The sequence below is a fragment of the Halorubrum shenae genome (assembly GCF_051194165.1).
In the GTDB taxonomy this organism is placed as follows: Archaea; Halobacteriota; Halobacteria; order Halobacteriales; family Haloferacaceae; genus Halorubrum.
In genome coordinates, this window is record NZ_JBLZNI010000003.1 from 112087 (window position 1) to 325261 (window position 213175).

The window sequence follows — 213175 nt, forward strand, 5'->3', positions numbered from 1 at the left end:
CGCGGGCGACCCGTCGCAGCCCCTCGTCGAGGCTCCCGGCGAGCCGCGCGGCGTTGAGCGCCTTCCGCAGCGAGGCCGCGGTCCCGCCGTACGCGTCGTTCGCGGCGGCCTTCTCGACCATCTCGCGGGGACCGTCGCTCCCGGCCGCGAGCAGTTCGAGGTAGCGGACCGCAGGGGGGAGAGTCCGCTCGATGTCGGTCCGGCGCGTCGCCGTGAGCCACCGGAGATGGAGCCCGCCGAGTCCCACCGTGCCACGCTTCGCGAGGAATCCGCTGAGGCCCGCGGCGACGACGGCGACGCGTTCGGGCGACAGCGATCCGACCGGAACCGGGACGCGCGCGCCGATCCGGGCGTCGACCGCCGCGAGCACGCCCGGAACGGTCGACGCGGCGACGATAAGCGCCGGGACGATGACGGCGACGCAGACGACCCACGAGAGCCCGTACACCCGAGACAGGTACGTCTCGAACCCCGTGTCGAGCGCGGTGCCGCGGTACCGCTTCCGGTCGGCGTCGTGCCGGCGGTCGCCCGCGTGGCGCGCGAACAGCGCGTACAGCACGCGGTCGACCACCGAGGAGCCGCTTTCCCGCGTGAATCCGTCGGCCTCGGCGGCGTCGAGGGCGCGGCGGCCTCCCGTGGCGTCGGTTCCCGTCTGCGGGTTCCCGCTCACGGTCGCCCCTCCCCGCCGGCCGTGCGCGCGGCGCGCTCGACGGTCGCCGCCTCGTCGGTCCGGAGGTCCGCGAGGAACTCGAACAGCGCGTCGAAGTCGTCGACCCCGTCGCGGACGAGGTACTCGACGTACCGGCGCTTAGACGCGAACTCGGACTCGACGGCGTCGACGTCGCGGTCGGTGTGGTCAGCGATACGAGCGAGCGCGTGGAGGCGACGGCCCCCGCGAGACGCGGTCGGCGCGTCGCTCTCGGGAGCGCCCGGGAACCGGAACTCGCCGTCGGCGTCGCGCCACGCGACCGTGTTGTAGTACACCGGCTCTGCCCCCTTGTCGATGACACCCGCGCCGCCGTGTTTGGGGTTCCCCGTCGAACTCCGCTTGGCCTCCGGGTCGAGCGCCTCGTACTCCGCCTCGGAGAGCAGTTCGACCGCCCGCGACACGTAGCGCTCGCCATCGACCTGCCGGGGGAAAACGGCCAGGTCGACCTCGCGGAGGAGATACGCGGGGAGCCCGCGCTCGATCACGCGGTTGACGAGCGCCTCCACGTCCTCGGCGTGAGTGGTGCCGATCACGCCGTGGCCCGTGTTCAGCGTCTCAGCGAACGTCTCGAAGCTCGCCGGCGTGTTGATCTCGGCGATCACCTCCACGTCGGGGTTCAGGTAGTTCGCTTCGGCCATCAGCTCCGACATGCTCACGGCCTTGTACGCGTCCTCGTGGTCACGCGTCGTGAGCGACACCCCGGTCTCGTGTGGGACCCGGACCTCACGAGACCCCTCGTCGATCGACACCGGCCGGTCGTCGAACGGGATGAAGGGCGTGTGCGCGTTCAGCAAGGTCGTCTTTCCAACGCCGGTCGGCCCGGCGAAGAGGACGACGCCGCGGTGTTCGTACAACAGCCACAGCAGGGTGACCAGATCGACGGAGAGCGTCCCCCGGTCGACCAGATCGACGGGGGTCAGTGCGTCCGCGCTCTGTTTGCGGATCGAGACGTGCGGGCCGCCCTCCGAGATGACCGGGAGCGCCACCGCACACCGGATCGTCTCGTCGACCCCCTCGACGTCGAGGTTCACCTTCGCCGACGGCGTCGACGCGTTGAGTTCGGTGCCGTCGCGGGCCGCCAGCCCGGTGACGACGTTGACGAACGCGGTCTCGTCGTCGAACGCGAGGTTCGTCGGGACGCGTCGGCCGGCGTCCGTGGACGTTTCATCCCCGGCCCCCTCCAAGATCGAGGATCGGGGAACCACCTTCACGCGCTCGCCGACGCGGTTCGCTTCCACGTCCTCCAGGTTCGGATCGCGGATCGGGACCGTCAAGATCCCCTCGCCGACGAAGTCGCGCAGCACGTAGTACGCTAGGTCGTCGAGCCGGTCGTGGGCGTACCGCGAGTCGACCGGCGGGACGGCGAGCCCGCGGTCGGCCAGCGCGGACCGGACCCGGTGGGCCGCCGCGCCGAGCCACGCGCGGGTGTTGCGCGCGGTGAGCCGCCGGGAGAGGAACCGGCGGGCGTGCTCGGCGACGAACGCTTCGCGGTCGTCGACGACGCCGTTGACGGTCGTCTCCCAGATGCGTTCTTTGCACTCCTCGATCAGCGCCTCGTCGCCGGGGAGGAGGTCGGGCTCCCGGACGGCGTACTTCGTCTCGAACGCGTCGGAGCCGAGCAGTCGCTCGCGGGCGACGACCACCTCGACGGAGAGCCCGGCGAAGCCGACCGCGTACCGGGCGAGCCGCTCGGCGGCGACGCGTTCGACGTACTCCGCGTCGGCGTCGAGACCGGTCTCTAAGGGCGCGAACGTCTCGGTGTGGACGACGAGTTCGCGCTCGTCGCCCACGTCCGCCACCTCGATCCGGTCGTCCAAGGCGAGCGGCGTCACGTCACCGAGGAGCCGGAGGTCGCGCAGCGCGTGGTAGTCGATCCGGCGGCGCGCGGCGGCGCTCGCGTCGAGCAGCCGGTCGAGCGCCCGCTCGTACTTCGGCTCGAAGCCCGCCTCCGCACGCTCGACGACCCCGACGCGCGTGAGCGGGCGCCGGTGTCGCACTCCGGAGAAGTGATCGCGGACGCGACCGAGCGCGCGCTCGTCGGCCGCCGACAGGGGCGGTTCGCGCACGTCGTAGCCGAATCGGCCGCCGTCGCGCTCGCGGACGGTCGCGACGACCCCCGGCTCCGGTTCGTACTGCGCGCGCACGTCCGGCGCGTACCACGCCTCGGGGTCGTCCGGCGGCAGCGGCGCGGGGACCGCGCCGCCGGGATCGTCGTCCTGCTCGTCGACGATCCGGAGGGTCGGCCCGTCGCTCACGGCTCGACTCCTCGCGTCGGTCGGTTCGTCGCGGCGTCGGCGTCCCGTCTCCGCGTCATCGTACGATTTTCTGGTGACCGACGGGGCGATTTAAGAGTTATTTTCTATCATCAAATCGTTATTTCAGAGTGTAGAAATATTCACAGGAACGGCCGGATTCAGAGCCGTCCGACACGTATTCCGCACCGATCCCCTATCTGGCCCACACGCCGTCGCCGAAGTCGATGGCGTCGTTCCACTTGCCGACCACGGTCGCGACCGCCAAGTCGCCGGTGACGTTGTTCATCGTCGCGATGCGGCCTAAGATTGGGTCGACGCCGGCGACGAAGCCGACGACCGCCAGCGGGAGCCCCACCTGACTCAACACGACGGTCAGCATGACGAGCCCGGCGCCCGGGACGCCCGCGGTCCCGATGCTGATCAGCACGGCGACGACCAACACCAGGAACTGCTCGGTGAGCGCGAGCGGCTGTCCCACGGCGTTGGCCGCGAACATCACGGTGATCGCCTGCCGGATCGCGGCGCCGTCCATGTTGGCGGTGGCGCCGACGGGGAGCGCGAACGAGTACACCCGCTCTTCGATCCGGAGGTCCTCTTCGGCATTCGTCATCGTCACGGGGAGCGTCCCGCTGGACGAGCGGGTCGCGAAGGCGGTAACCATCGCGTCTTTCGCCCCCCTGAGGAACGCGATCGGGGAGACGCCGGCGACGACGCTCATGAGCACGAACAGGTACGTGAACCCGATGTGGACGGCGACCGCGACGGCGACCGCCAACACGAGCGCGCCGAGCGAGGAGAACACGCCGACGCCCTCGGTACCGATGCCGACCGCCATGAGAGCGAACACGCCGATGACCCCGTACTCCAACACGCCGCGGACGACCACGAACATCGCCTCGGCCCCGATCTTGAACGCCCCGAACACGCCGTCGACGCTGTCCGCGAGTTCCGGTTTCTGCGCCCGGACGTAGGTGAGCGCGATGCCGAACACGATCACGAAAAAGACCGTGGCGAGCAGGTTCCCCTCGGCCATCGCGGCCACCGGGTTGTTCGGGACGATGCCGAGGACGACTTCAGTCAGCGACGGCGGGGCCTGCGACTGCGCCTCACCGCCGGTGAACTCCACGCCGCGACCCGGCCGCAGCAGGTTCGCGACCGCGAGGCCGATCAGGCCGGCGAGCGTCGTCGTCACGGCGTAGAGCCCGACCGTCGCGCCGCCGATCCGCCCGAGTTTCGCCGGTGAGAGCTGTCTGATCCCGGTGAGCAGCGTGAAGACGATGATCGGGACGACGAGCATGTTGAGCAGGCGCAAGAAGAGGTCACCGAACGGCTCGACGACGGTCATCCGCTCACCGAAGACCGCGCCGGCGAGCGAGCCGAGGAGGAACGCGACCGCGATGCGATAGATGAGCGGTACCGATCGATACCGACGCCACGACGATCCGATGAAACTGGCCATATCGACAGGTGTGAATCCCCGGGGGAAACGCCTCCGTTACGGACGACAGTTGAAGCGACCTGTGACGCCGTAGTCGGCGAACGTATTCCCCATCTGTCGGCGTATGTCGGGTTGCCAGACAGCGGGAGTTCAACAGAAGTGCGGGAGACCACGACAGCGCCGATCGAAGAAGTTGTTCGTTGCAGTTCGAGGACATTTCGGTGAAGAGACGACGAGTCACAGCTACCGGCAAATAGGACATCGATCGCGTCCGACCTTCACAGGACACGGTCGAACCTCGATGCGCGACACGGACGGGCTCGGCCTCTGGTTCGTACGGCGGGTCGTCGGCTGGTCCGACGCCGCGCTTATCTGCGTTCGAGCCGCATCGACGGTATGCGCGCTGCCATTTTCAACGGTCCCGGCGACATCGGTGTCGAGGAACGACCGCAACCCGAGATCGAGGCCCCGACCGACGCGGTCGTCCGCGTGACCCACACCGCGGTCTGCGGCTCCGACCTCTGGTTCTACCGCGGCGACAGCGATCGCGACGCGGGCTCGCCGGTCGGCCACGAGCCGATGGGCATCGTCGAGGAAGTCGGCGACGAGGTCACGTCGGTCGCGCCCGGCGATCGCGTGCTCGCCCCCTTCGCCATCTCGTGTGGCGAGTGCGAGTTCTGTCGGAAGGGACTCCACTCCTCCTGTGAGAACGGCGACTCGTGGGGCGGCGACAACGGCGGCGCCCAGGGCGAGTACGTCCGGTCGACGCACGCCGACGGCACGCTCGTTCGGGTGCCCGACCGGTTCGCCGACGACGAGGACACCCTCCGGTCGCTGCTCCCGCTGACCGACGTGATGGGGACTGGCCACCACGCGGCCGTCAGCGCGGGCGTCGAGGCCGGATCGACGGTAGTCGTCATCGGTGACGGCGCGGTCGGGCTCTGCGGCGTCCTCGCGGCCCGCCGGCTCGGCGCCGAGCGAATCATCGCGGTGGGGCACCACGAGGACCGACTCGAACTCGCCGCGGAGTTCGGCGCCACGGAGACCGTCTCGGAGCGCGGCGAGGCCGCCGTCGAGCGAGTCCGGGAGCTCACCCACGGCGGTCCGAACCACGTGATGGAGTGCGTCGGCGCCGCGAGCGCGATGAACACCGCCATCGACGTCGTGCGCCCCGGCGGCACGATCGGGTACGTCGGGGTTCCGTACGGCGTCGAGGAGGAGGGCCTCGACGTGTTCGGGATGTTCGGCGACAACGTCACCCTCGCAGGCGGCGTCGCCCCCGTCCGCGCGTACGCCGACGAGCTGATGGATGACATCCTGCAGGGCACGCTCGACCCAGCGCCGATCTTCACCGAGACGGTCGGCCTCGACGAGGTCGCCGAGGGGTACCGCATGATGGACGACCGGGAGGCGATCAAGGTGATCGTCAAGCCGTAGCAACGCTCGTCTCGGCCGTCTTCTCCGCGATATCGGCGCAATATGTATCCGCGATCATTTCGTGCTGCCTGTTGTCGTGTGCTATCGCAATATCGAGGCGCGCTCGATTGCGGAACCCCGAGAGCGTCACCGGTCTGTAGAGCCGGGCGACGCGCTCGACGAGGCCCCCGATGTCGGGGCCGTCGACGACTCAGCGGACGATCCCGAGGAGCACGAACCCCCGGCCGAACCGCGCGCTCCGGCCGACGACTGACGCGGTCGGGACCGGCTCCGCCCCGAACCCCGACGGTTTTTCGCGGTCGACGTCTCGGTGAGCGACGTCGATTCGATCGAGAGCACCGCTCTCCGCGGACGGCTCGCTCGTGATATTCACTCGGTCGTGACTCAGAGAAAATAGCCCCGGGTAAGGTAGCTTTATTTTCATGGACAAGCGTGATAGATACGCTATACATGACGGACGTTACTCTACGCCGGACACAGCTTGCAACGCCCGCGAGCGACGAGAAAATGATGCACTCGGCGGCCGACAGCGACGCCGACGAGGTCTTCCTCGATCTCGAGGACTCAGTTGCGCCGAACGCGAAGCCGGACGCGCGCGAACCGCTCATCGAGGCCGCTCGTGAGGAGGACTGGAGCGACAAGGTCCTCAGCTTCCGGATGAACGGCATCGACACCAAGTGGTGGTACGACGACGTGATCACCGTCGTCGGCGAGGCGGGCGAGTCCATCGACGACATCATCGTTCCGAAGGTGAAGTCCGCCAGCGACATTCACACCGTCGAGAACCTGCTCGCGCAGGTCGAGGAGAACAACGGGCTGGAGGTCGGCGGCATCGGCCTCGAACCCCAGATCGAGGACGGCGAGGGGATGCACAACGTCCACGAGATCGCGCACGCCTCCGACCGGCTCTCGTCTATCATCTTCGGCCCGGGCGACTACTCCGCGGCGATGGGGACGCCCGGACTCGACATCGGTCAGTTCCCGGAGTATCCCGGCCACTACTGGCACCACGCGCTCTCCGAGTGTAACGCCGCGGCGAAGTCCGCCGGAGTGCCGTGTCTCGACGGGCCGTACGCCGACATCGAGGACGCCGACGGGTTCCGCGAGTCCGCCGAGAACGCCAACATGATCGGCTGTGACGGCAAGTGGGCGATCCACCCGTCGCAGATCGAGATCGGCAACGAAGTGTTCGCGCCGGACCAGGAGACCGCCGAGCGCGCCAAGCGCATCGTCGACGCCTACGCCGAGGCGATGGAGGAGGGCAAAGGCGCCGTGAGCGTCGACGGCCAGATGGTCGACGAGGCCACCAACAAGATGGCTCAGGACATCGTCGAGACCGCCGAGGCCGCCGGAATCCTCTGAGGCCGCGCCCGACTTCGACTCGCGTTCCGCCGACACACCGATTTTTTGGCGTCGAGCGCGTCTCGAAGCGGCAGTAGTCGACAACGGGAGTAGGTGTTGCAGTTTGTCAGCAGTGACGCGGTATTTAAGTGACTGTGAGCGGCTGCGACGGTCACTTATAAACCCGCTCCCCGATCGCCGGCTCTGTTTATAAGGGCTCGATCAGCTCCACCGCGTGCCCGTCGGGGTCCTTCACGAACGCGGTGCGCGCGCCGGCCGCCGGCTGGTCGCCCGGCTCCTTCACGACGCCGTGGTGGTCGATCGACTCGAACGTCGCGTCGACGTCGTCGACGCCGACGGCGACGTGGTCGTAGCGGTCGCCGTCCGAACTCGGCTCCGCGCCGTCCGTGTCGGACAGCTGGAACTCGACGCCGGCGTCGTCGGCGACGTAGACGTTGCGCGTGTCGCCGTCCGGAGTCGTGAACTCCCAGGAGCGCTCGAAGCCGAGCTGTTCGACGTACCAGTCGGCGGTGCGGTCGGCGTCGGTCACGTTGAGACACGTGTGGAGAATCTCCATGGGTCGCGGTGTCGCGGCGAGCTAATAAATCCCGGCGAGGAGACGGTTCGTGCGCTCCCGTGTGACTGTCATGAACAAAGGTTTTATTCGGTGTTCTCCCTCGGGTATTAGCATGGCAAGCGAGCCCACGCGGGGAGGGAACACGCCCGACTTGGACACGTCGGCGGCCGCGCTCGGTCACGATCGACCGGACGTACCGGCCTACCGAGCGCTCGCGGCGGATCTCCGCGAGCGCGTCGCCGGCGAGGTTCAGTTCGACGAGTACGCGCAGGTGCTGTACGCCACCGACGGCAGCATCTATCAGGCGCGCCCGGCCGGCGTCGTAACGCCGCGCTCGGTGGAGGACGTGCAGGCGACGATGCGGGTCGCCGCCGACCACGAGGTCCCCGTCATTCCGCGAGGCGCCGGCTCCTCGCTCGGCGGGCAGAGCGTCGGCCCGGGGTGTATCGTGCTCGACTTCTCGACGCACATGGACGAGATTCTCGAGGTCCGCTCCGACGACCGCCGGGCGGTGGTCCAGCCCGGTGTCGTGCAGGACCAACTCGACGAGCGGCTGGTCGAGGACGGGCTGAAGTTCGCGCCCGACCCGGCCTCCTCGGCGCGCGCGACGGTCGTCGGCGGCATCGGAAACAACTCCACCGGCGCGCACTCGGTGCGCTACGGGATCACCGACGCGTACACGGAGGAGCTGACGGTCGTGCTCGCGGACGGCTCGCTGGTCGAGACGCGCGAGGTCGTCCTCGACTCGCCGGAGTACGAGACTCTGGTCGAAAACGACGACCGCGAGGCCGCGCTGTACGAGACCACCCGGAAACTCGTCGAGGAGAACGAGGCCGAGATCGACGAGAAGTACCCGAGCCTCAAGCGCTCCGTCTCCGGGTACAACCTGCAGAAAGTGATCTACGAGAACGACGAGGGTGAGGAGGTGATCAACCTCTCGAAGCTGTTCGTCGGCGCCGAGGGAACGCTCGGCACGATCGTGGAGGCCGAGGTGTCGCTCGTCACCCGCCCCGAGGAGACGGCGCTCGCGCTGTACACCTTCGACTCGCTGGTCGACGCGATGAAGGCGGTGCCCGAGGCGCTGGAGTTCCCGGTGAGCGCGGTCGAGCTGATGGACGACGAGGTGTTCGCGCTCGCCGCGGGCTCCCAGGAGTTCGCGCAGTACGCCGAGCCGATCCCCGACCGCGCCACCGCGGCGCTCATGCTGGAGTGGGACTCCGAGCTCGTCGACGACTTCGAGGGCGCGATCGCCGACACGAACGCGCACTTCGTCGACGAAGGGGACGCCTTCGACGTGCTGGAGGCGTACACCGACGAGGACCAAGAGGACCTCTGGAAGCTCCGGAAGGCGGCCATCCCCCTCTTGATGAGCATGCAGGGCGACCCGAAGCCGTACCCGTTCATCGAGGACGCGACGGTGCCGCCCGAGGAGCTCGCGGAGTACGTCGGACAGTTCGAGGACGTGCTCACCGACCACGACACCTCGGCCGCCTACTTCGCACACGCCGGGAGCGGCACCCTCCACATCCGCCCCATCCTCTCGCTGAAGGAGGAGGAAGGCGTTGAGAAGATGCACTCGATCTCCGAGGACGTCACCGACCTCGTCTTGGAACACCACGGCGCGTTCTCGGGCGAACACGGCGACGGGCTCGCGCGCACCGAGTTCAACCCGAAGATGTACGGCGAGGCGCTCTGGAGCGCGTTCCAGGAGCTCAAATCGACGTTCGACCCCGAGTGGCGGATGAACCCCGGGAAGGTCGTCTACGTCGACGGCGACACCGCCGCCGAGCGCGGCTACCCCGACACCGCCGCCGACACGGACATGCGGGAGAACCTCCGGTACGGACCCGCCTACCAGTCGATCGAGCCGCAGACGACGCTCGACTTCTCCGACGAGGGCGGGTTCTCGCACCTCGTCGAGCTGTGTAACGGCTGTGGCACCTGTCGAGAGGTCGACTCCGGCGTGATGTGCCCGACCTACCGCGCGTCCGAGGAGGAGATCCAGGCGACCCGCGGGCGGGCGAACATGCTCCGGGCCGCCATCAGCGGCGAGCTCGACGAGGACGAGATCCACTCCGACCGCTTCCAAGAGGAGGTCCTCGGGCTCTGTGTCGGCTGTAAGGGCTGTAAGAGCGACTGCCCGACCGGCGTCGACCTCGCGAAGCTCAAAGCCGAGGTGAAACACGAACACCACGAGGAGGAGGGCTCCGGGCTCCGCGAGCGGATCTTCCGGGACATCGACCGCTTCTCCGCGATCGGGAGCACGCTCGCGCCGGTGTCGAACGCGGCGACGAAGATCCCCGGCGCCCGCGCCGTGATGGAGGCGGTCATGGGGATCGCCCCGGACCGCGAGCTGCCGACGTTCCGTTCCGAGAGCTTCGAGGAGTGGTTCGCGTCCCGCGGCGGGTCGACGGTCGACCCCGACGAGGCGGTCGACACGGTCGCGCTGTTCCCCGACACGTACACCAACTACAGCTACCCGGCCGCCGGGAAGGCGGCGGTGACGGTGCTGGAAGCGGCCGGCGTTCGCGTGGAGGTTCCGGACGACCTCGCTGCGTCGGGTCGTGCGGCGTTCTCGACCGGGTTCCTCGACGAGGCCCGCGAGCGCGCCGCGACCAACGTCGCGGCGCTCGCGCCCCGCGTCCGCGACGGGCAGTCGGTCGTCTTCGTCGAGCCCTCGGACGCCGTGATGTTCCAGGACGAGTACCTCGACCTCCTCGACGGCGACAACGTCGAGACGGTGTCGGCCGCCGCGTACGGCGTCCTGGAGTATCTCGACGCCGGTCGCGTCGACAAGCGGTTGGCGTTCGACGCGCCCGCGGAGTCGCTCACGTACCACGGCCACTGCAACCAGAAGGCGACGAACAAAGACCATCACGCGGTCGGCGTGCTCCGCCGGGCGGGCTACGACGTGGACCCGCTCGACTCCTCCTGTTGCGGGATGGCGGGCTCGTTCGGCTACGAGTCGGAGCATTACGACATCTCACAGGCCATCGGCCGGATCCTCTTCGATCAGGTCGAAGAGAGCGGCGGCGAGACGGTGACCGCGCCAGGGGCCTCCTGTCGGTCGCAGCTGGGCGACCGCGACGGCGCGGAAAACCCGCCGCACCCGATCGAGAAGGTCGCCGAGGCGGTGACCGGTCCCGCGCCGGACGCCGTCGCCGACGCGGGCGCCGGCGAGACGGAGACGCCGTCGGCCGCAGACGACTGAATCAACACCGCGGCCGACGGGGCTCTGCCGCGCTGCCCCGGCTACGAATTTTTGCTGCCGACCGCGAGGCATGGTAGCAGCTACCGATAGCCCGTACTCCGGACCTCTCGACCGGTCAGTACAGACGGACGACGAGCGACACCGGGAACGGGAAATCAGTGTGGCGTCCCCGCTGTGATACGTGAGAAACCGAGCGACGGCGCCGATCACTTATAAAATCGACGTGGTCGGCGCGTGCCGCCGAGCGCACCGAGTCCTCGCGACTGGGGCTTTGGCGGTGTTCATCGTCGATCTGGCATTGACCATTTATAAGCGAGCGGCTGGGACCTCGGAGACGCTCTCCCCGGATCGCGATCAGTCATAAAAAAAGCCGCGCCGCAGCGCCGTCCCGGCGTTCAGAACACGCCGGGGAACAGCACGTAGCTGAACAGCATACACAGGATGCCGACGCCCGTCGCGTAGTACAGCAGCGGGATCATGTTCAGCCGCATCACCCGCCCCTCCTGTCCGAGGAGGCCGACCGTCGCCAGCGCCGCGACGAGGTTGTGGATCGCGACGAGGTTCCCGATGGCACCGCCGACGGCCTGCGCGCCGACGATGATGGTGCGCGGGAGCCCGAGCTGCGTCGCAGCCTCGAACTGGAACGCGCCGAAGGTGATGTTCGAGACGGTGTTCGACCCGGCCATCGCCGCGCCCAGCGCGCCGATGAGCGACGCGAAGGCGGGGTAGGCGGGACCGAGGGTATCGGCGGTCGTCTGTGCGAGCAAGACGATCATGCTGCCGACCTCGGGCGCGCCGGGATGCGCACCGGACTGGAGCATCACCTGCACCATGGCGATGACGAACACCAGCGCGATGAACGGTGAGACGATCTTCCGGGCGGCCTCCTTCCACGCGTCGCTAACCTCTTCGCCCGACATGCCGAAGATCGGGATCGCGATCACGGCGCTCACGATCAGCCAGAACCCGGGCACGCTCATCCACGCGAAGCTTCCGCCGAGCGTGGTTCCGAAAATGTCGCTGAAGCCGATGACGAAGGGATCGCTCCCGATGAAGTTCGAGATCGGATCGACCGCGCGAGTGATGACCAGCAGGATCACCAGCGCGATGTACGGCGACCACGCCTTCAGCAGCGAGATGTCCTCGCCGCCGCTCAGGTCGGCCGCCTTGGCCTCGGGCGAGACGTCGCCGCGGCCCTCGGCGCCGCCGTTAGACTGACCGGGCTCGATCGAGCCGACCCAGTGGTCTTCCCACCGGTCGCGGTCCGGGAACTCCCACTCCTCGTCCGGCAGGAAGTAACCCGCCCGCAGGGCGCTCAGAACGATCGCGCCGCCGACCATCGACCCGATGAGCGACGGGAATTCGGCCGTGAGGAACCACGCCGAGATCCAGTACGGGATCGCGAAGGAGATCCCGGCGAACAGACACAGCGGCGCGACCTCCCAGGCCGGCGCCAGCGAGCGGTCGTCCGGATCGCCGAAGAAGTAGACGACCATGCCGACCGCGAACAGCGGCATCACGAAGCCCACCAAGGCGTGGTACGTCGCCGCCCACGCCGCCACCTCGATCGAGAACTCTTGAACGGTCATTCCGCCCTCCTCGATCGCGGTGCGGGTGAATTCGACGTTCTCCATCGGGTTCTGGATGCCGACGATAATCGGCGTCCCCACCGCGCCGTACGTGACGGCGATGATGTGCCCGATGATCCCGGCGATGACCGCCGCGAGCGCCGGGAAGCCGAGCCCCAAGAGCAGCGGCGCGACGACCGCGGCCGGCGTCCCGAAGCCGGCGGCGCCCTCGATGAACGTCGCCATGAAGAAGGCGATCAGGACGATCTGCACGCGCCGGTCGTCGCTGACCGTCGCGAATCCCCGATTTATCCGATCGAACGCACCCGCCTCCATCAGCGTATACAGGAGGACGAGCGCGCCGAAGACGATCCAAAGGATCGTGATCGCGGTTATGACGCCCACGGCGGACGCCGCCGCCAGCCAGTTTACCGGCATATTCCACGCGAAGTAGCCGATCGCCAGCGCCGCGACCCACGCGAGCGGCATCGCACGCGTCGCGGGCCAGAGGAACCCGACCAGTAGGACCCCCGCGAGAAGCAGCGGGATCGCGGCCACCACGACATCAATTCCAGTCGTCATGGGTCTCCCCCTCGGTTACTATCGTTTACTCGATTCCGTCGACGACTCATGTGACAGGTTATCATCGACATACAACGCGAGCAACATCATAGTCATTAGTTATAAATGTAAGTTTTTGAACCGGCGCCTCCCCGCGATTTTCTCCGTTCGGTGTCGCAAAAGATGTCACAATCAATATTATATATGTTTGTTTTGCTATCGATGGTCACTCGGCTGCCACCGCCTTCCGCGACCGTCGGTCCGCCCGAGAAGTCATATCGCTCGCGTCCCAATTCCGTCCATGGACCGCAACGACGTGCGGCGCGCGTGGGACGACGTGGCGGCGACGTACGCCGCCCGCCGCGACCCGGACGGCTCCGACGCGGCGCTGATCGACGACCTGCTCGCCGGGCTCCCGCCCGACCCGGCCGTCCTCGACGTCGGCTGCGGCGACGGCGCCCGGACGCTCGCGAACCTCCCGGCCGGCAGCGTCGGGCTCGACATTTCGCGGCGCGGGCTCGACCTCGCTCGCGAGGCCGTTCCCGGGGCACAGCTCGTCCACGGCGAGATGTCCGCGCTGCCGTTCGGCGCCGACCGATTCGACGGGATCACGGCGTACCACGCGGTGTTTCACGTCGACCGCGACCGACATCCGACGGTGTACGAGGCGTTCGCACGCGTCCTCCGTCCGGGCGGTCGGCTCCTCATGACCCTGCCGGGCGGCCGGTTCGAGACGGTGCGCCGCGGCTGGATGGGCGGTCGCATGTTCTTCTCGGCGCCGGGGCGCGACCGCACCCTCGCGCAGCTCCGCGAGGCGGGGTTCGACGAGATCGAGACGACGACCGCGACCGACCCGCTCGGGAGCAGCACCGAGTTCGTCTTCGCGACGCTCGGCGGGGAGTGATGGCCCCTGCTCACTCCTCGCGAGCCGCCCGCGTCGAGAGCGCCGAGAGCGTGGTCGCCGCCCGCAGGTCCTTGACGGTGCAGTACCACGCGCCTCGCACCCCGTTCGCGTCGTTCTCGACCGGTGAGTCGAGCGGGACCAGCTCGTCGAACTCGAAGACGACCACGACCCGCTCCTCCGAGAAGGGGTCGATCAGCGCCGCCCAGTCGTCTCCGTCCATCGGGCCGGGCTCGCCGCGGGCCTGTTCGGTGTGGTCGACGACGCGGGCGTAGTGGGTGATCGCCGAGACCGGTGCAGTCCGGTAAAAGGCCATGTAGTCGAACGCCGCGCGCGTCCGGTCGTACGACCGCGGCGCCGGGTAGAACCCCTCGCGACAGCGCTCGAAGGTGTCCGGCCGCGTCGCGACGACGCAGACCCGCGCCTCGCCGGGTGCGTCGTCGGCAGGCGCGTCCGCGACGAATCTATCGAGGTTCATCGTGTACCCCGCGATAGCCGCCGAGCGCGGATATATCCGCGCTCAGCCCGTACTGTAGTCTGATGGCAGAGAGCGCGGCGAGCGAACGCGGCGATCCCCGCGAGCGCGACGAGCTCCGGTCCGACAGTGTCCGGTCGACCGATGCTTCGGCGGGGATCTCCCCGCCGGCGCTCGCGATTGAGGGCGTCTCGAAGCGATTCAGCGGCGGCGACGAGTCCGTGCTCGCGGTCGACGACGTGAGCCTGACCGTCGAGCGCGGTTCGATCGTCGGGCTGCTCGGCCCCAACGGCGCCGGCAAGACGACCCTTATCAAGTGCGCGCTTGGAATCGTTCTCCCCGACGCGGGGTCGGTCCGGGTGTTCGGGACCGACGTAGGCGACGGGCGGCGGGCCGCGTACGCCGACGTCGACGCGATGTTGGAGGGCGCCCGCAACGACTACTGGCGGCTCACCGTCCGCGAGAACCTCCGGTACTTCGCGACGATCAGCGGCGTCGACCCGAACTCGGTCGCGGGCCGCCACGATCGGCTGCTCGACCGGCTCGATCTGACGGAGAAGGCCGACACCCCGGTTCGAGAGCTCTCGCGCGGGATGAAACAGAAGGTGTCGCTGGCGAGCGTGCTCGCGGGCGGCGCGGAGCTGGTCTTCCTCGACGAGCCGACGCTCGGGCTCGACGTAGAGAGCTCGCGGACGCTGCGCCGGGAACTCCGGCGACTCGTCCGCGAGGAGGGGATCACGATCGTCGTCAGCAGCCACGACATGGCCGTCATCGAGGACGTCTGCGACCGCGTGGTGATGATGGCGGACGGGCGGATCGTCGCCGACGACACCGTCGCGGCGCTCCTCTCCGGCACCGAACGCGACGTCCTCCGCGTCGGCAGCGCCGACATCGACGACGCGGTCGTCGCGACCCTCCGAGAGCGGTTCGACGTGCGGGCGGTCGAGACCGGGGTCGACGCGGGTGACCCCACCGCCGTCGAGGTCGCCGCCGCGGGCGACGCCCTGTACGACCTCATGGACGCGCTCCGCGAGGCGGGCGTCACTGTGGAGGAGATCGGGACCGTACACCCCGAGCTGGAGGACGTGTTCGTCGATCTCACCGGGATGGAGCCGGGCGGGAGCGGGACAGCCCGGGGCGAGCAGGCGGGTGCAGACTCGCGGGGACGGTCGCCGTGAGCCGGGACGCGGAGCCGACGTCGACCGGCGGCGAGTCCGCTGACCCCACCGGCCCCACCGACGAGCCGCGTCCGGCCACGTACTACCACCTCGCACGGGCCGTGCTCTACCGCGAGTACCTGATCTTCGTCCGATATCCCGCGAACGCGATCGGCGGGATCGTCGTCTCGCTGTTCTTCTTCTCCGTGCTCTTCTTCGGGGGGCGAATGCTGGCCGGGCGGGCGCTCACCGACTCGCTCGCAGGGATCATCGCCGGCTACTTCCTGTGGACGTTGTCCGTCGGCGCCTACTCGTCGGTGTCGAACGACATCGGCAGCGAGGTGCAGTGGGGGACCCTAGAGCGGCATATCACCACCCCGTTCGGCTTCGCGCCGGTCGCCCTCTTAAAAGGCGTCGCGAAAGTGGTGCGGACGTTCCTCACCTCGGCGGTCGTACTCGCGGTCATGCTGCTGCTCACGGGCACCCGGCTCAGCCTCGACCCGCTCACCGTCGTCCCCGTCGCGGGGCTCGCGATCACGTCGGTGCTCGGGCTCGGCTTCGCCGCCGGCGGCGTGACGGTGCTGTACAAGCGGATCGGTAACTGGCTGAACCTGCTGCAGTTCGGGTTCATCGTGCTGATCTCCGCACCCGTCCTCGACGCGCCGTGGACCCGATTTCTCCCGCTGGCCCACGGGAGCGCGATGCTCCAGCGCGCGATGGTCGACGGCGCCAGGCTGTGGGAGTTCGGCCTCGCCGACCTGGCGCTGCTCGTCGCCGTCGCCGTCGGCTACCTCCTCGGTGGCTACGTCGTCTTCCACTACGCGACGCGGCGGGCGCGGCGGCTCGGGGTCTTAGGGGACTACTGACCTCAGCGCTCCTCGTCCGGCTCGGCCGCCAGCGCGGCGTCGCGGAGCTCCCGGCAGCGGTCGCCGGCGACCTCCAGTTCGGGGACCGGAGTCGGCTTCCCGTCGGCGTCGACCGCGACGAACACGAAGTACGACTCCGTCGTCAACTCTCGCTCGCCGGTGCGGGGGGACTCGCGGTACGCGCGGATCCGCGTGCGGAGGCTCGTTCGCCCGACCGCGTACACGTACGACTCGACGATGCAGGTGTCGCCCTGCGGCACCGGTCGCTTGAAGTCGAGCCCGTTGATCTTGGCCGTGACGCACGTCTCGCCGGCGGCGCGCATCGCCGACATCGCGCCGATCTCGTCCATCCACTTGACGACGTTACCCCCGTGGGCAGACTCGTAGTTGTTCGTGTGGGTCGGCTGGACCCGCTGACGGTTTTCGATGTAGGTCTCGCTGACGTTCGGCATGCCGACTGGTGGGGCGGACAGGGTAAAAACGGCGGTATTCGGGGGCGTCTACGCGCTCTCCGCCGTAGTGCTTCTCGCGCTCGCGGCGCGCAAGCCCGCGAAACTGCGTCGGTACTACTATCCGTTCGTCGCGGTGTCGGGCCTCGGCGTGGGGATGTGGGCGGCCGGCATCGGGACGATAGCCGTCGGCAGCGGCACGCTGGACGGCGGACAGCTGGTGACCGACTACGCGGCGTACCCGTTCTTATTCGGCTTCGCGGCCCTTGTCGCCGGGGCGAGTCGGTGCTACATCGCAGGCGTGGTCGGGCTCACCGGAGAAACGACCGAAGGAGGACGAGGAAACCGCAAGCCAGCGCGACGGACTCCGCGAGGTGGACCTGAGTGAGCGTCAGGCCGGTGAGCTGGTAGAGGAACCCCTCGATGAGAACGCCGAAGGTGATGAACGCGAACCCGATCGTCGCGTCGCGGAGATAGCGCGTCCCCCCGCGGAGATAGGCGCGGAGACTGACCGCGGTCGTCGCGACTCCCAACAGGAGGAGGACAGCACGGGTGAGCGTCAAGACGACCGCCCAGTCGCCGGTCACGATGTATCACCCCCGCTCGACGGTTCGGAGAACTGGCCGTGTAACGAGTACAGGATTACGAGCATCCCCACGGCGACGAGACCGGTCTGGATCGTCCCCGCGACAAAGATCGACAGCCCGACCACGTCGAAGAGGACTCCTTCGAGTACCGAGCCGACGGTGATGAAGAGGAATCCGATGGCCACGTACAGCATCGGTTCGCTCCGGTAGGACCGGTAGCCTTTGTACGCCTGTTTCGTTATTAACAGCCCTAATCCGACCGTGACGAGCTTCGCGATGACGAGTTCGATGTGCATTGTTATAGCTCCCTGATGTCGCTCCAGATGCGCGAAAAACGCTGTGCAGCGTCCTCACGGACGTGGACAGAGACGTCGATCTCACCGTCGTCGATGTCGACGTCGAGGTGGTCGATGTTCGCCACGAAAACGCTGTGGTGACTCCCGTCCGGCTCGATCTGTGTCCGTTCGACCAAGAGGTCGTGGGCGACCATCTCCTCCGCTCGCCGATAGATGGTCGAGAGTGCGACATTGCACTCGTCGCTGAGCTCTTTGGCGGACAGCGGCCCGCGACTCGTCGCCGCCAGAACCTGTCGGACGCGCTCCTGGCCGAGGAGTTCGAGGAGCTCGTCGTTGCTACCGTCTGTTGACACAGAGATTCCCCCGGATACCGCTAGTGCCCGCCGAGGCGTAATATAAGAGCCGTTTTGCGTCGCGTGCAAAACAGGGAGCCCGTCTATGGTACTCCCCCCTGTACTCTCAGGTGGAGAGGTATCCGACAATGACAGACCGGTCACACTACACGCGTCGGCGGATTGTACAGCTGTCGAGTGCCGCTGCGGCCGTCGGTCTCGCGGGGTGTTCGAGCGCATCGACCAGCGGCGGTGAGTCGGACTCGGAATCCACTGGGTCGTCTGATGGAGAAGATCATAGCGGAGAGGACGACGGCCACGACGAGGGCGGGGACGAGCAGAGCGACGACGGCGGACACGACGACGGCGGACACGACGACGGCGACGGGCACGGAGGGGTCGGTGAACCGACCCCGACCGCCGCGGTCGACATGATAACGACCGACGACGGCGGGACCCACTTCGCACCGCACGTCGCGAGGGTCGAGACCGGCGGGACCGTCACGTGGACACTCGAAAGCGGGAGTCACAACGCGGCGGCGTACCACCCGGACAACGACCAGCCGCAGCTCGTTCCGGACGGCGCCGAAGCGTGGGACAGCGGAATGCTCTCGGAACACGGAGCGACGTTCGAACACACGTTCGAGACGGAGGGCGTGTACCACTACTACTGTACGCCACACGAGGGCGTCGGAATGATCGGGAGTGTAATCGTCGGCGAACCGGACGCCCACGGGCAGCCCGCGCTCGAGGAACCGCCGGCTGACAAGCCGCAGGCCGTCCGCGAGAAGATCGTGGAGCTCAACGAGATGTGTAACGAGGCCCTCGGACACGGGCACGACTGAGCGACACCGCCGACCGTGCGGTGAGTTTCCCGATCGATCGGCCGGGCGATACCGAGGCGATGGAAAGCGTGAGAAGATATATATACTCCCGTGACATGGGTTAACATGCATGTCTAGTAGTGCATCCAGCGCGGACGACGACGTGTTCGACGAGTTCCTGTCCGACCGCGGCCACGAGACGGAGATCGTACGCTGGGAGCGATCCTATAATAAGCTTCAGTGTCCGGAGTGCGGTGCACTACATCCCGAGGGAACCGCGCAGTGTGGCGTCTGCGACTGGCGCCCGACCTGACTCCAACGACGTCGCACGGCCGGTTAGCGGTTTTCTTTCGGCAGGACTCGGCGGCAGTATTATGTAGTGTCAATCGATAGTGGCGAGTATGCCGACCTGCCAGAACTGCGGTTCGTTCGTCACGACCGACTACGTTCGGGTATTCACTCCGAACGAGGTCGATCGTCCCCGTGTCTGCCCCGCCTGCGAGGACCTCGTTCGCGACGGCGCCGACGTGCGAGAGGCGCGGGCGACGAGAAGTAACTGAGCGCGGCGCAATTCGACAGCGACCGTGTCGACGACCCGACAGCGGGGGGCGTTGACACCCCGACACAGCGTTTCCTCCGGAACGCCCCGAGCCACGCCGTTTAAGGAGAACCGGGATCACAAATAGATAATGACCGATCCCACGGTGACGCGACTGTTCGGCGGTCCGGGCAGCGGGAAGACCACGGCGCTCCTGGATCGCGTCGAGGGGATCCTCGACGACGGGGACGCCGACGTTCGTGATGTACTCGTCGTCTCGTACACACGCGCGGCCGCCGCCGAGATACGCGAGCGGCTCGCCGAGCGGCTCGACATCTCCCCGCGTAGCCTCCAAGGGAACGTCTGTACCATGCACGCGAAGGCGTACGAGCTGCTCGATCTGTCTCGCGGCGACGTGGTCGGCGAGGACGACAAAGAAGAGTTCTGCGAGGAGTACGGCATCGAGTTCGAAGACCAGCACGGCGGCGCCGGGCGGCGGACCGCGCGGTCGACGACGATCGGCAACAAGATTATCGCCACCTCGCAGTGGCTTCAGCGCACCGAGCGCGACGTGTCCGACTGGTACGACGTGCCCTTCCAGTGGAACGTCGAGGAGGTTCGGCTCCCGCCCGAGGAAGACCCCAACGCCCAAGAAGGGAACAAGTACACCCCGACGTGGCCCTCCGACGACGAGCGGATCGACATCCCCGAGACGATCCGCGCGTGGCGCGGCTACAAAGGCGACCACGGGCTGGTCGGCTTCGCAGACATGCTCGAACGCGTCGCGCAGCGCTCGCTCGTCCCGAACGTCGACTACCTGATCATCGACGAGTTCCAGGACATCACGACGCTGCAGTACAACGTCTTCGAGGAGTGGAAACCCCACATGCGGAAGGTGCTCATCGCCGGCGACGACGACCAGGTCGTCTACGCGTGGCAGGGCGCCGACCCCGACCTCCTCTTAGACACCCCGGTCGACGAGGACGTCGTCCTCCCGAACTCCTATCGGCTCCCCTCCGAGATCCTCAACGTCGTCAACGCCGAGATCCGGCACATCGACAAGCGACAGGAGAAGGACCTCCACCCGCGTAAGGAGGGCGGCACCGTCGAGGCGATTGAGTCGCCGTCGATGATCGAACTCGTCCGGAACGTCCGGTACACCGTCGACGACGACGAGGGCGACATCATGTGTCTGTTCCGGGCGCGCTACCAGATGTTCGACTTCATCGACGAGTTCATCGACCACGGAATCCCGTTCACGATGCTGACCGACGGCCGGATGTGGACCGACCGCGTGCAGGACTACGTCAGCGCCATCGAGAAGATCGACGCCGGCGATCCCGTCAACGGGCTCGAGGCCCGGCGGCTCGCCGACATGCTGCAGGACTCGGCGTTCGGCACCCACGAGCGCGACGAGTTCTACGACTTCCTCGACGACCGCGAGGAGGCGGCCGACGCCGACGACATCACGCGGATCGAGGTGACGACCGACGAGCTCGACGGGTTTATCCCGTTCATGCCGGACACCGCGAGCGCCGACGACATGGTCCGGAAGGTGACGAGCTTCCAGCGGAAGTCGATGGGCGCGTACTTCGACGGCGAGTACGAGGGCGCGGACCCGACCCGCGTCCGCGTCGGCACCATCCACTCCGCGAAGGGGCGCGAGGCCGACCACGTGTTCGTCGCGACCGACCTCACCGAGAAGGTCGTCGAGCAGATGGCGGCCTCCATCGACGACCCGACCGACGTGGACGGCGTCGAGGAGTTCACCAAGACCACGAGCCCGGTCCCAGTGCTCACCGACAACGAGCGCCGCGTGTTCTACGTCGGGATGTCCCGCGCCCGCGAGCGACTCGTGATCATGGAGAGCCTCATCAGCGGGGCGCCGACCCTCCCGATCAGCGTCCTCCTGTTCAACGAACTTCGCGACGAGCCCGCACAGGAACTCATCGAGGAGGTGCAGGCGGAGCTGGCCGTCCCCGAACCCGACCCGTGAGCGACAGGGGTGACGGCGCAGGCACCGACACCGCCGAACACGGGCAGTTCCGCCAGCTCCCCCCGCTCCGCACCGATCTCACCCCGATCGTCGAGGCGATCGATGCCGCCGACGCCGACGCCTTCGTCGCGGTCGGCGACCGGTTCGACGACGACCTCCGGTATCTCACGCGCTTTTGCGGTCCGGACCGGCCCTACGCGCTGGTGATCGTTCCGGACGACGGCACCGCGGGTCGCGCCATCTGCTGTGCCCCGTCGCTGTTCCGCGAACAGGCTGAACGGGAGTTCGTGGCTGGCACACGCGACAGGAGTGAAGGCGACGACGACGGCGAGTTCCACGACGGCGAGTTCCACGACGGCGTCGCCCGCGAGGTACGGACCGATCGCGTCGGCGATCACGCGGGCGAGCGCGCGGCGGCGGTCGTGCGTGGCCTGCTCGGGAGCGAGACCGACGACAGCAGCGAAACCGACGACAACACGCTCCTCGTTCCCCCCTCGATCCCGCACGACGCGGCGGTGTACCTCGAACGCGACGGCAACGCGCTCGCGTCGACCGACGCGGTCGCGACGGCGCGCGCTCGGAAGACCGCCGCCGAGCTCGATCGGCTCCGCCGGGTTCAGCGCGCGGCCGTCGCGGGAATGGCGCGCGCGGAGGCCGTGTTGGCAGAGAGTGAGGTTGGCACGGACGAGACGGAGAGCCCGGCTCTCCGCTGGGAGGGCGCTCCGCTGACCGCCGAGCGTCTGCGACGGGCGGTGAACGCGACGCTCGCCGCCCGCGGCGTCCGCGACGCCGGAAACACCGCGATCGGCGCCGGACCGTCCGCCACGGACCGCCACTGCGTCGGCGATAACCCAGTCCGACCGGGCGAGACGGTGCTGATCGACGTCTCGCCCCGCGGCCCGGACGGCTACTACGGCGACCTGACCCGAACGTTCGTCGTCGACGGCGACGGCGGCTGGGAGCGGCGGGCGTACCTCGCGGTCGAGTCGGCCCGGGACGTAGCCCTCGACGAGATCGAGCCGGGAGTTCCCGCCAAAGCCGTCCACGGCGAGGCGGCCGCCGAGTTGGCCGCGTACGGGTTCGATCCGAACGCGGGAGAGGGCGAGGCCGGCTTCACTCACGACACCGGCCACGGCGTGGGCGTGAGCCGTCACGAGTCGCCGTCGCTGTCGAGCGGGACGGAACTGCGGCCGGGACACGTCGTCGCAATCGGGCCGGGGGTGTACGACCCAGACGTCGGCGGCGTCAGGCTGGAGGACCTCGTCGTCGTCAGTGAGGACGGGTACGAGATATTGGCCGAGTACCCGTTCGGGATCGTTCCGTCCGAACGGGAGTGATATCTGATGGAGCCCTACTTCTCGACCGTGGTCGCGTCCTCGGGCGTCGCCTCAGCCGGCTCCCCGTCGGTCGCGTCCGAATCGTCCGACTCCGCCTCAGCGGCATCAAGCGCGACGAGTCCGCGGAGCTGTCGGGGGAGCAGTCCGGAGAGCAGTCCCCGGAGGATCCGCCCCGGATCGAGGAAGTACTGGGGGAGGACGACCATGGCGGCGGCGACGACGAGCAGACCGACGCCGAGCGCGACCTCGCCGGCGAACAGCCGGATGACCGCGTAGTTCGCGAGCGGGAGGGCGAAGATCAGCGACGCCGCCAGCCCGACCATGTCGGTCAGTCCGAGCCTCATTGGAACCGAGTTGACTCCAGGGGGTCAAAAGGGGCGCGACAGCGGCGGGAGCCGATCGCAGACGACGCCCGACCGAACACCGAACCGATATGTGTCGCGCGCACCTACTTTCGGTATGTTCACCGGCATCGTCGAGGACACCGGGACCGTCCGCGAGCGGACCGAGACCGATGACGGGCTTCGACTCCGGATCGGCGTCGACGGGTTCGACGACCTCCACCACGGCCAGTCGATCAGCGTCAGTGGAGTCTGTCTCACGGTCGAAGAGTACGACAGCGACGCAGACGCCACCGGCGACGACGACGCCGACGACTGGTTCGAGGTGTTCCTCGCGAGCGAGACGGTCGCGAAGACGTACCTCGGCGCGGTCGACGAGGGCGACCCGGTCAACGTCGAGCGCGCGATGCCCGCCGACGGGCGGTTCGACGGCCACGTCGTGCAGGGGCACGTCGACACCGTCGCCGAGGTGACGGCGGTCGAGCGCATCGGCGAAGACTGGCGGTTCACCTTCTCGATCCCGGAAGCCCACGGGGACTACCTCGTCGACAAGGGGTCGGTAACGCTCGACGGCATCTCCCTGACGGTCGCGGAGAAGCGAGGCGACGAGTTCGACGTCGCGATCATCCCGACGACCTACGACCTCACGACGCTCTCGGAGAAGTCGGTCGGCGACCCGGTCCACCTCGAAGTCGACGTGATCGCGAAGTACGTCGAGAACATGATCGGCGGATACGTCTGAGGGCTGCTGCGGCGAAAGGGTGTGTCAAACTCTCGGACTGCTCGGTTGTGTGTCTCAGAGGACGAGACTACGACGGTCATTTTTAAACTCACAGCCGCTCAATTATAAGTGGTCGACTCCGAGGTGAACACCTACAAAGCCCCAGCCGCGACGACTCGCGCGCTTTGCTGCGCTCCTCGCTCGGTCGCTATCGCTCCCTCGCTGCGGTGCTTGCTGCAGCGTGCTTCGTCCTCGCGGCTGCCCCTTTGAGTCCCACCCGACCGCAACCTCACCTCACACCCCCCCAGCCTCGCGGTTCGCGCTCTCCGAGCGCTCACCGCATCCCTCGCGCGTGTTCCTCGCGGCCGCTTAAAGGCGGCCGCTCACAGGCACGCGCCGACCGCAGTACCGATCCACGCAGTCCAGCGAATCGACCGCCTCCTGTATGGAGGCATCCGCGAGCGGAGTCGTTCGAAAGGCGCTCGCGCCTTTCGTGATGTCGTCAGAACGCAAGCGTTCTGACTGCTAGCCAGAAATCAGAGATTTCTGGCGATGACGAAACGACTTGCCGTTTCGAACCACGAGCGGTTCACCGACAGCGAGGCGACGCCGAGCCGTCGGCTTTTTCCCACCAAGTTTTTCGAGGAGCGGTTCCCAAATCGAACGAAGTGAGCGAGGGAACCCGACGAGAAAACGGTGGTTAGGCGTCCTTGGCGCCCTTCACCGTCTCGCGGACCGCGTCGACGCCCTCGTCGTGGAGCAGGTCGCCGACGACGATCACGTCGCTGTGAGCGGCCATCTCGTTGGCCGGCTCGTAGCCGTGGATCCCGCCGCCGTAGAAGAGGGTGGCCTCGTCGAGCGCGTCGTGGGCGGCGGCGACCTTCTCTGTGTCACCAAACATGCCCGAGTACTCGACGTAGACGATCTCCTGGCCGAACATGCGCTCTGCCACCTTCGCGTAGGCCGCCACGTCGTCGGCGCTGAGGTCGCAGTCGGCCTCGGTCAGCTGGGCGACCGACGCCTCGGGGTTCAAGACGATGTACGCCTCGGTGTGGGTTCGGTCCCAGTCGAGGTCGTCGATGCGGACCCACTCCTTGTGCGCGCCGGTGATCCAGAACGGGCCACCGGCGTTGAACACGGTCGGGATCAGGTAGCCGTCGAGGGCGGGCGAGTCGATGACGACGCCCGGGTTCGACGGCTCCTGATACAGCGGCACGTCGTACTCGGCGGCGGCGTCGACGACGCGGGTCATCTTCTCCGCGGTGACGTCGAGGGTCCCGCCGATCTCGATCGCGTCGGTCCCGGTCCGGCAGACGTCCTCGAAGGTGTCGTCCCCGTACAGCTCCTTGTCCGGGTCGACCTTCAGCACGTGGTCCCAGTCGTCCCACGGGTTGTTCATCGGAAACGACTCCACCGGGCGGAAGTAAAAAGCTGCGGAACCTGTCCCGCCGGAACCCGGGCCCGGAGGTGGCGACTACAGCAGGTCATCGATCTCGTCGTTCTGGAACGCGTCGGCGGGGTCCGGCTGTTCCTCCGGCTCGTCTCGAACCGCCTGTCGCGCACGTTCGAGGAACTCCTCGACGCGGCGCGAGCGCTCGACGCCCCCGAGGAGGACCAGGGCGGCCACCCGGTCGGAGTCGAGCGGGAAGTCCCCGCCGCGCACCTGCATCGACCCGGTCTCCTCTTGGAGCCACTTGCGCGCCTTCTCCGCACCCTTCCGGGAGATTCGGTCGGGGTCGCCCGCGATGGCGACGAGGGCAGTATCCGCGTCGGTCGCGTTCGGGAGTGACATCCCCGTCATCACCGCGCTTCGAACCGCGCTCATCACGGTCGTGACGTTCTCCTCGGCGTCCTCGGCGGCGGGCGCGGACGAGAAGCCGACCGCGGCCATGCCGCCGGCGCGCAGCGTGTTGATCACCTCGCTCGTGTCGACGACCGACTCCGCGACGCCCTCGACCGACTCGCCGGCCGCGAGCAGGAGCCCGACGCGCTTGGCCATCGAGGCGTTGACCGCCGCGTAGCCGCCCTCGACCGACTCGCCCGCGGAGCGCCACGCGTCGTTGTCGAGCACGATAGTCGCGTCCGCCTCGCGGACGAGCGTCTTCAGCGAGCGCCCGGCGTTCACCTGATACATCGCCCCCTCGTCGCGTCCGGGGAGGATCCCGAGCGCGTACACCGGCACGTCGTACACGCGGTTCAGCTCCCGAACGAGCACCGGCGCGCCGCCGGAGCCGGTGCCGCCGCCGAGCCCCGCGACCACGAACAGCGCCTCGGCGTCGGCGGTCACCTTCGGCGCGAGCGCGTCCAACACCTCGACTGCGTCCTCCTCCATCACCTCGGCGCCGAGTTCGTTGTCGCCGCCGACACCGTGTCCGTTCACCCGCGACTGGCCAACGAGGACCGCGTCGAGCGGGAGCGGCTCTAAATCCGCCGACGCCGTGTTCACCGCGAGCGCATCGAGCACCGCGCCGTAGCCGGCATCGGCGTCGAACTCGGCGAGCGCCGTCGTGAGCTTCCCGCCCGCCTGTCCGACGCCGAGGAGGACCGCTTTCATGATTGGAAGATACCCGATCGAGTGGTAATACCTTTTCCCCCGACAGTTAAGTAGGAAGCCGCGGCCAGTCGGCCGCGTGACCGACCACACTCGCGACCGTACCCGGCCGTTCGCCGACACCGGAGGGACGCCGGAAACGACGAGCGACGGGCAATCGGAACGATCATCGGCGTTCGATCGAGCCGACCGCACGCCGGTCGGAACGGCGGAACCGACTCGCCCGGCGGCGGACCAGATGACGCGAAATCGGACGGTAGGCGTCGATCCGGGCAACGATCCGAGCGCCGAACCGGACGCCGATACGACGGCCGATCCGGACACGGGCCGGGACGACGACCGACTCGAACGACGGCTTCGCGCGGTCGAGCGAGCGCTCACCGGGACCGACGACGCCGTCGCCGACCTCGGGGACGAAGCGAACGCGAGCGCAGAGCGTGAGGAGCTTTCAGCCCGGCTCGACGACCTCGAAGCGCGCGTGGAGGAGCTGGAGGCGGCGACACAGGCGATTCGGGGATACGTCGGAGCGGTCCGGTCTGTCAACCAAGCCGTCGAGCGCCGCGCCGATCTGGCGCTCGCAAAAGCGAGTGAGAGCGGCGACGCGGCCGCGAACGAGAACGCGATCAGCGACGACGCCGGCGACGAGATGGTCGGCTCCAGCGTGCCGAGCGAGACAGACCTCGACACCGCCGTTCCGAATGATCAGCGCCGAGGAACCAGGGCGGGAGCGACAGTCGAGTCGGCGGTCGATAGCCCCGAAACGAACGACGAGAAGGCGGACGACTCGTGGCGCGACAGCGCGCTGGATCGGCTCCGTGACTCCTTGTGAGTCCCTTCGCACCGCGAGGAGGGGTCGATGATCCGCGTCGTCCTCACGGTCCTCGTCGCCGTCGCCCTCCTCGCGACCTCGGTGCCGGCGCTGGAGGACGCTCGCACCGCCACGACCGACGAGCGACTTCAAGCCGAGTCGGACCGCGTCGAGCGGGCAATCGGGGGACTCGCCTCCGAGTCGATGAGCGTCTCGGACCCGGCGCTCGCCGCACGGACGACGGTGACAGTCCGTGCGCCGAGCGGTGTCGCCGCCGCGCGGATCGACCGGCTCGCGATCGTCGAGCCGGAACGGTCAGTGAACGGATCTGGCGCTGCGCTCCGGTATCGGATCGACGGCGACCGCGACCGGACCATCTCGATCGTTCCAGACGCGGTGACCGCAACTGTCGGGGTCGTCGACGGACCGATCGCGCTCCGAACGCGCGGTGAGAGCCGTCTAGAGCTCCGTCTCGTCGACGATAGCGGCCCGACCGTCAAGATCGCGCGGATCGGGTGAGAGTTTATATGTGATACCGCGGGCACGCTCGCCATGAGCTTCGATCTCCCCTCGCTGTCGTCGCTCGGGGACGACGACGCGCCGCTACGCGCGCTCCCGTGGGTCGATGACAACGCCGGAGACTGCCGGTGTGAACCGTCGTTCAGAGAGCCGGCCGGGACCGGCGTCGGCGATCGAGTCGTTCTCGCGGTCGACGCCGACAACTGCCCCGGGCGCGGTGATCTCGCCGCGAGTCCCGCCTGTCTCGCGACGGTCGTGGAGGCGCTAACGGAGCGCGACGCGGACGTGATCCGGACGCGACACGCGGGTCGGGAGCGGACCTACGCCGGGCGGGCCGCGGCGTGTCTGATCGCCGCGGGGCGGTTCCGCGAACAGGTCGCGTTCCACGAGACGCGGCTCGCGGAACGCGTAACCCGGGAGCCGGTCGCGGCGGCGAGAGAGGCGAGCGGCCGGGAGGGACCGCCGAAGCGGATCGCCGCAGAGACCGGACTGGCCGAGACCGTCGCGAACGCGGAGGAGACCGGCGACGTGCTGCGGGCGCACATCGGCCCGACCATTGCGGCCACGCGCGTCGCGTCGGCGCCGCCGCCGGACGCGGCGCTCGTCGACCGATGGGAGATTGACACCGGCGCGACGGTGCGGCTGTACGAGGGGACGGGACCGCTGCGGACGTACCACCTCACGCCGCCGTCGACGCGGCTCGACGACGAGGCCGTCGAGCGGCTCGCGGCGGCCGAAGACCGGCTGCTCGACGACCCGACCGGGGGCGACAGAGCGCCGGGACGAGCGGTGCGGTCCGTCGCGGCGGCCGGCGACCCCGTCTCGACGCTGGTCGACGTGCTCCGCCGACACACCCGCGGGTACGGCGCGTTCGAACACGTGTTCGCCGACAACCGCGTGAGCGACGCGACACTGTCGGCCCCCGTCACCGAGAACCCGCTCCGGGTCGTCGTCGACGGGGAGCGCTGTCGCACCAACGTCAGGCTACCGCCCGAGGGCGCGGCGACGTTGGCGTCTCGACTCCGGCGGACGAGCGGGCGCGGGTTCTCTCGGGCGAGTCCCACGCTCGACGCGACGATCGAGACCGAAGCCGGGCGCGTTCGGGTCGCAGCGACGACGGATCCCGCCAGCGACGGCCTCTCCTTTACCTTCCGTCGCGGCGACCCGGACGCCTGGACCCTCGCACGGCTCGTGGACGTCGAGACGATGACGCCGGCGGCCGCCGGGCTCCTTTCGGTGGCCGTCGAGCGAGGCGTGACGGGGCTCGTCGCCGGCGGCCGCGGCGCGGGGAAGACGACCGCACTCGGGTCGCTTCTCTGGGAGCTCCCGGCCGAGACGCGCTCGATACTGATCGAAGACACCCCGGAGCTGCCGGCCGAAGCGGTGACTGCGACCGGACGCGACATCCAGCGGCTCCGGGTCGGAGACGGTGCGGAACCGTCGCCGAGCGAGGCGGTGCGGACCGCGCTCCGGCTGGGCGGCGGCGCAATCGTCGTCGGAGAGGTCCGTGGCGAGGAGGCAGCAGCGTTGTACGAGGCGATGCGCGTCGGCGCGACCGGTGAGGCGGTCCTCGGGACGATCCACGGCGAGGACCCCGAGGCGGTCCGAGAGCGGGTCGTCACCGATCTCGGCGTCTCCCCCACCTCGTTCGCCGCGACAGATCTGATCGTCGTGCTCGACGACCACCGCGTCCAGACGATCGCCGAGGTCGTCGGCCACGACGACGGTGCGGCATTCGAGCCGCTGTTCGAGCGAACCGGAGCGGGGCTGGCTCCTACCGGTCGAATCGACCGCGGGGAGAGCCGACTCGTCGAGTCGCTCGCTGACGCCCGCGAATCGTACGCTTCCGTCCGCGACGCGGTCGATCGACGGGAAGAAAAGATCGAGGAGGCGGCGAGGACCGGACGGATACCGCCGGAACAGTACGTCGACCGCGACGGCGATAACCGGGGAAGCAACGGCGGCGTCAGCGGTGGCGAACGATGACCTATCCGGACGGCGAACGAAGCGGGGCACCGCGACGCAGTGCGGCGGACAGCGGTGAAGGGTCAGCCGAACTCCGCCGGGCGATCGCGTTTCTTGGATGGGACGCGACGAGCGACCGAGTGATCGAAGCGGGATACCGAGCCGGCGTGGGGGTCGGCCTCGCCTGCGCCGTCGCCGTCGCGGTTGTCTTCGGGCCCGTCCCGGGCCTGCTGTTCGGGCTGGCGGGCGGCTTGGGCGCCACACATGCCATCCACCGGGGACCCGTATGGCTCGCCTCGCTCCGGCGGACCAGAGCCCTCGGGGCCGCGCCCGGGCTCGTCGGACGGCTCGTGTTGCGAATGCGACTGGATCCGTCGACGGAACGCGCCGTCCGGTTCGCCGCGCGGACCGGCGACGGGCCGCTCGCCGACGGCCTCGCACGCCGTGAGCGAGCGAATGCCGACGGGCCGACCAGCGGACTCAGAGCGTTCGCCCGCGAGTGGCAGCCGTGGTTCCCGGCGATCGACCGGGCGGCAGCGCTCGTCCGGACGGCGGCATCGGCGCCGCCCGAACGCCGGGATCGGTGTCTGGACCGCGCGCTCGACGCGACGATCGCCGGAACGACCGACCGGCTCGCCGCCTTCGTCGGCGAGGTCCGCGGCCCCGTGTCGGCGCTGTACGCCTTTGGGGTGTTGCTCCCGCTCGCGCTCATCGCCCTCCTTCCGGCTGCCGCCGCGGCCGGCGTCCCGATCGGCCCCGGCGTCGTCGCGGGACTGTACCTCGGCGTCCTCCCGGTGGGGCTGCTCGCGGCGTCGGCATGGCTGCTCTCCCGTCGTCCGGTCGCGTTCGCGCCGCCCAGTATCGGCAGCGACCACCCAGACGTCCCGGAGAACGGGATCCAGGCCGCGGTCGCCGGGCTGGGAGCCGGAGGAATCGCCGCTGTCGTTGCGGCGAGGGTCGTCGCCCGGTGGGCCGCACCGGTTGCGGGAGTCGGCGTCGGAGCCGGTGTCGCGCTGTTCGTCGCCGTCCGCCACCGAAGAGCGGTGCTGTCGAACGTCCGTGCCGTCGAGCGCACCCTTCCGGACGCGATGACGGTGATCGGCGGCGACGTGGCTGAGGGGGTGGCCGTCGAAACCGCGATCGCGAACGCCGGCGAGCGGCTCGACGGTGCGACCGGAGAGCTGTTCGAACTCGCCGGACGGCGGAGCAACACGCTCCGTGTCGACGTCCGAGAGGCATTCCTCGGTCGCGGCGGCCCGGCAGTGCCGGTCCCGTCGCCGCGGGTGCGCGGAGCGGTCGCGCTGCTCTCCGTTGCCGCGCGGGAGGGCCGACCGGCGGGCGACGTGCTGCTCGAACTCGCCGATCAGCTGGAAGACCTCCGCGAACTCGAGAGCGACGCGCGGCGACAGCTCGCGACCGTGACGGGCACGTTAATGAACACGGCGGCAGTGTTCGCACCGCTTGTCGGTGGGGCGACTGTCGCGCTCGCAACCGGTGTCGACGCGGTCGACGCCGGGGGGCTCGGCGCCGGAGCGACGGCCGGGGCGGACGCGCTGGGCGTCGGCGGGACCGGTGGCGTCGATACCGTCGGCAGCGAGCCCGTCGGGGCGGCCGGCGAAACGACCCCGAGATCGAACGGTGGCGGCGCGCTCTCGGTCCCGGTCCTCGGGCAGATCGTCGGCGCGTACGTGTTGATCCTCGCACCGCTGCTCACCGCGCTGGCGACCGGACTCGAACGGGGGTTTGACCGGGCGCTCGTCGCTTATCGGGTCGGGATCGCGCTCCCGACCGCGACCGCGACCTACCTCGTCGCATTCCTCGGTGCCGGGACGCTGTTGTAGCGAGGACGAGGACCTTTCGGGGATCTCTCGAAGCGATCATTTAAGTATAAAGCCGCGGCCAGCCGCCCCGTGTTCGAGACCCACCTCGATGCCACGTACGCGTGGCTCGGCATCGCGCTGGTGAGCGTCGCGACCGCCGGCGTCGCCGCCGCGCTCCCGGCCACCCCGCCGCCGGACGCGAGCGGCGTCGCTCACACGATCGACTCGGTCGCTAACAGCGAGTATCCCGCGACGGCGGAACACGGGATCGCCGCGGGCCGTATCCGCCTTACCGAACGGTCCGTCTCGCTCAACGGCGGAGGCGGGACCGCGCAGGCGTCGATCCGCGCGCCACGGATAACGCCTCTCCCGGCGGAGCGAGCGGGTGTGTCCCGCGATAGCGGTCTCCGTCGGGTACTCGCCGGCGTTCCGCCGGACGCGGTGTTCGACGATCCCGAAGACTTCGCAGCCGCTGCCGAACGCGCGCGATCGACCGATCACCAGTGGCGTCCGGCGCCGGAGCGGCTGACAGTGAGACGCGTTCACTACGGAGGGGTCCATGTCACGCTCGTCGGGTGATCGGTCCCTCCACGGAGGGGATACCGAAAGTCGTGCCGCGGTCGAGCCGATCGCCGCCCTGGTCGCCGTCCTCGCCGTCGGCGCGGCTCTCAGCCTGTACGTCGGCGCGCTCGACGACGCAGCGTCGGATCGGGAGCGGCCGACCGCCGAAGAGACGCTCGATCGGGTCGAGCCGACGGTGACGACGGGCGGCGTCGTCGAGCCGAAACGGTTGCGCCGCGTCGACGAGTTCCGGTTCGCCGCGACCGTCACGATAGAGGCCGACGGAGCGACGTGGACGGTCCGATCCGGCGACGGGGCGCCGACGGCGGAGGCCGGCCGGAGCACGGACACGGTCGCGGTCGCCGAGCGGCCGGTAACGGTCGGCGTCGGGCCGGGCCGGAACGTCCGCGGAACCCTTCGGGCGGTGGTGTACCGATGACAAGCACCGTACTCGACGTGACGGTGTTGCTCCTTTGTGTTTCCGCGAGCGTCGTCGCGCTCGGTGCGGCCGATAGCGACAGCGAGACGGCGGGGCCGGAAGCCGCCGAAGTCGCCGATCTGATCGCGACGGAGACGGTGACAGTGACGTACGCGTCGGACGAGGCGCCGAACCGGACGCGGACGGTGCACGCGACGCGCGCCGAGCTGCTGGCACTGGTGGCGGCCGGAGGGGGAGGAGGCGGTGGGAAACGCGCTTCGAGGGAGGCGTTCGAGTCCGAAGCGCTGGCGGCCATCGAACGGGGTCTCGGACCGCGAACGCGGATCGACGCGGAGGTGGAGACGGAAGCGTCAGGCGATCTCGAGAAGCAGAACAAAAGCGAAGCGGGGAGTCGTTCGCCGGACGCCGCAGTCGGATCGGCCCACCAGATGTCGAATGCGCCGGCGTCGCCGACCGGACCGGGGAGATGGAGATTCGATTCCGACGTAATCGACAGGGCTTCGGCAGGGTCGGCCGGAACGGGTGTCCCGTGGCGTATCGATCGGGAAGAAAGCGGCGACGGAAGCCGCAAAACGGAGGGTCAGCCGACGGGGTCCGATTCGCCAAATCCGGTCACAGTGGGTAGCGCTCCGCCTCAGGGCGCCGACGTCACGGTTGCGGTGATCACGCACCCGCTGTCAAACGACTCGGACAAAACCAGAACGGTTCGGATCGTGGTCAGGAGGTGGTGAGCGTGCGAAACCGACTGTCAACCGCACGGGCGCCCGACTCCGGATCGCGGTGCCGATCCTTCACCGTCGACGAGCGCGCGCGAGTCCCGTTCGCGCTGATCGGCGTGCTCCTCCTGGTGACGAGTTCGACGTACGCCGCGGGTATTGCGGAGCAGGGGCTTATCAGCGAGGACCGGAGCGTGGAGCGCGCCATCGAGCGGGTCGACGCCGACTCAACTGCCGCGCTCAGGACCGCAGCGCGTCAGGCCGCGCACGACGCGGCCGCGGAGCCGGTGACGCGGGCGCCGGACGAGACGGCCGCCGGGCGTTCGGACAGCCGCGAAACGACTGCGGTCAGGAACGGGTCCGCCTTCGAAGACGCGTTCCGGATACGGCTCGCGATCGCCGGCGCCGAGGCGCTGTCGGCCGTCGACGCCGAAATCGGTGATGTGACGGCGACGGCGTCGCTACCGGCGGTCGACGATCCGAGCGAGCTGGCAGCGGCTCGCGACCGGGTCGACGTCGAGTCCGTCGCGAACGGAACGGCGACGCGGGTGACGTTCGAGGGAGTGAAAACGACTGCGACGCGGAACGGACGCACAGTCGTTGATCGAACGGAAGACAGGACAGTCGTGGTCGCCGTGCCGACGCTCGCCGCACACGAACGGACGGAGCGGTTCGAGGAGCGGCTCAACCGGGGACCCGTCGAGGGACCGGGGTTGGGCCGGCAGCTCACCGCGAGCCTCTATCCGATGAGCTGGGCGCGGGGGTACGCGCAGTACGCGGGCGCTCCGGTCGAAAACGTGCTCGCGAACCGTCACGTGGAGCTGTCAACGAACGCGGGGATCGTCCGAACGCAGCGCGACGTGTTCGGCGCGAGCGACCCGAACGCACGCGGCGGAGTGGCACGCGCGACGGCGCGGACGGGCGTCACCGATCTGCTCAAACCGACCGGCGTCGACGAGGGGTCGTGGACCGAGGCCGTGCTCACTGCGCCGACGCCCGGGCGAACCGACGGCCAGAGGAAGGGAGAGAGTCCGAACGGTCAGCCAAGCGAGGACGCCGCGTTCGAACCGAGCGAAGACCGGACGGACGAGCGAACGGCGGTCTCGATCGGTCGCGCGGCAGACGAGGGGGCGACGCGTGTCTACGGCGATCTGGACGCGACCATCGAGGACGCGTACCGAGTCGAAGCGAGCGTCGAGACGTCGACGACGCGCATCGTCGACGGCGGGCGTCCAACGCCGCCAACGCCCTCGTCCTCGGAGGCCACGACGACTGGCGATTGGGAGCGCGTCGACCTGCGTCGGACGGAGCGGACGCCGGTCGTCAGCGGGTCTGGCGTGCCGGAAGGCGTCCCGTCGGGGACGGTCGACCCCGGCGAGCGGGTCTCGTTCGGCGTTGCGACCCGCGAGGCGACCGTCGAGCGCGTCGCGGTCGCGGAGTGGGAACGGGTAACGGTCGAGCGCGGCCCGAACGGGAGCGTCGTCGACGAAACGGTCCACCGGGCAACCACACACGAGACGGTGACCGATCGCTACCGCGTTCGGGTGTCGGTCTCGGGAGCGCACACGCCGACCGACGGAGCGCCCGATCGGGCTACCGAGACGTTCGGTGCGGGCGACGCGAGCGATGGTCCGGACCTGAGGGACGTCCCACCTGCCGCCCGAGCGGACCTCGGTGTCGGCACCGAGACCGGCATCGATCGAATCGCCGAAGACGCGGTCAGCGGCGGGGACATCACGCGATCGACGACCATCGTCGGGTCTCGTTCGTCGGCCGACCGGGATGCCGTTGCGGCCGACGTGGCCGCGCTCGCAAGCGACGTGCGCGACGTCGAAGTCGAGGCGTCGATGGAGGAGGCGGCGGTCGGTGAGGCGGAGCCGTACGCCGACCTCGCCGACGTGCTTCGCGACCGACGCGCGGAACTCGTCGACGCGCCAGCGACGTACGACGGCGCCGCGGATCGGGCCGGGACCGCCGCCCGCGCCGCGTATCTCGACGCCGTGATCGACGAGCTCGAAGACGCCGCGGATGACCGCGAGCGCGCGACAGACGGGTTCCTCGACCGCGTGAGCGGCGCCTTCGACGGTCCCGACGTGGGCGACGCCCTCGCCAGCCGCGAGGCCGCCCGCGATCCCGGAACGTACGCGGTCGGGGAAGACGGCCCGGGCGGGGCGGTGACCTTCGCGCCGAGGGGCGCTCCGGGATACCTCCCGCGGACGACCGTCGACGGAGAGATTGTCGACGGTGTAAACGGGACGACAACCCGACCGCTCGCGGTCCGCAACGTGAACTACGTCACCGTGCCGTACGGCGAGGTGTCGAGCGGCATCGTCGCTCGGATCCTCGGCAGCGAGGACACGGTGCGGGTCGGAACCGCCGGTCGGTCGCTCCTCTTAGCGAACGAGGCACTGGAAGCCGGCGACGACCCCGATCTGCGGGCGGACCGAGATGCGCTCGCCAGACAGGTGTCCGGGTCGTTGGACGAGGTGGACAGCGAGCTCCGATCGACGCTCCGCGTTCGGACCTCGCTGTCGCGCGACGAGCGGCGCGAGGTCCTCGACGAGACCGCGGCGGGCTACGGGTCGACGGCCGAACGCGCGGTCGCCGTCGGAAACGGGTCCTATCCGGATCGAGTCGCCGCCGAGGCCGCGAGCGTCGGATCGCTGTCGCGGGCGGCCGAGGAGGCGCTCGCCGCGAACCTTCGCGTCGCAACTCGGACCGCAGCCGGGAGGGACGCGGTTCGGGTCCCGACCCGGTTCGTCGACGAGACGACGAGCGGCGCCCGGGTGCTGCTCAGGGACCGGATGGAGAAAGCGATCGAAAAGGAGGCGGCCCGAGCGGGCGAGGCGGCCGCCGGAAAGGCGAGCGAGAAGGCGGTCGAAGAGCTGGGCGAGAAATGGTCAATGGAACCCGCCCGCGCCGTCGGTGCGGGCCTCCCGGTCGCGCCCGTGCCGGGATACTGGGTGACGACGGTGAACGCCTGGCGCGTCCAAGTCCGCGGGGAGTACCCGCGGTTCGCGCTGCGCGCCGACGTGGGCGCGCCCGGAGAGCGCTTCGCGTACGTCCGAAGCGAGGGCGACGTGACCGTGGATGTCGGCGGAGAGACGGTGCGGCTGGGCGAGACGGAGCCGGTCGCGTTCGAGACCGAGACGGTGGTCGCCGTCGCGGTTCCGGCCGGACCGCCCGGCGTCGGCGACGTCGACGGCACCCGCGACGAGCGGTCCGGGGGGTGGCCCTGCCCCGGCGCGATGGGAGAGTCGCCCGCGAGCGACGATGGGGCGTGTACGGCGTCGTAACCGACCGTAGCCGTTTTGAGACGCCGCGACCGAGAGCGACTATGTTTCACGAAGTCGTCGCCGACGGCGCGGCGGAAGCCGAGAGCGACACGGACGAGGTGACCGCGGCGGCGCTGCTGGCGTCGTTCGAGACGCTGGTGAGCGAGGCGGTCACCGAGGCCGGTCGCGACCGGATTGCCGAGGAGACGGGGGTCGACGGCGACGCCATCGACGCCGCTGCCGACGGGACGGTCGCTGCACTTCGGCTCGAAGACGGAGCCGCGATCGTCGCCGTTCCGAGCGACCGCGACGTCGACACGGTCGTCGCCGAGGTCCGCGATCACCTCCTGATGGGGATGGCGACGGCGGTGCTCGACGTCGACACGCTCGCCGCCGCGATCGACGCGGACCTCACGGGACAGGAAGTCCAGCAGGCGCTCGAGGGCCGCGCCCCGATGACGCTCGGCCAGCTCGCGGAGATTATGGCGGTCATCGAGCGGCGGAAGTCATGAGGGTCGTCGTCGTCGGCTGCGGCTACGTCGGACTCGAACTCGCCCGACAGCTCTCTGAGCGGGGCCACGCCGTGACGGGCGTCCGGCGGTCGGACGCCGGGTTGGACGCGATCGAGTCGGTCGGCGAAGGCGAGGTGGAGGCCGCCCGTGCAGACGCGACCGACCCGGCGTCGCTCGCCGTACTCCCCGACGCGGACGCGGTCGTGTTCGCAGCCAGCTCCGGCGGTCGCGGCGCCGCAGCCGCCCGGGAGGTGTACGTCGACGGCCTCCGGAACGTGATCGAGGCGTACGGAAAACGGGCGGCGACGCCGGACAGACTCGTCTATACCTCCTCAACGGGCGTGTACGGCGACCACGGCGGCGCGTGGGTCGACGAGGAGACGCCGATCGAGCCGACGACGGAGAAGACCCGTGTCCTTGCGGAGGCGGAACGAACCGCGCTGGAGACGACGAGCGAGTTCGGGATCGACGGGACCGTCGCGCGCTTCGCGGGACTGTACGGTCCGGAGCGCTACCGGCTCGAACGCTATCTCGACGGACCGGTTACGGCCGGCTACCTCAACATGGTCCATCGCGACGACGCGGCCGGGGCGGTCCGGTACCTCCTCGAAGCGGACCGCGCTCGCGACGACGCCGTTCTCGTCGTGGATGACGAGCCGGTCGACAAGCACGTGTTCGCCGACTGGCTGGCAGACGCGTGCGGGGTGCCCCGGCCGGCGAAACGATCGAAAGAAGAGCGAATAGCGGACGGCGACCTCTCCGCGGCGGCCGAACGACGGATTCGGACCAGCAAGCGCTGCTCGAACGAGCGCCTGCGGGCGCTCGGCTACGAGTTCGCGTATCCGACCTTCCGAGAGGGATACCGCGACGCGGTGCGGGCGTCTCGGACAGCGAACGACTGAACAGGATCATCACAATCGCCGAGATGTGGCCGTCTCCCCGCTGTTTTCGGGCCGTTTTCGGTTGGTCGAAACGGTAACGAACCTTGATGTACCGGGAGCGAGTCGACCGGCACGTATGTGGTCTCTGAGCGCGGTCGACGGCCCGCTCTCGCAGGCGGAGGCGACGGTCCGGGAGAATCCGGAACTCGCCGTTGTCGTCGCAACCGTCGCGTTCGTCGCGCTTGTCGGCGCGTACGTGTTGTATCGCGCTCACAGGACGCCCGGCGTCAGGTTCCGCCGTCTGCTGGCCGAACGCGACGAGATCGCGGTTCTGATGCATCCGAACCCGGACCCCGACGCGATGTCGGCGGCGCTGGGCGTCGCGTCGCTCGCGGAGCAGCTCGACGTCGACGCGACGGTCCAGTACCCCGGACAGATCCGCCATCAGGAGAACCGGGCGTTCCGCACGGTGCTCGAGTTAGAGCTGGATCCGATCGAACACGTGAGGGATCTGGCCGCCGAATCCGTCGTGTTGGTCGATCACAACGAGGCGCGGGGGTTCGCCGGCGCCGACGGCGTGCTGCCGCTCGCAGTCGTCGACCATCACCCCGGCGACGGGGCCGGCGAGTCGTTCACCGACGTGCGAACCGACTACGGCGCGACAGCTTCCGTCATCGCGGAGTATTTCAAGGAGAACGACGCGACCCCGGTACCGCCGGACAAGCACGCGAGCGAGACGGACAGCGATCTCACGCTTCCCACCGACACGGCGACCGGACTCTTATACGGGATTCTCACCGACACCAAACACCTGACGGTCGGAGCGAGCGAGCCCGACTTCGCGGCCGCGGCGTACGTCTATCCCGGCGTCGACCAAGACCGGCTCGACCGGATCGCCAACCCGGCGGTCGACGCGGAGGTGCTGGAGGTGAAGGCGCGGGCCATCGCGGGTCGCCGGATCGAGGGATCGTTCGCCGTCGCCGACGTCGGCGGGGTGAACAACGTCGACGCGATCCCGCAGGCGGCCGACGAACTGATCCAACTGGAGGGAGTCAGCGCCGTCATCGTCATCGGCGAGCGCGACGGGACGGTCCACCTCTCCGGGCGGTCGCGAGACGACCGCGTCCACATGGGCAACGCGATCGACGCCGTCCTCTCCGACTGCGACAACGGCAACGGTGGCGGCCACTCGCGGATGGGCGGCGGGACGATCGCGCCGACGATCGACCCGACGAACGACGAGGAACCGGAGACCGTGGACCGCGACGCCCTCGCTGACGACCTGTTCCGCGCGCTGGCGGGCGACGTGTGAGCGGGACGCAGCCGTCGAACGAATAGGGGCCAGCAGGGCGGTCCGGCCACCGGCACTTAAGTCGACGGCGGCGAAGCCACAGGTATGCGTCTTGACCTCTCGGCTCGCGACCTCCCCACAGAGAACGGCTGGCGCGCACTTTCGGGTGTCGGCGTCGGCTACGCCATCGCGACCGGACTGATCTTCGCGCTCTTCTTTATCGTCCCGTTCCTAGTCCTGCGGACGCTGTAGCGACTGGTGGCGAGTCGAACGAACGACGAAAAATCGGGATGGCGAGCCGCGTCAGGCGAACGCCAACGAGTCGTCGGCGCCGGTCTCCTCGTCCTGCTGGAGCTTCTCGTGGGCCCCGAGGAAGTCGTTGAGAGAGACCTCGGTGCGGTCGTCGCGGATGGCGAACATCCCGGCCTCCGTGCACATGGCCTTGATGTCGGCGCCAGAGGCCTCCGGCGTCATCTCGGCGAGTTCGGTGAAGTCGATATCGCTCGCGAGGTTCATCTTCCGGGTGTGGATCTGGAAGATGATCTCGCGGCCCTCGGTGCCCGGCTTGGGCACCTCGATGAGGCGGTCGAAGCGACCCGGCCGAAGAATCGCGGGATCGAGCATGTCGAAGCGGTTCGTCGCCGCGATGATCCGGACCTCGCCGCGCTCGTCGAAGCCGTCCATCTCGGAGAGCAGCTGCATCATCGTCCGCTGGACCTCGGCGTCGCCCGAGGTCTTCGAGTCCGTCCGCTTCGAGGCGATGGCGTCAATCTCATCGATGAAGAGGACGGCGGGCTGGTTCTCGCGGGCGACTTCGAACAGGTCTCGGACCAGCTTCGCGCCCTCGCCGATGAACTTGTGGACGAGCTCGGAGCCGGCCATCTTGATGAAGGTGGCGTCAGTCTCGTTGGCGACCGCCTTCGCCAGCATCGTCTTGCCGGTGCCCGGCGGGCCGTACAGCAGAACGCCGCTCGGCGGCGTGATCCCGACGTCTTCGAACATGTCGGGGTGTTCGAGGGGCATCTCGACGGTCTCTCGGACCTCCTGCATCTGGTCTTCGAGTCCGCCGATGTCGGCGTACGTGACGTCGGGCGAGTGCTCGACCTGCATCACGCGAGCGCGCACGTCCGTCTCCTTCTCCAGCTTCTTCACGACGGACAGCGAGTTGTTCACCGCGACCCGGTCGTCCGGGTTGAGCTTCTCTCGCATCTCGGCGGTGATCTCGGTGAGCGCCTCCTGGTTGTTCCCGTGCTGTTTGATGACCGCGCCGTCGGGCGTGATCTCTTGGACCGTCGCCACGAACAGCGGGGACTGCTTCAGCTTCTTGTTCTCGTGGGTGAGCCGTTCGAGCTTCTGTTGGTACTTGTTGTTCTCGGCGTTCGCGTCGAGGAGCTTGTCGCGCATCTCCTCGTTTTGGGACTCCAGCACGTCGAGCTCCTCTTGGAGGGACTCGATCTTCTCCTGTCTCGACGCCGACCCATCGTAGGGCATCTCGACGTCGTCGACGGTATCTGTCATTGTATCTAATAAGGCGTCTCGCGCGTAAGAGGTTTCGGGTGGGGGAGAGTTATCGAGGACCGACCGCCGAGTAAATGCCCATTAGTAATTAAACAGGATAGTAAATATTATTTAACAGCATGAGATATGGAGAGGTACGCATGAGTACCACCGACGCCGTCGCAGCCGAGGAAGACGTCACCGACCGCTGGAGCGCCGTCCGAGATCTGCCGCCGAGCGCGAAGCTCGTCGCGAAGGTCCTCGACTACAACGAGACGCTCACGCAGAGCGAGCTCGCCGAGGAGACGCTGCTCCCGCCCCGAACCGTCAGATACGCGCTCTCGCGGCTGGAAGAGGAGGACGTCGTCGACTCCCGCTTCTCCTTCGCCGACGCCCGAAAGCGGCTGTACACGCTATCGGTGTGAGACGACGGACCGGATCGATCGCTCCGGGCTTGTATCCGCCCTAGCCGCTGTCTGTTCTGCTCTCAGAGCTATCTCTTATGACCGATAACGACCCAGCCCGCCCATGGTCTCGACCGCCGCCGTCAAGGAGGCGCTCTCCGCGCTGGCGAGCCGCACTGACACCGCGACCCGACCGTCCACCGCCGTGATCGACGAGGCCGACGCCGCGCGGGCCGACCTGCGACGCGCCGCCGCGTTCGTCGACGCCGACGGGCTCGCCCGACTGGACGAGGCGATCGCCGCCGCCGAGCGCGCCGGCGACAAGACCGCCGCCGAACGGGGGCGGGAGGCGCGCGCGGCGTTCGGTCGGTTCCGCGAGGCGGCGGACGACGGCGGTCGATGCGACGGGCCCGACGACAAGAGCCCTCGATGACCGCCGGACCACTTCCGCTCCGCCCCCGGAACCCCTAAACCCGATACCGGCCAAGACCCGGACAGATGACACGGGTGATCCACACCGGCGACACCCACATCGGGTACGCGCAGTACCACTCGCCGGTCCGACGGCAGGACTTCCTCGACGCCTTCGCGGCCGTGATCGATGACGCGATCGAGGGGGAGGTCGACGCGGTGGTCCACGCCGGCGACCTCTTCCACGACCGCCGCCCCGAACTTGGCGACCTAATGGGGACAATCTCGGTCCTCCGGCGTCTCGACGACGCGGAGATTCCCTTCCTCGCCGTGGTCGGGAACCACGAGTCGACCCGCGGCGGCCAGTGGCTCGATCTGTTCGAACGGCTGGGGCTCGCGACCCGACTCGGCGACGAGGCGACCGTCGTCGGCGACACCGCCTTCTACGGGCTCGATCACGTCCCCGTCTCGCGACGTGACGGCCTCGACTACGCGTTCGCCGAGCACGACACCGACTACGCCGCCCTCGTCGCGCACGGCCTCTTCGAGCCGTTCGGCTACGCCGACTGGGACACGGAAGAAGTACTCGCGGAGAGCACGGTCGCGTTCGACGCGATGCTCCTCGGCGACAACCACACGCCAGACGTCGCCGAAGTCGACGACACGTGGGTCACGTACCCGGGGTCCACGGAGCGCGCGAGCGCGAGCGAGCGCGAGGGGCGCGGCTACAACCTCGTTACCTTCGACGCCGACGCCGCCGGCGGCGACGACCGCGTGGAGATCCGGCGGCGGGCGCTCGACACCCGCCCGTTCGTCTTCGTGGAGGTCGACCTCCGCGACGGCGAGGGCGCGGCGCGAGTACGCGAGACGGTCCGCCAACACGACCTCGACGACGCGGTCGTCCTCGTCGACGTGACCGGCGACGGCGACCCGGTCACGCCGGCCGCGATAGAGGAGTTCGCGACCGACGAAGGAGCGCTGATCGCTCGCGTGACCGACCGCCGTGAGGTGGAGACGGACACCGAACTCGACGTGAGCTTCGCGGACCCCGAGGACGCCGTCCGGGAACGGATCGACGAGATGGGATTGTCGGAGGCCGCCCTGGATATCGAGGAGGCGGTCCGCGCCGATACGATTCCCGATACGAACGTTCGGGAGACGGTGAAACGCCGGGTCGAAGAACGGGTCGACGATCTCGAGGCGTTCGACCGGGGTGAGCCCGCGGACGAGGACGGCGACGAGGGGGAAGCCGAAAGCGACGAAGACTCCGAAGCCGGGCACGCAACTGACGATCCTGACCGCGAATCGCCCGATAGCGAGGACGAGACGGCGACGACCGAGACTGCCGACACCGACGGACAGGTCTCCATGGAGGACTACCTGTGAACTTCGACCGCGTCCGGCTCGCGAACTTCAAACCGTACGGCGACGCCGACCTCAGACTGACCGAGGGCGTCACCGTCATCCACGGGCTCAACGGCAGCGGGAAGTCCTCGCTTTTGGAGGCCTGTTTCTTCGCCCTGTACGGGTCGAAGGCGCTCGACGGCACCCTCGGGGACGTGATCACGAACGGCAAGGAGGAGACGGAGGTGGGCCTCTGGTTCACCCACGACGGAGGCTCGTACCACATCGAGCGACGGCTCAAGCGGTACGACGGCCGGATCGACCACCAGTGCACGCTCGAATCGACAGACGAGAGCGACGTGACCCGCGACGGCGCCCGGGCGGTGCGGGAGTTCGTCACCGAGCTGCTTCGGATGGACGCCGAGGCGTTCGTTAACTGCGCGTACGTTCGCCAAGGCGAGGTGAACAAGCTGATCAACGCCACGCCGCGCGAGCGACAGGACACGATCGACGACCTGCTCCAGCTCGGGAAACTGGAGGAGTACCGCGAGCGCGCCGGCGACGCGCGGCTCGGCGTCGAAGACGTGCTGGATAACCGACGCGGACGGCTCGATCAGCTCGACGACCAGATCGCGGAGAAAGAGGAGAAGGGCCTCCACGACCGGTTCAACGGGCTCGAAAGCGATCTCTCGGAGGTCACCGACGAGATCGATCGCTACGAGACGCAGCGAGAGCAGGCGAAAGAGACGCGCGAGGCCGCCGCGGAGACGCTGTCGACTCACGCGGAGAAACGGGAGACGCTGGAGTCGGTGGAAGCGGAGATTGACGAGATCGAAGCGGCGATCCGCGAGGCCGAGCGCGAGCGTGACGGCCACCGCGACGCGATCCAGGAGGCCCGCGAGCAGATCGAAGCGATCGAGACCGCGATTGCCGACCAACTCGACGACGCCGGCCTCGACGCGGCGAGCGACGAGCCGATCGCGGCCCGCCGCGACGAACTCGACGAGCGCGAGGAAACGGTCCGCGAGGAGCTGGACGACGAGCGGGTGAGCGCCGAGGCGTTCCGCAATCAGGCGACGAACCTCGCCGGGAAGGCCGACGATCGCGCCGAGCGCGCTACGGAGGTCGAGTCCGAGGCCGACGACATGGCTGACGACGCCGAGGCGGCCGCCGAGGAGGTCGCCGAGCGCGAGTCCTCGATCGAGGAACTCCGCGAGGAGGCCGAGGCGCTTCGCGAGCGGTTCGCGACCGCCGACGCCGACGTCGATCGCGAGGGCGTCGCCGACGAGTACGAAGAGGTGCAGGAGCGCCGCGGCGGGGTCCGCGAGCGGATCGCCGAGCTGTCGGCGGATCTGAAGAACGCCCGTGAGCGTGTCGAAGAGGCCGAAGAGCTGCTCGCGGCGGGGAAGTGCCCCGAGTGCGGGCAGCCGGTCGAGGACTCGCCGCACGCGAGCGGAATCGACGAGGACCGCGAGCGAGTCGCCGAGCTGGAGGCGGAGCTCGAGGACGCCCGCGAGCGCGAGAATGACCTCGACGACCGGATCGCGGAGCTGAACGAGCTCGCGAGCGCGGCGGACCGACTCGATGAGATCGACGAGCGGGTCGAAACCCTCGAAGAGCGCGTCGAGGAGAAGCGAGACGAGGCGGAGGACAAGCGGGAGGCAGCAGCGGAGAAACGCGAACGCGCCGCGGCCCTCCAGGAGGAGGCCGAGGAGACCCGAGAGGTCGCCGCCCAGAAGCGCGAGGAGGCGGAAGCGGCCGCGGCGCGCGTGACAGAGCTCGAGGACGCGCTCGCGGCGGTCGACGAGGCCCGGGAGGCAGTGGCCGCGATCGAAGACCGACGCTCGGTGATCGCAGACGAGGAAGACGCGATCGAGCGCCGCCGCGAGAAGCGGGAAAACCTGGAAGCGGTGAACGACGAGCGGCGCGACCGGCTCGCCGACAAGCGCGAGCGCCGCGACGAGCTGGCCGACGCCGTCGACGAGGACGCGGTCGAGGAGGCGAGAGGCAAGAAGGAACGGGCCGAGGAGTACCTCGAGAAGGTCGCCGGCGAACTCGATCGACTGGAAGGGCGCCGGACGGAGCTGGAGAACGCGATCGGCGGGGTGAAAGGGGAAATTCGGGAGTTAGAGAACCTCCGAGCGGAGCGCGAGTCGCTCGCGGAGCGGGTGGACGCGCTCGAAGACCTCCACGAGGAGACGAGCGAGCTGGAGGCGATGTACGGCGACCTCCGAGCGGAGCTCCGGCAGCGCAACGTCGCTCAGTTAGAGCGCACTCTGAACGAGACGTTCGAGCTGGTGTACGGCAACGACGCGTACTCGCACATCGAGCTCGACGGCGAGTACGTCCTCACCGTCTACCAGAAGGACGGCGAGCCGCTGGACCCCGAGCAGCTCTCAGGCGGCGAGCGCGCCCTGTTCAACCTCTCGCTCCGCTGTGCGATCTACCGGCTGCTCTCGGAGGGGATCGAGGGCGCAGCGCCGACCCCACCGCTCATCCTTGACGAGCCGACCGTCTTTCTCGACTCCGGCCACGTCTCCCGGCTCGTCCGACTCGTCGAGGAGATGCGCGGGTTCGGCGTGCGCCAGATCCTCATCGTCAGCCACGACGACGAGCTGGTGGGTGCGGCCGATGAGCTGGTGACGGTGGAGAAGGACCCGCGCACGAATCGGTCGACAGTGCGCCGTGAGGACGCCGCCGATCTCGACGCCGACGAACTCGACATCGCCGAACTCGCCGACGACTGAGCGAGCGCACGACTGAGCGGACAGACGCTCTGCCGCGGCCATTTATAAGTGGCTGCCCGCGATCCAATCGGCGGAAAGCGACGGCTCTCGCCGGCAGCAACGGGGAGAGACCCCGCCAGTCCGCATCGGCGTGCCCGCCCGCGCCCTATAAGGCGCGGGCGGACCGCGAGGTCCCCGTAAGCGGAGCGAACGGGGGCTCGGAAATCTCTGATTCCCGGTGGAGGCGGCGGGTCGGCGCGGACGGTGCCGCGCCGACCCGTCCGCCGAGGCTGGGGAGGCGCGAGGCATACGCTCGGCCGAACGACGGTACAGTCGCAGACGACGGGAGTTAGTCCAGATCGCACTTATAAACAGCTTATCCGTCTCCGTCGCGCTCGTCGGCCCCGTCGTCGAGTTCATCGACATCACCGCCCGTCTCGCCCCGCAACAATCCCATCGCTTCGACCGCAACCGGAGTCGCCTCGTAGCCGCGCTGTCCCGCGACCTCGGCCTCGTCGATCAGGCCCGCGGCGCGGAACTCCGTGAGCGTGCCGTGAAGGTCGGACTCGCACATATCAGCCGCGTCGAGCAGGTCGATCGCCGCGATCGGGCCCTCGTCGACGACCACCGCGAGCAGGCCGAGCGAGCGGTCGTCGCGGACCGCACCGACCGTTCGTCGGACCGAGGCCGGCACGCCCGAGGCCGCAGTCGCGAGCGGCGACTCGCCGTCGACGACCGAAAGTTCGTCGTTGTCGACGTACCGCTCCTCGCCGGTGGCCGGGTCCCGGACCCGGCTCGACTCGGCGGAGCGTTTCACGAGGAGGTACGTTTCGCCGGCCGCGTCACGAACCGTCTGCATGGATCGGGAGAAGCGGTCGCGCGGACATTACGCTTCCGGGGACGAGGGGTCCGCGTCGGGGTCGGAGTCCGCGTCTTTCGATCGCTGCCACGACCGATACGTCTGATAGGTTCGGACGCCCGCAAGAAGTCCGGCAACGAACAGGACAGGACCGATCCGCGACCACCCCTCGAAGAACCACAGCATCGGGCCGAGCGCGACGAGAAGCACGGCGGCGTTGGCGAGGAAGACGGCGACGACGAACGCGCGGAGGGTCCCCGAGTCGACGTCGCTCGCGCCTTCGAAGTCACCGCTATCGTCAAACGTCTTCACCGAGGGCGCTTTCGGGATGTCCGGCGTCATCTCCCGCTCGGCGTCGGAACTCTCGCCGAAAGAGACCTCGCCCTCGTCGTCCTCGTCGAGACTGAACACACCAGTCGTACGCGGGGACGGGCCAAAGGGGTTCCGTCCGGGTGCGAGCGGCGATCAGGTCGCGTCGGCCAGCCGGACCGTTCGGCTCGCTTCGACCCACGCGAGGGGGTTCGCCGCGTCGAAAAGCACCACGTTCCCGTCGTCCTCGTACACCTCCACCTCGGCGTCGACCGCGTCGGAATCGGCCGGGCGAGCCGCCTGGGGTTCGGAACGTGGATCCGATGACATAGACCGTGGTATGCCGTCGCACATTATATGCCTTTCCGTGCTGGGAGTCGTCGTCGCACCCGAAAGCCGAGTTTTTTAGCCGGGTGCGCCAAAGCACGGGTATGACTCAGTCGGGGCTGTCGGACTTCTCGTCGTCGGGCGATGCGGGCGACGGGTCGGGAGACGGCACGGAGGCCGAACGGGAAGCGCTGGCCGCACAGGAGGCGGCCGCCGTCGCCGGCGGCGGGCGCGGACACGTCAGCGACGTGGTCGACGTCGACGAGGCGAAGTTCCCGGAATCGACCGGGACCGTCGAGCTGATGGTCACCCAGATCGATTACGCCGTCGAGGGGTACGGAAGCGACGAGTACCCGGTCGTCCACGTCTTCGGTCGGCGACCGGTCGAGGACGGTGACGACGCCGTCGAACACCTCCGTGTGTTGGGCGTCGAGCCGTATTTTTACGTCCCCACCGCCGACCTCGACCGCGATCCCACCGAGGAGTACGACGTGGTGATCGGGACGCGCGAGGAGAACGTCGAGGGCGAGCCGTACGAGAGCATCCGCGGCGAGCCGCTCACCCGGATCGTCACCCGCACGCCCCGCGACGTGGGGAACATCCGCGACGACTTCGCGACCAGCTTCGAGGCGGACATCCTCTTTCCGAATCGCTTCCTGATCGACAACGGGCTCAAAGGCGGTATCCGCGTGGAAGAGCGCCGACTCGACGACGAGGAGGGAACGATTCAGGTCCACGAGGGCATGCTCGAACCCGCAGACGTCGACGCCGAGATGCGGGTGAACACTTTCGACATCGAGGTCGATGACCGCCGCGGCTTCCCCGAGGACGGCGAGGAGCCGATCATCTGTCTCACCAGTCACGACTCCTACGACGACCAGTACGTCGTCTGGCTGTACGACGCCCCCGAGGCCGAGGTGCCGGCGCCAGAAGACCTCCCCGACTACGAGGGGATTGTCGATGGAGACGGAGAGATCGACTTCGAGGTCCGCACCTTCGAGACGGAGGCAGCGATGCTGGACGCGTTCGTCGAGTATATCGACGAAACCGACGTAGACCTTATGACGGGCTGGAATTTCGAAGATTTCGACGCGCCGTACCTCCTCGACCGGATGGAGGTGCTCGACGACGGGAGCCAGTACGACCTCTCGGTCGACCGTCTCTCCCGCATCGGCGAGGTGTGGCGCTCCGGGTGGGGCGGTCCCGACATCAAGGGCCGGGTCGTCTTCGATCTGCTGTACGCCTACAAGCGCACGATGTTCACCGAGTTGGAGTCGTACCGGCTCGACGCCGTCGGCGAGCGCGAGTTGGGGATCGGTAAGGAGCGCTACACGGGCGACATCGGCGATCTCTGGGAGCAGGACCCGGAGCGCCTGTTAGAGTACAGCATCCGCGACGTGGAGCTGTGCGTCGAGATCGACCGGAAACAGGACGTGATCGCCTTCTGGGACGAGGTGCGCACCTTCGTCGGCTGCAAGATCGAAGACGCACCGACCCCCGGCGACACCGTCGACATGTACGTCCTCCACAAGGCGTTCGGGAAGTTCGCGCTCCCCACGAAGGGCCAACAGGAGTCGGAGGAGTTCGAGGGCGGCGCCGTCTTCGACCCGATCACCGGCGTCAAAGAGATGGTAACTGTCCAAGATCTGAAAAGTCTATACCCAATGTGCATGGTGACGATCAACGCCGGCCCAGAGACGAAAGTCGATCCCGGCGAGTACGACGGGGAGACGTACGTCGCGCCCAACGGGACGCACTTTCAGAAGGAGCCGGACGGGATCATGCGCGAGATGGTCGACGAGCTCCTCTCCGAGCGCGAAGAGAAGAAGGGGCTCCGGAACGACCACGACCCCGGCACCGAGCCCTACGAGCAGTACGACCGACAGCAGGCTTCTGTCAAGGTTATTATGAACTGCTTCACGCCGGACACCGAGGTCGTGACTCCGGGGGGCGTTCGGTCGATCACGGACTTAGAGGTCGGCGACGCCGTCTATTCGCTTGATCCCGACACCGAGGAGATGGAGGTCAAGACCGTCGAAGAGACCCACGCGTACCCCGACTACCGGGGCGAACTCGTCGACATCGAGACCTCCAAGATCGACTTCCGGGTGACGCCGAATCACCGGATGCTAGTCCGGAAAAACGAGACGAACGGGATCACCGAAGACAGGTACGGCTTCGTGGAGGCCGGCGATCTCGATCGGGCGACCAACTACGAACTTCCCCACGATTGGGACGGGCCGGACGGGGAGCAGGTCGACGAGGTCGATCTGACCGAGCTCGTCGACGGCGAGTACGAAGTGTGGGTTCGACCGAGCGTCCACGGCCACACGTTCACCGCCGAGCTCGGCTGGACGCCGCAACGTGTTCCGAAGGCGGATATCGGACAGACCGGATACGTGTTCACGGCGGAAGAGTTCGAAGAGCACCGCGAGTACATCGAGTCAGTTTGTGAGACGAGCTTCGTTCACCGTGAGTCCGGTCGAAAGTGGATCCCGCGGACGTTCGACGGCGACGACTTCCTCGAACTGCTCGCGTGGTACATCACGGAAGGAAACGTGTATACGTCCGAGGAGAAGCGGTTCGGTGACACGCTTCGCGGCTCCGCGACCACGATACAGATCGCACAGGACGTCGTGGCGGACGGAGGGAACACCGATCACGAGACGATCGGCCAGCTTCTCGATCGGATGGAGTTAGACTACTACGTCAACGAGCGGAGCTATCAGTTCACGTCGGAGCTCCTCGGGGATTTCCTCCGAGACAGCTGTGGCGACGGGAGCTTTGAGAAACGGGTCCCGGAGCGCGTCTTCGAGGCGACGAAGGCGCAGAAACGAGCGTTCTTGGAGACGCTGATCGACGGCGACGGTGACAGGCAGGCCGAATCGTGGCGTTACACGACGTCTAGCGAGCGGCTTCGGGACGACGTGCTCCGCCTGTGTGCGCATCTCGGGGTTTCCGCGAGCTACAGTCAAAACAGCGGAAGCTGGCGGATTTACGTCACTGAGAATGGGAAGAACACACTCCGGATGCATCGGAGTGAGACTCGAAGTACGGCCGAAGACGGCGTCTACTGCGTGACCGTCGAGGACAACCACACGCTCCTCGCGGGACGGAACGGGAAGTTCCAATTTGTCGGCCAGTCGTTATATGGTGTGACGGGGTGGGATCGGTTCCGCCTCTACGACAAAGAGGGCGCTGCAGCCGTCACAGCGACAGGTCGGGAAGTCATCGACTTCACAGAAGAAGCCGCTAACGAGCTTAATTATCAGGTTTCGTATGGAGATACCGATTCGGTCATGTTATCGTTGTCAGACATGTCGAAGGAGGAAGCCATCGAGACCTCCTTCGAGATAGAGGACCACATCAACGAGCGCTACGACGACTTCGCGCGTGATGAGTTGAACGCTGACGTTCACCGCTTTCAGATCGAGTTCGAAAAGCTCTATCGCCGCTTCTTCCAGGCCGGCAAGAAGAAGCGGTACGCGGGTCACATCATCTGGAAGGAGGGGAAAGACGTCGACGACATCGACATTACCGGCTTCGAGTACAAGCGCTCGGACATCGCACAGATCACGAAGGAGGTCCAACAGAACGTCATCGAGACGATCGTGACGGGCGACGACATCGACGAGGATATGGGGGAAGTCAAGGAGTACCTCGTTGACGTCATCGCGCGTGTGCTCGACGGCGAGATGGCCCTCGACGAGATCGGGATTCCCGGCGGTATCGGGAAGAAGCTGGACGCATACGAGACGCCGACCGCGCAGGTCCGCGGGGCGAAGTACGCCAACCTCATGCTCGGGACCAACTTCGGTAGCGGGTCGAAGCCGAAGCGGCTCTACATCGAGAAGGTCCATCCCGACTTCTGGACGCGGATGGAAGAAGAGAAGGGACTCGACCCCCAGCGCGACCACCTGTACGGAGAGTTCAAACGCGATCCGGACGTGATATGCTTCGAATACGCCGATCAGGTGCCCGACGAGTTCGAAGTAGACTGGGAGAAGATGCTGGAAAAGACGCTTCAGGGGCCGATAGAGCGCGTCATCGAGGCGCTCGGGATGTCGTGGGAGGAAGTCAAAACGGGCCAAGAGCAGACCGGACTCGGCTCTTTTATGTGATTCGCCCCGGATTCTGAAAATCGCTTTTCGATTGATGAGAGAAATTTTTCGGTATTTATGGATATTCTACGGGGAGATGCGTAACCATTAACCCGCCAAGACACCACTGTACGGACACGAGGCACGAGAATACATATGGCAACTCTCGAAATCAACGATCTTCATGCGCGAGTGGCGGAAGAGGACGGCGAACGAATTCTTCGCGGGGTCGACTTAACCGTCGAGTCCGGAGAGATCCATGCGCTGATGGGTCCGAACGGCTCGGGGAAGTCGACGCTTGCGAAGGTCATCGCCGGCCACCCCGCGTACGAGGTCACCGGCGGCGAGATCCTCCTCCATCTCGACGAGGAGGACGTCGCCGACATCGACGCCGAGCTCGACGACGAGGATTACCACTGGAAGCTGCTGGAGCTCGAACCTAACGAGCGCGCCGCGCTCGGAATCTTCCTCGGGTTCCAGTACCCGGCGGAGATCGAGGGTGTCACGATGACGAACTTCCTCCGGCAGGCGCTCAACGCCAAGGCGGACGAGCGCGAGGAGCTGTTCGAGGACGAGGACGCCGAAGAGGCTGACGCGGACGAAGACGAGGGGTACGAGACGTCTCCGATGGAAGGCCCCACCGACGACGGCGAGATCGGCGTCGCCGAGTTCCAGCAGATCCTCTCCGAGAAGATGGAGCTGCTCGACATGGACGAGAAGTTCATGCAGCGGTACCTCAACGCGGGCTTCTCCGGCGGCGAGAAGAAGCAGAACGAGGTACTGCAGGCCGCGATGTTAGAGCCCGCAGTCGCAGTACTCGACGAGATCGACTCCGGGCTGGACATCGACCGGCTACAGGACGTCTCGAAGGGAATCAACGCGCTCCGTGACGAACAGGGCACGGGCGTTCTCCAGATCACCCACTACCAGCGGATTCTCGACTACGTCGAGCCCGACCACGTCCACGTAATGTTAGACGGCGAGGTCGTCAAAAGCGGCGGCGCGGAGCTCGCCGAGAAGCTCGAGGACAAGGGGTACGACTGGGTCCGCGAGGACGCGTTCGAGGCCGCGTAACCACAAATGGTCACGCAACAGGAATAAACGGGGCAACACGTAACACAATATCATGAGCTCACAACAGGACGAACTAAAAGAGACAGACACAGAGGCCCGCTTCGAGTTTAAGAAGGAGGAAAAGTCCGCCTTCCAGACCGAGAAAGGTCTCACCGAGGAGACGGTCCGCGTCATCTCGGAGGACAAAGACGAACCGGAGTGGATGCTGGAGCGACGCCTGCGCGCGCTCGAGCAGTTCCAGGAGATGCCGATGCCGACCGACTGGCCCGGACAGCCGGACCTGAGCGAGGTCGACGTCGACGAGATCATCCCGTACATTCGGCCGGACGTCGATGTCCGCGCCGGCGTCGATGACTGGACCGAACTCCCAGACGAGATCAAGGACACGTTCGACAAGCTGGGCATTCCGGAGGCCGAGAAGAACGCGCTCTCCGGCGTCGGCGCCCAGTACGAGTCGGAGGTCGTCTACCAGAACATGCAGGAGCAGTGGGAGGAGAAGGGCGTCATCTTCTGTAACATGGACGAGGCCGTCCAAGAGCACGAAGAGATCGTCCGCGAGCACTTCATGACGAAGTGCGTCCCCCCGAGCGACAACAAGTTCGCCGCGCTTCACGGCGCGATCTGGTCCGGCGGCTCGTTCGTCTACGTGCCGGAGAACACCACCGTCGACATGCCGGTACAGGCGTACTTCCGGATGAACTCCGAGGGGATGGGGCAGTTCGAGCACACGCTCATCATCGCCGAGGAGGGCTCCGAGGTCCACTACATCGAGGGCTGTTCCGCGCCGAAGTACTCGGCGTTCAACCTCCACTCCGGCGGCGTCGAAGTGTTCGTCGGCGAGGATGCCCACGTCCAGTACTCTACAGTGCAGAACTGGTCGAAGAACACCTACAACCTGAACACGAAACGCGCCATCGCCGAGAAGGGCGGGCGCATGGAGTGGATTTCGGGGTCGATGGGGTCGAAGGCGACGATGCTGTACCCCTCGACGATCCTGAAGGGCCGCGGCGCCTCCGACAACCACATCACCATCGCGTTCGCTGGCGAGGGCCAGAACATCGACACCGGCGCAAAGGTGTACCACAACGCGCCGGAAACCAAGTCGACGGTCGAGTCCAAGTCGATTTCGAAGGACGGCGGCCGCACGAACTACCGTGGGCTCATCCACATCGCCGACGGCGCCGAGAACTCCTCGACGGCCGTCGAGTGCGACGCGCTGATGTTCGACAACGAGTCGACGTCGGACACCATGCCGTACATGGAGATCAACGAGTCGAAGGTCGACGTCGCCCACGAGGCGACCGTCGGGAAGATCGGCGACGAGGACATCTTCTACCTGCAGTCGCGCGGCCTCGACGACGACGACGCCAAACAGATGATCGTTTCGGGCTTCATCGAGCCCATCACGGAGGAGCTGCCCATCGAGTACGCCGTCGAGCTGAACCGGCTCGTCGAACTCGAGATGGAGGGCTCGCTCGGATAACATGAGCACGCAAGCAATCGAGAGCCTCTCTGAGGACACGGTACGACGTATCGCCGACGAACGCGACGAGCCCGAGTGGCTCTTGGAGACCCGTCTGAACGCGCTTTCCGCGCTGGAGACGGCCGAACTGCCCGACGTGATCCAGACGCCCGGGCGGCGCTGGACCGACCTCGCGGCGCTCGACTTCGAGTCGCTGGTCGACCCGCTGAACCAGTCGGACGCGACCGAGCGGTCGGCCGGCGACGACGAAGTCGTCATCCTCCCGTTCACCGAGGCGCTCGACGAGTACGGCGACGTCATCGAGACGAACTTCGGCTCGGTGCTCGACCCCGAACACAACTACCTCACGGCGCTGTCTGTCGCGCTCTTCACGACCGGCACGTTCGTCTACGTCCCCGAGGGCGTCGACGTCGAGGACGTGACGGTGCGCGCGGAGATGAATTCCCGCTCGCTGTTCAGCCAGACGCTCGTCGTCGCCGAGGAGTCCTCCTCGGTGACGATCCTCGAGTCGATCGAATCCGGGGACAGCGAGGCCGCCGCCTCGGGGAGCGTCGACGGCGACCGATACTTCTCGAACCTCGTCGAGATCGCTGCGGGCGAGAACGCGAACGTCCAGTTCGGCTCGCTTCAGAACCTCGACGACGAGTCGTACACCTACTCGCTGAAGCGCGGCGTGACGGACGCGTACGCGACGATCGACTGGATCGAGAGCAACTTCGGCTCGAAGCTCACCCGCTCGGACGTCGAGACCGAACTGAACGGCGACGGCTCCGAGACCCAGATCGTCGGGACGTTCTTCGGCACCGACGACCAGCACTTCGACGTTAACGCCCGCGTCTGGCACCAGGCCGAGCACACGACGGCCGACCTGGTCACGCGCGGCGTGCTCGACGACGTGTCTCGCTCCGTCTACGAGGGGGTTCAGGACGTCGGCAACGACGCGTGGAACACCTCCAGCTACCAGCGCGAGAACACGCTGATGCTGTCGGACGACGCCGAGGCGGACGCGTCGCCGAAGCTGATCATCCACAACCACGACACCGAGGCGTCGCACTCCGCGACGGTCGGACAGGTCGACGCCGAGGACCTGTTCTACCTCGAGAGTCGCACGATCGACTCGCACACGGCGCGGAACATGCTCGTCGAGGGCTTCTTCGTGCCCGTGTTAGAGGAGATCGCGGTCGACGAGTTCCGTGACGACGTCGAGGACCTCGTCTTCGAACGCCTGCAGTAGGCGGGTTCGGCGCAGTTTTTTTTAGATCCGGCCGCAGGTGAAGCCGCCGCTCACGGGCGAGTAGGATATCCGCTTGCGATCGAGGGGATCGGTGCGACTACGCAGAACCGTCCGGCTTCCGTACTTCAGAAATAACGGCGTCCCAGTCGGGGTGTTCCGCGCCGTTCCGACACTCCCACCCGCCCTCGACGTCGACGCCCGTCTGGTGCGCGCGGCGAAGCAAGGCCTGTAGTTCGGCGCGGAACGCCGCCTCGTCAGACAGCGTTTCCTCTCCGGAACTCATGTAGGCGAGGGGTTCCCGTCTCCAACGCTCCGGTCGTGCGTTTGAGTTGCGAGTACCGTATCTCCGGTGACGGTGAAGTCGTGTCCCGCGAACGTGGAGGTGACTCGGACGTGGTCACCGGCCACCCCACTGAGAAGCGCGTTGAGCGACTCGACATCGACCGAGTGGAACAGCGGGTCCAACTCCGTCGGATCAGTCTCCAGAATCTCCGCGAGCGTCGCGATAACTGCGGTACTGGCCGACGTCTCCGTGTGATTGTATCGTGCCAGGTACGTCTCCGAGTTCGGACGGAAGCTGAAGGAGTCAAGGAGGGTTTCGGTCTCGCTAACAGGCATATAGGTATGTAACGGTCCGCGTCGGTTCAAGTGTAACACTGATAGTACAGAAGGTATTTAAACAAATGGGGGAGGCAAAAGTTCTGTTGACGGTCGAGCGGTCACCGGGGCAAGCGACAGCGCGTCACGGCGAGATGAGCGTCTTCGCGATCAGTCGACGATGACCGCGTCTGATTCGGGAGGACAGCGACTGTTGGGAGATACCGAGTTCCGCCGCGACCTCCTGCAGCGACGCCGTTCGCGGCGAGTCGAAGTAGCCCCGCTCGTACGCCAACACGAGCGCCTCTCGCTGGCTCTCCGTGAGTTCGTACCCGTCCCCCTGCACCGGCAGAAGCGAGTGCACAGCGGTAATCTCGATGGGGATGTCGTGAGCCTGGCAGTCCGCTCGAAACTCGGCGATCCGGTCGCGGCCGTCTCCGCGGACCTCGAACTGCCACCCCTCTTTGGTACCGATACCCGAGAGCACGACGATGTTGGCATTCGCGAGGGCGTTCAGAATACCGTAGTAGTCGTTTTTCCACCTCGCACGCAGTAGGTACTCGTCGTTGACTTCGTCGATAAGCTCGATGTTTACGACGCCCCGATGCGCCTCGAAGGCGGCTTCGATGTCTGACGCGCGCGCGCCCCGGACCCAGAAGTACGGGACGATGAGCGCTTCGTCCGGAACGAGTCGCTCCAGCTCCACCGTCACCCCCGGCAGATTCTCGAACACCGTTCCCAGCGGAAACTCGTCCGCTGGGCTCGTGAACTCCATGACAGTCGCCATACCGGGCGATCGCTCCGGATAAATATAACCGGCAAGTATGGTGTACCAAGCAGCCGACCGTCGGACGGAACGAGCGTTCACACCGCTCAACCGATTCGACCATGATATACCATGCTTTCCTTCTTTATATGAGGATCGGTAAGTACGGTCCAGAGCCAAGTAATGAGTGTGATTGTGGAGTTCCGCGTGTCGTCCGAGGACTTCGAACTCGGACGGATACTCTCAGTCAAGGGGGACTCCACCGTCGAGCTCGAAACGCTCGTTCCCCTCGGAGACGCCACCGTTCCGCTGTTCTGGGTCCACAACGCCTCGCGGGACTCGTTCGTCGAGGGGGTCCAGCAACATCCGACCGTCGAGGAGGCCACACCGATCGACGAGTTCGACGACCGCACTCTCTTCACGCTGGAGTGGGACACGAACCAAGACGCCCTCATTAGTGCGCTACAGGCGAACGAGGGGCAGATTCTGAACGCCGTCGGGACGCCGTCGACGTGGAAGTTCGAGGTCCGGTTCTCGACCCACGAGTCGCTCAGCGTGTTCTCGACAGACTGCGAGGCCAACGAGATCGGACTGGAAGTGACGCGCGTGTACAACCCATCGGAACCGGACGTGCAGCCGTGGTACGGGCTTACGGAGCCCCAGTTCGAGGCGCTGACGCTCGCAATCGGGATGGGGTACTACGACATTCCGCGGGGGTGTACGACGAAAGAGCTCGCCGACGAGTTCGGCATCTCCGATCAGGCCGTCACCGAACGACTCCGGCGCGCTATCGTGGCGCTCGTCGGCTACACCATTCCGATGGTCGAGTCGAAACGATGACATCCCGGCGTTCGGGTTTCCCCGAACCGCAAGGCGAACATGGTACACCATGGGAAACTGACTGGGGGGGGAAGTGAGTACACGTGACATGTGGAACATACTGAGAGCGACACCCTCGACAAGCCGGGAAGATCCGCGGTAGACAACGCCCCGAAACGCGGGGAGAGTGTCGGGGAGCAACGCCGAGATTCGGACGGTGTCCTGTCGGCGCTCGCTGACGAGCGGCGCCGGACGATCCTCCGATCGCTGGACCGAGACGATGGGGACGCGTCCGATCTCGACACGCTCGTCGACGACATCCACGACGAAATCCGCGACGAGAACGCACCGCCGGACACCGAACGACAAGAGATTCGAATCAGGCTACACCACGTCGATCTGCCCAAACTGGAGGCGGCCGGTCTCATCGAGTACGACACCGACGCAAAGCGGGTCCGGGGCGTCGAGGACGCCTTCGCCCGCCGGCTGCGTTCGGTGGTCGACGAGAGCGAGCCGACGAATCGCAGCGGATAGGCCCTCAGACGTTCATTATTTCGAGAGTATTATATTTTCAAACTACCTACAGTACTATACGGACGAGCGCCGTAGATTCGCGAATGGCAGACGACAAGGACGGACGAGAGAAACAGGCGCAAGACGCGGACGATCGCCAGCGGCGGCGCGACATCGCCGCGGAGCTAGAACGCGGCGACGAGCCGGAGCCGGATATCGACGCCGCGGACCTCGACGACGTTGAGGCCGAGCTCGAATCGTTGGAGTTCCCGGCCACGGGGGCGGAGATACTCGCGGCGATCGGCGACCGCGATATCGGGCCGTCGGACGAGCGGTACACCGTCGAGCAGCTGGTCCCCGAGACGGACGAAGTGGTGTTCGACTCGCCGGACCGCGTCCGGGTTCGGATACAGCGACCCACAGTCGCCGCGGCCATGAAGCGGATCGTGGAGCTCAGCGAGACGCTCCCGAACGAGGAGCTCGACGGATCGCAACACGACGCCTACGAGAAGACCTTCCTCGAGCTGAAGCGGCTCAGTCCCGACGACGAGGACGAAGAGATCGGCGTCGTCCGCGACTGGGTCGTTGACCGGATCCGTGACGAGGAGAAACTCCCGAGCTCGCGACAGATCCGTCGACAGGCGGCGAAGGTCTGTCGACAGAACGGATACCAGATCCGGAACGACGACTGGCTCGGCATCTAACGCGCCGGCATCGCGTCGGAGGGGAACCCCTTAAGTCGGACTACGTCTGAGTTGGCGTGTATGCGAACGGGCGTATCGAACGGTGACGGGTGGTCGCCGTGAGCGTGAGCCAGCGGATCGACTCCGACGACCAGCTCGCCCGGCTGTTACAGATCGGAATCGTACTGGAGGAGGTCGTGGAGGCGCGGGCGCACCACCACTACCAGAGCCTCGACGCCGAGCTCGACGAGGAGATCGAGACCCTACTCGCGGACGCCGCCGAGGAGTCGGCGGAACACCGCCAGCGGCTGGAGTCGCTCATCGAGGGACTCGGCGTCGACAGCGTCCCGTTCGACGAGATCGAGTCGCTCGTGGACGCGCGGTACGGTCGGACCCGACCGGAAGATTTCGACGGGGTGCTCTACGACCAGCTGTGTAACGAAGAGACCGCCTACAAGTTCTACGACGACCTCATTCAGGCGATCGAGGAGTCGGACGCCGAGTTCTCGATCGACCGCGCGGAGCTTCTCGACGAGCTGCACGCGATCCGCGAGGACGAGGCCGAGGGAGTCAGCGAGGTGACAGCGGTCATGGAGCGACGATGAACTGGGGGATCGAACCGACGACGAGCGCCGACGGAGGGAAGCCGTGAACACTGCAGACCAGTACCTCAAGACGATATACGTCGTACAGAAGCAGGAAGACGGTCCCGCCTCGACCGGGTCGATCGCCGACTCGCTCGGCGTCAGCCCGGCGAGCGCAAACGAGATGATCGGGAAGCTCGAGGACCGCGGCCTCGCCGAGCACGAGAAGTACAAGGGGGTACAGCTCACCGACGACGGAATCGTGCGAGCGCGCGACGCGCTCCAGACCTACTGTATCATCGAGCGCTTCCTCGCGAACGTGCTCGCGGTCGAGGAATTCCGAGCCGAGGCCCGCGAGCTGGAGGCGGTCATCGACGACACCGTCGCCGAACGACTCGACACGATCATCGACCGAGAGCCGGAGTGCCCGGACTGCTTCGACCCCGAGACCGACGCCTGCGCGTGTCTGGAGATCGCGACGCCGGTCGAGCCGGAGCAGTGAGCGACGCGGGAGAGTTGTTTTCGACGCGCCCGCCTACTCGTCGCTGACCCCGGCGACCGTGACGTACAGTCCGAACGTCGCGATCACCGTCCCGCCAAGCTGCGTCCCCGCGGTCGGAAGGAAGCCGACGTCCGGATACAGCAGCGGCGCGAGCATGAACCAGCCGCCGAAGATTGTCGTGAGGACGGCGGGCGGAAGGCTGGGCGCTCCGCGCGCGCGGAGCAGTTGGAGGTTCCGCGCGGCGAAGACCAGCCCGAGAACCCCGCTCGTGCTAACGCTCCCGGTGAACGCGCGGGAGCTGTCGACCACGAACGGGAGGACCGCAACGACGGCGCACGTCGCGACGCAGACGGCTGTCGATGCCACCAAGAACCGAGACGGCGAGTCATCAGTCATAGGTGTCGATCGGGCTGTTTCGAGTTAACTGCTATCGATCGCGTTCCCGCATCGGCTCCGTCTCCGAGCGATCGTCCCGGTGGTCCGACGCCTTTCCGCCTCCGCGTTTCCGGTCGGTTTCGACCAGCGTCTCGAGTCGTCGTTCGAACTCCTCGTCGTCGATATCCCCGTCGACGTACCGGCGTTTCAGTCGTTCGACCGGCGGCTCCGCCCGCACGGATCGCGACTCGCGCTTCGACGCGATATCGTCGGCCACGTATCCGCCCAACGCGGCGCTCCCGACGACGTACACCGCAGTCACGAGCGCGGCGGCGAGGACGGCGACCGTCGCGAGGGGCGAGACCGCCGCGGCGACGGCGACGGCGACGAACGTCAGCGGCACGGACAGCAACGCGACTAATCCGCCGGCCGCGGCACCGACGCGGATACCGTCGGTCGCGCCGTCGCGATTCGCCCACCCGGCGACGCCGCCGCCGATTACGGGCGCGACGAGCCCGATAACGGGAACCGCGCTCAGGAGGACGGTCACACCGGCTCCGATACCGGCGCGACCGAGGAGCCCGGAGGCGCGCCACAGCGAGCCGTCGCGGTCGGAGCCACTAGCCTGACTCATGGTTCGTCGGGACGGTGGCGACGGCGACGGTCGGGCGACCCGGTGGCCGCGTCGCGGTCGAAGCGGGCTCTCCGTTCGTCGTCGAAACGCTCTGTGTTCTGGTCGTTCACGTACAACGAGTGTACGGCGTGGATAAACTAACGTCCTCCGCCGCCCGCGTTCGAGGCCCACGGACGCGTGGATCGGGCGGTAGTTGATACGGGTCGAGAGCGTAAACTGGACGTTCAGATGTCCGATCAGTACCCGATCGAGGGAGTCCCGTCTCCCGACTCGTCGTACGACCCCGAACGGGTCGTCTCACTCCAGCTCGAGGGGTTGGCCGCGAACGATTCTCCGTTTGCTAACGCCGGCATCGGCGTCGCGTACAATTTCGCGTCGCCAGCGAACAGGCGGGCGACGGGTCCCTTCGAGCGGTTCGTCCGGATGGTGGAGGGCCCGCGATACGCGCCGATGATCGATCACGTCGAAGCGACGACCGGGGCGCTGGAACGCGACGGCGACAGCGCGGAACAACGCGTCACGATAACCGGGGCCGACGGTCGAACGGGGACGTACGCGTTCGGGCTCTCGCGGGACCGACCCGGCGAACTCGACGGCCACTGGCTCACGGATCGCGTCGTGGTCGACTGAGCCCGTCCGGGGCGCTCGCCCGCGGTGAGAACGAAGCCGACGCGGGTCGTCAGTTCGTCGCTCCGCCTCGATATCGACGTTGCGCGGCGGGGTCGGTTCTCGGGGCGGTGAGCCTTTTAAGTGGAGTTTCGACACGCCCTCGCGAGTCTTCAGTCGACGACGGAGAGTGCGTCCTCGAAGCGACCGAAGCGCGGAGTACCGATGGCCGGACCTGCTTCCACTGGCCACGCCCCGGAAAGAGCGAGAGTGCAGCGCGGGGGCGACGAGTTGCCGTCGGCGTCGGTCCGGCAGTCGACGGTCCCGTCAGAATCCGGCGTCTCGGCTCTCACTCTCGCCGTTCGGCTCTCCAGACGAGGACGAAAATAATCACGGACACGGCGATCATGAGCATCGCGAACCGCTTGTCGTCGCGGCTGTCATCCGTCAGGCCAGTTGAGTCCATCGTACGACGCGTACGGGCGAAGTGCATATACTACTTCGCACCAAATCGATGTCACGTTCCGAACGACGGGTGTCGTTCGGAGGAGAATTGTGTAGTATGGTAGATGCGGACCGAGACGACACGCGGCGCGCTGTTCGCGTTACCCCGCAGGTTCACGTTGAGACGTTTGCGACCCACTGGACGGTGACGTGGAAGGCGGGATCGCTGGCGCGGTTCCTCGAGGCCGTTCGCGACGTCGATACCGTGCCGGCGACGGCGGTCGTCGATGACACAGCCGTCGCCGGTCGACAGCGACGGCGGGTCTCGGCGATCGATCCGACGGGCGAGACGGTGCGGTACGTTCGCGTCGAGCCCGACGGTCCGTGGACCCTCGCCTGGGAGCGGCGAACGCGGCCGGTGGTCTCGCTGAGCGGAACACCGTCGTCCGACCTGTGCCGTCGCGTCCATCTGCGAACGACCGACTGTGACGGATGGGACCCGTCAGCGATCGAAGACCTTCGGCGGCTGATCGGCGAGGACCAACCGGGAGCGTAACTGGTGTGTCGGGGCGGCCGCGGAAGGTCGCGAGGCCGCAGTCGTCGGGTTCAGAAGCGTCGTCGACAACCGGATGTCTGCTCGCACGGCGGTAGACGAGACGCCGCCGTCGGACCCACGCAGAGGGTATAATACCGAGGAAGCGCAACGATCGGCTGTGAAGCGAAACGTCGGACGCCTCGACGCGCTCGCCCGAGTCATCGGTGGCGTTGCCGTCGCGGTGCTCGCGCTCCTCGCCGCGACCGGCATTGTGAGCGTGCCGGTGGTCTCCGCGCTCGGGCTCGGCGTCGCAGGAGTCGTGCTGATCGTCGAGGGGGCGACGCGGCGGTGTCTGTTGTACCGCGTGCTCGGAATCGATCGCTGTCCGGTCGACTGAGGCCCCGTCGCAGGGCGGCTCGCGGGGCGGGCCGCCCGCGCAGTCGAGCGACTTACGACGTGGCGGGCGACAGGGGGAGCCGCTACCACGAGACCTGCTCGCGGTCCTTCCAGAGGCGGCCCGCTGGACTCCCGGGCGTAAACCGGGCGAGCCAGACCGGCGTCTCGGCCCCCTTCGACGGCGACCGAGGGGCATCGTCGCCGCCCATGTCCGTACTCACCCAGCCCGGAGAGACGGCGTTCGCGATGAGCCCCTCGTCTCCGTACTCGCTGTCGAGATACGCCGTCAGCCCGCCGACGCCGACTTTCGACAGTCGGTAGGCCGGGTAGCCGAGGCGACGCGAACGGAACACGCGGTCGGTGTCGATCGTCGGCCGACCGTCCGCCGAGCACGGTCACGGAGCGTGTGCGGCGTTCAAGTGACTGAAGACCGAAGCGAAGCCGTGACCGACGACGCGTTCCACCCAGATGAGACCGGCGTACCGACCGTTTCGTGCACCCGCTGTGGGCGCGAGTGGGACCTCGACCACGAACTCGACGACCTCAACGCCGGCAACCGCGCGGTCGAGCAGTTCGCGCTCGATCACGAGCGTCACACCGGCCACTACCCCGACGACGTGACCCCGTGGACCGTCCGGTGTCAGCGGTGCCCGGACGGCGAGCGGTTCCTCTCGGAGCGGCCCGCGCGTCGCTGGGCGACGACACACGCCCGACATACGCGTCACACCGTTCGCGTCGAGGCGCCAACGGGTGCGGAGGACGTGATCGCCGCCGAGGACGACGACTCCGGTTCGTGAGAGCCGGCAGTCGTGCGGTCGTCTTTCCGAGCACCCGTGTGGTCGTTTAGCCGGGCCCGAGCGCCGCAATGTCGGCGCCGACCGCGGCCCGAGCGTCAGCCGGGTTCGGGTCGCTGTCGGCCAGATGCGTCCATTCGCAGGCGGGCAGCGTCGAGACGTGGTCCTCGATCGCCGCTCGGTACGGTGCGGCGGCCGCGATGCCGTCGCTTGCCCCCCAGATGTCGTCGATAACGGTTCGCGAGTCGATACGGATCTCGACGGTCGCCGGGTCACAGCGCGCAGCCAACGCCTCGAGTCCGAGGTGGAGGGCAGCGTACTCGGCGGTGTTGTTCTCGGCGTTCGACCCGACGGGCCGCCCCAGCTGCGCGAACGGTCCGTCGTCGGTCCGAAGCACGGCACCCGCTCCGGCCGGCCCGGGGTTCCCGCGAGAGCTCCCGTCGACGTAGAGCACGACGGCGGCGTCGTCGAGGTCGCGGCGGCGCCCTCCCGCGGGCGGCGGGTCGGCGTCGAGTACCGTTTCGACTGCCGACCGGATCTCGCTGTCGGTCGTTTCCGGGTCGAACAACCCCCCGTACCCGACGACCGCGGCGTCGATCGCGTCGATGGCGCGACGCATCTCGTAGCCGTACCGCGCGAGGACGTCGTCGACCCGACAGGCGAGCGGCGAGAGCGTCGCCGTAGGGAGGCGATCCATGCTATCGGTTGCCGCGATTCCGTGCTTGGTCCCGGTACATCAACGGTGTTGCATTGGGACAGAACGCACAAAAACACGAGGGCGCGGAGCGTTCAGTGGCGGTCGTTGAAATCGGCGCGGCGTTGAAGGGCGCGCTTACGGCTTCCGCTCTGGAGCCGATCTCAGGCCTCCTCACGCCAGCGGAGTGACTGGCGGTTCAGTGCTGAGACGGCGGGCGCTCCCGATGCGAGCATTCGATCGGCGATCGCGATCGCCTCTCGCAACTCCGCTGCCGACAGCTGCTTGTACGCGGGTGACCCATCGACGTGGTCGTACCACGCGTCCTGAAACACCGCGTCCAAGACGACGCGGGCGAAGCAGTGGTCGTCTCGGATCGGCCACGAGTCGCCCTGTCGCGCCCGCTTCGGGAGCTCTTCGGTGACCTTTCGGGTGTACGCGGCGCGGAGTCCAGTGAGGTCGTGGCCGTCGAGGCTCTGCTGTCCCATCGCTACCAACTCGTTCGAGCCGAGGCGTAAGATGCCTTGCGCTGCCGGGGAGGGAAACCGAGTCAGACGCCCGTCGAGTACCGCAGAATACCCGCGATGCCCCCGAACGCGTCGAGCAGCTGTTCACCCTTCTCGAAGTCGGTCGAGATGAACTTGGTGTCGGTGCCGCGCTGTTCGGCGATCGCCATCAGATGCTCGATCACGTCCTCGCGCTCGTCGACGTCGGCCTCCTCGCCGCACTCCGAGCACTCGTGAGACGGAGTGGAGTGTCGCGCGTCGACGACCTCGTACTCGTCGTGACCGTTGGAGCACTCGTAGACGACCACGTCGGAACGGAGGTCCTCGGAGATGAGCAGGCGGTCGACGGAGCCCATGATCAGGTTCCGACGGGTCTGCTCGAAGCCGTAGGTGGCCTCTTCGCCGGTGTTGAGCTTCTTGAAGAACTCGTCCATGTGGCGTTTATCCTCGACGATCTCCTGGTCGGCGAGCGCCTCGCTGGCGTTGTCGACGAGGTCTTTCAGGCCGGACTCGTCGGTGTACGCCACGTCGAACTTGCCGAGCACCTTGTCCTGCAGTTCGTGGTGGAGGTAGTCGCCGTCGAGGAACTCGTCTTTCGTCGGGGAGGGGCCGCCGACGAGGATGCCGTCGAGCTCGTGGCGCTTGTCGACGAACAGGTCGTCGGCCATCCCGGCGACCTCTTGGTAGAAGTTGTCGATAGCCTCCAGCCGCAGCCGGGCGAACCGCTGTGCGGACTGACCCCCTTTCCGCTGTTTACCGGGGACGAGCGAGGAGGCGGACTTGACGGGCTCGACCCGCTTACCCTTCAGCCAGCCGACGTTGGCCTCGCGGCGGTCCAAGACGATGAGCCCGAACAGTCCGGAGTCCTCCAGCATGTGTTCGAGCGGCTCGGTGAGGAACGCGGAGTCGCAGTGGTACCGGAACGACTCGACGGGCTGGGGCGGCGACTCAAGCGTCCGGGTGACCATGTCGGTCTGGCCGCCGCCGGCGTCGATCGCGCCCGAGAAGATGACCATCCCCTTTTCCGGCGGGTAAGTGTCGTAGTAACGGAGGCGGTCCTTGATCGACGTGAGCGCGTCCTGGACGGCCGTCCGCGTCTGCTTGGACTTGATGTTGGACGCCTCGCTGTGTTCTTGCGTGACGTGGGCGACCACGTCGGAGACCTGCCGATCCTCGGGGATGTAGATGGTGACGAGCTGCGTGCCGGAGCCCTCGAAATCGCGGAGCTCCTCGATGACCTTGCGGAATTCGTACTTCCGCCGGTCGTCGCTCGCCTCTTGGGCGTCGCTACTCATTACCCGAACTACGGCGGCGTGCGTGTAAGTAAGCTTTGACCTCCTCGCCAGCGCGATAGTACCGGATCGCATGGACGGTCGACCGCGGTGTTGTTTATAAACGAGATGCGGTGGCGCGCGCCTGCGAGCGCCCGAAGGGTGCGAGCAGCGCCGCGCGAGGGAGTCGCGAGCGGAGCGAGCGACCGAAGCGCGCAGCGAGCGTGCGCCGCCCTCGCGGCTGGGGCTTTGGAGCGGTTCGCTACCGCTCCGCCAGTACCCATTTATAAACGGTGTAGCAACGACGGCGGGAAGCGCGCAACACTGTCGACGGCGACACTCCAACCGGAACCAGGTGAGTTATCGCCCCGTTCCTACATCGAGTCGGGCGCTTCGACCCCGAGCACGTCCAGGGCGTTCGCCATCGTGTGCTTCGCGGCGGCGACGAGCGCGACGCGGGCCGCCCGCAGCTCGTCGTCCTCGGCGGTCACGACCGGGCACTCCCGGTAGAAGGCGTTGTACGCGTCGGCGAACTCGCGGGTGAACGTGGCGATCCTGTGCGGCTCCAAGTCGTCCGCCGCCGCCTCGATCGCGGCCGGGAAACGGGCGACCTCGCGGAGGAGGTCGCGCGCCGCGTCGGTCTCGAAGACCGCGGCGTCGACGTCAAGCGCGTCGGGGTCGACGACAGCCTCGCCCTCGGCCCCACCGTCTCCTTCCGCGTCCGCCGTCACGCCCGGCACCTCGACGCCGGCGGCGGCCGCCTCGTCTAAGATTCCGCAACAGCGCGCGTGGACGTACTGGACGAACGGAGCGGACTGCCCCTCGAAGTCGAGCGCGTCCTCCCACTCGAAGGTGATCGCCTTCGCGGGCTGTTTCGAGACGATGTCGTACCGGACCGCGCCGATCCCGACCTCATGGGCGATGCGCTCGACGTCCTCCTCGGTGAGGTCGTCGTCGCGGATGCGGTCGTCCATCCGCGTTACAACCGCCTCGCGGGCGCGGTCGATCGCCTCGTCGAGCAGGTCGTCGAGCATCACGCCGGTGCCCTGTCGGGTCGACATCTTCCCGTCTGGGAGGTTCACGTACGAGTAGATGACGTGACCGAGCCGGTCGGTGTCGTTACCGAGCAGTTCGAGGGTCGCATCGAGCTGGTCGGCCTGCAGCTTGTGGTCCTCGCCGAGCACGGTGACGGCCTGGTCGTAGTTCGCGAACTTCCACTCGTGGTGGGCCAGATCGCGGGTGGTGTAGAGGCTCGTGTCGTCCGAGCGCAGGAAGACGAGGTTCTTGTCGATCCCCCACTCGTCGAGCTCCAGCTGCCACGCGTCCTCCTCGTAGACGGCCTGGTCGGTCTCCTTGAGCCGCGCGGCGACGTCGTCGGTGGAGCCGTCGCGCATGAACCGCGTCTCCTTGACGAACTCGTCGAACTCCGCGGGGAGGCGGGCGAGACACGCCTTCATCCCGCCGAGGACGGTGTCGACGACCTCGCCGACGCGCTCGTACGTCTCCTCGTCGCCGGCTTCGAGGCCCTGCAGGATCGCGGCGATCTCCGCCTCGGCGGCCTCGACGGCCTCGTCGTCGGCCGCCTCCAGGTACGAATTCCCCTTACGGTAGTACCGGACGAGGTCGTACTCGGCGCGATCACGGGCGGGTTCGTCCTCCAAGTCCGCCTCGTCGAACCGCTCGTACGCCCACGTGAACACCGCCATCTGGCGGCCCGCGTCGTTGACGTAGTAGTGGCGGTCAACGTCGTAGCCCGCGTACTCCATGAGGTTCGCGACCGCGTCGCCGACGATCGGGTTGCGCGCGCGACCGACGTGGACCGGGCCGGTCGGGTTCGCGCTCGTGTGCTCGACGACGACCGAGGTGTCCCGATCGGGGAGCGCGCCGTACCCCGCGTCGGGGGCGGCCACGTCGAGCGTGTCGACGAGGTAGCGCTCGCCAGCGTGGAAGTTGACGTACGGCCCGGCGGTGTCGACCGCGTCGAGGTAGTCGTAGCCGTCGATGTCGACCGCGTCCGCGACCGTCGCGGCCACGTTGGGGGGCGCGTCGCCGACCTCGCCCGCGAGCCGAAAGGCGACGCTGGAGGCGAGCGTCGCGTCCATGTCGTCGGGCGGGCGTTCGATACCGAGGTCGTCGGTCGGGAGGTCGAGCGACGCGAGCGCCTCGTCGAGCGCGTCGGCCACCTCTGACCGGAACTGCCTGAACATACCGTCCGTTCGTCGGTCGGCCTAAAAGGCCCTTCCGAAGCGGCGTGAGGGAGGGGAGGCGTGAGGCTGCGGTTGCGGGGCGGGACTCAAAGAGGCAGCCGTGAGGACGACGCAGGCGTTCACGAGAGCCCCGCTCTCGTGAGCCAATCAGAATGCTCTGCGTTCTGATGACGACGTAAGCACTGCAGGGAGCGAGCGACGCGAGCAACCGAAGCGCGCAACGAGTGTGCGTCGTCCTCACGGCTAGGGCTTTGGAGGTGTTCACCGTCGGTCCTCACACAATCACCTATAAACGATTCCCAAAAGACTCGAAGCAGTCTACCGCACCGCCATCACCAACGATAACGTATCCGTATCAGACGATCTCGTCGATCAGCTCGCGCGCGCTCCGCCGAACCGCCGCGTCGCTCTCGATCGACGGCTCCCAGCCGAGGTCCGAAAGCTGCTCGATCGACAGGCGCATCTTCGGCACGTCGCCGGTCCAACCGCGGTCGCCGCCGGTGTAGCTGTACTCGGGATCGACGCCGAGTTCGTCGCTCACGATGTCGGCGATATCGGTGACCGACGTGGTCGTCTTCGTCCCGAGGTTGTAGACGTTCAGGTCCTCGTCGGCATGCTCGACGACGTGCTGGATGGCGTCGACGCACTCCGAGACGTGCATGTACGACTTCTCCTGTCGCCCGTCGCCGAGGATCTCGAGCTCGGACGGATCCGCGTCCAGCTTCTGGATGAAGTCGGGGATCACGTTCCCGCGCTGGTGGGGCCCGACGATGTTCGCGAAGCGAAACACCCACGACTGGACCTCGTACGAGTGGGCGTGCGTCGAGATCAGCGCCTCGTCGGCGAGCTTCGAGGAGCCGTAGATGGAGATGGGTTCGAGGGGTCCGTACTCCTCCGGCGTCGGTCGGGGCGCCTCGCCGTACACCGTCGAGGAGGAGGTAAAGGCGAGCCGGTCGACGCCGACCTCGTGCATCCGCTCGATGACGTTGTACGTCATCGCCGTGTTCGCCTCGAACAGCTCCCGGTCGTCGTCGTAGTTCGTGTCGGTGTAGGCGGCGAAGTGGAAGACGATGTCGAGGTCGCCGGTGACCGCGTCGGCGACGTCGTCGGGATCGGTGAGGTCTGCCTTGATAAAGTCGGCACCGCTCGGGACGCGCTCAGGGTCGCCCTTCGAGAGGTCGTCGGCGACGCGGACCGTCGCGCCGCGGTCGAGGAGTTGAGCCGCGAGGTGGCTCCCCACGAGCCCCGCGCCCCCCGTGATGAGTGCGGTCGAATCGGTGAGGTCCATACGCCCCCGTGAGGCGGAGCGCGGTAAGTACGTGTGGAATCGGCGCGTGGACCGAAATCGGATCGGGGGCCAGTCGTCGGCCGCTGCTCGATAGCGTGCGAATCGGTCCGACGTTCAGCGTGCCCGATATGACTGCGTGAGGCCTCCGCGGTGGATTAGTTCCAAGGCCCGAGCCGTCGGCACGTGGCGCCGGCTACCAGAGGAGCGTCGTGCCTCGCTGCCGATCGCTTATAAATGGCTGAGTACGGATCGACGTTGACCACCTCAGACCTCCCCAGCCTCGGCGGACGGCCCGGCGCGGGCGGAGCCGCGCCGGACCGCCGCCTCCCTCGCGGGCACCTCGCGGCCGCTTATAAGCGGCCGCTCGGAGGCGCGCCACCGCAGATAGATGATCGACCGACCTACAGCCCCTCTCTCCCGCCCTCCTGCGCGAGGATGACGACCATCGAGAGTCCGGAGATGACGAGCAGGATGAGCGTGGGGACGACCGCGTACTGGTAGAGCGCCGTCTCCTGTGCGCGCCAGATCTGCGTGACGATCGTCTCGAACCCGGACGGTCGGAGGATCAGGGTAACGGGGAGTTCCTTCATCGTCGTGAGGAAGACCAGGGCGGCACCAGCAACGATCCCGGACCGCGTGAGCGGGAACGTCACGCGCCGGAACGCCCCCATCGAGGACTCGCCGAGAGTCCGACCGGCCTCGACGAGCTTGGGGTCGACCCCGAGGATCGACGTCCGCGTCGAGCCGACGACCTGCGGCAGAAAGCGGACGACGTACGCGAACACCAACAGCGGGATGGTCTGGTAGATCGCCGGGAAGTACCCGGAGCCGAAGTAGACCAACGCGAGCGCCAACACGATCCCGGGGACGGCGAACCCGACGTACGTCGCTCGCTCGAACAGCGCCGCCAGCGGCGAGTCGTGGTTCGCGGCGAAGTACGCGACGGGGAGCGCCGCCAGTCCGGCGACGACCGCGGCGGCCGCCGCGACCGAGACGGAGTTGACCACCTGAATCGGTTCGAACGCCATCGAGGGGCGACGCCCCGCCTCGGAGCGAACGAGCCACAGGAGCAGGATCCAGAGCGGGACGAGGAGCGCGACCCCGGCTACCGACGCGGGCAACAGCGTCGCCGGCCAGCGCCACCGGCCGAGGCGCACGGGGCGATCGGTGGTCCCCGCGTCGTCGCCCGGTGCGTCTCGATTCGAACGGACCTGCCACTCTAAGGCGAGTACGACGAGCACGACCGCGAGTAGCTGGAGGGAGAGCAGCGCGGCGTAGTCCCGGCCGAACGCGTTGTACTCGACGTAGATCTGCCGGGTGAACACCGGGAGTCGCATGATCGACGGCGTGCCGAAGTCCGAGACTGCGTACAGCGCCGCCAGCAGCGATCCGGCGGCGATCGCCGGGCGGATCACGGGGAGCGTCACCCGACGGAACGCCTCGATCCGGCCGTGGTTCAGCGTCCGGGCCGCCTCGATCAGCGTCGTGTCGAACGAGAGGAGGGCCGCCCGCGTCGTCAGGTAAACGTACGGGTACGTGTACAGGGTGATGACGAGAATCGTTCCCGAGAGCCCGTACACTTCCGGAAATCGTTCGATTCCCAGCGGCGCGAGCACGTCGTGGAACTCTCCCTGCGGGCCGAACGCGGAGACAAACGCGAACGCGCCGACGTAGCTCGGCACGACGAGCGGGAGCGCGGCGACGACGGACCAGAACCGACGGAACGGAAGGTCGGTGCGGGCGGTGAGGTACGCCAGCGGGACGCCCAACAGGATCGAGAAGACCGTGACGCCGCCCATCAGCAGCAGGCTGTTGAGCAGCACCTCGGCGGTGCCCGCGCTGAACAACAGCTCCATCGCTCTCGCTCGCTCGACGGTGACGGCCTCGATCACCAGCCACGCGAGCGGGAATACCATCGTCGCAGCGATGGCCGCGGACAGCAGGGTCAACCCCAGCGGGAGGCGATCGTCGCTGTCGGTCAGGAAATCGCGGATCCGGCGTGTCAGGCTCATGGTCCGGAAGGGAATACGTCTCGAAAGGAAGCGGCTCCGATGGTTAGCAGTTCCGATCGGGTCGTCGATCGGGTCCGACGGATATAATAGTTTAGGGAAGCCTAAACTGAATATGGAACTGACGCGGCGCGACGCGGTGGCCGCGCTGGCCGCCGTCGGCGCGACCGGCGGGGTCACCGTCGCGGTCCGGCACGCGGGCGATGGTCCGGACGACGGCAGCGGGGCGGCCGACGCCGGTGACAGAGGCGACGCGCTCCCCGACGAGGCGACCGTCCGCGCGTCGATGACCGCGGTCGCGGCGGTCCTCTACCCGAGCGAGATCGAGGGCGTCGAGGCGTTCGTCGACCGTTTCCTCGACGGGCGGCTCGACGGATCGGCCCATGCCGAGGGAGTCCGCGCCGCGGTCGGCGAGCTGGACGACGCGGCTCGCTCGTGGCACGGCGCACCGATCGCCGAGCTCTCCGAGAGCGACCGCGATCAACTCCTCCGAGAGATCGGCGCCGACACCGCCGAGGAGGATTCGGACGGGACGCTCGCGGAGCGCGCGCGCTACTACGTCGTCAACGAGCTGCTGCTCGCGCTGTACGCCTCGCCGACCGGCGGCGAGCTGGTCGGGTTGGAGAACCCGCAGGGACACCCCGGCGGGACCGAGAGCTACCGGCGGGGGCCGCGATGAGCGCGGGAGACGCGATCCGCAACGTCGACCGAACCCCGGTCGCCAACGCGGACGTCTGCGTCGTCGGTGCCGGACCTGCGGGCGCGCTCGTCGCCGATCGGCTGGCAGCCGACCATGAGGTGGTCGTCCTCGACGCCGGCCCCCGGTTCGACCCCGCGGATCGTCTCTCGCGCCAGGAGCGAGCGATCCGGCCGAGCTACGACCGGCCCGACGTCTGGGACGTCGGCGGCGAGCGCGACGCGCACGCCAACTCCGGCGAGTGGTTCTACCCGCTGAACCACGCCCGCGTCAAGGGGATCGGCGGGTCGACGCTCCACTGGCAGGGAATGGTGATGCGGCTCCACGAGGACGACTTCGACTCCGAGACGGAGCGCGGCGTGGGCGCGGACTGGCCGATCGACTACGCCGACCTCCGGCCGTACTACGCCGAGGCGGAGCGGGAACTCGGCGTCGCGGGCGCCTCGGACAACCCCTACGCGCCGCCGCGCGAGGAGCCACACCCGATGCCGGCGTTCGAGCCGTCCTACAGCGACTCCCTGTTCGCGGAGGCGTGTGAGGAGCTGGAGATCGACATGCACTCGGTGCCGAACGCGCGCAACTCGGAGCCGTACGACGACCGCTCCGCCTGCGTCGGCTACGGCACCTGCCAGCCCGTCTGTCCGGCTCGCGCGAAGTACGACGCGACCGTCCACGCCGAGCGCGCCGAGGAGCGGGGCGCGACCGTCATCGACCGCGCTCCCGTGCAGCGGCTGGAGCACGACGCCGACCGCGTCACTGCCGCGGTGTACGCGACGCCCGACGGTGAGAAGCACAGACAGGAGGCCGACGTCTTCGTCGTCGCCTGCGGCGGGGTGGAGACGCCGCGGCTCCTCCTGCTCTCCGAGTCCGACGCGTACCCAGACGGTCTCGCCAACTCCAGCGGGACGGTCGGGAAGTTCTTCATGGACCACCTGTTCGCGGGCGTCGGCGGCACCCTCGACGAGCCGACCCGACAGAACCACGTCGGCTTCTACACCAGCGCGTGCGACCAGTTCTATGACGAGGCGGACGAGGAGCTCGCGCCGTTCAAACTGGAGTTCTTCAACTACGCCGGTCCCTCACCGGTCGAGCAGGCGCTGACCGGCGACGACTGGGGGGACGACCTCCTCGCGCGACTCCGCGACGGCTACGGCACCCACGTGGCGATGGGCGGGCTCGTCGAACAGCTCCCCCGGTCGGACAGCTACGTCGGGCTCGACTCCGACCGCACCGACGATCACGGCAACCCCGTTCCCGAGGTTCACTGGAACGTCGGCGATCGCGCACTCCAGACCATCGAGCGCGCCAACGAGATCCAGCGGTCGGTCCTCGAAGAGTTGGGCGCCGAGATCGAGTGGGTCGCCGGCCCCGACGCGACCGGCCCCGCCTACCACCACATGGGAACGACCCGGATGAGCGCGGACCCCGACGCGGGCGTCGTCGACGCCGACTGCCGGACCCACGACCTAGACAACTGCTGGATCGCCTCCAGCGGCGTCTTTCCCACGAGCGGCGCGATGAACCCCACGCTCACGATCGCCGCGCTGGCTCTACGCGTCGCTGACGACGTCGAGCGCCGGCTTTGACACTACTTTAGGTAAACCTAAAAACTCAAGTAGGTGGGGCGGCCCGTACGATGTAATGAGCGGATCACTCACCGCGAACGGGTCAGCTGACGAGATCGAGGGGACGGAGAACGGGGCGGCTGACACGATTGAGGAGGGCAACGAGCACTACACCTTCGACGACATGAGCGTCGTGATGGGGACGTACAACGAGGAGGAGGCGATCGGAACCGTCCTCTCCGACATCGACGAGGTCACCGGCGGGCGCGCCGAGGTCGTCTGCGTCGACGGCTCCTCGGACCGAACGCCCGAGATCGCCCGGGAACACGGCGCGCGCGTCATCGAACAGGAGCCGCAGGGGTACGGCGTCGCCGTCCGCGAGGCTATCTTAGCGCCCGACCGCCCGGTCGTCGTCACGACCGACTGCGACGACACCTACCCGATGGAGGAGCTCCCGGAGTTCCTCGAAGCGATCAACGACGGCGCCGACGTCGTCAGCGGCGACCGCCTCTACCACGGGGCCGACGCGATGCCCGCGTTCAATCGCCTCGGCAACCAGGCGTTCGCGGCCGTCGCGTCCGTCCTGATGGGCGAGCGCGTCCACGACACCACCACCGGCATGCGCGCGTACCGCCGCGAGGTCGTTCGGGAGATCGGCTGGACCGAGAACACCGGCCTCTCCGCCGAGCTGCTCATTCGCCCGCTGATGCGCGGCCGCGACGTGCGCGAGCGCCCGATCGACTACGCCGAGCGCCTCGGCGAGACGAAGCTCGACCCGATCGATGGCGGCATCGCCATCGCGAAGTCGATCGTGACGGTGTGTCTCGAAGAGCAGCTGCGGCGGCTCTGAGCGGGAACCGTCCGGAAATCGGGAGGAGATTCTTTTCGCCGGCAACGCCGACCGCCGACAGCGACGTGGTACTTAAATAGAACTGCGGTAGCGACGACTATTTATAAATAGCCGCCAGCGCTTCACCGATCCCCGTTCGCTTCAGCGTCCGTCTCGAAGACTACCCACTCCGCGTGGGCGTCCGGATTCGCGGGGAGATACGTCCCCTCGGTGCCGCACTCGGTGACCAGCCGGCACACCGAGCGCTCCGGCGGCCAGACGACTTCGACGCGGTCACCGTCACCCGCGGCCCGGACCGTCGCCGCCTGCCGGTACGTGAACGTCGAGCCCGCCGGGTCGACGAGCGTCACCGTCACGATCACCTCGTCGCCCTCGGGGTCGATCGGGACCGTCGCGTTCGGCGCACCGGCCAGACGGACCCCGTCAGAGGCGATCGACCAGTCGACGGAGAGCGAGCCGTCGAGATCGTCCACCGCGTAGCGGCCGAACTCGTCGCCGCCCACAGCCACCCCGCCGACCGTAATCTCCTCGTCACCGCCCCGCTCCGTCTCCACCCGAACCCGTGCGCTCTCGACGCGCTCGGGGACGCCGACGGTCGTCGTCGCGCCGATCCGCGCCCCCTCCCGCACGTCGAGTGATTCGAGCTTGGGAGTAACATGGCGGTTCGGGTTCGGCGTCCACACTCCCCGGTACGCGTACCGTTGAAGCTCGCGGTCGGGGTACGCGTCGATCACCGCGAAGTCCTCGGCCGGATCGCGGTCGAGCGCGTACACCACCGGCCCGTCCAGCCCGGGCTCGTTCCGAAGCGGCTGGAACGGGTGGCCGAGCCACTCTCCGTACGGGGTGGGGATGAACACGAGATCGTCAGCGAACGACGCCGACTCGATCGGCTCGTAGGCCGCCTCGTACTTGTCGGCGTACGCCGTGTGCCGGTCGAGCGGTGCCTCGACCGCGGCGGCAGCACCGAGCGCTCCGCCGAAGAGCGCGAGTACCGCGACCGCGACGACGACCCCCTGCGCCGCTCCCGGCGTGGCCCGAGAGGCGAGCCGTGCGCGGAGCCGAGAGAGCCCCCGGCCGCCGGCGACGACGGCGACGCCACCGAAGACCGACAGCGGGACGAGGAGATCGAAGTGGTAGAACGGCCCGAAAGCCGCGACCAGTCCGTCGGTCGGGTCCGAGAGCGTCGCGAGGAGGTTGTTCGTCCCCCAGAAAAAGAGGTTCCCGACGGCGACGGAGACGACGACGCCGGCGAGCAGGAGCCCGGCGGTGCGCTCGAAGCGTCGGTCGGCGATCGCGTTGTCGTCACCATCGCCACCACCGACCCCGAACGCGCGCCGTCCGGACAGCCACCGCCGCGCCGCCAGCCCGCCCCCGACGAGCGCGAGCAGCGTCCCGAGCGGGCCGGCGACGACCCAGCGCGTGGCGAGGTACCACAGCGCGTATCCGTTCGAGCGGAGCGCCAGTTCGGGCGTGTAATCCTCGCTGTGGCCGAGAATCCGTCGCTCGCCGAACCCGGGACCGTCCATCGGCGCGAACGCTTCGTACGGGAAGGTGAGGAGCGATCCGGTCATCCGGAGGTTGTACGCGAGGGTAACGCCCACAAAGAGGGTGCCGAACAGCGCCGTGAGCCCGTGACGGCGGACCGACTCGGGAAGCGAGAGCGGCGGAATCCCGGCTTCCCGGAGCCCGACGGCGACTCCAGCCAGCGCGTGCACGATAAAGGGCGCCGCGAACAGCACCGCCGTGAACGGCCGGGCGAAGAAGGCGAGCCCGATCGCGACGCCCGCGAGCCCGGCGAGCGGGAGCGACCGGTCGCGGACGCCCCGGAGATACGCGACCGCGAACAGCAGGTTCAGGAACGTCGTCGGCGCGTACGGGAGGAACACCGAGGACGTGACGAGCGCCAGCGGCGAGGCCGCGAAGAGCACGGCGGCCGCGAGGCCGACCCGCCGGTCGAACGCTGCCGCGCCGAGCAGGAACACGAGCGCCGCGTTGCCGGCGGCGACGACCGCGAGCGTCACCCGCGGCTCGCCGAACAACGCCAAAGAGACCGCGAACATCGCGGCTGGAACGGGGTTGTACTTCGGGTAGAGCCGGCCGCCGTCCTCGATGAAGAACCACGGATGGACGGCGTCGGCCAGCGTGCCGGCGTGGATCTCGAGCTGGCCGGAGAGCAGCAGCGCGGCCTGGGTGAGATACACGCCCTCGTCGTGGTTGACGGAGTGGTACCGGAACAACGTCGCCGCGATACCGAAGGTGAGCAGACCCGTCGCGACGGCGACGAAGACAGCCGCCAGCGTCAGGCGGTCCGCTCGAGCGAGCCGGACGCGACCGCGACTGGCCAGTCGGCATGCGAGCGTGCGGAGGCGGGGAGGGACGGCGAGCGACGACACGGAAGTCGGTGGGGCGAGCCTACACCTCGACGCCGGCCTCGCGCATGAGGTCGATCGTCGGTTCCAGATCGGACAGTTCCGTCAGGTCGATGTCGGGCACGTTGAGCTCGTCGATCGTCGGCAGGTCGCCGATCGGTTCGACATCGGGAATGAGCGGGTACTCGAACGTCGTCCGGGCGAAGTAGTCCTGCGCCTCGGCCGACAGCAGGTGACGGACGAAGTTCTCGGCGAGGGTCACGTCGGACGCCGTGTCGACGACGGCGGCGCCGGCGACGTTGAACACCGCGCCGGCGTCGCCGCTGGTGAAGGCCGTGCCGATCGACGCCTCCGGGCTGCCGTCGAGGACGCGCTGGATGTAGTAGTGGTTCGTGAACGCCGCGTCGACCTCGCCGTCGGCGATCGCCTGACAGGCGGCAAACTCGTCCGGATAGTTGCTGATTCCGGACTCAACCACGGACTCCAGCCACGCCAGCGTCGCCTCCTCGCCTTCGATGAGCCGCATCGCGGTGACGAAGGCCTGACAGGAGCCGTAGGAGGGCGCCCAGCCGAGGCTGCCGGCGAACTCCTCCGGGTACGCCATGATGTCCTCGGGGAGCTCGTCCGCGGAGAACTCGTCGGTGTTGTACGGGACGGTACGGGCGCGTCCCGACGTGCCGATCCACTGCTCGGTGCGGAACTCCGAGCGGATCATGTCGGTGATTTCTGAGGAAAGCGCTTGGGTGCGCCCCTCGTTAGCGAGCGCGCCGAGCGAGCCCGCGTTGACCGAGTAGAACACGTCGGCCGGCGACCCCTCTCCCTCGTTGGCGATCTGGTTGACGAGGTCGGTGGAGCCGCCGTACCGGACGGTCAGATCGAAGTCGTCGTACTGGTCTTCGATGTACTCGACGAGTTCGCCGACGAGGAACTCGCCGCGACCGGAGTACACTGTGAGCTCGCCCTCCAGGTCAGGCATCTCGGCGATAGGGGTGCCACCGGGGAGTCCGCGTCCCTCGCGCCCGGAGCCGATCTGTCCGACCGATCCGTCGCCGCCGTTGTCGCCGTCGTCACCGTCACCGTCGTCCGTATCGTCGCCCGTACAGCCCGCGAGCCCGGCAGCGCCGAGCGCGCCCGTGGCCGCGAGGAATCGTCGGCGGTCTACGTCGTCTGGCAGGTTGTCGATCATATGTTTTAGGCTAACCTAAATGCTTTTAGTGGTGTCGGTTCAGTCGTCCGCGACCGCCGGCGTTCGGCGGATCGCGTCGAGGCAGTCAAGCCAGTCGCGCATGTGTTCGCCGACGTGGGTGAAGAACGCACCGTTCCGGTACTCGTCGAACTCGCCGTCTGCGAGTCGGTCGGCCATCGCGTCGTAGGCCGCGGCGTAGCCGTCGGCGTCCGCGCCCGCGTCGCGAATCAGCTCCCAGAGATGCTCGTTGAGCTCGAGCCCGGCGACCTCGTTGTGGAGGTCGTCGAACGTCGAGCGGGCGGCCTTGTTGTGCTCACACAGCGGGCCGCCGTTGTAGATCCGCTTGCCGAGCACGTCGCAGGCGCGTTTTAAGAACACGCCCGACCAGATGTCGTCGAACCGGCCGACCTCCCACTCGTTGTCGTCCATCGGGAGCTGGTAGAACGCCGGGATCACCTCGCGGCGGAACGCGAGGTTCATCGAGCAGACCGTGAGGTAGTTGTCGCGCGCGGCGACAAAGTCATCGCCGAAGTCGTCGGCGGTCGTCCGGGTCTGCGCCTGGCCCTCTAAGTCGCCGTCCATCAGAATTCGGACGGCGTCGAGGTCGGGGACGTTCGTCCACAGGCCCTGCGAGGCGACGACCTCGCCGGACTCGACCTCGACCGTGTCGGTCTCGACCGTCTCGTTCATCGCCGAGTACGGGTACCCGCGAGGGTAGAGACCGTGCTCGTCGGCGTTCTGGTAGAGGACGTTGACCCAGTTCTTGTCAGAACGAACCCGCTCGATCTCGCCCTCGAACGCGAGGTTCTCCATGTGACGCCCGAAGTAGTCCTCGTCGTCGTGCGGGAGCGTGTCGTCGTCGATGAACAGGCCGTACTCGAAGGAGTCGTGGGCCCACATGTAGAGGAGCCCGAAGCTCGTCTCGGCGTGGCTCGCGGCCGGGACGACGTGTCCGTACTCCGCGACCCCGTTGGCCTCGTACCACTCCTCGCGCCGAGTGCCGTCGAACACCTCGCCCGAGACGTCGAGGTCGTCGAGCATCGAGCGCATCTCCTCGGCGTCACAGAAGTCCTCGGTGACGAGCACGAAGTGAAGTCGGGAGACATTGAATCCGTGCTCCCGGGCGTTCGCGACGTACTCGCGGAGACACTCGTACTCGCGGATCGTGGGAACGATCACGCAGATGTCTCGGCTCGCGGCGTCTCGGCGTCGTTCTTCCATGTTCCAAAGTTTTTAGGTTAGCCTAAAAGCCTGACGGTCCGGGACTCGACAACTAGCGTTCTCGATCATCGTCCGATATCGCATCATCGTCGACCATCCCCCCGTCGGCCCTCGCTGAAGGCGCCGACTGGCCGTCAACTGCGGGACCGGCCGTCGGCGAGAGGCCGAGTGCGAGCGCCGTCACCCCGCCGCCGGCGAGCGTGACGGCGTTTTTCAGCGCGTGGTCGAGGATCGCCGCCGCGAGCGCCGTCTCGACGGGCAGCCCCGTCGCGCTCACGACGAGGCCGGTGAACGCCGCCTCGTACAGCCCGATACCGCCCTGCGAGAGCGGGAGCACCTTCGCGAGGTTGCCGACGCTGACCGCGAGCGTCCCGACAACGAGCAACGTCGGCGTCGGGACGAGCACCCCGATTCCGCCCGTGAGCGCGGCGAGCACGAGGACGGCCGTGAGCACGTCGAGCGTCCAGACGACGACGCTCCAGAGGAACACCGCACCAAGGCGTCGGGGGGTGGTGGCGACAACCCGAACCGAGGAGCCGAACCGGACGGCGGCGTCGACGACCCGCGAGAGGCGCGGCCGCGCGACTCGGGCGCGAAGCGCAGGACCGAATTGGCGGTCGCTCCGGGCGACCGCGGCGGTCACAACGGACGAAACCCCAGCGACGACGGCGATACCGGCCGCGGCTGCGAGGGCGGTCGACGGCGCGACGGCGCCGACCGACTCGCCCGACCCGGGCGACCGACCGGTCAGGAGCAAACCCCCGAGCGCGACGCCGCCGAGGACGCCAATCGCCACGAGGTCGAACGCGCGCTCGACCGCGAGCGAGGCGACGCCGGTCGGGTAGGGCACGTCGCGCCGCTCCTTGAGGAGGTACGCACGGACCCCGTCGCCGGCCCGCGCGGGGATCACGAGGTTCGCGGTCTGGCTCGCGAACACGGTCGCGGTGAGAAACCCGACCCGGCAGCGCCGCCCCATCGCCGCGAGCACGTCGGCGTATCGCCGCCCGCGGACCGGCCACGAGAGGAGATAGACGACGATGGCCGCGCCGAGAAGCGCGGGGTCCGCCGCTACCGCCGCCGTGACCACCGCGTCGGCGTCGAGGGTTCGGAGCACGACGACGACGCCGACCGCGAGAACCGCGAGCGTCCCGAGAAGCGTGAGTAGCTCCCGCGAGAGGCGGCTCCGAATTCGACCTCGGACGGCACCATCAGCCATCAGTTCGGTAGGGTCTGCGAGGTCGTTCAGGGCACATACGTTGATTTAGGCCGGCCTAAAATATATAACACTGACGGTCTCCGTCGCTCCCGACGGCGGGTTCGGCGAATCGAGGGCATCGAGCCGCCGCCACACTGGCACTCCATCTCATCGACGCCGGTTCCAACACCACCGGAAATCGTTTGTGTGTAGAATTCGAAAGACAATACATGACTGGTAGCAAAATCGACGGTGACCCCGTCCGAATGTGGCTCGTCGAGCGCACCTACTCCGACGACGAGCAGAACATGGTGATCCTCACGTACGCTACCCCAGACGGCGAGCGCTACTTCCGGAAAGAGCGAGCGCTCACCTCTTTTACCGACGTCCGCGACACGACCGCCGCCGTCGACGCCGAGCCCGAGAACGTCGGCGCGGTCGACGACCCGGCCGACCGCGAGCGCTACGCGGCCGAGGCCGAGCGGATGGCCGAGACACACGACCCCGACGACGTGATCTGAGCCGTCGGCGGCGACGATCGCTCGGGCCGGGAGCGTCGACCGCCCGGCTCGCGACGGCCGCACAGCCTTTTGACCGCGCGGCTCCAACGACTCGTAGATGCGCGCGACGCTCGAAACGCTCGGAGTCACCCTCCTCGTCGGCGCGGTACAGGTCGCGCTCGGCGTCGTCGGACTCGCCGGCCTGTTCGTGCTGTCGACACCGCTCGCCGTCGCACCGTGGACCGTCGTCACCAGCGTGTACGCACACGGGTCGATCGGCCACCTGCTGGCGAACGCGCTCGCGCTGCTTCTCGTCGGCCCGCTCGTCGAGCGCCGGACCACACGCCGCCGCTTCCACGCGTTCGTGGTCGGAACCGGTGCGCTCGCCGGGGTCGCACAGGTGACGCTCGGCGGCGTGCTCGGTCCCTCGCCGGCCGTGCTGGGGATAAGCGGCGCCGTCTTCGCGCTCGGTGGCTACCTGCTCGCTGGCAACGTCGTGAGCGCGACGGTGTTCGATCGGCTGCGGCTCTCCGGTCGTGCGCAGTTCGCGCTGTTCGGGCTCGCCGCCGTCCTCCTCACCGCGACGACCGCGACGACCGCGGCGCCCGGCGTCGCGCTGATCGCTCACGGGGTCGGCGCGTTTTGCGGACTTGTCGCGGGGCGTGTGGGGCTGCTCGACGTGCAGTGACGGTGAGGAGAGAATTGGCGGACTGCGGCGCCGCTGGGCGCGTTTAAAAAACGAAAGGGTGAAAGAGAAATGCCCTAGCGCTTAGTCTTCGAGAACGATCTCGATGCTGACGTCGTTGGGCACTTGGACGCGCATGAGCTGACGGAGCGCGCGTTCGTCGGCGTCGATGTCGATCAGACGCTTGTGGACGCGCATTTCCCAGTGCTCCCACGTCGCCGTCCCCTCACCGTCCGGGGACTTTCGCGACGGGATCTCGAGCGTCTTCGTCGGCAGCGGGATCGGGCCCGACAGGGCGACTCCCGTCGAATCCGCGATCTCGCGGACGTCGTCGCAGATATCGTCGAGGTCCTCGGGGCTCGTGCCGGCGAGGCGGACGCGTGCCTGCTGCATCGATTATCGCTCGTTGACTTCGAGCACCTTGCCGGCCGCGATGGTCTGACCCATGTCGCGGATGGCGAAGCTGCCGAGTTCCGGGATCTCGCCGGACGGTTCGATGCTGAGGGGCTTTTGCGGGCGCACGGTGACGACCGCGGCGTCGCCGGACTTGATGAAGTCCGGGTTCTCCTCGGCGATCTCACCCGACGCGGGGTCGATCTTCTGGTTGATCTCCTCGATCGTACAGGCGACCTGCGCCGTGTGGGCGTGGAAGACCGGCGTGTAGCCGGCGGTGATGACGCTGGGGTGCTGCATGACGACGACCTGCGCCTTGAACGTCTCGGCGACGCTCGGCGGGTCGTCCGCGGGGCCACAGACGTCGCCGCGGCGGATGTCGTCCTTACCGAGACCGCGGACGTTGAATCCGACGTTGTCGCCGGGCTCGGCCTTGGGCACTTCCTCGTGGTGCATCTCGACCGTCTTCACTTCGCCGCCCACGTCGGACGGCTGGAAGGAGACGTTGTCGCCGGTGTTGAGGATCCCGGTCTCGACGCGTCCCACGGGGACGGTTCCGATGCCGGAGATGGTGTAGACGTCCTGAATCGGCAGGCGGAGCGGCGCGTCCGTCGGCGGCTCGGTCTGCGGGAGGTCGTTGAGCGACTCCAGCAGAGTGGGGCCGTCGTACCACGGGGTGTTCTCGGACGCCTCGGAGACGTTGTCGCCTTCGAACGCCGAGATCGGCACGAACGTCGTGTCGTCGGTCGCGAAGCGGACCTGATTGAGGAGCTCCTTGACCTCCTCGATGACCGCGTTGTACTTGGACTCCTGGTAGTCGACCAGGTCCATCTTGTTGACGCCGATGATGAGCTCGTTGATGCCCAGCGTGCGGGCCAGGAACACGTGCTCTCGGGTCTGAGGCGCGACGCCGTCGTCGGCCGCGACGACGAGCACCGCGTTGTCGGCCTGCGAGGCGCCCGTGATCATGTTCTTCACGAAGTCACGGTGGCCCGGGCAGTCGACGATAGTGAAGTAGTAGGTGTCCGTGTCGAACTCCTGGTGGGCGATGTCGATCGTGACGCCGCGCTCGCGCTCCTCGGCGAGGTTGTCCATCACGTAGGCGAACTCGAAGCCGCCCTTGCCCTTCTCTTCGGCTTCCTCGCGGTGCTGCTCGATTACGTGCTCGGGGACGCTCCCCGTCTCGAAGAGGAGGCGACCCACGAGCGTACTCTTGCCGTGGTCGACGTGGCCGATAATGGCCAGGTTCTGATGCGGTTTGTCACTCATGGGGTAATCACGCGCTAAGGCGCTCTGTGAGTAAGTTTCGGTAGATTCCACTAAAACGGTTTCGATACGCACTACAGACGATCGCGACGCCGTCGGGCGATTCTCGACAACGCGGGGCACGGGAGATCGACACACGACCCGGAGCGCGTTCCGGGCCGCAGTGGCGTAGTACGAGAGGCGAAACGCCCTACTCGAGCCGACCCACGTCTCCGAGGACCGCGCTCGCCGTCTCCGGACCGCCCGCACCCCGCCCGGAGATGTTGAGCCGGCCGGCGTGGGTGGTCTCGATCTGGACGATGTTCTGCGTCCCGGAGACCGCGAGCGTCCCGTTCTCGGGGACGAGCCGGGGCGCGACCCGGACCGTTTCGCCCGTCGCCTCGCCGATGAGTCGGACCGTCCGGCCGTCCTCGGCCGCGAGACGGAGCGCAGAGCCGGGCACGTCACGGATCCCCGATACGTCGGCGTCGTCGAGCGTGAACTCTCGGGCGTCCGCCGGGTCGTCCGCCGCGCCGAACGAGAGCACGTTCGCGAGGATGACGCACTTGAGCGCCGCGTCGGTGCCGTCAACGTCGAACGAGGGGTCCGCCTCGGCGACGCCGAGGTCCTGCGCCTCCGCCAGCACGTGGTCGTAGTCGAGTCCCTCCGCCGCCATTCGGGTGAGGATGAAGTTCGCCGTCCCGTTGAGCACGCCGCGGACCGCCGTCACGTGGCCCGGCTCGATGTCCTCGACGGTCGACACGGCGGGAATCGCACCCCCGACGGTCGCCTCGAACCGGATGTCGCCCGCGCTGTCGTCGACGAGCGCCCGGAGGTCACCGAACCGCTCGGCGACGGGCCCCTTGTTCGCGAGCACGGCGTGCCGGTCGCGCTCCAGCGCGGTCCGGACGTGCGAGAAGCCGGGCTCGGCGTCGCCGAGCGTCGTCGGCGTCGCCTCCACCAGCGCGTCGTACTCCGCCGTGAGGGCGTCTTCCGGGTCGCCGTCCCCGACGATTCCCCGCTCTGCTTTTCGGGCCACGACCGCGTCGGGGTCGACCCCGGAGTCTCGGCCATCCGACCCGTCGGCGACGACCGCGCTCGACGAGTCCGCGACCGCGACGACCTCGTGGCCGTACTCGCTCGCCAGTTCGACCACGGAGCGCCCGACCGCGCCCGCGCCGATGACGGCGAGTTTCACGCCTCCACCCCCGTGAGCGGCTCGACCAGCCGAAGGTCCTTCTCGGCGGCCAGCTCTCGGACCGCCGCGAGCGCCGTGTCCGTCTCCCCGGCGCGAGCCTCGAGCCGGAGCCGAGCGCTCGACACCTCCTCGGTCCCCTGCGGCGCCGCCAGCGACACGTCGGCGACCGACGCCGACTCGCAGGCCTCGATCTGCGAGAGCGTGTCCGAGAGGTCCGTGTCGATGAGGTGGCCGAAGAGCAGTATCGTCACCTCCTCCGCGTACCGCTCCGTTCCCGCCTGCATCACGTTCACGCCCTCGGTCCGGAGGGCCTCGACGATCCCCTCGAAGCGCTCCGGAGTCGCCTCGAAGTCGACCTCGACCGGGATCCGGCCGCGCGGCGTCTTGTTCCCGCGCTCGTGGTAGATAGAGAGGAGGTTCCCCCCGTTATCGGCGATCGGGTGAAGCGCGGCGAGCAGCTGTCCGGGCTCGTCGACGAGTTCGAGCCGGACCGTGTGCGTCGACGGCGTCGCCGATGCGTGGCCGCCGTCAGGAGACGCGTCGCCCTCGTCGCCATCGACACCGCTCTCCGGCGCCCCGTCGCGACGGTCGCTCACGCCGCCACCTCCGTCGGAGCGCACCCGCGAGAGCGCGGCGAGTGCTGACACGTTCCTGTGCCCGACGTGGAGCGGTCGCTCGGTGGCTCCGTCGCGGTGCGCCGGGATGGGTTCGTGCCCGTCTGCATACCTGAACGGAGTCGGACGATCGGGTATAAGCCTTCGGCGATGGCAGGCGTTGCCTCGCCTCTAGCCGTGTGAACGTGCTGCATGGAGTCCGCGGAGACGGAGCGCGGCGGCTGGAAGCGAAACGGCGGGAGAACGCGAGAGAAAAGCGGAGAAGCCGTCAAAGACCGCAACCGCGGACCGCGTCGGCGACTTAGAAGTAGTCGATCGACTGCGGCAGTTCCAGCTTCATGCCCTTGCGCTCGCGGATGTCCATAATCTTCTCGCGCTGGAGATTGTCGACGAGGACGCGGAAGCCCGCGTTCTCAGTGTTCCACGAGGCGCGGCCCTCAGTGGCCGAGCGGATGTCGGAGGAGAAGCCGATCATCTCCTCGACGGGCGCGATGCCCTCGACGACCATGAGGTCGCCCTCCTGGTACATGTCGTCGACGCGGCCACGACGGCCCTGGATCTCGCCGGACGCCGCGCCCATGTGCTCCGAGGGCACGTCGATACGAACGTCCTGAATCGGCTCCAGCAGGCGGACCTCGCCGTCGATCAGCGAGCGGTGGACCGCGTTGCGGACCGCCGGGATGACCTGCGCGGGCCCGCGGTGGATGGTGTCCTCGTGGAGCTTCGCGTCGTGGAGGCGGAACAGCGACCCCTGAACCGGCTCTGCGGCGAGGGGTCCGTCGTCGAGCGCCTCCTGTAGCCCCTCCAAGACGAGTTCCATCGTCTCGTTGAGGTGCTGAATCCCCTTCGTGTCGTCGATGAGGATGTTGGTCCGGTGAATGTCCTCGACGTTCTGCGAGGTGTCCTTGTCCATGCCGGCCTCCTGCAGCGCCTCGCGGCGCTCCAGTTCGGGCATGTCCATCGAGACCTCGCCGAGCTGGATGGCGTCGACGATATCCTGGGCCATCGGCTCGACGGTGAGGTAGAACTTGTTGTGGCGGTTCGGCGACTGCCCCTCGACCTCGCGGGAGGCCTCCTGAGGCTGCTCGCGGAAGACGACGATCGGCTCGCCGGTGATGACCGGGATGCCTTGGTTGTCGCGGATCCGCTGGGTGATCACTTCGAGGTGGAGCTCGCCCTGCCCGCTGATGAGGTGCTCGCCCGTGTCCTCGTTGATCTCGATCTGGATCGTCGGGTCCTCCTTGGCGACCTGCTGGAGCGTCTCGATGAGCTTCGGCAGGTCGTCCATGTTCTGCGCCTCGACGGACTTCGTGATGACCGGCTCGGAGATATGTTCGATCGACTCGAACGGCGTCATCTCGATGGAGGAGACGGTGGAGCCGGCGATGGCGTCACGCAGCCCGGTGACGGACGCGATGTTCCCGGCCGGGACGCGATCCACTTCCTCGCGTTCGGACCCCATGAAGAGCCCGACGCTCTGGATCCGGTTTTTGCCGGCCGTCCCGGAGACGTACAGCTCTTGGCCCTTCTCCAGCGTCCCGGAGAAGACGCGGCCCGTCGCGATTTCGCCCGCGTGCGGGTCCATGGAGATGTCGGTGACCATGAAGACGACCTCGCCGTCCTCGTCGACCAGTCGCATCGTGTCGGCCAGTTCGCTCTCTGAGTCGCCGCGCCAGATGCGCGGGACACGACGGGGCTGCGCGTCGACCGGATTCGGGAAGTGCTCACAGACCATGTCGAGCACGACGTCCGAGAGCGGCGTCCGCTCGTGAAGTTCGTCGCGCTTGTCGTTCTGCTCCAGATCCATGATGTCGCCGAAGTCCATGCCGGTCCGCTGCATCGACGGCATGGAGACGCCCCACTTGTACAGCGCGGAGCCGAACCCGACCGTTCCGTCCTCGACGGAGACGGTCCAGTTCTCGGGGATGTCGTCCATGTTCTCGGCCATTCCACGGATGAGCTCGTTGACGTCGGCGATGACCGACATCAGCCGCTCTTGCATCTCCTGGGGCCCCTCTTGGAGCTCGCTTATGAGGCGGTCGACCTTGTTGATGAACAGCGCCGGCTTCACGCCCTCGCGGAGCGCCTGCCGGAGCACCGTCTCGGTCTGGGGCATTGCGCCCTCGACGGCGTCAACGACCACCAGCGCGCCGTCGACCGCGCGCATCGCGCGGGTGACGTCGCCCCCGAAGTCCACGTGGCCCGGGGTGTCGATGAGGTTGACGAGGTGGTTGGTGTCCTCGTACTCGTGAGTCATCGAAACGTTCGCCGCGTCGATGGTGATACCGCGCTCCTGTTCGTCCTCCTTCGTGTCCATCGCGAGCTGCTCGCCCGCGGTGTCCTGGGAGATCATGCCGGCACCGGCCAGCAGGTTGTCGGAGAGCGTCGTCTTCCCGTGGTCGACGTGGGCGGCAATGGCGATGTTCCGGATGTTCTCCGGGGAGTCCATCAGCCGCTCGCACTCTTGAACGATCTTCTTGCGTCGGCCCATTATACCGTTTGTTACCGATAGCAGGGTCAAAAGGGTAGTGTTTCGCCGCGGCCGTTTCAGCGGGAACCGCCCCCGATCTCCCCCGATCATCGGCGATTTCGTGTCGATCGGTCGCACGATCTGTCGTGGACCGCGGTGACACGACCCGCACCGGCCCCGAACGGATTTAAGTAGCCGCTGGGAGACGGTCGCGTATGAACGAGACGCTCTCACGACTCGTCGACAGCGGCGTCGTCGCGGTGCTGCGCGGTGTCGAGGCCGACCAGCTGATCGGGATCACCGAGGCGCTCCGCGAGGGCGGCGTCACCGCCGTCGAGATTACCGCGGACACGCCCGATGTCGCCGAGAAGCTCGGCGAGGTCGCGGGATCGTTCGACGACGAGGTCGTCGTCGGCACCGGGACGGTCCTCGACAGCGAGACCGCCAGAACGACGCTGATGGCCGGCGCGGAGTTCGTCGTCTCGCCGAGTCTCCACGAGGACGTGATCGAGACCTGCAACCGCTACGGCGCCGTCACCGCGCCCGGCGTGATGACACCGACCGAGGCGATCCGGGGCTACGAGGCCGGCGCCGACTTCGTGAAGGTGTTCCCCGCAAAGACCGTCGGCCCGGCCCACCTCGGCGCGATGAAGGGACCGCTCGGCCAGATTCCGATGATGCCGACCGGCGGCGTCGGCCCCGACAACGCCGCCGACTACATCGACGCTGGCGCGTTCGCGGTCGGCGCGGGCGGCGCCCTCGTCGACTACGACGCGGCCGCGCGCGGCGACTACGAGGCGATCACCGAGACCGCTCGCGAGTTCGTGCAGGTGGTCGAGGACGCGCGTAACGACGACTGAGGCGGCGATCTTCTTATAAACAAAGTACGGCAGCAGCGCCGGCGCGCGCCTCCGAGCGGCCGCCTTTGGCGGCCGCAAGGAGACCGTGCGAGGGAGTCGCGAACGAAGTGAGCGACGAGGTTGGGGAGGCGTGAGGTGCGGTGCTGTGCGGTGCGGGTGGGACTCAAAGGGGCAGCCGCGAGACGGGCGCAGGCGATGTAAGCACCGCAGAGAGCGAACGGAGTGAGCGACCGAGGAGCGCAGCGAGCGTGCGCCCGTCTCGCGGCTGGGGCTTTGGAGGTGGTCACCGCAACGGTGACGGTTTATAAACAGCCGACGGCAGCGATCACCATTGACAGATCCACAGAAACCGCCTCACAAGCCCGATCTCTTACATGAAGTCCGCGATGCCCGACTGCTTGTTCGTGTCGTCTTCGAAGATCGACTCTAACGACTGATCTAACACCTTCAGCCGCTGTTTCGTGTAGGGCCGGCAGCCGAACCGGTCGGCGACCTCGATCGCCGTGTCGACGTACTTGCTCACCGACCCCTCGTGGACGGTGAGGTTCACTCGGCCGCCGCACTCGCGGCAGTCGCCCGACAGCGGCATCCGCCGGTACTTCTCGCCGCAGTCGAGACACCGCGTCTTCTGCCGCGAGAACGCCCGGAGGTTCCCGATGATGTCCGGCAGGAAGTGGTACTCGATCACGCGCTCGGCCACGTCCGTCTCGTCGACCGCGCGCAGCTTCCGAGCCAGCTCCAGCTGGGCGTCCATCTTCTCCATCATGTCGCCGAGCGTCTTGTACGCCGACAGGTCCGGCCCCATCGCGATGTCCGTCGTGTCGTGGGTGTGGCCGAACCCGTGGTACTCCTCGTCGGTCCCGAGCGTGTCCTCGCCCATCTGGATCAGGTCCTCGACCGACTCCGGATCGGCCATCTCCAGCGTCGCGTCGTAGAACTCGCGGGGGTACTCCCGCGCGATGTCGACGTTGTGCGCCTCGTCGTCGATCTCCGACGGATCGATGCGCGAGGACATCACGAGAGGTGCGTCCATTTTTCCACCTCTTTGGTCTGGCAAGAAAGTCTTAGAGAAATTAAGTAAACCGTCCATGAGCAGCATGACGCAATCCTCGTCCCCGTCACATTGAGCTACTGATAAATCGTTCGCCGCGAGCGTGTGCGTCTCGGCGACGGTGAGGTTGTACGTGTACTCGACGTCGCTTTCAAGAAACGAAACCGACCTAACCTCGTCAGTTTCGATTCCTCCGTCCGTCGCCGTGCGAGTGGCGGCGTCCATCGACGCGTTCTGCTGCGGGGGACTCGCCGGAACGGTATCGCCGACCTCCAATTCGTTCGCGGCGACCTTTTGAACTCCCCCGTCGACGACTCGCAGCATCGTGTGGTCGGGTGTCACGCGAATCGAACGCCCGCGCTGGGTCTCGACCTGAATGAGATGGTCTTGGCTCGGGTGTTTCGAAACGGCAGTTACCGGCTGCGTCGACCTGTTTCCGCGTTCGTCGATCGAGGGCACCTCGATCGCACCGCCGAGGTCCTCGACAAGCGTTCCGAAGTCGTCGGTCTCAGGGTCGTCCAACCGATCCTCGACGAAGGCCTCGATAGTCTCGCGGTGCCAACCCGCGTCATCTCGATACTCGATCTCCGTCTCCGGGTGGAAGCAGTTCCGCCGCTTCGCGGCGTGAAAGTACGGATGCGCGTATCCCACAGCGGCCGAGGTGAATCCGACCACTCTTCCGACAGTCGCGGCGCTCGTGTGGGGCGCCATCCCGAAGACGAGCTCGCCGACGAGGTCGTCGCGCTCGTTGAACTCGTAGAAGCGGTCGAGTCCGTAGAACTGTTCTAAGAGGTCGTCGACGAAGTCCGCGGTCTTGAGCATGTGCTCCGCGGCGCCGTCGGAGAGGACGATGTCCTGAACCCGAAGCTCCACGAGCTGGTCGTCGTGGCGCAGGGGTTCGCCGTCGATGTCGGTCTCGTAGCCGATCTCGCGGAGGTGGTCGGCGGTGATGTCGAGCTCTTCGGGCCGGACCGACGTGACGGGGAGGTCGGTCATGTCGTAGCGGACCGTCCCGTCCTTGAACGACGTGACGCCGTTCTTCGCGCGGAGGACGCCCTTCTCCATCGGTTCGGGGGTCTTGTTCCGCGAGGTGAGCCCCTGGACCCCTTTGAGGATCTTGAACGACGCCTCCCGCTCGCCGACGTTCGCCATCGCGGAGCGGTACGCGTCGTTGACGTCGACCTCCTGGTAGGTCGCCGCCGTCACCTCCCACTCGCAACGCGGACACTCGACGCGGCCGGCCTCGTCGGGCTCGCAGACGGTCCCGCAGTCGCCGCACTCGTAGTGGAGGTCGGTGTGGACCGCACAGTCCGGGCACCGTGCCTTGTAGGTGTGCTCGCCGCACTCGGGGCACACCCGGTCGGAGACTTCGACCTCCAGCCGCCCGCGGTGGCCCGAGTCGTCCATGACGTTCGCGGCCTCCGCCACGTCGCGCTGGGGGCCGCCGGCCTCGTTGATCGGGAACAGCGTGTGGACCGCCGGCGAGAGGTCGCGGCTCTCCGACTTCTCCGGGCGGCCCATCCGGTTGCCGATCCGGGTCGGCGCTCGCTCGCGGACCTCGAAGGGAGCGACCTCGTTGACCGCTTTGACGGCGTTCTCGCCGCCGTCCCACTCGCGGGCCGCCACCGAGAGGTCGTCCGCGCTCCACGTCTTTCGGAGCCCGTCGTCGATCCCGAGCGACCGCGCCAACGGGCGCCACGTGGGAATCCGGAGCGCGTCAGGCGTCGCGACGTGTTCGACTAACAGCGACTCTAACGCGTGCTGTGTCGTCTCCGTGCGCTCGATCGCGAGGACGCCCTCGACCACGTCGCCGGCGGCGACCGCGTCCGCGAGCGACTCGAACACCTCGACCGACACGTCGTGCCAGAGGTAGGTGTACTCCGGGTGGAGCGGGCAGTCGTACTCGCGCGCCCACGCGAGTGCCTCGTCGACAGGGGGATGTTCGAGGTCGACGTGCGGGTCGTCCCGCATGGCCTGCACGTCGGCGCCGGCGGCCTCGAACTCTTGGACCCACCACTCGGAGACGTACGACGCGGGCGCGAGCGGGTGGTTGTTCTCGACGAACTCGCCGTAGTTGACGAGGTACTCGCCCAGGTCGAGCACCTTCTCGACGCCGTTCCGGATCGCCTTCGCCTCCTCGGGGTCGTCGATCCGCCGGACCTCGCCGTTCGCGAGGCGCACCGTCGGTCCCTCGATGGAGTCGACGGGGACGACCCCGTGGGCCTTCCCCGGGCGCTCCGTCTTGATCTGGGTGCCCGCCGCGAGGAAGTCGTCGACGAGGTGCATCGTCGCCGGGTGGACCCCGCCGGTCGCGAACCCGTGGTTACGCGCGCGACCGTATCGAAGCCGGAACCCGCCCGCCTCGCTCGGATGAGTGAAGACGGGACGACCCGCGATCAGGTCTCGAAGGAACTTTTGGGAGGACTTCGCGCGGAGAGGGCCGTCGGGTTCCGAATCTTCGGCATCCGCGTTGTCCTCAGCGCCCTCGTTGCCTGGGGCATCCTCGCCGTCCGCCTCCGTGCCGGTGTCTCCAGAGGCCTCGTCGCTCGCGCCGCCGCCGTCCTTCCCGATCGTCCCGTCGATCAGGTCCTGCAGCCACGGCCAGTCGACCTCGTCGAGGTCGCGGGTGTACCGCTGGATCTTCGGGGCCTTCAGCGCGATCCCCTCGGCGGCGACGAGACACATCCCACCGCGCGCGGAGTTGGTGTCGACGCGTTCCAGGTCGCGGAACCCCGACACCTCCTCGTCGCCCGTCGCCTCCCCGTCGAGCATGACGGGCATGTGCTGTGCGATGAACTTCGACTCCTTGTCCTTCGGCGAGTACTGGAGGCCCGTCTCCTTGTCGTAGAGGGCGATCTCCTCGGCGTAGCGCTCGATCTCCACGTCGCGGGGCTTGTACTCGTCGATACCCAGCAGCGATCGAGCGTAGTCGGCGACGAGCACGGACAGCGCCTGCGCGGTCCCCCCCGCCGAGCGGATCGGACCGGCGTAGTAGACGTTGACGAACTCGGTGCCGTCGTCGTTTTCCAGCAGTTCGACGCGGTCGATCCCCTCGATCGGCGCGGCGACGACCCCCTCGGTGAGCAGCGCGACCGCGGTCCGAACCGCGCCCTCGACTTTGCCCGCCCGAGAGTCGTAGTCGCCGACGGTCCCCTCGACGAAGTCGGTGACGAGCTCTAGGGCCGCCTCCTCGCGGGACATCTCGCCTTCCAGCTCGCGGACGCGCTCCGCGACCCCGTCGATTCCCAAAATGTTCTCGACGCGGTCGGCCATATCGCGGGCGATCGGAATCTCGATCTCCGGTTTCGGGTCGTGGCCCTGCTCCTTGGCGGCCTCGGCCACGTCCCACGCCTCGTCGAGCCGGTCTTCGATCCGGGCGAAGTAGCGCTCGTCGTCCGGCCTCATCGCCGCGCGCTCCGCCTCAGAGCCATAAGTCGAGGTCGGTGGCCTCGTCGTGAGAGCGTTCGAGCGGCTCCGCGAACGCTCGGAGATGGCACTCGCCGGCCCAGACCGTCGCGGAGTCGAGGTGTCCCGCGAGCGCCTGCCCGCTCGGCCGCGATAACACGACGTGGGTGTGCGCGAACACGTCCCCGTCGAGCAGCGAGACGTTGCCGACGCAGGCCGCGACTTCCAGCGGCTCGTCGAAGGTCACCGATTTGTACTCGGTGTCGTCTTGGTCGTAGAACCACACGTCCGCGTCTTGTACGGCTCCGAGCGCCGTAAACCAGCCCGCCTCGACGTCCTCCGCGCGAGCGAGGTCCTCAATCTCCTCGCGCCAGTCGGCGCCCGTCTCGAATCGCGCAACGTACTCCGCTGTCGACTCGACTTCCCGATGGTGCATAGGAACCACCCACGACCGCCGGGGGCAAAAAGCCTTCAGTCGCGCCGCTGAGGAAAGTTGATATAGCGTTATTTAATTTAAGCAGTCTCGTGGAGGTCCAGCTACAGCGATACAGAATCGACCAAAGACGCGTTGTACTCCGGAATAACGAGCAAAAAGCTATTGCAGATCGAAAACGAAGAGAACGGAACCGCGAGATCGGGAGAACCGCTCAGAACGGGGCCTGGGGACCTTCGTCATCGCCGCCGTCGTCGGTCGTCTCGCCGGGGAAGGAGGGAGACATGCCGCCGCTGCTGGTGCCGCCGAGGTCACCGTCGGCGCCAGCGCCCATACCCGTATCAGCGTGGACCGTCTCGATCTCGGGGATCTCCTTGACCATCCGGGACTTGATCGCCTGGATCGTCATCGGGGAGATACCGCAGCCGGAGCAGGCGCCGCCGAGCTGAACCGTGACCTCACCGCTCTCGCGGTCGAGGTGGCTGATGGCGGCGCTCCCGCCGTGCATCTGAATCTGTGGGAAGTTGCGTCGCAGGAAGTTCGTGATCCGCTCGCGGAGGTCGTTGTCCGCGTCAGTGGTGTCCGTGCTCATGTCCGCGGGTTGGCGTCCGGGCGGCTTATGCCTTTGGTTCGACGGAACGCGAACCGTGAGAACCGACGTATCAGACGGTGAAACGGACCGAATACAGCCATCTCATTCCGGTCGGTCGACGCCCAGCGTCCGGTACAGCTCCGCCTCGATCCGGTCGACGTACTCGTCGAGCGTCTCCTCGAACGTCTCGTCGTCGACGGAGACGGCTCCGCGGATGCGCTCGCGGGGAGTTTCGGGGAGTTCGACGCGGAACTCGCCGTCCTCGTAGAACGGCTCCGACTCGTTGAGCACGGTCTGGTCGATCCCGTGGATCAGCTCCGAGTCGTGCCGGTCGTTCATCTGGTTGAACGCGTTCTTGTACGCCCGCTGAAGCTCGTTGAAGTAGTTCGCATACTTGTCTTCGAACTTCTCGGGGTCAAACTCGTCGGCCATACCCGATCTGACGACACGGCAGGGAAAAAGCCGGTCGATCGGCGCTCACGGGACCGGACTCGACGGGCAACGCGGTCGTAGCTGTTGATCGGTAATTGAGACGGAAGCACCTGTTTAAATTTTATAACGCTATATCAAATTTGGATTCGGCGGGCGAGCGCGCCCTCCCAGAGCTCTCCACAAGACACTTCACACGCTGACGGACATGACGAGTATGTATCGACGCTCCCTCCTCGTTGGCTTATCGGCTTCCCTCGGGGCGTTTGCGGGCTGCAGCACGCCGGGGAGCGGAGCGACCGATCCGACGGACTCGCCGGGACCGACAACGGACTCGGAATTCGACGGCATGACAGTGCCGGAGCTTCCGTGCGAGAGCGAAGCCACGTGGTACCACGAGGCAGGTGAAACGACCCGAGGGTTCGTCCGTCCGAGCACCGAGACGGCGAAGCTGCCCGCTCGCATGGAGTTCACGTATCACAATCGATCGCAGGAATCGACCAGCTGCGGCCACTGGAACCTCTACAAGCTACGGGACGACCAGTGGTTCCACATCGGTCCAGGCACCCACGACGGCGTCTGCCACAGCCTCCCGGCGGGTGAGAGTGAGACGTGGACGATGGCGGCGGGAGCCAGCGAGAGAGACGACGGAGACGCGGAGCGCTATCCGTACCTCGGCGGTGGCCACTACGCCGCCGTTGTGGGATACGGACATACGACCTCAAAGAGCGCGGCCCTCGTCGAGTTCGACGCGCCGCCGGTCTCCGTCGAGCCGACGGACGACGCGACGAGCGAGTCGGACGGGACCACAGTGACCGTCACCGCGGATGAGTGGCAGGGGGCGTCGAACGGCGACGACAGCGAGCGAGCCGCCCTCACACTGGACCGAACGCAGACGGCCGGTCGCGTGATCATCGCCGAGCAGGTGATGCGTCGACGGAATCGCGGCTACCGACATCTGCTCGCGTTCATGGACGAAGACGTTGATCGGGTGGTCCTCCGCGCAGACAAGCGAACGGCCGACCAGACCCTCGGCATTGACAACGAGACGACCCGATTCCGGTACGCCGGTCAGGCGTACAGGGTGACGAGAGGCGAACCGTGATCGGAGCGGTCGACCTTCCTCACCGCAGCCGACCGAGCAGCCGGTAGTCACGATCAGGCACGTACCGGCGGAACAGAAGGCTGTTGGTGAGCACGCTCACGCTGGACAGCGCCATCGCCCCGGCCGCCAGCGCGGGCTGGAGCAGCCCGAGCGACGCCAGCGGGATCATCAGCGTGTTGTAGCCGAGCGCCCACACGAGGTTCTGTTTGATCTTCTGGAGCGTCGCGTCGGAGATGCGGATCGCCTTCGCCACGTCGAGCGGGTCGTCGCGCATCAGGGTCACGTCCGCGGCCTCGATAGCCACGTCCGTACCGCTTCCGATGGCGGTGCCGACGTACGCGACCGCGAGCGCGGGGGCGTCGTTGACGCCGTCGCCGACCATCATCGCGTGGCGTCCGTCGGACTGGATCGCCTCGACCGCACCGGATTTGTCCTCGGGAAGGACCTCGGCGCGGACGTTCTCGGGGTCGATCCCGACCTGCTCGGCAACGGCACGGGCGGTGCGCTCGTTGTCGCCCGTGATCATCATCACGTCGGCACCGCGCTCGCGGAGGGCGGTGACGGCGTCGACCGCACTCGGCTTCACAGTGTCCGCGTCGGCGACGATTCCGACAAGACGGCCGTCGTTCGTGCCAGCGGGCACGCGGGCGACGAGCATCGCCGTCTTCCCCTCGCTCTCTAAGCGTTCCATCGTCTCCGCGGCGGGCGAGGGGTCGATCCCGTTGTCGCGCAGCAGCTTCCTGTTGCCGACCAGCACCTCACTGGCGTCGTCGGAGTCGGCCGACGCGACCGTCGCACGGACCCCGTGACCGGGGATATTCTCGAAGCCGTCGGGCGACCCCACGTCGATCCCGCGCGCTTCCGCCCCGTCGACGATGGCGCGGGCGAGCGGGTGTTCGCTGCCGCGCTCGGCGGTCGCGGCGAGCCTGAGCACCTCGTCTTCCGCGTCGCGGTCGGCGTCTGGAGCGGTGAGGTCGTCCTCGCCGGCGTTCGCTCGCGACACCGTCCCGCCGTCTGGGGTCGGACCGCCATCAGAGAGCAGCTTACCGTCGCGGTCGAAGGCGACCACGTCGGTCAGCTCCATCTCCCCTTCGGTGAGGGTCCCTGTCTTGTCGAAGACGACAGTGTCGACGTCTTTCGCGCGTTCGAGCACGTCGCCGCCTTTAAACAGGACGCCGTGTCTGGCGCCGATCGTCGTTCCGACCATCGTCGCAGCGGGGGTCGCCAGCCCGAGCGCGCAGGGGCAGGCAATGAGCACCGAAGAGGCGAACACGACGATCGCGAACTCAGAGACCGAGATCGCACCGCCCGCGGCCGCGGGGCCGCCGGCGACCTGTTCCCATAGCGGGAGGGCGCCGACGAACCCGGCGAGCGCCTCCGGGAAGAGGAACCAGACGGTCCCCCACAGCAGGGCGTTGACGATGACCGCGGGGACGAAGTACGCCGAGATGCGGTCGGCGAGGTTTTGGATCTCGGGCTGGCGCGACTGCGCCTCCTTGACCGTCCGGACGATCTGCTTGAGCGCGGTGTCGGCGCCGACCTTCGTCGCCTCGACCACGAGCATCCCGTTCTCGTTCACCGTGGACCCGACGACCTCGTCGCCGACCTCCTTCTCGACGGGGACCGACTCGCCGGTCACCATCGACTCGTCGACCGCGCTCTGGCCGTCGACGACGACCCCGTCCGTCGGGATCTGCTCGCCCGGGCGGACCTTCATCCGGTCGCCGACTTCGACCTCGTCGAGGGGGACCTCCCGCTCGGTCCCGTCCTCAGCGACGAGCGTGGCCGTGTCGGCCTCCATCTCCAGCAGCTTGCGGAGCGCCTCGCCGGCCTGCCCCTTCGAGCGGGCCTCGAGGTAGTTACCCAGCGTGATGAACACGAGGATGAACGCGGCCGTGTCGAAGTACAGGCTCCCGGCGATCACGCCCGAGAGCGACGCGACCGAGTAGAGGTACGCGGTCGTGGAGCCGAGCGCGATCAGCACGTCCATGTTGGCGCGCCCGTTCGTCACGAGCGCCTGGTAGGAGTTCTTGTAGAACGGACGCCCCAAGACGAGCTGGACGGGCGTCGCGAGCAGGAACTGGACCCAGCCGATCGAGACGCCGGAGACGGTCTCCGGGAAGAGCTCGCCCCCGAACAGCAGGTGGTCGGCCATGAACGCCAGCAGGGGCACCGAGAGGACCGCCCCGAAGAGGGTCAGACGGAGCTGTTTGCGGATCTCCTCCTCGCGGGCCGCGTCGCGGGCGTCCTGGCCGGAGCCGCTCTCGCCGGCCTCGCCGGATCCCTCTCCCTCGCCGTCGCCGCCGCTCCCGCTGCCCTCTCGAACCGGCGAGTAGCCCGCCGACTCGATCGCGTCGTAGAGGTCTCCGAGGGTCGCGTCCGCGGGGTTGTACCGGACCTGCGCCTCGTCGGTCGCGTAGTTCACGGTCGCCTCGATCACGCCCGGCGTCGATTCGAGGGCGTCCGCGTTGGCCTCCGCGCAGTTCGCACAGGTCATGTCGGTGATGGCGACGGAAACGGTCTCGCTGACCGCGCCGTAGCCCGCGGACTCGATCGCCTCGAATATCTCGCCGAGCGAGACGACCTCCGGATCGTACTCGACTGACCCCTCGTCGGTGGCGTAGTTGGCGTTCCCCGACGCCACCCCGTCGAGGTCGTCGAGAGCGTCCTCGATCGACGCCGAGCAGTTGGCACAGGACATCCCTGTGACGTTCAGATGGGCTGTTCTCGTTGGCATGGGTATTACTACGGGTCCCACCCTTAGGCAGTTTTCTGCTTCGAGACCGCGGGTCCCGATGGGGCGAAAGCTTCGATTCCAAAGCGGCGGTCGCATCCAAGAAATCGACTCGATCGAAGATCCGACTTAAAAAAGAGCGGTGGCGCGCGCCGTGAGCGGGCCGAAGGCCCGCGAGCGACCGTGCGAGGGAGCCCGCGACGGCGTTTATAAACGCCGTCGCGACGAGGCTGGGGAGGCGTGAGGTGCGGAGCGGTCGGGGTGGGGCTCAAAGGGGCAGCCGCGAGACGGGCGCAGGCGATGTAAGCACCGCAGGGAGCGAACGGAGTGAGCGACCGAGGAGCGCAGCGAGCGTGCGCCCGTCTCGCGGCTGGGGCTTTGGAGGTGTTCACCGTCGATCCGTCGTCAACAATCACTTATAAACGAGCGGCTGGGGCTTTGCGGACAGCTACCGGCACAAAAACAAGATTGGAATGAGCGAGCGAGGGAGTACGACAGACCGACCCGTCGAATCACACCCCTTCCTCCAACCGCTGGAACCGCTCCTGAAACCGCGACAGACAGGACGAACAGCAGAAGTGGTACACCTCGTCGTCGATCCGCGCCGTTTCGCCCTCGCTGTCGACCGTATTCGAACACTCCGCGCAGGTCAACGCGAACTCCACGCCCTCGATCGATGGCGTCCACTCGAACTCGTCGACCAGCGTGACGGCGTAGTCGTCGACGGCGACTCCCTCGAACAACCCGGCCACCCACTCCCGCGCGGTTCGACCATCGACGCGGGCGTACACGCGGAGGTCGCCCTCGGCCGTGACGAAGACGTGTTCGACCGCATCAGCCTCCCGAACGCGCTCGCGAGCGTCATCGAGGGCGTCCGGTCCGTCGGCGGACGCCCCACCGATCGGCAGTTCCACGTCGATCAACACCGGAACGCCCGCTCGGAGCTTCGTGCGGTCGACGTCGACCGTGAATCCCTTGATCACGCCGGTCTCCTCAAGCCGGGTGACGCGGTCCGAGACCGCCGGTCCCGACAGCCCCACCCGATCGCCGATCTCGCTGAACGGGCGCCGGGCGTTCTCGGCCAGCAGCGACAGGATCTCCAGATCGGTCTCGTCGAGGTCGCGCATGGCCCCCGGTACGGGCTCGATATATAAGACAGTTGGGCAGTTTGGTTCGGATCCCAAAGTCAAATTGCTGTGTGAGCCCCGATCGCAAAGTAAAAAGCGACAAAGTACTGTCTCCCCTATCAGTAGCCGCAATGAGTCGAACCATCACCGTGGAAGGTATGTCGTGTGAACACTGCGAACAGAGCGTCACGGAGGCGCTCGAAGGCGTCGACGGGGTCGAGCGCGCGACCGCAGACCACGAGAGCGCGTCCGCGAGCGTCGAGGGCGACGCGGATCCGGGCGCCCTCGTAAGCGCGGTCGACGAAGCGGGCTACGAGGCGTCTGCCTGACAACGCGTCGGCCTCACGACGCGTCGGCCTCACGACGCGTCTGCCTCACGACGCCACCGTTTAAAAAGGAACGCGGGCAGCGAGCCCGCCGATTGCTACTCCTCCTACCGATTCAGCGTGTGAATCGCCTGTCCGCAGGCGTTCTCCGCGGCCTCCATCACCGCCTCCGCGAGCGTGGGGTGGGTGTGGACCGTCGACGCCACGTCCTCCAGCGTCGCGCCCATCTCGATCGCGAGCGCGACCTCGGCGATCAGCTCCGAGGCCTCCGGCCCGACGATCTGCGCGCCGAGCACGAAGCCGGTCTCGTCGTCGGCGACGATCCGAGCGAACCCCTCGGTGTGTCCGGTCGTCATCGCGCGCCCGGAGGCGTTAAGCGGCATCTGGCCGACGACGGGGTCGAAGCCGTCCGCCTCGGCTTCCTCCTCTGTCAACCCTACCGTCCCGATCTCGGGGTCCGTGAAGACCGCCGCGGGGATCGCCTGCCGGTCGAGCGCGGCCGGCTCGCCCGCGATCACCTCGGCGGCGACGATCCCCTCGTTCGAGGCCGCGTGCGCGAGCATCGGGTCGCCCGCCACGTCGCCGACGGCGTGGATGTGCTCGATCGCGGTGCGGGTGCGGTCGTCCGTGTCGATGAAGCCGCGGTCGTCCGTCTCGATCCCGGCGTTCTCCACGTCGAGCCCGTTCGTGACCGGCTGACGCCCGACGGCGACGAGGATCTTGTCGGCGCCGTATGTCGACTCCTCGCCATCGCCGGACTGCGTCCGGCTGCCAGAGGCGCTTTGCGCCTCGCTGTCCTCGGTCTCCGTGTGGAGGAGGTAGCCGCCGTCGGCGCCCTCCGACCACTCGCTCGCGCCCTCGCCGAAGTGGAACTCGACGCCCAGTTCCTCGGCGCGCTCGCGGACGATCCGCTTCACGTCGTCCTCGTAGGGGTCGAGGATGTCGTCGAGCATCTCGACGACCGTCACGTCGGCGCCGAGCTTGGCGTACGTCGTCGCCAGCTCCATCCCGATGTACCCGCCGCCGACGATCCCGAGCCGGTCCGGGACCGTGTCGGCGTCGAGCGCGTCGGCGGAGCTCCAGACGTGGTCCTCAGCGAAGTCGAAGCCGGGGATCTGGATCGGGCGCGAGCCGGTCGCGACGATCGCGTGTTCGAACTCGATCGACTCGGAGCCCTGTCCCTCGCCGCCGTGAGCGACGCGAGCGGTGTGCTCGTCGACGAACGACGCGGTCCCCTCGATCAGGTTGACGCCGTTGGCCTTACAGAGCTTCTCGACGCCCCCCGTCAGTTGGTCGACGACGCCGTCTTTCCACTCGACCATCTTCCCCATGTCGACGGCGGGGTCCGCGTGGATCCCCATCGACTCGGCGTTGCCGGCCTCGTGGGCGAGCCCCGAGCCCGTGATCAACGCCTTCGAGGGGATACAGCCGCGGTTCAGACAGGCGCCGCCGTAGGCGTCCTTCTCGACGAGCGTCGTGTCGAGTCCCTTCTGTGCGGCGCGGATGGCGGCGACGTAGCCGCCCGGTCCCGCGCCGATCACCAGTACCTCCGTTCCGGTTGCGATGTCTCCGACGACCATTATTGAGTTAACAGCAGCAGCGGGTGTTCAAGGTGTTCCATCACGGTGTTCGCGAACTCGGCCGCGACCGCGCCGTCGATCACGCGGTGGTCGATCGACAGCGACAACGGCAGGGTCGGCGCCGCGACGACCTCGCCGTCGCGGGCGACCGGCCGTTCCTCGATGGCGCCCAGCCCGAGGATTGCGGTCTCGGGGTAGTTGATGATCGGCGTGGCGTACTCCCCGCCGATGGCGCCGAAGTTCGTGATCGAGAACGTGCCGCCCTTCATCTCCGCCGGCGTGAGTTCGCGCTCGCGGGCGCGAGAGGCGAGATCCCTGACCTCCGCGGCCAGCTCGAAGAGCCCCTTCTCGTCGACGTTCTCGACGACCGGCACCATCAGTCCGGCGTCGGTCGCGACGGCGATCCCGAGGTTGTAGTCGCCCTTCAACACGATCTCCTCGTCGTCCTCGCGGAGCTCGCTGTTGAGGGACGGGTATGCCTTCAGTCCCGCGACGATCGCCTTCATGACGAACGGCATGTAGGTGAGCGACACGCCCTCGGCCTCGGCCCGCGGTTTCAGCTCCTCGCGCGCCTCGACCAAGGCGTCGACCGCGGCGGTGTCGTGGTGGGTGACGTGCGGCGCGGTGTACTTCGACCGCTCCATCTGCTTCCCGATGGTGCGCCGCACGCCGCGGTACGGGATAGTCTCGTCGGCCGCACCGGGCGCGCTCGGTTCGGCCGCGCCACCGATACCCTCGGCACCGGCGTCGGCGTCCGCACTCGGCGCAACGTCGACCGGCGCCGGCTCGGGCGCCGAATCGGAAGACTCCGACGCCGGTGCCTCGGCGTATGTCCGGACGTCCTCTCCGGTGACGAACGCCTCGTCGTCCCGCGTCTCGTCGGTCGGCACATCGTCGATGTCGACGCCCAGCTCACGGGCGACTTTCCGGGTCGCGGGCGTCGCGAGCGTCGTCTCGCGGCCGGCAGGTTCGGAGGCGGTAGACGGGGTGTCCGCCAAAGATTCGACGGATCCGTCGTCGCCGTGCTTTTTGACGGCCGACTTCCGGCCGCCGGATCCAACGTCGGTCGGCGTCGGCGCCGGCGCCTCGTCGGAGCCGGAATCGCCCGCGTCGGCGCCTCCGGCGCCGCCCTCCGCGTGTGCCCGCACGTCGGCTTCGCTGATCCGGCCCCCGGGACCGCTCCCGTCGACGGCGGCGATGTCGACGCCCAGTTCGCGGGCGAGCCGGCGGGCCGACGGCGGCGCGAAAGTCCGGCCGGACGGGGTGGCCGCCTCCGCTTCGCCGTCGACGTCGGGTTCCGCGTCGGCGTCTGCCTCCGGCTCCGACTCGGCGGCGTCCGTCTCCGTCGCGTCGGTCTCGTCCGTCTCGGACTCGTCTGCTTCCCCGCTTGCCTCGCCGTCCTCGCCGACGCGGAACGAGATGATCACGTCGCCGACGGGGACCATGTCGCCCTCCTCGACGAACAGCTCCTCGACGGCCCCGTCGTAGCTCGACGGGACCTCGACGAGCGCCTTGTCGGTCTCGACCTCCGCGACCGGCTGGTCCTCCTCGACGCGGTCGCCGGGAGAGACGAGCCAGGTGACCAGTTCGCCTTCGGCGACTCCCTCGCCCACGTCGGGGAGTTTGAACTCTTCGACCGTCATGGGGTGACCTCCGTGTGCATAGTTAGAACTCCACTGCCTCCCTAATACCCCCCTCGATGCGCGCCGCGGTCGGGAGGTAGTAGTCTTCCAGCGCGTACAGCGGGTACGGTACGTCGAAGCCGGTGACGCGCTTCACGGGCGCCTCTTGGTACAGCAGCGCCTCCTCCTGAATGATCGCCGTAATCTCGCCCGCGAGCCCGCCGGTCTTCGGGGCCTCGTGGACGACGACGGCACGGCCGGTGGCCTCGAACGCCTCGAGTATCGCCTCCCGATCGAGCGGGGAGACGGTGCGGAGGTCGACGACCTCGCAGTCGATCCCGTCCTCGGCGAGCGTCTCTGCGGCCTCCAGCGTCGGGCGTGTCATGGCGCCGTAGGTGAACACCGCCACGTCACCGCCCTCGCGGCGGGTGACAGCCTCTCCGATGGGGACGGTGTACGGCTCTTGGGGCACCTCGTCGCGGAACGCCCGGTAGATGAGCTTCGGTTCGAGGAAGATCACCGGATCGGGGTCGCGGATCGACGCCGCCAACAACCCCTTCGCGTCGTACGGCGTCGACGGAATGACGACTTTTAAGCCGGCCTCGTGGGCGTAGAACGCCTCCTTCGACTCGGAGTGATGCTCGGGCGCCCGGATCCCGCCCCCGTACGGGGCACGGAGCGTCATCGGCAGGCTGAACCGCCCCCGGCTTCGGGTGCGGAAGCGCGCCATGTGGGAGACGATCTGATCGAAGCCGGGGTACATGAACCCCGAAAACTGGATCTCGGGGACGGGTTTGAGTCCCATCGCGGCCATGCCGACCGCGGCGCCGACGATCCCCGACTCCGCCAGCGGGGTATCGACGACGCGGTCGCCGCCGAACTCGTCGAACAGCCCTTCGGTCGCGCGGAAGACGCCGCCGTTCTTCCCCACGTCCTGGCCCAACACGAGGACGTCGTCGTCCTCGCGCATCTCGGTGTACAATCCGTCTCGAACCGCCTGTACCACGGTGAGGTTCTGTGTCTCGCTCATACTACTCCTCTAAGAACGCCTCGTCGCCGTGTGCCTCGCGGAACGCCGCGAACTCCTCGTACTGTCGCTCCAGCTCCGGCGGGAGCTCCTCGTACGCGTGCTTGAACATTTCTTCCGGCTTCGGTCGGACCTCCGACTCGGCGGCCTCGATGGCGTCGGCCACCTGCGTCTCGACCGCGGTCTCGACCTCGGCGACGCGCTCGTCGTCGAGCACGCCCTCCGACCGGAGGTACGCCTCTAGCCGCGGGATCGGGTCTTTCTCCTTCCAGCGATCGACTTCGTCCTCGTCGCGGTAGACAGTCGGGTCGTCGGCGGTCGTGTGCGCGCCGAATCGGTACTGGATCGCCTCGATCAGCGTCGGTCGCGGCCGATCGGTGTCGGGATCGCGCGCCTTCTCGACGGCCGCCTTCGTGACGCGGTACACCGCGAGCGGGTCCATCCCATCGACCTGTACCCCGTCGATCCCGTACGCCTCCGCCTTCTGAGCTAAGGTCGCGCTCCGCGTCTGTCGCTCGCGGGGCACGGAGATGGCCCACTGATTGTTGTTACAGAAGAAGACGGTCGGCGTGTCGAACACGCCCGCGAAGTTGACCCCCTCGTGGAAATCGCCCTCGCTGGTCGCGCCGTCGCCAAAGTAACAAAGGAACGCGTCGTTCTCGCCGCGGAGCTTCGAGGCCCACGACGCGCCGGTGGCGTGGGGGACCTGCGACGCGATGGGGACCGCGACCGGGAACACGTTCACGTCCTCCGGCGTCGCGTTACCCGCCTCGTGACCCATCCAGTAGAGCAGCGTTTGTTTCAGGGGGAGCCCGCGAACGAGCGCCGCGCCGTGTTCGCGGTACGAGGGGACCATCCAGTCGTCCTCGTCGAGCGCCGTCGCGGAGCCGACTTGGGCGCCCTCTTGTCCCGACAGCGGCGGATACGTTCCCATGCGCCCCTGTCGCTGGAGACTCACGGCGCGGCCGTCGAAGTGTCGCGCCAGTCGCATATGCCGATACATCTCGATGAGCGCCTCGTCGTCGAGGTCCGGCACGTCGCCGACGACCTCGCCTCCCTCGTCGAGGACGCGGACCGGATCGTCGTACGCCCTATCAAACACGCTCACGGTCGAACCCACCTCTTCATACATCAAGGGTTCGCCGCCCGGGTATTATGGTTTTCGTAAATAATTTATTATAGTCAGAAATCGTGATGAGGGGTGCGAAACTGTCCACCAGAATCGAAGAGAACCGGACGTTTCTGAACAACTCAAGGCGTATCCGGCAATATTTTCGTCGACATCGTCGTTTCGCCGAACAGTACCGAACGATCGGGTAGGTTTCTCTGCGGATCGGAGCCGCGGCTCGGTGAAGCGGGGGAGATCGGGGGACATCGAGGAGCGCCCGCCGTCGACTAGCCGAGCCGGAAGGATGGCTCGTCGGGATCGCCGTCGAGGTCTTCGAGCTGGATCACGTCTTCGTCGCCGTCCTCCAACTGCTCGCGGAGGTAGTTGACGTAGCGTTTGTGCTCCTCCAGCTGCTCGCGGAGGTGATCGGCTTCAAGCTCCAGTCGCTCGTGTTCCCGCACGAAGCTCTTCGGGACCTCGATCTTCGGGGGGAACGACTCCCCGCTGTCGCCCATGCTCTCGAGTTCCGCCTCCGGGATGACGCGGACCTGTCCGTCGTGGGCAACGAGCGTATCCACGTAGTCCCGGAAGACCGCCGACAGCGAGATATCTCGCTCCTCGGCGATGTCACGGAGGGTCTCGAACGCGTCCTCGTTGACGCGGAACGAGATCGTCTTGTTCTTGTTGCCCATTATCAGACTGATCTTCGCGCGGAATACTTAAGCGTTTGTCAGACGGTCGCAAGAAATGGAGCTTCGTTCCGGAGGGCAGACCGGAGTCAGGCCGCGCGGACCGCCTCAGGACTCCGGTGTGCCCGCCGGATCGTCACTCGTGGCGTCATCACTCGTGGCGTCGCCGCCCGCGGACCCGTCATCCGCAGCAGCGTCGCCCGCGAGTTCGTCGCCGGCGCCGTCGTCGAGGTCTTCGAGCGCCGACAGCGCCGCGGTCTTGTACGTCTGGGGGTCGAGCTCGTACTCCTCGCGGGCCATCCGCGCGTACTCGTTTCCGTCGTCGTCGAACGCGGCGACGCGCTCGATCGTTCGCGTGGCCGTCTCCGCGACCCAGCGGTCGCGGGTATCGGCGTCGACCTCGGTGATCGACTCGGGGCGGACCGAGACCCGGACGGTGCCGTCGTCGGTCTCGTACGTCCGGGGTTTCCCGACGACTGCGACGTAGGCGGGCGCCTCCAGGTCGCGGAGCTTGGAGGCGGCCTCGGGCTGGTACTGGCCGGCGTACACGAAGAACGTGCCCGTCGGGTCGACGATGCGGCCGCGCCAGTACTCGCTGTCCTCGCCGACGTCCTCCTTCTCCGTGAGGGTGCCGACGAAGAACACGCGGTTCGACGACTCGCCCGTCGGTAACAGCGCGTAGACGGGGGCGCGTTCGTCGTCGGACTCGGTGAACGTGAAGCCGGCGTCGTTGAACTCGCTCGCGAACACGCGCCGGGCGACTTCTCGGGTGGGGGCAGATTGGCTCATTTAAATCGACCTCGCTTCGATCAGCGCAGTTTCAACGTCGACTGTGCCGGGGTTCTCCATCTCGTCGACCAGGACGTACCGGCCGAAGGTGGGGCCGGTGACGCGGTAGTACCGCCCGAGCACGTCGTCGCCCATTTCCTCGGCGACGACGGTGGTGTCGAGCGCGTCCATCGCCATGTCCTTGGCCTCCGCTAAGCCCATCCCGGTGAGATCCTCGGTGGCCTCGCGGTCGAAGATGACCTCGGTGACGCTCTCGCCGTCGTCGAGGACGCCCTTGATCCGGAGGTCGAACTCGCCCTCGACCTGCCCGTGTTCGGAACACCGCCCGTTCTGGAGGACGCGCGTGCAGTCGTCTTCGGGGCAGCGCTTGATCAGTCCGGAGCCGGACTGGATGTCCACGAGGGCGCCCTCGACGGTGTCGGCGTTGTCGCCGACCTCGATCTCCTCGTCGATCTCGGTGATGCCGGTGGTCCGGTTGAGCTTCACCGAGTAGCTCCCCTCGTACTCGTCCGTCACGACGTTCGAGAGTTCGTACGCCTGTCCCTCCGTCAGTTCGGGGAGGTCCGAGGTCTCGAAGGCGACGAACTTGATCGTGCCCGACTCGTCGCCGAGGAGTCCGACCTGCGAGATCGAGTCGCTGCGGGGCTCCCAGAGGTCGACCAGTTCCACGCGCAGGTCGACCCACTGCTCGTCCTCGTCGATCTCGTTGACGAGGACCGACTCGCTGCCGCCGCGGCCGAGCTCGTCGCGCTCCATCCCCGCGTCGTCGAGGTAGCTGTTGGTGACGCTCCGACGCGCCTCGTCGAGGGGGACGCGGTACTCGTTGACGAGATTTTCCAGCCGCTCCTCAATCTCGTCGGCACCGACGTCGAGGTGGTCCGAGAACTGTTCCGCTATCGCTTCCGCTTCCTGTCGCAGTTCGCTCATGGGGTGTCTCCGCCTCCGGTCGTGTTTCAATGGGAGGCGTACGACGGTTGGTTCCTCACGGTATTAAAAATCCCGCAACCGCGGTGAAAGTGGTCGTCTTCGACGCGCTCGCGCGTGCTTTCGGCGGTTTCGGGCCGTCGACGCCGACTGCGTCAGACGCCCGTCAGCCACGCGCGGGCGCCGTTTCAAGTGGAACGGTACCACGTGAAGAGCCCGCACGCACCAATACGGACTTCCGCAGGAGACGATCGCGGACAGTCACGGCAGCGCCGATGTGAACCACATTGACTGGACGCAACAATCGCTTATAAATAGACGTGCGGTGGCGCGCCTCCGAGCGCCCCGTGGGCGCGAGGAGCCCGCGAGGGAGTCGGTGGTCCGGAGCGAAGCGGAGGACCGCCGACGAGGCTGGGGAGGTGTGAGGTGCGGAGCGGTGCTGTGCGGGGTGGGACTCAAAGGGGCAGTCACGAGGGCGAAGCACGGCGCAGCAGGCACCACAGCGAGTGAGCGCAGCGAACGAGCGAGGAGCACAGCAAGCCGCGCGAGTCCTCGCGACTGGGGCGTTGGCGGTGTTCACCGTCGGTCCGGCGTCGACGACTGCGGCGACCAGTTATAAACTGCTCACACCGGTTCCACCATTCACGGACCGAGTGTCCACGTACCGCCAACGGACCTATATCCGACGCGCCGAAACGGCAGGGTATGGACGACCGACTCGAACGCGTCATCCGCCAGCAGCTTCGCAAGGCTGGCAAGCAGTTCGAGGAGGCCAAGCGGGCGTACTCCGACGCGAGAGACGACCCCGACGGCAGCGGTGCGGGGGCGAAGCGGTACGACCTCCCGACCGACGACGAGGGGCGCACCCGGATCGTCTGTCGCCGACACGCGGAGCGCCGGACGGTCCCCGTCGACGGCGAGGGGCGACCGTCGTGTTTCGAGGGCGGCCACCCCGACTGCGAGGGGTGCGCGGAGGACGTGAGAGAAGGGTTCGTCGAGACCTGGTGAACGGGGAGACATCGAGATCAGGCGAACGGGGAGAAGCGCAGGGGCCCTCGGAACCCACCCAAAGGCGTTTCTCTCCCGGTGTCCTCACGCGACCCATGAGACGGACGACGCTCGTCGTCGCGCTCCTCGTCGCGGTCGGGGTCGGGCTCGCGGCCTCCGGCTTCTTCGCCGGGGCGGGCGACGAGGCGCCGCCGCCGATCATCGACGAGCCCGAACCGTCGGCGGTAGACGAGGGATCGCTCATCACGGTCGACGGCGACTACCGACTCTGGCCGTACACAAGCCGGAGCACCTCGGTCGACGGCCGGACGCTCGCGATCAACGTCCTCTTCCACGCCGACGCGGAGACGACGCGGCGGGCGATCGAGGGGCGGTCGGAGACCGACTGGGAGCAGACCGAAGCGGCGGAGGCGGCGGCCACCGCCGACGCCGAGCAGGTGCGGGCCCTCGTCGAGCGCGACTGGGCGGACGCGCACAGCTCGGACCGGTACAGCTACGTCGAGGGGCCGGACGGCGGCGTCTGGCTGGAGGAGACGTTCGAGCTCCACGACGGGGCGTACCTCGGCGTGCGCGATCACCTCCGGGCGTACGAGTCGCCGGACGGCGCCTACACCGCGGTACAGGCCCACGAGGAGTACTACGACTGGTTCCGGCTCCGCCACACCGTGCCGGGCATCGACGATCCGGCGGTCCGGCTCGAAGACGAGTTCATCCACGGCGCGGTCGACGCCGAGGTCAGCCGCGAGTACCGCGGCATCGACGGCGGGTGGAGCGACGGCTGGGTCTCGGTGATCGAGCTGGCGTCGCTGGCGCTGCTGTCCGGCGCGCTGCTCCGGCGCCGAACCCGGGTTGCGACCGTCGAACTGGCGCACCGGGCCCGTCGAGAAGCGGCGCGACACGCGGACGCCGCGCTGCTCGGCGCGGCGCTCGCGGCCGTCGTCGTCGGCGTCCGCGTGGCCGGAGTCGCGCTGGAGACCGCGTACCCCGGGATCGGGCCGAAGCTCATCGCCGCCCCGTTGTACCTGAGCATCGCAGTCGGGATTCCGGCACTCGTCCTCGCCCGGGCCCCCGGATCGGACCCGAGCGCGGCGCTTCTCGGCGTCGTCGTCGGGCTGGGCGCGGGGTTCGTGGTCGACTTCGCCGCGCTCGGCGTGGCGGTGCCGCCAGGTCTTCTCGTCCACCGGGTCGCCCTCCTCGCCGCGATCGGCCTCGTCGCGATGGGGCGCGCCGCCGTCGATCGCCCGGCGCTCGCGGCGGGGCTGGCAGCGTGGGCGGTCGGGCTGGCGCTCCCGCTTGCAGACGTGATCTGAAGCGATCTGAGAGGCGCTCGCAGTCGATTCGGGCGCTCCGACGCGCGTGCGAGGGGTTCGATCCGACGACGACACCACAGAAGGGATATACGCGAGGGGTGAAACAGCGACGAACACATGACGCGGCACGTCAGTCGGCGCGGAGCGCTCGCAGGGGGGTTCGCGGCCCTGAGCGCCGGCTGTCTCGGCCGGACGCGGAACATCGCGGGACGCGACCGCTCCTCGCAGCTGACCCTCGAAATCAACGCCCCGCCCGCCGATACGGACCCCAACGCGATCCGAATCGCCAGACACCTCGCGGAGAACTTAGACGCGGTCGGAATCGACGCCCGGATCAACACCCTCGGACACACCGACCTCCGGCGGAAGGTGTTCATCAACCACAACTTCGACGTGTACGTCGGGCAGTTCCGGGAGGCGGAGCCGTTCGATCCGGACGCGATGTACGGATTCACGCACTCGCGGTTCGCCGCGGAGTCGGGATGGCAGAATCCCTTCGGATTCACCGACATCAACGGCGTCGACGAGCTCCTCGCGAGCCAGCGTCGGACGGAGGGCGACGAGCGACGCGAGGCGGTGGCGGACCTCCAGCGCGACCTCAGTGAGCTGCAGCCGTTCACCGTCGTGGCGTTCCCAGACCCGCTCACGGCGGTCCGCGAGGACCGCTTCAAGAACTGGACGAACCGCCAGCCGCTCTCGGTCGGGGGGCTGCTCGGGTTAGAGCGAATCGACGCGGCGGACGGGGGTACAGGCGAGGACGAGACCGAAACCGAGAACGAAACTGTCGACGGCGGCGCCAACGAGACCACAGACGATACCGAGACTACCGCCGACAACGAGACCACCGCCGACAACGACACTGACGGACTGATCGACGACAATCCGCTCACCGACGGCGACGACGAGACGGGCGACGCCACCACCCTCCGGCTCGTGACGACCGACGAGCGAATCACGCAGAACTGGAACCCGATCGCCGCCGAGTACCGTCGCTACGGCACGTTCACGTCCCTGCTGTACGACCGGCTCGCGCTCGTCGACGACGGGGAGGTGATCCCGTGGCTCGCCGCCGACTGGGAGCAGGTCGGCGACGCGTCGATGGAGGTGTCACTGCGGGAGGCCGACTGGCACGACGGGGAGCCGGTGACCGCGGAGGACGTGGCGTTCACCTACGAGTTCCTCCAGGACACCTCGATGGGAACGACCGAGTCGGCGGTACCGACGCCGACGTTCCGCGGCCGGGCGTCGGCCGTCGAGGCGGCGACCGCCGTCGACGAGAGAACGGTTCGGCTGACGCTCGACGGCGTCAACCAGGCGGTCGGCGTCCGTGCCCTTCAAGTGCCGATTCTACCGAAGCACGTCTGGGAAGAGCGGACCGACGTGGCAACGATCGCCGGGTTCGAGTTCGACGCGGAGACGACCGAGGCCGTGGTGACGAACAACGAAGACCCGATCGGGAGCGGCCCGGTGCAGTTAGTCGAGGCCGCCCCCGAGGAGTCGGTCGCCTTCGAGCGCAACCCGGATCACTTCCTCGTGCGCGCGAGCGAGGGCGGCGGGTCGACCGACGGCGCAGACGGCGGCGGATCGACCGACGGCGCAGACGGCGACGGCTCGACCGGTGACGAGACGGACCCGCTCGCGGGGATCCCGGAGCGGTTCCGCGGGAAGCCGGCGTTCGACAGGTTAGAGATCAAGGTGATAGGGTCGGACATCGCCGCGGTGCAGGCGGTCGGCGACGGGTTCGCGGACGCGACCGTCTCGAATATCGGCCCGGACGCCGTCCCGCGGATCGGGCGCGAGGCCGACGCGCGCCTGGTCACGGGGCGATCCGGCGGGTTCTACCACGTCGGCTACAACGTCCGGCGCGCACCGCTGTCGAACCCCCGGTTCCGTGGGGTCCTCGCGTCGCTGATCGACAAGCGGAGGCTCGTCGACATCGCGTTCGACGGGTACGCCGAGGCCGCCACGTCGCCGCTCGCCGCCACCTCGGAGTGGGTGCCCTCGGACCTCGCGTGGGAGGACCGCGAGGCGGATCCCGTCCACCCGTTCGTCGGCGAGTCCGGCTCGCTTGACGCCGAGACGGCTCGTGAACGGCTCCGCGAGGTCGGGTACCGGTTCGACGAGGAAGGGCGGCTGCTCGCGCCGGGGACATGAGCCCACTTTTGTCAGTCGTGAGTTCGCTCGCGCTGTGGGTGGGATCCGCGCTGGCCGTCGCGAGCGTCGCCATCATCGGCCCGCGACGGCTGTACGGGCTCTGGAACGACCTCCGCGAGCGGCTGTGGGAGATCCGGAAGCCGCTCGCGGCGCTGGTGGCGGTGTTGATCGCGAGCGCGATCGGTCGGAGCTCTCTCCAGACCGTCTCGGAGCTGTTCGGGCTCCAACTGACGTGGGCCATCTACGCGTTGGAGGGGAACTTCGTCGCGTGGGTGCAGGCGACGTTCGGCTCCCCGGCGCTGACGGTGTACTTCTCGTCGGTGTACGTGTACGGGTACGTGTTCCTGCTCTCGTTCCCGTTCCTCGCGTATCTGGCCCTCCCGCGAACGACGACCGTGAAGCGGCTCATCGTCGCGTACGCGCTCAACTACGCGATCGGCCTCGTGCTCTACACGATCGTGTTCGCGCACGGACCCCGCAACGTCATGCCCGACATGGTGACACCGTTACTTTTCACCCACAACCCCAATTTCATGTCTCTGACGGCAGAAATAAATGAGGCCACGAACGTCTTCCCCTCGCTGCACACGTCGCTGTCGGTGACCGTCGGGACGTTCGCGGTCCTGACCCGACGGGAGTACCCGCTGTGGACGCCGATCGCCGCGTGGCTCGCGACGAGCGTGGTGATCGCGACGATGTACATCGGGATCCACTGGCTCACCGACGTGGTCGGCGGGATCGTGCTCGCGCTCGGGGCCGTGTACCTGTCGTATCGGATCGTTGATTCGGAATCGGAGAGCGGAGACGAGCGTGGCGACACAGGCGGGGACGGCGACGGCGGAGACGAAGGCGAAAACGACGACGACGACGACGAGCAGTGATCCAGTCCCCGGACGGAGACGGAAACAGCGTCTTCGGAGAGACTACCCGTCGATGAGCCGTTCGAGATGCTCCGGTGGCACCGCCCCTCGGGCGGCGTGGCCGTCGTACGCGAACGTCGGGACGCCGCTGACCCCGCGCTCCTGTGCCGCGGTGAACAGGTCGGTGACGCGGTCGCGGAGGTCGTCGTCGTCGAGCGCCTCGTCGACGACGCTCGGATCGAGCCCGTCCACGCTCTCGGCGATGTCGGCGAGCACCTCGCGGTCGCCGATGTCGCGACCGTCCTGCCACAGCGCCGCGAAAACTGCCTCGTCGAACGCGAGCCACGAGTCGGGCGCGGTCTCTCGCACGTGGACCGAGGCGATCTGCGCGGGGAGCGAGTCGACGTCGGTCCGGAGCTCCTGTGCCATCTCGGCGTCGTACTGCTCCTGTAGCCGGCGGACGTTCTCACGGGCCTGCTCGTAGTACTCCTCGTCTTTCCCGTTGTCCACGGTGTCGTCGATCTCGCCGTCCGGGCCGCGCTGGCCCGCCCGGAGGTCGAAGGGGTGCCAGTCGATCGAAAGCGGCTCCTCACGCGACTCCTGATACTGCGCGAGCGACTGCCGGCCGAGGTAGCAGAACGGACAGACGTAGTCTGAGTAGACGGATATCGACTCGGTCGCGTCGGGATTCGGTTCGTCTGCGGCGTCCGCGGGATCGGTATTCGACATACCGTCGGTTCGGCGGCGAGGGGGAAAGGCCGTTCGGCGGCAGCGATCGTCACGATTTTGCATAATCGGGTAGTACCACCAGGATATGACATTAACACGCGACCCCGTGTCACCACCCGTCGCGCTCGCGATCGCCGGCAGCGACGCCGGCGGCGGGGCGGGGATCCAAGCCGACCTGAAGGCGATGACCGCACACGGCGTCTTCGGCACGTCGGTCGTGACGGCGACGACCGCCCAGAACACTCGAGGCGTCCGCGACGTACACGCGGTGCCGGCGGGACACGTCGCGAGCCAGTTCGACGCCGTCTCCGACGACTTCGACGTGGGTGCGATCAAGACCGGTATGTTGGCCACGGCCGAGACGGTCGAGACGGTGACCGGACTGGTCGGCGACGTCGCGGCCCCGGTCGTCGTCGACCCGGTGATGGTCGCGGCGAGCGGCGACCGCCTGCTGTCACCCGAAGCGGAGGCCGCCTACGAGGGCCTGATCGGGGCGGCGACGCTCGTCACGCCGAACGCAGACGAGGCCGAGGTGCTGGTCGGCGGACCGATCGAGACGCCGGCGGACGCCGAGCGCGCGGGTCGAGAGCTGGTCGCGACCGGCGCCGACGCCGCGCTCGTCAAGGGCGGCCACATCGGCGACGGAGACACCGTAACGGACACGCTCGTGATCGGGAATACGGAGGGAGACGCGACGGTGGTCCGGTTCAAGAATCCCCGCGTCGCGACCGACGCGACCCACGGCTCCGGCTGTGCGCTGTCGAGTGCAATTGCGGCCCGACTGGCGCGCGGCGAGCCGCTGCGCGAGTCGGTCGCCGCCGCGGTCGACGGGATGGGGCCGGCGATCCGGCGCGGCTACGACGTGGGCGAGGGACCCGGCGCGGTCAACTCGACGGTGTTCGACGAGCGCGCGTAGCGGCCTGACCTCCGGAGTCAAACGAAGTTGAGCGGGACCATCAACAGGACGCCGAGCGCGATTCCCCCGGCGAGTACCGGCTTGCCGCCGCGCGGGAGTCCCGCACCCGTTTCGAGCGCCTCGGGGATGAACTCGGAGAGCACGAGGTAGATCATCGCGCCCGCGGCGAAGCCGAAGCCGTACGGGAGGAACTCGCGAGCGTAGCGCACGAACGCGAACGCGACGACCGCCCCGATCGGCTGCGGCAGGCTGGAGAACACCGACCACCACACCATCTTCCACTTCGAGACGCCCATCGACCGCAGCGGGATGGAGATGGCGGTCCCCTCGGGGATGTTGTGGATCGATATCGCGACGGTCATAAAGACGGCCAGAAGCGGGACGGTGAACCCGAGCAGCTGGGTCCCACCCTCCAAACCGAGGTCCGCGAAGGAGACGCCGACCGCGATCCCCTCTGGAAAGCTGTGGACCGTCAACACGCCGAGGATTAGGATCAGCTTCTTGAAGTCGGCCTCCTCGTACTCCTGCGGGTCGATCTCGGCGTCCATCAACACCTCGTGAGCGAGGACCACGAGGGCCACACCGGCGAGCATCCCGACCCCGATCTGTACGGGCGTCCCCTCGGCGAGCCCCTCATCGACGAGCCCGAACAGCGACGCCGCCAGCATGATCCCGGAGGCGAACCCCCACAGCGCCACGTTGCCGCGGTCGCTGATCGAGTCGAAGAAGAAGAAGGGGAGTGCGCCGATCCCCGTCGCGAGCGCCGTGATGAGCCCCGCGACGAAGACGAACGCGAACACGTCGAGTGCGACCATCGAGTTAGGTGAGCGTACGCGGATGGCACACATAATGCCACCGAGCGACACCGCTTGACGGGAAGTGGGGCATCGTCCGTCGGAGCGGCCGACCGCACACCCGTAGGGTTTTACCCGCCGACGGCGGGAGTACGGGTATATGCCAACGGGGATCGTCGGGGAGTTCCTCGATCTCAAGGCGGAGACCGACGCGGACGTCCTCGCCATGCAGTGCGGCGACTTCTACGAGTTCTTCGCTGACGACGCCGAGCTGGTCGCAGACGAACTCGACTTGACAGTCTCACAGAAATCCTCACACGGCTCGTCGTACCCGATGGCGGGCGTACCGCTCACCGAGCTGACCCCCTACGTAAAAGCGCTCGTCGAGCGCGGCTACCGGGTCGCCGTCGCCGACCAGTACGAGACCGACGACGGCCACGCTCGCGAGATCACCCGCGTCGTCACGCCCGGCACCCTCCTCGAAACCGCTGACGACGACGCGCGGTACCTCGCGGCGGTCGTCCAGGAGGGGGACGGGCCGGACGTCGGCGCGTCGGCGACCGACGGCGACGACTCCGACGGCCCCTACGGGCTCGCGCTCGCCGACGTGACCACGGGCCGGTTCCTCGTCACCGAGGTCGAAACCGCCGGCGACCTCCGCGCGGAGCTGTACCGGTTCGACCCCGCGGAGGTCCTGCCGGGCCCCCGCGTCCGCAACGACGACCAACTGCTCGGCGCGGTCCGCGAGGACCTCTCCGGGTCGGTCTCCGTCTTCGACGCGGAGTCGTTCGCACCGGGGCGCGCGAAACACGCCGTGCGCGAGCAGTTCGGGCGAGAGACCGCCGACAGCGTCGGGATCGACTCCGAGTTGGCGCTGCGCGCTGCGGGAGCCGCCCTCGGCTACGTCGAGGAGACCGGCGCCGGCGTGCTGGCGTCGATCACTCGGCTCACCGCCTTCGGCGACGACGATCACGTCGCCGTCGACGCTACGACCCAGCGCAACCTCGAACTCACCGAGACGATGCGCGGCGAGAGCGAGGGGTCGCTGTTCGAGACGGTCGATCACACCGTCACCGCCGCCGGGGGACGGCTCCTCCGGGAGTGGATCACGCGCCCACGACGGGACGGTCCGGAACTGAATCGTCGGCTCGACGCGGTGGCGGCGCTCGCGTCGGCGGCGCTCGCGCGCGACCGGCTACGCGAGACGCTCGGCGACGCGTACGACCTCGAACGGCTCGCCGCGCGGGCGACCAGCGGGAGCGCGGGCGCACGGGAACTCCTCTCGGTGCGAGACTCGCTCGCGCTGGTGCCGACGCTCGCCGACGCCGTGTCCGGGACCGCGCTCGCGGACTCACCGGTCGCCGCGGTGCTGGAGCGGATCGACCGCGAGCGCGCCGCGACCCTCCACGACGAGCTCGACGACGCGCTCGCGGAGGACCCGCCGAAGACAAAGACGCAGGGCGGGCTGCTCCGAGAGGGATACGACGCCGAACTCGACGAGCTGATCGGGCACCACGAGGAGGTCAAAGAGTGGCTGGACGGGCTCGCAGAGCGCGAGAAGCGACAGTACGGGCTGAGCCACGTCACCGTCGACCGCAACAAGACGGACGGCTACTACATCCAGGTCGGCAAGTCCGCGGCCGACGGGGTCCCCGAGGGCTACCGCGAGATCAAGACGCTGAAGAACTCGAAGCGGTTCGTCACCGACGAACTGGAAGAACGGGAGCGCGAGGTGCTCCGGTTGGAGGAGGCCCGCGGCAAGCTGGAGTACGAGCTGTTCGAGGAGCTCCGGGAACGGGTCGCCGCCGACGCCGAACTGCTGCAGGACGTGGGGCGGGCGGTCGCGGAGATCGACGCGCTCGCGTCGCTGGCGACCCACGCCGCCAGCAACGACTGGACGCGCCCCGAGCTTACCGACGAGCGACGGCTCGACGTGGAGGCCGGGCGTCACCCCGTCGTCGAGCGGACGACCGACTTCGTGCCGAACGACCTCCAGCTCGACGAGGAGCGCGGCTTCCTCATCGTCACCGGCCCAAACATGAGCGGGAAGTCGACGTACATGCGGCAAGCGGCGCTGATCCAGCTGCTCGCGCAGGCGGGGTCGTTCGTTCCCGCACGGGCGGCCACGGTCGGGCTCGTCGACGGGATCTACACCCGCGTCGGCGCGCTCGACGAGCTGGCGCAGGGGCGGTCGACGTTCATGGTGGAGATGCAGGAGCTGTCGAACATCCTCCACTCGGCGACCGAAGACTCGCTCGTCATCCTCGACGAGGTCGGCCGGGGGACCGCCACCTACGACGGCATCTCCATCGCGTGGGCCACGACCGAGTACCTTCACAACGAGGTGCGCGCGCGCACCCTTTTTGCTACCCACTACCACGAGCTGACGACGCTGGCCGACCACCTCCCCCGAGTCGCCAACGTCCACGTCGCCGTCGACGAGCGCGACGGGGAGGTGACGTTCCTCCGGACCGTTCGCGACGGCCCGACGAACCGGTCGTACGGGGTCCACGTCGCCGACCTCGCCGGCGTCCCGGCTCCGGTCGTCTCCCGCGCCGACACGGTGCTCGATAGGCTCCGAGAGGAGAAGGCGATCGAGGCAAAGGGCGGGAGACGAGGCGGCGGGGCGGCCGGCGAAAGACGGGACCCCGACGGCGATACGAAACAGGTCGTCTTCGACCTCTCGTCGGGATCGTTCTCGGAAAGCGACGACGACGGAGCGACAGACGCCGGCGCCCCCAGCTCTAAAGAAGGTCGAAACGGGACGGCACCGGGGTCGGCGTCGGACGGTCGGGGCGGGGCCGCAGGAACCGCAGAAACTGCGGGGGCCGACCGGCTCGATCCCGAGACCCGCGCCGTGATCGAGGAATTAGCCGACGTCGACATCGCGGCGACCGCGCCGGTGGAGTTGCTGTCGCGGGTCCAAGAGTGGCAAGAGCGGCTCGACGAGAACCGCTGACGACCGGCGCGACGCAACGTCTGACGTAAGAACTAATGTCTGACCTCGTCGTGTGGTGTGTATGGGTATTATGAGCAAGATCCTCGGCGGGGGCGGGAACCGCTCCGTCGACGACTACGTCGAGCTCGACCTCGACGACTTCGCCGAGGCGCACGCGGACACAGGAATGCAAGTACACATCGCGGAGATCGGCGATCAGGGCGACGTGATCCCGATCAAAGACGCCGTCTACGACGGCGATTTCGTCATCGCGGACATCACCCGCCACTCCACGTCCGACCGGACGATCGAACACATCATCGACGAGCTGCGGCAGGTCGCCCAGGAGGTCGACGGCGACATCGTCCAGAAGGGCGACGACCAGATCGTCGTCGCTCCGACCGGCGTGAGCATTTCGCGCGAAAAACTGTAGGACGGGTCCGCCCTCCGCCGCGGCGCGGCCGAACCGTGGCATATATGCCCGTCTCGCGCCCACGTACGACCGAATGGACGAGCCGGTCCTGCTGACGGGCGCCGGCGGACGGGTGGGACAGGCCATCCTCCGCGGCATCGGCGACGAGTACGAGTGGCGACTCCTCGACAGGGAGCCGCTGCCTGCAGCGAAGGTGCCGGACAGGATCCCCGACGCCGATCGCTACGTCGCCGACATCACGGATCCGAACGCCGTCCGAGAGGCGATGGACGGCGTCGGAGCGGTGATTCACCTCGCCGGCGACCCCCGGAAGACGGCGCCGTGGGACTCCGTGCTGCGGAACAACATCGACGGGGCGCAGGTCGTGATGCGCGCCGCCGTCGACGCCGGCGTCGAGAAGTTCGCGTTCGCCTCCTCGAACCACGCCGTCGGGGGCTACGAGACCGAGGACCGCACCCCGGACCTGTACCGCCCCGACGACGGCTATCGGCTCGACGGCACGGAGCTTCCCCGCCCCGGGAACCTCTACGGCGTCTCGAAGGCGACCGGCGAGGCGCTCGGGCGGTTCTACCACGACGAACACGATATGAGCGTCGTCTGCGTCCGCATCGGGAACCTCACGAAGGATCACCCGCCGCGGGAGTACGAGCGCGGGCAGGCGATGTGGCTCTCGCACCGGGACTGCGCGCACCTGTTCGACCGGTGTCTGCAGGCGGAGTACGGCTACGAGATCGTCTACGGCATCTCGAACAACGACCGACGCTACTACTCCATCGAGCGCGCCCGCGAGGCCCTCGGCTACGAGCCGACCGACAACTCTGCCGACTACACGTTCGAGGGGAAGCCGAAAGCCGAGACGGGCGAGGAAAACGACGACTCGACAGCGGACGACGACTCGACAGCGGACGACGACCCGACCACAGACGACGGCAAAACTGGCCTCGACGATCCCCCGGCGGAGCCAAACTTCCCGACGGGTCCCGACACGCCGACCGACGGCGTCTGACCGAAGAGCGACCGGTCAGAACAGGTCGTCGACGTCGCGTCGCTTCCGCGTTTCCAGTTCCACGTGATCCGCGAGCCGGGCGGCCACCTGTGGACGGGTGTCTGGCGTGCGAAGGAACGCGAACAACAGCTCTGCGAACCGCGTCCGACCGGTGCCCCGCTCCTCGCGTGCGAGTTCTGCCGCGGTCTCGAAGGTCCCCTCATCGCCGGGAGCGACCGCACCGGCCAGCGCGGGCGCCGCGAGCAGCGCCGTCGACAGGTCGAGGTCGCCGAATCGCGGCGCCTCACCCTCGATCCGGATCGTGGGGGGGACCGCGCGCTCGATCGTTTCCGGGTCGGCCGCGAGCCGGCGGCACCAGTCGTGAACGGGGGCGACGTCGATCTCCCGAGAGGTTGACTCGACTCCATCAAGATACTCGACCGCGTTGTCCGCGCAGCCGACCGCTCCTGACCAGTTGCGGGTGGCAGCGTGGTGGGTTGCCGCTGCGGTCGCGATCAGCCCATGGAGCAAGCGCTCGTCGAGACCCTCGACGAGCGGGAGCCACGCCGCCTCCCACGGGTCGTGCGCGGCGAGGACGTGACCCTCGTTGAAGAGCGCGGCGCCGGCGCGGAGCGCGGCGGGAACGGTCGGGGACTCTCGGGCGCTCTCGCCGGGTTCGCGATCGGTCATATCGGTCTGTCGGAGTGTCCGACAGATAAGCGGTGAGGCCGGCGGCGGTGACCGTCGGGAACGAAACGGAGGGAGAAAAACGTCAGCGGGGTCGAAGAGGGAGGAGCGTCAGCGGGGCGAATCAGGCCGGGGTCGGTAGCTCGAAGCGATCAGTCGGCGCCGGCACCGGTCGACTCGTCGTCGGGCGCCGAGAGGGACCGATCGACTGCGCGGTCGACCGCGTCCGGGTACCGGCGGTGGAGGCCCGCGCCGGCGATCACGCCGACGAGGGCGCGCGGTCGGACGGGGCTAAACCGGTGTAGAGGTCGGGATGTCTCGTGCGTCTGGATCGGGAGGGGTCTCGTTGCATTATCTGTGTGGCGGGTGGCGCGAGGCCTCGCGCCGCGGTCGGAGTCTGTGCGTCGGTCGGGGACCGCGTGAACCGAGGTCGGCCGGCGGCGTTCGCTACCGGTGACGCGCCTCGTGAACCCCGACGATCTCGGTGAGATCGTCGACCTCGGCGTCCGGCGCGAGCCGGAGCGAGGCGTCAACCTCGACCGTGAGGTCGTTGAGACGCGGCCGGAGGGCGACGACGTCGACGGTCTCGACATCGATACCATCGCGGCCGGCGAGCTTGTCGCGGACCCCGGCGTGGAGGTCGCCCGCGGCGTCGCGGGGAACCGCCAGCCGGAGCGCGACGTCGGTCGCGCGGTGGCAGGGGTGGACTGCCATACGGACCCAGGAGGGAGTCGATTCCTCACCCGAGGCTCTGCCGCTTGAGCTACCGGGTCCACGTGTCGGAAGGTGGGGGAGAGAAGGCGGCGCTCGCTCCGAGGGGCGAAGCCGACCGCCTCCGCGTCGGGTTACGCGGCGACGGCGTCGGAGCGAGCGACGACCGTTCCGCGACCCCGCTTCCCGACGCTCCAGAGGGGAGCGAACGTCGGGGTGGTGTCGCGGACGGTCATGGTGAAGAGCCCGGCGGGGAGAATCCATCCGGGCATACACTTACGCAGAGGAGGAACCGAGTTAATAGTTGCTCGTGTGTGCGGATCAATGGCGTGATACGTCTCCGCTCGAGTATGCTTTTCAATTATATCAACGAGGTGGGATAGGGGACGGTGTCGTCGTCGGAACACCAATACACTAAGAAAGGCAGCGGCCATATAATCGGTAGACGTGTCTAGCCTGTTACCGATCATCGCGGCGATTCTCGTGTCGGGACTCGTCGTCCAGCTGATTGCGCACCACCTGAAGGTGCCGAGCGTCATCTTCTACCTTCTCATCGGTGTCGTGTTGGGGCCGGAGGTGTTGGGGCTCGTCACCCTGGAAACGTTCGGAAGCGGGCTCGAGATCATCGTCGGGATCAGCGTCGCGATCATCGTCTTCGAGGGCGCGTTCGCGCTCCGGATCGAGCGGATCCGGGGCGCGTCCACGGTGTCGCTCCGTCTGGTGACGGTCAGCGCGCTCGTCATGTTCGTCGGAACGGCGGTCGCAGTCCGGTTCCTCGAGGACGCCAACTGGGAGATAGCGCTACTCATCGGCGCGCTGCTGGTGGCGACCGGCCCGACGGTGATCACCCCGATACTCAACGTCGTCCGCGTCAGAGACCACGTCGCGACCGCGCTGGAGACCGAGGGGATCGTCAACGACGTGACGGCCGCGATCGTCGCCGTCGTGATCTTCGAGACGCTACTACTCGACGACCTCGGGGTTCCGGCAACTCTCTTGTCGTTCGTCGAGCGACTCGGCGTCGGCGTGCTCGCGGGGGTGCTCGCGACGGTCGTCATCTACTACCTGTTGGACAGCGATCTGGTTCCCGAGCGCGACGTGCAGGCGTCGCAGTTCCTCGTGTTGGCGGCGGCGGTCGGCGCGTTCGCGGCCGCCGAGGCCGTCGCCGCCGAGGCGGGCATCGCGGCGGCGGCGACGAGCGGCATCCTGCTCGGGAACCTCGACATCGACAACAGAGAGGAGATCGAGCGGTTCGCGGAGAACACGACCCTCGTCGTCCTCTCGTTCGTGTTCATCTCGCTGGCCGCGCTGATCAACGTCGAGGCGATCGCGGCACTCGGCCTCGGTGCGATCGGCCTCGTACTCGTGATCATGCTCGTGCTCCGACCGCTCGGGGCGCTGATCGCCACGGCCGGCGTCGAGCGGTTCACGTGGCCGGAGCGGCTGTTCATCGCCGGCGTGGGACCGCGAGGGATCATCCCGGCGAGCGTGGCCACGCTGTTTGCCATCGAGCTGGAGCTTGCGGGGAACGTGGCCGCGGGCGAGCTACTGGTCGGAACCGTGTTCGCCGTCATCTTCGCGACGGTCGCGATCGAGGCCGGGCTGGCGAAGCAGATCGGCGACGTTCTCGGAGTGTCACCAATGCGCACGATAATCATCGGCGGCGGTCGGGTCGGCCGAGCGCTCGCCACACGGCTGGAGCGGCGGGGAGAGTACGTCGTCATCGTCGAGAACGACGACGAAGAGATCGAACGGGCGCGCTCGGAAGGGTTCACCGTGTACGAGGGCGACGGCAGCGACACGGAGACGCTGCGCGGCGCGGGCATCGGAGACGCCAAGCGCGTGATCACGGTGACCGGCGACGACGATATCAACCTCCTCGCGTGCCAGCTCGCGATCACGAAGTTCGGCGTTGAATCGGTGTACTCCCGGGTGAACGAACCGGACAACGTCGACGCCTTCGACAGCATCGGCGTGGAAGCGATCGACTCGCCGACGGCGACGGCGGTGGCCATCGACGACGAGATCGAGCGCCCGGCGATCACCCACTGGATGAACGAGTTGGGCGACAGCCACGACGTCCAAGAGGTCGAGGTGACCGCGCAGAACCTCGCCGGGAAGACGATTCGCGACCTCAATGCCCAGATCCCCGACGGGACCTTCGTCGCCGTCGTCAGCCGCGACGGCGAAAATCACGTGCCGTCGGCAGACAGCGTGCTGGAGTACGGCGACCACGTCACGTTCATCGGCGACACGAAAGCGGTCAAGCGGGCGATGGAGCGGTTCCATCCGCACGATTAAGACGCCGATCGGGCGGTTCCGCCCGGTCGCGGAGCAATTGTGGGAAGCGTTGGACCGGCGCCCGGTTGTTTATAAGCGGTTGCCAGCGAAAGCCCCAGCAGTGAGGACTCGCGCGGCTTGCAAGCTCTCTATAGACGCGAGTCAGCACGCGCCACCGCCCCTTCGAAACCACGAACGAGCGAGCGTGTAGCACAGCACTCACGCACGGCTCGCAGTATTCGCCGTGCGGTGTATCTGAAGACGTCCTGACGGAGTCCTGCGCGAGGGAACCGAGCGCAGGGCACGTCAGGACGCGAACGCAGCGGCTGTCGAACGAAGTGAGACAGCCGCAAAGTGAGCGTCCTGACGGAGATTTGAACTCCGGTCCCTGGCTCCGCAAGCCAGGAGGATAGTCCACTACCCTACCAGGACTCAAATGGACGTACCGCGGTGGAACTTAAGACGGTTACGGTCCACGGGCTGCGTGGCGGAGGGTCGCATGCGGCGCGGTCGGGCGAGCATGACCGCACGTTCACGTCACAGACAAACACGGAATCGCGATAGCTGGATCGCTCGGAGGTCCCGCGCGTGGATTGCACACCTTTTGTATCGAGGGGACCGATGAACCGGTATGACGGAATTCCGATCCGCGACGGCGACGCCGCGGACCCGACCGACGGCGGGCACGAGTTCGACCGTGAGACCCCCGAAAGGACAACGTTTATGCGCGGACTCGGCAACCGAGGTGGTACGCGTATGGGAGTGATAGAGGACGTCTACGGGGATCTCGACACCGACGTCGAGTTCGAGGAGTTCGAGGCGGCCGTCGAGGACAAAGTCGAGCAGATGGGCGGACTCGCAGACGAGGAGACGGCCGCGATGCTGATCGCCCACGAGCTGCGCGACGAGGAGGCCGACACGATCGCCGACATCGAGCCCGGCATGAACGACGTGAAGTTCCTCGGAAAGGTGACCTCCATCGGCGATATTCGTACGTTCGAGCGCGACGACGAGGACGCCGGGGAGGGCCGCGTCTGCAACATCGACGTCGCGGACGCCTCCGGCTCCGTGCGGGTCGCACTGTGGGACGAAATGGCCGTCGGCGCCGAAGAGCAGCTGGAGGTCGGACAGGTGCTCCGCGTCATGGGCCGCCCGAAGGAGGGGTACAGCGGGCTCGAAGTGAGCGCGAACAAGGTTGAGCCGGACGAGGACGCCGAGGTCGACGTGCAGGTGCTCGACACCTACCAAGTGACGGACCTCTCACTCGGCGCGTCCGACGTGGACCTCGTCGGGCAGGTACTCGACACCGACTCGATCCGCACGTTCGACCGCGACGACGGCTCGGAGGGGCGCGTGGCCAACCTCACCGTCGGTGACGAAACCGGTCGCGTACGCGTGACGCTGTGGGACGGCAAGGCCGACCTCACCGAGGAGTTCGAGGCCGGCGAGGTCGTCGAGGTCGGCGACGGCTACGTCCGCGAGCGCGACGGGGACTTGGAGCTCCACGTCGGCGACCGCGGCACTGTCGAACGGGTCGACGAGGACGTGGAGTACGTCCCGGAGACGACCGATATCGCAGGGGTGGCGATCGGCGAAACCGTCGACATCGGCGGGGGCGTCATCGAGACCGACCCGAAGCGAACGTTCGACCGCGACGACGGCTCGGAAGGGCAGGTCCGGAACGTCCGCATCAAGGACGACACCGGCGAGATCCGCGTCGCGCTGTGGGGCGACAAGGCCGACCGCGAGATCGAGTTGGCCGACCGCGTCGTCTTCACCGACGTGGAGATCCAAGACGGCTGGCAGGACGACCTCGAGGCCTCGGCGAACTGGCGCTCGACGATCGCCGTCCTCGATGAGGGGAGCGAGGCGGCGGGCGGGACCGGAGACGGCGTGTCCGGGACCGACGCTGACGGTTCCGAGAGCGCCGAGCGCGGCGCGAGCGACACGGGGCTCGGCGCCTTCGCCGAGGACGGACAGAAGGCGGCCGCCGAGGCGGTTGCGGGCGAGGCCGGGGGACGCGACGAGGAGGGAGGCACCGAGAGTGGCGCATCCGGTGGCGCCGCGGCCGCAACGGCAGAGCAGTCAGCCGAGCAAGTCGAGTTTACCGGGACGGTCGTCCAGACCGGCAATCCCGTCGTGTTGGACGACGGCCAGCGGACGAAGAGCGTCGAGACCGACGCCGGCCTCCGGCTCGGTGAGGAGGTCACGGTGCGCGGGACGGAGCGCGACGGGACGATCGACGCCGAGGAGGTGTTCTGATCGGACGGGAGATGGCGGAGAGCGGCCGGCGACGGGAGCGACGACGCGGGTAGCTACGACGCGGGTAGCTACGACGCGAGTAGCAACGACGAAGCCGCTCGGCGGCGGAGAGCGGGTAACGGAAACAGTTTTACGGGACACGGACGCGACTGTGTGTATGAGTGTCGAGTTGCCGTTCGCGCCGGTCGACGGAATTATCCGGCGGAACGCCGGGGACCTCCGCGTGAGTGCGGACGCCGCCGAGGAGTTGGCTCGCCGGATCCAAGCGCACGGCGCTGAGCTGGCGATCGACGCGGCCGAACAGGCAACCGAGGACGGACGAAAGACGCTAATGGCGTCCGATTTTGGCGTTGAACAGGTGATCGTCCGCGAGAAACTCACGCTGCCCGTCGCGCCCATCGACCGAATCGCTCGGCTCCGGATCGACGACCGATACCGGGTGGGCGTCGACGCGCGGATCGCGCTGGCCGACATCTTGGAGGACTACGCCGACAACGTCGCGAGCGCGGCCGCGACCCTCGCGCGCCACGCCGACAGGCGGACCGTACAGGCCGAGGATATCGAGACGTACTTCGCCTTGTTCGAGTAGATGCACTTCGGCTACAGCGAGCGGTGTCTCGAACACGACACCGGCGAACGACATCCGGAAAATCCGGACCGGCTGCGCGCGATCCGTCGCGGGCTCGCGAAACGGCACGGCGTCGAGTACGCGGAGGCCGACCCGGCGACGCGAGAGGAGATTATCGCGGTTCACGACGCGGAGTACGTCGACGAACTGGAGAGCTTCGTCGACGACGGCGGCGGGAGCTGGGACCCCGACACCGTCGCGAGCGAAGGAACGTGGGACGCCGCACTCTCCTCGGCCGGCCTCGCGCAGTGGGCGGCCCGCTCCGCGCTCAACGGTGCCGACGGTCGAGATACGCCCTTTGCGCTCGGACGACCACCGGGACACCACGCGGTGCCCGACGACGCCATGGGCTTTTGTTTCTTCAACAACGCCTCCGTCGCAGCGCAGACCGTCCTCGACAACGGGGCCGCCGACCGGGTCGCGATCTTCGACTGGGACGTGCACCACGGTAACGGTACACAAGACATATTCTACGAGCGCGGCGACGTGATGTACGCGTCGGTCCACGAGAAGGGGCTCTATCCGGACACCGGCGCGCTCGACGAGACCGGTCGCGGCGAGGGAGAAGAAACGACTGTGAATCTCCCGCTTGCGGCTGGGGCCGGCGACGCGGACTATCTCTACGCCATCGACGAGGGAATCGCACCAGCGCTCGAACGGTTCGACCCCGATCTCGTGATCGTCTCGGCCGGGTTCGACGCTCACCGGCACGACCCAATCTCGCGGATGCGTGTCTCCTCGGAGGGGTACGCGCTGATGACCGACCAGATACGGTCGGTCACCGACGAGATCGGGGCCGCGACGGCCTACGTCCTCGAAGGCGGCTACGGCCTCGACACGCTAGCCGAGGGCGTCTCGATGGTCCACGAGACGTTCGACGGTCGCACGCCCGTCGGGAACGACGACGATCCCGACGAGAAGACGGAGTCGCTCGTGACCGAACTGCGGGAACTACTCGAATTATAAACAAACAGTTCGAGCGGTCCTTTTCGGAGTTACCTTCCGGAACGTTCGTCAGCTCTGGAGCTGCTCGCTACGCTCGCCGTGTTGTTCGTCGAAAACGCCCGGAGCGGGATTTGAACCCGCGTCACGACCGTGACAGGGTCGTATGATGGGCCACTACACCATCCGGGCAAACAGCGAGTAACCCCGAAGCGTGGGGACGCCCGGAGCGGGATTTGAACCCGCGTCACGACCGTGACAGGGTCGTATGATGGGCCACTACACCATCCGGGCTTGTCGCAATCATTCGTACCCTTGTCTGGCAAATAAGGCTTGTCATCGCCGTCGACGGTGGTGATTGGTGACAGGGAAGAGAGCGCCCCCCGAAGGGACCGGAGTTCCCGACGTGGGCGACTCGATCCCGCGATTTCGGTGGGATTTCGGAGGCGTTCGGTCGACCTGGAAGATCATAGCGTGACCGATCGCGGCGGTACCCTTTTGTGTGATACCCGCATTACCTAGAGTATCGCACGCCCCCGTCGCCGTGAGCCGCGCACGGCGGAGCCGCTTGACAAGCCTTATGATGTTGGCGCTTATAGCAATCTGTAGTATCTCGTGATAGCTTCTTTCAATAACCACCACCCATGGTAGACGTAAGCCAGCACGAACTCGTCCCGGATCACGTTCTCCTCGAGCCCGAAGAGGTCGACGAGGTTCTGGCGGAGTACGACGTGAAACGGACGAACCTACCGAAGATCAAACGCACTGATCCCGCGATCCCCGACGACGCCGAGGTCGGCGACGTGGTGAAGATCGTTCGAAACTCCCGCACGACCGAGGAAGCGGTCGTGTACCGATTAGTCGTCTCATGAACAGACAAGACCGACGCGTGGTGTCACGTGAGTATTTCTCGGACGAACGGCTCGCTGAACACCACTTCCGCTCGTTCAACAACTTCCTGGACCGCGGCATGCAGGAAGTCGTCGACGAGAAGGAGACGATCGAGACCGATATCGGCGACAAAGAAGGCCAAGAGCCCGTCTACGTCGAACTCGGCGACGTGCGGATGGTCACTCCGCGCGTCCGCGAGGCCGACGGCTCCGAGGAGCTGCTGTACCCTCAGGAGGCGCGGCTTCGCAACATCACCTACTCGGCGCCCGTGTTCATGGAGATGTCCATCGTACGCGGCGGCGAGGAGGAGCCCGAGCAGGTCGTCGGCACGACCGAGACGAAGGTCGGGCGGATGCCGATCATGGTCGGCTCGAACAAGTGTAACATGGCCGGCTTCTCCGATGAGGAGCTCATCGACATCGGCGAGGACCCCGTCGATCCCGGCGGGTACTTCATCGTCAATGGCTCCGAGCGCGTGCTGATGACCTCGGAGGACCTCGCACCGAACAAGATTCTCGCCGAATACGACTCGAAGTACGGCGACGAGATTCAGGTCGCGAAGACGTTCTCTCAGCGCCGCGGCTACCGCGCGCTGGTGCTCTGCGAGCGCAACCGCGAGGGGCTGCTCGAAGTGTCGTTCCCGTCCGTCTCGGGCTCGATAGACTTCGTGACGCTCGTCCGCGCGCTCGGCCTCGAATCCGACGAGGAGATCGTTCATCGGGTCTCGGACGACCCCGAGATCGTGAAGTTCATGCTTGAGAACTTGGAGGAGGCCGAGGTGCAGACGACCGAGGGAGCCATCGAGACCCTCGGCGAGCGCGTCGCCTCCGGCCAGGGGAAGAACTACCAGCTCAAGCGAGCCAACTACGTCATCGACCGCTACCTCCTCCCGCACCTCCACGAGGAGGGAGTCGAGGAGGAGGACGTGCGGATCAACAAGGCGTACTACCTCTGCCGGATGGCCGAGGCGTGTTTCGAGCTCGCTTTGAACCGTCGCGAGGCGGACGACAAGGACCACTACGCCAACAAGCGCCTGAAGGTCTCCGGCGACCTGATGCGCGACCTGTTCCGGACGGCGCTGAACAAGCTGGCACGCGACGTGAAGTACCAGCTCGAGCGCGCGAACATGCGGAACCGCGATCTCACGGTTAACACCGTCGTCCGCTCCGACGTGCTGACCGAGCGGCTCGAACACCCGATCGCGACGGGCAACTGGGTGGGCGGCCGCTCCGGCGTCTCCCAGCTCGTCGACCGGACCGACTACATGGGCGTGCTCTCGCACCTCCGGCGTCTGCGCTCGCCGCTATCGCGGTCGCAGCCGCACTTCAAGGCGCGAGACCTCCACGCGACCCAGTGGGGTCGCATCTGTCCCTCCGAGACGCCGGAGGGGCCGAACTGCGGACTCGTGAAGAACTTCGCGCAGGCGATGGAGCTCTCACAGACGGTAGACGACGAACAGGGGCTGAAACGAGAACTGGCGTCGATGGGTGTCGAGGGGATCCCCGGCATCGAGGGCGTCGACCGACAGACGGCGGACGACTAATATGGCTCAGGCAGAACGCGAAGCGAAGGTGTACGTCAACGGGAGCCTCGTGGGGACCCACCCGGACCCCGAGGCCCTCGCAGCACAGATCCGCGAGGCCCGCCGACGCGGCGACGTCTCGGAGATGGTGAACGTCTCGGTCAAAGACCGGACCCAGGAAGTGATCGTCAACGCGGACGCGGGACGCGCCCGTCGTCCGCTGATCGTCGTCGAGAACGGCGAGCCCCTCCTGGGCGACGAAGAGATCGAGGCCCTCGAACGCGGCGACGTCGAGTTCGAGGACCTCGTCGACCGCGGCTACGTCGAGTTCATCGACGCCGAGGAGGAGGAGGACATCCTCGTCGCCGTCGACGAGGAGGATGTGACCGACGATCACACACACCTCGAGATCGACCCGCAGCTCGTGTTCGGTATCGGCGCGGGGATGATCCCCTACCCCGAACACAACGCGAGCCCGCGCATCACGATGGGCGCGGGGATGATGAAGCAGTCGCTCGGACTCCCCTCCGCCAACTACCGGATCCGACCGGACACGCGTCAGCACCTGCTGCACTACCCGCAGCTGGCGATGGTGAACACGCAGACGTCCGATCAGATCAGCTTCGACAAGCGGCCGGCGGCGCAGAACTTCGTCGTCGCCGTGATGTCCTACGAGGGGTTCAACATCGAGGACGCCCTCGTGATGAACCAGGGCTCCGTCGACCGCGCGCTCACTCGCTCGCACTTCTTCCGGACCTACGAGGGCGAGGAGCGCCGGTACCCCGGCGGCCAGGAGGATCGCTTCGAGATTCCCGAACAGGACGTGCGCGGCGCGCGCGGCGAGGACGCGTACACCCACCTCGACGAGGACGGCCTCGTCAACCCGGAGACGAAGGTGGACGAGTCCTCGGTCCTGCTCGGCAAGACCAGCCCGCCGCGCTTCCTCGAGGAGCCCGATGACATGGGCGGGCTCTCCCCGCAGAAGCGCCGAGAGACGAGCGTGACGATGCGCTCGGGTGAATCCGGCGTCGTCGACACGGTGACGCTGATGGAGGGCGAGGACGGCTCCAAGCTCTCGAAGGTGAAGGTACGCGACCAGCGTGTCCCCGAGCTCGGGGACAAGTTCGCGTCGCGACACGGACAGAAGGGCGTCGTGGGCCACCTTGCCCCGCAGGAGGACATGCCCTTCACCGAGGAGGGGGTCGTCCCCGACCTCGTGATGAACCCGCACGCGCTCCCGTCCCGGATGACGGTCGGCCACGTGCTAGAGATGCTCGGCGGCAAGGTCGGCTCGCTGCGCGGCTCGCGGGTCGACGGAACCCCGTTCCAAGGCGAAGACGAGGAGGAACTCCGCGGCGGACTGGAGGACCACGGCTTCAAGTCCTCCGGCAAGGAGGTCATGTACTCCGGCGTCACCGGCGAGAAGATCGAGGCGGAGATCTTCGTCGGGACGATCTTCTACCACAAGCTGTACCACATGGTGTCGAACAAGCTCCACGCCCGCTCGCGCGGGCCGGTGCAGGTGCTCACGCGCCAGCCGACCGAGGGGCGCGCCCGCGAGGGCGGCCTGCGAGTCGGGGAGATGGAGCGCGACACGATCATCGGCCACGGCGCGTCGATGGTGCTCAACGAGCGGCTCCTGGAGTCCTCCGACGCCGAGACGGTACACGTCTCCGCGGAGACCGGGCTCGTCGCCGTCGAGGACCGGGAGCAGCGCCGCGTGTACGACCCCGTCACGGGCGACGAAGACGACATCCACGAGCTCGAGGTCAGCTACGCGTTCAAGCTCCTCCTCGACGAGATGATCGCCCTCGGCATCCGACCGAAGCTCGAACTGGAGGACGCGATTTAAATGTCAATGCAAACACCGAAAGTGCTCGGCGGCATCGACTTCGGCCTCATGGACCCGGAGACGTACCGGGACATGTCGGCGACGAAGGTGATCACGGCCGACACGTACGACGACGACGGCTACCCGATCGACATGGGGCTAATGGACCCGCGGCTCGGGGTCATCGACCCCGGCCTAGAGTGTCGGACCTGCGGCTCCCACTCCGGCTCCTGTAACGGCCACTTCGGCCACATCGAACTGGCTGCCCCCGTCATCCACGTGGGCTTCACGAAGCTCATCCGGCGGCTGCTCCGCTCGACGTGCCGAGAGTGCGGCAAGCTCGCCTTGGACGAGGCCCAGCGCGACGAGTTCCGCAACCGCTACGAGCGAGCGAAGGAGCTCGGCGACGACGAACACGACGTGTTGAAGGCCGCCGTCCGGCAGGCCCGGAAGGCCAAGACCTGTCCGTTCTGTGGCGAGCCACAAGCGGACATCAAACACGAGAAGCCGACCACCTACTACGAGGTGCAGGACGTGCTTTCCGGCGACTACTCCGAGCGCATCGCGGCCGCGATGCAGCCCGACGAGGAGGAGGACGATCCGGGCACCTCGCCGCAGGAACTCGCCGAGAAGACCGACATCGAGTTAGAGCAGATCAACGAGATCATGGCCGGCGAGTTCCGCCCGCGCAAGGAGGACCGCCGCTCCGTCGAGAAGGCGCTCGACATCGACCTCACCGAAGAGGACATGAACAAGCTGATGCCCTCGGACATCCGCGACTGGTTCGAGGACATCCCGGACGAGGACCTCGAAGTCCTCGGCATCGACTCCGAGCACTCCCGGCCGGAGTGGATGATACTGACGGTGCTTCCCGTTCCGCCGGTGACCACGCGTCCCTCCATCACGCTCGACAACGGCCAGCGCTCCGAGGACGACCTCACGCACAAGCTGGTCGACATCATCCGGATCAACCAGCGGTTCATGGAGAACCGCGAAGCCGGCGCCCCGCAGCTGATCATCGAGGACCTCTGGGAGCTGCTCCAGTACCACGTCACCACGTTCGTCGACAACGAGATCAGCGGGACGCCGCCGGCGCGTCACCGTTCCGGACGCCCTCTCAAGACCCTCAGCCAGCGGCTGAAGGGGAAGGAAGGTCGCTTCCGCGGCTCGCTGTCCGGGAAACGCGTCAACTTCTCCGCCCGGACCGTCATCTCGCCGGACCCGACGCTCTCGCTGAATGAGGTCGGTGTCCCGGACCGCGTCGCCATGGAGATGACGCAGACGCTCAACGTCACCGAGCGCAACGTCGAGGAAGCGCGCCAGTACGTCCGGAACGGCCCGGAGGCGCACCCTGGCGCGAACTACGTCCGACGACCCGACGGTCGTCGCCTGAAAGTGACCGAGAAGAACTGCGAGGAGCTCGCCGAGAAGGTCGAGGCCGACTGGGAGGTCAACCGCCACCTCGTCGACGGCGACATCGTGATCTTCAACCGGCAGCCCTCGCTCCACCGGATGTCCATCATGGCCCACGAGGTCGTGGTGATGCCGTACAAGACGTTCCGGCTCAACACCGTCGTCTGTCCGCCGTACAACGCCGACTTCGACGGCGACGAGATGAACATGCACGCGCTGCAAAACGAGGAGGCTCGCGCCGAGGCGCGCGTCCTCATGCGCGTCCAAGAGCAGATCCTCTCGCCGCGGTTCGGCGGGAACATCATCGGCGCCATTCAGGACCACATCTCCGGGACGTACCTGCTCACGCACTCGAACCCCGAGTTCACCGAGACGCAGGCGCTGGACCTGCTGCGCGCGACCCGCGTCGACGAGCTGCCCGAGGCGGACGGCATCGACGACGAGGGGCGCGAGTACTGGACCGGTCGGACGCTGTTCTCGGAGCTGCTCCCCGACGACCTCTCGCTGGACTTCAGCTCCTCGACGGGCGATAGCGTGCTCATCGAGAACGGCCAGCTGGTCGAAGGGACGATCGACGAGGACGCGGTGGGTGCGTTCGGCGGCGAGGTCGTCGACACTCTCACCAAGGAGTACGGCGAGACGCGCTCGCGCGTGTTCATCAACGAGATCGCGTCGCTGGCGATGCGCGCAATCATGCACTTCGGGTTCTCGATCGGGATCGACGACGAGTCGATCCCGCCGGAGGCCGAAGAGCAGGTCGACGACGCCATCGAGAGCGCCTACGACCGCGTTCAAGAGCTCATCGCGACGTACGAGGCCGGTGAGCTTGAGTCGCTGCCGGGCCGCGGCGTCGACGAGACGCTGGAGATGAAGATCATGCAGACGCTCGGGAAGGCACGCGACTCCGCCGGTGAGATCGCCGACCAGCACTTCGGTGACGACAACCCGGCGGTCGTGATGGCCCGCTCCGGCGCGCGTGGGTCGATGCTGAACCTCACGCAGATGGCCGGCTCCGTCGGCCAGCAGGCGGTTCGCGGCGAGCGGATCAACCGCGGCTACGAGGACCGGACGCTCTCGCACTACCGGCCGAACGACCTCTCCGCGGAAGCGCACGGCTTCGTGGAGAACTCCTACCGCGGCGGCCTCACGCCCGAAGAGTTCTTCTTCCACGCGATGGGCGGCCGCGAGGGGCTGGTCGACACGGCGGTCCGGACCTCCAAGTCCGGTTACCTCCAGCGCCGGCTCATCAACGCGCTCTCCGAACTGGAAGCGCAGTACGACGGCACGGTCCGAGACACCTCTGGCCGGATCGTCCAGTTCGAGTTCGGCGAGGACGGCACCTCGCCGGTGAAGGTTTCCTCCGGCGAGGGCGACGGCATCGATGTCGACGACATCGTCAACCGCGTCGTCGACTCCGAGTTCGACTCCGACGAGGAGAAGGACCGGTTCCTCGGCGAGCGCACGCCGCCGACGAACCTCTCGGAACACTCTGGACCTGGCCTGAACAAGGCCTCGGGGGTGGAGTCGGATGACTGAGTACGACCACGTCACCGACGACATGGAGGCGGTCGTGGAGGCGACCGAGCTTCCCAGCCGCCTCAAAGACGAGGTGTACGGGGCGCTCGAACAGAAGGCCGAGGAGACCGGCGAGATCACGATCGAGCAGGCCACCGAGGTCGCGACCGGCGTCGAGAACCGCTACATCGAGACGCGGGTTGATCCCTTGGACCCGGTCGGCACCGTTTCTGCACAATCGATCGGTGAGCCCGGAACCCAGATGACAATGAACACGTTTCATTACGCTGGGGTTGCAGAAATCGACGTTACCCAAGGGCTCCCCCGGCTCATCGAGCTGGTCGACGCCCGGAAGACGCCGGACACGCCGATGATGACCGTCCACCTCGACGGCGAGTACGCGACGGACCGCGAGAAGGCCCACGAGGTCGTCTGGTCCATCGAGGCGACGCGCATCCTCGCGCTCGGCGACGTGTCGACGAACGTCGCCGACATGCTGGTGCGGATCGACCTGAACGACGACACCCTCCTCGAGCGGTGGCCGGCCCACTCGGACCCCTCAGAGGTCGCCGCGATCATCGCCGAGACGATCGAGGATTCGCTCGGTGTCGACACCCGGCAGTCGGGAACCGTCGTGGAGTTCGGGCCGAACGAGCCGAGCTACCGAGAGCTGCTCCAGCTCGTCGAGCAGCTTCGGGAGATCGTCTTCAAAGGCATCGAGGAGGTCGAACGCGTCGTCATCCGGAAAGAGGAGATCGACGGCGGCGAGGAGTTCGTCCTCTACACCGAGGGGTCGGCGTTCGGCGACACCCTCGACATCGAGGGCGTCGACGCCTCGCGCACGACGTGTAACAACATCCACGAGATCTACCGCAACCTTGGCGTCGAGGCGGCCCGCGAGACGATCATCGACGAGACGAAGAACACACTCGAAGAGCAGGGGCTCGGCGACGTGAACGTCCGCCACCTCATGCTCGTGGCCGACATCATGACGAACAACGGCGAGATCGAGTCGATCGGCCGGCACGGCATCTCCGGCAACAAGGACTCGGTGCTCGCGCGGGCGGCGTTCGAGGTGACGGTCAACCACCTGCTCGACGCCGCGATCCACGGCGAGTACGACGAGCTCGACGGCGTCATCGAGAACGTCATCGCCGGCAAACCGATCTCGCTGGGCACGGGCGATGTCGACCTCCGGATGGGGTCGCGCGTCGTGAGCGACGACTGATGCGCGTCGAGCTCTCCGACGAGGCCCGGCGCTATATCGGTCGCTTCGACGAGCTGACCGGGGTCGCGCCGAAAGACTGCCTCGTGGAGGGCGATCGGCTCGTGTTCCTCGTCCCGGCCGGCGAGATGGCTGCGGCGATCGGACAGGCCGGCGAGACCGTCGAGGAGGCGGAACGACGGCTCGGGAAGTCCGTCGACCTCGTCGAAGACGCGGACACGGCAGAGGCGTTCGTCGCGAACGCGCTCTCGCCGGCGGCGGTCAACGCCGTGACGATCTCAGAGCAGAACGACCGGGTCGCGTACGTCGAGGTGCCGGAGCCGGACCGCGGGGTCGCCATCGGCGCGGACGGCACCAACATCGAGACAGCGCGGACGCTGGCAGAGCGGCACTACGACGTCGACGACATCCAGCTGACGTGAGCACGGGACCCCACGCCCTTTTGCCGATGCGCTCGTTTATCGCGACATGGACCGGAGACGCTTCCTTGCTGGGGTCGGGACCGGAGTCACCGTTGGGATCGCCGGCTGTTCCGGGGACGGTGACGGCGTCGACGGCGGCGGCGGTGACGACGGCGACGACGGCAACGGCGACGGATCGGACCGCCCTTTCTCCGACGCAGATTGGCGGGACGAGGACGGTCTCGACGTTGCGGTTCTCTCGCAGCGCCACGTCGAGGCGCTCGTCGACGCCGGCGGCGTCACGCTGTTCTCGACCGCGGAGACGACCTACGACGGCGACGAAGAGCCGACCCCGTGGCTCCCCTCACAGGAGTACGAGTCCGCGTACGACCTCGAAAACGGACGTCAGTACGTGCGACAGGAGCTGACAGAGACCGATGAGACCGAAATATCGGAGCTGTACGTCGCCGACGGCGAGGCACTGATCCGTCAGCAGACCGGCGACGAGACGCAGTACGGCCGCCAGTCGGTGGATCGATCGGCCGACGATCTCAAAACGGGGATGGAATCGGAGGTAATGACGGGGATCCGCGTCGAACGGGAGACCGCGGAAGGCGAGACGCGGTACGAGGGGCTGAACCTGTGGAACCCGACGAGCGACGGCGAGGGAGAGGTGCGTGGCGAGCCGACGGCACGGTTCACCGCCGACTCATTCGAAGGCGACCGGAACGTCCCCGAGACGGTCGAGACGGCATCGGCGACGGTGCACGTGTACGAGTCCGGCGTGGTACCGCGGCTCCGACAGTCGTGGGCCGGCGAACACGACGGACAGCAGGCGACCGTCGACGTCGACATCGACTACCGCGACCCCGGCGCGACGGTACCGGAGCCGGACTGGGTCGAGGAAGCGCGCGAGGACTCGAGCGCCTGATCCGCGAGGACCGGAGCCGCAGACGCGTTTGCGGGCGCGTTCTCGGTGCGGTTCCAGGCGAAACGACGGGCGCTCTCGACTGCTTACCGGCTCAACGGAAGCGAGCGGCCGTCGTTTTTGGTTCGAGTAGGCCCGTGAAAACACTCTCAGAACGGACGAGAGGTACCGTTCGAGCGATCTGAGGGCGTTTCTCCGCATCGAAAGACGACGCTTAAGTAGCTCCGTTCGGAAGTGGATGTACGATGGCGAACGGCAAATACGCGGCCCGTAAGCTCAAACAGGACCGGCAGAAGCGTCGCTGGTCCGACTCCGAGTACGCTCGGCGAGAGCGCGGGCTCAAGAAGAAGTCCGACCCGCTCGAAGGCGCCCCGCAGGCTCGCGGGATCGTGCTGGAGAAGGTCGGGATCGAGGCAAAGCAGCCGAACTCGGCGATCCGAAAGTGCGTCCGCGTGCAGCTCATCAAGAACGGGAAGCAGGTCACCGCGTTCTGTCCCGGTGACGGCGCCATCTCGTTCATTGACGAGCACGACGAGGTCACGATCGCCGGGATCGGTGGGGCGAAGGGTCGCGCGATGGGCGACCTCTCTGGCGTCAACTACAAAGTCGAGAAGGTCAACGGCGTCTCCATGATCGAACTGGTTCGCGGAAACGCGGAGAAGCCCGTCAGATGAGCGGGGAGGAGACCGAGGCGGAGTCCGACGAGGACGTCGCCGCCGACGAGCCGGAGCCGGACGCGCCCGCGTCCAGCGAGGCCGCCAACGAGAACGCCAAGCTGTTCGACGTGTGGGACGTCACCGAGATCGCCTACGAGGACCCCTCGACGAAGCGCTACATGACCGTGACCCCGATCGCACACACGATGGGTCGTCACGCGTCCAAGCAGTTCAAGAAGTCCGAAATCTCGCTGGTCGAGCGGATGATCAACCGCCTGATGCAGACCGACGAGAACACGGGCAAGAAACAGCAGGCGACGCGGATCGTCCGCGACGCCTTCGACATCATCCACGAGCGGACCGAGGAGAACCCGGCCCAAATTCTCGTGACGGCCGTCGAGAACGCTGCGCCCCGCGAGGAGACCGTCCGCCTGAAGTACGGCGGGATCTCCGTCCCGAAGGCGGTCGACGTCGCGCCGCAGCGCCGCGTCGATCAGGCGCTGCTGTTCATTTCCGACGGCGTCGCTAACGCGACGTACAAGTCGACGACCTCCGCCGCCGAGGCGCTCGCCAACGAGCTCGTCACGGCCGCGGACTACGACGCCGAACGCTCCTACTCCATCTCACAGAAGGAGGAGCGCGAGCGCGTCGCCGCCGCGGCCCGCTAACGCCGGTTCCGACGTCGAACCGACGGGATTCGTTTCGCGGTTTTCCATTTCGACCCGAACTACGGAGCGGCGGCGATACAGCACTTAACAGACGTGAGCACCGCCGACGATCGTTTATAAAGAACTAGTGTAGTGGCGCGCCGGCGAGCACCCTACAGGCGCGAGCCGCGCGCGAGGTCGTCGGGCGAAGCCCGACCGCCAGAGGGACCGAAGGTCCCTCGCTGGAGTCGGACCGGCGCGACCGCGCCGGTCCGACGAGGCTGGGGAGGCGTGAGGTGCCGTGCGGTCGCGGTGCGGGGTGGGATTCAAAGGGGCAGCCGCGAGGACGGCGCAGGCGATGTAAGCACTGGAGGGAGTGAACGAAGTGAGCGACTGAAGCGCGCAGCGAGCGTGCGCCGTCCTCGCGGCTGGGGCTTTGGAGATGTTCATCGTCGATCCGTGGTTGCCGGCTTATAAGCGAGCGACTGGAAGTTTCAAAGCGTTTACTGCACCAATAGCGACATATAAATACCCGCCAGCATCACCTCATTCTCGCTTATAAATAACCGCTCCGTCGTACCGATTCACGCACTCCCGCTCTCGCTCACGTCAATACCCCCAGCGCTCCGCCGATCCACACAGCCACCGCTGAAAGAGCGAACGCGCCGAAAAATAGAGAAGACGGAGATCCGAAATCGCTCGTTGATCGCGAGACAGCGCGCTCAGTCGTCGGCCGGCGCCGCGCCGGAGCCGTCGTCGGCGTGCTGCTGTTTGACCCACGAGAGCTTGCCGCCGGCCCCGAGGATGTCGCGCTCGCGCTCGGAGGCGTCCAGGTCGGCGGTGAACTCCCACTCGCCGTTGACGCTCACGGTGAACTCCTCCTGGCCGGAGGAGACGCCCGCGGGCACGTCGTCGACGATCTGGAGGTCGTCGCCCTGTTCGATCTTCTCGTACGTCTCCGCGTCGATCGCGAGCGGGACGATACCGAAGTTGAACAGGTTCGCCTTGTGGATGCGGGCGAAGCTCTGCGCGAAGACGGCCTCGATGCCGAGGTACATCGGACAGAGGGCTGCGTGCTCACGCGAGGAGCCCTGCCCGTAGTTCTCGCCGGCCACGAGGACGCCGCCGTCGGCGTCGAGCGAGCGCTGCGCGAACGTGTCGTCGACGCGGGAGAGCGTGAACTCGGAGAGCTTCTCGATGTTCGAGCGGAACTTCAGGATGTCCGCGGTCGCCGGGATGATGTGGTCGGTGGTGATGTTGTCCTTCATCTTGAGGAGCGCCTCACCGCCGTCCACGTCGATCCCGTCTTTGAGCGGCACGTCGCCGATGTTCGGGCCCTTGACGAGGCCGTCGTCGATCGCCTCGTCGGGCGCGATGATGTCGGAGTCGGACTGGCCCATGCCGGGACCGTACTTCGTTCCCATCTCCAGCCCGGGCGCCTCGAGGTCGCCGAGGTCGTCGGCGAGGTCGCGCGGGTCGACGATCTCGCCGGTGATGGCCGCCGCGGTGGCGACCTCGGGCGAGCAGAGGAAGACGGAGTCGTCCTCGATGCCGGAGCGACCCTCGAAGTTGCGGTTGAAGGTGCGCAGCGAGACGGAGTCGGAGGCGGGCACGTGACCGATACCGATACACGCGCCACACGTTGCCTCGGAGAAGTTGACGCCGGCCGCCATCATCTCCGCGGTCCAGCCCTCGCGGGCCAGCATCTCGGAGGCCTGCTTGGAACCGGGCGCGACGATCATCTCGGTGCCCTTCGATACCTCGCGGCCCTCCAGCATCTTCGCGCTGGGGAGGATGTCCTCGTAGGCGCCGTTGGTACAGGAGCCGACGATGACCTGCTCGACGTCGGTGCCCGCGTACTCGCTGACGGGGGCGACGTTGTCAGGCATCGACGGGGCGGCCACGAGCGGCTCGAGCTCGCCCATGTCGACCTCGATGGTCTCCGCGTACTCCGCGTCGTCGTCGGGCTGGAGGTCGACGTGCTCCTCCTCGCGGTCCTGGCGCGCGAGCCAGTCTTTCGTCTTCTCGTCGGTCGCGAAGATCGAAGAGGTGGCGCCGAGCTCGGTGCCGAGGTTCGTAATCGTGGTCCGCTCGGGGATCGAGAGCTTCTCGGCGCCGGGGCCGGTGTACTCGAAGATCTTGCCGACGCCGCCCTTGACGGTCAGCTCGCCGAGCAGGTGGAGCGCCACGTCCTTGGCGGTCGCCCACTCGGGGAGCTCGCCTTCGAGGTGGACGTTGACGACTTCCGGCATCTCGACGTAGTAGGGGCCGCCGCCCATCGCGACGGCGATGTCGAGGCCGCCGGCGCCGATCGCGAGCTCGCCGAGTCCGCCGGGGGTCGGCGTGTGCGAGTCGGAGCCCAGCAGCGTCTTGCCGGGCGCCGCGAAGTTCTCCTTGTGGACCTGGTGACAGATCCCGTTCCCGGGCCGGGAGAAGTACGCGCCGTACGTGCCGGCCGCGGAGCGGAGGAAGCGGTGGTCGTCGGTGTTCTTAAAGTCGAACTGATACGTCTGGTGGTCGCAGTACTGCGCGGCCAGCTCCGTCTGGACCTCGTCCAGATCGAGCGCCTCGAACTGGAGCCACACCATCGTCCCCGTGGTGTCCTGCGTCAGCACCTGGTCGATCTCGATACCGATCTCCTCGCCGGGCGTCAGCTCGCCCTCGACGAGATGGTTATCGAGGATCTGCTCCGTAATCGTTTGTCCCATATCACGCGGAGATGACTCTCCCGAGGATATAAAACCCGCGAGTTTTTTGCAAGATCGACCGTGTTAGATCGGATGAGGCGGCGAATGTTGCGGAAGAATAGCCGTGGTACCACAATCCATGTCAGAAATAAGCGTAACGAGTGTATAAGGCCGATAAAGGGCTATACCCGCAGAAATCGGCGTTTTGAGCGGGTGCCTCAATCGGGGCGGTCGGCACCCCGATCGCGGGCGACACCGTTTAGTCTCGCCCGCGGATTCGGTCGACCATGTTCGACTCGGGAGCGACGGTCGGGGCGGCGCTCGACGCGGGCGGGGCCGACCTCAGTGACGCACAGCGACAGCCGAACGGCGTCGACCTCACGGTCGGCGCCGTCTTCGAGCAGACGGAACCGGGCTCGGTCCGCCGCGACGGCAAGCAAGTGGGCGAGCGCGAGGAACTCGACACCGAGGACGGCGCGTACCGGTTGGAGCCGGGTACGTACGTGGTCCGGTACGGGGAGCCGGTGCGGATTCCCGCCGACCGGATCGGCTTCGTGCTCCCGCGGTCGACGCTGCTGCGTAACTCCTGTACCATCGACACCGCGGTCTGGGACGCGGGCTACGAGGGCGTCGGCGAGGGGCGCCTCGACGTGGGCCACGCGATCGCGATCGAGCCGGGCGCGCGGATCGCCCAGCTGGTGTTCGCAGCCGCCGACCACGACGGGACATACGACGGCGACTACCAGGGCGAAGGGCTCTAGCTCGGAGCGGCGAGCGCGAGTGCGGAGATTCCCGCCAAGGGCCGCGACCTCGCAGTTGGGCCACTGTGCGCTGTTCGGTACCAGCGCAGACGCGTCGAGAGACGGACGCATTGAGAAATGGGCGCGTTGAGAGACACCGATGGCTCTCGGGTAGTGAAAGGAACGAACGGCACGCCAGTGCCAGGAAAAAGTGGCACAGCGTGTCGTTCAGTAGGTCCCCGCTGACGCTTCGGCCCTCCAAGCGAAGCGTCACCTGAAGGGAGTGGTGGAATCTACTTAAGCGTGCCGAGGGCGGCAGAGCTATCGTGTAGCCGTCGGCGACAGCCGCACGACACCGGGGCGAGAGCGGCTTTGATCACCACATTGTCGAGATCGGGCGCGTCGTCGAGATCGGAACCGATCCCGCGCTCGCGCAGTTCGGGCAGGTGGGAAGCGACTACGGCGAAGGCGCCTCGGGCGAGGAGACGTACGCGGCGAAGTCGGAGGTGGTGATGATCCCGATCGGCGTCTCGCCGTCAACCACGGGAACGTGGTGGAACCCGTGTTCGACCATCATCGCGGCCACCGCGGAGACGGAGTCCTGGGCGGTTGCCGTGATCGGATCGCGCGTCATATACCGCTCGACCGTGGTCTCGGCCTTCGGCTGGCTCTTCGCGACGATGTCGACGAAGTCGGTCGTGGTGAGGATCCCGGCGAGGGCGCCGTCGTCGTCGACGACCAGCGCCGAGCTGATGTCGTTGTCAAGCAGTACAGCCGCCGCGTCCTCGACAAGCGTGTCCGGCGTCACCGTGTACAGTTCGCTCGTCATCAACCGCGCCACGAACACGTCATCGATGTCGTCCATACCCATACGATTCGCCGTCCACGTATAAATCGTTGCCACGCGGACCGACGACGGAAGTCACAGATACCGCGAGAGTCCGGACTGCCGGCGCGGACCGTCGCTCGCGGGCTCGGCCACCCACGCGGTCCGCTCGTCGCGGAGGCGGTCTCGATCGGTTTCGGGCGGACTCGTGGGCTCGCGCGCGTCACACGTCCCGCCGCAGTCGCGCCCGGGGTCGACGACCCGGTCGAACCGGTCGCAGTAAGGTCGACCGTCGCCGGTCGTCGTCGCGTGCGCGCAGGCCGGAGGGGCCGGGCGCCACCCCTTCCCGTAGGCGCGCTCGGCGATCCGGCGGCGTTTCCGCGCCTTTGCGGCGGGGTCGACGAGCGCCACATCGGTCCGGAGCGCGCGCTCCTCGCGGATCTCGACGCCGGGCGCGCCGGGATCGAGCGGGGTCGGCTCGCGAACGATCTCGCGGTCGCCCGTCTCGGGATCGAACCGCCAGACGCCGACCGCATCGGGGATCCGATTGAGGTGAGCGCGAGTGACGTAGGAGGCGGTCGCGAGCACGACCTCGTCGAACAGGCCGAGCGCGGCGTCGTATCGCAGCTGGGCCGCCAGATCGCCGGGCGTGCCGAGGTCCGGCTTGTTCTCGATCGCGGTCAGCGAGCCGACCCAGTCGTCTGGGTACCGGGCCGTCGCACGCACGACCGGTCGCCCGTCGCGCCGCTCGCGTTCGAGGTAGCCGACGTCGGCCGCGTACTCGGCGACCGCCTCGGCGCGGTCGGGCGGGAGGTCGAACGCATTCTTGAGCGGAACCGCCTCGCCGGGACCGACCGCCGCCTCGATCGCGGGGTTCGGGATCCGGTCCGGCGTGATCGCCGCGCGTCGATCGAACTCCGGGCCGGGCGTCAGCACGCAGACGTCGACGATCCGGCCGCCGGGGTTCTCGATCCCGGCCCCGAGCTGCCGGGCGACGACGCGGGCCGGAGATTCGAGCGCGGCACACAGCGCCAGCTCGAACCGAAACTCCATGGATGAGAGAGGGGCGCAGGCGAGTAAAGCGCGTCGGCGTCGACGGGGGGAGGCGCCGGACGCGACAGGAGAGCGATTCCGCCGCGGTCGAAACCGGTATTCCCCGCCGGCGCCAACGACGACCATGCGCCGGGTCACCCGGAATCTCCTCATCGCCATCGCCCTGATCGCCGTCGCCCTGCTCGCGTTGGGGGCGCTCCCGAGCTACCTCGGAAGCGGCGACCCCTACTACCTCACCGCCGAACCGATCGAGACAAACGAGACCGCGGCCGACGTGAACAACGTCTCCGACCGGCGGTACCCGTTCCTCACGAGCGCGATTGCGAGCGACGACGGGCGCTCCGAGGGGTATCAGACCGGTCTGTACGGAGCGAAGAAGTGGTTCACGCACACGCCGTTCGACGAGGTGGACGCGCTCACCCAACAGGTGCCGGAGGCGGCGGCCGGCGACGGGGTCCGCGTCCGCCGCGACGGGCGGGTCTACTACGTGGAGGTGGTACAGTCGTGAGCGACGATCTCAGCGACCTGCCGGCGTTCGACGACGGACGGAATCACTCGCTGCCCGGCGAGCCGGAGTGGCCGGTCCGGGAGGTCGTCGTCGAGTACGACGAGGGGTGGTTCGTCGGCGGCTATGACCGCGTCGAGCAGCCCGATGGGACGGAGAAGAAGTACTACTGGGCGGAGCTGTCGCCCGCGACGGTCGTGATCGCGGTCGCCGACGACCGGGTACTGTTCGTCGAGCAGTACCGCCCGACCGTGCGGAACACCCAGCTGGAGCTTCCCGCGGGGATCGTCGAGTCCGGCGAGTCGTACACCGCCGCCGGCGCGCGCGAACTCGCCGAGGAGACCGGCTTCGAGCCGTCGTCGACCACGCTGCTCGAGGAAGTGTGGTGTTCGACGGGCGTGTTGCGCCACACGCGCGGGTACGTCTTCGCCGAGGGGTTAGAGCCCGTCGAGGTCGACCACGACAGCAACGAGTTTCTCGTGCCGCGAACGGTTCCGATCGACGAGGCGCTGGCGGTCGCTCGGGAGCCGCCGACGAACGACGCGACGCTGGAGGGGTTGCTGTTGGCTAAAGAGGACGGACTTTTATAAGGAATCGACGGACACCGGCACTGAGTAGTTATAAATCGCCGCCGGATCGCCGAACGTGCTGCCCCTCCAGACCGGGGCCGATACGTCGAATGGCCTCCTTGCCGGCGCGATCGGCCTCGCGCTCCTCGTGTCCGCTGTCGCGATCGTCGCCGTCGTGTCCCGCGACGCCGCCGCACGCGGGGTCTCCGAGCCCCGTCGGTCGCTTCTAAGCGTCGGCGCGGCGCTGTTCCCGGTCCCGGTATTCGCGGCGTACATCCTTTTCGCATCCCGGATCGGCGAGCGTGGGGAGCCGGTACCCCGCGTCGACCGGATCGCCGGCTGGCTCGCCGCCAGCGCGGGGATCGCGGTCCTCAACGGCGCGCTCTTCTCGCCGCCGGACCCGGTCACCCAACTCCGGTACGCCGCGGGACTGTTCGTCGCGCTCGCCGTTCTCCTTTATATTCCGGCGTTCCGTCGCGGCCCGTTCGTCGGCGACGGGTGAGACGATCCGCGGTACGCCGCAGAACCCGACGCACGTCCAGTTCCCCGCGCCGACGGGGAGGTATTAGTCGTCTCGGTCCCTGGCTCCCTCCATGAGCCGGACCTCGGATCAGTCGGTGTTGCTGTCGGACGACCCCCCGCTCGACCTCCGCCTCTCGGAGGAAGAGTTGGAGGCGACTCGCGAGCGCATCGTCTCGTTTATCGCCGATCTCGTCGACGACGCGGGCGCCGAGGGGGCCGTTCTCGGGCTCTCCGGCGGAATCGACTCGACGCTGACCGCCCACCTCGCCGTCGAGGCGCTCGGCGAGGACGGGCTCCACGGGATCACCATGCCCGCCGAGGTGAACGACGCTGACGTGATGAGCGACGCCGAGCGCGTCGCCCACGACCTCGGGATCGAGTACGACCTGATCGAGATTCAGCCGATCGCGGAGTCCTTCTTCGACGCCGTCCCGGAGGCGGCCGACGACCGCATGGCGGCGGGCAACGTCTACGTCCGGACCCGCGCGGTGTTGAACTACTTCGTCGCCAACGCGGAGAACCGGGTCGTACTGGGGACCGGGAACCGCGCGGAGGCGATGACGGGCTACTACACGAAGTACGGCGATCAGGCGGTCGACTGCAACCCCATCGGGAACCTCTACAAACAGCAGGTGCGCCAGCTAGCGGCGCACGTCGGCGTCCCGCGGGACCTCGTGATGCAGGAGCCGACCGCGGGCATGTGGGAGGGCCAGACCGACGCCGAGGAGATGGGACTCGACTACGACACCGTCGACGCGATCGTAGCGGTCCACGTCGACGGCGGGCTCTCACGGGCGGCGACGATCCGCGAGCTCAACGTGTCAGAAGAAGCGGTCGACCGCGTCGTCGAACTCCACGAGCGCAGCGCGCACAAGCGCGCGATGCCGCCCGCACCCGAGCGCTAGGCGTCAGAACTCGCGGAGCGCCTCGAGCACGTCGTGCGCGGAGCCGTCGTCGATGACCGCACGGGCCGCGTCGAGGCCGTCTTCGATCGAGTCCACGTCACCGCGGGCGTAGATACGGAGCGCGGCGTTGACCGCGACCGCGTCGGTAAAGGGTCCGTCGCGCTCGCCGGCGAGCACCGCCTCGGTGATTTCGGCCGATTCGACCGCGACGTCGTCGACCGCGAGGTCGTCCTCTTCGAGGTCCATCCCGTACTCCGCGGTCTCGATCTCGAAGTCGTCGAAGGAGGCGCCCTCGCTGCCGGCGTCGCCCGCTTCGCTCCCGTCGCCGCCCGTCGCGTCCCACTCGGCGACCTTGGTGTAGCCGGGGCGCACATCGTCGTACCCTTCCATCCCCTGGAACATCAGGACGCGGTCGAGGTCGTGGAACTCGCTTTCGACGAACGTGTCGACGACCTTCTTCGCGAACGCGAGGTGGTAGAAGGAGCCGAGGTGAACCGACGCCCCCGCGGGGTTCGCCAGCGTCTCGATGGTGTTGACGAACGAGCGGACGCCCATCTGGTCGCGGCGGTCGAACAGGTCGTCGATAGCGGGGTTAAAGGCGGGCTGGTAGTAGAAGCCAAAGCCGGTCTCGTCGACCATGTCGGCCGAGTCGGCGGGCGTCAGCTCGGTGTGGACGCCCAGTTCGTCCAAGACGTGCTTGTACGAGTCCTGTTTCTGCGTGGGGACGCGGTCGCCCGAGTGGACGACGACCGGGGTACCCGCGGCGGCCGCGACCGCGCCGGCCGCGACGCCCAGGATCGCGGAGCGTCCCTTCCCGTCGTAGTTCGCGCCGCAGTCGACGGGGTCGGCGTCGGGCTCCGCGTACTCCACGCGCTCGCACATCACGTCGACGTACGCGCCCAGCTCCTCGGACGTGTTCCGCTTCCAGCGGTTCGCGAGCCAGAACGCCCCGAGCGTCGTCGGGTCGGGCTCGTCCGCGAGGATGCGCTCGAACGCCTCGGTCGCCTGCGCGCGCGTCAAGTCGTCGGCCGACTTGTGGCCGGAACCACAGACCTCGGTCATCAGCCGTTTGAGGGGCCAGTCGCCGAACTCCTGAGTCGCCTGAGCCATACTCCTCGTTGGGGTCCTCGAACGAAAAGTCCCACGTTCGACTCCCGAGCGCCGGGAAGGGACGAAACGACCGAAATCCGGTTCGCGGACGGGACACCGGGGGCTCGTCACGCACGACGGGCGAGACCGCCACCGCACGCCGGTCGACCGGCGGCGCGCGCGAGCGACGACCGCGGCGAATCGACCGGCTCACACCCGATCCGTGGCACACGATCACACATTTTAAATAGACGATCGTACGCTTATAATCCGTAATAAACTAAGGATAAGTAGATTAACCGCTATTATATTCTGTAACTGCCCTCAAAAGGCGTTAGAGTTATATGTTCGTCCATCTGTTGAACAGTTGTTCCCGATGACGTCAAAATCCGTCGCCACCGCACTCACGCTGTATCGCGCCCGCACACTGACGCTCGAACAGGCCGCCACAGTCGGCGGCTGCTCGACGGCCCAGCTCGAGGAGAGCGCCCAGGCGTTCGCGCCGACGACGGGCGACGCCCCCGCTGACGACTGACACCGCTGTCGACGACCGATCGGCCCCGAGCCCTCCGATCTCGGCGACCCACCTCCGAAACCGGTAGGTACGCGCGACCCCAAGTGGCTGTAATGAGTTTGGACGCCGACTGGCGGGCCGATATCGACGCGGTCGACGCGGCCCTCATCGACGAGTACCAGAGCGGCTTCCCCGTCGAGTCGCGCCCGTTCGAGCGGGTCGCTCGCGAGATCGCGGCCGAGACGGGCGTCGACGTCGACGGCGAGGCGATTCTCGACCGCGTCCTCGACCTCCGAGAGCGGGGCGTGTTCCGGCGGTTCGGAGCGGTGCTCAACCCCCCAGTCATCGGCTCCTCGACGCTCGCGGCCGTCCGTGCGCCGGAAGACCGGTTCGACGGGATCGCCGAAGTGATCAACGGCTACCGGCAGGTGAACCACAACTACCGGCGCGACCACGAGTGGAACCAGTGGTTCGTCGTCACGGCGGGGTCCCGCGAGCGGCGCGACGCGATCCTCGCGGAGATCGAGGAGCAGACCGGCTGTGAGGTGTTGATCCTCCCGATGCTCACCGACTACTACATCGATCTGGAGTTTCCGGTGGTGAACGCCGATCGGTTCGCACGAGAGTCAGGCGAGGCGCGAAGCGCCTCGGACTCCGCGAGCGGGGAGCGGAGCGACCCGCGAGCGTCCGAGACGGACGTCTCCGCCACCCGCATCTCCGAGGACGCTCGCGGCGACCTCACCCCGCTCGAGGCCGACCTGCTCTTGGCGATCCAGGACGGCTTCCCGCTGTCTGCGACTCCCTACGCCGACGTGGCGAGCGAGATCGACGCCCCGCTCGACGACGTGCTCGCGGCGGTCGAGCGGCTGCTCGCGGACGGCTGCATCAAGCGGATCGGCTGTGTCGTTAACCACGTCGTCACCGGGTTCACGAGCAACTGTATGGTGGTCTGGGACGTGCCCGACGACGAGCTCGACGAGCGCGGCGAGGCGGTCGGGAGCCTCCCGTACGTCACGCTGTGTTACCACCGACCGCGCCGGACCGAGCAGGAGTGGGAGTACAACCTGTTCACCATGATTCACGGGCGCGAGGCCGAAGCGGTCGACGCGAAGATCGACGAGCTGGCGGCCGACCACCTCCCCTTTCCCCACGAGCGACTGTACTCCACGCAGACGCTGAAACAGACCGGCGCGCAGTACGAGGACCTCGTCGCGAACGGGGAGTAGGAGGAGGCGAGGAGTAGGAGGAGGCGAGGAGTAGGAGAAAGCGAGGAGTAGGAGGGGAAAGGAAAGCCGCTCAGTCGTCGCCGAGGACGGTCGTGTACTCCTCGGCGGTCGGGTCCTCTGCGTCGGCAGCGACGAACTCGTCTCGGCTGCCGAGGCGGTCGAGCGCGTCAGCGCCCGCGACCGCGACGACGACGAAGCCGACCTTCGAGACGATGTCGAGGTAGATGAAGACGAGCATCTCCGTCGCCGGCGTCAGTAGCCCGAATCCGGTGGGCGCGAGCAGCCAGACGACCGGATACAGCGTCCACAGCACCACCGTGATGTTCCGGAGCGTCCCGAAGACCGCCCGAACACGATCTGCCTCCGCCGAGGCCGACCGCGGGAGTGAGACGAGAAGCCCGTAGATGAGCGCGACGTACGCCGCCATGGCGACGCCGAACGCTACCCACGAGACCACTCCAACGGTGACGACCGCGGTGATTCCGCCGGCGATGACGACCACGTCGATCGCGACCAGTCCGCCGAGCAGGCGTCGCGACGGACGCGCGAGCAGGCCGAGATACAACAGCAGCAGCGGTGTCGTTATCAGCCAGTCGATGTAGCGGGCGACCGGGAGGTCGCCGCCCGGCGTCGCCACGGTGCTGAACTCGAGCGCCATCGCGAGGTACGCGAGCGCTGCGACGCCGGTGACCCCGGCGAGCGTGGCGTAGTAGACGGCGTGCGACTCGCCCGTCTCCGAGGACCGGGTGACCCACGCCCACAGCGGCGGGACCGTGCCGGCACCCATCGCGAGCACGCCGATCCACGCCCAGAGGACGGTGTCAACGAGCATCTCAGTTCACCCCCGCCCCGTCCGCCGTATCGTGGGGGAAGTCGAAGGAGCCGTCGTCGGTCTCACCGCCGGTCCCGCCGTCCGAGACCGCAGCGGTGGCGGCGCCGCCGTGGTCGTCGGACGCAGGGGTGGACGCGGCGGCGAGGTCGTCTTCGTCGGTCTCGAACTCGAAGTCCTCGACCGCGTCGCGCAGCGCGAGCGCGCGGTCCGAGAGCGACTCGGCGGCAGTCTCGACCGCGCCGAGAGTCCGTTCCTGTTCGTCGACCGCGCCGGTCACGTCGCCGGCCGCGCTCGCGGTCTGTGCGCTGATCGCGGAGACGTCTTCGACGTGGCCGACCACCGCGTCGACGGATTCGGCCTGCGTCTCGGTCGCTCGGGTGATCTCGGTCATGCTCGTGTCGGTCCGCTCGGAGGCCTCCGCGAGGCGTTCGAGCGCGTCGATCGACGTCTCGACGGTGTCGACCCCGGCGGAGATCCGCTTTTCGGTGCGTTCCATCGCGTCGGCGCCCGTCTCCGCGCGCTCCTGGACGGAGCGGATCCGGGCTTCGATCTCGCCGGCCGACTTCTGCGTCTCCTCGGCCAGCGCCTTGACCTCCTCGGCGACGACCGCGAAGCCGGCGCCCTCGGCCCCGGAGCGGGCCGCCTCGATCGAGGCGTTCAACGCGAGCAGGTTCGTCTGCTCCGCGATCTCCGAGATGGTGTCGACCACCTCACCGATCTCTTCGACCTCCGCGGCGAGCGCTTCGACCTCCGCGGTCGTCTCCGCGGTCGATTCCTCGACCGCGTCCATCTCCGCGAGCGCCTCCTCGGCGGCTTCGCGACCTTCCTCGCCGACCCCGGCGGCGTGTTCCGCGGTCTCCGCCACGTCGGTGACCGTAGAGGCGACCTCCTCGGCGGACGACGCGAGGTTCTCGGCCTCGTTAGTCGCCGCCTGCAGGTCGTCGCGCTGGGTACGCGCCCCCTCGGCGATCTCTTCGACCGCCTCGCTCACGGTTCCAGTCGTCGTCCGCAGGCTCTCCGTGCGGTCGTCGACGGTGCCGGCGACGTCGGCGGTGTCCTCGGCGACGGTCGCCACGGAAGCGACCGTCCCCTCGAGCCCGTCGGCCATCTCGTTGAACGCGGTGCCGACCCGCGCCATCGCCTCGTTGTCGCTCTCGGGGTCGACCCGCTGAGTCAGGTCGCCGTCGGCGAGCGCGCGCATCGCCGACTCGTACTCGGTCGCCTTGCGCTCGACCGTCTCGGCGCGTTCCGTTGCCTCACGCCGGGCCCGCTCCGCCTCCTCGCGGGCCGTCTCGGCGTCGTCGATCTCGGAGCGGAGCGAGCCGCGCATGGCGTCGAACGCCCGGAACAGCCGCCCGATCTCGTCGACTCGACCCGTCTCCAGCCGCACGTCGAGATCCCCCTCGGACATCCGCTCGGCCTTCGCTGTGAGCTGCCGCAGAGAGATGACCGTGTTCGATCCGACGGTAACACCGATGAGCGCGAGCCCGATGACCGTCAACAACGTCATCCCGATGAGCCCGGACCGGACCTCTGCGCCCGCGGCCCCCGCCTCCTCCGCGCGGAGGTAGACGAGGACCCCGTATGAAACTGAGACTCCCATGACACCGATCAGAGACAGCGCGAGTTTCGCGCCGTAACTCGATCGGACGCCGGAAGACGATTCCACATGCATATTATATACATCTGAACGGACCGTATCGGTATAACGACTGCCTCCAGAATATCGGTCGTGATAACTGGTTTGCCGCCGTCTTCCGGTGAACGCGGCAGCCCGACCGAATCGGTACGTTGAGGGGGATACCACACCGGGGAGAACGCGTGACCAACTCGTTCGACAGGCTCGGCTACGGGACGTATAAGTTGGCCGACGGCGAGGAGTGCGTCGCCGGCGTCGCCCGCGCGGTCGAGACGGGATATCGCCACATCGACACGGCACAGGGGTACGACAACGAGGCGTCGGTGTCGGCGGGGATCGACCGCACCGAGGTCGACCGCGACGACCTGTTCGTCGCGACGAAGCTCTCGACGGACACCCTCTCGTACGACGACGCGACGGCGACCGCGCGGGTGAGCCGAGATCGGCTCGGCGTCGACTCGATCGACCTCCTGTACGTTCACTGGCCGATCGACACCTACGATCCGGAGGAGACGCTCCCCGCGCTCGACGACCTCGTCGACGAGGGCGTGGTCGACCGGATCGGGCTCTCGAACTTCCGGCCCGACCAGCTCGACGAGGCGATCGACCGGCTCGCGAACGACGTGTTCGCCCATCAGGTGGAGTATCACCCGCTGCTCCAACAGGAGGAGCTTCGCGAGCGCGCGGCCGAACACGACCACTGGCTCGTCGCCTACTCGCCGATCGCGCGCAACCGCGTCGCCGACGTGGACGTATTAAAAGAGATCGCCGCGGCCCACGACGCGAGCCCCGCGCAGGTGAGCCTCGCGTGGCTGCTCTCGAAGGAGCGCGTCGCCCCGATCCCGAAGGCGGCCGACTTCGATCACCTCGAGGCCAACTGGGCCGCTCGCGATATCGACCTGACCGCCGACGAGGTCGCGCGGATCGACGCGCTCGACCGCGGGGAGCGGATCGTCGACTTCGAGGAGGCGTCGTGGAATCGGGAGTGAAGCGGGCGGTCCCGTAGATGTGTATATAGCCGTATTGTGCCGTATAAGGCGCTATACAGCCCACATAGTCGGGTTTACGTGATATGCCGCCGATCACGCACCTGTGCCCGACACCAAACCGAAGCGGTCCGGAGGACCGGCGCTGCTGGCCGCGACGCCGAGCGCCGAGCGGGTGGGGCGGTGGCTCCGAACGCTCGCGCTGCTGGCCGGCGTGCTCGGGCTGCTGGTCGGGCTGTTCACGCTGGAACTCCTCACCCGGCTGTAGCGGGTCGCGGTCCGCGCTCCCCCGCCCGGGCGGTGTCCCGCCCGGAGCGGAACTGAACGCCCGGGGTCACCGAACCGGACCGCAGACGCCGCGTCGCTCCGGGTTTCACTTTCGCTTTCGGGCGCGTTTTTAAAAGGCGTCGGCACGACGACTCAGGTATGAGCCAATCCACGTTCGACGACGACGACCTGTTCGGCGAGGCCGCCGAGGAAACCCGCGCCGAGGTCCGAGAACACCTGCAGGCCGCACGCGGGGAGCTTCCCGACGCTGACGCGGTGTGGGAGACGGACGCGGACAACGTCCTCGGCGCGCTCAACGGGTTGAAATCGGCGCTCGACGTCGGCGACGCGATCGACAGCGTCCGCTCGGCGAAGAAGGCGTACGTGCTCGGCGAGCGCGCCGACGCCTTCGAGGACGCCGAGGACTTACAAGCGGAGATCGAGGAGCTGGAGTCGCTCGTCGGCGACATCGAGGCCGCCGCCGAGGAGGTCGGCTCGCTCACCGGCACCGTGCCGGCGATTCGCGGCGCGTTACAGGACGCGGCGGAGGCGGGCGACGACGAGGGCGAGGAAGACGAGGAGTAGTCTCCCTCCGCCCCTTTTAAACCGACTGTCGATCGACGACGGCCGCCGAGAGCTCCGCGAGCGCGTCGCTCGCGAGGTCGAGCAGGACCTCGCCGCGCTCAGCGTCGCCCGCGCTCGGGTCGCCCACCACGCCGTTGTCGGTGAACTCGTCGGCGTCGTGCGCGAGGTTCACGCCCGAGACCCACTCGCCCCAGCGGTCGGCGCCGCCGTCGCGGGCGGCTTCGACGCGGTCTTCGCGCACGAGGTCCGGGTTCGTCGCGCGCAACAACGCCGTCTCCAGCGGGCCGGCGTGGCCCATGTCGGCAGCGTGTTCGCCGACCGCCTCGAACCAGGTGAACGCGACCGCGTAGCCGTCGTGGGCGTCGTCCCGGGAGAACCGGCGCGCGACCTCCGCGAGGGCCTCCACGTTGCCGCCGTGTCCGTTGACGAACACCACATGGTCGACTCCGTGGGCCGGCAGCGACTCGGCCGCCTCGCGGACGTACGCCCGAAAGGTGTCGGGAGAGACCCACATCGTCCCGTCGAAGGCGCGGTGTTCCTCGGCGACGCCGACGGGGATCGGCGGGGTGACGGCGACTTCGGAGGCGGGTTCGCTCTCCGCGGCCTCGGAGGCCGCCGCGCCCGCCTCCGCGACGGCGACCGCGTCGAGCGTGTCGGTGCCGAGCGGCGCGTGGGGGCCGTGCTGTTCGGTGCTGCCGACGGGGACGAACGCGACGTCCACGGCAGCGTCTCGCACGTCTGTCCAGGTGGCGTCCGCGAGTCGCATACCGGGTCGTCGGCGGGACGCGCCGTATAGGCGACGGTCCGCGAACGAACGCCTCCGCTCAAACGGGAGGATTAATCTGACGGGCGAGAAGAGGCGATCCATGAGCAACGACAACGACAACCAAGCGCGGGCGTACGGGATCACGTTCGGGCCGTTGAAACGGGCGCTCCGCGAGCATCGGTATCCGGTGTCGGTGGGCGAACTGATCGAGCAGTACGGCGGGTTCGAGTTAGCGACCGCAGCGGGCGAGGAGCGGCTGGAGTCGGCGCTTCAGGGGTGCGAGGCGACGACGTTCACCGAGCCGTGGGAGGTCCGAGACGCGATCCTCACCGGGCTCGACGACGACGCGGTTATCGGGTATCACGGCGAGCTGGCGGAAGGGGAGTCGACAGAAAGCGACGACCGCGACGCGCCGGAAATCGATCAAGCCGGCGATTGGAGCCGGCTGTCGGAGTAGGCCGCCACCCTCAACGGTTCAGTCGTCGTCGCTTTCGGCGTCCTCGATCAGGCGCGCGGTGCGCTCTTGAGCGCGATCGATGAACTCCTGTGGCAGCTCGTCGATCTCGCCGGCCTGCACGCCCCACAGGTGCGCGTACAGCCCGCCGTTGTCCAACAGCTCGCCGTGGGTGCCGCGCTCGACGATCTCGCCGCCCTCCAACACGAGGATGGTGTCGGCGTCCTTGATCGTCGAGAGGCGGTGCGCGATCGCGAAGGTGGTACGGTCGGCCGTGAGCCGGTCGAGCGAGCGCTGGATCAGCATCTCCGTCTCGGTATCCACGTCAGAGGTCGCCTCGTCGAGGATGAGGAGGTCCGGATCTTTCAGCACCGCTCGCGCGATGGTGACGCGCTGGCGCTGGCCGCCGGACAGCTTCACGCCGCGCTCGCCGACCATCGTGTCGTAGCCGTCGGGGAGGTTCTCGATGAACTCGTGGGCCTCGGCGGCCCGCGCGGCCTCGCGGACCGCCTCGTCGGTCGCGTCGAAGGTGCCGTAGGTGATGTTCTCGCGGACGGTGCCGTAGAACAGGTACGACGACTGCCCGACGTAGCCGATCGACCGGCGGAGCGACTTGAGCGTCACGTCGCGCACGTCCTGCCCGTCGATCCGGATCGACCCGTCGTCGACGTCGTACATCCGGAGCAGCAGCTTGAGGACCGTGGACTTCCCGGCGCCGGTCGGGCCGACTAAGGCGAGCGTCTCGCCGCCCTCGACCGCGAAGTCGATGTCGGAGACGATGGTCTCCTCGTCGTACCCGAAGCTCACGTCGTCGTAGACCACGTCGCCGTCGCCGACGGTCAGCTCCTCGGCGTCCGGGTCCTCGGCGAGCCGCGAGGGCTCGTCCATCAGCCCGAAGATCCGGGCGGAGGAGGCGCGGGCGCGCTGGTACATGTTGATGATCTGTCCGAACTGCGCCATCGGCCAGATGAACCGCTGGGTGTAGAGGATGAAGACGACGAACATCCCGACCGAGAGGTCGCCGGTGAACGGGCCCGGTGGGGTGTCCTGAAACACCCAGAGCCCGCCGACGACGAAGGTGAACACGAAGCCGATGCCCGCGAGCACGCGGAGCGCGGGGAAGAACTTGATCCGGGTCGTGATCGCGTCCCAGTTGGCGTCGAAGTAGTCCATCGACACGTCGTCGACGCGGTCGGACTCGTACGGCTCGGTGTTCGACGACTTGATCACCTGGATGCCACCGAGGTTGTTCTCCAGCCGGGAGTTCATCTTCCCGACCGACGAGCGCACCTCGGCGTACTTCGGCTGGATCGTCTTGATGAAGAGATAGGTGAACCCGCCGATGATCGGGACCGGAAGCAGCGCGACTAAGGCGAGCTGCCAGTTGATCCAGAACAGCAGCACGCCGATGCCGACGACCATCACGGAGAGGCGGAACAGCGAGTTCATCCCGTCGTTTAAGAACCGTTCGAGGCGGTTCACGTCGTTCGAGAGGATCGACATCATCTCTCCCGTCTGCTTGTCGGAGAAGAACTCCATGTTCAGCCGCTGCATCTTGTCGTACGTGTCGGTCCGGACGTCGTGCTGGATGTTCTGTGCGAAGGCGTTGAACCCCCAGTTACGGATCCAGTGGAAGCCGGCCCCGATACCGAACGCGGCGCCGATGACGCCGATTGTGAACCAGAACTGTTCCGTCTGTCCCGTCGGGAGCCACGCGTCGGGGAGGAGCACGAGCGGGATCTGCTCGCTGAACGGCGCGTCCTGGTAGAACACGGCGTCGATGGCGATCCCGAGCATCAGCGGCGGGAGGAGGTCTAAGAGTCGGGCGAAGACGCTGGCGAAGATACCGACGGAGACCTGTGGGAGGTAGTCGCGACCGTACGCGAGAAACAGGCGTTTCATCGGGTTCTCGATCTTGTCCCGCTGTTCCTCGAAGGGGTCGTCTTCCTCCCACTCGACGCTACTCATTATCAGTTTGTAGCGTATCTGACGGCAAATGGGTTTCCTTCGAGTCGGGAGACACCGGCGGAAATCTCCGGTAACGGGCAGCAGAACGGATGATTTGGAGATCGAGAAGAAGAGAAACGGAGCGGAACAGCAGACGAAACCGACGCGGGATCAGATCTCGCGACGCTCCACGTCGGGGTCGACGCCGGCCGCGTCGAGGTCCTTGCGGATGCGCCGCCGGAGGGGATCGGGAAGCTCCTCGCGGGGGACGGGAGCGGCCGTGGCGGCGTCCCCGTCGGAGTCGGTGGCGGGAACCGTCCAGTAAAGGACGCGCTCCGCCTCCGCATAGAACTCCACCGCGAACCGCTCGCCCCCGCCGTCGTAGTGGACGCGAGCCGCGTCGCCCTCGGCGCGCCACCCCTCCTGTCCGACCAGCGCGGCGATCGAGTCGTACACGGTCGCGTTCGGAGCGGCGGACACATGTCGGCTTCGACCGACCGCCGGCCCTCGATCGAATGGCGCCACGCTCCGTCGCGGCCGACGACCGCCTCGAAAGGAGTTTATCGCCGCCGACCGCAGGACGGGTATGTCCCTTCGCGTCACCTTCCTCGGGACGGGCGGCGCCGTCCCCACCACCGAGCGCGCGCCGAGCGCACTGTTCGTCAACCGCGAGGGCGACCGCCTGCTGTTCGACTGCGGCGAGGGCACCCAGCGCGGCATGATGCGGTTCGGCACCGGGTTCGGGATCGACCACCTGTTCGTCTCGCACCTCCACGGCGACCACGTCCTCGGGATCCCGGGGCTGGTTCAGACGCTCGGGTTCAACGATCGCACCGAACCGCTGACGATCCACTGCCCGCCGGGAACCGAAGCCGACCTCCACGACCTCGTACACGCGGTCGGCCACGACCCCGCGTTCGAGATCCGGATCGACGAGGTCGTCCCCGGCGAGGTCGCGCTCGACGCCGACGGGTACGAGGTCCGCGCGTTCGAGACGGTCCACCGGACGAGATCGCAGGGGTACGTCGTCGAAGAGGACGACCGCCCGGGGCGGTTCGACCGCCCGAAGGCCGAGGAGCTGGGCGTGCCCGTCGGCCCGAAGTTCGGGCGGCTCCACGCGGGCGAGTCGGTCGAGGCCGAAGACGGCTCGATCGTCGAGTCGGAGCAGGTGGTGGGGCCGCCGCGCCCCGGTCGAAAACTCGTCTACACCGCCGACACCCGCCCGCGAGAGCGGACCGTCGCGGTCGCGGCGGACGCCGACCTGCTCGTCCACGACGCCACCTTCGCCGACGACATGGAAGACCGGGCCCGCGACACGGCCCACTCGACCGGCAGGGAGGCCGGCTCGATCGCCGAGCGCGCCGGCGCGAAGCGGCTCGCGCTGGTGCACGTCTCGTCGCGGTACGCCGCCGACGCCTCGCCGATCCTCCGCGAGGCGCGAGAGGCGTTCGACGGCGAGTGTCTCCTCCCCGACGACGGCGACCTGATCGACGTGCCGTTCCCGGACGCCGAGGAGTAGGAGGCAGCGCCGCGCCCGGAGCCTGACGCCCGCGTCGTATTCCGGGAAACCTTGATGGGTCGCGGCGACGACCCTCGTGTATGTCCGCAGACTGCATTTTCTGTTCGATCGTCGACGGCGACATCCCGGCCCGAACTGTCCACGAGACTGACGACGTGCTGGCGTTCCTCGACGCCAACCCGCTCGCTCGCGGTCATACGCTCGTGATCCCGAAGTCGCACGCCCAACACGTCGGAGACCTCGACGACGACCTCGCGAGCGACCTCTTCGCGGCCGTGACGGAGCTCACGCCGCGCGTCCAGTCGACCGTCGGCGCCGACGGCGCCAACGTTGGGATCAACGACGGCGAGGCGGCGGGACAGGAAGTCCCGCACGTCCACGCCCACATTATTCCGCGGTTCGAGGGCGACGGCGGCGCGCCCCTCCACGCGGTCGGCGGCGAGCGGCCGGACCTCTCCGACGACGAACTGGACGCGATCGGCGAAGCGATCGCCGAGTGAACAACCGCCGAGTGAGCGGCCGACCGACGACCGCCGTGCAACAGAGTTAACAGCGAAACTCCGAGTAGGCGAGCGCATGCAGGCGACGACGCTCGCGCTCGTCGGAGCGACCGGCGGCGCGGGAACGACGCGAACCGCGGTCGAACTGGCAGCGCTCGGCGCGCGAGACGGTCGTGACGTGGCGGTCGTCGACGCCGCGTTCACGACGCAGGGGCTCTCGGAGTACGTGTCGGGTCGGATCGGGACGGACCTCACGACCTTGGTCACCGACGAGACCGGCGCGTCGCTGTCGGCGGCGACGTATCCGATCGCGCTGGGAGACGAGAGCGACGGGGGAACGAGCGCCGCGGCTGGCGGCGACGCGCCGGACCTCCCGGGACGCGCCGACGCGATTCCGGCCCGCGCGCCCTTCGAACGCGTCGCCCGGGCGAAGACCGCGGAGGCGGCCCGGAAGCTTGAGCGGCGGATCGACGAGGCCGAGACGAGCTACGACGCAGTGGTCGTCGACGCCGCGCCGGTCGGCTCAAACGAGGCGGTCGCAGGGGTCACAACCGCCGACCGGACGGCGGCGGTGTTCCCGGCGACGGCCCACGGACGCGACGCCCTCCAGCGCCTCCGGGGTCGGATCGCCGACGTGGGCGCCGGAGTAGACCGGTCGATCGCGGTGGCGGGAGGCCTCAGTGAGACGGACAGCGAGGCAGGCGGAGCCGAGAGCGACGCGGACGCTCACCTCCCGGCGACCGACCCCGCAATCGCGAGCGCGCCGACGGCGGCAGCGGGGAACGGGGCATACGCGCGCGCCGTCACGGCGGCGTTCGAGGGAGCCTTCGACGCGACGGTTGGGATCGAGTTCGAGGAGCCGGGGCTGGTCGACCGACTGACGCCCTGAGCGACAGCGATCGGACCCGCTGCCCCGCTCAGCGGAGTCCGTCGGGCGACCCGAGCGCGCCGCCGAGCACATCGTCGTCGCCTCCATCGAAACCGCCGGAACCGACACCGAGCGGGGCGGAGCCGGCGATGTGGGCGTCGACCGCCTCGGCGACCGCAGAGAGCGGATCGTGAGTCTCGACATACGTCGCCAGCGCGAAGTCCGCCTCGTCGCCGCCGGCGAGCGCGACCGCCTCGCTGCGCGCGAGCCGACCGTCCAGCCAGTCGCGGACCACGTCGCGGCGGCTCGGCGCGAGCGGGCAGACGCCTTCGACGCCGCAGCGGTGGAGAGCCTTCGCGCCAGTCATCGGCGCCACGCCGGCCTCGCGGGCCGCGTCGCCGACGCTCCGGCCGGCGGTGTAGCCGTCGATGAGCGTCGCCGTCGCCTCCGGCGTACACGGGAGGTCGTCCGCGTGCTCCGCGAGCCGATCGACGAGCGGGGTCTCCGTGTCGTCCGCGACGGCGACCCCCCGATCGCACTGGCTCGCGGTCACTTCGAGCCCGTCCGCGATCTCCGACAGCGTCATGCGGATCGCTGTCGCCTTTAGAGAGTTAAAACCACCGTACTGCGGCCGGGTGAACCGGCTAAGCACCGATCGGTTACCGGTCGGTTCGAGCGCGCCGATCCGGTCGATCGACCCCGGATTCTCCCGGGTTTAAGTAAGGCATCGGGCCCGAGTTCGACGTGTGATGAGTGAGGCACGCTCGACGCAGATTCGTTCGCCCCGTACCGAAACCGACGACGCCGCGACCGCGGACCGCGCCGGGACCGTCGCGGCCAGCGCGGAAAGAGAGACCAGCGAGACAAGAGGGACCAGCGAGGCCACGCAGACGTGCGAGACCGCCGCCCGCGAGACGTGTCCCGAGTGCGGCGGTCGGACGCGCGTCGACGCCGCAGAGCGCGTCTGCACTGACTGCGGGCTCGTCGTCGAGGCCGACCGGATCGACCACGGTCCCGAGTGGCGGTCGTTCGACGACGACGACACGAACCCCAAGCGCACCGGCGCACCGCTGACGCGGTCGCGCCACGACCGCGGGCTCTCGACGGAGATCGGGCGGTCGACGAAGGTCAAGGGGCGCAAGCGGCGGCGGCTCGCCCGGATGCGGACCCAGCACAACCGCGCGCAGATCTCGACGAAGCGCGACCGCAACAAGGTGTACGCGTACACCGAGATCCGGCGGCTCATCGGCGTCTTAGAGCTCCCAGACAGCGTCCGCGACACGGCCTGCACGCTGTTCGACTCCGCGCAGGACGAGAGCCTGCTCCGCGGGCGCTCGCTTGAGGGGTTCGCGGCCGCCTGCGTCTACGTCGCCTGCCGGACTGCCGACGTCGCTCGGACCGTCGGCGAGATCTGCGCCGAGGCGAAGGCGACCGAAGACGAACACCAAGCGGCCTTCGACGCGATGAATCGCGAACTCGGGCTGCCGATCGCGCCGACCGGCCCCGCCGAGTACCTCCCGCGGTTCGCGAGCGACCTCGACTGCGATCCCGCCGTGGAGCGTCGCGCCAGCGAACTGGCCGAGCGCGCCGTCGAGGAGGGGATCGCGAACGGTCGCAATCCCGTCGGCGTCGCCGCCGCCTGCCTCTACACCGCGGCCCGCGAGCTTGACGCGGAGTGCACCCAACAGGAGGCCGCCGACGCCGCCGACGTGACGCCCGTGACCGTCCGCCGGACGTACGTCGATCTGACCGAGAAGTGAGCCGGGAGAGAAGCGCTCCCCGCGAGTAAGCGGGAAGACGGACGCGCCGAAACCGGAGACGAGAGACGGTCATCTTCTGCGCTGCGAGTCGAACTCACGAGTGCGAGAGCTAACGGTCGTTCGACGATCCGTCGAGGCGAGCCGTCCACCGCTCCCTGATCGCGAGGTGGACCTGTGCGATGATTCCTAAGAGAGGGAGCTCGAGCAGCGGTCCGATCACGAGCGCCAGCGGGATCAGCGGCTCGTTGGGGAACGCGACGACGGCAATGGCGAGCGCGGTGGGCGAGTTCCGCGAGAGGATCGTGTTGTTGAAACAGACCATCTCGCCGTACGAAAAGGAGAGCAGACGCCCGGCGGCGAACCCGACCGCGAGGTTAATCGCGTAGAACAGGACGACGGGAACCGCCAGCAGCGCCAACAGGCGGGGATTCTCGGCGATCACCTCGCCCTGCGACGCGAACATCGCTCCGATGGCCAGCGCGAGAAAGGTGATCTGAATCGGGCTCAGCCGCGGCAAAAATCGGTCTCTGAACCACATCTCTCCCTTCGTCCGAGTGAGTCCCCACCGGGCGATACCACCGAAGAGCAGCGGGACGACCAAGACGAGCAGGACGCTCTCCACGAGGAGCGCGAGCGGCAGGTCGACAAGCGTCCCCGCGAACGCGTAGAGATACACCGGGAGCAACACCAGCTGAAGGACGAGATTGTACGGTAACACGGAGGTCGCCAGCGGCACGTCGCCGTCGGCGATGTCGGTGAACACGAGGTACCAGTCAGTACACGGCGTCACGAGGAGCATGATGAGCCCGACCCAGAGCGCGGGCTGGTCGCGGAGGAAGATCGCGCCGAGTCCGACCGCCAGCAGCGGGCTCCAGACGAAGTTGACCAGCAGGCTCGATCCCACCACTCGGCGGTTCCCGAACGCCTCACGGAGCCGAGACAGCGAGATGCCGACGAACGCGGCGAACAGCATGACCATCAGGAACGGGAGAATGAGCCGGTCCGCGACGGGCGCGACGCCGTCGACCTGCCCGACTGCGAGGCCAATGAGGATGGCGGCGAGGACGAGCGCCGACTGGTACTTCTCGACGAGGTCCATCGTCTCGTTCCTGCGTCGGCGGCGTGCTAAGGCTGTGGGTTCGCGTTAGTGAGGAGCGCTCAAGAGCGGTCCTGTCGGCTCCCGTCTGCTCCCGAGCGCTCGATACCACTCGCATGACGTGCGGACGCATACCACGAAAACCGTTAAGCCCGGCTGTCGCCTACGATCGGACATGAGCGCTGACCGGTCCGCCCTCCGGCGGGCCATCGAGCGCGGCGAACGGGCCGACGGCGAGATCGAATTCAAGGAGCGACTGACTCGTGAGGTCCACCTCGCTGAGGGCCGCATGGAGTCGCTCGTGGCTCAGCTCCGCCACCGCGTGCTCTCCGGGGACGGCGAGGCGACCTACGTTCTCGGCGTCACCGACGACGGTGGGTTGGCGGGGACCGCTCCCGACGCCTTCTCCGAGACGATGGACGTGCTCTCGCTTCTGGCCGACGAGGCGGACGCCCACATCGCCGACGTCGAGACGTGGAGCGCCGGTTCGGCCACCGCGTCGCGCGGCGCCGCGAGCAACCGGACGGAGTCCGGTGACGGGAACGGGAGCGATGAGGGGCTCGTCGGCCTCGCCACCCTCCGCGACGGCGGGATGTTCGAGACCGACGACGACCACCTCGTGATCGGGACGGCGGGCCACGTCGACCACGGGAAGTCGACGCTCGTCGGGACCCTCGTCACCGGCCGACCCGACGACGGACAGGGCGGTACGCGCGGCTTCCTCGACGTTCAGCCCCACGAAGTCGAACGCGGGCTCTCCGCCGACCTGTCGTACGCCGTTTACGGGTTCGAAGACGGGGACCACGAGCCGGTCCGGATGGACAACCCGCACCGCAAGTCCGACCGCGCCCGGATCGTCGAGGAGGCGGACCGACTGGTCTCGTTCGTCGACACGGTCGGCCACGAGCCGTGGCTCCGGACGACGATCCGCGGGCTCGTCGGCCAGAAGCTCGACTACGGGCTCCTCGTCGTCGCCGCCGACGACGGGCCGACGAAGACGACCCGCGAGCACCTCGGGATCCTGCTGGCGACCGAACTGCCGACGATCGTCGCGATCACGAAGGCGGACGCCGTGAGCGACGAGCGACTCGCCGACGTCGAGCGCGAGGTGGAGTCGATGCTCCGAGACGCGGGCCAAACGCCCCTCCTCGTCGACCGGCACGGGATCGACACGGCGGTGGCGGAGGTCGGCGACGGCGTCGTCCCGCTGCTCCGAACCAGCGCGGTGTCGAAAGAGGGAATCGGGTCGCTCGACCAACTGTTCGAGACGCTCCCGAAGCGGGCGACCCCGGAGCGCGCGGAGTTCCGGCTGTACGTCGACCGGAGCTACAAGGTGACCGGGGTCGGTGCGGTCGCGTCCGGCACGGTCAACTCCGGCACCGTGGAGGCCGGCGACGAACTCCTGTTGGGCCCGATGGCCGACGGCTCCTTCCGCGAGGTGGAAGTGCGCTCGATCGAGATGCACTACCACCGAGTCGACAAGGCGACCGCCGGCCGGATCGTCGGAATCGCCTTAAAGGGCGTCGACGAGGAGGAGATCAAGCGCGGGATGGCTCTGGTACCCCGCGGTAGCGACCCCGAGCCGGTCCGCGAGTTCGAGGCCGAGGTGATGGTGTTGAATCACCCGACGCGGATACAGGAGGGGTACGAGCCGGTCGTCCACGTCGAGACCGTCTCGGAGGCGGCCGTCTTCGCCCCGGAAGGCGGGCGGCTCCTCCCCGGCGACACCGGCCGAACGACGGTTCGGTTCAAGTTCCGTCCGTACCTGGTCGAAGAGGGCCAGCGGTTCGTCTTCCGGGAGGGGTCGAGTAAGGGGGTCGGGACCGTTCGGTCGATCAGCGGCGAGGGAACTGAGACCGGCGAGGAAACGACCGAGACCGGCTGAGAGCAGTCCGTCCGAACGCTCGGCTTTCGGCCAAGGTCGCACAGCGAAGCGCCGCGATGCGGCTGTCAAACTGCTCCGGTCGAAGCGCGTTTTGCCGAGCGAGACAGGGCCGGGCGGACACTCCGTGAGATTCGTTTAGGTATGACCGGAGACCGGTTCGGGATCCGACGAAAACACCGTTTATCGAGGCGGATCGGTTGCTAATTAGCGGACATATGCAAAGTATTAATTGCCGTGACCAAAAAACCAACAACGTATGCCAGATGATGACAAACTCAGGCGGCGTCAGTTCCTCCAAGCGACCGGAGCGTCGGCACTCACGGCCGGCATCGCGGGCTGTTCCGGAAACGGCGGCGACGGGTCCGACGGCGAGGACGGATCCGACGGCGAGGACGGATCCGACGGCGAGGACGGATCCGACGGCGAGGACGGATCCGACCAGTTGATGCCGTCTTCGTACCCGTACGGGGCTAACGAAAACCGAATCGAAGACGCTCGAGCGGTGATGGAAGAGGCCGGATACGGTCCGGACAACCGGTTCAGTCTCGACTGGCTCCAGTACAACTCCCCGGCGTGGGAGGAGATCGCGAACACGCTTCGCGCCCGGCTCGAGTCGGTCTACGTCGATATGAGCATCAGCAAGGCCGACTTCGGTGCCCTCCTCGAACGGACCGAGAAAGGGGAAATGGACGCGTTCACGCTCGGCTGGATCGCGGATTACCCGGGGGTCAGAAACTTCGCTCAGCTAGTCGATCCGGATAACACGATTTACGACGCCGAGGGCGTCTCGCCGAACGGTGCGCGGTTGTTCTGGAGCGAAGATTCCAACACCGACCCGGAAGTCCGTAGCGCGATGTCGGAGGCGTTCGCGCAGCTTGCGGGGAATCCGGGCGACAAAGACTCGGCGGAGAGCGCACGCGCGGACGCAACGCTTCGGTTAGAGAAGCTCCTCTGGGAGTCTGCGGCGTTGCTCCCGGTGTATCACAGCGTCGAAGACATATTCTGGTACGACCGAGTCGACTACGATCCGCCGGGCGGGATGGGAGCGTCTCGGGCGAAGACCAGCACGTCCGTCCAAGGACTCGAGGGCAGCGACACGCTGAAGGGCACGTCCGCGACCTTCAACGCACTCGACCCGATCGCGTCGGGGAACACGGCGAGTGGCGCCAAGATCATGGACATGTTCGACGCGCCGCTCAACTACGTCAACGGAACGGTCGAGGTCGAGCAGCTCCTGATCGAGGACTACACCACGAACGACGAGCTCACCGAGTACGAGTTCACGCTCAAGGAGGGCGTCCAGTTCCACGGGGATTACGGCGAGCTGACGGCTGACGACATGGTCTACTCGATCCGGCGTCTGGTCGAGTCCTCGAACTCGACAAACACGTACTTCCCGATCAGCGTCCTAAACATCGACCGCGAGGAGGACGACAACGGAAACATCGTGCCCGGGTCGCTCGCCGTCGAGGCGACCGGCGACTACACGTTCAGTGTCACGCTTCGCGAGCCCTTCGGTTACGCGCTCGAAGTGCTCAGTTACTCGGCGTTCTCGGCCGTCCCCGAGGGTATCGTGGGCGACATCGAGGGGTACGACGGCGAGATGAACTACCAGCAGTTCTCGACGAGTCCGGTCGGCTGTGGCCCGTACGTCTTCGAGGAATGGAACTCCGGCGTCGGCGGCGAGTTCCGAGCCTCGGCGTTCGCAGACTACCACGACGGAGAGCCGGCCGTCGGGAACATCCGGTCTGCGATCCTCAGCGAGCCGAACGCGATATACAACCGGTTCCTCAACGAGAACGCGGACGTTAGCGGGATTCCGACCTCACAGTTCGACCCGGGACTGGCCGATCTGACGAGTCAGGACGGCGCCCAACAGACCGGGACGTACGGTCCGCTCGGGAACGACCAGACGGTGAACATGTCGCGGACGCCGACGATCGACACGTTCTACATCGCGTTCAATATGGAGAACGTCCCCGAGGCGGTCCGGAAGGCGATGGCGTACGTGATGACGCGCGACGACTTCACCGAGAGCGTCTTCAAGGGCCGCGGCGAGGCCGCGTACCACCTCACGCCGCCACAGGTCTTCCCCGGCGGCGGTGAGGGGTACGCCAACCACTGGCAGGGCGAATAAACCCACGTCCGCTTCGGTCGTCGGTCTCGAACCGGCGATCCGCTCTCCCTCCCGGTTGTTTAATCGATATGATTAACAATGGCCACTGATACCAGTTTACCACGTTTGCCTCCTATAGACTCGACGAACGACCCACTGTGCTTATCGGCATCGATCAGCCGATCGTGGCGCGTACCGACCGCGCTGCGTTCGAATCGGTCGATTCCGGCTAGGCGATCCCCGCGAGGGCGAACGGTCGGGGAGACGGCGTTTTCCGATCCGGTGATCGAAGCATGAACAGAGGCGTCTACATACTCAAGCGGTTCGGACTCGCCGTTCCGGTCATGATGTTCGGGGTCACGATGTCGTTTTTGATCCTCTACCTCGGACCGATCGATCCCGTCGGGAGCATCCTCGGTCAACAAGCGACGCCCGCAGACATCCGACAGCTGCGGATGGAACTGAACTACATCGATGCGGCCGGGAACCCCGTACCGCTGTGGGAGCAGTACTTCCGAGTCGTCGGCGACCTGTTCACGCTCGATTTCGGTGAGTCGTGGACGATTCAGCGCGAGACGCCCGTCACCGAGCTCATCATCAACCGGATGCCCGCGACCCTGTGGCTCGGCTTCTGGTCGGTCGTCATCGCGCTCGGGGTCGGCATCCCGCTCGGACTGTACGCCGGCCTGCGCGCGAACACGTTCCGAGATTACGCGACCTCCGGGTTCGGGATCGTTTGGCGCGCGATGCCGAACTTCTGGCTTGCCGTCATCATCTCCGGACTGATCACCGCCGGAGGCGCCCTCGAGTTCTACCGCACTGCGATCGTCGAAACGCAGGTCAGTGGGACCCCGGACGCGTTGAACAACCTGTTCACCAACATCGATCTCTTCACCGGTATCCCGTATCTAGAGCTGCTGTTCATCCCGGTGCCCAATCCCGGTCCGATGTTCGTCGCGTTCAAGTGGATACTGCCCGCGGCGCTCGTTCTCGGATCGTCGTCGATGGGGAACGAGGTCAGGATCGGACGGACTGCAGTGCTCGAAAGCATCAACTCGAAGTACGTCGAGACCGCAAAGGCGAAGGGGCTCTCTCCCCGCCGGATCATCGCCAAACACGTCGGACGGAACGCGGTCATCCCGCTTTTGCCCGTCATCATGGGCGAGTTCTACCTGTTGGTCGGCGGATCCGTCCTCGTCGAGGCGGTCTTCGGTATCAACGGCCTCGGCAACCTCTTTTTCAACGCGGTGTTGGGGCCCGACATCCCGCTCGTGATGGCGCTCGTGTTCATTTTCATCGTGATCCAGATCCTGTTCAACATCAGCCAAGACCTCCTGTACACGTACATCGATCCACGAATCAGCCTTGGAGAGAGTGAGTAACATGTCCGATCGTCACACCACCGAGTCGATTCGAGATGAACTGACACACCGTGATAATCTGTCCCTCTCCGCCCGCATCACGGAGGATCCGGAGCCGTTCTTACGGTGGGCCGTTCCGATGTTCGTGTTGATCGCCGTCGAGTACGCGACGTGGGCGGGGATCGCGGTCGGCATGCTCGACGCGTTGATCCTCGGCGTGACGGCCGCTATCGAGATCGCGTTGAGCTACGTCACTCCCGGACTCGCACAGATCGTCCTCGACTTCCAGACCGGTGCGGTGGGTATGCTCCGGGATGTGGGAGGTGCGCTCGGAGAGTTGCCGACCTTGTTCGGTCGCGAGGTCATCCCGAATCAAGGGTACCAGACCGCGGACGGCTCGTGGCAGGGGACCTTCCTCGGACTCCAGCCCGCGGTCGCGTGGGCGATCAGGTTCCTGCTCATCATGGCGTATTCCCTCTTTACCGCTTACTGGCTGTTCCGCGGCTGGCTCGTCTATCGCGAACACTACCGCGAGGCCGACTGGAGTCCCACGGACGATATCGTCAATAACCTTCGCGACCACCGATGGGGTCAGTTCGGGCTCATCGTGCTGGTCGTGTTTCTGACAATGGCGACGTTCGGCTCTGCGCTGGCTCCCTCGACGGTCGATCAGAACATCCAGAGTCCCTACTCCGAGGAAAGTCAGATTCAATACTTGTCAGAGGAGGGAACCGTCGAAATGGTGTTCGCCGGCGACGCCAACTTCGACTCGAAGTCCAAGGGAGCGGTCGAGACCAACGTCGGGGTGATGTCGTACGACGACTACAGCCGCTTCCACCCGTTCGGGACGCTCCCGAACGGTCGTGACCTGTTCACCTTCATGATGGGCGGGGCCCGAATCACGATGATCGTCTCAGGGATGGCGATCACCGGCGCCGCAGTAGTCGCGATGACGCTGTCGATGTTCTCCGCGTACTACAGCGGATCGCTCGATCTCGGGATCCTCACGGTTTCAGACGGGGTTGTCTCTATCCCACAGCTGCTGTTGTTGATCATGATGAGTGCGGTCTTTGCGGACACGTGGCTTGGAGGGGTACTCGATGGCGGGTTCCTGTTGGCGCTCATCTTCGCATTCACGACGTGGCCGTTCCTGTGGCGGGCGGTTCGTGGGCCGGCGTTACAGGTCGCACAGGAGGAGTGGGTCCGGGCCGCGGAGAGCTACGGCCAACAACCGCGAAAGATCATGCGAAAGCACATGCTACCCTACATCCTCGGCTACTTGCTCGTCTACGCCTCGATGTCGGTGGGAGGGATCATTATCAGTCTCTCGGCGTTGTCCTTCCTCGGGAACGGCTTGGGGATATCTCCCCCGACTCCCGCTTGGGGGCGGGCGATCGCGGCCGGACAAAGCTACGTCTCTTCGGTCTCGTGGCACATCTCGCTGATTCCCGGATTAATGATCGTGCTCCTCGTCACCGGGATGAACGCCCTCGGTGACGGGATCCGCGACGCCATCGATCCGGAGACCGAGGCCGGAGAGGGCGAAGAGGCGGCCGCAGGAGGTGGTGCGTGATGTCTCAGCCACAGAACGCGGGCACAGAAGCGATGGAGGGCAGTGAGGACCCGATCCTCTCCGTGAGAGACCTCCAAACCGTTTTCTACACGGATAACGAGACAATCCGAGCGGTCGACTCGATAAGCTTCGATGTCGGTCGCGGCGAAACGGTGGGAATCGTCGGGGAGTCCGGATCGGGCAAAAGCGTCACCGCTCGCTCGATTATGGGGTTGATCGAGTCGCCCGGCAAGATACTCCCGGAGTCGTCGATTTCCTTCGACGGACGGGAACTCACTGACCTCTCGGAGAAACAGTACCAGTCGGTCCGCGGAAGCGGGATCGGAATGGTGTTTCAAGACCCCCAACAGTCGCTTAACCCCGTCTACACCGTCGGCAATCAGATCCGTGAGTCGCTCGCGATCAACCGCGACATCACGGGCGAAGAGGCGACTGCGGAGGCGACGAGACTGCTCCGGGCCGTCGGCATTCCGGATGCCAAACGCCGGTTAAACGAGTATCCACACGAGTTCTCCGGCGGGATGCGCCAGCGCGCCGTCATCGCGATGATGCTCGCGTGTGACCCGGACTTTCTGATCTGTGACGAACCGACGACAGCGCTCGACGTGACGATCCAGGCACAGATATTGGAACTCTTAAAAGAGCTGCAAGAGGAACGCGGGCTGTCGATACTGTTCATCACGCACGACATGGGAGTCATCGCGGACATCGCAAACCGCGTGAACGTGATGTACGCGGGACAGATCGTCGAGAAGGCGACCGTCGAAAATTTGTTCGCGAACCCACAACACCCGTACACGAGGGCGCTGCTCAGGTCTATTCCCGGTGAACACTCCCGTGTGGACGGACTCGAAACGATCGAGGGGCAGGTGCCGACACCGAACGAACCGGCCGATCACTGTCGGTTCGCGCCTCGGTGTTCGAAGGCGTTCGACGCCTGTGACAACGTGTCCCCACAACACGTTCCCGTCGGGGATAGTGAGGACCACACGGCGTCGTGTCTGTTGTACCCCGACGGCCTGAGTGAGACGGAGCGCGTTGAGAGACACGTCGAGGAAGCGACCGAACGAACGGAGGAACACTCATGAGCAACGCAGTTGAGCGGTCGAGTCCGACTGAGGAGTCGGAGGTGCTGGTGGAAGTTGAGGGACTCAAAAAGTACTATGGAGGCGACGGGCTGTTCGCCGATCCGCCGGTAAAGGCGGTCGACGGCGTCGACTTCGAGATCAGACGCGGCGAGACGCTCGGGCTGGTCGGCGAGTCCGGGTGCGGGAAGAGCACGCTCGGCCGCACCCTGCTGGCACTCGAAAGCGCCACCGATGGATCGATCGTGTACGACGGCACCGACGTGACGACGCTTTCCGGGACAGAACTCAAAGAGTGGCGCAAAAACGCCCAGATGGTGTTTCAAGACCCCGAGTCCAGTCTGAACGATCGGATGACAGTCGGAGAGATCATTCGGGAACCGCTCGACGCGCACGACTGGAAGACGATGAACGATCGGCGTGAGCGGGTGCTGGATCTGCTGTCGGCGGTCGGTCTCCCCGACAAACATTACTTTCGGTACCCACACCAGTTCTCCGGCGGACAGCGACAACGGATAGGGATCGCGCGAGCGCTCGCGCTCGAGCCGGACTTCCTAGTGCTCGACGAACCGGTTTCTGCCCTCGACGTGAGCGTCCAGGCGAAGATCATCAGTCTCCTCGAGGACCTCCAGGAGGAGTTCAATCTCACGTATCTGCTCATCGCACACGACCTCTCGGTGGTTCGGTATATCTCCGATCGTGTCGCCGTGATGTATCTCGGGAAGATCATGGAGATGGGAGAGGCTGCAGAGCTGTTCACAGAGGCGTCAAATCCGTACACGCAGTCGCTTTTATCCGCGATTCCGAAGCCCGATCCGACCGAGACGTCTCGGCGGATAACCCTCTCCGGAACGCCTCCGAGCCCGAGCGACGCGCCGGCGGGGTGTAACCTCTCGACTCGCTGCCCGGCGAAGATCAAGCCGGAGGCGTACGCCGACCTCGACGGCGAGGTCTGGAGCGCAATCGAACAGTTCAGGGAGGTCGTTCGTGAACGCGCCCGTATCAGGCTCTCGACTGGCGACCGGGTCAGGCGGCAGTTCGACCGGTTCGATCGGTTTGACGACATCGAGGAGGGCATGGCGGACAGCTTCGGTGGCCTCGACGTGCCGGAACGGGTCAACGAACAGATCCGGACCGCAGTCGGGATGGTCAAGCGTGGCCGTCCGACGGAAGCGCAGGAACACCTGTACGACGAGTTCGCCAGCGTCTGCGATCGAGAGCCGCCGGAGATGCACAGAGTGTCCGCGTCGGGTCGGTACAGCTACTGCCACCGACACGACGACGAGTACGACGACGTGGAGCCCGTGATCACGCGCCGTGCAGACAGCGAGTAGCCTCGCTCGGATCAGCGAGTTCGTCGTCTGGGTCGGCGCCGCGTCTACCGCGGTCGTCGTGGCTTGCGCCGCGGTCGCGTACGCGTTCGGCGACGGGCTACTCACGCTGAAGTACGTCCTGTTCGTCGTCGGCTTCGCGCTGTTCGGCCTCGGTGGGGTGGCCATCCAGCCGAAGCCCAAACGGCGGGATCACAAACGCGTCAGCTTCGACACCGAACAGGCGTGGGAGATCGAAGCCCGACTCATGCGGCTCCCGCCTCTCCGTGAGATGACCGTTCCGTTCGAGAATCGGGTGAGTCGCAACGTGAAACTGTTCGTGACGAGCCTCGTCATCCTGGCGGTCTCGCTGTCGCTCGAGTTCGTCGCGGGCGTCGGCGTGTGAAGCGCACAAGCGTTTTATTGCTCTGTACCCGTGCAGGAGCATGGTTCGAACGGAGCCGAACGGCTCAGAGACGAGTGACGCCAAACGACGCGCAGAGACCGCTAAACAGTCCAAAGCGGGACTAAAACGGACGATCGAGGATATGAAGGCGATGGCCGCCGACCGCGAGGAGGCCGGGTACGAGACGCTCACCATCACCGCCGGGGACACGACCCCGAAGACACCGGACACGGGCGAATCGGACGAGTGGGGGCTGAGCTACGTCGTTCCCAGCAACGTCGAAGACGAGTTCGTTGCACTGTACGACCGAGCCAGTTTCGACGAAATCGGGGTCTACCAGGCCGACGCGGAGGGAGTCCGGTTCATCGTCACCGAATGCCTCGACCACGACGAGCATATCGCCGTGTTTATCGCCGGTACGTTCCGGCTACAGTTCGCCGCGCCGCTCGCCAGGACCGCACTCGATCGCGGACGCATGTACACGCACGTGAAGAAACTCGACGGAACGCATCTCGGAACGATCGACCACGACGACCCCGACGCGTTCTTCCCGGACCCGGAGTCGGTATACGCTTACGAGCGCTAGTCGCTTCTCGATGAAAGAAAGCGATCGCCGAACTGAGTGGCCGTCAATGACCGTCAGATACGTCCAACCGCAGTGCACGTCGACTGTGGTGCCGATCTTCGCGACCCGAGTTGTACGGTGAGACGCGCCGACGCTTCGGTCGTCGTTCCGGTGGGCTGCGGGTCGCCGGTCCCCTTCCGACCGCGAGAGAAAGACGGTCGCGGCGCACGGCACAGCGCCCTCGCCGGTTGTCAGTCGCTTTTCGCCGCTTCGACCGACACGATCTCCATCAGCGGGTAGCCGTCGTGCATCGCCATTTGCGTGTTGACGGTGACGCCCTCGTGTTCGATCCGCATCTCGACGTCCATCAGCGACCCGGTCAGCTCCGTGTAGCCGTTCTCGTGGTCGATCGCGTCGGCGACGCGGTCGTCGTGGATCCGGACGCTCACCGACTCGCAGAACGGCTGGTTCTCGATCGACTCCGCCATCGCGGCCTCCAGACTCCGCGTGCTCGACGGGCTGACGGGTGTCCCTGCGAACTGGTGGTACAGCGAGCCGAACTTGATCCCGGCCTCGAAACACGCCTGTTGGGCGTCGGTTGCCATAGGGAAACTCCGACCGCGGCGGTGAAGAACGTTCGGAGGCGGAGCGGGCGACGACACAGCATCCGCGGTGCCAGCGGTGCGCCGACGCGCCACCGACGAACGGAAGGCGTTAGGTCCGCCGGCCGGAACCGAGAAGCATGAACACGCTTCGCGTGACGGGTGGGCGGGTCCTCCGCCCCGACGGCCGCGTGACCGAGTCGGATGTCACGATCGACCGCGACGCGGGAACGATCGTCGCAGTGGGCGAGGAGAACGGGGAAACCAAAACCCTCGACGCCGACGACGGACTCGTGATCCCGGGGCTCGTCAACGCGCACACGCACGCGTCGATGACGCTCCTTCGGGGATACGCCGACGACAAACCACTCGACCCGTGGCTCCGCGAGGATATCTGGCCGGCCGAGGCCGAGCTCACCCCGGACGACATCGAGGCCGGCGCCGAGCTCGGCGTCCTCGAGATGATCCGGTCGGGAACGACGGCCTTCGCGGACATGTACTTCGCGATGGAGCGCGTCGCAGACGTGGTCGACCGCGCGGGACTGCGCGCGCGACTCGGCCACGGCGTGGTGACCGTGGGCAAAGACGACGCGGACGCCCGCGCCGACGTCGAGGAGAGCCTGACGGTCGCACGCGACCTCGACGGCGCCGCAGACGGACGGATCCGGACCGCGTTCATGCCGCACTCGCTGACGACGGTCGGCGAGGAGTACCTCCGCGAGGGCGTCGCGAAAGCGCGCGAGGCGGGGGTCCCGACTCACCTTCACGCGAACGAGACGACGGACGAGGTCGACCCGATCGTCGAGGAGCGCGACGAGCGCCCGATCGCGTACGCCGAGGATCTCGACGCGCTCGGCCCGGACGACTTCTTCGCGCACGGCGTCCACCTCGACGAGTCGGAGATCGAGCGGCTCGCCGAGGCGGGGACTGCGATCGTCCACTGTCCGGCCTCGAACATGAAGCTCGCCAGCGGGATGGCCCCGGTACAGCGGCTTCGCGACGCGGGCGTGACCGTCGCGCTCGGCACCGACGGGGCGGCCTCGAACAACGATCTGGACGTGTTCGACGAGATGCGCGACGCCGCGATGCTCGGGAAGCTCGCCGCGGACGACGCGAGCGCGGTGCCCGCCGCAGCGGTCGTGGAGATGGCGACCGCCGGCGGGGCCGAGGCCCTCGGCCTGCCCGGCGGCCGGATCGAGCCGGGCGCGGCCGCCGACCTCGCGGTCGTCGACCTCGACGCGCCGCACCTCACGCCGGTCCACGACCCCGTCTCGCACCTCGCGTACGCGGCGCGCGGGAGCGACGTGCGCCACACCGTCTGCGACGGCGAGATCCTGATGCGCGATCGGGAGGTCCTGACGCTCGACACCGACGCGGTTCAGGAACGGGCGGCAGCGGCCGCGAGCGACCTCGTCGACCGGGTCGACGGATCGTGAGCGACTCCAACGATCACTTATAAATGAACGCGGCGGTGCGGTGGCGCGCGCCTCCGAGCGGTCGCCCTCGGCGACCGCGAAGGAGCCCGTGCGAGGGAGTCGCTGGCGGCTGTCGCCGCCAGCGACGAGGCTGGGGAGGTGTGAGGTGCGGTTGCGGGGCGGTGCGGGTGGGACTCAAAGGGGCAGCCGCCGAGGCCGTCGCAGGCGACGTAAGCACCGCAAGGAAGGAGCGGAGCGACTGACTGAGGAGCGCAACGAGCGTGCGGCGGCCTCGGCGGCTGGGGCTTTGCAAGTGTTCACCGTCGTTCCGTCGTCGGCCGCTTATAACTGAGCGGCTGGGGCTTTGCAAGTGTTCACCGTCGTTCCGTCGTCGGCCGCTTATAACTGAGCGGCTGGGGCTTTGCAACTGTTCACCGTCGTTCCGTCGGTCACGTCTAAACAGCCGCCAGCAACATCCCGTTCTCGCTTATAAACAACGACGCCACTGTATCGATATGTTCACTCCCGAGCTGACTCACGACCGACGCCATCGATCGAGATCGAGGTGCGCCCGAGCCGCGGACTGGTCCCGTCCGAACGCGAACCGACACCGATACGCGTCGATTAACCGCTCGATCCCGCCGAACCACCGAAACAGCCGATGCAGCGCCGTTAACCCGGATACAATCCGGTTTAAACCGGCTTAACGGAGTTCCCTATTTATAGGGTAACGGTGACACGGTCGAAGTGAACATGAGCAAACGCACGATCGGCCTGCTGTTGATTGCGGTCGTCGCGCTCGGCGCGATGACCGGCGTCGCGGCCGCCGACGGCCACCTCGAAGTGGGCGTCGACGACGCGGACGGAGAACCGACGGTCACAGTGACCGAGAACGACACCGCAGTCGAGAACGCCACCGTCAACGTGAGCGTCGTCGACGAGAACGCGACGTACGCGGGAGCGGGTGAGTACACCACTGACGCGAACGGCACCGTCGATCTCACGACTCCCGCAGAGGACGTGACGGTGAACGTTACCGCCGAGTACGACAATAAGACCACCACGACGACGGTCGACCTCGTGGCTCCTAACGACCTATCGCTCGACGTGTCGAACACCGACGGCGATCCGGTCGTCACAGTGACCGACAACGACACCGCGGTCGAGAACGCCTCGGTCGTCGTCGCGCTCGCCGACGACGCGGGCGAGAACGCGTCGTACGCGGGCACGGGCGACTACCAGACCGACGAGAACGGCACCGTCGGCCTCCCCGCCGCCGAAGAGAACGTCACGGTCGACGTGACGGCGACATACGAGGGCGATTCCGTCTCGGCGACCGTCGACCTGACTACCGGGAGCGATGACGCCGCGGCGGGCGACCAGCCCTTCGGGCAGCTCGTGCAGGACTTCATCGACAATCTAAACGACCGTGAGGGCGGTATCGGCGCCGCCGTCTCGGACTTCGTGACGGAGAACAACCCGGGCAACGCTCCGGACCACGCGGGTAACGGAAGCAGCGCGGGCAGCGCGAGCGACGGCCCCGGTAACGCGCCCGACCACGCCGGACAGGGCAACGGCAGCGAGCAGGGACCGCCGGACCACGCGGGCCCGAACGGTGACGACGGCGACGCCACGAACGAGAGCGACGACGACGGCAACCGTGGACCGCCGAGCGACGCCGGTCCGAGCAGTGACAACGGCAACGGCGGGAACGGCCCGGATAACGGAAACGGTCAGGGTAACGGCAACGGCCCGCGGAACTGACGACCCCATCCGACGACCCCACCTGACGACCCCATTCGACGATTGACTTTTTGTGACGCGCCCGGTGTCGGCAGGGTTTAGTGCGCCGTGAGCGAATTAAAGCGTATGAGCGAAACCGCGTACTCGCCGGTATCACAGCACCTCTCGGACCTCGAAACGGCCCGCGAGGAGGGACGCCGGAAGATGGACTGGGCGCTCCAGCACATGCCGATTCTCAACGCCCTCCGCGAGGAGTTCGTCGACGAGCAGCCGCTCGCCGGCGAGACGATCGCGATGGCGATGCACGTCGAGGCGAAGACGGCGAACCTCGTCGAACTGCTCGCCGACGGCGGCGCCGAGGTCGCGATCACCGGGTGTAACCCGCTCTCGACCCACGACGACGTGTCGGCCGCGCTCGACACCCACGAGTCGATCACCTCCTACGCGGTCCGGGGCGTCGACGACGAGGAGTACTACGACGCGATGCACGCCTGTATCGCCCACGAGCCCACCATCACCGTCGACGACGGGATGGACATGGTAAAGCTCGTCCACGAGGAGTACCCGGACCTCATCGACTCGATCATCGGCGGCGCCGAGGAGACGACTACGGGCGTCGACCGCCTGCGCGCGATGGACGCCGACGGCGAGCTCCACTACCCCGTCTTCGCCGTGAACGACACGCCGATGAAACAGCTTTTCGACAACGTCCACGGCACGGGCGAGTCGTCGCTCGCGACCATCGCGATGACGACGAACCTCTCGTGGGCCGGCAAGAACGTCGTCGTCGGCGGCTACGGCCAGTGCGGGAAGGGCGTCGCGATGAAGGCCTCCGGCCAGAACGCGAACGTCATCGTCTGCGAGGTCGACCCCCGGAAGGCGCTCGAAGCCCACATGGAGGGCTACGAGGTACTCCCGATGGTCGAGGCCGCGAAGAAGGGCGACGTGTTCATCACGACGACGGGCAACCGCGACGTGATCACCCGCGAGGACTTCGAAGAGATGCAGGACGGCGTCCTCCTCGCGAACGCCGGGCACTTCGACGTGGAGGTGAACCTCAACGATCTCGACGATCTGGCCGTGGACCGCTACGAGGTCCGTGACGGCGTCGAAGGGTTCGAGATGGCCGACGGCCGGGTCCTGAACGTCATCGCCGAGGGGCGGCTCGTCAACCTCGCCGCGCCCATCTCGCTCGGCCACCCGGTCGAGGTGATGGACCAGAGCTTCGGCGTGCAGGCGGTCGCCGTCCGTGAACTCGCGGCGAACGGCGAGAGCTACGAGGCCGGCGTCCACGACCTCCCCGACGAACTCGACCGCGAAGTCGCGGACATCAAGCTCGCCGCCGAAGGCGTCGAGTACGACGACCTCACCGACGAGCAACGCGAGTACATGGGGAGCTGGGAGCACGGGACCTGAGCGGTCGCGCCCGGCAGTTCGACCGGCTTTTGTACGACGCGTTCGTACTGATCACATGAACCCGACGGCGGTGCTGCACGCCGGATTCGGCGTATCGGTCCTGATCGGAATCCTCGTCTCGGACACGGCGCTCCGCGTCGGCGCTTTCGCGCTCGGCGCGGTCCTCTTCGTCGCCGGCATCGTCGTGTCGCGACGGGACGACGGGGGCGAGGCGGCGTAGTCGTCGCCAAGATCGACCGCGAGGCCGCGCGTCCTTTTTCAGCCGCGACCGCCTACGAAGTCCAGTGACAGTCACGAGCGTCCACGACCCGAGCCACCGCGAGGCCCTCTGGGAGCTTGAGGACGCCTTCGAGCGCGGCGACCTGATAAGCGTCTTCGGGCGCTGTACGGTCAGCTACGAGGGCCGTGCCGCCTCCGATCTCGGCATGGGCGACCGGCTGCTCGTGTTGAAACCCGACGGCGCCGCGCTCGTCCACACCGATGAAGGGCGCCAACCTGTCAACTGGCAGCCGCCGGGGTCGGAACACCGCGCCGCGGTGCGCGACGGGCAGCTTCGCGTGCGCTCGACCAGGAGCAATCCCGAGGAGACGCTGATGGTCCGGTTCGAGCGAGTCCACCAGCTCTCCGCGATGGCCGTTACAGGGGGCCGCAACCTCACGCTCCACGGGAGCGAGGAGGACCTCCGGACCCGAATCTTGGAACGCCCCGACCTCGTCGAGTCCGGGTTCGAACCCCGCGAGACCGAGCGTCCCTCCAGCGCCGGCCCGATGGACGTGTTCGGCGTCGACGCCGATGGGACCCCGGTCGTCGTCGAGCTGAAACGCCGGCGGGTCGGCCCGGATGCAGTCGGCCAGTTGGCCAGATACGTGCGGGCGCTGCGGGCGGAGCTAGGGGTGGAAACAGGCGCCGACGGTGACGACGACTCCGACGCCGACAGCGACGACGGCCCCGTCGTCCGCGGGATCCTCGTTGCGCCTTCGGTCACCGATCGAGCCGCAGAGCGGCTCGCGGACCGCGGATTCGACCACGTCGCGCTCGATCCCACGCCGGCGGAGTGACCGGGCAACACGAACTGGTCGAGGCGTGTCAACACGGACCGAAATCGGCCGAAACACCGGTGGCGACCCGCAACGATCCGCCGACGACGCCTCGCTATCGAAGGCTTTATCGCCGCAGCACCGGCTACATCGGACAAGTAGCCATGTCTGACAAACCCGCCTCTATGTATCGGACGATCGACAAGCCGTCGTACACCCGCCGCGAATACATCACCGGGATCCCCGGTTCGAAGATCGCCCAGCACAACATGGGCGACCTCTCCGCGGAGCCGGACGACTTCCCCGTCCAGATCAGCCTCCGCGTCGAAGAGGAGCTCCAGATCCGACACGGGTCGCTCGAGAGCTCCCGGCTCTCTGCGAACCGCCACCTCATCAAGGAGCTCGGCGAGGGCAACTACAAGATGACCCTCCGCAAGTTCCCCCACCAGGTCATCCGGGAGAACAAGCAGGCGACCGGCGCGGGCGCGGACCGCGTCTCCGACGGGATGCGCCAGGCGTTCGGCAAGCCGGTCGGGACCGCCGCACGGCTCAACAAGGACGACATCGTCTTCACCGCCTACTGCGACGTCGAGCAGGCGTCCGTCGTGAAGGAGGCGTTCCGCCGCGCGTACAACAAGCTCTCGCCGCCGTGCCGGATCACGGTCGACCGCGGCGAGGAGCTGCTCGTCTCGTAGACGCACCGACCTTTTCGAGGGGCGGTTCTTGCAGCCATGAGCCGCGGTTCTCGCAGCCACGAGCCGCGGTTCTCGCAGCCACGAGCCCTGCGCTCCCCGAGCCGAACTCCTGAAATACCTCGCTCGCGTACCGAATGGCAGTGTCACAGCAGTTGGCCGAGGTCGAGACGCTGTTCCTCCACGAGGCGCGGAGCGATTACACCGTCGTCGCGAACCGCGACGGGAATCGCGTGCTCCGCGGGCGGCTCGAACTCAAGGAGACCTCCGCAGGCCCCCGTCCGGGCAAGTTCCGGGTGATCCGCGGCGGCGAGGACCAGCCCCGCCAGCCCGACGAGTTCGTCGATCTCGCCCGCGCGGCCGGCCGGATCCGTATCTCCGAGCAGACGTCGCCGGAGAACCGGAAGCGGCTACAGGCGATGCTCGACGGCTACCAGCTGGAGGCGACGGCGGTGCGGACCTGCCGGCGCTGCGCGAACGACGGCCGGTACGGCCCGATCACGAGCGACGGCGCGATCGAGCACAACGACGAACTGATCTGCCGGGACTGCGCCCGCCGGGAGTTAGAGCGCGAGCTTTCTTATAAAGGCGAGTTCACGGGCGCCGCCGAGGAGCGCCTCGAAGAACTCCTCTACGAGTCCGGCGACTTAGACCGGATCGTCAACCTCCTGCAGGGCGGGCTCGACCCCGACCTCACGAAGTACGACGAGGTCTCCGCGAACGTCGACGACGTGAGCCCCGTGCGCACCGAGGACCTCGACCTGCATCCGGACCTGTCCGCGCACCTCCAAGGGCGGTTCGAGGAGCTGCTACCGGTCCAGAGCCTCTCCGTGCGGAACGGCCTGCTTGAGGGTAACGACCAGCTGGTCGTGAGCGCGACCGCGACCGGGAAGACCCTCGTGGGCGAGCTGGCGGGGATCGACCGAGCCTTAAAAGGGGAGGGGAAGCTCCTCTTTTTGGTCCCCCTCGTCGCGCTCGCCAACCAGAAGCACGAGGACTTCAAAGACCGGTACGGCGACCGGCTGAACGTCTCGATCCGCGTCGGCTCCTCGCGGGTGAACGACGACGGCAACCGCTTCGATCCGAACGCCGACGTGATCGTCGGCACCTACGAGGGGATCGACCACGCGCTCCGGACCGGGAAAGACCTCGGGGATATCGGCACGGTCGTCATCGACGAGGTCCACACCCTGAAGGAGGGCGAGCGCGGCCACCGGCTCGACGGGCTCATCTCCCGGTTGAAGTACTACAGCGAGAATCGGATGGAGACGCATTCGGGATACGGCGGTACCCAGTTCGTCTACCTCTCTGCAACAGTCGGGAACCCCGAGTGGCTCGCCGAGAAGCTCCGGGCGACGCTGATCGAGTACGAGGAGCGCCCCGTCCCCATCGAGCGCCACGTCACCTTCGCAGACAGCCGCGAGAAGGCGCAGATCGCCGACAAGCTCGTGAAACGCGAGTTCGACACGAAGTCGTCGAAGGGGTACCGCGGGCAGACGATCATCTTCACGAACTCCCGGCGGCGGTGTCACGAGATCAGCCGGAAGCTGCGGTACGACTCCGCGCCGTACCACGCCGGGCTCGACTACAAGCGCCGGAAGACGGTCGAACGCCAGTTCGGGAACCAAGACCTCTCGGCGGTCGTCACCACCGCGGCGCTCGCTGCCGGCGTCGACTTCCCCGCCTCGCAGGTGATCTTCGACTCGCTGGCGATGGGGATCGAGTGGCTCTCCGTCCAGGAGTTCTCCCAGATGCTCGGCCGGGCCGGGCGACCGGACTACCACGACCGGGGGCGCGTCTACCTCCTCGTCGAGCCTGACGGTGTCTACCACAACTCCATGGACCGCACCGAAGACGAGGTGGCGTTCACCCTTCTGAAGGGGGAGATGGAGGACGTGGCGACCCACTACGACGAGACCGCCGCCGTCGAGGAGACGCTGGCGAACATCGTCGTCGCGGGCAAGAAGGCTAAGCGGCTCAACGACCGGATGATCGGCGAGGTGCCGACGAAACACGCGATCGGCAAGCTACTGGAGTGGGAGTTCATCGACGGCTTCTCGCCGACGCCGCTCGGTCGCGGGATCACGAGGCACTTCCTCGCGCCCGACGACGCCTTCTTCATCCTCGACGCGATCCGGAAGGGAACCGACCCCTACCAGACCGTCGCCGACCTCGAACTGCGCGACGACGAGGAGTGAGCGGGGAATCACGAGTCGATCGCGAGCGGGCGCGACTCGACCGCGCAACGAAACGCTTTAGCGGCCGATGCGGGTATGTAGGAGTGCGGGGCCGTGGGTTAGCCTGGTATACTTCGGGCCTTGGGTGCCCGTGACCCCGGTTCGAATCCGGGCGGTCCCACTTTTGCGGCGCGAGCAACGTCGCGAGCGCCGCGACCGTGAACGGATTCGAAGTAGGGAGTGGAGCGAGCGACGCCGGCGTCTCCGCGACGGTCCAGTCGGAGACCGACGACCACCGGCCCCTTATTATTGCGGCGCACCAACTCGGGTCGTGAACGACGTGGACGCCGTGTTATTCGACCTGGACGGGACGCTCTGTCGCCACGCGGGCGACGCGGGCGACGCGTACCGCCGCGCCTTCGACAGCGTCGGCGTCGAGCCGTTCGGCGAACCGGCAGCGCTGTGGGCGGCACTCGACGGCCCGCCGGACCCGGACGACCGCGTCGGCTACCTCGGTGCGGGGTTCGCGCGGGTGGCCGCACAGCACGGTCGCACCGAGGTCGACCCGGTCGCGCTCGCGGAGGCGTTGATGACGGGGACAGAGGAGATCGGCGTTGAGTTCCTCCCGGGCGCCGAGGCCGCCCTCGACGCTGCGACCGCCCGCGGGCCGACCGCCGTGATCACCAACGGCCCGAAGGACCGACAGGACCGGAAAATCCGTGCGCTCGGGCTGGCCGACCGCGTCGATGTCGTCGTCTACGCGGGCGACCTCCCTCGCCGGAAGCCCCACGCGGCGCCGTTCGAGGAGGCGCTGTCGAAGCTCGGTGTCCCCGCGGAGCGCGCGCTGTACGTCGGGAACTCGCTCACGTACGACGTGGCGGGCGCGCAGAACGCCGGCCTCCGCGCGGCGTGGATTCGCGGCGACGAGGCGGGCCCGGGCGAGTACCGACCGGACCACGTGTTCGATTCGGTCGACGACCTCGTCGAGGTGTTATCGGCGCCGTGACCGGCGATGAGCGGTCGAGAGTGAGTAGCGGGTCGACGCGGGTGGAGTCGATCTCGCCGGACGCGACGTGGCTCCGCACGGCGGTCGCGGCAGTGCGTCCCGAGGGGTCGATCGCGGTCGTCGAGCCGATCGAGGCGGGCGGACGGCGTTCGACGGTGGCGGTCCGTTTCGCGGACGCGGCGCCGATCGTCGTTCGACGCGGGGGCACTCCGAAGGCGGTGGAGACGGAGTGCGCGCTGCTCGACGCGGTGGCCGCCGAGACGACGGTCCCCGTGGCGTCACCTCTCGGATGGGGGATCCCAGCGGACGACGGCGGCGAGGCCGAAACTGTCGACGGAGACCGACGCGACGCGTGGCTCGCCACCCGGTTCGTCACCGGCGGCGACCTCCACGAGGGCTTTGTCGATCTCGATCCGGAGACGCGGCGCGAGTGTGCCGCCGCCTTCGGCCGCTATCTCGCCGAACTACACGCCGCGTTTCGGTTCGACGGGTACGGCCCGATCGCCGACGACGACGGAGCGCTCAGGGCGGTCGACCCCGAGCCCGATACCGGCTCTGACCGGCTGGCGGCGTGGCGTCGGTGGCTCGTCGAGCGGGGACGAGAGAGCCTCGACCGCCTTCCCCCGGAGTTCGACGACGTCGCGGCCACAGCCGGTGAGCGGCTCGACGCGTGGAGACCGGAAGCGGCGCCGACACCGCGGCTCTACCCGTGGGACCTCCGTCCGGGAAACGCGGTCGTCGCGGACGGGTCGATCGCCGCCGTCGTCGACTGGGAGCGGCCGCTGGCTGCGGACGCGGCGCTGTCCGTGGCGAAGACCGAACACCTCGTCGCCGACTGGTACGTGCCCGAGGAGGCGCCGGCGCTGCGACGCGCGTTCCGGAGCGAGTACGCCGGGGTCCGTCCGGTACCGACCGTGGAAGCGGTCCACCGGATCGTCGCTGTCGCGGAGACCGCGGTCGACTCTCGCGGACGGGTGACGAATCCGCGGTACCCGCCGGTTGGGCGGGACGCCGCTGTGCGGTTCCACCGGCGCCGACTGGAAGACGCAATGTGAGGCCCCGTCCCGGCGCCGGCTTTCGAAATCCTTTTGTCCCGAATCGGCATTTGTGGAAGTGCGAGCCGCCTTAGCTCAGACTGGGAGAGCACTCGACTGAAGATCGAGCTGTCCCCCGTTCAAATCGGGGAGGCGGCATATTTCGAGACGGTGAGCGGAGCGAACCGTCGAGAAAACGACGCCGAGCCGATTTGAGCAGACGAGTCGCGAGCCCGAGCGAAGCGAGGGCGAGCGTCTCGACGAGTTCACATCGGGATCGCGACACGGAGTTGTCGATCCCGCTCAACGCCTTCTCGGGTACAGTCGACACTGAACCCGCCTCGAGACACTCTCCCTTGCGTTCTGTAGAGAGCCGTGTTACGGCCTCAAAATCGGGCTCCGTCACCGATAAGCTGGGGTTACAAACGGTCGTTTTCTAGCGGTCAGATTCAGTGAAACATAACAACATCCGGGTGGGGACATAACAATACGCGAGTGTGGTCAACGTATAGTCGCTGGAAGATCAGATTTCGAGTGTCCCGCGATCCGGACCACGGGTCCCGGTGCTGCGGCTACGTTCGAACGCAACCAGACGAAACAAAACCTAACTACAATGAAGCGCCCCTCACTCAAAGACCAGTTCGGAGAAGACGACTCTAGTGTAGACGATCAGAAAACGAAAGCGATAGTCGATGCCCTGTCGGCGAACGACAAGGTCATCGAAATTAGGCCTGCGAAACGGTCGAAAGGGATGGGACTGAAAGGACTCCTACTGTTGGGAGCGGGTGCGATCGCCCTCGTCTACTGGGTCCAGAACTCCCAGAAGTCGAACGAGGTGATCGAGGGTGCAAAGGAGAAGGCGGCCAGCCGGATCCACCAGACCGCAGAGGGTATCGAAGAGGGAAGCGAGACCGCCTCCGAGCGGATCGAAGAGGGCTCAGAGCAGGCCAGCGAGGTGGTCCATGAAACCGCCGAGAAGGCGTCAGATAAGGCCGAAGAAGCCGGCGAAAAGGCGTCAGATACGGCCGAAGAAGCCGGCGAGAAGGTAGTAGCGGAAATGGTGAAAGGCGACGGACAGACGTCTGATGGGACCGACGACGCCAGTGATTCCTCAGAGACGTGATCCCGCTGCGACACCGAGACGCTCCGAACCAGAACACCGCCCCAATTCGGAGGGGCGGCATATTTCGAGACGGTGGGCGGTCGTAACGTCGAGAACGCGCTTATTCTGACTAACCTCACGGGCTTCGACTGGAGTCGCGTCCACCTCCGCTGGGAGGAACGCTCATTAGCCGTCCATCACTACCTGCCCAGGTGAGCGACGACGAAACCGATCTCGACGACTCTAACGACGGACCGCTCGCGAGCCGGAAGCGCCCGCTTCGCTACGCGATGAGCGCGGCCTACGTGATCGCGGGGATCACGCACTTCCTCGCGCCGAAGGCGTTCGCGCGGGTCGTTCCGCCCGGACTCCCGAAACCCCGCGCCCTCGTGTACCTCTCCGGGATCGCGGAGATCGGGCTGGGGATCGGGGTCACCTTCGATCGGACGCGACGCGGATCGGCGTGGGGGATCATGGCGCTGCTCGGCGCCGTCTTCCCCGCGAACGTGTATATGGCGACCGACGACGTGGCGGCCGAACTCGTCCCCGACCGCCTCTCGGGGATCGCCTGCGCGGCGGCGTGGGCGAGGCTCCCGTTCCAAGGCGTGTTGCTGCTGTGGGCGTGGTGGTACACGCGCCCGGACACCGGATCCGGAAGCGACGCCGACGCCGACGCCGACGCCGACGCGGCGGCGGAGGCGAAGTCCGCCAACTAGGCGCCGGGACGAAGGGGCGCGACACAGCGGCGGCAGTAGTTGAACCCCGACTCGTTGTCCGCTCCGCACTGGGGACACGTCGCGATCGAAGCCGTCGATACCCCCGACTCTCCGCGGTCGTCCCCGGAGTCGGCCGGCGACCCCTGCCCGAACTCTTCGTCTTCCGTGTACTTCTCTATCTCCCCGGCCCGCCGACGCCGTTGACGGTCGCGTCCATCACGGACGATTTCGCGGAGCACGCGGAGTCCGAGCCCTAACGCGACGAGCAGGAGCGCTCCCGTGATCGCGAGGTAGACGGGCTCGAGGTCGATCATACGGAGCCTACGGGTCGAACGCTTAGATATTGTGGGGTGATCGCATACAACACGGTTGGCGGCGACACCGACGGATCAGTACCGCAACGTGGCGTCGAGGATACCGGCCGTCTGGCCGGCGCCGACGACGGCGATCGCGACTGCGGTCCACGTCACCGAAGGCGCCACCGCGACGCCGACCGCGCCGGCGACACAGCAGACGGCACCGATATCGTAGATGCGCCCGCCCGCATCGACCCGGCGCCCGGTGGACGCGAAACCGATCGCCGGGAGGAGCGCCCAGCCGAAAAGCGAGAGAGCCAACAGGGCGTCCGGGGGAACGTCGAGAGCGCCCGCAAGCGCGAGGAACCCCGCGACGCCGGCGAGCGTGACGGGCGTGCCCGCTAAGATTACGAGCTTCCACGTCCGGAGCACGCCATCGGACATGTCCCGCCACGAGGCGGCGACGAACGCGACGAGCAGGACGCTCATGACGACGTGCGCGACGAAGAGCGCGTGCGTCGAGACGAGGCCCAGCAGCGTCGCGACGACGACGAGCCACGCCGCCGGTACGAGCAGCGCCGGGCCGTTCTCGCGGAGGGATCGAAACACGCCAAGTCGATCGCGGGGGGAGAATATAAACGTCTCTCCGGCGAGGGTCGTAGCCGCGGAATCGGAGGAACCGACAGATCGGTCGGCGAAACGAGGGAGATCACGGTGTACAGTCACCGATCGGCATAATAACCGCTAAGTGTGGAAACAAACGTTTGCCTACACCCGTGGTAACTGTACACTCGCAATCCTTATGACCTGATGGGGCATCCGTTAGGATGCAATGGCGACCGGAAAGGTTGATTTCTTCAACGACACTGGCGGCTACGGATTTATTGAGACTGACGACGCTGACGACGACGTGTTCTTCCACATGGAAGACGTCGAAGGGCCGGACCTCGAAGAGGGCCAGGAGCTCGAGTTCGACATCGAGTCCTCGCCCAAGGGCCCCCGCGCGTCCAACGTCGTTCGGCAGTAAGCCGATCCGATACGGTGGGTCGGTCCGGCTGACGCCGAACGCGACTCTGACACGCGACAACAAGACTTCTGCCCGCCCCCGGATTCACGTCCGACGCGGGTTCTTATTACAACACTGAGCGTCGCCGCCGCCGATCGGTACGGCCGGCGGCGACGAGCGGTCGCGCCGGGCGTGCGTTGATTTATAAGACGAAGCCCGGTCGCAGGGCAGAGTTAGATGTGCTGTCCGAAGAGCCCGCGACCCTTCGTTACCTCGACGTCGCCCTCGACTTTCGTCTGACAGGCGAGGCGCACGTCGTGGCTCGGGTGGTGCGGCGGGAACCAGAGACGAACCGTCTCTTTTTTCTCCGGCTCGCTCACCTCGCCGTCGACCTGAACCGCACAGGAGCCGCACGACCCCGCGCCCCGGCAGTTGAGCTGCTTCATCTTCCCGTTGTACACGGAGAGGCCAGCCTCCGCGAGCACGTCGCGTAACACGTCGCCCTTCTCGCATTCGATTTCCTCGCCCTGATAGGATACGGTTGGCATGTCGGTGAACGGTACAGCGGCGATCCACAAAGAGTCTGTGTCCGCGGCGTGAGACGACCAGAGCCAGGGGCGTCGCCGCATCGCCATCCGAGACGGACGTGCGCCGGGTGTCAGACGCCGGACGAGGCGTTTTTTACCCTCGGCGCCGCAGGATGGGCATAATGGGACTCAGGTGTCTGCTCGGGCATGACTTCGGCGAGCCCGAACTACGGCGCGAGCGCGAGGAGGACGGGAACGAGGTCGTCACCACCGTCACCGAGGTGAAGACCTGCGCTCGCTGCGGCGAGGCGCAGGTGGTCAGCGAGAACACCGAGGTCACGACGATGGAACAGCTGACCGACGAGGCCACCGCCGCGGGTTCGGCCGGGGAGCCTGATCCGGCGCCAGCGAGCGACGAACCCGTGGACCTCGACGGCGTCGGCGCCGAAACCGACTCGGGGATCGCCGACGAGGCGACCACCGGAGTCGACAGCGACGTCGACGACGCCGTGATCATAGACGATACCTCCGGGGACGACACCGCGACCGGCAGTCGCGTGGACCCCGGCACAGCCGAGGTCGAGACCGCGGAGTCGGACGACCCGACACCGACGACGGAAGCGGACACGGGAGCAAAAGCGGATACGGAAGCAAAAGCAGACACGGGAGCAGAAGCGGCCGCTGGGGATGAGGGGGCGGAACTGCTCGACGACGGACCGTCAGGTGCGGCGGACGACGGTGACCGAGGGGCCGGCGGCGACGGTCTCGAACGCGACGACGGCGTGATCCTCGACGAGGAGGGCGAAGCCGCGGACGACCGCGAGCGCGGCGCGTGGCCCGACGTGGACGGGTCGGAGGAGGGAGCGGGGGAGCCGACCCCGTGGCCCGAACACGGCGGCGAGGACGAGGGGTTCAGCGCCGAGGTCGCCGAGGGCGACGCGGGTGACGTGGAGTTCGGCGGCGGGCTCACGCCTGAGGCCGCCGATCCGCCGGACGACGGAGACACGGAGTACGTCGAGGCGTCGGAACCGGGGGGCGCAGCGGACGACGCGGCCGCGACCGGGGCAGGGAGTGCGGTCGACGAGGGCGTCGAGATCACCCGCGGCGACAGCCCGAATATCCGAACATCGGCCTCCGATGTGACAACGGAGTACTACTGTCCGGAGTGCGAGATGACCCGTTCCGCCGACGGGAACTCCATGCGCGCGGGCGACATCTGCCCGGAGTGCAAGCGCGGGTACATCGACGAGCGACCGATCTGAGTGCGGACACGTCCCGAGCGATCGACCGACGGCCGATCGCAATCCGCCGGCGAACCGGACGAAGACCCCGTGACGAAACTGGTTTAGGGCCCCCTGTCGAAGAAACGCGGCATGAAGGAGTACAAGATGCGCCGCGGTGAGCATCTGGACGACCGCATGCCCGACTTAAAAGGCTCCGTCGAGGAGTACTTCGGCGAAGTCTCCGCCACGGAGGAGTGGCAAGGCCACGAGCTGTACGTCGTCGAGGACCCGGACAACCCCGTGTTCGACCGAATCGTCGCCGGCGCGGCCGAGTACGGCGGCAAGAAGGACAAGCTCGCGGTCCACTTCGAGGAGCGCCCCGCCGAGGACGTGATCGCGGAGGGGAACGCCGACGCCGCCGCCGACGCCGTCGACGCCAAAAACAGCTTCCTGCTCGAGGCGACCGGCCGTGACGCGAAGTCCCGACGTGAGTCGCTGAAGCGCGAAGTCGAAGACGACGCGCCCGACTACTGAACGGCGATCTCGCTCTGCGGCAGTGTCCACGTGTTGCAAGTGTCCACGCGTCGCGAGCGGCGGCGCTGTCGATCTGACGAGTGTCAGGGTCGATCGTGTAAATATTTATTCAGAGTTGAGTAAATAATTCGGCGGTTTTAAACCATCAGCGGACGAAGAAGGTGTATGAGCATCGAGACAGTCATGCTAGCGGTCGGAACAGAGGACAGAGAGGAGGCCGAGCAGCTTGCGGCGGAGGCCATCGCGGTGGCCGAGCCCGCGGGTGCGGAGGTCGTGTTGACCCACGTGTTCACCGACGAGGAGTTCGAAGCGGTCAGGTCGCGGCTGGGTGTCGACGAGCGGAGCGAGGGGTCGACCCCGGACGCCGTCGCGGAGCGACACACGACCACGCGAGCGCTCTCCAAGGCGCTCACCGAGGCCGGCGTGTCGCACTCGGTCCGCGGTGCGGTGGGCGACCACGCCGATGAGGTCGTCGAGACGGCCACGCAGATCGGTGCCGACCGCGTCGTCGTCGGCGGGCGCCGCCGGTCGCCGGCCGGCAAGGCCGTCTTCGGGAGCGTCGCGCAGGAGGTCATGCTCTCGTCGCCGTGCCCGGTGACGTTCGTGCGCTCGGCGTCGTAATCGTCCGCTCGACGTCGCAAGGGCGTGAGTGACCAGAACACGCGAAAAAGAGAGTGACCCGTCCCGGCGTATGTCCCCCGAAGCGTCCCGCTTAAGTGACACCGGTTCGCCGTTTTATCCGATGTACTACGTGGGCGTCGACCTCGGAGCGACGAACGTCCGGGCGGTCGTCGGCGACGAGACCGCGACCATCCTCGGGTCCGACTTGCGAGGGACCCCGCGCGGGCCAAACGGGATCGCGGTCACCGAGGCCGTCCTCGGCGTTGTCCGTGGCGCGTGCGAGGACGCCGGAATCGATCCGACCGCCGCCGTCGCGGCCGGGATCGGCTCGATCGGCCCTCTCGACTTGGCCGCCGGCGTCGTGCAAGGGCCGGCGAACCTCCCGGACACCGTCGAACGGATCCCCCTCGTCGGACCGGTTTCACAGCTGTTGGACACCGATGAGGTGTACCTCCATAACGACACCATCGCGGGCGTCATCGGCGAGCGGTTCCACTCCGAGCGCAACCCCGACGATATGGTGTATCTCACCATTTCCTCGGGGATCGGCGCCGGGGTCGCCGTCGACGGGAACGTGCTCTCGGGGTGGGACGGCAACGCCGGCGAGGTGGGGCACATGACGGTCGATCCGCACGGGTTCATGACCTGCGGCTGCGGTCTCGACGGCCACTGGGAAGGGTACTGCTCGGGCAACAACATCCCGAAGTACGCCCGCGAGCTCCACGAGGAGGATCCGGTCGAGACGATCCTCCCCATCGAGGACCCCGACTTCTCCGCGGTCGACGTGTTCGAGGCGGCCGGCGAGGACACCTTCGCGGACCACGTGATCGATCAAGTTGCCCACTGGAACGCCATGGGGGTCGCCAACGTCATCCACGCGTATGCGCCGCTAGTCGTGAGCGTCGGCGGCGCGGTCGCGCTCAACAACCCCGAGCGAGTGCTCGACCCGATCCGCGAGAAGCTCGCCGAGATGGTGTTCATCAACGTCCCCGAAGTACGACTCACCGACCTCGGCGACGAGGTGGTCGTGAAGGGCGCGCTCGCGAGCGCGCTCACCGGGGGGACGGGCGACCGGTCGCGGGTCGAGTCGCCGCCCAAGTGAGCCGCGGGTCGGAGAGAGACGGACCGGCAGCGGGCGCGGTCAGTCTTCGAACTCGGTCAGCTCCGGCTTGACAGACGGGTCGACCGAATCGCGCGTCTCGAGGTACGCGTCTCGATAGCGGCGGAGTTTCCGCAGGAGAACGTACCCGAACGCCCCCTGAAACAGAAGCACGAAGACGAACAGGGCGGCGACCCGCGGGAGCCCGGTCACCAGCGCGAGCACCGTCGTCACCGGCCCGACCAGCGTGTTGTACAGCGCGTGGATCGCGGCGGCGATGACGAGCCCCTTCACGACGATCGGTCCGCGGTTCTCGGGGTTGAACTTCGCGAGCCCGAGGTAGTACCCCGCGAACGCGGAGTAGATGACGTGTCCCGGCCCGGCGAGCGCGCGCAGCGCGGCGATCCCGTCGCCCGCACCGAGCGCGGCGACGCCGAGCGACAGCTCCGCCAGGTCGACGGTCCGAGCGATGTACACGAGGTTCTCGATGACGACGAACCCGAGCCCGGCGATCGCGCCGTACACCGCGCCGTCGATGACCGCGTCGAATCGGTCGTCGGTGTAGGCGTACAGCCGGACCGCGAGCAGCTTCACCGACTCCTCGATCGGCCCGACGATCACGAAGAAGAAGAGGACGAGCCCGGGGAACCCGAACGGGTCGAAGTACGGCTGCGCGTAGCTGTTGAGCACCGCGGCGAACGTCGCGGTCAGGATCGACAGCAGGAACGTCGCCACCAGCAGCGAGAGCGGTTCCCCGGTGGTCACGTCGGAGACGTACACGTACGCGGTGAGCCCGAGCGCGGGGACCGCGGAGAGCCCGACGAGCATCGCGACCGCCGGATCGATAACGAGTCCGAGCCCGAAGGAGCCGAGAATCGCGATGAGTCCGAGGAGCGCAACGAGGACGACGAGCACCTTCGCCGACCGTGTGATGAGCCAGTGTAACGCGACAGAGAGCCCGTCGAGAGAGGTGCGCTCCTCCCACGTGGCGATGTCGTAGAGGTCGCGGTCGTCGTCGGAGCGAGACTCGACCGGATCCGACCGAGATGGCATGTCACCGCGTTCGGACCGCGGCGACTTAAGCCGTGGTAGGACTCGAAGCGCGACGCACCGATTCGGTCGGGGCGCGGTCGACGGCGGCCGACAGGATTGAAACCGCGGCGACCGAATGGACGGTATGCACTTCGACGCACGGACTCAGCAGGCCCTCCGCGAAGCGGGGCTCGACGCGGACGCGATCGCGACGGCATCCGACCGAGTCGCCGAGTTGGTCGACGAGGACGCCGACCGTCTCCGAACGTTCTTCGAGCCGGCCGGAGCATACTACTCCGACATGGAGATGGCCCACAGCACGGCGGACAGGCAGGAACACGCGACGGCGGACGTGGAGCTGTTTACCCACGGGAGCGACCTCCGCAGCTACCTGTCGCTCGACGGCTGGGGCGTCCCGGTCGAGGGTGGGCGGGTACTGCGGACCGCGGCGTCGGAAGGCGGCGACACCGAGAGCGACAACGAGAGGCCCGTCCTCGTCGAACTCTCGCTCGGCGCGACCGTCCACGGCCGCGTCACGTTCGCGCGCGACCCCGACGCGCTATGAAGGCGCGCGTGCGCGGCATCTACGCGACGGCGCTCACACAGACCCTGCTCGACGCGGGCCACGAGGTCGTCGACGCGTCGGCGCCGATCCGGCGGCGCTTCGACGCCGAGTTCGAACGCGCACCGCCCGACGCGCGGATCGCGACGACCGAGGACCGACAGGGCGTCGGCGCACACGGAGCCCCGGAAGCGGTAGGGGCCCTCAAAACTCTCCTGTCCGGTTCGGGTCTCGACGCGCTGGCGTGGACCGACCCGACACCGCCCGGGACCGTCCTCGACGGCACGGTGACCGAGACGCTCGGCGGCGGGGCAGTGGTGCGGCTTCGCGTCGGTGCCGACGCCGACGGTGGCGACACCGCCGAGGGGTACCTCCCGTACGGGAGCGTCGACGACCGGGTCGAGACGGGCGACCCGGTCCGAGTGCAGGTTCGCGAGTCCGCGGCGCCGTGGACAGACCGCCGACCCGAACTAGACGGGGCGCTTCGGGCCGGTGGTGAACTCGTCGCGCTCGAACCGGGCTCGGGAACGCGCGTCGACCTGCGGAACGACGAGGCCGCCCGGGAGCTGTCGGGGATGCTCGATCTGCTCGGGTTGGAGCCGCCGGAGGGGTGGCGCGCCGTCTGGAAGCCGCCAGCGGTCGACGCGGACACCGAGGAGCTGCAGGCCGGGCTCGATCGGGCGATCGCGGCCGCGGAGGGGCTCGATGACGCCGTCGACGCGGCGGGCGGGATCGGGACGCTCGACGGCCCGACCCTCGTCCGCGACGAACCACTGGCGCGCCCCGACGCCGGTGTCTGGGTCTGGTTCGGCCGCGAGAGCCGGTTCGCGCTCGACGACCGCCGCCGCGAGGCGACCGCGACGATGCCGGGCCACCACCGCGTGAAAGCGGGGTCGGCGGACGCGTCGGCGGGCGTCGACCTCGCGGAGGCGCTCTGTGAGCCCGAGGCTGATGCCGGATTCCCGTTCGGGGTCGTGACGGACGCGTTCGGCCCGGCCGAGGGCGACGCGCTCCGCCTCGAACACGGCAAGCCCGACGGGCGGCTGATCACGCTCGGCGAGGCGACGGTGACCGCGGTCGGCGCCGACGGGTCGGTCACGGTCGAGCGCGAGATGACCGGCGGCGGCACCTACGACGGGCTCGAGGTGCCCCGCGAGGCCGGCGACATCGCCGAGACCAGCCTGAAGGAGGGTCGGTGGTGGTACCCGACCACCTACCGCGGACGCGACGGGACGGTCCGCGGGACCTACGTCAACGTCTGCACGCCGGTCGAGGTGTTCCCGGGCGCCGCCCGGTACGTCGACCTCCACGTCGACGTGGTGAAACGGCCCGACGGGACCGTCGAGCGCCTCGACGACGACGAACTGCGGGACGCGGAGGCGATCGGCGACGTGCCGGAGGCGCTCGCGGAGAAGGCCCGAAGCGTGGCGTCGGCGCTCGAAAACGCGCTGTGAGACAGATCGGGCGGAGGCGGCACCGCCCGCGGTTTTCCGCGTCGAAAATCGGACACGGAGAGGCCACTCGGAGACGGTGTTCATCCGGGAGACTTGTGGCCGCGCGTGGTCGGTCGCACGGGAGGCTCTCGGCGCCGGTCACCCCCGAGCAGACGGGGGCTCGGGGATCAGCGAGTAGCCGTTAGTCGTCGTTTTTGCTGGGGTTCGACTCTGGCTCTTCGACGCCTCCGTCGGCCGCCGCTGGTGACTGCGACCCTACGGCAGACGGGCTGTTCGCCTGCGTTTCGAATCCGGACACCTGATTTTTGAGGTCGCTAGCCGACGCCGAGAGTTCCCTTATGCTTTCAGACGTCTCACCGATCGATGCGGTCTGCTCTTCGGTGGCGGCCGAGACGTTGGTCGCTTCCGCCGCGGTCTGCTGGCTCACGCTGGCCACCTCGTCAACCATCGAGACGACTTCTTCGGTGGACGCGGCTTGGTCATCGGTGGCGTCGCTGATCTCTCGAATGCCGCTCTCGGCCTCCTGAACGGCGCCCGCGATCTCGTCGAACATTTCGATAGCGCCCTCGATCGTCTCCGACCCACGCTCGACTCGCTCGCTCATCTGCTCCATCCCCTCGACCGTCTCGGTCGTACTCTCTTGAGCCGTCGCAATACGCTCTTCGACGGTGGAGGTGGCCTCTGACGCCTCTTCCGCGAGTGATTTAACCTCCGAGGCGACGACACCGAAGCCCTCCCCCGCCTCCCCTGCGCGCGCGGCCTCAATCGAGGCGTTCAGCGCGAGGATGTTCGTTTTCTCGGCGATATCAGAGATCATCTCGACGACCTCACCGATCTCCTCCATCTCCTCTTCGAGCGCCGCGACCTGGTCGCCGGCTTCGTCGGCCTGCGTCTCGATCGACTGAATCTGTTCGGTCGCCTCCGCGGCGTACTCTCGACCTTCCTCGCCGCGCTCGACGGCGGTCCCCGCCGTCGCGGCCACCTGATCGGCCGACGACGCGATCTCCTCGACCGTGGCCGACATGTCGTTCATCTCGTTGGCGACCTCTTGGAGGTTCTCGCTTTGCGTGTCCGCTCCGTGAGAGATTTCCTCGACGGACTCGGCGACCTGCTCGCCCGCTTGCTTGATCTCGTCGGTGTTCTGCGTCGCCACCTCACTCGACGTCGCGACGGTGTCCGCGATCGCCTTCACGTTGCCCACGCTGTCTCCGAGACGGTCGATCCCGTCCGCTAAGTCACTCAGCACAGCGCCGTACGTCCCCGGATACCCGGTGTCGATGTTCTGTGCGAGCCGCCCGTTTTTGAGCCCCTCGCTCGCGGAAGATATCTGTGCGAAACTCTCAGAGAGCTGCGTCGTTCCCGTCGCCAAGTCCTCCAGCACAGCGCCGTACTGTCCCGGCCGGTCGGCGTCGATGTCGTAATCGAGGTCCCCGTTCTGGAGATGGGTACTGGTGGCCTGGATGTCCGTGAAGCTCGTCTGCAGCTGGACGATCCCCGTTCCGAGACTCCCCATGACTTCGCCGTAGATCCCGGGGAGATCCGTCCGGACGTCGTCGTCGAACTCGCCGGTCTCAAGTCCGTCACTGACCGATTGAAGCTCATCAAACGCCTCTCGCAGCGCGGCCTGTAGCGCACCGAACGACTCGGCCATGTCGATGACTTCGTCGTTGACGTTCTCGGCACCGTTTCCAGCGGTTCCTGCGGCGCTTATCTCCTGGAGAGCGGTGGCCTCGAACTGGCCTTTCGCGAGTGCGTCCGCGGCGTCGGCGAGCCGTCGAATCGGGTTCGAGAGCACTCGACGAGCGAACAGGATGCTGACGAGGAACACGATGACATCAACGGCTAATAAGCCGACCAGCAGTTGTTTCAGGAACGCGATCTGCGAGGAGGACACCTGAGCGAACGCGCCTGTGAGGTCGTCACTCGTTTTCAGGAGCGAGTTGCTGTTAGACTCCACGTACTCGAGCGACTGCTGGAACTCTTCGGACTCCGGGTCCGCGTTGAGAATCGTCTCGACGTGGGGCCGATATTCGCTCCAGTCTCGTTTCTCGGCAGCGAGCTCGTCTTGGACGGCATCGGGCGCTGGATCCAGCGTACCGCCGTTCGCCGTCCCGCCGTTTTCCAACGTCTCGAGGTTCGACTGGTACTTTTCCATCGCGCTTCGGAGGCCTTCACGACTGGCCTCGTTGTCCCCGCCCAACGCCACTCCGGCGGAATAGCGGGCCATTTGCTGGCTCAGCATCCGTTGTTCGCCCGCCGTGTTGACGGAGTTACTCACCGTATCCGTCTGGCCCATGACGTAATACACTGCGCCGACGTTGACGGCAGCGATCAGCAACATGATCCCGAGAAGGGCCGCGATCTTGGCTTGAATGCTTAACTTGCGATTGAGGCGTGATACATTCATTAGTTTACGGTATAGACGGGTCAGAAATCAGAATGTGTACGAACATGTTCACCCAAATTATCAGGTCTGAAAATTTGTCGCTCGTACGCGTGTTCGATCGCATCCCGGAATGCGACTCAGCGACGTCGACTACGTCGGCCTCGCGGCGTTCACACCGCTGTAGGGGGGTAATACGAACGCTCCGCGAGGAGCGGTTTAAAAGTGATTCGCGGACTCGGTCTCGTGTTTCAGCTCACCGCCGCGGCCGCCCTCGACGGTGGAGGCGCCCTGATCGCCGGAGGAGGCGGACCGCACCGTCACGTTCTCTACTTCGTCGAAGTCCATGATCAGGTCGCGGCGGATGTTGTCAGCGGTGATATTCGAGATGCCACACCCGGAGCAGGTGCCGCCGAGCTCGACGACGACTTCGCCGGTCTCGGCGTCCGCCTCGCGCACGACGCTCGTGCCGCCGTGCATCTGGATGATCGGCATCTGTCCGACCATCCACTCCTCGACTCGGTCCGCGAGGCTCTCGTCGCTCATTACCACCACTTTGCGGCCGAGCCTATGGAAGCTTGCGGTTTGAGAGCATGGTGAAAGCGAGAAAGGAACTGTGTCATCGTCGATCCGGCGGGAGGAGTGGCACCGCGGTTCGGCGTCTTCAGTCACTCATCCGGCCGGTCTGCGTCCTCACCGTCGCTCGGGAGCCGCGTCGGATCCGCCGGATCGTCGCCGTGCATCGAGTCGTCGCGTTCGAGGAGATACAGGAGGGGACCGAGCGCGACCAACACGAGCACGCCGGGAAGCGGTGCGTCGGGGACGAGGAGAGCGGTGATCACGCCCATCCCGGACGTGACGACGATGAGGGCGGCCCACAGGAGCGGCGATCCGAGGTCGATGCCAACGCGGTCGGCGTCGCGGTAGACGAGCGCGGCCGCGACCGCGACGAGGAGCGCAGCGGCACCGACGCCGAGGACCGTGGTGACGGACATACCGATCGTTCGGTCGAGAGGAGAAAAAGGGTGTCGCGAGCGAGAGGCCCAAGAAAGGCCGGGACCGCGACGAGGCGCCTACGGCGCTTCGCCGGTCTCGATGCTGAAGGAGTCACGGGGGTACGCGACGCAGGTCAGCGTGTAGCCGTCGTCGATTTCGGCGTCTTCGAGCATCTGCTGGTTGTCGTGCTCGACGAAGTCTTCGGAGGGGCCGTCGGCGATATGACCGGCACAGGAGACGCACTGGCCCTGACGGCAGGCGTACGGGAGGTCCCATCCTTCGTCTTCGCCCTGTTCTAAGATCGGCTGGTCGTTGGAGAGTTCGACGGTCTCGCCCTGCTTGACGAACTCAACCTCGAAGTACTCGACCTCGTCTTCGGGGATGTCGCCGGGGCCGGAGCCGCCGGCCTCGCCGTCTCCAAGCTCTCCCTCCTCGCCCTCGCCGCCGGCGGGGATCGCCCCCCCGCCGCCGCCGCCGCCGCCGACCGAACGGTTCCCCGGCTCGGGGAAGTCCGTCTCGGGCACGGAAGAAGCGCGTCGTTGGAGAACCTCGTCCGAAATGTCCGTTGAGGGTTCCCACCCACTCCCCTTCGCCGAACTGATGAGGACGACGAGCAGCGTCGCGATCACGCCGAGGACGATCGCCGGCGCGTTCGCGATCGTCGCGATGAGCGGATTGAGCATACTATCGGGTATGAAGAGGTGGTTTAAGGCCGTTTTGATCGGTCCAACCGTATGAGAGGCCAAGCGGCCCCCCTTCTCCCGCACCCGCGACGTCCCCGACCGTCATGCGCAACACCCGCGCCACGGAGCGGTCCATTTATCGGCCGAGCGGTCGACATGGCGCGCATGGAAGTGAAATCTCGACACCACCTCCGGAGCGACGATATCACGGCGATCCGCGAGGCGGTGGCCGACCACCTCGGCGTCGACATCGACGGGGACACCTTCGAGTTCGTCAAGTTCGTCGACGCGAACTACGAACTCGTGTTAGTCGACGGCGAGCCGGCGGTCTTCTACGTCGACGACGACGAGCCGTTCCTCACCGTGCGGGGCGCGAACGACTACGAGCCGAAAACGGGCGTCGTCACGGTCGACGCGGGCGCCATCTCGTTCGTCTCCGACGGCGCCGACGTGATGCGTCCCGGCATCGTCGAGGCCGACCCGGAGATCCGCGGGGGCGACCTGGTCGTGATCGCCGAGGAGACGCACGAGAAGGTGCTCGCGGTCGGCCGCGCGCTGGTCGACGGCGACGAGATGGTCGGTGACAGCGGCAAGGTCGTCGAGTCGATCCACCACGTCGGCGACGAGCTGTACGAGTTCTCGGCATAGGCGAGCGAGGCGGGCGAGATTCTACTTATAAACGGGCTAGCGGTGGCGATGGCTGCGTATAACTGAACAGTGCGGTTGGCGTCGCCGGCGGCCGTGAGTCAGCACGCGCGAGGGAGTCGGCGCAGCGAACGTACGCCGTTCTCGCGGCCGAGGCTTTGGACACGTTCACTGCCGATCCGGTATCAACGCCTTATAAGCGAGCGGCTAGAGCGCCGCTACCGCACCTATCGACACTGTGCCAGTCGAACTCGCGTTCGCTCCGCGTCTTTTAATCGCCTCCCCTGTGACCTCCACAGTAATGACCGCGATTCGACTGCTGAGCTACAACGTCCGCTACGCCAACAACGGCGACCACCACGACGCGTGGCACGACCGTCGAGACGCCGTCGGGCGACTCGTTCGCTTCCATCGCCCGGACATCGCCGCCTTTCAAGAGCCGCTCCCCGACCAACGTCGCGACCTGCGCGAACGCCTCCCGGAGTACGAGTTCGTCGGACGCGGCCGCAAGGCGGACAGCGAGGGCGAAGGCTGTCCGATCGCGGTCCGAGCCGGCCGCTGGGAGGTCGTCGACGACGGCACCTTCTGGCTCTCCGAGACGCCGAGCGAGCCGTCGATCGGCTGGGGTGCCGACTACCCGCGGATCGCGACGTGGGCGCGAGTTCGGGCGGTCGACGGCGACGCCGCACTCTTCGTCGTCAACACGCACTTCGATCACGTCAGCGCGGACGCGCGCCGCGAGTCCGCACGGCTGCTCCACGAGCGACTCCCGGAAATCGCGAGAGGAGACGCGGACGAATCCGATCCGACGCCCCCGACCGTGCTCGTCGGCGATCTCAACTGCACGCCGGGATCGGAGCCACACCGGGTCCTCGTCGGCGGCGATCCGGAGAGAGACTCGAAAAACGCACTCGGCGACGACGGACTCACGCTCCGCGACGCCGCCGCGGCGGCTGACCTCCGGCACGGACCGCAGACGAGCCTCACCGACTTCGCGCACCTGATCGACGGGCGCCGGATCGACCACGCGCTCGTCTCGCCCGAAGTCGGCGTCGAGGCGTTCGCGACCCTCACGGACCGCGATGACCGGGGGAGATACCCCTCCGATCACCTGCCGATCCTCGCGCGCCTGGAGGTGTGAGGGTCCGGCGGCGGGCCCTACTCCTCGTCCGCGTACTTCTCCAGTACCGTTTCGTATCCTCGCTTAGCCGTCTCGTACGTTTCGCGGAGGTCGTCGATCGGCGTCTCGCTCGCGTCGACGCGAAGGTCGTTGTAGTAGGGGTCCTCGGTCTCGTCGCCAGCGGTCGTCCGCACCAGCAACGCCGCGGACTGGACCTCCAGATCCGCTCGCTTGTCGCCACCGGCCTCGTGGCCTGCCGCAAGCGTGTCGACTAACCGCTCGGCCAGCGGAGCGTCGCCGTGGGCGTCCGACTCGTAGGCGGCCGCGGCGTCGTCGATCACGTCCTCGCCGGTTAGGAGGTTGCCTGCGACGGTGTAGTTCTCGCCGACGACGTGGCCGTACCAGTCGTTGCACTCCTCGCCGGAGAACGCGAAGGTGCCGTCGGCGTCGACGCCGTGGAGCTGGCGCTGGGGCTTCCCGTCGTCGGCATTCAAAAGGGCCTCTAACGCGTCGTCGACCGCGAGCCCGTCGCCCAGGTACTCGATCCCCTTCCGCCCCAACTCGACGTTGACGAGCGACTGCGTCGCCACCGCGCCGTCCGTCGACGCAAACGGGCACAGCGTCCCAACCCCCGGTAGCCGGGTGGTCACCGCCACGCCGTACCGGATCTGGTCGTCACCGTCGTCGTCCGTGTACCGCTCGCGAACGCAGATGCTGAACGTCATATCGGTCGTGGGACGGCGACCGGCAAAAGACTGCGGCATCGTCGGGTGCGAGCCCGGTGCGGTCCTACGCCATCTCCGCGATCATCTCGGAGACGGCTGCCGTCTCCGCCTCGTTGATCCCGTGGCCCATCCCCTCGTAGATTCGGGTGTCGACGTCGCCGCCGAGCGCCTTCAGCACCGCCGCCGTCTCGTGGACCCGCTCCTCGGGGATGTGCGGGTCGACATCGCTGCACCCGAGGAACGCCGGCGTCCCCGCGAGCGCGTCAGTCGGATCCGTGCCTCTGTCTCCGACCGCATCTGAGACGTAGTCGTCGACCGCGACGGACTCGCCGATCAGCCCGCCGCTCAGGACTGCGAGCCCCCCGTACCGCGTCGGGTTCCGCGCGACGAACTCGCTCGCGAGACAGGCGCCCTGCGAGAAGCCGCCGACGAGGACGCGTCGAGTGGGGATCCCCGCGTCCGTCGCGGCCTCGACCGCGCGACCGATCGCACGCAGGCCGGAGCTCCGACCGGGTTCGTTGTCCGCGACCGGCGCGAGAAAGGAGTTCGGATACCACGTGTTGGCCGCCGCCTGCGGCGCGAAGAGCGCGATGTCGCTGTCACCCGAGATTTCCTCGCCGAACTCGACGATGCTGCGCGCGGTCGCGCCGCGACCGTGGACGAGGACGACGGCGGCGTCCGCTTCCTCGGGGTCGGTCCCGGCAGCCACCAGCGGCTCGCCCGCGTGCGGGTCGTCGCCCGCGTGCGGCGATCTCCGGCTCATACCCCGACGCCCGCGTCCGCCTCCGGGAGGTCGTACTTGTTCACCGGAAGCCCGAGCTCTTCCAGCGCTCCCTCCATATGGCGGTCCTGCGCGAAGTCAGCGCCGTCCTCCTCGCGGAGCCGCTGGGCGGTGGCGAGCACCTCGCCCTTGCGGTCGTCCGGGATCTCGTACTTGTCCGACGAGAGCTCGATAACGAGCCCGTTGTTGTCCTGCGTGTAGATCGAGTGGAAGATGCCGCGGTCGAACACGTTGTACCCCTTTCCGGCCTCCTCCAGCGCCGTCATGATGTCTTCGTACTCGTCGGGATCGACGCTGAAACAGAGGTGGTGGACGGCGCCGGTGCCGGCACGCTGACCGCGTGCGGACGCGCGATCGTCGCTCACGAAGAACGTCAAGATTCGGCCGTCGCCGGTGTCGAAGAACAGGTGCGTCTGCGATGGGTCGTCGAGGTTCGGCTGGCGGAGGACGAGCGGCATGCCGAGCAGGTCGCGGTAGAACGCGATTGTGTCGGCCTCGTTGCTTCCCCAAACGGTGATGTGGTCGGTGCCGGTGGTGTGGAACGGTGCGTCCGGACGCTCCGGCGTGACCGGAGCCGAGGTGTCGTCGTTCATACCATCGATACGAGACGAGTGCGTATAAAAGCGAAAGGGACTGCCGGGCCACCGGCTGACATCGGTGTTATCGGGTCGAACTCCCCGAGCCACCGGACGCGACGGACGCGCCACACCCGAAGCGGCGTCGGCGACGAAACGAACCGCTTAATCCGAAGAGTATGAACCAAAAGGCATGGAGATACTGCTACACTCCGGACTCGAACACCCGAACACCCTGTGGATCGCGGCCGCCGCGGTCGTCTCGTTCATTTTCGGCATCGTTTCTGTCACGTACGGACGACGACTCGCGGCCCCGTTCTGGAACGCCACTGGGGAGTGACGCCGAGCGGCCGAACAGGAACCCAAGTCGGCAACTCGAGCGGCTAGGAGCGCTGCCAGACCGGCGGTGCGACGCCGAGTGCCCGAACGACGACCGGGTAGCCGAACGCGACGACAAACACGAGAAGCAGTGACGGAAGAAACGACAGCTCTCCGACGAGGCGCTCGACGAGCGCCAGTACGACGAGCATCACGACGAACATCACGCCCCAGTGAGGGGCGAGCTGGCGGACTTTTCCCGTGGTATCGCTCATACGCCTCCCAACGGGTCCGACAAATATAGCTTTCCGGTCATCAACGCGCGGACGCTGCGGAGAGACGACGACACGTCAAAAACCGGGACGGGAACCGAACAGAAAGCGGAAGCCGAGGAGCCGAGCGATCCGAAGGTCAGTACCGCGAAGGGATGAACGCGGCCCCGAGCAGGAGCACGACCGAGAACAGCCCGAGGATCAGCACGCGGAATAGCCCGGAGTTGTACTGTTCGAACTGTTCGATCTGTGCGACCTGAGACTCGTACCCCTCGATATCGCTCGACAGGTGGAGCGTCGAGGAGTCGGCGAAGTGCGCGACGAGGTCCGTCTCGACGAGCGTGACGATCCCCTCGTCCTCGACCTCGATCGACTCCGTCTCCGTTGCCTCCCAGACGAGCACCGCTTGGTCCGCCGTGACGCCGTCGACGGTCACAGTGTGGTCGGCGTACGCGAAGGAGTCACCCGTAGCGTACGAGCGCTCCTCGGGGGTCGGGAAGTACTCCTCGACCGGGACGAGTGTCGACTCGTCGTCCTCGGTGACGACGACGTACTCGCCGTCGTCGCGTGCGACTGTTTCGTTGTCAGCCTGCGGATCGGCTTCGAGGATCGCCTGTCGGTCGGGCACCTCAACGAGCGTGAACTCGCTCGCGTTCTCGCCCGCGATCTCCACGCGCCACTCCTGCTCGCCGACCTGAACCGTCGACCCGTTCGCCCAGGCCTCGGACTGTTCCACGGTCACGTTGCGCTCGATCGTCGCCACGAGCGAGGTACCGCCACCACCGCCACCGTGACCACCGCCGCTCTCCTCAATCTCGGAGATCTGGACGACGTACTCCTGGCCTTCGACCTCGACCGTCTCACCGTCCGAGACCACGTAGTCAGGGTTTTCGAAGCCAATTTCCGGGCTATCGGCCGTCACAGTGAGTACACCGGCCACGCTCGCGACGAGGAGGAAGAGCGCGGCGTACACGGCCACAGCGCGTCGTTGCATAGTTCCAGCATGGGTCACCCGGTGTATAACGGTTACTAAGCCGCGCTCTCGACCCCCGAAACCGCAGCGCCGAACTCCGCTGTATGACGACGCCGGGCGCGGCGAAAAGCGCCCGGTCGATGAGAGCTGCGTACTGTCCGAGAGCTACCACAAGCAAAGTCGTAGAACGGGCAATCGAACATGATCTGCAACAACAAAAGTTTCACTGAAATCGTCGAGCAGACGGAAGACGTGTCCTGCCACCTGCACTCTGCAACAGTACTTTAATTGCGCGTCACCCACGTCGGACAATGACAGATCCGGGCAGGGCGACACCACCGGAAGTCCTCGACAGCAAGCGGGACGCAACGCGGTATCAGGTCTTAGTCGAGATCGCCGCACGCCAGCCCGCGGTGAGCCAAACAGAGATCGCCGACGCGATCGGCGTCACCTCGCAGGCCGTCAGCGACTATGTGAGGGACCTCGTGGACCACGGCTACGTCGAGAAGGAGGGCCGAGGACGGTATACGGTGACGAAGGAGGGCGTCGACTGGCTGATCTCCCGAACCGACAGCTTAGAGGCGTACCTCGATCGCGTCAGCTCAGACGTCCTCGGCAGCGTGGATATCGACGCCGCGATCGCGATGGACGATATCTCCGAAGGGAGCGACATCGGCCTGGTCATGCGCGACGGCGTTCTCCACGCGAACCCCGCGGGCGGGACGGCGACAGCAGTCACCGTCACCGGCGCCGAAGCAGGCGAAGCCGTCGGCGTCACCGACTTCGAAGGCGTGGTCGACTACGAAACCGGATACGTCACAGTACTCCCCGTCCCGGCCGTCACAGATGCGGCGTCGGTGGACCCCGACGTACTCGCGACGACTCGCCCGTCCGAGAGCCTCCTTGCTGTCGCCGGAACCGAAGCGTACGCGCTCGCGACGCGGGCAAATGCGCGTCCCGACATCCGATTTGGGACAGCCGACGCCGTCGCTGAGGCCGCCGTGCGAGGGCTGGACGTACTGCTAGCGGTGACGACGGACCAACTCCCGAAACACACCGCGCGGCTCCGCGACGAGAACATTCCGCACGAAGTCCTCGATGCGGGCGACTTGTAAACTACCCCACCCTACTTCGCTCACCGCATACGCGGTTCGCTCGTTGAGGGTGGGGCTTTAATGTGGACTCCCGGCGATCAACTGTCGGCGGTTGTCAGATAGCCGTCACCGTTCAATACCCCACCATTTATACGCACGTCTACTGGTGCGTCTGCGCCCCCCGACGTGGGCGAGGAACGCAGTCTGTGCTGTCGATTCCGCATGTACCGTAGGGCGACATTTTTCGCCCCGTTGTAGTCCGCATTGATCTCGTACCCGCATTTCAGACACTTGAACTGCTCACCGTCACGGTTGTCTTCGTGGGTGAAGCCACAGTCAGTGTGCGAACACCGCTGGCTCGTGTGGTCGGGTTCGACCTGCTCAACCACGATACCGCGTTCTGGAGCTTTGTACTCGATGTACTCGACAAGACGACGGAATGCCCAGACGTGATGCCAGTCTGCGTGTGGCAGTCGCTCCCGTATATCGGTTAAATCCTCAAACACGATCACGTCGCACTCGTGGTCAACCGCTTCGTCAACGATCTCGTTGGCGACCATGTGGATGTACTGTTTGCGCCATGCTCGCTCTCGTTTTCCAAGCCGCAACAAGCCGTTGTGAGCGGCTTGTGTACCGCGTTGTTGCATCTCTCCTCGGCGCTTCTCGAACTCCTGTATCCAGTGGTCGTACTCGTCACCGCTCCAGAACGTTCCTGTTGATGCGACGGCAAGGCTGTACACGCCGAGGTCAATCCCGAGGACAATTTGGTGCTCGGTATCGTCCGAACCCTCGATTTCAACAGCTTCACCGTCTGTGTCTATCTTCCGTGTCTTGACGTGGAAGTAGAACTTGTCGGTGGCTTGGTCGTACTGGAGTGTACTCGTCCGAAATTCATAGTCTTCCGAAAGGACGTACTCCTCGTATGGTGTTGGACTATCTGCTGGGAGTTCAAAATCACACTCGACTCGTCCGTTGACCGTTGAGAGCGAGATTTTGTTCCGGTAGAACGTCGCACTGCGCTTGTCATACACCATACTCCAAGAGCTAAACTCCGGCTTGTTCGTCCGTTTGCCTTTCTTCCAGCGGTCAACGCCACTATCAACGGCGTGGACGGCACGCCGGATGGCTTCTTGCACGAGATTCGCTGTTCAGGTCAGTTTCCTCGCGGAAACGGTCGTACAGCGCATCTCTGGCCTTCACGTTCGAGGTGATACAGTCTTCGTAGTCGGTGTTATCCCAGCAGTAATCACTGGCCTCGTTCGCACAGTACAGGAATTGCGTGGCGGTTTCGTGGAGGTCGTCGTGATACTCGTCGGGAACAACGAGTTTGACCGGCGCGGTACGCCTGACCTCCATATTTCAGATGGTGTTTTGACGGTGGTTAATTACTTGGGAGTCAGTCGGCTATTGTCTCGTGAATTATTATGAAAAAGGTTTACTCGAAGTTAGTATTACTCTCAACACGCTCATCGAGGCCTAAAACCCATTTCGAATATATACAAAGCCATCGAATTTGACTACCCCTGCATCTGTGTCCCCGTACTGAAGCTGGTGAGATCGTCGATGCGTTCTTCGAGGGCTTCGATCTCCTGGCGGAGTTCATCAGACTCCGCGTCGCTACTAGCCGCAAGCCGGTCTTTCAATCCCTGGAGTCGTGACTCTTTGACATCCTCGTCCACTTCCGCCTTCCGGACGTGTTCGCTCTCGTCAACTTCGTAGACGTCCGTTTCCGAGAGTTCGGTCACGTCCAGTGCCTCGTTCACCTTCTTCGAATCGACGCTCATTACGCGCTCGCGGTCGATCCCTGCGTCTTCCAGTGTGGCCAGTACGTCTTCCTCGTCTTTCAGCGAGCGGTTGCGACGCGACGTTCGCTGAACCGAGCCGTACTGACCGTGGACTGGCTGATCGTGGTGGAGTCGATCGAGTAACACGTCGGCAACATCCTGGCGGAATTCGTTCGCGTTCCGCTGGACGTCCGAACAGAGCGTGTAGAGGTTCACCAGTCCCTCCGTCTCCAGCGCTGTGAGATCGGAAACCTCCTCGCGTTCCAGCGCATCGATGAGGAGAAGGGCATCGGAGTACACGTCGATTCCATCAGGTTCGACACGGTCGCTCTCGGCAGATGCCGGCTCGTCGCCCAGTAGTTGGGTATCGGTTGCCTCTTCTTTCTCGGTGATAACGCCTTGTTCTTCGTCGACTTCAAATCGAGGATGCAGGCTCAGCAGCGCCGGGTACGGGTTGGCATCGGGCGGGAGTCGGTCGAGATCGAACGCACCCTTCGAGTCCTGGATTCGACGGTAGAGGGTATCGAACTGATCGCGCTGGAGCGGACGACGCTCCCCCGTATCCTCGAACGTGACGACGACGCGGTGTTCCTGTACGTCCGTAACGCGGAACCGGTCGTGAGAGAGCGGTATGATGAGCACGGCATCGTCGGCCAACTCGTCGAGTTCCTCGAGCAGCGTGTGCCAACTGACGCTGAACGGCATAGAAGCGGGTACGACTGCTTGATTGAAAACGTTCAGGACCGTCGGCGTTCATACGGTCGGTTGTAAGTCTGTTCCAGATCGATCGCACACGTCATGCAATCGTCCCGGTAAATCGTTACAATCGACCGTATCAGTTCTCGAAGAGGTCACTGAACGGACGCAGGTCGCTGGTATCGACGACGAGCGGGTCGTCGGCACAGTCGGCCGCCTGATCACCAGGAGCAGTCGGGACAGTACCGTCGAACTGCTCGGCAGCTGTCACCACCTCGGGCGCCAGGTCGTCAGTGACGTACGGAATCTCGGTTAGTTCGGCTTCGGTCGCCTCAGCGACTGCATCCAACGACTCGTATTCCTCGTGCAGATTGCCAATGCCTTGCTGCCCGAGACCGTGGATGTCCGAGAGCACCACCCAAAAGCGGCGTCGATGGTCCATCTCACGTTCGACCCGTGGCATGGCACGTTCCAGCCAGTCACAAGTACCCACAGCAGTCTCGACCAGTCCCTCGTCGAACACTGCTCTGACTTCGAACGCATCCTGCTCGGCTACGTACTTGATCGATAGCTGGCGCTCGCTGTCCATTGGCCGGTCAACACCAGGGTCGTAGCCGGCGAGATACGCGAAGACGACCGCGTTCGATGCCGGTTCCGGGTCGGGTGATGTTCCTGTCATTGCCTCGAACAGCGCGCCCTCCAGCGGGTCGTCCGATCGGAACGACATCGATAGCGGTTCGAGAAGGCCACGCACCCACCCCGAGGGAAGTTCTAGGGCGAGAAGTAGGTCGAGTTCGTCCGTGTGTGGAATCGGTGAGGTCATTGCTCTCACAAGAGGATTGTCCAAGCATGTCAGTAATACTACCGAACTCTCGGCATCGGAAAGCATTGATACCATTCTGACATACACTCCCGTAATGACCGACATTGACCAGTACAAGACCTACCGGGAAGTCGGGACGCAACTGAACAACGACATCCTTGAGGCATACTCCGACCGCGAACTCATTGTAGAAACCGCATCAGAGCTCGACATCGAGTTCAACGGGGTGAACCTGGCCTACGAATTCGAATCCCAGATGCCAGCCCACTTCGAGTTCGCGCTGTACGAATACCGCGAGACGGGACGACCGCTGCGAAGCGATACCTCGAAGCTGAGCGCTGGGGGGACGAGGTCGAACGAGAGGTACTCGAAGGTACCATCGACGCCGACCCTTCACTATTCGCGGTCAAGTCTGTCAGCGACTCAAGCCCCCGCCTAGCAGTGACCGACCTATTGAACGACCGGGAATACACGCTGGTAGACGTCAACCTCAGTCGAACTGCGGAGCCAGGGATCGTGCTGTTTTTCAGACCTGTTCGCTACGACGAGTTCACGACGACTTCAGGCGTCTCGTTTCCGTTCCCCGGCGAGGAGAAAGAGGGACTTCTCAACGAGCACGACCGCCAAATAGATTCTGACGCGTCGCGAGCGGTCTCCCGGCAGCGGTTCGTCGCGTTCCACGACCTGTATCGTGACCACGGCATCCACGTCCAGTACCGGTGATTCCCATGAGCGAGCCAACAGACGGATTCGTGATCGAGATCGGTACCGGAACGGTCGCGCACATCATCGATATGGACGCCGACCAAGACAAGACGGACTCTCGGTTCTCTCTCGGCCTCAGTGGTCCCGGCAAGAAGATGTGCAGTCGCGGTAACCGCTATCCGGGAGACAAGCGAGTCACCTTTGAGGAGTTTGTCTCCCACCACGACATCGATAAAGCGGGCTTCGAGGGCGATGCACCTGATGCGATTTGCTCGTATTGCTGGTCGAACACACGTGAAGCAGTGGAGAAAGACCAGGACCCTGATGACGTATCTGAGAGGATCGATACTGTCGGGTATCGTCTCCGGTGGAAGCAGAAAAGGCGTGCGCGGGAGGAGTGGTACGATATCGTCGTCAGACCGGAGACGACGATGGCGGAACTGGACAGACTCGTGTGTCGGATCACCACGCTCGACGATTTCCACCTCCGGATGTACGGCCTCGAAGATGAGTATCTGGACTCCAGTCTTAACGTCCTGCCCGACTACCAGTACGAGGAAGCGGGTGACCGAACGTACACGGGAGCGAGCGAGATGACGATCGCGGACGTCGCCGAACAGGCCCGACTCCGAGAAGGAGACAGACTCAGCCTGGTCTACGACTTCGGTACACCCTCGCACTACTACGGCATCGTCAAGGAGGTCTACGACCCCGAACGACTCGACGAGGTTCTCGACGACGACGTAATCACGTCGACCGACACGGCTGCGATTGTCACGGAGAAGAGACCATGACACAGGAGACGGACCAAGAGCGAGACGAACGCATTCGGAGGGAGATGCTGACCGACGCTTACACCGCCGACGAGCAAGCGATCAGTTGGTGCTATCACCTCGAACGCGAGATGACGTTTCCCTTCCAAGCGCGGTGCATCGAGGAGCGAACGATCACCCCGTTGCGGGAGGGCGAAGAAGTGCCTGTCGTCGGAATGACGGACGAAGTCGTCAGCAGCAGGGAGATGTTTGTCCTCGTCAAGTGGATGGACAGGAAATTCGGCGTGCCATTGTCACAGCTCGAAGTGCTCGACGTGGATCAGGACACTCGAGACGCAGTCGACGACTGGCACTACTGGAACGGCGATGCCGACCGATAGAGAGACATAGCGATCAAGCACGTCAGCGTCGGTACAGCGTCACGTTTTCGGGACGTAACGTAGTATGCAGACCCAACACATGGACTACCCGACCCGCGACGAAATACGGTCGCTCTGTACCGAACAGTCGTTCGAGCGCGGTGTCAACTATCACCAACAAGATCGGGTACAGGAACTGAGAATCGACGGTAGCGAGATCAGAGCCACTGTTCGAGGTTCCAACTACTATGATATCGCCATCGACATCGTGGACGATACGGTCCGGTCTCATTGCAGTTGTCCATACGACTACGCGGGCGACTGCAAGCACGTCGTCGCGGTCCTGCTCGCTATCGATGACCGAGACACTGAGACGGTGAGCGACACTGATCCCGAACGAGATGAAACAGTCGACATCGAATCACTGGTCGAGCAGACGACCGCCGAAGACCTTCGAGCGTTTCTGCTGGACATCGTTGCCGACGATCAGGATATCCGTGACCGCTTCGTCGCGTTCGTCGGCGAAGACACAGGAAAGACGGTCTACGACTACAAGCAGGAGATCGATCGACTGTTCGACGACGCTGTCAGCCGCCGAGAGATGGTCGAACACGACACGCACATCGACTTCTCGCAATACACCGACCTCGCGGAGACGCATCGAGAGCGGGACCACGTCGATACGGCGACAGACATCTACCAAGCGGTTTCCGAGGCGATACGGGAGAATCTGAACCGAGTCGACGATAGCAGCGGGTACTACGGGCGCGAGTTGGAACACGCTATCGAGTCGTACGCAGAGACGGTCGCGGAACAGGATCTCGGCCACGAGCGAAAGCGGCCGTACATCCAGTACCTCTGTGAGGAGTTCGTCGAGGCAGACCACGGGTTCGCAAGCGGTTACTACGACGACGCACTTCGAACGCTCTACACAACGGACGAGGACCTCGAATACTGGTTGGAAACACTCGATACACACATTTCCGGGACCTCACTCGACGCAGTGCTCTCAGGAGAGTCGGCGTCCTCGAAGGCGGACGACCGACGAGATCAGAGTAAGGCCAGCATCGATACACCTGACGGCGACGACGAGTCTGCGGACTCTCCCGAACGAACGGACGACGTTCTCTATGCATCAGATTTCACCGCTGGTCCGCTCAGCACCGATGATTTCACCGGTGGAGCGCTCAACGTCGAACACTTGGCCGTTGGGACACTGAGATTCGAGTACTTCGTCGGTGACGCTTTCGAGGAGTTACGCGTCGATGAACCGACGGCCGTCGAGAGACACACCGCAAGCGTCGAACCGACCGAGTCAGGGACGACCGACACAAAGATATCGTCGTCACTCCAGAAACGGCGGATATTCTCGACCTACGTCTACATCTTCGGGGAACTCGGCGACGAGGACGCCCTCGTGCAACTCTACGAGGAGATATACCTCGAAAGTGACCGCTTCTGCAAGGAGTACGCCCGACGGCTTATCCACGAAGGCAACGAAAACCGGGCGATCGAAGTCATCGAAGACGGCATCCATACCTTCCGGTCACCCCGTACTCTTCGCTGGCTCGCCGCCGATCTCTACGAAGACCGAGATATGGGTGAGTACCGTAACACGCTAAAACAGTTGTTTCTCGACCATACGGAGTGGGCAGCGTACGACGATCTGAAGGCGGTCTGTACCGACCAGGAGTGGCAGTCGATGTACGAGGAGTTCGAACGACGCTTCCAAAGAGACAACCAGAAGGACCTCGTCTCGCTGTACGTCCACGACGACGACCTCGAAAAAGCCTTCGCCGACCTGAAAGAGAACACAGACCTCTCGTCGGTTCGCCAGTATCGGGACCCAGTCGCAACCACTGCTCCGGTCGAGTACTTCGAACTCTACCGGGAATTGCTCGTCCCGTTTACCGCCGGCGACACCGGCCGACGCCATTACCGAGACATCGTCGACCACTTAGAAGAGATGCGGGAATTAGTTCCCGAAGCGCGGTTCGAGGAGTTCGTCGATTTCCTGAAAGACGGACACTCGAACCGGCCGGCATTTCTCGACGAGCTCGAAAAGGCAGGATTCTAACGATTCTATCCGGCCGACGCGCTGCGAGGGTTTATCTCCGATACCGGGACCAAAGCGTGATAAATGGACGAGACGCGACACGCTGTTCCCACCACGATACTGCGAGATACCCGCGAACAGCGACCCTGGACGTTCGAGGGATGTGCAGTCGAGACGCGCGACGTAACGCTCTCGACCGGAGATTACGCCGTTCCGAACGACTGTTCTCACGATCCGGGGGACGACACCTATCGTCCACAGTTCGCGGTCGAACGCAAGTCCGGACAGGACTTTCTCACCGCACTCACGTGGGAACGAGAGCGATTCATGTCCGAGCTACGGCGGGCAGCCGAGTGGTCACAGCCCCTTGCGGTCGTCGTAGAGACATCCTGGGAAACCCTCCTGCGCAACCGGGGCTGTATGGCGTGGCGGGATATCCATCCGAACCAGATCGTTGGCACCCTCTCAGCGTGGACTCGTCACTACAACGTTGCGTTTCGTTTCGCCGAGTCCCGGCGACGTGCCGAACTGTGTGCGTTTCTCCTTCTCGTCCGTCATAGTCTGCAACGACGGCATGACCAGATCTGATTCGACATTCACCCGGTCCAGAAGGCCCGCTGTCGATCTTCGATCTCCCCGAAAACCATCGACAGCACGTCACGCCACTCCGCCGGATGTGACGCGTCGTCACCGGGTGTCGGGGCGTCCGGCCCTGGGTGAATATGATCACGTGTGTCGTGATCCGAGGGGTGTCGATCCCAGCGGTGGTCGAACGCGCATCCTCGTGCCCCTCGTGGTAGTGCAACGAGAAGTCCCCATCCCACGATAGATTATTAGGTCCGTGGATCCGATAACTACGTACGATGGCCTCTTCCAGTAGTGAGTCCTCCGACGAACTTGCGACCGCGGTGGGTCGGTACGTTCTCGGCGACCTCTCGCTCGGACGTGCTGCCGAAGCGGCCGGACTGTCCCGGTGGGAGTTTGAAGAAGTCCTGGAAGACGCTGGCTTCACGTCGCTCTACGGGCCGCGAACTGACGACCAGTTACAGCGGGAGATCGACGTTGCGCTCGACCTCGACGAATAGATGCCGGACGGCTACCCGCAACCGGTTTTCCTCGACGCAACTGTCATCAGTAATTTCGCCAGTACGAGCGCGGTCGAATTTCTCGTTCACCTACTCGAAGCTCCAGTCGTGGTACCCGCAGTCCGTGACGAGATTGAACAGGGAGTCAAGCACGGCCGCGAGTATCTGACCACAGCCGTCGAAGCGTTCGACAACGGACTGCCAGTCAGTGACGTTCCACCCGAAATAGGAAGAGTGAAGCTCCGTGAGCGGCTCGATCCAGGAGAAACGGAAGCGTTGCGGGGAGCCGTTGAACGCGACGGAACACTCGCCACTGACGATCTCGCAGCGCGCCGTCTTGCATCGGAACTAGATGTTCCGGTTACTGGATCAATCGGCTTACTCGTCTTCGGTATCAAACGCGGCCGGATCGACAACGAAACTGCGGACGAATGGATCGAGACCTGGCGGAACGAACGTGGGTACTATGCTCCCGTCGAGAGCGTCACCGAACTGATAGACGAATAGAGGAGTTGTTCGACTAGCACACAGCACTATCCAGTCGTCACGGAAGCCATCGACTTTTTTCACTCCTTCAGAATAGCCGAGCAGTACCGCCAGTGCGAGCGCTACGGGCGCAGCCGCGACCGTCTACCGTGCGCTGTTCGAGAGAATTGACAGCAACCACTCGGTCAAGGCGTTATGTCGTGCTCCCGATATGCCGATGCTAAAAATAGGGACGTGCCAAGACATAGTCGTCTTGGGCTTTAGGGTAACGTGTGAGAGCCAAGGGCCGGATTTGAACCGGCGTTGGGCGGCTCTGCAGGCCGCTGCGTCTGACCAGACTCTGCCACCTTGGCGCTAATCGAACGTACCGTAGTCGAGCGTTTAAGCCTAGCGGTCGGGTGTGAGGCCCGGCGCTACCGCTCGCTGTATAGCAACACAGCCCACGGACACGATGTCCGTGGGCTGAAAGTGTGTGGGAGTATACTCCCGGAT

205 protein-coding genes, 6 tRNA genes and 5 pseudogenes (1 of these 216 cut by a window edge) are annotated in these 213175 nt (G+C 67.0%); 126 read left to right on the plus strand and 90 right to left on the minus strand.

Annotated elements, in window-relative coordinates; translation table 11 throughout:
* The 3 genes from ACNS88_RS05345 to ACNS88_RS05355 all read right to left on the minus strand — a co-directional run.
* Positions 1-670, minus strand: partial view of a type II secretion system F family protein gene (locus ACNS88_RS05345; RefSeq protein WP_435094636.1) — the start only. Its footprint begins 1307 nt before the window's first position; the window shows 670 of its 1977 coding nt (coding positions 1-670); its start codon is at positions 668-670; its stop codon lies beyond the left edge, outside the window.
* Positions 667-2964, minus strand: coding sequence for a type II/IV secretion system ATPase subunit (locus ACNS88_RS05350; RefSeq protein WP_435094638.1), 2298 nt, complete (start codon positions 2962-2964; stop codon positions 667-669). The genes ACNS88_RS05345 and ACNS88_RS05350 overlap by 4 nt, the downstream gene beginning before the upstream one ends.
* 193 nt (positions 2965-3157) lie before the next feature.
* Entirely contained in the window at positions 3158-4423 is a 1266-nt protein-coding gene (locus tag ACNS88_RS05355) for a dicarboxylate/amino acid:cation symporter (protein WP_435094640.1), read from the minus strand.
* A gap of 375 nt (positions 4424-4798) precedes the next feature.
* Between ACNS88_RS05355 and ACNS88_RS05360 the strand changes: the two genes are divergently transcribed.
* The 3 genes from ACNS88_RS05360 to ACNS88_RS05370 all read left to right on the plus strand — a co-directional run bounded on the left by ACNS88_RS05360 (position 4799) and on the right by ACNS88_RS05370 (position 7201).
* Positions 4799-5839, plus strand: coding sequence for a zinc-dependent alcohol dehydrogenase family protein (locus ACNS88_RS05360; RefSeq protein ID WP_435094642.1), 1041 nt, complete (start codon positions 4799-4801; stop codon positions 5837-5839).
* A gap of 76 nt (positions 5840-5915) precedes the next feature.
* Positions 5916-6092, plus strand: coding sequence for a hypothetical protein (locus ACNS88_RS05365; RefSeq protein ID WP_435094644.1), 177 nt, complete (start codon positions 5916-5918; stop codon positions 6090-6092).
* A gap of 197 nt (positions 6093-6289) precedes the next feature.
* Positions 6290-7201, plus strand: a complete 912-nt coding sequence (locus tag ACNS88_RS05370; RefSeq protein ID WP_435094646.1) for an HpcH/HpaI aldolase/citrate lyase family protein — start codon at positions 6290-6292, stop codon at positions 7199-7201.
* Between the two features lie 187 nt (positions 7202-7388).
* On the opposite strand, the gene ACNS88_RS05375 is transcribed toward ACNS88_RS05370, so the two are convergent.
* Positions 7389-7757, minus strand: a complete 369-nt coding sequence (locus ACNS88_RS05375) for a VOC family protein (RefSeq protein ID WP_435094648.1) — start codon at positions 7755-7757, stop codon at positions 7389-7391.
* Between the two features lie 112 nt (positions 7758-7869).
* On the opposite strand from ACNS88_RS05375, the gene ACNS88_RS05380 reads away from it, so the two are divergent.
* Positions 7870-10968 (plus strand): FAD-binding and (Fe-S)-binding domain-containing protein, encoded by a 3099-nt coding sequence (locus tag ACNS88_RS05380; protein ID WP_435094650.1) that lies wholly within the window; start codon positions 7870-7872, stop codon positions 10966-10968.
* Positions 10969-11363: 395 nt separating this feature from the next.
* Here ACNS88_RS05380 and ACNS88_RS05385 read toward each other — a convergent pair whose 3' ends face one another.
* Positions 11364-13118 carry an L-lactate permease gene (locus ACNS88_RS05385; protein ID WP_435094652.1) on the minus strand — a complete coding sequence of 585 codons (1755 nt, stop codon included), beginning with the start codon at positions 13116-13118 and terminating at the stop codon, positions 11364-11366.
* A 280-nt stretch (positions 13119-13398) separates the two neighbouring features.
* Between ACNS88_RS05385 and ACNS88_RS05390 the strand changes: the two genes are divergently transcribed.
* Positions 13399-14001 (plus strand): class I SAM-dependent methyltransferase, encoded by a 603-nt coding sequence (locus tag ACNS88_RS05390; protein WP_435094654.1) that lies wholly within the window; start codon positions 13399-13401, stop codon positions 13999-14001.
* Between the two features lie 10 nt (positions 14002-14011).
* Here ACNS88_RS05390 and ACNS88_RS05395 read toward each other — a convergent pair whose 3' ends face one another.
* Positions 14012-14476 carry a DUF8743 domain-containing protein gene (locus ACNS88_RS05395; protein ID WP_435094656.1) on the minus strand — a complete coding sequence of 155 codons (465 nt, stop codon included), beginning with the start codon at positions 14474-14476 and terminating at the stop codon, positions 14012-14014.
* Between the two features lie 62 nt (positions 14477-14538).
* On the opposite strand from ACNS88_RS05395, the gene ACNS88_RS05400 reads away from it, so the two are divergent.
* Positions 14539-15651 (plus strand): ABC transporter ATP-binding protein, encoded by a 1113-nt coding sequence (locus ACNS88_RS05400; RefSeq protein ID WP_435094658.1) that lies wholly within the window; start codon positions 14539-14541, stop codon positions 15649-15651.
* Entirely contained in the window at positions 15648-16496 is an 849-nt protein-coding gene (locus ACNS88_RS05405) for an ABC transporter permease (protein WP_435094660.1), read from the plus strand. The genes ACNS88_RS05400 and ACNS88_RS05405 overlap by 4 nt, the downstream gene beginning before the upstream one ends.
* A gap of 2 nt (positions 16497-16498) precedes the next feature.
* On the opposite strand, the gene ACNS88_RS05410 is transcribed toward ACNS88_RS05405, so the two are convergent.
* The gene (locus ACNS88_RS05410) at positions 16499-16948 is read right to left on the minus strand and encodes an acyl-CoA thioesterase (protein WP_435094662.1); all 450 of its coding nucleotides are present in this window, start codon (positions 16946-16948) and stop codon (positions 16499-16501) included.
* Between ACNS88_RS05410 and ACNS88_RS05415 the strand changes: the two are divergent.
* Positions 16947-17261: pseudogene (locus ACNS88_RS05415) on the plus strand (G protein-coupled receptor family protein); the annotation flags it as partial. The gene ACNS88_RS05410 and the pseudogene ACNS88_RS05415 sit on opposite strands and share 2 nt — an antisense overlap.
* On the opposite strand, the gene ACNS88_RS05420 reads toward ACNS88_RS05415, so the two are convergent.
* From ACNS88_RS05420 to ACNS88_RS05430, 3 genes are read right to left on the minus strand one after another with little or no spacing between them, the layout of a single operon-like run.
* The gene (locus ACNS88_RS05420; RefSeq protein WP_435094664.1) at positions 17257-17532 is read right to left on the minus strand and encodes a DUF7521 family protein; all 276 of its coding nucleotides are present in this window, start codon (positions 17530-17532) and stop codon (positions 17257-17259) included. The pseudogene ACNS88_RS05415 and the gene ACNS88_RS05420 sit on opposite strands and share 5 nt — an antisense overlap.
* Entirely contained in the window at positions 17529-17828 is a 300-nt protein-coding gene (locus tag ACNS88_RS05425; RefSeq protein ID WP_435094666.1) for a DUF7521 family protein, read from the minus strand. Before ACNS88_RS05425 ends, ACNS88_RS05420 begins: the two co-directional genes overlap by 4 nt.
* Before the next feature lie 2 nt (positions 17829-17830).
* Positions 17831-18181 (minus strand): helix-turn-helix domain-containing protein, encoded by a 351-nt coding sequence (locus ACNS88_RS05430; RefSeq protein WP_435094668.1) that lies wholly within the window; start codon positions 18179-18181, stop codon positions 17831-17833.
* A gap of 128 nt (positions 18182-18309) precedes the next feature.
* On the opposite strand from ACNS88_RS05430, the gene ACNS88_RS05435 reads away from it, so the two are divergent.
* From ACNS88_RS05435 to ACNS88_RS05455, 5 genes are all read left to right on the plus strand, one after another.
* A complete protein-coding gene (locus tag ACNS88_RS05435; protein ID WP_435094670.1) occupies positions 18310-19005 on the plus strand; it encodes a plastocyanin/azurin family copper-binding protein in 696 nt (231 codons plus the stop codon).
* A gap of 109 nt (positions 19006-19114) precedes the next feature.
* The gene (locus ACNS88_RS05440; protein ID WP_435094672.1) at positions 19115-19297 is read left to right on the plus strand and encodes an HVO_0416 family zinc finger protein; all 183 of its coding nucleotides are present in this window, start codon (positions 19115-19117) and stop codon (positions 19295-19297) included.
* Positions 19298-19385: 88 nt separating this feature from the next.
* Positions 19386-19544 (plus strand): DUF7563 family protein, encoded by a 159-nt coding sequence (locus ACNS88_RS05445; protein ID WP_008002314.1) that lies wholly within the window; start codon positions 19386-19388, stop codon positions 19542-19544.
* Positions 19545-19673: 129 nt separating this feature from the next.
* Positions 19674-21518 carry a UvrD-helicase domain-containing protein gene (locus ACNS88_RS05450; protein WP_435094674.1) on the plus strand — a complete coding sequence of 615 codons (1845 nt, stop codon included), beginning with the start codon at positions 19674-19676 and terminating at the stop codon, positions 21516-21518.
* Complete coding sequence (locus ACNS88_RS05455) at positions 21515-22855, plus strand: M24 family metallopeptidase (RefSeq protein ID WP_435094676.1); 1341 nt, start codon at positions 21515-21517, stop codon at positions 22853-22855. Before ACNS88_RS05450 ends, ACNS88_RS05455 begins: the two co-directional genes overlap by 4 nt.
* Before the next feature lie 14 nt (positions 22856-22869).
* Here ACNS88_RS05455 and ACNS88_RS05460 read toward each other — a convergent pair whose 3' ends face one another.
* On the minus strand, positions 22870-23199 hold the full coding sequence (locus ACNS88_RS05460; RefSeq protein ID WP_435094678.1) for a DUF7533 family protein: 330 nt from the start codon (positions 23197-23199) through the stop codon (positions 22870-22872).
* 115 nt (positions 23200-23314) lie between these two features.
* Between ACNS88_RS05460 and ACNS88_RS05465 the strand changes: the two genes are divergently transcribed.
* A complete protein-coding gene (locus ACNS88_RS05465; RefSeq protein WP_435094680.1) occupies positions 23315-23938 on the plus strand; it encodes a riboflavin synthase in 624 nt (207 codons plus the stop codon).
* Positions 23939-24617: 679 nt separating this feature from the next.
* On the opposite strand, the gene ACNS88_RS05470 is transcribed toward ACNS88_RS05465, so the two are convergent.
* Positions 24618-25316 carry a phosphoglycerol geranylgeranyltransferase gene (locus ACNS88_RS05470; protein WP_435094682.1) on the minus strand — a complete coding sequence of 233 codons (699 nt, stop codon included), beginning with the start codon at positions 25314-25316 and terminating at the stop codon, positions 24618-24620.
* A 75-nt stretch (positions 25317-25391) separates the two neighbouring features.
* On the minus strand, positions 25392-26471 hold the full coding sequence (locus ACNS88_RS05475; RefSeq protein WP_435094684.1) for a tubulin/FtsZ family protein: 1080 nt from the start codon (positions 26469-26471) through the stop codon (positions 25392-25394).
* Between the two features lie 76 nt (positions 26472-26547).
* Here ACNS88_RS05475 and ACNS88_RS05480 point away from each other — a divergent pair, with 76 nt between their 5' ends.
* From ACNS88_RS05480 to ACNS88_RS05535, 12 genes are all read left to right on the plus strand, one after another.
* Complete coding sequence (locus tag ACNS88_RS05480; RefSeq protein ID WP_435094686.1) at positions 26548-27297, plus strand: DUF7310 family coiled-coil domain-containing protein; 750 nt, start codon at positions 26548-26550, stop codon at positions 27295-27297.
* Between the two features lie 27 nt (positions 27298-27324).
* Positions 27325-27795, plus strand: a complete 471-nt coding sequence (locus ACNS88_RS05485; protein WP_435094688.1) for a DUF7311 family protein — start codon at positions 27325-27327, stop codon at positions 27793-27795.
* A gap of 33 nt (positions 27796-27828) precedes the next feature.
* On the plus strand, positions 27829-29781 hold the full coding sequence (locus ACNS88_RS05490) for an ATPase, T2SS/T4P/T4SS family (protein WP_435094690.1): 1953 nt from the start codon (positions 27829-27831) through the stop codon (positions 29779-29781).
* Entirely contained in the window at positions 29778-31601 is a 1824-nt protein-coding gene (locus ACNS88_RS05495; protein WP_435094692.1) for a type II secretion system protein, read from the plus strand. Before ACNS88_RS05490 ends, ACNS88_RS05495 begins: the two co-directional genes overlap by 4 nt.
* 69 nt (positions 31602-31670) lie before the next feature.
* Complete coding sequence (locus tag ACNS88_RS05500) at positions 31671-32159, plus strand: DUF7283 family protein (protein ID WP_435094694.1); 489 nt, start codon at positions 31671-31673, stop codon at positions 32157-32159.
* A complete protein-coding gene (locus tag ACNS88_RS05505; protein WP_435094696.1) occupies positions 32140-32580 on the plus strand; it encodes a DUF7285 family protein in 441 nt (146 codons plus the stop codon). Before ACNS88_RS05500 ends, ACNS88_RS05505 begins: the two co-directional genes overlap by 20 nt.
* Positions 32577-33311 carry a DUF7284 family protein gene (locus ACNS88_RS05510; RefSeq protein ID WP_435094698.1) on the plus strand — a complete coding sequence of 245 codons (735 nt, stop codon included), beginning with the start codon at positions 32577-32579 and terminating at the stop codon, positions 33309-33311. The genes ACNS88_RS05505 and ACNS88_RS05510 overlap by 4 nt, the downstream gene beginning before the upstream one ends.
* Complete coding sequence (locus ACNS88_RS05515) at positions 33305-36592, plus strand: DUF7286 family protein (RefSeq protein ID WP_435094700.1); 3288 nt, start codon at positions 33305-33307, stop codon at positions 36590-36592. The genes ACNS88_RS05510 and ACNS88_RS05515 overlap by 7 nt, the downstream gene beginning before the upstream one ends.
* A 41-nt stretch (positions 36593-36633) precedes the next feature.
* Positions 36634-37083: a DUF5791 family protein gene (locus tag ACNS88_RS05520; protein WP_435094702.1), complete on the plus strand. Its 450-nt coding sequence runs from the start codon at positions 36634-36636 to the stop codon at positions 37081-37083.
* Positions 37080-37985 (plus strand): NAD-dependent epimerase/dehydratase family protein, encoded by a 906-nt coding sequence (locus ACNS88_RS05525; protein ID WP_435094704.1) that lies wholly within the window; start codon positions 37080-37082, stop codon positions 37983-37985. Before ACNS88_RS05520 ends, ACNS88_RS05525 begins: the two co-directional genes overlap by 4 nt.
* Before the next feature lie 115 nt (positions 37986-38100).
* Positions 38101-39276 carry a DHH family phosphoesterase gene (locus tag ACNS88_RS05530; RefSeq protein ID WP_435094706.1) on the plus strand — a complete coding sequence of 392 codons (1176 nt, stop codon included), beginning with the start codon at positions 38101-38103 and terminating at the stop codon, positions 39274-39276.
* An 84-nt stretch (positions 39277-39360) separates the two neighbouring features.
* Positions 39361-39507 carry a hypothetical protein gene (locus ACNS88_RS05535; protein WP_435094708.1) on the plus strand — a complete coding sequence of 49 codons (147 nt, stop codon included), beginning with the start codon at positions 39361-39363 and terminating at the stop codon, positions 39505-39507.
* Between the two features lie 51 nt (positions 39508-39558).
* Here ACNS88_RS05535 and pan1 read toward each other — a convergent pair whose 3' ends face one another.
* The gene (pan1, locus tag ACNS88_RS05540) at positions 39559-40773 is read right to left on the minus strand and encodes a proteasome-activating nucleotidase Pan1 (RefSeq protein WP_435094710.1); all 1215 of its coding nucleotides are present in this window, start codon (positions 40771-40773) and stop codon (positions 39559-39561) included.
* Between the two features lie 140 nt (positions 40774-40913).
* Here pan1 and ACNS88_RS05545 point away from each other — a divergent pair, with 140 nt between their 5' ends.
* From ACNS88_RS05545 to rad50, 4 genes are all read left to right on the plus strand, one after another.
* Complete coding sequence (locus ACNS88_RS05545; RefSeq protein WP_435094712.1) at positions 40914-41177, plus strand: MarR family transcriptional regulator; 264 nt, start codon at positions 40914-40916, stop codon at positions 41175-41177.
* Between the two features lie 103 nt (positions 41178-41280).
* Positions 41281-41589, plus strand: a complete 309-nt coding sequence (locus ACNS88_RS05550) for a DUF7966 family protein (RefSeq protein WP_435094714.1) — start codon at positions 41281-41283, stop codon at positions 41587-41589.
* A 65-nt stretch (positions 41590-41654) separates the two neighbouring features.
* A complete protein-coding gene (gene mre11, locus ACNS88_RS05555) occupies positions 41655-42953 on the plus strand; it encodes a DNA double-strand break repair protein Mre11 (protein ID WP_435094716.1) in 1299 nt (432 codons plus the stop codon).
* Positions 42950-45658: a DNA double-strand break repair ATPase Rad50 gene (rad50, locus tag ACNS88_RS05560; RefSeq protein ID WP_435094718.1), complete on the plus strand. Its 2709-nt coding sequence runs from the start codon at positions 42950-42952 to the stop codon at positions 45656-45658. Before mre11 ends, rad50 begins: the two co-directional genes overlap by 4 nt.
* Positions 45659-46013: 355 nt before the next feature.
* On the opposite strand, the gene ACNS88_RS05565 is transcribed toward rad50, so the two are convergent.
* The 3 genes from ACNS88_RS05565 to ACNS88_RS05575 are packed head-to-tail and all read right to left on the minus strand — an operon-like array spanning position 46014 to position 47135.
* Complete coding sequence (locus ACNS88_RS05565) at positions 46014-46496, minus strand: DUF7346 family protein (RefSeq protein ID WP_435094720.1); 483 nt, start codon at positions 46494-46496, stop codon at positions 46014-46016.
* 27 nt (positions 46497-46523) lie between these two features.
* Positions 46524-46907 (minus strand): DUF7322 domain-containing protein, encoded by a 384-nt coding sequence (locus ACNS88_RS05570; RefSeq protein ID WP_435094722.1) that lies wholly within the window; start codon positions 46905-46907, stop codon positions 46524-46526.
* Positions 46908-46961: 54 nt separating this feature from the next.
* Positions 46962-47135: a DUF7331 family protein gene (locus ACNS88_RS05575; RefSeq protein ID WP_435094724.1), complete on the minus strand. Its 174-nt coding sequence runs from the start codon at positions 47133-47135 to the stop codon at positions 46962-46964.
* 101 nt (positions 47136-47236) lie between these two features.
* Between ACNS88_RS05575 and ACNS88_RS05580 the strand changes: the two genes are divergently transcribed.
* The 4 genes from ACNS88_RS05580 to sufD all read left to right on the plus strand — a co-directional run bounded on the left by ACNS88_RS05580 (position 47237) and on the right by sufD (position 55023).
* Positions 47237-51253 (plus strand): DNA polymerase domain-containing protein, encoded by a 4017-nt coding sequence (locus ACNS88_RS05580; protein ID WP_435094726.1) that lies wholly within the window; start codon positions 47237-47239, stop codon positions 51251-51253.
* Positions 51254-51388: 135 nt separating this feature from the next.
* The gene (locus ACNS88_RS05585) at positions 51389-52306 is read left to right on the plus strand and encodes an ABC transporter ATP-binding protein (protein WP_435094728.1); all 918 of its coding nucleotides are present in this window, start codon (positions 51389-51391) and stop codon (positions 52304-52306) included.
* Positions 52307-52358: 52 nt separating this feature from the next.
* On the plus strand, positions 52359-53789 hold the full coding sequence (gene sufB / locus ACNS88_RS05590; RefSeq protein WP_435094730.1) for a Fe-S cluster assembly protein SufB: 1431 nt from the start codon (positions 52359-52361) through the stop codon (positions 53787-53789).
* Position 53790: 1 nt separating this feature from the next.
* Positions 53791-55023, plus strand: coding sequence for a Fe-S cluster assembly protein SufD (gene sufD / locus ACNS88_RS05595; protein ID WP_435094732.1), 1233 nt, complete (start codon positions 53791-53793; stop codon positions 55021-55023).
* Positions 55024-55120: 97 nt separating this feature from the next.
* Here sufD and ACNS88_RS05600 read toward each other — a convergent pair whose 3' ends face one another.
* The 3 genes from ACNS88_RS05600 to ACNS88_RS05610 all read right to left on the minus strand — a co-directional run bounded on the left by ACNS88_RS05600 (position 55121) and on the right by ACNS88_RS05610 (position 56407).
* On the minus strand, positions 55121-55306 hold the full coding sequence (locus tag ACNS88_RS05600; RefSeq protein ID WP_435094734.1) for a hypothetical protein: 186 nt from the start codon (positions 55304-55306) through the stop codon (positions 55121-55123).
* Positions 55303-55641 carry a HalOD1 output domain-containing protein gene (locus ACNS88_RS05605; protein WP_435094736.1) on the minus strand — a complete coding sequence of 113 codons (339 nt, stop codon included), beginning with the start codon at positions 55639-55641 and terminating at the stop codon, positions 55303-55305. Before ACNS88_RS05605 ends, ACNS88_RS05600 begins: the two co-directional genes overlap by 4 nt.
* 124 nt (positions 55642-55765) lie before the next feature.
* Positions 55766-56407, minus strand: coding sequence for a helix-turn-helix domain-containing protein (locus tag ACNS88_RS05610; protein WP_435094738.1), 642 nt, complete (start codon positions 56405-56407; stop codon positions 55766-55768).
* A gap of 162 nt (positions 56408-56569) precedes the next feature.
* Between ACNS88_RS05610 and ACNS88_RS05615 the strand changes: the two genes are divergently transcribed.
* The 5 genes from ACNS88_RS05615 (at position 56570) to ACNS88_RS05635 (ending at position 59487) form a co-directional block, all read left to right on the plus strand.
* Positions 56570-57226 carry a helix-turn-helix domain-containing protein gene (locus ACNS88_RS05615; RefSeq protein ID WP_435094740.1) on the plus strand — a complete coding sequence of 219 codons (657 nt, stop codon included), beginning with the start codon at positions 56570-56572 and terminating at the stop codon, positions 57224-57226.
* A 90-nt stretch (positions 57227-57316) separates the two neighbouring features.
* Positions 57317-57739, plus strand: a complete 423-nt coding sequence (locus tag ACNS88_RS05620; protein ID WP_435094742.1) for a DUF7344 domain-containing protein — start codon at positions 57317-57319, stop codon at positions 57737-57739.
* Between the two features lie 83 nt (positions 57740-57822).
* Complete coding sequence (locus ACNS88_RS05625) at positions 57823-58422, plus strand: DUF5789 family protein (RefSeq protein WP_435094743.1); 600 nt, start codon at positions 57823-57825, stop codon at positions 58420-58422.
* 98 nt (positions 58423-58520) lie between these two features.
* Complete coding sequence (locus ACNS88_RS05630; RefSeq protein ID WP_435094745.1) at positions 58521-59006, plus strand: ferritin-like domain-containing protein; 486 nt, start codon at positions 58521-58523, stop codon at positions 59004-59006.
* Positions 59007-59049: 43 nt separating this feature from the next.
* The gene (locus ACNS88_RS05635) at positions 59050-59487 is read left to right on the plus strand and encodes a metal-dependent transcriptional regulator (protein WP_435094747.1); all 438 of its coding nucleotides are present in this window, start codon (positions 59050-59052) and stop codon (positions 59485-59487) included.
* 33 nt (positions 59488-59520) lie between these two features.
* Here ACNS88_RS05635 and ACNS88_RS05640 read toward each other — a convergent pair whose 3' ends face one another.
* Together ACNS88_RS05640 and ACNS88_RS05645 are read right to left on the minus strand one after the other, a co-directional pair.
* Complete coding sequence (locus tag ACNS88_RS05640) at positions 59521-59883, minus strand: hypothetical protein (protein ID WP_435094749.1); 363 nt, start codon at positions 59881-59883, stop codon at positions 59521-59523.
* Positions 59884-59914: 31 nt separating this feature from the next.
* Positions 59915-60496, minus strand: coding sequence for a DUF5518 domain-containing protein (locus tag ACNS88_RS05645; protein WP_435094751.1), 582 nt, complete (start codon positions 60494-60496; stop codon positions 59915-59917).
* Between the two features lie 228 nt (positions 60497-60724).
* Here ACNS88_RS05645 and ACNS88_RS05650 point away from each other — a divergent pair, with 228 nt between their 5' ends.
* Positions 60725-61126: a DUF4864 domain-containing protein gene (locus ACNS88_RS05650; RefSeq protein WP_435094753.1), complete on the plus strand. Its 402-nt coding sequence runs from the start codon at positions 60725-60727 to the stop codon at positions 61124-61126.
* A gap of 149 nt (positions 61127-61275) precedes the next feature.
* Here ACNS88_RS05650 and ACNS88_RS05655 read toward each other — a convergent pair whose 3' ends face one another.
* The gene (locus tag ACNS88_RS05655; RefSeq protein ID WP_435094754.1) at positions 61276-61455 is read right to left on the minus strand and encodes a hypothetical protein; all 180 of its coding nucleotides are present in this window, start codon (positions 61453-61455) and stop codon (positions 61276-61278) included.
* Positions 61456-61664: 209 nt separating this feature from the next.
* On the opposite strand from ACNS88_RS05655, the gene ACNS88_RS05660 reads away from it, so the two are divergent.
* Both ACNS88_RS05660 and ACNS88_RS05665 read left to right on the plus strand, forming a co-directional pair.
* Positions 61665-62102: a hypothetical protein gene (locus ACNS88_RS05660; protein ID WP_435094756.1), complete on the plus strand. Its 438-nt coding sequence runs from the start codon at positions 61665-61667 to the stop codon at positions 62100-62102.
* A gap of 157 nt (positions 62103-62259) precedes the next feature.
* Positions 62260-62478, plus strand: coding sequence for a YgaP family membrane protein (locus ACNS88_RS05665; RefSeq protein ID WP_435094758.1), 219 nt, complete (start codon positions 62260-62262; stop codon positions 62476-62478).
* A gap of 82 nt (positions 62479-62560) precedes the next feature.
* On the opposite strand, the pseudogene ACNS88_RS05670 reads toward ACNS88_RS05665, so the two are convergent.
* Positions 62561-62809, minus strand: a pseudogene (locus ACNS88_RS05670) (SDR family oxidoreductase); the annotation flags it as partial.
* 111 nt (positions 62810-62920) lie between these two features.
* On the opposite strand from ACNS88_RS05670, the gene ACNS88_RS05675 reads away from it, so the two are divergent.
* Positions 62921-63274, plus strand: a complete 354-nt coding sequence (locus tag ACNS88_RS05675) for a DUF8062 family protein (protein WP_435094760.1) — start codon at positions 62921-62923, stop codon at positions 63272-63274.
* A gap of 46 nt (positions 63275-63320) precedes the next feature.
* On the opposite strand, the gene ACNS88_RS05680 is transcribed toward ACNS88_RS05675, so the two are convergent.
* The 6 genes from ACNS88_RS05680 to ACNS88_RS05705 all read right to left on the minus strand — a co-directional run bounded on the left by ACNS88_RS05680 (position 63321) and on the right by ACNS88_RS05705 (position 71249).
* Positions 63321-63968, minus strand: a complete 648-nt coding sequence (locus tag ACNS88_RS05680) for a ribonuclease HI family protein (protein ID WP_435094762.1) — start codon at positions 63966-63968, stop codon at positions 63321-63323.
* Between the two features lie 161 nt (positions 63969-64129).
* Positions 64130-64453: a hypothetical protein gene (locus ACNS88_RS05685; protein WP_435094764.1), complete on the minus strand. Its 324-nt coding sequence runs from the start codon at positions 64451-64453 to the stop codon at positions 64130-64132.
* 62 nt (positions 64454-64515) lie between these two features.
* Positions 64516-65766 (minus strand): peptide chain release factor aRF-1, encoded by a 1251-nt coding sequence (gene prf1 / locus ACNS88_RS05690; protein ID WP_435094766.1) that lies wholly within the window; start codon positions 65764-65766, stop codon positions 64516-64518.
* 350 nt (positions 65767-66116) lie between these two features.
* Positions 66117-67949, minus strand: coding sequence for an arginine--tRNA ligase (argS, locus tag ACNS88_RS05695; RefSeq protein WP_435094768.1), 1833 nt, complete (start codon positions 67947-67949; stop codon positions 66117-66119).
* 355 nt (positions 67950-68304) lie between these two features.
* Positions 68305-69237: an NAD-dependent epimerase/dehydratase family protein gene (locus tag ACNS88_RS05700; RefSeq protein ID WP_435094770.1), complete on the minus strand. Its 933-nt coding sequence runs from the start codon at positions 69235-69237 to the stop codon at positions 68305-68307.
* 401 nt (positions 69238-69638) lie between these two features.
* On the minus strand, positions 69639-71249 hold the full coding sequence (locus ACNS88_RS05705; protein WP_435094771.1) for an ABC transporter permease: 1611 nt from the start codon (positions 71247-71249) through the stop codon (positions 69639-69641).
* Positions 71250-71361: 112 nt separating this feature from the next.
* Here ACNS88_RS05705 and ACNS88_RS05710 point away from each other — a divergent pair, with 112 nt between their 5' ends.
* Genes ACNS88_RS05710 through ACNS88_RS05720 form a run of 3 tightly spaced genes read left to right on the plus strand, consistent with a single transcriptional unit; the run spans position 71362 to position 74358 of the window.
* On the plus strand, positions 71362-71925 hold the full coding sequence (locus tag ACNS88_RS05710; RefSeq protein WP_435094773.1) for a gluconate 2-dehydrogenase subunit 3 family protein: 564 nt from the start codon (positions 71362-71364) through the stop codon (positions 71923-71925).
* Positions 71922-73529: a GMC family oxidoreductase gene (locus tag ACNS88_RS05715; RefSeq protein WP_435094775.1), complete on the plus strand. Its 1608-nt coding sequence runs from the start codon at positions 71922-71924 to the stop codon at positions 73527-73529. Before ACNS88_RS05710 ends, ACNS88_RS05715 begins: the two co-directional genes overlap by 4 nt.
* A 55-nt stretch (positions 73530-73584) precedes the next feature.
* Positions 73585-74358: a dolichyl-phosphate hexose transferase gene (locus ACNS88_RS05720; RefSeq protein WP_496923268.1), complete on the plus strand. Its 774-nt coding sequence runs from the start codon at positions 73585-73587 to the stop codon at positions 74356-74358.
* Between the two features lie 122 nt (positions 74359-74480).
* On the opposite strand, the gene ACNS88_RS05725 is transcribed toward ACNS88_RS05720, so the two are convergent.
* Genes ACNS88_RS05725 through ACNS88_RS05740 form a run of 4 tightly spaced genes read right to left on the minus strand, consistent with a single transcriptional unit; the run spans position 74481 to position 80350 of the window.
* A complete protein-coding gene (locus ACNS88_RS05725; protein ID WP_435094777.1) occupies positions 74481-76751 on the minus strand; it encodes a DUF7846 domain-containing protein in 2271 nt (756 codons plus the stop codon).
* Positions 76752-76770: 19 nt separating this feature from the next.
* Positions 76771-77913 (minus strand): extracellular solute-binding protein, encoded by a 1143-nt coding sequence (locus ACNS88_RS05730; RefSeq protein ID WP_435094779.1) that lies wholly within the window; start codon positions 77911-77913, stop codon positions 76771-76773.
* A gap of 39 nt (positions 77914-77952) precedes the next feature.
* Positions 77953-79134 carry an alpha-1 4-glucan-protein synthase gene (locus tag ACNS88_RS05735; protein WP_435094781.1) on the minus strand — a complete coding sequence of 394 codons (1182 nt, stop codon included), beginning with the start codon at positions 79132-79134 and terminating at the stop codon, positions 77953-77955.
* Between the two features lie 52 nt (positions 79135-79186).
* Positions 79187-80350, minus strand: a complete 1164-nt coding sequence (locus tag ACNS88_RS05740; protein ID WP_435094783.1) for a lysylphosphatidylglycerol synthase transmembrane domain-containing protein — start codon at positions 80348-80350, stop codon at positions 79187-79189.
* Between the two features lie 209 nt (positions 80351-80559).
* On the opposite strand from ACNS88_RS05740, the gene ACNS88_RS05745 reads away from it, so the two are divergent.
* Positions 80560-80850 carry a DUF7967 family protein gene (locus tag ACNS88_RS05745; protein ID WP_435094785.1) on the plus strand — a complete coding sequence of 97 codons (291 nt, stop codon included), beginning with the start codon at positions 80560-80562 and terminating at the stop codon, positions 80848-80850.
* Between the two features lie 97 nt (positions 80851-80947).
* Positions 80948-81517 carry a rhomboid family intramembrane serine protease gene (locus tag ACNS88_RS05750; RefSeq protein WP_435094786.1) on the plus strand — a complete coding sequence of 190 codons (570 nt, stop codon included), beginning with the start codon at positions 80948-80950 and terminating at the stop codon, positions 81515-81517.
* An 81-nt stretch (positions 81518-81598) separates the two neighbouring features.
* Here ACNS88_RS05750 and rpsJ read toward each other — a convergent pair whose 3' ends face one another.
* From rpsJ to ACNS88_RS05775, 5 genes are all read right to left on the minus strand, one after another.
* Positions 81599-81907, minus strand: a complete 309-nt coding sequence (gene rpsJ / locus ACNS88_RS05755) for a 30S ribosomal protein S10 (RefSeq protein WP_004048854.1) — start codon at positions 81905-81907, stop codon at positions 81599-81601.
* Between the two features lie 3 nt (positions 81908-81910).
* Positions 81911-83176 carry a translation elongation factor EF-1 subunit alpha gene (tuf, locus tag ACNS88_RS05760; RefSeq protein WP_435094788.1) on the minus strand — a complete coding sequence of 422 codons (1266 nt, stop codon included), beginning with the start codon at positions 83174-83176 and terminating at the stop codon, positions 81911-81913.
* Between the two features lie 187 nt (positions 83177-83363).
* Positions 83364-84350 carry a homoserine dehydrogenase gene (locus ACNS88_RS05765; protein ID WP_435094790.1) on the minus strand — a complete coding sequence of 329 codons (987 nt, stop codon included), beginning with the start codon at positions 84348-84350 and terminating at the stop codon, positions 83364-83366.
* Entirely contained in the window at positions 84347-84946 is a 600-nt protein-coding gene (locus ACNS88_RS05770; RefSeq protein ID WP_435094968.1) for an amino acid-binding protein, read from the minus strand. The genes ACNS88_RS05765 and ACNS88_RS05770 overlap by 4 nt, the downstream gene beginning before the upstream one ends.
* Positions 84947-85265: 319 nt before the next feature.
* Complete coding sequence (locus ACNS88_RS05775; RefSeq protein ID WP_435094792.1) at positions 85266-87455, minus strand: elongation factor EF-2; 2190 nt, start codon at positions 87453-87455, stop codon at positions 85266-85268.
* Between the two features lie 194 nt (positions 87456-87649).
* Between ACNS88_RS05775 and ACNS88_RS05780 the strand changes: the two genes are divergently transcribed.
* Positions 87650-88294, plus strand: a complete 645-nt coding sequence (locus ACNS88_RS05780; protein ID WP_435094794.1) for a bifunctional 4-hydroxy-2-oxoglutarate aldolase/2-dehydro-3-deoxy-phosphogluconate aldolase — start codon at positions 87650-87652, stop codon at positions 88292-88294.
* A gap of 370 nt (positions 88295-88664) precedes the next feature.
* Here ACNS88_RS05780 and ACNS88_RS05785 read toward each other — a convergent pair whose 3' ends face one another.
* The 4 genes from ACNS88_RS05785 to ACNS88_RS05800 form a co-directional block, all read right to left on the minus strand.
* Positions 88665-92750, minus strand: coding sequence for a DNA-directed DNA polymerase II large subunit (locus tag ACNS88_RS05785; RefSeq protein WP_435094796.1), 4086 nt, complete (start codon positions 92748-92750; stop codon positions 88665-88667).
* A gap of 16 nt (positions 92751-92766) precedes the next feature.
* On the minus strand, positions 92767-93186 hold the full coding sequence (locus ACNS88_RS05790; RefSeq protein WP_435094798.1) for a PPC domain-containing DNA-binding protein: 420 nt from the start codon (positions 93184-93186) through the stop codon (positions 92767-92769).
* Positions 93187-93397: 211 nt separating this feature from the next.
* Positions 93398-93775: a NifU family protein gene (locus tag ACNS88_RS05795; protein ID WP_435094800.1), complete on the minus strand. Its 378-nt coding sequence runs from the start codon at positions 93773-93775 to the stop codon at positions 93398-93400.
* A gap of 102 nt (positions 93776-93877) precedes the next feature.
* Positions 93878-94207: a DUF5783 family protein gene (locus ACNS88_RS05800; protein ID WP_435094802.1), complete on the minus strand. Its 330-nt coding sequence runs from the start codon at positions 94205-94207 to the stop codon at positions 93878-93880.
* 346 nt (positions 94208-94553) lie between these two features.
* Here ACNS88_RS05800 and ACNS88_RS05805 point away from each other — a divergent pair, with 346 nt between their 5' ends.
* Positions 94554-95309, plus strand: a complete 756-nt coding sequence (locus tag ACNS88_RS05805) for a hypothetical protein (protein ID WP_435094804.1) — start codon at positions 94554-94556, stop codon at positions 95307-95309.
* Between the two features lie 19 nt (positions 95310-95328).
* Here ACNS88_RS05805 and ACNS88_RS05810 read toward each other — a convergent pair whose 3' ends face one another.
* On the minus strand, positions 95329-98046 hold the full coding sequence (locus ACNS88_RS05810) for a heavy metal translocating P-type ATPase (protein ID WP_435094806.1): 2718 nt from the start codon (positions 98044-98046) through the stop codon (positions 95329-95331).
* A 509-nt stretch (positions 98047-98555) separates the two neighbouring features.
* On the minus strand, positions 98556-99170 hold the full coding sequence (locus tag ACNS88_RS05815; RefSeq protein ID WP_435094808.1) for an AsnC family transcriptional regulator: 615 nt from the start codon (positions 99168-99170) through the stop codon (positions 98556-98558).
* A 131-nt stretch (positions 99171-99301) separates the two neighbouring features.
* On the opposite strand from ACNS88_RS05815, the gene ACNS88_RS05820 reads away from it, so the two are divergent.
* The gene (locus ACNS88_RS05820) at positions 99302-99499 is read left to right on the plus strand and encodes a heavy-metal-associated domain-containing protein (RefSeq protein WP_435094809.1); all 198 of its coding nucleotides are present in this window, start codon (positions 99302-99304) and stop codon (positions 99497-99499) included.
* A 104-nt stretch (positions 99500-99603) separates the two neighbouring features.
* On the opposite strand, the gene lpdA is transcribed toward ACNS88_RS05820, so the two are convergent.
* The 7 genes from lpdA to ACNS88_RS05855 form a co-directional block, all read right to left on the minus strand.
* The gene (lpdA, locus tag ACNS88_RS05825) at positions 99604-101076 is read right to left on the minus strand and encodes a dihydrolipoyl dehydrogenase (RefSeq protein WP_435094811.1); all 1473 of its coding nucleotides are present in this window, start codon (positions 101074-101076) and stop codon (positions 99604-99606) included.
* Entirely contained in the window at positions 101076-102719 is a 1644-nt protein-coding gene (locus ACNS88_RS05830) for a dihydrolipoamide acetyltransferase family protein (RefSeq protein WP_435094813.1), read from the minus strand. The genes lpdA and ACNS88_RS05830 overlap by 1 nt, the downstream gene beginning before the upstream one ends.
* Before the next feature lie 22 nt (positions 102720-102741).
* A complete protein-coding gene (locus ACNS88_RS05835; protein WP_435094815.1) occupies positions 102742-103728 on the minus strand; it encodes an alpha-ketoacid dehydrogenase subunit beta in 987 nt (328 codons plus the stop codon).
* A 1-nt stretch (position 103729) separates the two neighbouring features.
* On the minus strand, positions 103730-104833 hold the full coding sequence (gene pdhA / locus ACNS88_RS05840; protein WP_435094817.1) for a pyruvate dehydrogenase (acetyl-transferring) E1 component subunit alpha: 1104 nt from the start codon (positions 104831-104833) through the stop codon (positions 103730-103732).
* A 287-nt stretch (positions 104834-105120) separates the two neighbouring features.
* Entirely contained in the window at positions 105121-105525 is a 405-nt protein-coding gene (locus ACNS88_RS05845; protein WP_435094819.1) for a DUF8146 domain-containing protein, read from the minus strand.
* Positions 105526-105630: 105 nt separating this feature from the next.
* Entirely contained in the window at positions 105631-106311 is a 681-nt protein-coding gene (locus ACNS88_RS05850) for an RPA family protein (RefSeq protein WP_435094821.1), read from the minus strand.
* Complete coding sequence (locus ACNS88_RS05855) at positions 106312-107238, minus strand: replication factor A (protein WP_435094823.1); 927 nt, start codon at positions 107236-107238, stop codon at positions 106312-106314. It lies immediately after the preceding gene.
* Positions 107239-107940: 702 nt separating this feature from the next.
* Here ACNS88_RS05855 and ACNS88_RS05860 point away from each other — a divergent pair.
* From ACNS88_RS05860 to ACNS88_RS05875, 4 genes are all read left to right on the plus strand, one after another.
* Entirely contained in the window at positions 107941-108243 is a 303-nt protein-coding gene (locus tag ACNS88_RS05860) for a DUF7091 family protein (RefSeq protein ID WP_435094825.1), read from the plus strand.
* 95 nt (positions 108244-108338) lie between these two features.
* Positions 108339-109553 (plus strand): hypothetical protein, encoded by a 1215-nt coding sequence (locus tag ACNS88_RS05865; RefSeq protein WP_435094827.1) that lies wholly within the window; start codon positions 108339-108341, stop codon positions 109551-109553.
* A gap of 117 nt (positions 109554-109670) precedes the next feature.
* Positions 109671-111707 carry an ABC transporter substrate-binding protein gene (locus ACNS88_RS05870; protein WP_435094829.1) on the plus strand — a complete coding sequence of 679 codons (2037 nt, stop codon included), beginning with the start codon at positions 109671-109673 and terminating at the stop codon, positions 111705-111707.
* Positions 111704-112588, plus strand: coding sequence for a phosphatase PAP2 family protein (locus ACNS88_RS05875; protein ID WP_435094831.1), 885 nt, complete (start codon positions 111704-111706; stop codon positions 112586-112588). The genes ACNS88_RS05870 and ACNS88_RS05875 overlap by 4 nt, the downstream gene beginning before the upstream one ends.
* Positions 112589-112630: 42 nt before the next feature.
* On the opposite strand, the gene ACNS88_RS05880 is transcribed toward ACNS88_RS05875, so the two are convergent.
* On the minus strand, positions 112631-113296 hold the full coding sequence (locus ACNS88_RS05880; RefSeq protein WP_435094833.1) for a DsbA family oxidoreductase: 666 nt from the start codon (positions 113294-113296) through the stop codon (positions 112631-112633).
* Positions 113297-113381: 85 nt separating this feature from the next.
* Here ACNS88_RS05880 and thiD point away from each other — a divergent pair, with 85 nt between their 5' ends.
* The gene (gene thiD / locus ACNS88_RS05885) at positions 113382-114212 is read left to right on the plus strand and encodes a bifunctional hydroxymethylpyrimidine kinase/phosphomethylpyrimidine kinase (RefSeq protein WP_435094835.1); all 831 of its coding nucleotides are present in this window, start codon (positions 113382-113384) and stop codon (positions 114210-114212) included.
* 17 nt (positions 114213-114229) lie between these two features.
* Here thiD and ACNS88_RS05890 read toward each other — a convergent pair whose 3' ends face one another.
* Positions 114230-115027: a ZIP family metal transporter gene (locus ACNS88_RS05890; protein ID WP_435094837.1), complete on the minus strand. Its 798-nt coding sequence runs from the start codon at positions 115025-115027 to the stop codon at positions 114230-114232.
* 139 nt (positions 115028-115166) lie between these two features.
* On the opposite strand from ACNS88_RS05890, the gene mutS reads away from it, so the two are divergent.
* From mutS to azf, 3 genes are all read left to right on the plus strand, one after another.
* The gene (gene mutS, locus ACNS88_RS05895; RefSeq protein ID WP_435094838.1) at positions 115167-117965 is read left to right on the plus strand and encodes a DNA mismatch repair protein MutS; all 2799 of its coding nucleotides are present in this window, start codon (positions 115167-115169) and stop codon (positions 117963-117965) included.
* A gap of 61 nt (positions 117966-118026) precedes the next feature.
* On the plus strand, positions 118027-118377 hold the full coding sequence (locus ACNS88_RS05900; RefSeq protein WP_435094840.1) for a cell division protein SepF: 351 nt from the start codon (positions 118027-118029) through the stop codon (positions 118375-118377).
* A 73-nt stretch (positions 118378-118450) separates the two neighbouring features.
* Positions 118451-119383 (plus strand): NAD-dependent glucose-6-phosphate dehydrogenase Azf, encoded by a 933-nt coding sequence (gene azf, locus ACNS88_RS05905; RefSeq protein ID WP_435094842.1) that lies wholly within the window; start codon positions 118451-118453, stop codon positions 119381-119383.
* A gap of 15 nt (positions 119384-119398) precedes the next feature.
* On the opposite strand, the gene ACNS88_RS05910 is transcribed toward azf, so the two are convergent.
* From ACNS88_RS05910 to ACNS88_RS05920, 3 genes are all read right to left on the minus strand, one after another.
* Entirely contained in the window at positions 119399-120052 is a 654-nt protein-coding gene (locus ACNS88_RS05910; RefSeq protein WP_435094844.1) for a DUF309 domain-containing protein, read from the minus strand.
* Between the two features lie 444 nt (positions 120053-120496).
* Positions 120497-120763, minus strand: a complete 267-nt coding sequence (locus ACNS88_RS05915) for a hypothetical protein (RefSeq protein ID WP_435094846.1) — start codon at positions 120761-120763, stop codon at positions 120497-120499.
* A 131-nt stretch (positions 120764-120894) separates the two neighbouring features.
* A complete protein-coding gene (locus tag ACNS88_RS05920) occupies positions 120895-121032 on the minus strand; it encodes a hypothetical protein (protein ID WP_435094847.1) in 138 nt (45 codons plus the stop codon).
* Positions 121033-121225: 193 nt separating this feature from the next.
* On the opposite strand from ACNS88_RS05920, the gene ACNS88_RS05925 reads away from it, so the two are divergent.
* Entirely contained in the window at positions 121226-123061 is a 1836-nt protein-coding gene (locus ACNS88_RS05925) for a cation:proton antiporter (protein ID WP_435094969.1), read from the plus strand.
* A gap of 338 nt (positions 123062-123399) precedes the next feature.
* On the opposite strand, the gene ACNS88_RS05930 is transcribed toward ACNS88_RS05925, so the two are convergent.
* Positions 123400-123472, minus strand: a tRNA-Arg gene (locus ACNS88_RS05930).
* 324 nt (positions 123473-123796) lie between these two features.
* Here ACNS88_RS05930 and ACNS88_RS05935 point away from each other — a divergent pair.
* The 3 genes from ACNS88_RS05935 (at position 123797) to ACNS88_RS05945 (ending at position 126896) form a co-directional block, all read left to right on the plus strand.
* Entirely contained in the window at positions 123797-125302 is a 1506-nt protein-coding gene (locus ACNS88_RS05935; protein ID WP_435094849.1) for a single-stranded DNA binding protein, read from the plus strand.
* A gap of 157 nt (positions 125303-125459) precedes the next feature.
* Positions 125460-125891: a histone family protein gene (locus tag ACNS88_RS05940; protein ID WP_435094851.1), complete on the plus strand. Its 432-nt coding sequence runs from the start codon at positions 125460-125462 to the stop codon at positions 125889-125891.
* Positions 125892-126896 (plus strand): histone deacetylase family protein, encoded by a 1005-nt coding sequence (locus tag ACNS88_RS05945; protein ID WP_435094852.1) that lies wholly within the window; start codon positions 125892-125894, stop codon positions 126894-126896.
* Positions 126897-126991: 95 nt separating this feature from the next.
* Here the strand turns inward: ACNS88_RS05945 and ACNS88_RS05950 are convergent.
* Both ACNS88_RS05950 and ACNS88_RS05955 read right to left on the minus strand, forming a co-directional pair.
* A tRNA-Asp gene (locus ACNS88_RS05950) sits at positions 126992-127064 on the minus strand.
* A 29-nt stretch (positions 127065-127093) separates the two neighbouring features.
* A tRNA-Asp gene (locus ACNS88_RS05955) sits at positions 127094-127166 on the minus strand.
* Positions 127167-127516: 350 nt separating this feature from the next.
* On the opposite strand from ACNS88_RS05955, the gene ACNS88_RS05960 reads away from it, so the two are divergent.
* From ACNS88_RS05960 to ACNS88_RS06000, 9 genes are all read left to right on the plus strand, one after another.
* Positions 127517-127744 (plus strand): DNA-directed RNA polymerase subunit H, encoded by a 228-nt coding sequence (locus tag ACNS88_RS05960; protein WP_435094854.1) that lies wholly within the window; start codon positions 127517-127519, stop codon positions 127742-127744.
* On the plus strand, positions 127741-129306 hold the full coding sequence (locus tag ACNS88_RS05965) for a DNA-directed RNA polymerase subunit B'' (RefSeq protein ID WP_435094856.1): 1566 nt from the start codon (positions 127741-127743) through the stop codon (positions 129304-129306). The genes ACNS88_RS05960 and ACNS88_RS05965 overlap by 4 nt, the downstream gene beginning before the upstream one ends.
* A 1-nt stretch (position 129307) precedes the next feature.
* Positions 129308-131137: a DNA-directed RNA polymerase subunit B gene (rpoB, locus tag ACNS88_RS05970; RefSeq protein WP_435094858.1), complete on the plus strand. Its 1830-nt coding sequence runs from the start codon at positions 129308-129310 to the stop codon at positions 131135-131137.
* 6 nt (positions 131138-131143) lie between these two features.
* Positions 131144-134065 carry a DNA-directed RNA polymerase subunit A' gene (locus ACNS88_RS05975; protein WP_435094859.1) on the plus strand — a complete coding sequence of 974 codons (2922 nt, stop codon included), beginning with the start codon at positions 131144-131146 and terminating at the stop codon, positions 134063-134065.
* Positions 134058-135272 carry a DNA-directed RNA polymerase subunit A'' gene (gene rpoA2, locus ACNS88_RS05980; RefSeq protein WP_435094870.1) on the plus strand — a complete coding sequence of 405 codons (1215 nt, stop codon included), beginning with the start codon at positions 134058-134060 and terminating at the stop codon, positions 135270-135272. The genes ACNS88_RS05975 and rpoA2 overlap by 8 nt, the downstream gene beginning before the upstream one ends.
* Positions 135272-135691: a NusA-like transcription termination signal-binding factor gene (locus ACNS88_RS05985; protein WP_435094871.1), complete on the plus strand. Its 420-nt coding sequence runs from the start codon at positions 135272-135274 to the stop codon at positions 135689-135691. The genes rpoA2 and ACNS88_RS05985 overlap by 1 nt, the downstream gene beginning before the upstream one ends.
* A gap of 46 nt (positions 135692-135737) precedes the next feature.
* Entirely contained in the window at positions 135738-136601 is an 864-nt protein-coding gene (locus tag ACNS88_RS05990; protein WP_435094873.1) for a DUF7537 family lipoprotein, read from the plus strand.
* A 242-nt stretch (positions 136602-136843) separates the two neighbouring features.
* On the plus strand, positions 136844-137272 hold the full coding sequence (locus tag ACNS88_RS05995) for a 30S ribosomal protein S12 (RefSeq protein WP_004048726.1): 429 nt from the start codon (positions 136844-136846) through the stop codon (positions 137270-137272).
* Positions 137269-137922, plus strand: coding sequence for a 30S ribosomal protein S7 (locus tag ACNS88_RS06000; protein ID WP_435094875.1), 654 nt, complete (start codon positions 137269-137271; stop codon positions 137920-137922). The genes ACNS88_RS05995 and ACNS88_RS06000 overlap by 4 nt, the downstream gene beginning before the upstream one ends.
* Positions 137923-138623: 701 nt before the next feature.
* Here ACNS88_RS06000 and ACNS88_RS06005 read toward each other — a convergent pair.
* On the minus strand, positions 138624-140609 hold the full coding sequence (locus tag ACNS88_RS06005) for an aconitate hydratase (protein ID WP_435094877.1): 1986 nt from the start codon (positions 140607-140609) through the stop codon (positions 138624-138626).
* A 266-nt stretch (positions 140610-140875) separates the two neighbouring features.
* Here ACNS88_RS06005 and ACNS88_RS06010 point away from each other — a divergent pair, with 266 nt between their 5' ends.
* Positions 140876-141349 carry a deoxyuridine 5'-triphosphate nucleotidohydrolase gene (locus ACNS88_RS06010; protein WP_435094879.1) on the plus strand — a complete coding sequence of 158 codons (474 nt, stop codon included), beginning with the start codon at positions 140876-140878 and terminating at the stop codon, positions 141347-141349.
* 436 nt (positions 141350-141785) lie between these two features.
* Here ACNS88_RS06010 and ACNS88_RS06015 read toward each other — a convergent pair whose 3' ends face one another.
* Both ACNS88_RS06015 and ACNS88_RS06020 read right to left on the minus strand, forming a co-directional pair.
* Positions 141786-142193: a CBS domain-containing protein gene (locus ACNS88_RS06015; protein WP_435094881.1), complete on the minus strand. Its 408-nt coding sequence runs from the start codon at positions 142191-142193 to the stop codon at positions 141786-141788.
* Positions 142194-142250: 57 nt separating this feature from the next.
* The gene (locus ACNS88_RS06020; RefSeq protein ID WP_435094883.1) at positions 142251-143207 is read right to left on the minus strand and encodes a DUF5787 family protein; all 957 of its coding nucleotides are present in this window, start codon (positions 143205-143207) and stop codon (positions 142251-142253) included.
* A 124-nt stretch (positions 143208-143331) separates the two neighbouring features.
* Between ACNS88_RS06020 and ACNS88_RS06025 the strand changes: the two genes are divergently transcribed.
* The 4 genes from ACNS88_RS06025 to ACNS88_RS06040 all read left to right on the plus strand — a co-directional run bounded on the left by ACNS88_RS06025 (position 143332) and on the right by ACNS88_RS06040 (position 145708).
* Positions 143332-143715 (plus strand): hypothetical protein, encoded by a 384-nt coding sequence (locus tag ACNS88_RS06025; RefSeq protein ID WP_435094884.1) that lies wholly within the window; start codon positions 143332-143334, stop codon positions 143713-143715.
* A complete protein-coding gene (locus ACNS88_RS06030) occupies positions 143712-144302 on the plus strand; it encodes an NUDIX hydrolase (protein ID WP_435094886.1) in 591 nt (196 codons plus the stop codon). The genes ACNS88_RS06025 and ACNS88_RS06030 overlap by 4 nt, the downstream gene beginning before the upstream one ends.
* 55 nt (positions 144303-144357) lie before the next feature.
* Positions 144358-144783 carry a hypothetical protein gene (locus ACNS88_RS06035; RefSeq protein ID WP_435094888.1) on the plus strand — a complete coding sequence of 142 codons (426 nt, stop codon included), beginning with the start codon at positions 144358-144360 and terminating at the stop codon, positions 144781-144783.
* 91 nt (positions 144784-144874) lie between these two features.
* Complete coding sequence (locus ACNS88_RS06040; RefSeq protein ID WP_435094890.1) at positions 144875-145708, plus strand: NAD+ synthase; 834 nt, start codon at positions 144875-144877, stop codon at positions 145706-145708.
* Between the two features lie 3 nt (positions 145709-145711).
* On the opposite strand, the gene ACNS88_RS06045 is transcribed toward ACNS88_RS06040, so the two are convergent.
* The gene (locus tag ACNS88_RS06045) at positions 145712-146818 is read right to left on the minus strand and encodes an anthranilate phosphoribosyltransferase (RefSeq protein ID WP_435094892.1); all 1107 of its coding nucleotides are present in this window, start codon (positions 146816-146818) and stop codon (positions 145712-145714) included.
* A 355-nt stretch (positions 146819-147173) separates the two neighbouring features.
* Between ACNS88_RS06045 and ACNS88_RS06050 the strand changes: the two genes are divergently transcribed.
* Positions 147174-147332 carry a DUF7317 family protein gene (locus ACNS88_RS06050; RefSeq protein ID WP_435094894.1) on the plus strand — a complete coding sequence of 53 codons (159 nt, stop codon included), beginning with the start codon at positions 147174-147176 and terminating at the stop codon, positions 147330-147332.
* Positions 147333-147424: 92 nt separating this feature from the next.
* Positions 147425-148537 carry a siroheme decarboxylase subunit beta gene (ahbB, locus tag ACNS88_RS06055; protein WP_435094896.1) on the plus strand — a complete coding sequence of 371 codons (1113 nt, stop codon included), beginning with the start codon at positions 147425-147427 and terminating at the stop codon, positions 148535-148537.
* A 70-nt stretch (positions 148538-148607) separates the two neighbouring features.
* Here the strand turns inward: ahbB and ACNS88_RS06060 are convergent, their stop codons facing one another.
* Both ACNS88_RS06060 and ACNS88_RS06065 read right to left on the minus strand, forming a co-directional pair.
* Positions 148608-149369, minus strand: coding sequence for a bacteriorhodopsin (locus tag ACNS88_RS06060; RefSeq protein WP_435094898.1), 762 nt, complete (start codon positions 149367-149369; stop codon positions 148608-148610).
* A 1-nt stretch (position 149370) separates the two neighbouring features.
* Positions 149371-151044 carry a methyl-accepting chemotaxis protein gene (locus ACNS88_RS06065; protein WP_435094899.1) on the minus strand — a complete coding sequence of 558 codons (1674 nt, stop codon included), beginning with the start codon at positions 151042-151044 and terminating at the stop codon, positions 149371-149373.
* Positions 151045-151190: 146 nt separating this feature from the next.
* Between ACNS88_RS06065 and ACNS88_RS06070 the strand changes: the two genes are divergently transcribed.
* The 3 genes from ACNS88_RS06070 (at position 151191) to ACNS88_RS06080 (ending at position 152846) form a co-directional block, all read left to right on the plus strand.
* Positions 151191-151997 (plus strand): aldo/keto reductase, encoded by an 807-nt coding sequence (locus ACNS88_RS06070; RefSeq protein WP_435094900.1) that lies wholly within the window; start codon positions 151191-151193, stop codon positions 151995-151997.
* A gap of 103 nt (positions 151998-152100) precedes the next feature.
* Entirely contained in the window at positions 152101-152262 is a 162-nt protein-coding gene (locus ACNS88_RS06075; RefSeq protein WP_435094901.1) for a hypothetical protein, read from the plus strand.
* A 158-nt stretch (positions 152263-152420) separates the two neighbouring features.
* On the plus strand, positions 152421-152846 hold the full coding sequence (locus ACNS88_RS06080; protein WP_435094902.1) for a DUF5790 family protein: 426 nt from the start codon (positions 152421-152423) through the stop codon (positions 152844-152846).
* Positions 152847-152862: 16 nt separating this feature from the next.
* On the opposite strand, the gene ACNS88_RS06085 is transcribed toward ACNS88_RS06080, so the two are convergent.
* Complete coding sequence (locus tag ACNS88_RS06085; protein ID WP_435094903.1) at positions 152863-153612, minus strand: creatininase family protein; 750 nt, start codon at positions 153610-153612, stop codon at positions 152863-152865.
* Positions 153613-153712: 100 nt separating this feature from the next.
* On the opposite strand from ACNS88_RS06085, the gene ACNS88_RS06090 reads away from it, so the two are divergent.
* Entirely contained in the window at positions 153713-154069 is a 357-nt protein-coding gene (locus ACNS88_RS06090) for a DUF5789 family protein (RefSeq protein ID WP_435094904.1), read from the plus strand.
* Between the two features lie 18 nt (positions 154070-154087).
* Here the strand turns inward: ACNS88_RS06090 and ACNS88_RS06095 are convergent, their stop codons facing one another.
* Both ACNS88_RS06095 and ACNS88_RS06100 read right to left on the minus strand, forming a co-directional pair.
* Positions 154088-156034, minus strand: a complete 1947-nt coding sequence (locus tag ACNS88_RS06095) for an ABC transporter ATP-binding protein (protein WP_435094905.1) — start codon at positions 156032-156034, stop codon at positions 154088-154090.
* Between the two features lie 150 nt (positions 156035-156184).
* Positions 156185-156469, minus strand: coding sequence for a DUF7538 family protein (locus ACNS88_RS06100; protein ID WP_435094970.1), 285 nt, complete (start codon positions 156467-156469; stop codon positions 156185-156187).
* Positions 156470-156599: 130 nt separating this feature from the next.
* Here ACNS88_RS06100 and rnz point away from each other — a divergent pair, with 130 nt between their 5' ends.
* From rnz to ACNS88_RS06115, 3 genes are all read left to right on the plus strand, one after another.
* Positions 156600-157532 carry a ribonuclease Z gene (rnz, locus tag ACNS88_RS06105; RefSeq protein WP_435094906.1) on the plus strand — a complete coding sequence of 311 codons (933 nt, stop codon included), beginning with the start codon at positions 156600-156602 and terminating at the stop codon, positions 157530-157532.
* 80 nt (positions 157533-157612) lie between these two features.
* The gene (locus ACNS88_RS06110) at positions 157613-158032 is read left to right on the plus strand and encodes an HIT family protein (RefSeq protein ID WP_435094907.1); all 420 of its coding nucleotides are present in this window, start codon (positions 157613-157615) and stop codon (positions 158030-158032) included.
* 76 nt (positions 158033-158108) lie between these two features.
* Positions 158109-158921 carry a P-loop NTPase family protein gene (locus ACNS88_RS06115; RefSeq protein ID WP_435094908.1) on the plus strand — a complete coding sequence of 271 codons (813 nt, stop codon included), beginning with the start codon at positions 158109-158111 and terminating at the stop codon, positions 158919-158921.
* Between the two features lie 28 nt (positions 158922-158949).
* Here ACNS88_RS06115 and ACNS88_RS06120 read toward each other — a convergent pair whose 3' ends face one another.
* Positions 158950-159486 carry a DUF7858 family protein gene (locus tag ACNS88_RS06120; protein ID WP_435094909.1) on the minus strand — a complete coding sequence of 179 codons (537 nt, stop codon included), beginning with the start codon at positions 159484-159486 and terminating at the stop codon, positions 158950-158952.
* 163 nt (positions 159487-159649) lie between these two features.
* Between ACNS88_RS06120 and ACNS88_RS06125 the strand changes: the two genes are divergently transcribed.
* The gene (locus tag ACNS88_RS06125; protein WP_435094910.1) at positions 159650-160660 is read left to right on the plus strand and encodes a transcription initiation factor IIB; all 1011 of its coding nucleotides are present in this window, start codon (positions 159650-159652) and stop codon (positions 160658-160660) included.
* A gap of 109 nt (positions 160661-160769) precedes the next feature.
* Here ACNS88_RS06125 and ACNS88_RS06130 read toward each other — a convergent pair whose 3' ends face one another.
* Positions 160770-161759, minus strand: a complete 990-nt coding sequence (locus ACNS88_RS06130) for an arsenic resistance protein (RefSeq protein WP_435094911.1) — start codon at positions 161757-161759, stop codon at positions 160770-160772.
* A gap of 172 nt (positions 161760-161931) precedes the next feature.
* Here ACNS88_RS06130 and ACNS88_RS06135 point away from each other — a divergent pair, with 172 nt between their 5' ends.
* From ACNS88_RS06135 to ACNS88_RS06170, 8 genes are all read left to right on the plus strand, one after another.
* A complete protein-coding gene (locus tag ACNS88_RS06135; protein WP_435094912.1) occupies positions 161932-163641 on the plus strand; it encodes a GTPBP1 family GTP-binding protein in 1710 nt (569 codons plus the stop codon).
* A gap of 256 nt (positions 163642-163897) precedes the next feature.
* Positions 163898-165778 (plus strand): ABC transporter substrate-binding protein, encoded by a 1881-nt coding sequence (locus ACNS88_RS06140; protein ID WP_435094913.1) that lies wholly within the window; start codon positions 163898-163900, stop codon positions 165776-165778.
* Positions 165779-166050: 272 nt separating this feature from the next.
* Positions 166051-167139 (plus strand): ABC transporter permease, encoded by a 1089-nt coding sequence (locus ACNS88_RS06145; protein ID WP_435094914.1) that lies wholly within the window; start codon positions 166051-166053, stop codon positions 167137-167139.
* Position 167140: 1 nt separating this feature from the next.
* Positions 167141-168691 (plus strand): ABC transporter permease, encoded by a 1551-nt coding sequence (locus tag ACNS88_RS06150; RefSeq protein WP_435094915.1) that lies wholly within the window; start codon positions 167141-167143, stop codon positions 168689-168691.
* Positions 168691-169779, plus strand: coding sequence for an ABC transporter ATP-binding protein (locus ACNS88_RS06155; protein ID WP_435094916.1), 1089 nt, complete (start codon positions 168691-168693; stop codon positions 169777-169779). Before ACNS88_RS06150 ends, ACNS88_RS06155 begins: the two co-directional genes overlap by 1 nt.
* Positions 169776-171110, plus strand: a complete 1335-nt coding sequence (locus ACNS88_RS06160; protein WP_435094917.1) for an ABC transporter ATP-binding protein — start codon at positions 169776-169778, stop codon at positions 171108-171110. The genes ACNS88_RS06155 and ACNS88_RS06160 overlap by 4 nt, the downstream gene beginning before the upstream one ends.
* Positions 171094-171492 (plus strand): DUF7555 family protein, encoded by a 399-nt coding sequence (locus ACNS88_RS06165; RefSeq protein ID WP_435094918.1) that lies wholly within the window; start codon positions 171094-171096, stop codon positions 171490-171492. Before ACNS88_RS06160 ends, ACNS88_RS06165 begins: the two co-directional genes overlap by 17 nt.
* 40 nt (positions 171493-171532) lie before the next feature.
* Positions 171533-172078 carry a DUF7529 family protein gene (locus ACNS88_RS06170; RefSeq protein WP_435094919.1) on the plus strand — a complete coding sequence of 182 codons (546 nt, stop codon included), beginning with the start codon at positions 171533-171535 and terminating at the stop codon, positions 172076-172078.
* A gap of 230 nt (positions 172079-172308) precedes the next feature.
* Here ACNS88_RS06170 and ACNS88_RS06175 read toward each other — a convergent pair whose 3' ends face one another.
* Entirely contained in the window at positions 172309-172662 is a 354-nt protein-coding gene (locus ACNS88_RS06175) for a dihydroneopterin aldolase family protein (protein ID WP_435094920.1), read from the minus strand.
* Positions 172663-172799: 137 nt separating this feature from the next.
* Between ACNS88_RS06175 and ACNS88_RS06180 the strand changes: the two genes are divergently transcribed.
* The 13 genes from ACNS88_RS06180 to ACNS88_RS06240 all read left to right on the plus strand — a co-directional run bounded on the left by ACNS88_RS06180 (position 172800) and on the right by ACNS88_RS06240 (position 184997).
* Positions 172800-174095 carry an amidohydrolase gene (locus ACNS88_RS06180; protein WP_435094921.1) on the plus strand — a complete coding sequence of 432 codons (1296 nt, stop codon included), beginning with the start codon at positions 172800-172802 and terminating at the stop codon, positions 174093-174095.
* 732 nt (positions 174096-174827) lie between these two features.
* Positions 174828-175838, plus strand: a complete 1011-nt coding sequence (locus ACNS88_RS06185) for a hypothetical protein (RefSeq protein ID WP_435094922.1) — start codon at positions 174828-174830, stop codon at positions 175836-175838.
* Between the two features lie 105 nt (positions 175839-175943).
* Positions 175944-177233 carry an adenosylhomocysteinase gene (locus tag ACNS88_RS06190; RefSeq protein WP_435094923.1) on the plus strand — a complete coding sequence of 430 codons (1290 nt, stop codon included), beginning with the start codon at positions 175944-175946 and terminating at the stop codon, positions 177231-177233.
* Positions 177234-177288: 55 nt separating this feature from the next.
* Positions 177289-177453: a hypothetical protein gene (locus ACNS88_RS06195; protein ID WP_435094924.1), complete on the plus strand. Its 165-nt coding sequence runs from the start codon at positions 177289-177291 to the stop codon at positions 177451-177453.
* Between the two features lie 64 nt (positions 177454-177517).
* Entirely contained in the window at positions 177518-178291 is a 774-nt protein-coding gene (gene nucS, locus ACNS88_RS06200; protein WP_435094925.1) for an endonuclease NucS, read from the plus strand.
* 143 nt (positions 178292-178434) lie between these two features.
* The gene (locus ACNS88_RS06205) at positions 178435-178965 is read left to right on the plus strand and encodes a 50S ribosomal protein L16 (RefSeq protein ID WP_435094926.1); all 531 of its coding nucleotides are present in this window, start codon (positions 178435-178437) and stop codon (positions 178963-178965) included.
* Between the two features lie 140 nt (positions 178966-179105).
* Positions 179106-181160 (plus strand): DEAD/DEAH box helicase, encoded by a 2055-nt coding sequence (locus ACNS88_RS06210; protein ID WP_435094971.1) that lies wholly within the window; start codon positions 179106-179108, stop codon positions 181158-181160.
* 87 nt (positions 181161-181247) lie between these two features.
* Positions 181248-181320 (plus strand) — tRNA-Pro (locus ACNS88_RS06215).
* 150 nt (positions 181321-181470) lie between these two features.
* The gene (locus tag ACNS88_RS06220) at positions 181471-182145 is read left to right on the plus strand and encodes an HAD family hydrolase (protein ID WP_435094927.1); all 675 of its coding nucleotides are present in this window, start codon (positions 181471-181473) and stop codon (positions 182143-182145) included.
* Positions 182142-183200 (plus strand): phosphotransferase family protein, encoded by a 1059-nt coding sequence (locus ACNS88_RS06225; protein ID WP_435094928.1) that lies wholly within the window; start codon positions 182142-182144, stop codon positions 183198-183200. Before ACNS88_RS06220 ends, ACNS88_RS06225 begins: the two co-directional genes overlap by 4 nt.
* 64 nt (positions 183201-183264) lie before the next feature.
* Positions 183265-183338, plus strand: a tRNA-Phe gene (locus tag ACNS88_RS06230).
* A gap of 454 nt (positions 183339-183792) precedes the next feature.
* Positions 183793-184302 (plus strand): hypothetical protein, encoded by a 510-nt coding sequence (locus tag ACNS88_RS06235; protein ID WP_435094929.1) that lies wholly within the window; start codon positions 183793-183795, stop codon positions 184300-184302.
* A gap of 191 nt (positions 184303-184493) precedes the next feature.
* Positions 184494-184997: a DoxX family protein gene (locus ACNS88_RS06240; RefSeq protein ID WP_435094930.1), complete on the plus strand. Its 504-nt coding sequence runs from the start codon at positions 184494-184496 to the stop codon at positions 184995-184997.
* On the opposite strand, the gene ACNS88_RS06245 is transcribed toward ACNS88_RS06240, so the two are convergent.
* Together ACNS88_RS06245 and ACNS88_RS06250 are read right to left on the minus strand one after the other, a co-directional pair.
* Positions 184994-185311, minus strand: coding sequence for a DUF7577 domain-containing protein (locus tag ACNS88_RS06245; RefSeq protein ID WP_435094931.1), 318 nt, complete (start codon positions 185309-185311; stop codon positions 184994-184996). The two genes, ACNS88_RS06240 and ACNS88_RS06245, sit on opposite strands and share 4 nt — an antisense overlap.
* 75 nt (positions 185312-185386) lie before the next feature.
* Entirely contained in the window at positions 185387-185902 is a 516-nt protein-coding gene (locus tag ACNS88_RS06250; protein WP_435094932.1) for a hypothetical protein, read from the minus strand.
* 223 nt (positions 185903-186125) lie between these two features.
* On the opposite strand from ACNS88_RS06250, the gene ACNS88_RS06255 reads away from it, so the two are divergent.
* Positions 186126-186320 (plus strand): cold-shock protein, encoded by a 195-nt coding sequence (locus tag ACNS88_RS06255; protein WP_004048101.1) that lies wholly within the window; start codon positions 186126-186128, stop codon positions 186318-186320.
* Between the two features lie 212 nt (positions 186321-186532).
* On the opposite strand, the gene ACNS88_RS06260 is transcribed toward ACNS88_RS06255, so the two are convergent.
* Complete coding sequence (locus ACNS88_RS06260; protein WP_435094933.1) at positions 186533-186847, minus strand: 2Fe-2S iron-sulfur cluster-binding protein; 315 nt, start codon at positions 186845-186847, stop codon at positions 186533-186535.
* 161 nt (positions 186848-187008) lie between these two features.
* On the opposite strand from ACNS88_RS06260, the gene ACNS88_RS06265 reads away from it, so the two are divergent.
* The 4 genes from ACNS88_RS06265 (at position 187009) to ACNS88_RS06280 (ending at position 190306) form a co-directional block, all read left to right on the plus strand.
* Positions 187009-188088 (plus strand): DUF7093 family protein, encoded by a 1080-nt coding sequence (locus ACNS88_RS06265; RefSeq protein WP_435094934.1) that lies wholly within the window; start codon positions 187009-187011, stop codon positions 188086-188088.
* A gap of 111 nt (positions 188089-188199) precedes the next feature.
* Positions 188200-188583, plus strand: a complete 384-nt coding sequence (locus ACNS88_RS06270; RefSeq protein WP_435094935.1) for a DUF5611 family protein — start codon at positions 188200-188202, stop codon at positions 188581-188583.
* A 165-nt stretch (positions 188584-188748) separates the two neighbouring features.
* Positions 188749-189204 (plus strand): universal stress protein, encoded by a 456-nt coding sequence (locus ACNS88_RS06275; RefSeq protein WP_435094936.1) that lies wholly within the window; start codon positions 188749-188751, stop codon positions 189202-189204.
* A gap of 121 nt (positions 189205-189325) precedes the next feature.
* Positions 189326-190306 (plus strand): ROK family protein, encoded by a 981-nt coding sequence (locus ACNS88_RS06280; RefSeq protein ID WP_435094937.1) that lies wholly within the window; start codon positions 189326-189328, stop codon positions 190304-190306.
* Positions 190307-190345: 39 nt separating this feature from the next.
* Here the strand turns inward: ACNS88_RS06280 and ACNS88_RS06285 are convergent, their stop codons facing one another.
* Positions 190346-191356 (minus strand): PrsW family intramembrane metalloprotease, encoded by a 1011-nt coding sequence (locus ACNS88_RS06285; RefSeq protein ID WP_435094938.1) that lies wholly within the window; start codon positions 191354-191356, stop codon positions 190346-190348.
* Positions 191357-191480: 124 nt separating this feature from the next.
* Between ACNS88_RS06285 and ACNS88_RS06290 the strand changes: the two genes are divergently transcribed.
* Complete coding sequence (locus tag ACNS88_RS06290; protein WP_435094939.1) at positions 191481-191900, plus strand: DUF7532 family protein; 420 nt, start codon at positions 191481-191483, stop codon at positions 191898-191900.
* The gene (locus ACNS88_RS06295) at positions 191897-193351 is read left to right on the plus strand and encodes a ribonuclease FAU-1 family protein (RefSeq protein WP_435094940.1); all 1455 of its coding nucleotides are present in this window, start codon (positions 191897-191899) and stop codon (positions 193349-193351) included. The genes ACNS88_RS06290 and ACNS88_RS06295 overlap by 4 nt, the downstream gene beginning before the upstream one ends.
* Before the next feature lie 181 nt (positions 193352-193532).
* Here ACNS88_RS06295 and ACNS88_RS06300 read toward each other — a convergent pair whose 3' ends face one another.
* The 4 genes from ACNS88_RS06300 to ACNS88_RS06315 all read right to left on the minus strand — a co-directional run bounded on the left by ACNS88_RS06300 (position 193533) and on the right by ACNS88_RS06315 (position 197413).
* Positions 193533-195692: a methyl-accepting chemotaxis protein gene (locus ACNS88_RS06300; RefSeq protein WP_435094941.1), complete on the minus strand. Its 2160-nt coding sequence runs from the start codon at positions 195690-195692 to the stop codon at positions 193533-193535.
* A 261-nt stretch (positions 195693-195953) separates the two neighbouring features.
* On the minus strand, positions 195954-196280 hold the full coding sequence (locus ACNS88_RS06305; RefSeq protein ID WP_008005609.1) for a NifU family protein: 327 nt from the start codon (positions 196278-196280) through the stop codon (positions 195954-195956).
* A gap of 122 nt (positions 196281-196402) precedes the next feature.
* Complete coding sequence (locus ACNS88_RS06310) at positions 196403-196729, minus strand: hypothetical protein (protein WP_435094942.1); 327 nt, start codon at positions 196727-196729, stop codon at positions 196403-196405.
* A gap of 78 nt (positions 196730-196807) precedes the next feature.
* The gene (locus ACNS88_RS06315; RefSeq protein WP_435094943.1) at positions 196808-197413 is read right to left on the minus strand and encodes a 2Fe-2S iron-sulfur cluster-binding protein; all 606 of its coding nucleotides are present in this window, start codon (positions 197411-197413) and stop codon (positions 196808-196810) included.
* 165 nt (positions 197414-197578) lie between these two features.
* On the opposite strand from ACNS88_RS06315, the gene ACNS88_RS06320 reads away from it, so the two are divergent.
* Together ACNS88_RS06320 and ACNS88_RS06325 are read left to right on the plus strand one after the other, a co-directional pair.
* Positions 197579-198061 (plus strand): RNA-binding protein, encoded by a 483-nt coding sequence (locus tag ACNS88_RS06320; protein ID WP_435094944.1) that lies wholly within the window; start codon positions 197579-197581, stop codon positions 198059-198061.
* 298 nt (positions 198062-198359) lie between these two features.
* On the plus strand, positions 198360-199199 hold the full coding sequence (locus ACNS88_RS06325) for an endonuclease/exonuclease/phosphatase family protein (RefSeq protein WP_435094945.1): 840 nt from the start codon (positions 198360-198362) through the stop codon (positions 199197-199199).
* Between the two features lie 17 nt (positions 199200-199216).
* Here the strand turns inward: ACNS88_RS06325 and ACNS88_RS06330 are convergent, their stop codons facing one another.
* The 3 genes from ACNS88_RS06330 to ACNS88_RS06340 form a co-directional block, all read right to left on the minus strand.
* Positions 199217-199903, minus strand: a complete 687-nt coding sequence (locus tag ACNS88_RS06330) for a DUF1028 domain-containing protein (RefSeq protein WP_435094946.1) — start codon at positions 199901-199903, stop codon at positions 199217-199219.
* A gap of 64 nt (positions 199904-199967) precedes the next feature.
* Entirely contained in the window at positions 199968-200666 is a 699-nt protein-coding gene (locus ACNS88_RS06335) for an alpha/beta hydrolase (protein ID WP_435094947.1), read from the minus strand.
* Positions 200663-201277: a VOC family protein gene (locus ACNS88_RS06340; protein ID WP_435094948.1), complete on the minus strand. Its 615-nt coding sequence runs from the start codon at positions 201275-201277 to the stop codon at positions 200663-200665. The genes ACNS88_RS06335 and ACNS88_RS06340 overlap by 4 nt, the downstream gene beginning before the upstream one ends.
* A gap of 175 nt (positions 201278-201452) precedes the next feature.
* On the opposite strand from ACNS88_RS06340, the gene ACNS88_RS06345 reads away from it, so the two are divergent.
* The gene (locus ACNS88_RS06345; protein ID WP_435094949.1) at positions 201453-201599 is read left to right on the plus strand and encodes a hypothetical protein; all 147 of its coding nucleotides are present in this window, start codon (positions 201453-201455) and stop codon (positions 201597-201599) included.
* A 43-nt stretch (positions 201600-201642) separates the two neighbouring features.
* On the opposite strand, the gene ACNS88_RS06350 is transcribed toward ACNS88_RS06345, so the two are convergent.
* Together ACNS88_RS06350 and ACNS88_RS06355 are read right to left on the minus strand one after the other, a co-directional pair.
* Positions 201643-201852 carry a hypothetical protein gene (locus ACNS88_RS06350; RefSeq protein WP_435094950.1) on the minus strand — a complete coding sequence of 70 codons (210 nt, stop codon included), beginning with the start codon at positions 201850-201852 and terminating at the stop codon, positions 201643-201645.
* A 136-nt stretch (positions 201853-201988) separates the two neighbouring features.
* Positions 201989-202843, minus strand: a complete 855-nt coding sequence (locus tag ACNS88_RS06355) for a DUF8231 family protein (protein WP_496923269.1) — start codon at positions 202841-202843, stop codon at positions 201989-201991.
* 290 nt (positions 202844-203133) lie between these two features.
* Between ACNS88_RS06355 and ACNS88_RS06360 the strand changes: the two genes are divergently transcribed.
* The gene (locus tag ACNS88_RS06360) at positions 203134-203937 is read left to right on the plus strand and encodes a DUF7839 domain-containing protein (RefSeq protein ID WP_435094951.1); all 804 of its coding nucleotides are present in this window, start codon (positions 203134-203136) and stop codon (positions 203935-203937) included.
* A gap of 77 nt (positions 203938-204014) precedes the next feature.
* Here ACNS88_RS06360 and ACNS88_RS06365 read toward each other — a convergent pair.
* From ACNS88_RS06365 to ACNS88_RS06375, 3 genes and pseudogenes are all read right to left on the minus strand, one after another.
* Positions 204015-205272 (minus strand): annotated as a pseudogene (locus ACNS88_RS06365) (RNA-guided endonuclease InsQ/TnpB family protein).
* A 161-nt stretch (positions 205273-205433) separates the two neighbouring features.
* Complete coding sequence (locus tag ACNS88_RS06370) at positions 205434-206405, minus strand: DUF7983 family protein (RefSeq protein ID WP_435094952.1); 972 nt, start codon at positions 206403-206405, stop codon at positions 205434-205436.
* A 130-nt stretch (positions 206406-206535) separates the two neighbouring features.
* Positions 206536-207294 (minus strand): helix-hairpin-helix domain-containing protein, encoded by a 759-nt coding sequence (locus ACNS88_RS06375; protein ID WP_435094953.1) that lies wholly within the window; start codon positions 207292-207294, stop codon positions 206536-206538.
* A gap of 19 nt (positions 207295-207313) precedes the next feature.
* Between ACNS88_RS06375 and ACNS88_RS17645 the strand changes: the two are divergent.
* The 5 genes and pseudogenes from ACNS88_RS17645 (at position 207314) to ACNS88_RS06405 (ending at position 211700) form a co-directional block, all read left to right on the plus strand.
* Positions 207314-207942, plus strand: a pseudogene (locus ACNS88_RS17645) (DUF7986 domain-containing protein).
* Between the two features lie 5 nt (positions 207943-207947).
* Positions 207948-208718 (plus strand): hypothetical protein, encoded by a 771-nt coding sequence (locus ACNS88_RS06390; RefSeq protein ID WP_435094956.1) that lies wholly within the window; start codon positions 207948-207950, stop codon positions 208716-208718.
* Positions 208715-209077 (plus strand): calcium-binding protein, encoded by a 363-nt coding sequence (locus ACNS88_RS06395; protein WP_435094957.1) that lies wholly within the window; start codon positions 208715-208717, stop codon positions 209075-209077. Before ACNS88_RS06390 ends, ACNS88_RS06395 begins: the two co-directional genes overlap by 4 nt.
* A 79-nt stretch (positions 209078-209156) precedes the next feature.
* Entirely contained in the window at positions 209157-211133 is a 1977-nt protein-coding gene (locus ACNS88_RS06400) for an SWIM zinc finger family protein (protein WP_435094973.1), read from the plus strand.
* 63 nt (positions 211134-211196) lie between these two features.
* Positions 211197-211700 (plus strand): ERCC4 domain-containing protein, encoded by a 504-nt coding sequence (locus tag ACNS88_RS06405; RefSeq protein WP_435094958.1) that lies wholly within the window; start codon positions 211197-211199, stop codon positions 211698-211700.
* 8 nt (positions 211701-211708) lie between these two features.
* On the opposite strand, the pseudogene ACNS88_RS06410 reads toward ACNS88_RS06405, so the two are convergent.
* Positions 211709-211932, minus strand: a pseudogene (locus tag ACNS88_RS06410) (toxin-antitoxin system TumE family protein); the annotation flags it as partial.
* Positions 211933-211975: 43 nt separating this feature from the next.
* Here ACNS88_RS06410 and ACNS88_RS06415 point away from each other — a divergent pair.
* The gene (locus ACNS88_RS06415; protein ID WP_089769501.1) at positions 211976-212197 is read left to right on the plus strand and encodes a UPF0175 family protein; all 222 of its coding nucleotides are present in this window, start codon (positions 211976-211978) and stop codon (positions 212195-212197) included.
* Positions 212198-212704 carry a PIN domain-containing protein gene (locus ACNS88_RS06420; RefSeq protein WP_435094959.1) on the plus strand — a complete coding sequence of 169 codons (507 nt, stop codon included), beginning with the start codon at positions 212198-212200 and terminating at the stop codon, positions 212702-212704.
* A gap of 256 nt (positions 212705-212960) precedes the next feature.
* Here ACNS88_RS06420 and ACNS88_RS06425 read toward each other — a convergent pair.
* A tRNA-Cys gene (locus ACNS88_RS06425) sits at positions 212961-213036 on the minus strand.
* Positions 213037-213175 lie beyond the last annotated feature (139 nt).

Coding starts and splice junctions, on each gene's coding strand:
- ACNS88_RS05355 (WP_435094640.1), bottom strand. CDS start 4,423: ATGGCCAGTTTCATCGGATCGTCGTGGCGTCGGTATCGATCGGTACCG.
- ACNS88_RS05360 (WP_435094642.1), top strand. CDS start 4,799: ATGCGCGCTGCCATTTTCAACGGTCCCGGCGACATCGGTGTCGAGGAA.
- ACNS88_RS05370 (WP_435094646.1), top strand. CDS start 6,290: ATGACGGACGTTACTCTACGCCGGACACAGCTTGCAACGCCCGCGAGC.
- ACNS88_RS05375 (WP_435094648.1), bottom strand. CDS start 7,757: ATGGAGATTCTCCACACGTGTCTCAACGTGACCGACGCCGACCGCACC.
- ACNS88_RS05380 (WP_435094650.1), top strand. CDS start 7,870: ATGGCAAGCGAGCCCACGCGGGGAGGGAACACGCCCGACTTGGACACG.
- ACNS88_RS05385 (WP_435094652.1), bottom strand. CDS start 13,118: ATGACGACTGGAATTGATGTCGTGGTGGCCGCGATCCCGCTGCTTCTC.
- ACNS88_RS05390 (WP_435094654.1), top strand. CDS start 13,399: ATGGACCGCAACGACGTGCGGCGCGCGTGGGACGACGTGGCGGCGACG.
- ACNS88_RS05395 (WP_435094656.1), bottom strand. CDS start 14,476: ATGAACCTCGATAGATTCGTCGCGGACGCGCCTGCCGACGACGCACCC.
- ACNS88_RS05400 (WP_435094658.1), top strand. CDS start 14,539: ATGGCAGAGAGCGCGGCGAGCGAACGCGGCGATCCCCGCGAGCGCGAC.
- ACNS88_RS05410 (WP_435094662.1), bottom strand. CDS start 16,948: ATGCCGAACGTCAGCGAGACCTACATCGAAAACCGTCAGCGGGTCCAG.
- ACNS88_RS05425 (WP_435094666.1), bottom strand. CDS start 17,828: ATGCACATCGAACTCGTCATCGCGAAGCTCGTCACGGTCGGATTAGGG.
- ACNS88_RS05435 (WP_435094670.1), top strand. CDS start 18,310: ATGACAGACCGGTCACACTACACGCGTCGGCGGATTGTACAGCTGTCG.
- ACNS88_RS05440 (WP_435094672.1), top strand. CDS start 19,115: ATGTCTAGTAGTGCATCCAGCGCGGACGACGACGTGTTCGACGAGTTC.
- ACNS88_RS05445 (WP_008002314.1), top strand. CDS start 19,386: ATGCCGACCTGCCAGAACTGCGGTTCGTTCGTCACGACCGACTACGTT.
- ACNS88_RS05450 (WP_435094674.1), top strand. CDS start 19,674: ATGACCGATCCCACGGTGACGCGACTGTTCGGCGGTCCGGGCAGCGGG.
- ACNS88_RS05460 (WP_435094678.1), bottom strand. CDS start 23,199: ATGAGGCTCGGACTGACCGACATGGTCGGGCTGGCGGCGTCGCTGATC.
- ACNS88_RS05465 (WP_435094680.1), top strand. CDS start 23,315: ATGTTCACCGGCATCGTCGAGGACACCGGGACCGTCCGCGAGCGGACC.
- ACNS88_RS05470 (WP_435094682.1), bottom strand. CDS start 25,316: ATGAACAACCCGTGGGACGACTGGGACCACGTGCTGAAGGTCGACCCG.
- ACNS88_RS05475 (WP_435094684.1), bottom strand. CDS start 26,471: ATGAAAGCGGTCCTCCTCGGCGTCGGACAGGCGGGCGGGAAGCTCACG.
- ACNS88_RS05485 (WP_435094688.1), top strand. CDS start 27,325: ATGATCCGCGTCGTCCTCACGGTCCTCGTCGCCGTCGCCCTCCTCGCG.
- ACNS88_RS05490 (WP_435094690.1), top strand. CDS start 27,829: ATGAGCTTCGATCTCCCCTCGCTGTCGTCGCTCGGGGACGACGACGCG.
- ACNS88_RS05495 (WP_435094692.1), top strand. CDS start 29,778: ATGACCTATCCGGACGGCGAACGAAGCGGGGCACCGCGACGCAGTGCG.
- ACNS88_RS05505 (WP_435094696.1), top strand. CDS start 32,140: ATGTCACGCTCGTCGGGTGATCGGTCCCTCCACGGAGGGGATACCGAA.
- ACNS88_RS05510 (WP_435094698.1), top strand. CDS start 32,577: ATGACAAGCACCGTACTCGACGTGACGGTGTTGCTCCTTTGTGTTTCC.
- ACNS88_RS05520 (WP_435094702.1), top strand. CDS start 36,634: ATGTTTCACGAAGTCGTCGCCGACGGCGCGGCGGAAGCCGAGAGCGAC.
- ACNS88_RS05525 (WP_435094704.1), top strand. CDS start 37,080: ATGAGGGTCGTCGTCGTCGGCTGCGGCTACGTCGGACTCGAACTCGCC.
- ACNS88_RS05530 (WP_435094706.1), top strand. CDS start 38,101: ATGTGGTCTCTGAGCGCGGTCGACGGCCCGCTCTCGCAGGCGGAGGCG.
- ACNS88_RS05535 (WP_435094708.1), top strand. CDS start 39,361: ATGCGTCTTGACCTCTCGGCTCGCGACCTCCCCACAGAGAACGGCTGG.
- pan1 (WP_435094710.1), bottom strand. CDS start 40,773: ATGACAGATACCGTCGACGACGTCGAGATGCCCTACGATGGGTCGGCG.
- ACNS88_RS05545 (WP_435094712.1), top strand. CDS start 40,914: ATGAGTACCACCGACGCCGTCGCAGCCGAGGAAGACGTCACCGACCGC.
- ACNS88_RS05550 (WP_435094714.1), top strand. CDS start 41,281: ATGGTCTCGACCGCCGCCGTCAAGGAGGCGCTCTCCGCGCTGGCGAGC.
- mre11 (WP_435094716.1), top strand. CDS start 41,655: ATGACACGGGTGATCCACACCGGCGACACCCACATCGGGTACGCGCAG.
- ACNS88_RS05565 (WP_435094720.1), bottom strand. CDS start 46,496: ATGCAGACGGTTCGTGACGCGGCCGGCGAAACGTACCTCCTCGTGAAA.
- ACNS88_RS05575 (WP_435094724.1), bottom strand. CDS start 47,135: ATGTCATCGGATCCACGTTCCGAACCCCAGGCGGCTCGCCCGGCCGAT.
- ACNS88_RS05580 (WP_435094726.1), top strand. CDS start 47,237: ATGACTCAGTCGGGGCTGTCGGACTTCTCGTCGTCGGGCGATGCGGGC.
- ACNS88_RS05585 (WP_435094728.1), top strand. CDS start 51,389: ATGGCAACTCTCGAAATCAACGATCTTCATGCGCGAGTGGCGGAAGAG.
- sufB (WP_435094730.1), top strand. CDS start 52,359: ATGAGCTCACAACAGGACGAACTAAAAGAGACAGACACAGAGGCCCGC.
- sufD (WP_435094732.1), top strand. CDS start 53,791: ATGAGCACGCAAGCAATCGAGAGCCTCTCTGAGGACACGGTACGACGT.
- ACNS88_RS05600 (WP_435094734.1), bottom strand. CDS start 55,306: ATGAGTTCCGGAGAGGAAACGCTGTCTGACGAGGCGGCGTTCCGCGCC.
- ACNS88_RS05605 (WP_435094736.1), bottom strand. CDS start 55,641: ATGCCTGTTAGCGAGACCGAAACCCTCCTTGACTCCTTCAGCTTCCGT.
- ACNS88_RS05610 (WP_435094738.1), bottom strand. CDS start 56,407: ATGGCGACTGTCATGGAGTTCACGAGCCCAGCGGACGAGTTTCCGCTG.
- ACNS88_RS05615 (WP_435094740.1), top strand. CDS start 56,570: ATGAGTGTGATTGTGGAGTTCCGCGTGTCGTCCGAGGACTTCGAACTC.
- ACNS88_RS05625 (WP_435094743.1), top strand. CDS start 57,823: ATGGCAGACGACAAGGACGGACGAGAGAAACAGGCGCAAGACGCGGAC.
- ACNS88_RS05640 (WP_435094749.1), bottom strand. CDS start 59,883: ATGACTGATGACTCGCCGTCTCGGTTCTTGGTGGCATCGACAGCCGTC.
- ACNS88_RS05645 (WP_435094751.1), bottom strand. CDS start 60,496: ATGAGTCAGGCTAGTGGCTCCGACCGCGACGGCTCGCTGTGGCGCGCC.
- ACNS88_RS05650 (WP_435094753.1), top strand. CDS start 60,725: ATGTCCGATCAGTACCCGATCGAGGGAGTCCCGTCTCCCGACTCGTCG.
- ACNS88_RS05660 (WP_435094756.1), top strand. CDS start 61,665: ATGGTAGATGCGGACCGAGACGACACGCGGCGCGCTGTTCGCGTTACC.
- ACNS88_RS05680 (WP_435094762.1), bottom strand. CDS start 63,968: ATGGATCGCCTCCCTACGGCGACGCTCTCGCCGCTCGCCTGTCGGGTC.
- ACNS88_RS05685 (WP_435094764.1), bottom strand. CDS start 64,453: ATGGGACAGCAGAGCCTCGACGGCCACGACCTCACTGGACTCCGCGCC.
- prf1 (WP_435094766.1), bottom strand. CDS start 65,766: ATGAGTAGCGACGCCCAAGAGGCGAGCGACGACCGGCGGAAGTACGAA.
- argS (WP_435094768.1), bottom strand. CDS start 67,949: ATGTTCAGGCAGTTCCGGTCAGAGGTGGCCGACGCGCTCGACGAGGCG.
- ACNS88_RS05700 (WP_435094770.1), bottom strand. CDS start 69,237: ATGGACCTCACCGATTCGACCGCACTCATCACGGGGGGCGCGGGGCTC.
- ACNS88_RS05705 (WP_435094771.1), bottom strand. CDS start 71,249: ATGAGCCTGACACGCCGGATCCGCGATTTCCTGACCGACAGCGACGAT.
- ACNS88_RS05710 (WP_435094773.1), top strand. CDS start 71,362: ATGGAACTGACGCGGCGCGACGCGGTGGCCGCGCTGGCCGCCGTCGGC.
- ACNS88_RS05715 (WP_435094775.1), top strand. CDS start 71,922: ATGAGCGCGGGAGACGCGATCCGCAACGTCGACCGAACCCCGGTCGCC.
- ACNS88_RS05720 (WP_496923268.1), top strand. CDS start 73,585: ATGAGCGGATCACTCACCGCGAACGGGTCAGCTGACGAGATCGAGGGG.
- ACNS88_RS05730 (WP_435094779.1), bottom strand. CDS start 77,913: ATGATCGACAACCTGCCAGACGACGTAGACCGCCGACGATTCCTCGCG.
- ACNS88_RS05735 (WP_435094781.1), bottom strand. CDS start 79,134: ATGGAAGAACGACGCCGAGACGCCGCGAGCCGAGACATCTGCGTGATC.
- ACNS88_RS05740 (WP_435094783.1), bottom strand. CDS start 80,350: ATGGCTGATGGTGCCGTCCGAGGTCGAATTCGGAGCCGCCTCTCGCGG.
- ACNS88_RS05745 (WP_435094785.1), top strand. CDS start 80,560: ATGACTGGTAGCAAAATCGACGGTGACCCCGTCCGAATGTGGCTCGTC.
- ACNS88_RS05750 (WP_435094786.1), top strand. CDS start 80,948: ATGCGCGCGACGCTCGAAACGCTCGGAGTCACCCTCCTCGTCGGCGCG.
- rpsJ (WP_004048854.1), bottom strand. CDS start 81,907: ATGCAGCAGGCACGCGTCCGCCTCGCCGGCACGAGCCCCGAGGACCTC.
- tuf (WP_435094788.1), bottom strand. CDS start 83,176: ATGAGTGACAAACCGCATCAGAACCTGGCCATTATCGGCCACGTCGAC.
- ACNS88_RS05775 (WP_435094792.1), bottom strand. CDS start 87,455: ATGGGCCGACGCAAGAAGATCGTTCAAGAGTGCGAGCGGCTGATGGAC.
- ACNS88_RS05780 (WP_435094794.1), top strand. CDS start 87,650: ATGAACGAGACGCTCTCACGACTCGTCGACAGCGGCGTCGTCGCGGTG.
- ACNS88_RS05785 (WP_435094796.1), bottom strand. CDS start 92,750: ATGAGGCCGGACGACGAGCGCTACTTCGCCCGGATCGAAGACCGGCTC.
- ACNS88_RS05790 (WP_435094798.1), bottom strand. CDS start 93,186: ATGCACCATCGGGAAGTCGAGTCGACAGCGGAGTACGTTGCGCGATTC.
- ACNS88_RS05795 (WP_435094800.1), bottom strand. CDS start 93,775: ATGAGCACGGACACCACTGACGCGGACAACGACCTCCGCGAGCGGATC.
- ACNS88_RS05800 (WP_435094802.1), bottom strand. CDS start 94,207: ATGGCCGACGAGTTTGACCCCGAGAAGTTCGAAGACAAGTATGCGAAC.
- ACNS88_RS05805 (WP_435094804.1), top strand. CDS start 94,554: ATGACAGTGCCGGAGCTTCCGTGCGAGAGCGAAGCCACGTGGTACCAC.
- ACNS88_RS05810 (WP_435094806.1), bottom strand. CDS start 98,046: ATGCCAACGAGAACAGCCCATCTGAACGTCACAGGGATGTCCTGTGCC.
- ACNS88_RS05815 (WP_435094808.1), bottom strand. CDS start 99,170: ATGCGCGACCTCGACGAGACCGATCTGGAGATCCTGTCGCTGCTGGCC.
- ACNS88_RS05820 (WP_435094809.1), top strand. CDS start 99,302: ATGAGTCGAACCATCACCGTGGAAGGTATGTCGTGTGAACACTGCGAA.
- lpdA (WP_435094811.1), bottom strand. CDS start 101,076: ATGGTCGTCGGAGACATCGCAACCGGAACGGAGGTACTGGTGATCGGC.
- ACNS88_RS05830 (WP_435094813.1), bottom strand. CDS start 102,719: ATGACGGTCGAAGAGTTCAAACTCCCCGACGTGGGCGAGGGAGTCGCC.
- ACNS88_RS05835 (WP_435094815.1), bottom strand. CDS start 103,728: ATGAGCGAGACACAGAACCTCACCGTGGTACAGGCGGTTCGAGACGGA.
- ACNS88_RS05845 (WP_435094819.1), bottom strand. CDS start 105,525: ATGGGCAACAAGAACAAGACGATCTCGTTCCGCGTCAACGAGGACGCG.
- ACNS88_RS05850 (WP_435094821.1), bottom strand. CDS start 106,311: ATGAGCCAATCTGCCCCCACCCGAGAAGTCGCCCGGCGCGTGTTCGCG.
- ACNS88_RS05855 (WP_435094823.1), bottom strand. CDS start 107,238: ATGAGCGAACTGCGACAGGAAGCGGAAGCGATAGCGGAACAGTTCTCG.
- ACNS88_RS05860 (WP_435094825.1), top strand. CDS start 107,941: ATGGACGACCGACTCGAACGCGTCATCCGCCAGCAGCTTCGCAAGGCT.
- ACNS88_RS05865 (WP_435094827.1), top strand. CDS start 108,339: ATGAGACGGACGACGCTCGTCGTCGCGCTCCTCGTCGCGGTCGGGGTC.
- ACNS88_RS05870 (WP_435094829.1), top strand. CDS start 109,671: ATGACGCGGCACGTCAGTCGGCGCGGAGCGCTCGCAGGGGGGTTCGCG.
- ACNS88_RS05875 (WP_435094831.1), top strand. CDS start 111,704: ATGAGCCCACTTTTGTCAGTCGTGAGTTCGCTCGCGCTGTGGGTGGGA.
- ACNS88_RS05880 (WP_435094833.1), bottom strand. CDS start 113,296: ATGTCGAATACCGATCCCGCGGACGCCGCAGACGAACCGAATCCCGAC.
- thiD (WP_435094835.1), top strand. CDS start 113,382: ATGACATTAACACGCGACCCCGTGTCACCACCCGTCGCGCTCGCGATC.
- ACNS88_RS05890 (WP_435094837.1), bottom strand. CDS start 115,027: ATGGTCGCACTCGACGTGTTCGCGTTCGTCTTCGTCGCGGGGCTCATC.
- mutS (WP_435094838.1), top strand. CDS start 115,167: ATGCCAACGGGGATCGTCGGGGAGTTCCTCGATCTCAAGGCGGAGACC.
- ACNS88_RS05900 (WP_435094840.1), top strand. CDS start 118,027: ATGGGTATTATGAGCAAGATCCTCGGCGGGGGCGGGAACCGCTCCGTC.
- azf (WP_435094842.1), top strand. CDS start 118,451: ATGGACGAGCCGGTCCTGCTGACGGGCGCCGGCGGACGGGTGGGACAG.
- ACNS88_RS05910 (WP_435094844.1), bottom strand. CDS start 120,052: ATGACCGATCGCGAACCCGGCGAGAGCGCCCGAGAGTCCCCGACCGTT.
- ACNS88_RS05915 (WP_435094846.1), bottom strand. CDS start 120,763: ATGGCAGTCCACCCCTGCCACCGCGCGACCGACGTCGCGCTCCGGCTG.
- ACNS88_RS05920 (WP_435094847.1), bottom strand. CDS start 121,032: ATGCCCGGATGGATTCTCCCCGCCGGGCTCTTCACCATGACCGTCCGC.
- ACNS88_RS05935 (WP_435094849.1), top strand. CDS start 123,797: ATGGGAGTGATAGAGGACGTCTACGGGGATCTCGACACCGACGTCGAG.
- ACNS88_RS05940 (WP_435094851.1), top strand. CDS start 125,460: ATGAGTGTCGAGTTGCCGTTCGCGCCGGTCGACGGAATTATCCGGCGG.
- ACNS88_RS05945 (WP_435094852.1), top strand. CDS start 125,892: ATGCACTTCGGCTACAGCGAGCGGTGTCTCGAACACGACACCGGCGAA.
- ACNS88_RS05960 (WP_435094854.1), top strand. CDS start 127,517: ATGGTAGACGTAAGCCAGCACGAACTCGTCCCGGATCACGTTCTCCTC.
- ACNS88_RS05965 (WP_435094856.1), top strand. CDS start 127,741: ATGAACAGACAAGACCGACGCGTGGTGTCACGTGAGTATTTCTCGGAC.
- rpoB (WP_435094858.1), top strand. CDS start 129,308: ATGGCTCAGGCAGAACGCGAAGCGAAGGTGTACGTCAACGGGAGCCTC.
- ACNS88_RS05975 (WP_435094859.1), top strand. CDS start 131,144: ATGCAAACACCGAAAGTGCTCGGCGGCATCGACTTCGGCCTCATGGAC.
- rpoA2 (WP_435094870.1), top strand. CDS start 134,058: ATGACTGAGTACGACCACGTCACCGACGACATGGAGGCGGTCGTGGAG.
- ACNS88_RS05985 (WP_435094871.1), top strand. CDS start 135,272: ATGCGCGTCGAGCTCTCCGACGAGGCCCGGCGCTATATCGGTCGCTTC.
- ACNS88_RS05990 (WP_435094873.1), top strand. CDS start 135,738: ATGGACCGGAGACGCTTCCTTGCTGGGGTCGGGACCGGAGTCACCGTT.
- ACNS88_RS05995 (WP_004048726.1), top strand. CDS start 136,844: ATGGCGAACGGCAAATACGCGGCCCGTAAGCTCAAACAGGACCGGCAG.
- ACNS88_RS06000 (WP_435094875.1), top strand. CDS start 137,269: ATGAGCGGGGAGGAGACCGAGGCGGAGTCCGACGAGGACGTCGCCGCC.
- ACNS88_RS06005 (WP_435094877.1), bottom strand. CDS start 140,609: ATGGGACAAACGATTACGGAGCAGATCCTCGATAACCATCTCGTCGAG.
- ACNS88_RS06010 (WP_435094879.1), top strand. CDS start 140,876: ATGTTCGACTCGGGAGCGACGGTCGGGGCGGCGCTCGACGCGGGCGGG.
- ACNS88_RS06015 (WP_435094881.1), bottom strand. CDS start 142,193: ATGGACGACATCGATGACGTGTTCGTGGCGCGGTTGATGACGAGCGAA.
- ACNS88_RS06020 (WP_435094883.1), bottom strand. CDS start 143,207: ATGGAGTTTCGGTTCGAGCTGGCGCTGTGTGCCGCGCTCGAATCTCCG.
- ACNS88_RS06025 (WP_435094884.1), top strand. CDS start 143,332: ATGCGCCGGGTCACCCGGAATCTCCTCATCGCCATCGCCCTGATCGCC.
- ACNS88_RS06040 (WP_435094890.1), top strand. CDS start 144,875: ATGAGCCGGACCTCGGATCAGTCGGTGTTGCTGTCGGACGACCCCCCG.
- ACNS88_RS06045 (WP_435094892.1), bottom strand. CDS start 146,818: ATGGCTCAGGCGACTCAGGAGTTCGGCGACTGGCCCCTCAAACGGCTG.
- ACNS88_RS06050 (WP_435094894.1), top strand. CDS start 147,174: ATGACGTCAAAATCCGTCGCCACCGCACTCACGCTGTATCGCGCCCGC.
- ahbB (WP_435094896.1), top strand. CDS start 147,425: ATGAGTTTGGACGCCGACTGGCGGGCCGATATCGACGCGGTCGACGCG.
- ACNS88_RS06060 (WP_435094898.1), bottom strand. CDS start 149,369: ATGCTCGTTGACACCGTCCTCTGGGCGTGGATCGGCGTGCTCGCGATG.
- ACNS88_RS06065 (WP_435094899.1), bottom strand. CDS start 151,044: ATGCATGTGGAATCGTCTTCCGGCGTCCGATCGAGTTACGGCGCGAAA.
- ACNS88_RS06080 (WP_435094902.1), top strand. CDS start 152,421: ATGAGCCAATCCACGTTCGACGACGACGACCTGTTCGGCGAGGCCGCC.
- ACNS88_RS06085 (WP_435094903.1), bottom strand. CDS start 153,612: ATGCGACTCGCGGACGCCACCTGGACAGACGTGCGAGACGCTGCCGTG.
- ACNS88_RS06090 (WP_435094904.1), top strand. CDS start 153,713: ATGAGCAACGACAACGACAACCAAGCGCGGGCGTACGGGATCACGTTC.
- ACNS88_RS06095 (WP_435094905.1), bottom strand. CDS start 156,034: ATGAGTAGCGTCGAGTGGGAGGAAGACGACCCCTTCGAGGAACAGCGG.
- rnz (WP_435094906.1), top strand. CDS start 156,600: ATGTCCCTTCGCGTCACCTTCCTCGGGACGGGCGGCGCCGTCCCCACC.
- ACNS88_RS06110 (WP_435094907.1), top strand. CDS start 157,613: ATGTCCGCAGACTGCATTTTCTGTTCGATCGTCGACGGCGACATCCCG.
- ACNS88_RS06115 (WP_435094908.1), top strand. CDS start 158,109: ATGCAGGCGACGACGCTCGCGCTCGTCGGAGCGACCGGCGGCGCGGGA.
- ACNS88_RS06120 (WP_435094909.1), bottom strand. CDS start 159,486: ATGACGCTGTCGGAGATCGCGGACGGGCTCGAAGTGACCGCGAGCCAG.
- ACNS88_RS06125 (WP_435094910.1), top strand. CDS start 159,650: ATGAGTGAGGCACGCTCGACGCAGATTCGTTCGCCCCGTACCGAAACC.
- ACNS88_RS06130 (WP_435094911.1), bottom strand. CDS start 161,759: ATGGACCTCGTCGAGAAGTACCAGTCGGCGCTCGTCCTCGCCGCCATC.
- ACNS88_RS06135 (WP_435094912.1), top strand. CDS start 161,932: ATGAGCGCTGACCGGTCCGCCCTCCGGCGGGCCATCGAGCGCGGCGAA.
- ACNS88_RS06140 (WP_435094913.1), top strand. CDS start 163,898: ATGCCAGATGATGACAAACTCAGGCGGCGTCAGTTCCTCCAAGCGACC.
- ACNS88_RS06145 (WP_435094914.1), top strand. CDS start 166,051: ATGAACAGAGGCGTCTACATACTCAAGCGGTTCGGACTCGCCGTTCCG.
- ACNS88_RS06150 (WP_435094915.1), top strand. CDS start 167,141: ATGTCCGATCGTCACACCACCGAGTCGATTCGAGATGAACTGACACAC.
- ACNS88_RS06155 (WP_435094916.1), top strand. CDS start 168,691: ATGTCTCAGCCACAGAACGCGGGCACAGAAGCGATGGAGGGCAGTGAG.
- ACNS88_RS06160 (WP_435094917.1), top strand. CDS start 169,776: ATGAGCAACGCAGTTGAGCGGTCGAGTCCGACTGAGGAGTCGGAGGTG.
- ACNS88_RS06170 (WP_435094919.1), top strand. CDS start 171,533: ATGGTTCGAACGGAGCCGAACGGCTCAGAGACGAGTGACGCCAAACGA.
- ACNS88_RS06175 (WP_435094920.1), bottom strand. CDS start 172,662: ATGGCAACCGACGCCCAACAGGCGTGTTTCGAGGCCGGGATCAAGTTC.
- ACNS88_RS06180 (WP_435094921.1), top strand. CDS start 172,800: ATGAACACGCTTCGCGTGACGGGTGGGCGGGTCCTCCGCCCCGACGGC.
- ACNS88_RS06185 (WP_435094922.1), top strand. CDS start 174,828: ATGAGCAAACGCACGATCGGCCTGCTGTTGATTGCGGTCGTCGCGCTC.
- ACNS88_RS06190 (WP_435094923.1), top strand. CDS start 175,944: ATGAGCGAAACCGCGTACTCGCCGGTATCACAGCACCTCTCGGACCTC.
- ACNS88_RS06195 (WP_435094924.1), top strand. CDS start 177,289: ATGAACCCGACGGCGGTGCTGCACGCCGGATTCGGCGTATCGGTCCTG.
- ACNS88_RS06205 (WP_435094926.1), top strand. CDS start 178,435: ATGTCTGACAAACCCGCCTCTATGTATCGGACGATCGACAAGCCGTCG.
- ACNS88_RS06235 (WP_435094929.1), top strand. CDS start 183,793: ATGAAGCGCCCCTCACTCAAAGACCAGTTCGGAGAAGACGACTCTAGT.
- ACNS88_RS06245 (WP_435094931.1), bottom strand. CDS start 185,311: ATGATCGACCTCGAGCCCGTCTACCTCGCGATCACGGGAGCGCTCCTG.
- ACNS88_RS06255 (WP_004048101.1), top strand. CDS start 186,126: ATGGCGACCGGAAAGGTTGATTTCTTCAACGACACTGGCGGCTACGGA.
- ACNS88_RS06260 (WP_435094933.1), bottom strand. CDS start 186,847: ATGCCAACCGTATCCTATCAGGGCGAGGAAATCGAATGCGAGAAGGGC.
- ACNS88_RS06265 (WP_435094934.1), top strand. CDS start 187,009: ATGGGACTCAGGTGTCTGCTCGGGCATGACTTCGGCGAGCCCGAACTA.
- ACNS88_RS06270 (WP_435094935.1), top strand. CDS start 188,200: ATGAAGGAGTACAAGATGCGCCGCGGTGAGCATCTGGACGACCGCATG.
- ACNS88_RS06275 (WP_435094936.1), top strand. CDS start 188,749: ATGAGCATCGAGACAGTCATGCTAGCGGTCGGAACAGAGGACAGAGAG.
- ACNS88_RS06280 (WP_435094937.1), top strand. CDS start 189,326: ATGTACTACGTGGGCGTCGACCTCGGAGCGACGAACGTCCGGGCGGTC.
- ACNS88_RS06285 (WP_435094938.1), bottom strand. CDS start 191,356: ATGCCATCTCGGTCGGATCCGGTCGAGTCTCGCTCCGACGACGACCGC.
- ACNS88_RS06290 (WP_435094939.1), top strand. CDS start 191,481: ATGCACTTCGACGCACGGACTCAGCAGGCCCTCCGCGAAGCGGGGCTC.
- ACNS88_RS06295 (WP_435094940.1), top strand. CDS start 191,897: ATGAAGGCGCGCGTGCGCGGCATCTACGCGACGGCGCTCACACAGACC.
- ACNS88_RS06300 (WP_435094941.1), bottom strand. CDS start 195,692: ATGTTGCTGATCGCTGCCGTCAACGTCGGCGCAGTGTATTACGTCATG.
- ACNS88_RS06305 (WP_008005609.1), bottom strand. CDS start 196,280: ATGAGCGACGAGAGCCTCGCGGACCGAGTCGAGGAGTGGATGGTCGGA.
- ACNS88_RS06310 (WP_435094942.1), bottom strand. CDS start 196,729: ATGTCCGTCACCACGGTCCTCGGCGTCGGTGCCGCTGCGCTCCTCGTC.
- ACNS88_RS06315 (WP_435094943.1), bottom strand. CDS start 197,413: ATGCTCAATCCGCTCATCGCGACGATCGCGAACGCGCCGGCGATCGTC.
- ACNS88_RS06320 (WP_435094944.1), top strand. CDS start 197,579: ATGGAAGTGAAATCTCGACACCACCTCCGGAGCGACGATATCACGGCG.
- ACNS88_RS06325 (WP_435094945.1), top strand. CDS start 198,360: ATGACCGCGATTCGACTGCTGAGCTACAACGTCCGCTACGCCAACAAC.
- ACNS88_RS06330 (WP_435094946.1), bottom strand. CDS start 199,903: ATGACGTTCAGCATCTGCGTTCGCGAGCGGTACACGGACGACGACGGT.
- ACNS88_RS06335 (WP_435094947.1), bottom strand. CDS start 200,666: ATGAGCCGGAGATCGCCGCACGCGGGCGACGACCCGCACGCGGGCGAG.
- ACNS88_RS06340 (WP_435094948.1), bottom strand. CDS start 201,277: ATGAACGACGACACCTCGGCTCCGGTCACGCCGGAGCGTCCGGACGCA.
- ACNS88_RS06345 (WP_435094949.1), top strand. CDS start 201,453: ATGGAGATACTGCTACACTCCGGACTCGAACACCCGAACACCCTGTGG.
- ACNS88_RS06350 (WP_435094950.1), bottom strand. CDS start 201,852: ATGAGCGATACCACGGGAAAAGTCCGCCAGCTCGCCCCTCACTGGGGC.
- ACNS88_RS06355 (WP_496923269.1), bottom strand. CDS start 202,843: ATGCAACGACGCGCTGTGGCCGTGTACGCCGCGCTCTTCCTCCTCGTC.
- ACNS88_RS06360 (WP_435094951.1), top strand. CDS start 203,134: ATGACAGATCCGGGCAGGGCGACACCACCGGAAGTCCTCGACAGCAAG.
- ACNS88_RS06370 (WP_435094952.1), bottom strand. CDS start 206,405: ATGCCGTTCAGCGTCAGTTGGCACACGCTGCTCGAGGAACTCGACGAG.
- ACNS88_RS06375 (WP_435094953.1), bottom strand. CDS start 207,294: ATGGTATCAATGCTTTCCGATGCCGAGAGTTCGGTAGTATTACTGACA.
- ACNS88_RS06390 (WP_435094956.1), top strand. CDS start 207,948: ATGAGCGAGCCAACAGACGGATTCGTGATCGAGATCGGTACCGGAACG.
- ACNS88_RS06395 (WP_435094957.1), top strand. CDS start 208,715: ATGACACAGGAGACGGACCAAGAGCGAGACGAACGCATTCGGAGGGAG.
- ACNS88_RS06400 (WP_435094973.1), top strand. CDS start 209,157: ATGGACTACCCGACCCGCGACGAAATACGGTCGCTCTGTACCGAACAG.
- ACNS88_RS06405 (WP_435094958.1), top strand. CDS start 211,197: ATGGACGAGACGCGACACGCTGTTCCCACCACGATACTGCGAGATACC.
- ACNS88_RS06415 (WP_089769501.1), top strand. CDS start 211,976: ATGGCCTCTTCCAGTAGTGAGTCCTCCGACGAACTTGCGACCGCGGTG.
- ACNS88_RS06420 (WP_435094959.1), top strand. CDS start 212,198: ATGCCGGACGGCTACCCGCAACCGGTTTTCCTCGACGCAACTGTCATC.